The 230,686-nt window shown below is 68.4% G+C and carries 177 protein-coding genes and 1 pseudogene (2 of these 178 cut by a window edge); 109 read left to right on the forward strand and 69 right to left on the reverse strand.

From position 1 onward, the window contains the following. The 6 genes from HDA44_RS02935 to HDA44_RS02960 all read left to right on the forward strand — a co-directional run. Positions 1-1,121 carry the 3' portion of a hypothetical protein gene (locus HDA44_RS02935; protein ID WP_184831086.1) on the forward strand. It extends 256 nt beyond the left edge of the window, so 1,121 of the gene's 1,377 nt are visible here — the last part of the coding sequence; its start codon lies off the left edge, out of view; it ends in the stop codon at positions 1,119-1,121. A gap of 80 nt (positions 1,122-1,201) precedes the next feature. Then, positions 1,202-2,191 carry a LacI family DNA-binding transcriptional regulator gene (locus tag HDA44_RS02940; protein WP_184831088.1) on the forward strand — a complete coding sequence of 330 codons (990 nt, stop codon included), beginning with the start codon at positions 1,202-1,204 and terminating at the stop codon, positions 2,189-2,191. Next, positions 2,188-3,123: a carbohydrate ABC transporter permease gene (locus tag HDA44_RS02945; RefSeq protein WP_238352346.1), complete on the forward strand. Its 936-nt coding sequence runs from the start codon at positions 2,188-2,190 to the stop codon at positions 3,121-3,123. Before HDA44_RS02940 ends, HDA44_RS02945 begins: the two co-directional genes overlap by 4 nt. Then, entirely contained in the window at positions 3,120-3,953 is an 834-nt protein-coding gene (locus HDA44_RS02950; protein ID WP_184831090.1) for a carbohydrate ABC transporter permease, read from the forward strand. The genes HDA44_RS02945 and HDA44_RS02950 overlap by 4 nt, the downstream gene beginning before the upstream one ends. An 8-nt stretch (positions 3,954-3,961) precedes the next feature. Then, positions 3,962-5,245, forward strand: a complete 1,284-nt coding sequence (locus HDA44_RS02955) for an ABC transporter substrate-binding protein (protein WP_184831092.1) — start codon at positions 3,962-3,964, stop codon at positions 5,243-5,245. Then, entirely contained in the window at positions 5,242-6,378 is a 1,137-nt protein-coding gene (locus HDA44_RS02960; protein ID WP_337905605.1) for an ADP-ribosylglycohydrolase family protein, read from the forward strand. Before HDA44_RS02955 ends, HDA44_RS02960 begins: the two co-directional genes overlap by 4 nt. 36 nt (positions 6,379-6,414) lie before the next feature. Here the strand turns inward: HDA44_RS02960 and HDA44_RS02965 are convergent, their stop codons facing one another. Together HDA44_RS02965 and HDA44_RS02970 are read right to left on the reverse strand one after the other, a co-directional pair. Further along, positions 6,415-7,239, reverse strand: coding sequence for a discoidin domain-containing protein (locus tag HDA44_RS02965; RefSeq protein ID WP_184831096.1), 825 nt, complete (start codon positions 7,237-7,239; stop codon positions 6,415-6,417). A 138-nt stretch (positions 7,240-7,377) separates the two neighbouring features. Beyond that, entirely contained in the window at positions 7,378-8,937 is a 1,560-nt protein-coding gene (locus HDA44_RS02970; protein ID WP_184831097.1) for an alkaline phosphatase D family protein, read from the reverse strand. 80 nt (positions 8,938-9,017) lie between these two features. Between HDA44_RS02970 and HDA44_RS02975 the strand changes: the two genes are divergently transcribed. The 10 genes from HDA44_RS02975 to HDA44_RS03020 all read left to right on the forward strand — a co-directional run bounded on the left by HDA44_RS02975 (position 9,018) and on the right by HDA44_RS03020 (position 21,326). Continuing rightward, entirely contained in the window at positions 9,018-10,316 is a 1,299-nt protein-coding gene (locus HDA44_RS02975) for an ADP-ribosylglycohydrolase family protein (RefSeq protein WP_184831099.1), read from the forward strand. Further along, complete coding sequence (locus HDA44_RS02980; RefSeq protein WP_184831101.1) at positions 10,306-11,211, forward strand: PfkB family carbohydrate kinase; 906 nt, start codon at positions 10,306-10,308, stop codon at positions 11,209-11,211. The genes HDA44_RS02975 and HDA44_RS02980 overlap by 11 nt, the downstream gene beginning before the upstream one ends. Further along, entirely contained in the window at positions 11,208-13,196 is a 1,989-nt protein-coding gene (locus tag HDA44_RS38375) for an SUMF1/EgtB/PvdO family nonheme iron enzyme (protein ID WP_184831103.1), read from the forward strand. Before HDA44_RS02980 ends, HDA44_RS38375 begins: the two co-directional genes overlap by 4 nt. After that, entirely contained in the window at positions 13,193-14,380 is a 1,188-nt protein-coding gene (locus tag HDA44_RS02990) for a CaiB/BaiF CoA transferase family protein (protein WP_184831105.1), read from the forward strand. The genes HDA44_RS38375 and HDA44_RS02990 overlap by 4 nt, the downstream gene beginning before the upstream one ends. Positions 14,381-14,392: 12 nt before the next feature. After that, positions 14,393-15,220, forward strand: coding sequence for an aldolase/citrate lyase family protein (locus tag HDA44_RS02995; RefSeq protein ID WP_184831107.1), 828 nt, complete (start codon positions 14,393-14,395; stop codon positions 15,218-15,220). 238 nt (positions 15,221-15,458) lie between these two features. Next, the gene (locus HDA44_RS03000; RefSeq protein ID WP_184831109.1) at positions 15,459-17,051 is read left to right on the forward strand and encodes a phytoene desaturase family protein; all 1,593 of its coding nucleotides are present in this window, start codon (positions 15,459-15,461) and stop codon (positions 17,049-17,051) included. A 24-nt stretch (positions 17,052-17,075) separates the two neighbouring features. Further along, positions 17,076-17,495, forward strand: a complete 420-nt coding sequence (locus HDA44_RS03005; RefSeq protein WP_184831111.1) for a TIGR03668 family PPOX class F420-dependent oxidoreductase — start codon at positions 17,076-17,078, stop codon at positions 17,493-17,495. Further along, positions 17,468-18,727 carry an RNA polymerase sigma factor gene (locus tag HDA44_RS03010; protein ID WP_184831113.1) on the forward strand — a complete coding sequence of 420 codons (1,260 nt, stop codon included), beginning with the start codon at positions 17,468-17,470 and terminating at the stop codon, positions 18,725-18,727. Before HDA44_RS03005 ends, HDA44_RS03010 begins: the two co-directional genes overlap by 28 nt. An 86-nt stretch (positions 18,728-18,813) precedes the next feature. After that, entirely contained in the window at positions 18,814-20,118 is a 1,305-nt protein-coding gene (locus HDA44_RS03015; RefSeq protein ID WP_184831115.1) for an acyl-CoA dehydrogenase family protein, read from the forward strand. After that, on the forward strand, positions 20,118-21,326 hold the full coding sequence (locus HDA44_RS03020) for an acyl-CoA dehydrogenase family protein (RefSeq protein ID WP_184831117.1): 1,209 nt from the start codon (positions 20,118-20,120) through the stop codon (positions 21,324-21,326). Before HDA44_RS03015 ends, HDA44_RS03020 begins: the two co-directional genes overlap by 1 nt. Before the next feature lie 40 nt (positions 21,327-21,366). Here the strand turns inward: HDA44_RS03020 and HDA44_RS03025 are convergent, their stop codons facing one another. Together HDA44_RS03025 and HDA44_RS03030 are read right to left on the reverse strand one after the other, a co-directional pair. Then, on the reverse strand, positions 21,367-22,326 hold the full coding sequence (locus tag HDA44_RS03025) for a tyrosine-type recombinase/integrase (protein WP_184831119.1): 960 nt from the start codon (positions 22,324-22,326) through the stop codon (positions 21,367-21,369). 423 nt (positions 22,327-22,749) lie between these two features. After that, positions 22,750-23,748, reverse strand: a complete 999-nt coding sequence (locus HDA44_RS03030; RefSeq protein ID WP_184831121.1) for an IS701 family transposase — start codon at positions 23,746-23,748, stop codon at positions 22,750-22,752. A 258-nt stretch (positions 23,749-24,006) separates the two neighbouring features. On the opposite strand from HDA44_RS03030, the gene HDA44_RS03035 reads away from it, so the two are divergent. Then, complete coding sequence (locus tag HDA44_RS03035; protein ID WP_184831122.1) at positions 24,007-24,519, forward strand: GNAT family N-acetyltransferase; 513 nt, start codon at positions 24,007-24,009, stop codon at positions 24,517-24,519. Here HDA44_RS03035 and HDA44_RS03040 read toward each other — a convergent pair. Continuing rightward, positions 24,488-25,081, reverse strand: a complete 594-nt coding sequence (locus HDA44_RS03040) for a hypothetical protein (RefSeq protein WP_184844887.1) — start codon at positions 25,079-25,081, stop codon at positions 24,488-24,490. The two genes, HDA44_RS03035 and HDA44_RS03040, sit on opposite strands and share 32 nt — an antisense overlap. Before the next feature lie 34 nt (positions 25,082-25,115). After that, positions 25,116-25,274, reverse strand: a pseudogene (locus HDA44_RS38810) (transposase); the annotation flags it as partial. On the opposite strand from HDA44_RS38810, the gene HDA44_RS03050 reads away from it, so the two are divergent. Continuing rightward, positions 25,266-25,892, forward strand: coding sequence for a methyltransferase domain-containing protein (locus tag HDA44_RS03050; RefSeq protein WP_184831123.1), 627 nt, complete (start codon positions 25,266-25,268; stop codon positions 25,890-25,892). The pseudogene HDA44_RS38810 and the gene HDA44_RS03050 overlap by 9 nt on opposite strands. A gap of 80 nt (positions 25,893-25,972) precedes the next feature. Here HDA44_RS03050 and HDA44_RS03055 read toward each other — a convergent pair whose 3' ends face one another. After that, on the reverse strand, positions 25,973-26,824 hold the full coding sequence (locus tag HDA44_RS03055; protein WP_184831124.1) for a hypothetical protein: 852 nt from the start codon (positions 26,822-26,824) through the stop codon (positions 25,973-25,975). Between HDA44_RS03055 and HDA44_RS03060 the strand changes: the two genes are divergently transcribed. Next, positions 26,823-27,266, forward strand: a complete 444-nt coding sequence (locus tag HDA44_RS03060; RefSeq protein ID WP_184831125.1) for a hypothetical protein — start codon at positions 26,823-26,825, stop codon at positions 27,264-27,266. The two genes, HDA44_RS03055 and HDA44_RS03060, sit on opposite strands and share 2 nt — an antisense overlap. Before the next feature lie 146 nt (positions 27,267-27,412). Here HDA44_RS03060 and HDA44_RS03065 read toward each other — a convergent pair whose 3' ends face one another. Beyond that, complete coding sequence (locus HDA44_RS03065) at positions 27,413-28,744, reverse strand: serine hydrolase domain-containing protein (protein ID WP_184831126.1); 1,332 nt, start codon at positions 28,742-28,744, stop codon at positions 27,413-27,415. A gap of 143 nt (positions 28,745-28,887) precedes the next feature. Between HDA44_RS03065 and HDA44_RS03070 the strand changes: the two genes are divergently transcribed. The 9 genes from HDA44_RS03070 to HDA44_RS03110 all read left to right on the forward strand — a co-directional run bounded on the left by HDA44_RS03070 (position 28,888) and on the right by HDA44_RS03110 (position 39,644). After that, entirely contained in the window at positions 28,888-29,934 is a 1,047-nt protein-coding gene (locus HDA44_RS03070; protein ID WP_184831128.1) for a dipeptidase, read from the forward strand. Further along, positions 29,931-31,043: a M20 family metallopeptidase gene (locus tag HDA44_RS03075; RefSeq protein ID WP_337905607.1), complete on the forward strand. Its 1,113-nt coding sequence runs from the start codon at positions 29,931-29,933 to the stop codon at positions 31,041-31,043. The genes HDA44_RS03070 and HDA44_RS03075 overlap by 4 nt, the downstream gene beginning before the upstream one ends. 75 nt (positions 31,044-31,118) lie before the next feature. Continuing rightward, complete coding sequence (locus tag HDA44_RS03080; RefSeq protein ID WP_184831130.1) at positions 31,119-32,018, forward strand: GNAT family N-acetyltransferase; 900 nt, start codon at positions 31,119-31,121, stop codon at positions 32,016-32,018. Beyond that, positions 32,015-33,124, forward strand: a complete 1,110-nt coding sequence (menC, locus tag HDA44_RS03085; RefSeq protein ID WP_184831132.1) for an o-succinylbenzoate synthase — start codon at positions 32,015-32,017, stop codon at positions 33,122-33,124. The genes HDA44_RS03080 and menC overlap by 4 nt, the downstream gene beginning before the upstream one ends. A gap of 88 nt (positions 33,125-33,212) precedes the next feature. Beyond that, positions 33,213-34,874 (forward strand): PucR family transcriptional regulator, encoded by a 1,662-nt coding sequence (locus tag HDA44_RS03090; RefSeq protein WP_184831134.1) that lies wholly within the window; start codon positions 33,213-33,215, stop codon positions 34,872-34,874. A gap of 100 nt (positions 34,875-34,974) precedes the next feature. Then, positions 34,975-35,934 (forward strand): ABC transporter ATP-binding protein, encoded by a 960-nt coding sequence (locus HDA44_RS03095; protein WP_337905608.1) that lies wholly within the window; start codon positions 34,975-34,977, stop codon positions 35,932-35,934. Then, complete coding sequence (locus HDA44_RS03100; protein WP_184831136.1) at positions 35,934-36,932, forward strand: ABC transporter permease; 999 nt, start codon at positions 35,934-35,936, stop codon at positions 36,930-36,932. The genes HDA44_RS03095 and HDA44_RS03100 overlap by 1 nt, the downstream gene beginning before the upstream one ends. Position 36,933: 1 nt before the next feature. Further along, positions 36,934-38,862 (forward strand): dipeptide/oligopeptide/nickel ABC transporter permease/ATP-binding protein, encoded by a 1,929-nt coding sequence (locus HDA44_RS03105; protein WP_184831137.1) that lies wholly within the window; start codon positions 36,934-36,936, stop codon positions 38,860-38,862. Beyond that, positions 38,859-39,644, forward strand: coding sequence for a tryptophan 2,3-dioxygenase family protein (locus HDA44_RS03110; RefSeq protein ID WP_184831138.1), 786 nt, complete (start codon positions 38,859-38,861; stop codon positions 39,642-39,644). Before HDA44_RS03105 ends, HDA44_RS03110 begins: the two co-directional genes overlap by 4 nt. Before the next feature lie 7 nt (positions 39,645-39,651). On the opposite strand, the gene HDA44_RS03115 is transcribed toward HDA44_RS03110, so the two are convergent. Beyond that, positions 39,652-40,614, reverse strand: a complete 963-nt coding sequence (locus HDA44_RS03115; protein WP_337905609.1) for a threonine ammonia-lyase — start codon at positions 40,612-40,614, stop codon at positions 39,652-39,654. 144 nt (positions 40,615-40,758) lie between these two features. Here HDA44_RS03115 and HDA44_RS03120 point away from each other — a divergent pair, with 144 nt between their 5' ends. Then, positions 40,759-42,666 (forward strand): S9 family peptidase, encoded by a 1,908-nt coding sequence (locus HDA44_RS03120; RefSeq protein ID WP_184831139.1) that lies wholly within the window; start codon positions 40,759-40,761, stop codon positions 42,664-42,666. On the opposite strand, the gene HDA44_RS03125 is transcribed toward HDA44_RS03120, so the two are convergent. Continuing rightward, positions 42,659-43,900 (reverse strand): aminotransferase class V-fold PLP-dependent enzyme, encoded by a 1,242-nt coding sequence (locus tag HDA44_RS03125; protein WP_184831140.1) that lies wholly within the window; start codon positions 43,898-43,900, stop codon positions 42,659-42,661. The genes HDA44_RS03120 and HDA44_RS03125 overlap by 8 nt on opposite strands. Positions 43,901-44,079: 179 nt before the next feature. Here HDA44_RS03125 and HDA44_RS03130 point away from each other — a divergent pair, with 179 nt between their 5' ends. From HDA44_RS03130 to HDA44_RS03150, 6 genes are read left to right on the forward strand one after another with little or no spacing between them, the layout of a single operon-like run. Further along, positions 44,080-45,480, forward strand: a complete 1,401-nt coding sequence (locus HDA44_RS03130; RefSeq protein ID WP_184831141.1) for a serine hydrolase domain-containing protein — start codon at positions 44,080-44,082, stop codon at positions 45,478-45,480. Beyond that, the gene (locus HDA44_RS03135) at positions 45,477-46,400 is read left to right on the forward strand and encodes a serine hydrolase (protein ID WP_184831142.1); all 924 of its coding nucleotides are present in this window, start codon (positions 45,477-45,479) and stop codon (positions 46,398-46,400) included. Before HDA44_RS03130 ends, HDA44_RS03135 begins: the two co-directional genes overlap by 4 nt. Next, positions 46,397-47,971: an ABC transporter substrate-binding protein gene (locus tag HDA44_RS36605; RefSeq protein ID WP_202887116.1), complete on the forward strand. Its 1,575-nt coding sequence runs from the start codon at positions 46,397-46,399 to the stop codon at positions 47,969-47,971. Before HDA44_RS03135 ends, HDA44_RS36605 begins: the two co-directional genes overlap by 4 nt. A gap of 2 nt (positions 47,972-47,973) precedes the next feature. Then, entirely contained in the window at positions 47,974-48,462 is a 489-nt protein-coding gene (locus tag HDA44_RS03140) for an Atu1372/SO_1960 family protein (RefSeq protein WP_202887118.1), read from the forward strand. A 25-nt stretch (positions 48,463-48,487) separates the two neighbouring features. Further along, complete coding sequence (locus HDA44_RS03145) at positions 48,488-51,952, forward strand: indolepyruvate ferredoxin oxidoreductase family protein (protein ID WP_184831146.1); 3,465 nt, start codon at positions 48,488-48,490, stop codon at positions 51,950-51,952. After that, positions 51,933-52,991, forward strand: a complete 1,059-nt coding sequence (locus HDA44_RS03150) for a Glu/Leu/Phe/Val dehydrogenase (RefSeq protein ID WP_184831148.1) — start codon at positions 51,933-51,935, stop codon at positions 52,989-52,991. The genes HDA44_RS03145 and HDA44_RS03150 overlap by 20 nt, the downstream gene beginning before the upstream one ends. A 49-nt stretch (positions 52,992-53,040) precedes the next feature. On the opposite strand, the gene HDA44_RS03155 is transcribed toward HDA44_RS03150, so the two are convergent. After that, a complete protein-coding gene (locus tag HDA44_RS03155) occupies positions 53,041-53,787 on the reverse strand; it encodes an SDR family oxidoreductase (protein ID WP_184831150.1) in 747 nt (248 codons plus the stop codon). 263 nt (positions 53,788-54,050) lie between these two features. Beyond that, on the reverse strand, positions 54,051-55,148 hold the full coding sequence (locus tag HDA44_RS03160; protein WP_184831152.1) for a hypothetical protein: 1,098 nt from the start codon (positions 55,146-55,148) through the stop codon (positions 54,051-54,053). A 795-nt stretch (positions 55,149-55,943) separates the two neighbouring features. On the opposite strand from HDA44_RS03160, the gene HDA44_RS03165 reads away from it, so the two are divergent. The 5 genes from HDA44_RS03165 to HDA44_RS03185 all read left to right on the forward strand — a co-directional run bounded on the left by HDA44_RS03165 (position 55,944) and on the right by HDA44_RS03185 (position 60,497). Further along, positions 55,944-56,849: a NucA/NucB deoxyribonuclease domain-containing protein gene (locus HDA44_RS03165; protein ID WP_184831154.1), complete on the forward strand. Its 906-nt coding sequence runs from the start codon at positions 55,944-55,946 to the stop codon at positions 56,847-56,849. Further along, entirely contained in the window at positions 56,849-57,391 is a 543-nt protein-coding gene (locus HDA44_RS03170) for an SMI1/KNR4 family protein (protein WP_184831156.1), read from the forward strand. The genes HDA44_RS03165 and HDA44_RS03170 overlap by 1 nt, the downstream gene beginning before the upstream one ends. Positions 57,392-57,547: 156 nt before the next feature. Then, the gene (locus tag HDA44_RS03175) at positions 57,548-58,156 is read left to right on the forward strand and encodes a hypothetical protein (RefSeq protein ID WP_184831158.1); all 609 of its coding nucleotides are present in this window, start codon (positions 57,548-57,550) and stop codon (positions 58,154-58,156) included. A gap of 290 nt (positions 58,157-58,446) precedes the next feature. Beyond that, positions 58,447-58,686: a hypothetical protein gene (locus tag HDA44_RS03180; protein WP_184844889.1), complete on the forward strand. Its 240-nt coding sequence runs from the start codon at positions 58,447-58,449 to the stop codon at positions 58,684-58,686. A 230-nt stretch (positions 58,687-58,916) separates the two neighbouring features. Further along, on the forward strand, positions 58,917-60,497 hold the full coding sequence (locus tag HDA44_RS03185; protein WP_184831160.1) for a UDP-N-acetyl glucosamine 2-epimerase: 1,581 nt from the start codon (positions 58,917-58,919) through the stop codon (positions 60,495-60,497). A gap of 39 nt (positions 60,498-60,536) precedes the next feature. Here the strand turns inward: HDA44_RS03185 and HDA44_RS03190 are convergent, their stop codons facing one another. After that, complete coding sequence (locus HDA44_RS03190) at positions 60,537-62,615, reverse strand: tetratricopeptide repeat protein (protein WP_184831162.1); 2,079 nt, start codon at positions 62,613-62,615, stop codon at positions 60,537-60,539. Positions 62,616-62,799: 184 nt separating this feature from the next. On the opposite strand from HDA44_RS03190, the gene HDA44_RS03195 reads away from it, so the two are divergent. Further along, the gene (locus HDA44_RS03195) at positions 62,800-63,264 is read left to right on the forward strand and encodes a hypothetical protein (protein ID WP_184831164.1); all 465 of its coding nucleotides are present in this window, start codon (positions 62,800-62,802) and stop codon (positions 63,262-63,264) included. Positions 63,265-63,470: 206 nt separating this feature from the next. Continuing rightward, positions 63,471-64,448 carry a GlxA family transcriptional regulator gene (locus tag HDA44_RS03200; protein ID WP_184831166.1) on the forward strand — a complete coding sequence of 326 codons (978 nt, stop codon included), beginning with the start codon at positions 63,471-63,473 and terminating at the stop codon, positions 64,446-64,448. Between the two features lie 124 nt (positions 64,449-64,572). Here the strand turns inward: HDA44_RS03200 and HDA44_RS03205 are convergent, their stop codons facing one another. Genes HDA44_RS03205 through HDA44_RS38380 form a run of 3 tightly spaced genes read right to left on the reverse strand, consistent with a single transcriptional unit; the run spans position 64,573 to position 84,493 of the window. Next, complete coding sequence (locus HDA44_RS03205) at positions 64,573-73,053, reverse strand: LamG domain-containing protein (RefSeq protein ID WP_184831168.1); 8,481 nt, start codon at positions 73,051-73,053, stop codon at positions 64,573-64,575. 17 nt (positions 73,054-73,070) lie between these two features. Continuing rightward, on the reverse strand, positions 73,071-82,865 hold the full coding sequence (locus HDA44_RS03210) for a hypothetical protein (RefSeq protein WP_184831170.1): 9,795 nt from the start codon (positions 82,863-82,865) through the stop codon (positions 73,071-73,073). Beyond that, positions 82,862-84,493, reverse strand: coding sequence for a phospholipase D-like domain-containing protein (locus tag HDA44_RS38380; protein ID WP_184831172.1), 1,632 nt, complete (start codon positions 84,491-84,493; stop codon positions 82,862-82,864). The genes HDA44_RS03210 and HDA44_RS38380 overlap by 4 nt, the downstream gene beginning before the upstream one ends. 200 nt (positions 84,494-84,693) lie before the next feature. Between HDA44_RS38380 and HDA44_RS03220 the strand changes: the two genes are divergently transcribed. The 4 genes from HDA44_RS03220 to HDA44_RS03235 are packed head-to-tail and all read left to right on the forward strand — an operon-like array spanning position 84,694 to position 91,451. Then, on the forward strand, positions 84,694-86,082 hold the full coding sequence (locus tag HDA44_RS03220; protein WP_184831174.1) for an FAD-dependent oxidoreductase: 1,389 nt from the start codon (positions 84,694-84,696) through the stop codon (positions 86,080-86,082). Between the two features lie 3 nt (positions 86,083-86,085). Continuing rightward, complete coding sequence (locus tag HDA44_RS03225; protein WP_184831176.1) at positions 86,086-86,706, forward strand: RNA polymerase sigma factor; 621 nt, start codon at positions 86,086-86,088, stop codon at positions 86,704-86,706. Beyond that, a complete protein-coding gene (locus HDA44_RS03230; RefSeq protein WP_184831178.1) occupies positions 86,690-87,745 on the forward strand; it encodes a CU044_5270 family protein in 1,056 nt (351 codons plus the stop codon). The genes HDA44_RS03225 and HDA44_RS03230 overlap by 17 nt, the downstream gene beginning before the upstream one ends. 25 nt (positions 87,746-87,770) lie before the next feature. Further along, positions 87,771-91,451, forward strand: coding sequence for a S8 family peptidase (locus HDA44_RS03235; RefSeq protein ID WP_184831180.1), 3,681 nt, complete (start codon positions 87,771-87,773; stop codon positions 91,449-91,451). Positions 91,452-91,476: 25 nt separating this feature from the next. On the opposite strand, the gene HDA44_RS03240 is transcribed toward HDA44_RS03235, so the two are convergent. Both HDA44_RS03240 and HDA44_RS03245 read right to left on the reverse strand, forming a co-directional pair. Then, positions 91,477-93,639 carry a molybdopterin-containing oxidoreductase family protein gene (locus tag HDA44_RS03240; protein ID WP_184831182.1) on the reverse strand — a complete coding sequence of 721 codons (2,163 nt, stop codon included), beginning with the start codon at positions 93,637-93,639 and terminating at the stop codon, positions 91,477-91,479. Beyond that, positions 93,636-94,082, reverse strand: a complete 447-nt coding sequence (locus HDA44_RS03245) for a hypothetical protein (protein ID WP_184831184.1) — start codon at positions 94,080-94,082, stop codon at positions 93,636-93,638. The genes HDA44_RS03240 and HDA44_RS03245 overlap by 4 nt, the downstream gene beginning before the upstream one ends. Before the next feature lie 284 nt (positions 94,083-94,366). Here HDA44_RS03245 and HDA44_RS03250 point away from each other — a divergent pair, with 284 nt between their 5' ends. Next, on the forward strand, positions 94,367-95,110 hold the full coding sequence (locus HDA44_RS03250; protein ID WP_184831186.1) for a class I SAM-dependent methyltransferase: 744 nt from the start codon (positions 94,367-94,369) through the stop codon (positions 95,108-95,110). 93 nt (positions 95,111-95,203) lie between these two features. Here HDA44_RS03250 and HDA44_RS03255 read toward each other — a convergent pair whose 3' ends face one another. Then, positions 95,204-95,776: a CGNR zinc finger domain-containing protein gene (locus HDA44_RS03255; protein ID WP_184831188.1), complete on the reverse strand. Its 573-nt coding sequence runs from the start codon at positions 95,774-95,776 to the stop codon at positions 95,204-95,206. 100 nt (positions 95,777-95,876) lie between these two features. Here HDA44_RS03255 and HDA44_RS03260 point away from each other — a divergent pair, with 100 nt between their 5' ends. Next, the gene (locus HDA44_RS03260; protein ID WP_184831190.1) at positions 95,877-97,043 is read left to right on the forward strand and encodes an epoxide hydrolase family protein; all 1,167 of its coding nucleotides are present in this window, start codon (positions 95,877-95,879) and stop codon (positions 97,041-97,043) included. On the opposite strand, the gene HDA44_RS38385 is transcribed toward HDA44_RS03260, so the two are convergent. Both HDA44_RS38385 and HDA44_RS03265 read right to left on the reverse strand, forming a co-directional pair. After that, the gene (locus HDA44_RS38385; protein WP_337906812.1) at positions 96,994-97,356 is read right to left on the reverse strand and encodes a DUF6596 domain-containing protein; all 363 of its coding nucleotides are present in this window, start codon (positions 97,354-97,356) and stop codon (positions 96,994-96,996) included. The genes HDA44_RS03260 and HDA44_RS38385 overlap by 50 nt on opposite strands. 3 nt (positions 97,357-97,359) lie before the next feature. Continuing rightward, positions 97,360-98,379: a glycoside hydrolase family 6 protein gene (locus HDA44_RS03265; RefSeq protein ID WP_238352351.1), complete on the reverse strand. Its 1,020-nt coding sequence runs from the start codon at positions 98,377-98,379 to the stop codon at positions 97,360-97,362. Between the two features lie 143 nt (positions 98,380-98,522). On the opposite strand from HDA44_RS03265, the gene HDA44_RS03270 reads away from it, so the two are divergent. The 3 genes from HDA44_RS03270 to HDA44_RS03280 all read left to right on the forward strand — a co-directional run bounded on the left by HDA44_RS03270 (position 98,523) and on the right by HDA44_RS03280 (position 101,187). Beyond that, on the forward strand, positions 98,523-99,554 hold the full coding sequence (locus HDA44_RS03270; protein ID WP_184831192.1) for a substrate-binding domain-containing protein: 1,032 nt from the start codon (positions 98,523-98,525) through the stop codon (positions 99,552-99,554). A 134-nt stretch (positions 99,555-99,688) separates the two neighbouring features. Next, entirely contained in the window at positions 99,689-100,171 is a 483-nt protein-coding gene (locus HDA44_RS03275; RefSeq protein WP_184831194.1) for a hypothetical protein, read from the forward strand. Between the two features lie 65 nt (positions 100,172-100,236). Further along, positions 100,237-101,187, forward strand: coding sequence for a hypothetical protein (locus HDA44_RS03280; RefSeq protein WP_184831196.1), 951 nt, complete (start codon positions 100,237-100,239; stop codon positions 101,185-101,187). Here the strand turns inward: HDA44_RS03280 and HDA44_RS03285 are convergent, their stop codons facing one another. After that, a complete protein-coding gene (locus HDA44_RS03285) occupies positions 101,188-102,024 on the reverse strand; it encodes an AfsR/SARP family transcriptional regulator (RefSeq protein WP_184831198.1) in 837 nt (278 codons plus the stop codon). It abuts the gene before it with no gap. A 264-nt stretch (positions 102,025-102,288) separates the two neighbouring features. Here HDA44_RS03285 and HDA44_RS03290 point away from each other — a divergent pair, with 264 nt between their 5' ends. Then, positions 102,289-105,042, forward strand: coding sequence for an AfsR/SARP family transcriptional regulator (locus HDA44_RS03290; protein ID WP_184831200.1), 2,754 nt, complete (start codon positions 102,289-102,291; stop codon positions 105,040-105,042). 835 nt (positions 105,043-105,877) lie between these two features. Here HDA44_RS03290 and HDA44_RS03295 read toward each other — a convergent pair. The 5 genes from HDA44_RS03295 to HDA44_RS03315 are packed head-to-tail and all read right to left on the reverse strand — an operon-like array spanning position 105,878 to position 110,591. After that, the gene (locus tag HDA44_RS03295; protein ID WP_184830563.1) at positions 105,878-106,897 is read right to left on the reverse strand and encodes an electron transfer flavoprotein subunit alpha/FixB family protein; all 1,020 of its coding nucleotides are present in this window, start codon (positions 106,895-106,897) and stop codon (positions 105,878-105,880) included. Positions 106,898-106,931: 34 nt separating this feature from the next. Beyond that, entirely contained in the window at positions 106,932-107,714 is a 783-nt protein-coding gene (locus HDA44_RS03300; RefSeq protein WP_184830561.1) for an electron transfer flavoprotein subunit beta/FixA family protein, read from the reverse strand. 34 nt (positions 107,715-107,748) lie between these two features. Beyond that, a complete protein-coding gene (locus HDA44_RS03305; protein WP_184831202.1) occupies positions 107,749-108,447 on the reverse strand; it encodes a TetR/AcrR family transcriptional regulator in 699 nt (232 codons plus the stop codon). A gap of 4 nt (positions 108,448-108,451) precedes the next feature. Further along, positions 108,452-109,588, reverse strand: a complete 1,137-nt coding sequence (locus HDA44_RS03310) for an acyl-CoA dehydrogenase family protein (RefSeq protein ID WP_184831205.1) — start codon at positions 109,586-109,588, stop codon at positions 108,452-108,454. A 1-nt stretch (position 109,589) separates the two neighbouring features. After that, a complete protein-coding gene (locus HDA44_RS03315; RefSeq protein WP_184831207.1) occupies positions 109,590-110,591 on the reverse strand; it encodes an acyl-CoA dehydrogenase family protein in 1,002 nt (333 codons plus the stop codon). A 174-nt stretch (positions 110,592-110,765) separates the two neighbouring features. On the opposite strand from HDA44_RS03315, the gene HDA44_RS03320 reads away from it, so the two are divergent. The 15 genes from HDA44_RS03320 (at position 110,766) to HDA44_RS03390 (ending at position 125,231) form a co-directional block, all read left to right on the forward strand. Then, the gene (locus HDA44_RS03320) at positions 110,766-112,007 is read left to right on the forward strand and encodes an ABC transporter substrate-binding protein (RefSeq protein WP_184831209.1); all 1,242 of its coding nucleotides are present in this window, start codon (positions 110,766-110,768) and stop codon (positions 112,005-112,007) included. 26 nt (positions 112,008-112,033) lie between these two features. Next, complete coding sequence (locus tag HDA44_RS03325; protein ID WP_184831211.1) at positions 112,034-112,903, forward strand: branched-chain amino acid ABC transporter permease; 870 nt, start codon at positions 112,034-112,036, stop codon at positions 112,901-112,903. Further along, a complete protein-coding gene (locus HDA44_RS03330; RefSeq protein ID WP_184831213.1) occupies positions 112,900-114,735 on the forward strand; it encodes a branched-chain amino acid ABC transporter ATP-binding protein/permease in 1,836 nt (611 codons plus the stop codon). The genes HDA44_RS03325 and HDA44_RS03330 overlap by 4 nt, the downstream gene beginning before the upstream one ends. Position 114,736: 1 nt before the next feature. Beyond that, on the forward strand, positions 114,737-115,498 hold the full coding sequence (locus HDA44_RS03335) for an ABC transporter ATP-binding protein (protein WP_184831215.1): 762 nt from the start codon (positions 114,737-114,739) through the stop codon (positions 115,496-115,498). A gap of 3 nt (positions 115,499-115,501) precedes the next feature. After that, the gene (locus HDA44_RS03340; protein ID WP_184831217.1) at positions 115,502-116,248 is read left to right on the forward strand and encodes an SDR family NAD(P)-dependent oxidoreductase; all 747 of its coding nucleotides are present in this window, start codon (positions 115,502-115,504) and stop codon (positions 116,246-116,248) included. A 40-nt stretch (positions 116,249-116,288) separates the two neighbouring features. Next, complete coding sequence (locus HDA44_RS03345) at positions 116,289-118,394, forward strand: acetate--CoA ligase family protein (protein ID WP_184831219.1); 2,106 nt, start codon at positions 116,289-116,291, stop codon at positions 118,392-118,394. After that, positions 118,391-118,861, forward strand: a complete 471-nt coding sequence (locus tag HDA44_RS03350; protein WP_184831221.1) for an FAS1-like dehydratase domain-containing protein — start codon at positions 118,391-118,393, stop codon at positions 118,859-118,861. The genes HDA44_RS03345 and HDA44_RS03350 overlap by 4 nt, the downstream gene beginning before the upstream one ends. Then, complete coding sequence (locus HDA44_RS03355; protein WP_184831223.1) at positions 118,858-119,238, forward strand: MaoC/PaaZ C-terminal domain-containing protein; 381 nt, start codon at positions 118,858-118,860, stop codon at positions 119,236-119,238. The genes HDA44_RS03350 and HDA44_RS03355 overlap by 4 nt, the downstream gene beginning before the upstream one ends. Beyond that, complete coding sequence (locus tag HDA44_RS03360) at positions 119,235-119,600, forward strand: Zn-ribbon domain-containing OB-fold protein (protein WP_184831225.1); 366 nt, start codon at positions 119,235-119,237, stop codon at positions 119,598-119,600. The genes HDA44_RS03355 and HDA44_RS03360 overlap by 4 nt, the downstream gene beginning before the upstream one ends. Then, a complete protein-coding gene (locus tag HDA44_RS03365) occupies positions 119,593-120,753 on the forward strand; it encodes an acetyl-CoA acetyltransferase (protein WP_184831227.1) in 1,161 nt (386 codons plus the stop codon). The genes HDA44_RS03360 and HDA44_RS03365 overlap by 8 nt, the downstream gene beginning before the upstream one ends. Beyond that, positions 120,750-121,520 carry an enoyl-CoA hydratase/isomerase family protein gene (locus HDA44_RS03370; RefSeq protein WP_184831229.1) on the forward strand — a complete coding sequence of 257 codons (771 nt, stop codon included), beginning with the start codon at positions 120,750-120,752 and terminating at the stop codon, positions 121,518-121,520. The genes HDA44_RS03365 and HDA44_RS03370 overlap by 4 nt, the downstream gene beginning before the upstream one ends. Further along, on the forward strand, positions 121,517-122,344 hold the full coding sequence (locus HDA44_RS03375) for an enoyl-CoA hydratase-related protein (RefSeq protein ID WP_202887122.1): 828 nt from the start codon (positions 121,517-121,519) through the stop codon (positions 122,342-122,344). Before HDA44_RS03370 ends, HDA44_RS03375 begins: the two co-directional genes overlap by 4 nt. Continuing rightward, positions 122,341-123,390 carry an MBL fold metallo-hydrolase gene (locus tag HDA44_RS03380; RefSeq protein WP_184831231.1) on the forward strand — a complete coding sequence of 350 codons (1,050 nt, stop codon included), beginning with the start codon at positions 122,341-122,343 and terminating at the stop codon, positions 123,388-123,390. The genes HDA44_RS03375 and HDA44_RS03380 overlap by 4 nt, the downstream gene beginning before the upstream one ends. Before the next feature lie 85 nt (positions 123,391-123,475). Further along, positions 123,476-124,657, forward strand: a complete 1,182-nt coding sequence (locus tag HDA44_RS03385) for an MFS transporter (protein ID WP_184831233.1) — start codon at positions 123,476-123,478, stop codon at positions 124,655-124,657. A gap of 76 nt (positions 124,658-124,733) precedes the next feature. Then, entirely contained in the window at positions 124,734-125,231 is a 498-nt protein-coding gene (locus HDA44_RS03390; protein WP_184831235.1) for a DinB family protein, read from the forward strand. Between the two features lie 184 nt (positions 125,232-125,415). Here HDA44_RS03390 and HDA44_RS03395 read toward each other — a convergent pair whose 3' ends face one another. From HDA44_RS03395 to HDA44_RS03410, 4 genes are all read right to left on the reverse strand, one after another. Beyond that, the gene (locus HDA44_RS03395) at positions 125,416-126,234 is read right to left on the reverse strand and encodes an aminoglycoside 6-adenylyltransferase (RefSeq protein WP_184831237.1); all 819 of its coding nucleotides are present in this window, start codon (positions 126,232-126,234) and stop codon (positions 125,416-125,418) included. 68 nt (positions 126,235-126,302) lie between these two features. Then, a complete protein-coding gene (locus HDA44_RS03400) occupies positions 126,303-127,814 on the reverse strand; it encodes a long-chain-fatty-acid--CoA ligase (RefSeq protein WP_337905610.1) in 1,512 nt (503 codons plus the stop codon). 47 nt (positions 127,815-127,861) lie between these two features. Next, on the reverse strand, positions 127,862-129,289 hold the full coding sequence (locus HDA44_RS03405; protein ID WP_184831241.1) for an amidase: 1,428 nt from the start codon (positions 129,287-129,289) through the stop codon (positions 127,862-127,864). Then, a complete protein-coding gene (locus HDA44_RS03410) occupies positions 129,286-130,566 on the reverse strand; it encodes an MFS transporter (protein ID WP_184831244.1) in 1,281 nt (426 codons plus the stop codon). Before HDA44_RS03410 ends, HDA44_RS03405 begins: the two co-directional genes overlap by 4 nt. A 117-nt stretch (positions 130,567-130,683) precedes the next feature. On the opposite strand from HDA44_RS03410, the gene HDA44_RS03415 reads away from it, so the two are divergent. After that, the gene (locus HDA44_RS03415) at positions 130,684-131,316 is read left to right on the forward strand and encodes a TetR family transcriptional regulator (RefSeq protein WP_184831246.1); all 633 of its coding nucleotides are present in this window, start codon (positions 130,684-130,686) and stop codon (positions 131,314-131,316) included. A 1-nt stretch (position 131,317) separates the two neighbouring features. Here the strand turns inward: HDA44_RS03415 and HDA44_RS38390 are convergent, their stop codons facing one another. Continuing rightward, positions 131,318-132,337, reverse strand: a complete 1,020-nt coding sequence (locus tag HDA44_RS38390) for a substrate-binding domain-containing protein (RefSeq protein ID WP_184831247.1) — start codon at positions 132,335-132,337, stop codon at positions 131,318-131,320. 143 nt (positions 132,338-132,480) lie between these two features. On the opposite strand from HDA44_RS38390, the gene HDA44_RS03425 reads away from it, so the two are divergent. From HDA44_RS03425 to HDA44_RS03450, 6 genes are read left to right on the forward strand one after another with little or no spacing between them, the layout of a single operon-like run. Further along, positions 132,481-134,049, forward strand: a complete 1,569-nt coding sequence (locus tag HDA44_RS03425; RefSeq protein ID WP_184831248.1) for an ABC transporter substrate-binding protein — start codon at positions 132,481-132,483, stop codon at positions 134,047-134,049. Positions 134,050-134,072: 23 nt separating this feature from the next. After that, a complete protein-coding gene (locus tag HDA44_RS03430; RefSeq protein ID WP_202887124.1) occupies positions 134,073-135,023 on the forward strand; it encodes an ABC transporter permease in 951 nt (316 codons plus the stop codon). Then, complete coding sequence (locus tag HDA44_RS03435) at positions 135,020-136,894, forward strand: dipeptide/oligopeptide/nickel ABC transporter permease/ATP-binding protein (RefSeq protein ID WP_184831249.1); 1,875 nt, start codon at positions 135,020-135,022, stop codon at positions 136,892-136,894. The genes HDA44_RS03430 and HDA44_RS03435 overlap by 4 nt, the downstream gene beginning before the upstream one ends. Beyond that, positions 136,891-137,745, forward strand: coding sequence for an ATP-binding cassette domain-containing protein (locus tag HDA44_RS03440; protein ID WP_337905611.1), 855 nt, complete (start codon positions 136,891-136,893; stop codon positions 137,743-137,745). Before HDA44_RS03435 ends, HDA44_RS03440 begins: the two co-directional genes overlap by 4 nt. Further along, positions 137,742-138,599: an alpha/beta hydrolase fold domain-containing protein gene (locus HDA44_RS03445; protein ID WP_184831250.1), complete on the forward strand. Its 858-nt coding sequence runs from the start codon at positions 137,742-137,744 to the stop codon at positions 138,597-138,599. The genes HDA44_RS03440 and HDA44_RS03445 overlap by 4 nt, the downstream gene beginning before the upstream one ends. Before the next feature lie 34 nt (positions 138,600-138,633). Next, a complete protein-coding gene (locus HDA44_RS03450; protein WP_202887134.1) occupies positions 138,634-141,279 on the forward strand; it encodes an alpha-L-rhamnosidase in 2,646 nt (881 codons plus the stop codon). A gap of 35 nt (positions 141,280-141,314) precedes the next feature. Here HDA44_RS03450 and HDA44_RS03455 read toward each other — a convergent pair whose 3' ends face one another. The 3 genes from HDA44_RS03455 to HDA44_RS03465 are packed head-to-tail and all read right to left on the reverse strand — an operon-like array spanning position 141,315 to position 143,358. Further along, complete coding sequence (locus HDA44_RS03455) at positions 141,315-141,929, reverse strand: hypothetical protein (RefSeq protein ID WP_184831252.1); 615 nt, start codon at positions 141,927-141,929, stop codon at positions 141,315-141,317. Beyond that, positions 141,926-142,648 carry an ABC transporter permease gene (locus HDA44_RS03460; RefSeq protein WP_184831254.1) on the reverse strand — a complete coding sequence of 241 codons (723 nt, stop codon included), beginning with the start codon at positions 142,646-142,648 and terminating at the stop codon, positions 141,926-141,928. The genes HDA44_RS03455 and HDA44_RS03460 overlap by 4 nt, the downstream gene beginning before the upstream one ends. Beyond that, positions 142,645-143,358, reverse strand: coding sequence for an ABC transporter ATP-binding protein (locus tag HDA44_RS03465; RefSeq protein WP_184831256.1), 714 nt, complete (start codon positions 143,356-143,358; stop codon positions 142,645-142,647). The genes HDA44_RS03460 and HDA44_RS03465 overlap by 4 nt, the downstream gene beginning before the upstream one ends. Before the next feature lie 329 nt (positions 143,359-143,687). Here HDA44_RS03465 and HDA44_RS36610 point away from each other — a divergent pair, with 329 nt between their 5' ends. The 3 genes from HDA44_RS36610 (at position 143,688) to HDA44_RS03475 (ending at position 144,695) form a co-directional block, all read left to right on the forward strand. Beyond that, positions 143,688-143,975, forward strand: a complete 288-nt coding sequence (locus HDA44_RS36610) for a hypothetical protein (protein ID WP_202887136.1) — start codon at positions 143,688-143,690, stop codon at positions 143,973-143,975. Beyond that, positions 143,972-144,256 carry a class I SAM-dependent methyltransferase gene (locus HDA44_RS03470; protein WP_202887138.1) on the forward strand — a complete coding sequence of 95 codons (285 nt, stop codon included), beginning with the start codon at positions 143,972-143,974 and terminating at the stop codon, positions 144,254-144,256. The genes HDA44_RS36610 and HDA44_RS03470 overlap by 4 nt, the downstream gene beginning before the upstream one ends. A gap of 94 nt (positions 144,257-144,350) precedes the next feature. Continuing rightward, on the forward strand, positions 144,351-144,695 hold the full coding sequence (locus tag HDA44_RS03475; RefSeq protein WP_184831258.1) for an SH3 domain-containing protein: 345 nt from the start codon (positions 144,351-144,353) through the stop codon (positions 144,693-144,695). A 98-nt stretch (positions 144,696-144,793) separates the two neighbouring features. On the opposite strand, the gene HDA44_RS03480 is transcribed toward HDA44_RS03475, so the two are convergent. Genes HDA44_RS03480 through HDA44_RS03490 form a run of 3 tightly spaced genes read right to left on the reverse strand, consistent with a single transcriptional unit; the run spans position 144,794 to position 147,842 of the window. Then, complete coding sequence (locus HDA44_RS03480) at positions 144,794-146,020, reverse strand: sugar ABC transporter permease (RefSeq protein WP_337905612.1); 1,227 nt, start codon at positions 146,018-146,020, stop codon at positions 144,794-144,796. Beyond that, entirely contained in the window at positions 146,017-146,781 is a 765-nt protein-coding gene (locus tag HDA44_RS03485; protein WP_184831260.1) for an ATP-binding cassette domain-containing protein, read from the reverse strand. The genes HDA44_RS03480 and HDA44_RS03485 overlap by 4 nt, the downstream gene beginning before the upstream one ends. Next, positions 146,778-147,842 carry an ABC transporter substrate-binding protein gene (locus HDA44_RS03490; RefSeq protein ID WP_184831262.1) on the reverse strand — a complete coding sequence of 355 codons (1,065 nt, stop codon included), beginning with the start codon at positions 147,840-147,842 and terminating at the stop codon, positions 146,778-146,780. The genes HDA44_RS03485 and HDA44_RS03490 overlap by 4 nt, the downstream gene beginning before the upstream one ends. A gap of 154 nt (positions 147,843-147,996) precedes the next feature. Here HDA44_RS03490 and HDA44_RS03495 point away from each other — a divergent pair, with 154 nt between their 5' ends. Then, positions 147,997-150,132, forward strand: a complete 2,136-nt coding sequence (locus tag HDA44_RS03495; protein ID WP_184831264.1) for a hypothetical protein — start codon at positions 147,997-147,999, stop codon at positions 150,130-150,132. Here the strand turns inward: HDA44_RS03495 and HDA44_RS03500 are convergent. The 3 genes from HDA44_RS03500 to metX are packed head-to-tail and all read right to left on the reverse strand — an operon-like array spanning position 150,104 to position 153,104. Then, positions 150,104-150,586, reverse strand: a complete 483-nt coding sequence (locus HDA44_RS03500) for a CoA-binding protein (protein WP_184831266.1) — start codon at positions 150,584-150,586, stop codon at positions 150,104-150,106. The two genes, HDA44_RS03495 and HDA44_RS03500, sit on opposite strands and share 29 nt — an antisense overlap. Then, positions 150,583-151,905: an O-acetylhomoserine aminocarboxypropyltransferase/cysteine synthase family protein gene (locus HDA44_RS03505; protein ID WP_184831268.1), complete on the reverse strand. Its 1,323-nt coding sequence runs from the start codon at positions 151,903-151,905 to the stop codon at positions 150,583-150,585. The genes HDA44_RS03500 and HDA44_RS03505 overlap by 4 nt, the downstream gene beginning before the upstream one ends. Further along, positions 151,902-153,104: a homoserine O-acetyltransferase MetX gene (metX, locus tag HDA44_RS03510; RefSeq protein ID WP_184831269.1), complete on the reverse strand. Its 1,203-nt coding sequence runs from the start codon at positions 153,102-153,104 to the stop codon at positions 151,902-151,904. The genes HDA44_RS03505 and metX overlap by 4 nt, the downstream gene beginning before the upstream one ends. 70 nt (positions 153,105-153,174) lie before the next feature. Here metX and HDA44_RS03515 point away from each other — a divergent pair, with 70 nt between their 5' ends. The 6 genes from HDA44_RS03515 to HDA44_RS03540 all read left to right on the forward strand — a co-directional run bounded on the left by HDA44_RS03515 (position 153,175) and on the right by HDA44_RS03540 (position 174,526). Next, positions 153,175-153,726: an OsmC family protein gene (locus HDA44_RS03515; protein ID WP_184831271.1), complete on the forward strand. Its 552-nt coding sequence runs from the start codon at positions 153,175-153,177 to the stop codon at positions 153,724-153,726. A 33-nt stretch (positions 153,727-153,759) separates the two neighbouring features. Continuing rightward, complete coding sequence (locus HDA44_RS03520; protein ID WP_337906813.1) at positions 153,760-154,950, forward strand: flavin-containing monooxygenase; 1,191 nt, start codon at positions 153,760-153,762, stop codon at positions 154,948-154,950. A gap of 73 nt (positions 154,951-155,023) precedes the next feature. Beyond that, on the forward strand, positions 155,024-161,887 hold the full coding sequence (locus HDA44_RS03525) for a SpvB/TcaC N-terminal domain-containing protein (RefSeq protein ID WP_184831273.1): 6,864 nt from the start codon (positions 155,024-155,026) through the stop codon (positions 161,885-161,887). 69 nt (positions 161,888-161,956) lie between these two features. Then, positions 161,957-171,142: a Tc toxin subunit A-related protein gene (locus tag HDA44_RS03530; RefSeq protein ID WP_184831276.1), complete on the forward strand. Its 9,186-nt coding sequence runs from the start codon at positions 161,957-161,959 to the stop codon at positions 171,140-171,142. Further along, positions 171,135-172,268, forward strand: coding sequence for a Kelch repeat-containing protein (locus HDA44_RS03535; protein ID WP_184831278.1), 1,134 nt, complete (start codon positions 171,135-171,137; stop codon positions 172,266-172,268). Before HDA44_RS03530 ends, HDA44_RS03535 begins: the two co-directional genes overlap by 8 nt. Further along, positions 172,265-174,526 carry a tetratricopeptide repeat protein gene (locus tag HDA44_RS03540; protein WP_184831280.1) on the forward strand — a complete coding sequence of 754 codons (2,262 nt, stop codon included), beginning with the start codon at positions 172,265-172,267 and terminating at the stop codon, positions 174,524-174,526. Before HDA44_RS03535 ends, HDA44_RS03540 begins: the two co-directional genes overlap by 4 nt. Positions 174,527-174,699: 173 nt before the next feature. Here the strand turns inward: HDA44_RS03540 and HDA44_RS03545 are convergent, their stop codons facing one another. Beyond that, positions 174,700-174,888 (reverse strand): hypothetical protein, encoded by a 189-nt coding sequence (locus HDA44_RS03545; RefSeq protein WP_184831282.1) that lies wholly within the window; start codon positions 174,886-174,888, stop codon positions 174,700-174,702. Positions 174,889-175,080: 192 nt separating this feature from the next. Here HDA44_RS03545 and HDA44_RS03550 point away from each other — a divergent pair, with 192 nt between their 5' ends. Then, entirely contained in the window at positions 175,081-175,257 is a 177-nt protein-coding gene (locus HDA44_RS03550) for a hypothetical protein (RefSeq protein WP_184831284.1), read from the forward strand. Between the two features lie 41 nt (positions 175,258-175,298). Next, positions 175,299-175,550 (forward strand): hypothetical protein, encoded by a 252-nt coding sequence (locus HDA44_RS03555; protein ID WP_184831286.1) that lies wholly within the window; start codon positions 175,299-175,301, stop codon positions 175,548-175,550. A 116-nt stretch (positions 175,551-175,666) separates the two neighbouring features. Here HDA44_RS03555 and HDA44_RS03560 read toward each other — a convergent pair whose 3' ends face one another. Continuing rightward, on the reverse strand, positions 175,667-176,515 hold the full coding sequence (locus tag HDA44_RS03560) for an SAM-dependent methyltransferase (RefSeq protein WP_184831288.1): 849 nt from the start codon (positions 176,513-176,515) through the stop codon (positions 175,667-175,669). Between the two features lie 203 nt (positions 176,516-176,718). Between HDA44_RS03560 and HDA44_RS03565 the strand changes: the two genes are divergently transcribed. Then, positions 176,719-177,402, forward strand: coding sequence for a hypothetical protein (locus HDA44_RS03565; protein WP_184831290.1), 684 nt, complete (start codon positions 176,719-176,721; stop codon positions 177,400-177,402). A 56-nt stretch (positions 177,403-177,458) separates the two neighbouring features. Here the strand turns inward: HDA44_RS03565 and HDA44_RS36920 are convergent, their stop codons facing one another. The 10 genes from HDA44_RS36920 to HDA44_RS36925 all read right to left on the reverse strand — a co-directional run bounded on the left by HDA44_RS36920 (position 177,459) and on the right by HDA44_RS36925 (position 187,642). Next, positions 177,459-179,804 (reverse strand): ATP-binding protein, encoded by a 2,346-nt coding sequence (locus HDA44_RS36920; RefSeq protein WP_184831292.1) that lies wholly within the window; start codon positions 179,802-179,804, stop codon positions 177,459-177,461. Then, positions 179,801-180,577, reverse strand: a complete 777-nt coding sequence (locus HDA44_RS03575; RefSeq protein WP_337905613.1) for an SDR family NAD(P)-dependent oxidoreductase — start codon at positions 180,575-180,577, stop codon at positions 179,801-179,803. Before HDA44_RS03575 ends, HDA44_RS36920 begins: the two co-directional genes overlap by 4 nt. A gap of 74 nt (positions 180,578-180,651) precedes the next feature. Then, positions 180,652-181,035 (reverse strand): holo-ACP synthase, encoded by a 384-nt coding sequence (locus tag HDA44_RS03580; protein WP_184831295.1) that lies wholly within the window; start codon positions 181,033-181,035, stop codon positions 180,652-180,654. Beyond that, the gene (locus HDA44_RS03585; RefSeq protein WP_184831297.1) at positions 181,032-183,470 is read right to left on the reverse strand and encodes a beta-ketoacyl-[acyl-carrier-protein] synthase family protein; all 2,439 of its coding nucleotides are present in this window, start codon (positions 183,468-183,470) and stop codon (positions 181,032-181,034) included. Before HDA44_RS03585 ends, HDA44_RS03580 begins: the two co-directional genes overlap by 4 nt. Positions 183,471-183,503: 33 nt before the next feature. Next, complete coding sequence (locus HDA44_RS03590; RefSeq protein ID WP_184831299.1) at positions 183,504-184,526, reverse strand: aminomethyl transferase family protein; 1,023 nt, start codon at positions 184,524-184,526, stop codon at positions 183,504-183,506. A gap of 20 nt (positions 184,527-184,546) precedes the next feature. Continuing rightward, a complete protein-coding gene (gene fabZ / locus HDA44_RS03595) occupies positions 184,547-185,044 on the reverse strand; it encodes a 3-hydroxyacyl-ACP dehydratase FabZ (protein WP_184831301.1) in 498 nt (165 codons plus the stop codon). Further along, on the reverse strand, positions 185,041-185,325 hold the full coding sequence (locus HDA44_RS03600) for a phosphopantetheine-binding protein (protein ID WP_184831303.1): 285 nt from the start codon (positions 185,323-185,325) through the stop codon (positions 185,041-185,043). Before HDA44_RS03600 ends, fabZ begins: the two co-directional genes overlap by 4 nt. 60 nt (positions 185,326-185,385) lie before the next feature. Then, positions 185,386-186,129, reverse strand: a complete 744-nt coding sequence (locus HDA44_RS03605) for an SDR family oxidoreductase (protein ID WP_184831305.1) — start codon at positions 186,127-186,129, stop codon at positions 185,386-185,388. After that, complete coding sequence (locus HDA44_RS03610) at positions 186,129-187,061, reverse strand: ACP S-malonyltransferase (protein ID WP_337905614.1); 933 nt, start codon at positions 187,059-187,061, stop codon at positions 186,129-186,131. Before HDA44_RS03610 ends, HDA44_RS03605 begins: the two co-directional genes overlap by 1 nt. Beyond that, on the reverse strand, positions 187,058-187,642 hold the full coding sequence (locus HDA44_RS36925) for a holo-ACP synthase (protein ID WP_184831309.1): 585 nt from the start codon (positions 187,640-187,642) through the stop codon (positions 187,058-187,060). Before HDA44_RS36925 ends, HDA44_RS03610 begins: the two co-directional genes overlap by 4 nt. 275 nt (positions 187,643-187,917) lie before the next feature. Between HDA44_RS36925 and HDA44_RS03620 the strand changes: the two genes are divergently transcribed. After that, positions 187,918-188,379, forward strand: coding sequence for an acyl-CoA thioesterase (locus HDA44_RS03620; RefSeq protein WP_184831311.1), 462 nt, complete (start codon positions 187,918-187,920; stop codon positions 188,377-188,379). Between the two features lie 35 nt (positions 188,380-188,414). After that, positions 188,415-189,848 carry an FAD-binding oxidoreductase gene (locus tag HDA44_RS03625; RefSeq protein ID WP_184831313.1) on the forward strand — a complete coding sequence of 478 codons (1,434 nt, stop codon included), beginning with the start codon at positions 188,415-188,417 and terminating at the stop codon, positions 189,846-189,848. Here HDA44_RS03625 and HDA44_RS03630 read toward each other — a convergent pair. Genes HDA44_RS03630 through HDA44_RS03645 form a run of 4 tightly spaced genes read right to left on the reverse strand, consistent with a single transcriptional unit; the run spans position 189,778 to position 194,175 of the window. Then, entirely contained in the window at positions 189,778-191,121 is a 1,344-nt protein-coding gene (locus tag HDA44_RS03630; protein WP_184831315.1) for an NAD-binding protein, read from the reverse strand. The two genes, HDA44_RS03625 and HDA44_RS03630, sit on opposite strands and share 71 nt — an antisense overlap. After that, positions 191,118-192,077: a nucleoside hydrolase gene (locus HDA44_RS03635; RefSeq protein ID WP_184831317.1), complete on the reverse strand. Its 960-nt coding sequence runs from the start codon at positions 192,075-192,077 to the stop codon at positions 191,118-191,120. The genes HDA44_RS03630 and HDA44_RS03635 overlap by 4 nt, the downstream gene beginning before the upstream one ends. Positions 192,078-192,106: 29 nt before the next feature. Continuing rightward, on the reverse strand, positions 192,107-192,850 hold the full coding sequence (locus tag HDA44_RS03640; protein ID WP_184831319.1) for an SDR family NAD(P)-dependent oxidoreductase: 744 nt from the start codon (positions 192,848-192,850) through the stop codon (positions 192,107-192,109). 2 nt (positions 192,851-192,852) lie between these two features. Then, on the reverse strand, positions 192,853-194,175 hold the full coding sequence (locus HDA44_RS03645; protein ID WP_184831321.1) for an aminotransferase class III-fold pyridoxal phosphate-dependent enzyme: 1,323 nt from the start codon (positions 194,173-194,175) through the stop codon (positions 192,853-192,855). Positions 194,176-194,322: 147 nt separating this feature from the next. On the opposite strand from HDA44_RS03645, the gene HDA44_RS03650 reads away from it, so the two are divergent. The 9 genes from HDA44_RS03650 to HDA44_RS03690 all read left to right on the forward strand — a co-directional run bounded on the left by HDA44_RS03650 (position 194,323) and on the right by HDA44_RS03690 (position 204,043). After that, positions 194,323-195,390 carry a BMP family lipoprotein gene (locus tag HDA44_RS03650; protein WP_184831323.1) on the forward strand — a complete coding sequence of 356 codons (1,068 nt, stop codon included), beginning with the start codon at positions 194,323-194,325 and terminating at the stop codon, positions 195,388-195,390. Beyond that, a complete protein-coding gene (locus HDA44_RS03655) occupies positions 195,387-196,940 on the forward strand; it encodes an ABC transporter ATP-binding protein (protein WP_184831325.1) in 1,554 nt (517 codons plus the stop codon). The genes HDA44_RS03650 and HDA44_RS03655 overlap by 4 nt, the downstream gene beginning before the upstream one ends. Then, positions 196,940-198,019: an ABC transporter permease gene (locus HDA44_RS03660; protein ID WP_184831327.1), complete on the forward strand. Its 1,080-nt coding sequence runs from the start codon at positions 196,940-196,942 to the stop codon at positions 198,017-198,019. Before HDA44_RS03655 ends, HDA44_RS03660 begins: the two co-directional genes overlap by 1 nt. Further along, the gene (locus HDA44_RS03665; RefSeq protein ID WP_184831330.1) at positions 198,019-198,912 is read left to right on the forward strand and encodes an ABC transporter permease; all 894 of its coding nucleotides are present in this window, start codon (positions 198,019-198,021) and stop codon (positions 198,910-198,912) included. Before HDA44_RS03660 ends, HDA44_RS03665 begins: the two co-directional genes overlap by 1 nt. A gap of 21 nt (positions 198,913-198,933) precedes the next feature. Then, complete coding sequence (locus HDA44_RS03670) at positions 198,934-199,908, forward strand: sugar phosphate isomerase/epimerase family protein (RefSeq protein WP_184831332.1); 975 nt, start codon at positions 198,934-198,936, stop codon at positions 199,906-199,908. Continuing rightward, positions 199,905-201,674, forward strand: coding sequence for a dihydroxyacetone kinase family protein (locus HDA44_RS03675; protein ID WP_184831334.1), 1,770 nt, complete (start codon positions 199,905-199,907; stop codon positions 201,672-201,674). The genes HDA44_RS03670 and HDA44_RS03675 overlap by 4 nt, the downstream gene beginning before the upstream one ends. After that, positions 201,671-202,162 carry a ribose-5-phosphate isomerase gene (locus tag HDA44_RS03680; protein ID WP_184831336.1) on the forward strand — a complete coding sequence of 164 codons (492 nt, stop codon included), beginning with the start codon at positions 201,671-201,673 and terminating at the stop codon, positions 202,160-202,162. The genes HDA44_RS03675 and HDA44_RS03680 overlap by 4 nt, the downstream gene beginning before the upstream one ends. Beyond that, entirely contained in the window at positions 202,159-203,268 is a 1,110-nt protein-coding gene (locus tag HDA44_RS03685) for an adenosine deaminase (RefSeq protein ID WP_184831339.1), read from the forward strand. Before HDA44_RS03680 ends, HDA44_RS03685 begins: the two co-directional genes overlap by 4 nt. 100 nt (positions 203,269-203,368) lie before the next feature. Beyond that, the gene (locus HDA44_RS03690; protein WP_184831341.1) at positions 203,369-204,043 is read left to right on the forward strand and encodes a FadR/GntR family transcriptional regulator; all 675 of its coding nucleotides are present in this window, start codon (positions 203,369-203,371) and stop codon (positions 204,041-204,043) included. Between the two features lie 37 nt (positions 204,044-204,080). On the opposite strand, the gene HDA44_RS03695 is transcribed toward HDA44_RS03690, so the two are convergent. Beyond that, positions 204,081-206,180 carry a N,N-dimethylformamidase beta subunit family domain-containing protein gene (locus HDA44_RS03695; protein ID WP_184831343.1) on the reverse strand — a complete coding sequence of 700 codons (2,100 nt, stop codon included), beginning with the start codon at positions 206,178-206,180 and terminating at the stop codon, positions 204,081-204,083. A 116-nt stretch (positions 206,181-206,296) separates the two neighbouring features. On the opposite strand from HDA44_RS03695, the gene HDA44_RS03700 reads away from it, so the two are divergent. Continuing rightward, on the forward strand, positions 206,297-207,631 hold the full coding sequence (locus tag HDA44_RS03700) for an FAD-binding oxidoreductase (protein WP_184831345.1): 1,335 nt from the start codon (positions 206,297-206,299) through the stop codon (positions 207,629-207,631). After that, on the forward strand, positions 207,628-210,141 hold the full coding sequence (locus tag HDA44_RS03705; RefSeq protein WP_184831347.1) for a CehA/McbA family metallohydrolase: 2,514 nt from the start codon (positions 207,628-207,630) through the stop codon (positions 210,139-210,141). The genes HDA44_RS03700 and HDA44_RS03705 overlap by 4 nt, the downstream gene beginning before the upstream one ends. A gap of 25 nt (positions 210,142-210,166) precedes the next feature. Here the strand turns inward: HDA44_RS03705 and HDA44_RS03710 are convergent, their stop codons facing one another. Further along, on the reverse strand, positions 210,167-210,931 hold the full coding sequence (locus HDA44_RS03710) for a TrmB family transcriptional regulator (protein WP_184831349.1): 765 nt from the start codon (positions 210,929-210,931) through the stop codon (positions 210,167-210,169). Between the two features lie 97 nt (positions 210,932-211,028). Between HDA44_RS03710 and HDA44_RS03715 the strand changes: the two genes are divergently transcribed. Both HDA44_RS03715 and HDA44_RS03720 read left to right on the forward strand, forming a co-directional pair. Further along, positions 211,029-212,051 (forward strand): carbon-nitrogen hydrolase family protein, encoded by a 1,023-nt coding sequence (locus HDA44_RS03715; RefSeq protein WP_202887142.1) that lies wholly within the window; start codon positions 211,029-211,031, stop codon positions 212,049-212,051. After that, positions 212,048-213,094, forward strand: a complete 1,047-nt coding sequence (locus HDA44_RS03720; RefSeq protein ID WP_184831351.1) for a phenylacetaldoxime dehydratase family protein — start codon at positions 212,048-212,050, stop codon at positions 213,092-213,094. The genes HDA44_RS03715 and HDA44_RS03720 overlap by 4 nt, the downstream gene beginning before the upstream one ends. Here HDA44_RS03720 and HDA44_RS03725 read toward each other — a convergent pair. The 4 genes from HDA44_RS03725 to HDA44_RS03740 form a co-directional block, all read right to left on the reverse strand. Then, positions 213,033-214,604, reverse strand: coding sequence for an MptA/MptB family glycosyltransferase (locus tag HDA44_RS03725; protein WP_337905615.1), 1,572 nt, complete (start codon positions 214,602-214,604; stop codon positions 213,033-213,035). The genes HDA44_RS03720 and HDA44_RS03725 overlap by 62 nt on opposite strands. Next, positions 214,601-215,779: a glycosyltransferase 87 family protein gene (locus tag HDA44_RS03730; protein WP_184831353.1), complete on the reverse strand. Its 1,179-nt coding sequence runs from the start codon at positions 215,777-215,779 to the stop codon at positions 214,601-214,603. The genes HDA44_RS03725 and HDA44_RS03730 overlap by 4 nt, the downstream gene beginning before the upstream one ends. Before the next feature lie 101 nt (positions 215,780-215,880). Then, positions 215,881-217,140: an alpha/beta hydrolase gene (locus HDA44_RS03735; protein WP_184831355.1), complete on the reverse strand. Its 1,260-nt coding sequence runs from the start codon at positions 217,138-217,140 to the stop codon at positions 215,881-215,883. Between the two features lie 79 nt (positions 217,141-217,219). Next, a complete protein-coding gene (locus HDA44_RS03740) occupies positions 217,220-217,903 on the reverse strand; it encodes a GntR family transcriptional regulator (protein WP_184831357.1) in 684 nt (227 codons plus the stop codon). Positions 217,904-218,037: 134 nt separating this feature from the next. On the opposite strand from HDA44_RS03740, the gene HDA44_RS03745 reads away from it, so the two are divergent. Genes HDA44_RS03745 through HDA44_RS03765 form a run of 5 tightly spaced genes read left to right on the forward strand, consistent with a single transcriptional unit; the run spans position 218,038 to position 222,862 of the window. Then, positions 218,038-219,375 carry an ABC transporter substrate-binding protein gene (locus HDA44_RS03745; RefSeq protein WP_184831359.1) on the forward strand — a complete coding sequence of 446 codons (1,338 nt, stop codon included), beginning with the start codon at positions 218,038-218,040 and terminating at the stop codon, positions 219,373-219,375. Between the two features lie 10 nt (positions 219,376-219,385). Next, positions 219,386-220,258 (forward strand): carbohydrate ABC transporter permease, encoded by an 873-nt coding sequence (locus HDA44_RS03750; protein ID WP_184831361.1) that lies wholly within the window; start codon positions 219,386-219,388, stop codon positions 220,256-220,258. Further along, entirely contained in the window at positions 220,255-221,073 is an 819-nt protein-coding gene (locus HDA44_RS03755; protein ID WP_184831363.1) for a carbohydrate ABC transporter permease, read from the forward strand. The genes HDA44_RS03750 and HDA44_RS03755 overlap by 4 nt, the downstream gene beginning before the upstream one ends. Next, positions 221,070-222,182, forward strand: a complete 1,113-nt coding sequence (locus HDA44_RS03760; RefSeq protein ID WP_184831365.1) for an ROK family protein — start codon at positions 221,070-221,072, stop codon at positions 222,180-222,182. Before HDA44_RS03755 ends, HDA44_RS03760 begins: the two co-directional genes overlap by 4 nt. Further along, positions 222,179-222,862 carry an N-acetylmannosamine-6-phosphate 2-epimerase gene (locus HDA44_RS03765; RefSeq protein ID WP_420488487.1) on the forward strand — a complete coding sequence of 228 codons (684 nt, stop codon included), beginning with the start codon at positions 222,179-222,181 and terminating at the stop codon, positions 222,860-222,862. The genes HDA44_RS03760 and HDA44_RS03765 overlap by 4 nt, the downstream gene beginning before the upstream one ends. 128 nt (positions 222,863-222,990) lie before the next feature. On the opposite strand, the gene HDA44_RS03770 is transcribed toward HDA44_RS03765, so the two are convergent. Beyond that, entirely contained in the window at positions 222,991-223,818 is an 828-nt protein-coding gene (locus HDA44_RS03770; RefSeq protein ID WP_184831368.1) for a phytanoyl-CoA dioxygenase family protein, read from the reverse strand. A gap of 126 nt (positions 223,819-223,944) precedes the next feature. Between HDA44_RS03770 and HDA44_RS03775 the strand changes: the two genes are divergently transcribed. Continuing rightward, positions 223,945-224,835 (forward strand): helix-turn-helix domain-containing protein, encoded by an 891-nt coding sequence (locus tag HDA44_RS03775; protein ID WP_184831370.1) that lies wholly within the window; start codon positions 223,945-223,947, stop codon positions 224,833-224,835. Here HDA44_RS03775 and HDA44_RS03780 read toward each other — a convergent pair. The 5 genes from HDA44_RS03780 to HDA44_RS03800 form a co-directional block, all read right to left on the reverse strand. Continuing rightward, positions 224,799-225,275: an anthrone oxygenase family protein gene (locus HDA44_RS03780; protein WP_184831372.1), complete on the reverse strand. Its 477-nt coding sequence runs from the start codon at positions 225,273-225,275 to the stop codon at positions 224,799-224,801. The two genes, HDA44_RS03775 and HDA44_RS03780, sit on opposite strands and share 37 nt — an antisense overlap. A 20-nt stretch (positions 225,276-225,295) precedes the next feature. Continuing rightward, the gene (locus tag HDA44_RS03785) at positions 225,296-225,643 is read right to left on the reverse strand and encodes a DUF3703 domain-containing protein (protein WP_184831374.1); all 348 of its coding nucleotides are present in this window, start codon (positions 225,641-225,643) and stop codon (positions 225,296-225,298) included. A 64-nt stretch (positions 225,644-225,707) separates the two neighbouring features. Continuing rightward, positions 225,708-227,441, reverse strand: coding sequence for a glycosyltransferase family 39 protein (locus HDA44_RS03790; RefSeq protein WP_184831376.1), 1,734 nt, complete (start codon positions 227,439-227,441; stop codon positions 225,708-225,710). 63 nt (positions 227,442-227,504) lie between these two features. After that, the gene (locus HDA44_RS03795) at positions 227,505-229,028 is read right to left on the reverse strand and encodes a glycoside hydrolase family 71/99 protein (protein WP_184831378.1); all 1,524 of its coding nucleotides are present in this window, start codon (positions 229,026-229,028) and stop codon (positions 227,505-227,507) included. A gap of 260 nt (positions 229,029-229,288) precedes the next feature. After that, positions 229,289-230,278 carry a helix-turn-helix domain-containing protein gene (locus tag HDA44_RS03800; RefSeq protein WP_184831380.1) on the reverse strand — a complete coding sequence of 330 codons (990 nt, stop codon included), beginning with the start codon at positions 230,276-230,278 and terminating at the stop codon, positions 229,289-229,291. A 98-nt stretch (positions 230,279-230,376) separates the two neighbouring features. On the opposite strand from HDA44_RS03800, the gene HDA44_RS03805 reads away from it, so the two are divergent. Continuing rightward, positions 230,377-230,686, forward strand: the 5' portion of a protein-coding gene (locus HDA44_RS03805; RefSeq protein WP_184831382.1) for a glycoside hydrolase family 99-like domain-containing protein. The gene runs 824 nt beyond the window's last position; 310 of the gene's 1,134 nt are visible here — the first part of the coding sequence; the start codon lies at positions 230,377-230,379; its stop codon lies beyond the right edge, outside the window.

Below are 230,686 nucleotides of genomic sequence, written 5' to 3' on the forward strand. Positions count from 1 at the left end.
TTCTGCCAAGTAGATTCTGGGTCGACCTGACCGAGCGACTGCTCGTGGAGATGATCATCTCGGACGGAGTCCGGTGGCATCAGCGCTATGAGGCCTTCAATCGGTTGCTGAGTCATCCGGTCGGCCAGTTCGCGGCGATAGCGGCCTGTACGTCGCTGGGTTCGGACCGCTCCAATCAGGTCGTCGTCGAAACAATCAGCGCGCTTGATTTCAGCTCGCATCGGGACGCGAACTCCGCGGTCATTCGGGAGTTGCGTGAGCCGAGCAGCGACCAGGCGCAACTGGGCGCATTGCTGGCCTGTTTCCGAAAGCTCCAGCTCCGCCATTTCGCCGAGCCCGAACGGAGAGTACTGAGTCAGGTTCTGCTGGAGCTGAGCCACGACTCCGCGGGAGGCGCGGCGAAAGTGACCGCGGACCAACTGCTCGCATTGTCGGCACATGTCGCGCGGTCCGCTCCGGCAGCGGGCTGGCAACGGCCGGTGCTGACCGGGTCGGCGGTGGAACGAGAACTGGTCGTGAGTCGCGTCGTGAGCGTCGTGAACGCCTGGGTGCGGCCGGAGCACGAATCGTTCCACGACGCCGTACTGCCGACACTGGTCGAGGAGATGTTGTACGCCGCCTCGTGGGACGTACGGCTAGCGGCGGCGAGCTTCATCGCCGCTTCACCGTACCGTGACGGGACGGCCAGGGCGCTCGCCGAGGAGTTCAAGTCGGCCCGGGCGCTGCTGGAACGGCTCGACTGGGCGCTGTCGCTACTCTCGGCGCTTCGTCTCGTCGGGCGTCACCAGGAACGGCGGTTGCTGGAGCAGGTAGTGCTGTACGGCGGCGCCTCGCCTGCCGTTGAGGTCTCGGCCGCGTACTCGATCGGTCACCTCGCGCCGTCGGCCGATGTGACCGCACTGCGGGCGGCGGTGACGAAGCATGCCACCCAGTGGCGGACGACCCGGTCGGTGCATTCGGTGGCCGTGCTGGCCGGCCTGAGCTACAGCGCGGGGGTGTCCGGAAGGCTGGACCTGCTGCAGGCGATCTCGCGGTCGCACGACGTGCCACGTCCGCTCGTACCGGCGCTGACGTGGTGGCTCGGTCTTCCGTCCTGGGTGCTGCGTAGCGTTACCGCCTGACGATGCCTTGACCTGATGGGTGGGAAGGTTCTACTGTCTGGCCTGTAAACGATTACAAGAACGATTACAGGAGGTCTCGGGTGAGTCGTCCGACGATCGCTGGGGTGGCCCGGGCGGCGGGGGTCTCGGTGGCGTCGGTGTCGCGGGTGCTGAACGGGTTGCCGGCGACCGAGGAGATGGTCGAGCGGGTGCAGCGGGCGGTGTCCGAGCTCGGGTACGTGCCGGACTCGCGGGCGCGGTCGTTGAAGGTCGGGCGGACGTTCCAGTTGACGCTGGCGGTCGCTGATGTGGGTAACCCGGTGTACGTGACGATGATGCGGGCGGTCGAGGAAGTCGTGTCCGCCGCGGGGTACCGGTTGGTGGTCACGACGACCGGTCCGGAGGTGGTGGACGAGGTCGCGCTGGTACGGGGGATGGCGCGCGGGTACGCCGACGGGTTGCTGATCAGCCCGATCCGGGTGGACGAGGATCTGGTGAAGTCGATCCGGGAGTGTGAGGTACCGGTGGTGGTGGCCGGTAGTGTCCCGGCCAAGGCCGGCGTCGACACGGTGCGCGCGAACTCCCCGAAGGGCATGCTGCTCGCCGTTGACCACTTGGCGTACTGCGGCCGGAAGCGGATCGCCTTCCTGAACGGTCCCGCCGACACGGTCCCCGGAGCCGCCCGGGCCAAAGGTTTCGCCGAGGCGATGAAAGCCCACAACCTCCACCCAGCCGCCCTCGCCGAAGCCACCGACTTCACCTTCACCGCGGGACGAACCGCGGCACGTGAGCTGCAGGCCGCAGCCAAGTTCGACGCGGTGATTTGTGCGAATGACTTGTTGGCGGTGGGGTTGATGCATGAGTTGGCGGGGGTTGGGCTGGGGGTTCCGGATGATGTCGCGGTGGTCGGGATGGATGACAGTGAGTTGGCCGAGCAGAGTTTTCCGCCGTTGACGAGTGTGAATCTGGGGTCCGCGGAGCGTGGTCGCCGGGCGGCTGAGTTGCTGCTGGCAAGGATCGAGGACAACGAGCGGACGCCCCGGCGGATCGTGGTCCAGCCGTCTCTGAGCCTGAGGGGATCGACCCCATGATGGCTTCGATCACCGCCGCGGCGAAGGCGAAGAACTCCGGGAAACCGAACAACTCGGGTCGGCCGAAGCAGAATCGGGAAGCGATTCTGTTGTTCCTGCCCGCGCTGCTGCCGGTGCTGATCCTGAGCGTGTACCCGCTGATCCGCGGCATCGCGCTCGGCTTCACCGACGCCCGCGCCGGGCTGAACGTCGAAACCAGCTTCATCGGCTTCGAGAACTTCTCCAAGCTGCTGCACAACAACCTGTTCTGGGACTCGTTCCGGATCGGCGTCATCTGGACCCTGTCGGTGACGATCCTGCAGTTCGTCGCCGCGCTCGGGCTGGCTCTGCTGCTGAACGCGGATCTCAAGTTCCGCGGCGTCGCCCGTACGCTCGCGCTGATCCCGTGGGCGATGCCGCCGGTGGTCGTGGCGATCATGTGGCGCCTGCTGCTGCACCCGACGAACGGTCCGGTCAACGAGATCCTGCTGAAGCTGCACCTGACCGACCAGCCGATCAACTTCCTCGGCGATTTCAGTACGGCGCTGCCGGCCGTGATCGTGGTCGGGATCTGGGTCGGCATGCCGATGACGACCGTGACGTTGCTGGCCGGTCTGCAAAGCATCGACCGCAGCCTGTACGAGGCGGCGGCGGTCGACGGCGCCAGCGCGTGGAGCCAGTTCTGGAACATCACCCTGCCGCAGCTCAGGACGGTCATCGTCGCGATCACCAGCCTGGACATGATCTGGAACTTCAACTCGTTCGGCCTGGTGTACGTACTCACGGCCGGCGGACCAGGTGGAAAGACCATGCTGCCGATGCTGTTCGCGTACAACGAGGCCTTCCGTTACGGAAACTTCGGGATGGCCGCGGCGATGGGTGACGTGATGGTGGTCATCATCATCTTGTTCCTGTTCTTCTACCTGCGGAACCGGCTGCGGAGCGAAGCATGAGAACCCGTCCGGCCACCCGCGCCCTGCAGTACGCCGCCGTCGTGGTGTACCTGATCTTCCTCGGCTTCCCCTTGCTGTGGCTGATCTCCAGCTCGCTGAAGTCGCCGCAGGAGTTCGCCAGCATCACGCCGAGCCTGCTCCCGAAGCACGCGAACCTGTCCAACTACACCGACGCGCTGAACGAGCAGGGCCTGGTCCGCGGGCTCGGCAACAGCCTGCAGATCTCGATCTACAGCACGATCCTGGTACTGATCGTGGCGCTCCCGGTCTCGTACGCGCTGGCCCGCTTCCGCAGCAGGCTCCGCCCGTTGACGAATGGCTGGATCCTGGTCAGCCAGGTGTTTCCGGTGATCCTGATCGTGATCCCGCTGTTCATGATCCTGCGCCCGTTGCATCTGACGAACACGATCCCCGGCGTGGTGATCGTGTACATGGTGTGGTCGCTGCCGTTCGCGTTGTGGATGCTGCAGGGGTATGTCGCGGCCGTACCGCGTGAACTCGAAGAGGCGGCCGCGGTGGACGGCGCGACCCGGTTGCGGACGATCGTCTCGATCGTGATGCCGCTGCTCCGGCCCGGCCTGATCGCGACCGCGATGTTCACCTTCATCTCGGCGTGGAACGAGTTCTTCTTCGCCCTGGTCCTGTTGCAGGACCCGGAGCTCAAAACACTCCCGTTGGTCCTGGCCCGCTTCGTCGGAGCCGAAGGCCAAGTGCAGTTCGGCCCGCTCGCTGCCGCCTCCGTACTGGCGACGGTGCCAAGTCTCGTCTTTTTCGCCTTCCTCCAGCGCCGGTTGACGTCCGGTTTGCTGAGTGGCGCAGTCAAAGGTTAGGAGAGGTAATGAAGAAGGTATTGACCGCGTTGCTCGCGGCGGGCGCCCTGGTGACGCTCGCGGCGTGCGGGGGCAACAGCAACGACAGCAACGGTTCGGGTTCCGGCTCGAACGAGAAGGTGACGCTCAAGTTCCAGAGCCTGGCGTTCCAGAAGACCACGGTCGCGGCGACCAAGAAGATCGTCGCCGACTGGAACGCGGCGAACCCGAACATCCAGGTCGAGTACGTGCAGGGCAGCTGGGACTCGGTGCACGACCAGCTGGTCACGCAGTTCCAGGGCGGTACCGCGCCGGACATCATCCACGACGAGTCCGCCGACATCACCGGTTTCATCAACCAGGGCTACCTCGCGGACATCTCGAAGTACCTGAGCCAGGAGACCAAGGACGCCGTCTCGCAGGGTGTCTGGGACACGGTCTCCAAGGACGGCAAGGTGTACGCCGCGCCGACGCTGCTCCAGTCGTACGTCGTGTTCGCGAACTCGAACCTGCTGAAGCAGGCCGGGATCACCGCGACCGGTGACTCGCTGAGCTGGGACGACCTGGCCGCGGACGCGAAGAAGCTGACCGCGGCCGGCAAGTACGGTCTGGGCTGGGGTCTGAAGAGCCCGACCGCGACGATGCTGAACCTCGGTCTGAACTTCGACGCGAAGTTCTTCGACGGCACCGGTCAGGACGCGAAGGCCACGATCGGCGACGCCGAGCTCGAGGTACCGAAGCGCATCCACGCGATGGCGTACACGGACAAGTCGATCGACCCGACCTCGCTGACGCAGAGCGGTTCGGACGTACTGCCCGGGTTCTACGCCGGCAAGTACGGGATGATCGTGGCCGGCAACTATGTCGCGCAGCAGATCGCCGAAGAGGCGCCGAAGGGCTTCCAGTGGGAAGTGCTGCCGCCGCTGAAGGGCACCAGCAGCAAGCAGGCCGCGAACCCGCAGACGCTGTCGGTGCCGGCCGAGGGCAAGCACATCGAGCAGTCGGCGAAGTTCATCGACTACTTCATGAAGGCCGAGAACCTGGCCGCGGTCGGTCAGGGTGACTGGCTGATCCCGACCACGCAGGGTGCTCGGGACGCGATCCAGAAGGCGACCGGTGGCAAGAACGGCTGGCAGCAGACGCTTGCCTCCGGCACCGAGCTGACCAAGGCACCGTTCCAGAGCGTGCAGAACTACCCGAAGTGGAAGGACCAGATCGCGACGCCGGCGTTCCAGGAGTTCCTGGCGAACAAGACCGACGCCGCGGCCCTGGGCAAGAAGCTGAGCGACGGATGGGGTCAGGTCAACCAGTGACGTCCTTGCTCGAAGAGAAGGCGACCGGCGTCCTCGTCGGCTCCGCGGTCGGTGACGCGATCGGTGGGGCCGTCGAGGGCTGGACCCCGGAGGCGATCCGGGAACGGCACGGCGGCTGGGTGACCGGCATCGTCGGTCCGTGGTACGACAACTGGCGGACGGCGCGCCCGATCGCGCCGTACCACAAGGGCGACGGCCACATCACCGACGACACCTTGATGACACACGCGCTGGTCGAGGTGTACGACGAGCGGCGCGCGCACCTGGACGCGTACGCGGTGGCCGAATCGCTGGTCCCGAAGATGCTGAACGGTACCCGCTGGGTGCCGGAGCTCGAGGCCGACGCCCTGCTGCTGCAGCGGGTGTTCCTGGCCGAGAAGTGGCTGGTCGCGCGGCTGCACTACGGCCACGTCGACCCGCGCGAGGCGGGCGTCGGCAACATCGTGAACTGCGGCGCGGCCATGTACATGGCGCCGGTCGGGATCGCCAACGCGGGCGATCCCGAGGGGGCGTACGCCGAAGCGCTGGATGTCGCCGGCGCGCACCAGTCGAGCTACGGGCGGGAGGCGGCCGGCGTGTTCGCGGCCGCCGTCGCCGCGGCGATGACCCCGGGCGCGACGCCTGCGTCCGCGGTCGAGGCGGCGATCGGCCTGGCCAAGGACGGCACTCGGAGGGCCGTCGAGGCGGTGGCCGAAGCGGCCCAGGGCGTGACCGACTGGGAGCAGGCGATTCCGGTGCTGCGGAAGGCGATCGAGCCCTACGACACGGTCGGCCCGAACTACCGGGACCTGTCGATGGACTCGCGCCGGCCGAGCCGTACCAAGGCGATCGAGGAACTTCCGGTCGCGCTCGGGTTCGTGCTGGTCGCCGAAGGAGACGTCCGGCGGGCCGTGCTGGGAGGCACGAACTACGGGCGCGACGCGGACTCGATCGCGTCGATGGCCGGCGCGATCACCGGTGCGCTGAGCGGCCGGGCCGGCGTACCGGACGAGTGGGCCGGTCCGATCGCCGACGCCAGCAAGACCGACCTGGAAGAGCCGGGGCGGGTGATGGCATCGGTGGTCAAGGACATCCGTACGGCCGACGCCGCGCGCTGGGCGGAACGTACGGCCGCGTTGGACGCGTTGGTCTGAATGTCAGTTGACCGGGGCGGTGGGGCGGGGAAGGAATCAAGCACCGTAGGCCTCTATTTCGACGATTCGGGAGTACCCGTGGTCGTTGGAGTCGTGGATGACGAGCTGGACCGCGTCGACTGCCACCGGTGTGAAGGTGACGGTCACGCGGCCGGTCTCGTTGCCGCGTACCTGGCCGACCGGCTTCCATTGATCACCGACGCGGACTTGGACGTCGAAGTCGCGGATGCCCATCACGGCGGCCGGGTAGCGGGCCGAGTCGAGAGTTTGCAGGACGACGCGGCCGACGGTGGTCGGCTGGACGAAGTCGACGCCGTACGTGTCGGGGAAGACGTCCTTGGTGTTGTCGTGCCAGCCGCTGGCGCCCCATTGCGCGGAGTCGGCGTTACCGTCGACGCCGCCGCAGAGCCGCATGTTGCCGTTGGTCGACGACGCGACGGCCTGCTCGCCGAGGAGCAGGTTGTCGCGCGCCGGGACTGGCTTGACGATGACCGGGATCTTCAACTGCTGCTTGTCGACGCTCAGGTTGACCGTGTGGGTGGCGGGCGCGGTGCCGCGTGGGACGGTGATTTCGAGCGGCGCCTTCACCAGCTGGTCGATGGGGAGATAGCTGGAGAACTGGTGGCGGGAGAGGGTGAGCGCCGGGTCGGCGGAGACGCGCAGGTCGGCGATGGTGGGTTTGCGGCCGGTGTTGGTCATGCCGAGGGTGAGCTTGCCGGACGGGAAGCAGGGGAGGGGGACGACCTCGACGGGTTGTGGGGTGGCGCTGAGCTCCACCTGGTTGTTGCCGCTGGCAACAGCAACCGCCGGGACAGCAAGCACGAGCGGCAGGGCGAGCAACGCGGCCGGACGTCTGAGCATGAGCAGATCCGTTCTGATGAGAGCCGGACGAGGTCGGGCGGGAACGGGCCGGGGTCGGGCGAGAGCCGGACGGCGTCGGGTCCGAGCGGGCCGGGGTCGGGTGGGAGCCGGGCGGGGTCCGGTTCGGGGCGGGCGAAGTCAGGCGAGGCCGGGGCGGTTGTTTTCGACGACCAGGGTGGCGCGGGTGGACGCTGTGCCGCCGGGTGTGGTGACGCGGTCGACGATGCGGAACTCCGACGTCCACTGGGTCCGATCCAGCCGGCAACTCAAGTAACCCCGCTGCACGTTCTGGAACTTGACATGCGGATTCTCGGCCAGCAGCGCCCGCCCCGTACTGTCGACATCAACCCCGTCCTTCCCGGACGAAATCGACGTGGTGACAAACTCGCTCCCGATCACCGGCGCACTCGGATCGGCGAAGTTCACCCGCAGATCCGACGCCACGCTGCGATGCAAATCACCGGTCAGGACGACGAAGTTCCGTACGCCCCGATCGCGTACGCCGGACAGAACCCGATCCCGGGACGCGGTGTACCCGTTCCAGGTGTCCATCGGAAGTTCGAGCTCCGGCCCGGTCTTCCGGTCGAGCTGTGCCATCGCGACCTGTTGCGCGACCACGTTCCACCGACTGGTCGACCGACCGAGCGTGTCCAGCAGCCACCGTTCCTGCGCGTCGCCGGTGATGGTCCGCGCCGGATCGGCGGACACCTCGTCCGGCGGCAGCCACCCGCCCGTACTGGTCTGATCGTCGCGGAACTGTCGCGTGTCCAGCACACTCAGATCCGCCGTACGCCCGTACCGGAGATGCCTGTGCAAGCGGATCGACGGACCGTCGGGGCACTGGTCGAGGCGCAGCGGCATGTGCTCCCAGTACGCGCGGAAACCGTTGGCGCGGCGGACCAGGAACTCGTCGTAGGGCAGCCCGTCCTCGGACACGTACCCGGCCCAGTTGCCTTCGACTTCATGGTCGTCGAGCGTCACGATCCACGGCGCGGCGGCGTGCGCTGCCTGCAGGTCGGGATCGGTCTTGTGCAACGCGTACCGCGCCCGGTACTCGTCGAGCGTAAAGATCTCGCCCGCGAAATCGACCGGGACCTCCTGGTTGCGTACGCCCGCGGTCGGGCCGACGCCGACTTCGTAGATGTAGTCGCCGAGGAAGAGCACGACATCGTGATCGCGGCGAGCCACATCCTGGTACGCGGTGTAGAAACCGTCGTAGAACGCTTGGCAGGACGCGACCGCCATCGTCATCGCGGGTTCGTCGGCCGGTGCCGGCGCGGTGCGCGTACGCCCGACCGGACTGATCTGCCCGGCGGCACGGAAGCGGTAGAAGTAGTGCCGCCACGGTCGCAGGCCGCGGACGTCGACGTGCACGGTGTGCGCGTACTCGGGGCGGGCCTGCGCGGTGCCGCGACGTACGACCCGGCGGAACGTCTCGTCTTCGGCGACCTCCCACTGCACGGCGACAGCGCGGTCGTCCATGCCACCGAACGGTTCGAGCGGGCCTGGTACGAGCCGGGTCCAGATCACCACGGCGTCCGGCAGCGGATCACCCGAGGCGACGCCGAGAGTGAACAACGGCCTTTTGCCGGTGCGATGCGGTATTCCTGCCGCATCGGCAAGGTCGGGGAGGTTTCCGGTGAGAGCGAGCGCGGCAGCGGCACCCGTGGCGGTCAGAAAACTGCGGCGGTTGACCATGGCAGTGAGTATCGATGCGCTCCGACAGAACGAACCAGGCACGCGTTTCGCCTGGCGCAACAAGGGAAGGAAGAGCAGCGATGAGAATGACCTGGGTGCAGCCGGAGGACCTCCTCCCGCACCAATTGGTCCAGGCCCGGTCCGAGGGTGTGGACGTCACCGACGTCCAGGCCCGCTGGCTGGCCGCCGGGGGTACGACGGATGCTCCGGTGTCCGGCGCCTCCAGTGAGCCGGCCGCTCCGGCGTTACGGGCGCTCGCCCGGGAGCTGCTCGACGTACTCGACGCACGGACGGCGGAGTGGCACGCCCCGGAGATCCCGGAGCTGCCGTCGCTCGGCGCGCCGGTCGAGCTCGAGCAGCGGACGCTGAACGCGTGGCTCGGTCGCGCCGCGGGGAACCTGCTCGGCAAGCCGGTGGAGAAGATCCCGCGGGTGGGCATTCGGGAGATCCTGACCAGCTCGGGGCAGTGGCCGCTGGCGCGGTACATCACCGCGATCGGCGTACCGGACGAGGTGCAGCAGCGCTGGCCGTGGAACCGGCGGTCGAAACCGACCAGCCTGCGTGAGGTCATCGACGGGATGCCCGAGGACGACGATCTGAACTTCGCCATCCTCGCGCTGCTGATGATGGAGCGGCATGGTCCTTCGCTGAGTACGGAGGACGTCGCGCTGACCTGGCTGAACGATCTGCCGGCCGGGCGCGTGTTCACCGCCGAACGTGTTGCCTACCGCAACCTTCTGGAAGGCGTCGAGCCGGCCCGCGCGGCCGTGGTCGGCAACCCGTTCCGGGAGTGGATCGGCGCGCAGATCCGGACCGACGCGTACGGCTGGGCGCATCCGGGCGACCGAACCGCCGCCGCGCGACTCGCGCTGGTGGACGCCCGCTTGAGTCACACCGGGGCCGGTGTCGACGGCGCGCTCTGGGTGGCGGCGATGTCCGCGGCCGCGCTCGTCGTCGATGATCCGGTCAAGGCCGCAATTGCCGGTCTGGACGTGATCGACCCACAGGGCGCGATCGCGCGCGCGGTTCGCTTCGGGCTGACCCTCGCGGACGCCGGTCTTGACGAGGCGCTCGACGCGTTGCACGCCGAGTACGGCGATCTGCACTGGGTGCACTCGGTGAACAACAGCGCACTCACCGCGTACGCGCTGACTGCACCGGACTTTGCCGGCGCGGTCGGCCGGGCGGTGATGGGCGGCTGGGACACGGACTCGGCCGGTGCGACCGTCGGGGCGGTGTTTGGTGCCACCCGCGGGGTTCCGGCAGAGTGGTCCGCACCGCTGGACAACCGGGTGGCCACGAGCCTGCCGGGAATGGACCAGATCGCGATCGACGAGCTGGCGCGCAGGACTGTGGAGGTGGCCCGGGGTGGAGCCTGATGTCGAGGTTGTGGTGGTCGGGAGTGCGAACGTGGATCTGGTGCTGCCGGTGCAGCGCATTCCGCGGCCGGGGGAGACAGTACTGTCCGGCGAAATGAGTCGCGGTCCCGGCGGCAAGGGGGCCAACCAAGCGGTCGCGGCGGCGCGGGCCGGGGCGCGGACGGCGATGGTCGTCGCGCTCGGCGCCGACGAGGGCGGCGACCTGTTGCGGGAGGCACTCGGTGGTTCGGGAGTGGACCTGTCGCTGGCGATCAAGAGCGATGCCCCGACCGGTACGGCGATCATCACGGTCGAGGAGAGCGGTGAGAACTCGATCATCGTCGCGCCCGGCGCGAACGGCCGGCTGACGCTGTCGCCGGAGTCGCTGACCGCGATCGGCGCGGCGAAAGTCGTCCTTTCCCAGTTGGAGATCCCGTTCCCGGTCGTGCAGGCCGCGGCAGCGGCATCCACGTACTTCATCCTGAACGCGGCGCCGGCGGCCGAGCTCGCGGACGAGTTGCTGGCCGAGGTCGATCTGCTGGTGGTGAACGAGACCGAGGCCGAGGCGATCGCCGGTCCGGAGCGGTCCGCGCTGCTGGCGAAGGTGCCGGCCGCGGTCGTCACCCTCGGCGGCGCCGGCGCGGTGATCCTGACCAGGGACGCGGCCGAGATCGCGGTGCCCGGCGTACCGGTCGACGTGGTCGACACGACCGCGGCGGGCGACACGTTCTGCGGGGTCCTCGCGGCCGCGCTGGCTAACGCGTCAGCTAACGACTCGATCACGGCAGCCGACCTGACGAACGCGGTCCGACGCGCTAACGTTGCTGCTTCATTGAGTGTTCAGGTGGCGGGGGCGATTCCCTCGGTGCCGCACGGGGATGCAGTCGACGCGCGTTATGCGGAGGTATACCTGTGAATCCGCTCGAACCCCGGCCCATCGACCTTCCGGCGACGGTCGACCTCGGGCCCGGGGCAGATCTGTCCGTCCTCGACGACGCCAAGATCCTCGGCGCACCGGACGACCCGGCGGAGTTGCCGCGCTGGCGCGCCCGGCTGGCCGAGTGGCGGTACGGCGCCTTCGAACGGACCCGGTACGACGGGTCGCACTACGACGAACCGGGCCGGGAATGGACCCAGACCGCGTACTCGGTGGCGCTGGTCTGGCTCTGGGACGATCTGCTGTACGACGTCGGGACCGGGAAGTTCACGCCGGAGAAGTTCGTCCGGCACGGTGTCACCGAGTTCGGTGGGCACGACGCGATCGTGCTCTGGCACGCGTACCCGGTGATCGGGATCGACGACCGGAACCAGTTCGACTTCTACCGGGACGTACCAGGCCTGCGGGAGCTGGTCGACGACCTGCACCGGCTCGGCCTGAAGGTGTTCTTCGACTACAACCCGTGGGACGTCGGTACCCGCCGGGCGGCCGGTTCGGACCCCGCCGAGTTCGCGGCGCTGGTCAGCGACTACGCGGTCGACGGCGTGTTCCTGGACACCCTGAAGGAGGGCGACCCGGCGCTGACCCGGGCGATCCGGCAGGCGAATCCGGCGATCGCGCTGGAGGGCGAGTCACGGTTGCCGATGGCAAGGATCAGCGATCACGCGCTGTCCTGGGCGCAGTGGTTCGCCGACACCCGCGCGCCCGGCGTACTGCGCGCGCACCTGTTCGAGCGCCGGCACATGATGCACCACACCCGCCGGTGGAACCGCGACCACAGCGACGAGCTGCAGTCCGCGTGGGTGAACGGCGTCGGCCTGCTGGTCTGGGAGTCGGTGTTCTCGGCGTGGGTCGGCTGGAACGCCCGCGACCGCGCGACGCTGCGCCGGATGGTGACCGCGCAACGCGCGTTCGCGGAGGTGCTGATCAACGGCGACTGGATTCAGCTGACGCCGGAGATCCCGGAGAAGGCCCGCGAGCACGGCGTGTACGCGTCCCGGTTCGACCTGGCCGACATCACCTTCTGGACGCTGGTGAACCGCGCCGACGAGGACTTCGACGGCATCGTCCTCCGCTCCGAAGATCAGGTCGGCGACTGGTACGACGTGACGTCCGGTGTCCCGATCACGGCTGACGACGACGGCGTCCACCTGGTCGTACCGGGCCGGGGTGTGGCCGGAATCGTCCGGGTCGGCGCGACCGCCGGGGAAGAATGCCGCGCGACCGCGCGCCGGTTGGGCACCTTGTCACGACCGCATGTCGCCGACTCCGCGTTCCCGATGCGGCCGGCCGAGCTGGTCCCGGTGCCGGTTGTCGCTGGGTCCGCCGAGCTCGGCCCGGTGGTCGAGGTGCCGGCGGGGGAGCGGACGCTGACGGTTCGGCATCGGCGGCGTGAGACCGGGCTGTACGGCACCGCGCCGTACGTGGAGGAGTGGAAGCCGCTGCCGCCTCGGCTGCATGACATCCAGACGGTGACACGTGAGGTCTCGTTGCCGGCGATCTCGGTGGCGGTCGCGGAGGTGACCAACGCGGAGTACGCGGAGTTCCTGCGCGCGACCGGGTACCAGCCGCTGGTGGCGAACCGGTTCCTGAAGCATTGGGTCGACGGTGCTCCGGTGCCCGGGACCGAGGATCAGCCGGTGACGTACGTCGACCTGCCGGACGCCCGCGCGTACGCGGACTGGCGTGGTGGGCGACTGCCGACCGAGGACGAGTGGCAGGTCGCGGCCGGGCTGGACGGCTTCGGCCGGCTGGAGCCGTTGGTGTGGAACCTGACCGAGAGCGAGCATCGCGATGGTCGCAGCCGGTTCTGCATCCTCAAGGGCGGCTCGCACTACACTGCCGAGGGCTCGGACTGGTACGCCGACGGTGGTCCGCAGGAGCCGGAGGTCAGCTTCAAGCTGGTACTGACCGGCGGCGGGCTGGACCGGTCGGAGAACATCGGCTTCAGGTGCGCGGGATGAGGCCCGCCGCGCTGGACGGTGTGAAGGTGCTGGAGGCGGCGACGCTGTTCGCGGGTCCGCTGGCAGCCACCTTCCTCGGCGACTTCGGTGCCGACGTCACGAAGATCGAGCACCCGTCCCGTCCGGATGCCGCGCGTACGCACGGCGCGTCCAAGGACGGTGTCGGGCTGTGGTTCAAGACCCTCGGCCGGAACAAGCGGCTCGCCACGCTGGACCTGTCCCGCGGGCGGGACGTGTTCCTCTCGCTGGTACGGGAGAACGACGTACTCGTCGAGAACTTCCGCCCGGGCACGTTGGAGCGCTGGGGACTCGGGCCTTCAGTCCTGCTGGAAGCGAACCCGCGTTTGGTGATCGCGCGGGTGACCGCCTTCGGCCAGGTCGGGCCGTGGTCGCGCCGGCCGGGCTTCGGTTCGCTCGCGGAGGCGATGAGTGGGTTCGCGGCGGTCACCGGTGAGCCGGACGGTCCGCCGACGCTGCCGCCGTTCGGACTGGCCGATGGCATCACCGCGCTCGCCACCGCGTACGCCGTGCTGGTCGCGTTGCGGGAACGGGATCGGTCCGGGCAAGGACAGGTGATCGACATGGCGATCATCGAGCCGATCCTGATGATGCTGGGCGGTGGCATCACCGCGTACCAGCAGACCGGGTACGTGCAGCCGCGGCTCGGGAACCGGTCGTCGAACAACGCTCCGCGGAACGTGTACAAGACCCTGGACGGCCGCTGGGTGGCCGTGTCGACGAGTTCGCAGAGCATCGCCGAGCGGGTGGTGACGCTGGTCGGGCGGGCGGATCTGGTCGCGCAGCCCTGGTTCGCGACCGGGCGGGAGCGGGCGCAGCACGCCGACGAGCTCGACGACGCGGTCGGTTCGTGGATCGCGGCGCGGCCGTTGGAGCTCGTGATGGAGGAGTTCGAGAAGGCCGAAGCCGCGGTCGGTCCGGTGCACGACATTCGCGGCATCGCCGGCGATCCGCAGTACGCGGCGCTGGGGACGATCGTCAGCGTGGACGACGACGAGCTCGGTGGCCCGGTCGAGATGCAGAACGTGTTGTTCCGGCTGTCCGAGTCGCCGGGTTCGATCAAGTGGGCCGGCCGGCCGCACGGCGCGAACACCGACGAGGTGCTCGCCGAGATCGGCGTGACGCCGGACCAGCTCGCGGCGCTGCGGGCCGCTGGAGTCGTGTAAGGGGTGTTGTGAGTGCTGACCGCACTGTATGTTCCGGCCAACCGGCCGGACCGGTTCGCGAAAGCCGTTGCCGCGGGCCCCGATCTGGTGGTGTTCGACCTGGAGGACGCGGTCCCGGTCGGTGACAAGGCCGAGGCGCGCGGCTGGGCGGTCGCCTGGATCGCGGCGAACGCGCACGGGCCGGTGCAGATCCGGGTGAACGCGCTGACGTCGCCGTGGATCGAGGACGACCTGGCGGCGATCTCGGCCGTACCGTCGGTGCGGATTCGGGTGCCGAAGGTGGAAAGCGCGGCCGACGTCCGGGCCGTACTGGACAAGGTGCCGTCGGCAAGGATCACCGCGCTGCTCGAGTCACCACTCGGAGTGGAGCGGGCGTACGAGATCGCCACCGCCGATCCACGGGTGGAGGCGATCGCGCTCGGCGAGGCGGACCTGTCCAGCGCGCTCGGCGTTGACGGTGCGGAGGGACTCGCGTGGTCGCGCGGGCGGCTGGTCTCGGCGTCACGGGCAGCCGGGCTGGGCGCGCCGATGATGTCGGTGTACCCACACGTCGGCGATCTGCCCGGCCTGCTGCGCACGTCGATCGAGGGCCTGCGACTCGGTTTCGTCGGCCGCACCGCGATCCACCCGCGCCAGCTCGCCACCATCGTGGAAGCCTTTACCCCGACCGAAGCCGAGGCAACCGCCGCGGCGGAGCTGCTCGCGGCGGTGGACGCCGCCGGCGTCGCGGACGGCGGGGTGATCGTGCTGCCCGACGGCCGGATGGTGGACCCGGCGATGCTCGGCCGAGCCCGCGAAATCACCACTCTCCACCACCAAACCAACCCCCACCCCCACTAACGCCCCGCCCCACCGGCCCCGCCCCACCGGCCCCGCCCCACCTGCCCCGCCCCACTAACGCCGCCCCACCTGCCCCCGGCCGCCTGCCGCCATTTCAGGGGTGAACGTCTGAGCTTGACCCTTCACATGCCGCATGCGGGGGGTGAACGGGCACCGGGAGGGGTGAACCTCTGAAATGGCGGCAGGCGGCCGGGGTGCCGGGGTGGATGGGGAGGGGCGCCGAGTTATGGTCCTATACATGCTGCCGCGCAGTGTTGATGCCGTTGTGATCGGAGCCGGGCCGAACGGGCTGGTGAGTGCGATCACGCTCGCCGACGCCGGCTGGGACGTGCTGGTACTGGAGGCCGCCGACGATTTCGGTGGCGCGGTCCGGTCCATCTCCGACGGGGGCTGGATCAGCGATCGTTTCAGTTCGAACTATCCGCTCGGGGTCGCGTCACCGGTGATCCGCGCGCTGGAGCTGGAAAAGTACGGGCTGAAGTGGGCGAACGCGCCGCTGCCGCTCGTACACCTCCTGGACGAGAACGGCGCCGCCGCCGCGATCCACCCGGACCCGGAGGACACCGCCAAGTCGCTCGGCGCCGAGCACCCGGGCGACGGTGACGCGTGGTTGCGGTTGTACCAGCAGTACGTGTCGATCCGCGAGCCGTTGCTGAAGGCGCTGCTCACCAGTTGGCCGCCGATCGCGCCGGGCGTACGACTGGCGCGAAAGCTCGGCTCGGCGGGTGAGTTGTTGCGGTTCGCGCGGTTCATGGCGATGCCGATGCACCGGATGGGCCTGGAGTTGTTCGACGGGCGGCATGGACCGGCGATTCTGGCCGGGAACGCGCTGCACGCCGACGCGCCACTCTCGGGCAGCGTCAGCGGCACGATGGGCTGGCTGCTCGCGATGCTGGCCCAAGACGTCGGGTACCCGGTCGCCGCCGGCGGATCGTCCGCGTTCTCCGGCGCGCTCGTACGCCGTGCCGAACGCGCGGGCGCGCTGATGGTGCCGGGCATGCCGGTCACGGGCATCGACGTGTCGGCGGGCCGGGTGACTGCCGTTCGTACCGCCTCCGGTGAGACTGTCTCGGTCGAGCGGGCCGTCATCGCCGACACGTCCGCGCCGAGCCTGTACGGCGAGTTGTTGCCCGAGGCCCTTGTTCCGGCCGGGCTGCGCCGGGATCTGGACGAGCGGTTCGAATGGGACTATCCGACGGTCAAACTGAACCTCCGGCTCAGTGGCCCGATCCCGTGGATCGCGGAAGAAGCACGGTCGGCCGGCGTCGTACATCTCGGCGGAACGGCCGACGACCTCGTCCACCTGTCCGCGGACCTCGACACCGGGCGCGTACCGTCCCAGCCGTTCCTGCTGATCGGCCAGACCACCAAGTCGGACCCGTCCCGTTCGCCGGAAGGCACCGAGGCGGTCTGGGCGTACGCGCACCTGCCGCGCGGGATCGCCGATGACGCGTCCGCGGAGAAACTCGCCGGCCGGATGGAACGCGCGATCGAACGGTACGCACCGGGGTTCGGCGAGCTGGTCATCGCCCGCGACCTGCAGCGGCCGTCCGCGCTGGAGTCCGGCAACGCCGCGCTCGGCTTCGGCGCCCTCGGCGGTGGCACGATGCAACTCCACCAGCAGCTGGTCTTCCGCCCGACGATCGGGCTCGGCAGCGCCCGTACCTTCGTCAACGGCCTGTATCTGGGCAGCTCCGCGATCCACCCCGGCGGCGGCGTCCACGGTGCCTGCGGCCACCTCGCCGCTCGTACGGCCCTCCGCGACGCCTCCGTCCTCGGCCCGCTCACCCGCACCCTCCCCGCCGCCGCCCTCCGCCACCTCCAACGCTGACGGTGTCACGGCTAGGGTCGGAGGGTGAGACTCGACGAGGGTGAGTGCCGCGCGCGGGTGGGGGCGGCTCGGGTAGGGCGGTTGGCGACCGTTGGTGCCGACCTGCGCCCGCATCTCGTCCCGGTCACGTACGCGGTGCACGGCGACGAGCTGTTCATCGGGATCGATCAGAAGCCGAAGAGTACGACCGCGCTGCAGCGGCTGCGGAACATCTCGGCGCACGACCAGGTCGCGGTACTCGTGGACGAGTACGACGAGGACTGGACACATCTTTGGTGGGTACGCGTCGACGGTGCCGCGCGGGTGGTGCCGTACGACGCGGTGGCGATCGAGTTGCTGAGCGCGAAGTACCCGCAGTACGAGACGGATCCGCCGCGTGGTCCGGTGATCGTGATCCGGGCCGATCGCTGGTCGGGATGGGCCTACCGTGGGGAGGTCGCGTGACCCAGGTGGACGAGTTGATGCGGGAGCTCGCGCCGCAGGTGCTGGGGTTCCTGGCGCGGCGGTACGAGCAGTTCGATCTGTGCGAGGACGCGGTACAAGAGGCGTTGCTGGCGGCGGCGACGCAGTGGCCGGTGGACGGCGTACCGGCGAATCCGCGGGGCTGGCTGATCACGGTCGCGACGCGGCGGCTGACCGATGCGTTCCGGAGCGACAGCGCGCGCCGGCGGCGGGAGGATTCCGTTGCCGCGATGGCCGGTCCGGAGGAGTTGGTTGCCCCGGGCGCCGATGTCGACGAGACGCCGGACGCGGACGATACGTTGACATTGCTCTTCCTCTGTTGCCATCCGGCGGTGACGCCGGCGTCGCAGGTGGCGTTGACGTTGCGGGCGGTGGGCGGTCTGACGACGGCCGAGATCGCCCGCGCCTTCATGGTGCCGGAGGCAACGATGGCGCCGCGGATCAGCCGGGCGAAGAAGAGCATCAAGGCGGCCGGCAGCCGGTTCGCGATGCCGCCGGAGCCCGAGCGTGCGGAGCGGCTGCGGGTCGTACTGCAGGTGCTGTATCTGATCTTCAACGAGGGGTACACGGCGAGCTCGGGGGAGTCGTTGCAGCGGGTCGAGCTGACTGCCGAGGCGATCCGGCTGGCGCGGATGCTGCGATCGGCGCTGCCGGACGACGGCGAGGTCGCGGGCCTGCTGGCGTTGATGTTGCTGACCGATTCGCGCCGCGCGGCGCGAACCACCGCGGACGGCGGTCTGGTGCCGATCGACGAACAGGACCGATCGTTGTGGGACCGCGGTCAGATCACCGAGGGCGCCGACCTGATCCTGCGTACGCTGCGGCAAGGCACGATCGGCTCGTACCAACTGCAGGCCGCGATCGCCGCCGTACACGCCGAGGCGCCGAGCGCGGACGAGACCGACTGGCGGCAGATCCTGTCCTTGTACCTGGTCCTGGACAAGCTCGCGCCAAACCCGATGGTGACGCTCAACCGGGCGATCGCGCTCGCACAGGTCGAGGGTCCGCAGGCGGGGCTGGACCTGCTGGCGACGCTCGAGGACGACAAGTTGATCACCGAAACGCACCGCCTGGACGCCGTCCGGGCGCATCTGTACGAGCGGGCCGGCGAGCTGACCAAGGCGCACGAGCACTACCTGGCCGCCGCTCGCCGTACGACCAGCCTTCCGGAGCAGCGCTATCTGCAGGCGAAGGCGGCCGCGATCGCGATCTGATCAGCACCCGGTTCTCCAGGTGTGCTGGCTGGTTACCGGCGGCCCAGGCGTGACCTGAGTTGTAACTTCGGTTTACAGTTGCTGGTATGAGCCTGCAGCAGCGCACCCGCCGGGACGCGATCGGCTTCGGCGTCGCCTGGCTGAACAAGCTGGCGCGATCGCGGACAATCGACCGGTTCGGACTGCGAAAACCAGCCGAACGGGTGGTCTTCGAGGCGACCAAGACCGGATTCCGGACAGCGGGAGCGCTCTCGCGAGGGTTTACCGCGGTGTCGAAACAGGCGGGGTCGGCGCCGTCGCGCCTGCCGGCCGCGCGGGGGAGCGGGTACTTCGACCTGACCCCGACCGAGGACCAGGAGCTGATGGTCGGTGTCGTCCGCGAGTTCGCGACCGAGGTACTACGCCCGGCCGCCTCCGCCGCGGACACCGCCTGCGCGACCGAACGCACCGTGCTGGACTCATCCGCCGAGCTCGGGTTGAGCTTGATCGAGGTACCGGAAGAACTCGGCGGCATCGTCACCGAGCGATCCGCGATGACCGGCGTACTCGTGGCCGAGGCGCTTGCACATGGCGACATGGGTCAAGCAGTCGCATGTCTCGCGCCGTCCGCGGTGAGTACGGCGATCTCCTTGTGGGGTGATGAGACGCAGCAGGCGACGTACCTGCCGGCGTTCACCGGCGCGTCCGTACCGGCGGCCGCGCTGGCGTTGGTGGAACCACGACCGGTGTTCGATCCGTACGACCTGAAGACGCGCTACACCGGCGGGCTGCTCAACGGTGTGAAATCGCTGGTCCCGCGTGGTGCCGAGGCGGAGCTGTTCGTGATCGGCGCGCAGACCGACGCCGGGCCCGCGCTGTTCCTGATCGAGGCGGATCATCCGGGCGTCACGATCGAGGCCGAGCCGTCGATGGGCTTGCGGGCGGCTTCGCTGAGCCGCGTGATCCTGACCGACGTACCGGCGGCGCCGCTCGGCACGGTCGACGACTACGCCGAGTGCGTGCGGCTGTCGCGGCTCGGGTGGTGCGCGCTGGCGCTTGGTACGGCACGGGCGGTGCTCGACTACGTGACACCGTACGTGAACTCGCGGTACGCGTTCGGCGAACCGATCAGTCATCGGCAGTCGGTGGCGTTCATGGTCGCGAACATCGGGATCGAGCTCGAGGGCATGAAGCTGGTGACGTACCGGGCCGGATCGCGTGCTTCACAAGGGTTGCCGTTCGCGCGGGAGGTGGCGCTGGCGCGGCGGTTGTGTACCGACAAGGGCATGCGGATCGGCACCGACGGCGTCCAGCTGCTCGGCGGCCACGGCTTCGTGAAGGAACATCCGGTCGAACGCTGGTACCGCGATCTGCGCGCGATCGGCGTGATGGAAGGCGCGGTGCTGGTCTGATGATCAACCTCGAAACCCCGCGCAAGTTCCGCGCCTTCGTGAACCAGGCGCATCAGGTCGCGGCGGAGATGCTGCGACCGAACTCCCGCCGGTACGACCTGGCCGAGCACGAGTACCCGATCGAGCTGGACATGCTGGCCGCGATGGTCGACGGCTTGGGTGCCTCAGGCAACGGTTCCGGCGCCGGAGCATCGGGCGTACGCCGCACTGCCGCCGCCGACGCGGGCGTGGTCAACGGGTCGAACCTTTCATCGGTGCTGTCGATCATGGAAATGTGCTGGGGCGACGTCGGCCTGCTGCTGTCGATGCCGCGGCAGGGCCTGGGCAACTCGGCGATCGCGTCCGTCGCCTCCGACGAACAACTCCGCCGTTTCGACGGCTTGTGGGCCGCGATGGCGATCACCGAACCCGAATGCGGCTCCGACTCGGCGAACATCCGCACGACCGCCCGGCTCGACGGCGACGCCTACGTACTGAACGGCGAAAAGATCTTCGTCACCGCCGGCGCCCGCTGCGACGCCGTAGTCGTCTGGGCAACCCTCGACAAAACCCTCGGCCGCGCCGCGATCAAGTCCTTCGTAGTCCTCAAAGACACCCCCGGCCTGACGGTAGAACGCCTGGAACACAAACTAGGAATCCGAGCCTCCGACACGGCAACCATCCACTTGGAAAACTGCCGAGTCCCTCGCGAAAACCTCCTCGGCTCCCCGGAAATCAACACCGACGCGGGCTTTGCGGGCGTCATGCAGACCTTCGACAACACCCGCCCCCTGGTGGCCGCGATGGCAGTCGGCTGCGCCCGCGCCGCCCTCGAACTCACCCGCGACCTACTCTCCGAGGCCGGCCTGGAAATCGACTACGACCGCCCCCTCCACCACCAACCCGCGGCCGCCGCCACGTACCAAACCCTGGAAGCCGACTGGGAAGCCGCCTACCTCCTCACCCTCCAAGCCGCCTGGCTGGCCGACAACGGCCACCCCAACTCCCTCCAAGCCTCAATCGCCAAGGCCAAAGCCGGCCGCACCGCCAACACCATCACCCTCACCTGCATAGAACTAACCAGCTCCCTCGGCTACTCCGAACACCACCTCCTGGAAAAATGGTCCCGAGACACCAAAATCCTCGACATCTTCGAAGGCACCCAACAAATCCAGCAACTAATAGTCGCCCGCCGCCTATTGGGCCTATCCTCCGCCGAGCTCAAATAGCCTTGTCTTCAAGTGATCCAAGCCCTGCAGTCGTACGCCCTCAGACCAGTCCCGGGTCATTGTCGAGGTCCGCCTCATCGAGCTCTCCAATGTCCCTGCTCCGTGACTGCTCCGTCAGCCGCAGCGCAAGTTTCCGCAGCCGCCGGTCGACGGCCTGCCGTGCGCGGTCGTACGACGAGGGCAGCATGTGCGTGTACATCCGCAGCGTGAACCCGGGATCGTGGTGCCCGAGGTACTCCGCGAGCTCCTTGATGTTGACGCCATCGGCGAGCGTAATGCTGGCGTAGTAGTGCCGTAAGGCGTGCAGTCCTGTGGTCCGGTCGGTCTTGAATCGTCGACGGCCGCGCTTGTCCTTGGTCGGTGGCGGGATGACGCCGGCAGTTGCCAGTGCAGGTTTCCAGACAACCTCGTCGTACAGCCGCGCCTTGAGATGTTTTCCGTCCGGCCAACTGAAGATCAGTTTGTGATCCTGGATCTTGCCGTTGAGTCGTTCCCACGGAAGCGAGATGGTAGTTGCGCCGAACCGTTCGATGTGATTCTGGACAGCCTCCGCGAGTACGGGCGACATCGGTACGAACCGTTCCTTGTCGTTCTTCGGCAACGCGAACACGAACTGCTTCCCCAGCCGTTTCACCTGCCGTCGAACCCTGATCACCATGAGCCCGAAGTCGAAGTCATCAACCGTCAGCCCGAACAGTTCGCCCTGACGCAACCCCGCTGCGGATGCGATCGTCGGCAGCATCCTGAACTCCTCGGGATGCGCCTGGACGATGCTCGCAACCGTCTCATCAGCCCAGGCAACAGCTTCGGAGAACCGGCGACTCGGCAACTTGACGATCTTCGACTGCGCCGGGTTGCGTTTGATCAGCTCGTCGGCAACCGCGAGTTCAAGACACCCGTTCAATACCAGAAACGCGCTCCGCGCCGTCGAAGGCCCGTAGGCGCCGAGCAGATCAGCCAGCCAGACCGCGACCTCTGACGGCAGAATGCTCTTGACCATCCGCCCCCGAACACCGGCTCGACATGCAGCCGCCACCTCGACTCGTACTGGATCTCAGTAGCCGGGTCGATCGTCCGCGATCCCATCCACCGCGGCCAGACCTCATCGAGCCGCACTTTGCCGGCGCTGGGATCGAAATAGTCCCCACGATCCCGATCCGTCTCCATGTCGGTGGGCGGTGTGGAATGGTCGCCGTGGGCGGCGCGTTGGCGTGCGGCGGTGACGGCGAGGAAGGCGTGGGCGAGCATCGCCAGGGTGGTCCAGCGGTGCCAGGAGGTCCAGGTGCGGACTTGGTGTTCGTCCAGGCCGGCGCATCCTTTGCCGGCTTGGATGTTCTCCTCGATCCGCCAGCGGGTTCCGGCCACCCGCGCCAGTGTTGCGAGCGGAACAGTGGTGGTGGCGTGGCAGAGAAAGTAGGCCAGCTCACCGGTGTGCAGGTTGCGCCGGAACAGCAGCCGGCGGTGATGGGTCGGCTCGCCGTCGCTGATGCTGGTGAAGGCCCGGGCGTAGAGCCGTTCGCCTTTGCTGCCGCGGCCCGCGGACAAGACCTGCCAGCCGTTGCGTGGGATCTGCTCGACGAGGCTGTCGGCGCGACAGCTTGCCTGCCGGGGTGGGGACCTGGGTGTCACAGGACACGGCCATCACGTAGTTCATGCAACGCGTTTCCAGCTCGCGCCGAAGCTCGGGGTTGTCACCGTAGGCCTCGTCGGCGGCGATCCAGCCCGGAAGGATCCCAGCGGCCAGGACCCGCTCGGTCATGCGCGGCGCCAACTGTGGCTTGGTCGCGAACCCCACCTCCTGAGGCACTCCGGCCTCGGCCAGCCGGTCTGGGTCAGATGTCCAGGATTGGGGCAGGTGCAGCTCGACATCAACGAACGCGTGCCCGGCCGGAGTGGCCAAGGTGGCATACACCGCGAGTTGGCAGTTCTCGATCCGGCCGCAGGTGCCTGAATACTGGCGCTGCACTCCGATCGTGCGCGAGCCCTTCTTCTGGTCGCCTGTCTCATCGAACACCAGCGCCACCAGATCAGTGTCCACACCGACGGTCAGATTCTCTGCCACGTAGCCGGCAACGTCAGCCCGGACCGCGGCATCGTCCCACCTCGCACGCCCCAGCAAGTGCTGCAACCGATCCGGGGAGCCGTGCCCGGCGTACTCGGCCAAGCTCCAGCAATTCTTCCGCGGCAGATCCGCCAGCAACCCATCGATCGCATCCCGCGCCGTCCGGCGCGCCTCCGGCCGCACGAAACAGCCGCCAACTCGCAGCATCAGCGCGTCGAGTTCCTTGCTCCAGCTCTCGACCTCTACCCTTAGCGCAGCGGCCATCGCCAGATCTTCAGTTGTCGTCACAAACACTGCATGATCAAGCGGTGGCCGCACCCTGTCACAGCGATACGCCGAGCACCAGAGCCCCTTGCTCACAAGGCGAAATCAGACCAGGTCACGATCTACTGCTGCAGCACTAGGAAGTCAAGGTCGGGTTCGAGAACCTCCGCGATACCGCCGAGTCCGGGGTGCCGGAATCGTGGCCAGGTTGGATACTCCAGCCACGAAGCGGCTGGCCCAACCGCCGTCAGGGGTGCTGAACTGTTCGTCGCACGGTTCAGCACCAGCGCCATGAGACATGACGTTATGCGATCGAGTCGCATATGGGTACTGCGGTGAGCTTACGATTAGATGGTGTCTAGTGCTCAAGCGGTCAGCGTTGGCGTCGCCACGATCGAAGATCTGCCAGGAATCGTCGAGATCCTCAACGAAGTAGCGGAAAACTCTATCGCGAACTTCAGCACCTCTCCGACGACGGTGACTCAGCGACAATCATGGTTCGAGCGACACGAGCCGACCGGTCCACACCGACTGCTGGTCGCACGCCTCGGTGGGTCCGTGCTTGGCTTCGCTGCGAGCGGCCCGTATCGAGACGACTATGACGCTTTTCGCGAGACCGTGGAGGTCAGCATTTCGCTGGCACCTGCTGCCCGCCGTCGAGGCGTCGGCACGCTGCTCTACACGGACTTGTTCGATCGCTTGGTCGGCGAACCGGTCCACGTTGCGCTCGCTGGTATCGCACTGCCCAACGACGCGTCGGTGACATTGCATCGAAAGTTCGGATTCTCCGACGTAGGGACCTTTCGTGAGTACGCAAGGAAGAACGGTCAGTACATCAGTTCCCTGTGGATGCAGCGCGTCTTCTGAGGCGGACAGACGGCATCCGAGCGACGTGGCCGCTGGCAGAAGGCCGCGCCGTAGGGCAAGGCTTGGTCCATCGGCGGCCTTGGCACGCGATCGTCACGGAGTCGGCCGACCAGCCCGATCTCGAGCCGTCCGGGCATTGTGTAAGACAAGCCTTGCCCGCCTCCTCTTGTATCGAACGCGTCAAGGGTGTCGGGATGAGTTCTGGGGCCGTCAGATTGATGGAGTACTGCTCGGCGGAGTGGATGATTCTTTCGAGTACGGTCGTGCGCTCGGTGGCTGAGCTGAGTCGGAGCAGCCGTGTTTGCCGGGCAGCTTCGGCGAGGAGGTTCCAGCGGGTCCAGGTCGCGTGCTTGGATTGCAGTGTCAGAACGGTGGCCGCGCCGTACGCCTCGATGGTTTCTGGACTCAGGTCAGCAGCGCCGAGGTGACGGCCGCCGGCCTGTTGGAGCGTGCCTTCGATGCTGGCAAGCGCGTCGCGGCCGATGGCCAGTTCTGCGCGCTTGCGCCACTGCTCCATGAGGTCTGCCAGGGGTTTGGCGGCGTGCTTGGCTGGGCGATTCATCAGGGTTGCCTGCTGCCGAAGGCCGCCACAGCACCCCGTTGACCACCTGCCGGTGATCACGCCACGGACGGCCCCGTCCGTCCACCTGAGGCAAAAGGGGCTCTGTCCGCCTCCATGCCGCATCCGTCAACTCACCTCGACCTGCCACAAGATCAATTATCGGACCGGCTATAGAGTCCTGCCCGTGGCGCATCAGGACGAGACCAGGACGGCCTACGACAGTGTCGTCGAGCTGTACGCATCGCTGTTCGCAAACCGGCTGGAAACACAGCCTTTCTCCCGGGCCATGATCGGCACCTTCGCCGAACTGGTGCGCGCGACGGGCAACCTGCGGACAGCGGACGTCGGGTGCGGGCCCGGACATCTGACAGCCATGCTGCACGAACTCGGCCTGGACGCCTTCGGACTAGACCTTGCCCCCGGTATGGTCGACCACGCCCGGCAGGCCCATCCGGCGCTGCGTTTCCAAGAGGCGCGGATGGAATCCCTGCCGATCGAGGACGCCACGCTTGGCGGCGTGCTGGCCCACTACTCAATGATTCACACCCCTCCGGGGGAACTACCGGAGCTGCTCGCCGAACAGGTACGCGTGCTGGCACCGAACGGTCTGCTCCTGGTCTCCTTCTTCGGGACCGACGGACAAGTACCGGTCCAGTTCGACCACAAGGTGGCGCCCGCCTACAGCTGGCCGGTGGATCGCCTCGCCGAACTGCTGGGCGATGCTGGGCTCGATCCCTTCGCCCGGCTGCTCCACGATCCATCCTCTGATCGGGGCTTCCTCGACACCCATCTACTGGCCCGCCGTTCGTAGCCACTGCCCAGTCCCCCCAGCCGATCGGCGCACCTCCGGATTGCCAGCTCAGCCGAATCTCGCTGATCAGACCGGAATTGTCAGACACCCCCTAGTGCCGCGAGATCGTCGAACATCGGTTGCGCGGCATCGAGTACGACGGTCTGGTCGAGGCCTCGCCATCGGCGAGGGCGGCGGCGGAGGTGCTTCTGGAGCAAGGGCAGGGCTGCGATCAATGTTGCGCGGTCGCGAGGCAGGCCGAGTTGTGCCAGGTTGGTTAGAGAGGTATCAGGCATGCCACGAAACGTCACTCCGTACGGCGCTGCGGCGGACTCCGGATGGCAGGCTGCTTTCAAATGGTGCTCGAGTCGGGCGGCGATTCGTAGCCTCCCGTTCAGCTCCTCCCCGAGGTAGATGAACGGCGAGATCAACGCGGCGCCGAGCAGTATCGACGGCAGTACCGAGCCGGGTTCGTCGCTGGCGAGGAGTTGCAGCGGTACGACGACAGTCACTGCCCAGCCGATGTACATGCCCGAGTTGACGAGACGAGACAGCGCACGCTCCTTCTCGACGACACCGATTTCGTCGTCGGTGAATCCGTGCTCGTGAAGCCAGTGCGATGGCTCGGTACTGCGGCGCATAGCCCGGATGACGACGATCACTGCGAGGACCGAGTGGGCGGCGACGGCACCAATGGCGACGATGCCACTCCACGGTTGGATCGTCACGAGCCTTATGAGGATGGCCATGCCGCCGAGACAGCTGATCAAGCCGAAGAGGCCGAGATAGCGCAGGGCTGACGCTCGGGTGGGTACCGGGCCTGCGGCCGGCGCAGCGTGCGGGCGCGAGCTGCCGTAGTCGGCGAAGACCGCCGCCAGATACGGCCATACGTGCCGTTCGATCCTGCGGGACGGGGAACTCTTGTCGGTGGCTGCCGCGATCCTGTCGGTCATGATCGACGACGACCACAATGACGAAGCCTTGTTCGCTGATCTTGCGGAAGGTCTCAACGACGACGCTGACACCGCGGCGGCAGCAGCTGCCATCCAGCCGATCGGGCCGGCGCTGCGCGACGCAGGTGTCTATCTTCTCAATGAAATGGTTCTGCGCTCTTGCGTCGGCCAGGAGCGGTTCTGTGCAGTGGTCGACCCCGACGATGCAGACGCGGGAAAAGCACTGCCCGAAGACCGTGGCGTCTACCTGTTCGTCACACCGGGCCACTTCTACGCCTACCCCGGCGGGGCGTCGTCGATCAGGTACATCGGGAAGGCGGCCGGCCGGGAGGGCATCCGCGGCCGGATCAAGCAGCACGTGCACTGCCTGTGGCATCTGGCTCAAGGCGCCGATGACCGCTTTACCCGGTCTACGAGTGGGCCTCGACCTACAAGCCGCTGATTGCCTACGTCACCACCCGCGACGACCCGAAGGAACCTCGAGTACGAACTGCTCCGCACCTTCGCGCAAGCCTTCCGCGTGGTGCCCGTGGCCAATTCGCGGTCGGCCAGTCGGTGTCCTCGGCAACCAATTGGGCAGGCAGTGGGTCAGCTGGGGCGACGGAAGGCGGCGCGGCCCATCATGTGCAGGATCTCCGGTGCGTCCGTAGTGTCGCGGGCGAACGTGCAGAAGACCTCGCCGGGGTTCGAGGTGGCGCCGAACCGGTCCTGACCCAGGTACACGAGGTCGACCGGCGGGAATTCGTCGTGCGGTTCGGTCAGGTCTTCCCGGGGACGGATCAGCACTCGCAGGCCGGTGGGCCCGGGTTCGACCAGGAACATGCCCAGGCCGAGCTCGTAAGTGCCTTCGAATTCGGCCGCTGCGGCGCGGGTGAGTTGTACCGGCGTGAGGCAGGGTGAGGCCGGCAGCTCGGCGAGGTGCTCCAGGCACCACCTCAGCACCCGATCGCCCAGGCCCTTGCCGGCGCGTGCGTTGGCAAGTACACAGACCGCGAGGGCATGGTCCGGCACGAGGTCGAACGTCGACACGGTGACATTGGACAGGTTCCCGCCGTGGCTGACGATCCCGGCGCCGTGACGTTTGCTGAGCAACCACGGCAGCCCGACACCGGCGAGTGGCGGGGAGGCGACGCCGGCCTGCTGCTGGGCCGCGACGCGGAGGCGGTCGCTGAGCACCGGGGTGCCCCCGGGGCTGCCGTGCAGCTGATAGCGGGCCCAGATCATCATGTCGTCGATCGTGGAGAGCAGTCCGCCCTCCGGGAGTTCGGTGCGCCATTGCGCGTAGGGCCAGAGCGCGCCGTCGGTGCCGTGGCCGAGCGCGACGTCGCGTCCTAGCGCCTCCCAGGGCAGGAAGACGCTGGCGGACATCCCGAGCGGCCGGAGTACGGTGTCGCGGACGAGTTCGTCGTACGGCGTACCGGAAAGGCGCTGGGCGAGGATGCCGAGCAGCCGGAAGCCGGCATTGCTGTAGGACATCGCCTGCCCGGGCGGGAACACCTGCGGCAACTCCGCGAACTCGGGGAGCGAGGCCTCCAGGGCGTCCGCGCCCCAGTCGCGGACCGGCGAGTCGTCGCCCTCGAAGCCCGCGGTGTGGGTGAGCAGGTGACGAGTGGTGACGTACGCGGTAGCGTCCGGGTCGCCGAGGCGCAGGTCGGGGAGGTACTGGACCACGGGCGCGTCCAGGTCGAGCAGTCCCTGTTCGTGCAGGCGCAGTACGGCGGTCGCAGTGAACGGTTTCGTCGCGGACGCGATCTGGAACAGCGTCTCGGTGGTCACCGGGTGCCGGCGCGCGGTGTCTGCGACCCCGTGGCAGCGCACGACGGTCTCGTCACCGAACACGACCCCGACGGCGATGCCGGGAGCTGCGGTCTCGGTGAGCGCGTGTTCGAGCCAGGGGGTGAGGGCATCGTCGAGGGACATACGGCCATGATTCCGGACGCGTGGGCGCCGCTCTTGTCGGATCGACTCAGGATCGCGGCGGGCTTTCGTCGGAGTCATCAGAGTGTCCGCCGCGGGGTAGCGCGACGATGGCGTCCGCGACGAACACGAGACCGGGAGTGGCGATGACAGATGACTGGCGAGAGCTGCATGCGACCGCCGTGGTGGCGGATACGCACAACGACCTGCTGTGCGCGGTGGTGGCTCGGCGGCCGGACGAGTGGGGCAGCTATTTCCGGCAGGTCTGGCTTCCCCAGCTGCGTCTCGGTGGGGTCGATATTCAGGTACTGCCGGTGTTCGTGGACGACGTGTTCCGGCCGGAGGGAGCACTGCGGCAGACCCTCCGCATGATCGAATGCGCGCCCCGCGTGGCCGCGGAGAACCCGCGGGACGCCGCACTGTGTGTCACGGGAGCGGAGATCGACAACGCCCTCTCGTCGGGCCGGATCGCCCTGGTACTCGCGTTGGAGAGTGCGCCGGGGATCGGCGAGGACGTGGAGCTGTTCCGTACGTTGCAGGCGCTCGGTGTCCGGATCGCGTCGTTCGCGCACTTCGGCAGGACCGCACTGGCGGACGGTAGCGCCGAGGACGCCACCGGCGGCCGGCTGACGTCGAAAGGCGTCGCGGCGCTGGAACTGCTGGAGGAGCTGGGCGTCCTCGTCGATGTCAGTCATCTCGGCGTGGCCGGGGTCGGGCACGTACTGGAGATCGCCAACCGCCCGGTGATCGCCACGCACTCGTCCGCTCGGGCCTTACGCGATCACCATCGCAACCTGACCGACGAGCAGATCAAGGGCATCGGCGCGACCGGTGGACTCGTCTGCGTGAACTTCTTCGCGCCGTTCCTCGCCGAGTCGAATGCGACGCTGGACGTACTGGTCGACCACATCGAGCATGTCGTCTCGCTGATCGGTGTGGACAGCGTCGGACTCGGGCCGGACTTCATCAAAGAGGTGTACGCCGAGACCAAGCCGGCGTGGTGCGAGGCCGCGGGCGCCCGTGTGCTGGGATCGCCGGTGCGTTATCTCGACGGCCTGGAGGGACCGGCGGGGCTGCCGCTGGTGACCGAGCTGATGGTCGGCCGCGGCTGGGATCCGGACGGCGTCCGCGCTGTTCTCGGCGGCAACGTGCTCCGGCTGTTCCGCGCTTCTTTCGGGACGGAGCAGTCGTGAGCGCGCTGGACACCGATCGGATGGTCGCCGACCTGCGCCGCCTGGTCGAGTGCGAATCACCGTCGGCGGATCTGACCGCGGTGGCGCACAGCGCGGAGGTCGTCGCCGATGTCGGCAGCCGGCTGCTCGGTGCCGACCCCGAGGCGATCGTGCTGGACGGACGCACCCATCTGCGCTGGCGGTTCGGTGACGGCCCGGGTGTGCTGCTTCTCGGGCACCACGACACGGTCTGGCCGCTGGGCAGTCTGGAGCGGCACCCGTGGCGATTCGACGGGGACCGGATCGAAGGTCCCGGCTGCTTCGACATGAAGGCCGGCTTGGTGCAGCTGTTCCACGCCGTCGCCGCCGGTGGCTGGGTGGCGGCCGGTGCGCCGGTGACGGTCTTGGTGACCGGGGACGAGGAGCTGGGCGCTCCGAGCTCGCGCACCCTGATCGAGGACGAGGCCTGTCGGGCCCGGGCTGCCTTGGTCCTCGAAGGAAGTGCCGACGGTGGTGCACTGAAGACCGCCCGCAAGGGTGTCGCGATGTATGTGCTGACCGCACACGGGCGGGCGGCGCACGCCGGGCTGGAACCATGGAACGGGGTGAACGCCGCCGTGGAACTCGCCGCTCAGGTGCTCGCGCTGATCGGCCTCGACCGGGGACCGGATGGAGCCACCGTGACGCCCGGGGTGATGGCCGCCGGAACCACCACGAACACGGTGCCGGCGACCGGGACGGTGACCATCGACTGCCGGGTTCCGTCGATGGCCGAGTTCGAGCGAGTGAACGCAGGCCTCCGGGCGCTCACCCCACACCTGAACGGTGCCCAGCTCACGCTCGACGGCGGACTCCGGCACCCGCCGATGGAACCGGAGTTCTCGGCCGCGCTGTACCGGATGGCCACGGCGGTCTGCCGCGACCTTGGCCTCCCGGAACCGGCGTCGGCCCGAGTAGGTGGTGCGAGCGACGGCAATCTGACCGCGGGCGCCGGCACCCCGACGCTCGATGGTCTGGGCGCGGTCGGCGGAAATCCGCATGCGCCGGGGGAGCATGTACTGGCCTCGACGATGGAGCCGCGGGCGCGGATGCTGTCCGGATTGGTGGCTCGGATACTGGCGGCTTCGTAGCCGTCGACGAAGGTCGCCGCGAGAGTCGGTCGTAGCGACGAGAACCGGAGCGGCTCGCGACGCGACGATCGAAGGGTGACCACACCACTGGACCATCCCGTCGATCCTGTCGATCTTGCCCTCGCTCGTGAACGGGTACACCAGGTGGCCGCGGACGCGGGCGTCGAGCTCCGGTTGCTGGAGACCGTCGCGGAGTTCGACGCCGCGTCCCGGTTGCTCGATGGCATCTGGAAGCCGACCGACGGTTCGCAGCAGATGCCGGTCGAGCACCTGCGGGCGCTCACCCACGCCGGCAACTACGCGGCCGGAGCGTACGTCGGCGAAGAACTGGTGGCCACCTCGGTCGGGTACTTCGGACCGCCCGACGAGCGCTACCTGCACTCGCACATCACCGGGGTCGCCGAGAAAGCGCAGGGCCGCGGCGCCGGGTACGCGTTGAAGCTGCATCAGCGCGCGTGGGCGCTCAAGGCCGGTGTACGAACGATCACCTGGACGTTCGACCCGGTGGTACGGCGCAACGCACACTTCAACCTGTCCAAGCTCGGCGCCCGGCCGGCGGAGTACTACGTCGACTTCTACGGCGAGGTCGGCGACTTGATCAACGCCGGCCAGGGTAGCGACCGGCTGCTGGCGGCCTGGGACCTCGGCTCCGAGCGGGTCCGAGCTGCCCTCGGTGAGATACCCGATGACGTCGGCGGGGCCTCGCCCGCGCTGGACGACCGGTCCGGCCTGTGCGCGGTGGGCGCCGCCGAGGGAGGGCCGGTGCTGGCCGCCGCGGATGACCGCCGAAGTGCGCCGTACGTCGTCGTGGAGACCCCGCCGGACATCGAGGCGCTGCGCCGTCACGACCCCCACGCCGCCTTCGCGTGGCGGCTCGCGCTGCGCGCGGCGCTCGCCGACCTGATCGGATCCCGGGCCCGGTTCGTGGGGCTGTCCCCGAACGGGTCGTACCACTTCGAGAGGAATGCACTGTGAAGATCGAGAGCTTCGAGCTGCGCCGGGTCGCCCTGCCCCTGGTCGCGCCGTTCCGTACATCGTTCGGGGTGGAGGTGAGTCGCGACATCCTGCTGGTCAAGGTCACCGGGCCGGATGGTGAGGGCTGGGGAGAATGCGTGTCGAGCGCCGACCCGCTCTACTCCTCGGAGTACGTCGATGGTTCGGTCGACGTGATGACCCGGTTCCTGGTTCCGTGGCTTTTCGCGGCCGGCGATGTACGGGCCGACCAGGTCGCGGAGGTGCTGGAGCCGGCCAAGGGCCATCGGATGGCGAAGGCCGCACTCGAGATGGCCGTTCTCGACGCCGAGTTGCGCAGCGCCGCCCAGCCGCTCGGCCAGCACCTCGGCGCCGTCCGCGAGCACGTGCCGGCCGGTGTGTCGGTCGGCATCATGGACTCTGTCCCGGAGCTGCTCGACGCGGTCGACGGTTACCTGGCCGAGGGGTATGTGCGCATCAAGCTGAAGATCGAACCAGGCTGGGACATCGCGCCGGTCCGCGCGGTCCGCGAGCGGTTCGGTGACGATGTCCTCCTCCAGGTGGACGCCAATGCCGCGTACACGCTGGGAGACGCGACCCACCTGGCGAAGCTTGACGACTTCGGACTGCTGCTCATCGAGCAGCCGCTGGCACACGACGACCTGCGCCACCACGCCCTGCTGGCGCAGCGGATGCGTACCCCGATCTGCCTCGACGAATCGATCGAGTCGGCGAAGGACGCGGCCGATGCGATCGCACTCGGGGCCGCTCAGGTCGTCAACATCAAGCCTGGCCGGGTCGGTGGCTACCTGGAGGCCCGCCGGATCCACGACCTCTGCCGCGCGCACGGTGTGCCGGTCTGGTGCGGTGGCATGCTGGAGACCGGTCTCGGACGCGCCGCCAACGTCGCCCTCGCCGCTCTGCCGGGTTTCACGCTACCCGGCGACACCTCCGCCTCGTCGCGCTACTACGCCGAGGACATCACCGAACCGTTCGTGCTCGTCGACGGCGGGCTGCCGGTTCCCGCGGCCGTCGGCATCGGGCGTGAGCCGGACCCGCGGATCCTGGCCGAGGTCACGACCTGGACCAACACGCTCACCCCGCAGTGAGTCGTATTGGTCGGAACGGACGAGAATCTGGCAGGGTTTTGGTCGCCAGCGCCTAATGCGATCCCTGACTTCGGATTAGCATCCGGGAATGTTTGTCGCTGAGGAGAGCGGCGGCCCGACTCTCGGCCGCGTGATCGATTACCTCGGGAGCACTCTGCTCGAGGTCATCGCGGGCCGGGTCAGGGCCGACGCCGGCATGGACCGAGTGGTGATCCACGACCCGGACGCGCCGCCGGAGGTACTGGAGCGGGCGATCGTGCTGGCCGTCGGCGTCTCCGGACCGGCGGCCGTGCGCGACCTGGTGCTGGCCATGGCGCAAGGGGGCGCGACCTGCGTGATGGCACGGCTTCCGGTGGATCTCGACGACGCCGGACGGCAGGCGATCGAAGACTCCGGAGTGGTGCTGGTCGGCCTCGCCCGGGGCGCATCCTGGGCGCACATCGTGGTCCTGCTCCGCTCGATGCTGACCGTCGACGATCTCGCCGCGGATGCCGCGGTGTTGCCCGGCGACTCGCAGGGTGACCTCTTCACGCTGGCGACGGCGGTGTCCGCGCTGCTCGACGCACCGGTGACGATCGAGGACCTGAACTCGAACGTACTGGCGTTCTCCGCCAACCAGGATCAGGCCGACGACTCGCGCAAGGAAGGCATCCTCGGCCGCCGGGTCCCGGAGCGGTACACCCGCGAGCTCGCCGTACGTGGCGTCTTCCGCCGGGTCTACAGCAGCGCCGAGCCGATCTATGTCGAAGCGTTCCACGAGGGTGACCTGTCCAGGGTCGCGGTCCGGGTGTGCGCCGGCGACGAGGTGCTCGGCTCGATGTGGGCCGCGGTCACCGAGCCGCTCGGACCGGACCGGATGCGGGCGTTCATGGACTCCTCGAAGCTGGTCGCGCTGCAGTTGCTGCGGCACCGCGCCGGAGCCGACGTCGAACGCCGGTTGCGGACCGACCTGGTCGCCACCTTGATCGAGGGCGGTCCCCGGGCCCGCGAGGCCGCCGAGCGTCTCGGGCTGGCCGGCGGTTCGTCCTGCGTCCTCGCCTTCGGACTCGCGGACCTCGGTGACGCGCTCGGTCAGGAAACTGTTCTGCAGAAGGCACGCGCGGCGCTGTCGGTGCACTTGGCCGCCGTCCAGCCGAGCTCGGCGACGGCGCTGATCGGTGGCATCCTGTACGGCGTACTGCGGGTGCGCGGGGCCGGCGACACGGCCGAGCGCCGAGTGGTGGACGTCGCCGAGGAATTCCTGGCCCGGTTGTCGAACTCCGACCTGATGATGGTCGGCATCGGCAGGATCGCGGACCGGCCCGAGGAGGTCTCGCTCGCCGCTGGCGACGCGGTCCGGGCGCTACGGGTGATTCGCAGCGGGCAGGTCGCGGGGCGGACCGCTCGTGCCTCCGACGTCGCCGTCCAGGCGCTCCTACTGGACGCTTCCGGCCTGGCCGCCCACCAGCACTGGCAGGCCTCGCGGGGTCTGGCCGCGCTGATCGCACACGACGAGGCCCGCGACTCCTGCCTGCTAGACACCCTGCGCGCCTGGCTCGAGGCGTTCGGCGACGTCTACGCGGCGGCCGCCGCGGTCCACGTGCACGCGAACACTTTCCGGTACCGGCTGCGCCGGGTCACCGAGGTCAGTGGGCTCGACTTCGGCGACTCCGAGGTCCGCTTCGCCACGATGGTCGAGCTGCGGATCCTCGCTCTGATGAACGGTCAGCGCGGAGCGATTGGTCGGATCGAACAGGGTCGGGCGCGCTAGATGTTGTGATCCGACAGGGAATCGCCACCGGCGGCAACGGATGCTGTGAGCCCCGCAGACGCGGGAGACGAACCGGACATCGACAGGGGGAGTGCGCGGCGTGAGCAGGCTGGAAGTGGTCGACGCTGACGTGACCTTCGGGCACGGGGCCGACCGGACAGTGGCGGTGGCGGGTGCGAACCTGGCGGTCCCCGCCGGCGCGGTGATCGGGCTCGTCGGTGAAAGTGGGTCGGGAAAGTCGACGCTCGCCCGGGCGATCGTCGGCCTGGTCCCGCTGACGCGGGGATCGGTACGGCTCGACGGCAGGGATGCGCTGCGCTCCGGTCGTGGCCCGCGCCCGATTCAGATGGTGTTCCAGGAACCGTCGTCGTCGCTCGACCCGCGGATGACGATCGGCGAGTCGGTCGGCGAGCCGATGGTCCGCCGGCTGTCCCGGGCGGCCCGGACCGCGAAGGTCGCCGAGCTGCTGGGGCTGGTCGGCATCGACCCGGCCCGGGCGCTCCATCGTCCGGCGGCCTTCTCCGGCGGGCAGAAGCAGCGGATCGCGCTCGCCCGGGCGCTCGCGGCCGAGCCTTCGGTTGTCATTGCCGACGAGATCACCAGCGCGCTGGACGTCTCGGTCCAGGGCACGGTGCTGAACGTCGTCCGGGAGGTCCAGCGGGCGCTGGGCTTCTCGATGCTATTCATCTCCCACGACTTCGCGGTGGTCCGTTACATCAGCGACGCGATCGGCGTCATGTACCGCGGCAAGATCGTCGAACTCGCCCCGACCGAGGACCTCGTCGGCTCACCCCAACACCCCTACACCCAGGCACTCCTGGCCTCGGTACCGCGGCTCGGTGCACCACGGACGGCCGCACCGGCCGCACCGGCCGCACCGGCCGCACCGGATGGGCCGGATGAGCAGAGTACGGCAGGCTGTGGCTTCGTTGCCCGGTGCGGGCGGTACGCCGAGCTCGGTCCGGCCGGTCGTCGCTGTGTCGAGGACGATCCGCTGGTGGACGCCGCGCAGCGGCTGCACCAGGCTGCATGTCACTGGGTGGCCGGGGCGGTCCTCTGATGGCGACGATCCAGACAAGACGGCCCGTTGCGCGGACCTGGAGTCTGCGAGCGCACCCGTGGCTGTACTTCGTCTCCAGGCGGACAGGGCGGCTGCTCGCCTCGCTCGCGGTCCTGGTCACCGCGGCGTTCCTGATGATCCATCTGATTCCCGGTGATCCGGTGCGGTCCTCGCTAGGCCTCGACGCGCCCGCTTCGCTGGTCGAATCGCGGCGGCACGAACTCGGCCTCGACGATCCCCTCTGGCGGCAGTACCTGGACTACCTCGGCCGGCTCGTACACGGTGATCTGGGCCGGTCGCTGCTGACCGGGAACCCGGTCAGCAGCACGGTCCGGGACCGGTTGCCGGCCACTGTCCAGATCGCGGCGATCAGCTTCGTCCTGGTGATCGCGATCGCGATTCCGCTCGGCCTCGTCGCCGCGGTCCGCACCCGCGGCGGCCGGCGGCGCGGTCTTGATCTCGGATTCGCCAGCGTGACCTCGCTGGCTGCGGCCGTCCCGGAGTTCCTGCTGGCGGTCGGGCTGGTTTATGTCTTCGCCGTCCGGCTCGGCTGGGCGCCTGTCGCTGGGCACGCCGGCTTGTCCTCGTACGTGTTGCCGGTGGTGGCGCTGAGCCTGGGGCCTGCGGGCGCGCTCGCCCGGATCGTCCGGGTCGAGGTGAACGCCGTACTCGACCAGGACTACATCCGGACCGCTCGGGCCAAGCGGTTGCCGGACCGGCTGATCTATCTGCGGCACGCGCTGCCGAACGCGCTGACAGCGACGCTGACGCTCGGCGGGCTGCTGCTGATGGGCCTGATCGCCGGCAGTGTGCTCGTCGAGAACGTCTTCGCCTGGCCCGGCCTCGGCAGCACCATCGTCCAGTCGATTCTGAACAAGGACTACCCGGTGGTCCAGGCGGTGGTCCTGGTGTACGGCGTCGGCGTGCTGCTGGCCAACCTCGTGGTGGACGTTCTGCTGGCGGTACTCGACCCGCGCTCGACGATCAGGACGGCCTGAGATGACCTCTGACTTCCGACGCCGGCGGCGGTCCGCGGCGCGCACAGTACGTGGACCTTGGGCGACGGTCCTGCGGACGCCGCTGGGAGCGACCGGGGCCGGCCTGATCCTGGCCTTCGTGGTGCTCGCCCTGCTGGCGCCGATGGTCTGGGGCGACGCGGCGACCAGAATCGACGTGCACGGTACGGCGGGCGTGCACCTGCTGGGTACCGACGCGCTCGGGCGGGATGTCCTCGCGCGGGTGCTGGTCGCCTCCCGGCTCTCGATCAGCCTCACGCTCCTGGCGACGGTGATCGGGCTGACCCTCGGGATTGTGCTGGGTGCCGCGCCGTCGGTGCTCGGCCGGCGCGGTGGGCGGGCGGTGATCGCGGCGATCAACCTGGCGGTGGCTTTCCCGGGTTTGCTGCTGGTGCTGTTCTTCGCGGTGGTCTTCGGCGTCGGTGTGCGGGGCGCGGTCCTGGCGATCGGCCTCGCCATGGCTCCCTCGTTCGGCCGGTTGACCCACACGCTCGCGGCGTCCGTGGCCGGCCGGGACTACGTGGCGGCCGCGCGCCTCGCCGGCGCGGGGCGGCTGCGGCTGCTGTTCCGGCACATCCTGCCGAATATCGCCGAGCCGCTCGTGGTGAACGCGACGATCAGTGCCGGCGGCGCATTGCTGACGTTCTCCGGTCTGTCCTTCCTGGGGATCGGCGTCCAAGCTCCGTCGTACGACTGGGGCCGGCTGCTGAACGAAGGTCTGAACAAGATCTACACGCAACCGGCCGCGGCGCTGGCGCCGGGCGTCGCCGTCGTACTGGCCGGCCTCGGATTCAGCATCTTCGGCGAGATGGCGGCCAAGGTGCTCGGTGGGAACGTGGCCCGCCCGCACCGGGACACCGCCGGCGACACCGCCGCCGCCGACGCGCTCGCGGGCCGGCAGCCTACCGCCGCCGCTGGCGAGGAGGTCCTGGTGGTGGAGAGTCTCCGCGTCCGGATCCCGGGGCCGGCCGGCTGGGTGACTCCGGTGCAGGACGTTACCTTCAGCATCCGCCCGGGCGAGATCGTCGGGCTCGTCGGCGAGTCGGGCAGCGGCAAGAGCCTCACGGCGATGGCGACGGCCCAGTTGCTCGAGGCGCCGGTCGCGGCCTCCGCCGCGCGGCTGGACTTCCTGGGTGAGTCGCTGCTGACCGGCAGGCGGAGCGGCCACCGGACGCTTCTCGGGACCACGATGGCGCTGGTCTTCCAGGATCCGATGTCCTCGCTGAACCCGTCCAAGCTGGTCGGCCGGCAGTTGGCCGAGGTGGCCGAGGTACACGCGGGCGCCAACCGGCGGGACGCGATGGCGCTGGCCGTCGAACGGCTCGGCTCGGTCCGGCTGCCGCGGCCGGGCCTCCGCGCCCGCCAGTATCCGCACGAGCTCTCCGGCGGGATGCGTCAGCGCGCCATGATCGGCATGGGGCTGATGGGTACGCCCCGGCTGGTCATCGCGGACGAGCCGACGACCGCGCTGGACGCGACCGTGCAGCAGCAGATCCTGCACTTGTTCCAGGAGATCCGCGACGAACACGGCACCGCGATCCTGCTGATCTCGCACGATCTCGCCGTGGTCGAGCAGATCTGCGACCGCCTCTTGGTGATGTACGCCGGCCGCGTCGTCGAGGAACTGCCCGCTCGGGCCCTCGAGGACGCCCGGCACCCCTATACCCGGGCGCTGTTCTCCGCGGTGCCGCAGCTCGATGCGGACCGCACCGCGCCGTTGGCGGTGATCGACGGCGCGCCACCCGACTCCGGCGCGGTTGTAGCCGGTTGTGCTTTCGCGGATCGCTGCCGGGTCGCGACCGATCGTTGCCGGACCGACGGTCCCGCCCTGGCCCAGCACGACGGCGACGGCGCTGTCGCCTGCTGGTATCCGCAGTCCGAACCAATCACCTTGACCAGGAGACCCGTGTGACCCGATCAGCCCCTTCGGACGACGGCGTCCGGCCGTACTCGACCGCAGCCGGTTGCCCGGTCGCCCCGGCCGGAGCGACCACCTATGCTTCGTTCCTCAACGTGGACGCCCTGCTCGCCTTGCAGGAGCCCGGCGAAGCCCACGACCGCCTGCTCTTCGTGGTCATCCACCAGTCGCACGAGCTCTGGTTCAAGCTGCTGCTGCACGAGCTCGATCACGCGGTGTCCCTGGCCGGCCGGCGGTCCTACCGGGTGGCGATGGTGCCGGTACGCCGGATCAACTGGATCGTGCGCTCGATGATCGCGCAGTGGGACGTGCTGGACACGATGACGCCGCGCGGGTACCTGGAGTTCCGCGACGCCCTGGAGAGCGGCAGCGGATTCCAGTCCGCGCAGTTCCGGGAGATCGAGTTCACGGCCGGGTTGCCTGATCGTGGGTACGTCGCCTCGCCGTGGCTGAGCGACGACGAGCGCGGCCGGCTGTCCCGGCGTCTGGAGCAGCCGACGCTGCGGCAGACGTTCCTGGATGCGGTGGCGACCACCGGGCAGTCGATGGTCGAGCTGCTGCGCGACCCCGTCGACCCGGAGCTCGGTGACTTCGCCGAGACGCTGGCCGACTTCGACGAGTTGTTCGCGCTCTGGCGGTCCCGGCACGTGCTGGCCGTGGAACGCCAGATCGGGGCGAAGCCGGGTACCGGCAGGTCCTCGGGCGTCGAGTACCTCCGGTCGACGACCACCCGCCGGTTCTTCCCCGAGATCTGGGAAGCCCGCAGCATCCTCTGAGCCCGGGTTACCGAGCCAGCAGCCGGCTGAACGAGTCGAGGTCGACGTTGCCTCCGGTGACCACCGCGACGCTTCCCGCCGGGATTCGGCCGGGGTGCTCGAGCAGCGCCGCGGTGGTGACCGCGGCACTCGGCTCGACGACGAGCTTGCCGACTTCGGCGAGCAGCCGGACGGCTGTGCGGATGCCGTCCTCGGTCACGGTGAGCACCGCGTCGACATACCGCGTGATGTGTGCCCAGGGCAACATTCCTACGGCACTCGAGCGCACGCCGTCGGCGATCGTCCGCCCGGTCAGATCGGTGGACCACGTCCGCCGTTCACCGGCCCGGAACCCTTCGGCCAGGTCGCCGGCCAGCTCGGGCTCCACAGCGATGACACGAGTGCCGGCCAGGGTCAGCTTCACCGCGGTCGCGATACCGGAGACGAGAGCGCCACCTCCGACGGGGACGAGCACGGCCGGTGGCTCGGGGATCTGCTCCAGCAGCTCCAGCCCGACTGTGCCCTGCCCGGCGATGATGCGGGCGTCGTCGAACGGCGGTATCAGGCATGCCCCGGTGCCGCGGGCCAGTTCGTGGGCGAGTTGGACCGTCTCTGCCGCGGGCCGGAGTACCACCTCGGCGCCCCAAGCCTGGGTGCGGGCGATCTTCCATGGCGACGCCACGTCCGGCATCACCACGGTCGCAGCCACTCCGAGCGAGGCGGCGGCGCAGGCGACCGCCTGGCCGTGATTGCCGGACGAATGCGTGACCACCCCCGCGCGGCGCTGATTCTCGTCCAGCTGCGCGAGCGCGTTGCTCGCGCCGCGGAGCTTGAACGATCCGGTGCGTTGCAGCGATTCGAGCTTGAGCCAAGCACCCCCGGCGGGGCCGTTCTCAGGCAGCCGGACCACCGGCGTTCGCAGGCACGCGCCGGCGATCCGGTCCGCGGCCAGACGGATGTCTTGCAGGGTGACGGTTTCGATGATCTCCACCCGACCGGACGTTAGGCGAGCACCTCGACCCGGGTCTCGTCCGATCCGCCGACAATCGGGCCGAAGGTGGGTGCGGACGTACGGAGCATCCGCGGTGGCTTCGCTGTGATGATGCCGAGCGCAGCCGGCGCGGAGGAGTGCGAGATGAGCGGATCGGTCCAGCAGGAAACCCTGTGGAACCTGGAGGTTCCGGAGGAGCCGGTGCTGTCACCGGACGGGCAGCGGATCGTGTACGTGCTGCGCGGTCACGACCGCACCGCCGACCGGGTGGTCCGCTCGCTGTGGTGCCGTGGTCTCGACGGCAGCTCCTACCGGCTGACCGACGGCCAGGACGACCGGGCGCCGGCGTGGGCACCGAACGGCCGCTCGGTCGCGTTCCTGCGCGGGCGTCCTGCGCAGCTGTGCCTGCTCGACGTCGACGGCGGGCCGGACCAGCCGCGTACGCTCGTCGGGTCGGGGGAGAGCGCAGGCCGGCCGGTGTGGAGTCCGGACGGCGGAGCGATCGCCTTCACTACGGTCTGCAAGATGCTGGGGCGGAACGAGCCGATGGTCTCCGACCGAGTCGACTACCAGTTCGACGGTGCCGGACTGGTTGGCGACCTTCGTAGGGAGCTACGGGTGCTGGAGCCGGTGACGGGGACGAGTCGTGCTGTCAGCGCGGGACACCGTTGGTGTGGCGACCCCTCCTGGTCCCCCGATGGGCGGTGGCTGGCGTTCACCGCGGGCGGGTCCGGAGATGCGGATCTGACCTTCCGCACCGAGGCGTTCCTGGCGTCGTCCGACAGCGGTGACCTGGTGGAGCACGCGGTCGCACCGGGCGTCGTCGCCCGCGGGCTGGTGACCTGGACGCCCGACGGGGAGGGGCTGCTCGCAGTGGTGGCCCGCCCTCGTGCGAACCATGAGCTGGTGCGGATATCGGTCCGCTCAGGAGGATCGGTTCCGCTGACCGCTTCCCTGGACCGCAATGTGCTTCGCGGCGAGCCCGGCTACCCAGGAGCGGCGCCGGTGGTCAGCGGAGACCGCGTCCTGTTCATCGCACGCGACGCCGGCGCCGGGAGGCTGTACGAGGTGCCTGTCACCGGCGGCGCCGTCCGCGAGGTCGAGATCGGCGCGGGGGCGAGTGCGTCCGGGCTGACTGCCTCGGGCGGCACGGTGGCGCTGGTGCGTCGTACGCCCACGTCGTACGGCGAGCTCGTCGTACTCGAGGATGGCCGATCCGCCCATGCGGTGGTGTGCGCCGACCGGAAACCACCCGTCGTGGCGCAGCCAAGGGAGTTCACCGCACCGGACGGGGCCACGATCCAAGGCTGGGTGCTGCGTTCTCCGGACGCCACCCAACCGCAGCCGCTGCTGCTCGACGTACACGGTGGTCCGCACAACTCGTGGGACGGCTGTGCCGACGAGGTGCACCTGTACCAGCAGGAACTGGTTTCCCGCGGGTGGACAGTGGTGCTCGCCAACCCACGCGGGAGCGACGGCTATGGAGCCGCGTTCTGCCATGCCATCGCGGGACGCTGGGGTCTGGCCGATGCCGATGACCTGTACGCCGTCGTGGATGCTCTCGTCGCCGACGGGTCAGCGGATTCCAGTCGGCTCGCGGTGAGCGGCTACAGCTACGGCGGTTACATGGCCTGCTATCTGACAGCGCACGATCGCCGGTTCCGGGCCGCCGTCGCCGGCGGGCTCGTCTGCGACCTCGGCGGAGTGGTCGGCACCTCCGACGTGGGCGTGGCAACGGCGTTGGATGAGTTCGTCGGCCTGCCCTGGGACGCGCCCGACGGCTACGCGGCGATGTCGCCTTGGAGTCGGGTCGGTGCCGTCGAGACCCCGACCCTGGTGATGCACGGCGCGGCCGACCTGCGCTGTCCGCTCGGCCAGGCCCAGCAGTGGCACGCGGCTCTGCGGGCCCGGCGGGTGCCCAGCCGGCTGGTCCTGTACCCCGAGGCCGGCCACCTGTTCCTTGTCGAAGGCCGGCCGTCGTACCGCGAGCACTACTCCACTGCAGTGGTGGACTGGCTGAGTACCTGGGTCGGGGACGACGCCATCAGGTGATGGCCTGCAGGACCGCGAATCGTGGGTGTGCGAACTCATCGGTGCGCAATACCGCGGCCAGCTCCTCCACCGCGGCCAGTACGTCGCGGTGGCTGAGGTAGAGCGCGGCGAACCCGAAGCGTGCGATGTCCGGGGCGCGGAAGTCGCCGACCACGCCGCGTGCGATCAGGGCTTGCACCACGCCGTACGCGGCCGGGTGCCGCAGTGAGACCTGGCTCCCTCGCCGGTGCCCGTCCCGCGGTGTCACCACCTCGACCGAGGTGCCGCACTGGTCGTCGACCAATGCGATGAAGTAATCGGTCAGCGACAATGATCGGGCCCGCAGCGCCGCCGGCTCCACGCCGGCGAAGGCGTCAAGGGCGGCGTCGAGAGCGGTCAGCGCGATCACCGGGGGAGTGCCGGATGCCATCCGGGCCGCGCCCGCGGCGGGCTGATACTCCAGCGACATGGCGAACGGTTCGGCGTGCCCCCACCATCCGGGGATGGGATGCGTGAGCCCCGCGTGCAACCGCGGTGTCACCCAGCCGAACGCTGGGGCGCCGGGCCCTCCGTTCAGGTACTTGTAGGTGCACCCGACCGCTAGATCGACATCGTCGTCGAGCAGGGTCATCGGGACCGATCCGGCCGAGTGGCAGATGTCCGCAAGTAGCAGCGCGCCGGCGGCGTGCGCGGCGCGAGCGGTCTCGCGCAGGTCGAGGAGCGCGCCGGTGCGGAAGTCGACGTGGTTGACCAGCAGAACGGCTACGTGTTCGTCGAGCGCGGCCGCCGGGTCGCCCGGCTCGGACCAGCGGAGCTCGAGCCCGAGGGCGTCTGCAACCCCACGGGCGACGTAGCCGTCGGTCGGGAAGGTCGTCGGGTCCACCAGAATCGTCCGCCGGTCCGGCCGGCGCCGGCAGGCCGCGTAGAGCGTCTTGAAGAGAGTGACCGACGTCGAGTCTCCGAGTTGGATGTCCGCCGGGTCGACGCCGAGCAGCGGGGCCAGCTTCGCCGCGACGCCGTCGGCCAGGCCGGCCCAGCCGGCATCGAGCCAGGAGCCGATCAGTCCGTCGCCCCATTCGTGCCGGATCGCCCGGGCCACGCGCTCCGGCACACCCGCCGGCAGGGCACCCAGCGAGTTCCCGTCGAGATAGATTCTCCCCGGCGGCAGCAGGAAGCGCTCGTGGGTGGCCCCGAGGTCGGTGGCGTGGTCGAGAGCATCGGCGTACGACGGATCGGTCAGTTTTCGGGTGGTCACAGGTATCTCCTTTCCGGTGTGGCCACCGTGCCCGGTCCGCATCCGCGAAGAGTTGTGAACACGGACCAACTGTGGGCGGAAGTTCGTCGGAAACGCCCGCGACACTGCGAACGCACGCTTGGGACAGTTGCCTACCGGCTCGGCGAACCAGCCCCGGACAACGGCTACGGAGGGCACCCATGACAGTTCGGCACGAGACCGGCGAGTCCGTCCATGCCGGCCTCGAGACCTGGGTCGACGAGGAGTTGCGCGACCTGGCAGTCCCTGGCCTCGCGGTCGGGGTGCGCTACGGCGACCGTGAGCAGCACGTGTTCCGCGGCATCACCAGCGTGGACAACCCGCTGGAGGTCAACGAGTCGACCGTCTTCCACTGGGCCTCGGTCACCAAGACGTTCACGGCCACCCTAGTGATGCACCTGGTCGACCGCGGTCAGGTCGAGCTCGACGCTCCGATACGCCGGTACTTGCCAGAGCTCTCGCTCCGGGATGCCGACGTACGTGTGCTGCATCTGCTCAACCATACGGCAGGGTGGACCGGCGACGTCCCGTACCGGGCTGTCTCTGCGGAGACCGCCGCGTCCGGGTTCCTCGAGGCGCTCGGCCGGGCGCCGCAGCTGACTCCGCCAGGCACTGTCGTCAGCTACAACAACGCCGCCTACATCGTGGCGGGACGGCTGGTCGAGAAGGTCACCGGGACCGACTACGCCGGCACCGTCCGTGACCTGCTGCTGGAGCCGCTGGCGCTCCGGAACACCTTCGCTGACGCCGGTGACGTGATGACCCGGCGGTTCGCGGTGGGACACGAACTGCGCGAGGGCACAGACGTTGTGGTCGGGCCCTGGCCTGTCCCGGCGTACGCCAGGTCCGCCGGCGGTCTGTCCGGAACCTCGGCGGACCTGCTCGCCTGGGCCCGGTTCCATCTGAATGACGCGGCCCTCGCCGGCCGCGAGGTGCTGGCACCGAACTCGCGCGTCGCCCTGCGGACCGCCACGGCGCAGGCGCAGGGGAGCGAACTGGGTGATGCCACCGGTATCGGCTGGCTACTGCGCGACGTCGGCGGTACTGCGTTCGCTGGGCATTCCGGCGTCGCGACCGGCCAGGTGGCCCGCCTCGACATCGCGCCGGCGCACGACTTCGCGCTCTGCATCCTCACCAATAGCGGCACCTTCGGCCCGCGGCTGGTGAGCAGGCTCCGCCGGAAAATCGTCCAGGAACTCCTGGGCGTCGACTACGCGCCGCCCCGGACGCGTCCGTTCACCGCCGAGGAGTCGCAGGCGCTGAGCGGCCGGTACGCCACCGAGGAACTGGTGATCGACGTCGCTCCGGACGACCACTCGCTGGCGCTCACCATTCGGGTCGCGCCACGCGATCCGCGGACCGGTGAGCGGGACCTGACCGACGAGGTGTTCGCAGTGCCGGTCGGCGTTGCGGTCGGCGAGAGCGACCGCCACATCGTCGGGCTGCAAGGGCAGTTCGCAGGGGTGCGCGGACGGTTCCTGTACGACGAATCCCTGGGACTGGACGCTCTCGACTTCGGTGGCCGGCTGGCGCTGCGCGAGACCACGAGCGAGGTTCGATGACCACCGGCGCGGACAAGGTGGCGCAAGACATCCGGGCCGCGGCGGCAGCCGCCGGTGTGCGGATCTGGCTGCACGCGCGCTCGCTGTCCTCCGGGCAGGAGGTCGGCGTCGCGGCCGACGAGCCGGTGGTGCTCGCGTCGGTGCTGAAGATCGCCGTCGCCGTGGAGCTCGCCCGCCAGGCGGCGCGCGGCCGGATCGGCCTCGACGAGCGGATCACCCTGCGGCCCGCCGAGCTCACCCCGTCGCCGAGCGGCCTCGGCGTGCTCAGTGGCCCGGTCACGCTGCCCATTCGGGACCTGGCCGTGCTGATGCTCTCGCTCAGCGACAACGCCGCGACCGACGTGCTGATAGCTCGGCTCGGAGCGAAAAGTCTGGATCTCCTGACCGAGGAGCTCGGCCTCACTCAGACCGCGATCCCGGAGGACTGCGCCGCGATCATCCGCAGTGTCGGCGAGGATCTCGGCCTCGGCTACACCGACGACGAGTCGGCGCTCGACGGCGTCGATCCAGCACGGCTGAGGACGCTCCGGGCCCTCGACCCGACGCGCACCTGCCGGTCGACGGCCCGGGAGACGGTCCAGTTGCTCACCGCGGTGTGGCGCGACCAGGTGGATCCACCGGAAGCAGCCGCCCTGGTACGCGCCTGGATGTCGCACCAGGCGTGGGAACACCGCCTCGCCAGTGGCTTCGACGACGAGATCACCGTCGTCGGCAAGACCGGAACGTTGCCGGGCCTGCGGAACGAGGCCGGCGTGGTCACGTACCCGGACGGTCGGGACTACGCCGTCGCGGTGTTCACCCGCGACGACGACTTCCGATCGAGGAGTTCCGCTCGGGACCACTTTCTCGGCCGGGCCGCCCGGATGGCCGTCGAGGAGCTTCGTCGTACCGACGGACAATCGATGAGGAGACCAGCATGATCCGATCGACGCGCCCGCTGCGAGTGCTTGCCGTGGCGGCGATTCTCGCCGTGTCCGGCTGCTCGGCGAGCGGGAACAGTGACGGCGACGTCGTCAGGGACGGCACGTTCACGATGGCGATCCCGAGCGATCCAGGTGGGATGAACCCGATGCGCGCCGCTGAGGGCGTGACCCAGAACGTGCTGCGGTTCGCCTACGACTCGCTGGTCGCGTTCGCGCCGGACGGCAAGGTCGAGCCGTACCTCGCGCAGTCCTGGAAGGCAGGCCCCCGGTCGGTGGCGTTCACGCTCCGGGACGGCATCACCTGCTCGAACGGCAAGACGTTCACCGCGGCAGCGGCCGCCGCCACTCTCAACTTCGCCGGTGACCCGGCCAAGAAGAGCGACTACCTGCGCGACCTGCCGCCGGGGATGAAGGCGGCCGCCGAGGGGAACACCGTCACCGTCAGTACACCGAACCCCGACCAGTTCCTGCTGTACAAGGTCGGCGGCATCCTGATGGTGTGCCCGGACGGGCTCTCCGATCCCGCGTCGCTCACCAAGCAGACGCAGGGCACCGGGATGTTCCAGCTCAGCGACGCGGCCGCCGGCGACCACTACACCTTCACGCGGCGCGACGAGTTCGTGTGGGGCCCCGGCGGGGTGACTGCCAAGGAGCAGGGGCTGCCCAAGACCGTGGTTCTGCGGGTTGTGCCGAGCGAGACGACCGCGGCGAACCTGCTGGTCTCCGGCGAGGTCAATGTGACGAGCATTCTCGGGCCCGACCGAAAGCGGGTCGCCGAGGTCGCCGGCGTCCAGGAGAGCATCCGTAGCCCGCTGGGCCTGACGTTCTTCAACCAGGCCGCCGGTCGTCCCGGCGCGGATCAGGCAGTCCGTCGCGCCCTCACCACCGGCATGGACCGCGATGCGCTTGCCAGGGTGATGACCGACGGCACCGGTGCCACGCCGCGAAGCCTGCTCACGATCCCGCCCGACCCGTGCCATGCGGACACCGTGTCCGGGGCGTTCCCGGCCTTCGACGCCGGCAAGGCCGCCGCGGAACTCGAGGCGGCGGGTTGGGTGGCAGGACCGGACGGGGTGCGTACGAAGGACGGCAAGAAGCTGCACCTCCGCTTCATCTACAACTCGGCCCTTGGCGACAGCGTGGTCGCTGCCGCGGAACTGTTGCGGGACAACTGGAAGCGGATCGGCGTCGAGCTGGAGATCAAGGGGTACCCGCCGAGCAACCTCGGGACGATCGTCTACGAGACCGGTGACTGGGACGCCGGCTGGCTCCCGATCACGGTAGGGATCCCGAGTGACTTCGTCGCCCGGCTCAGCGGCCCAACCCCTCCGGCGGGTGCCAATCTGGCCTCGATCCACAACGCCGGCTACGACAAGGAGACGGCGGCCGCGGCGGCGCTCCCACTGGATCGCGCATGCCCGCACTGGATCGCCGCGGAGAAGGCGTTGTTCGAGAAGGTGGACGTGGTCCCGGTCGTGGACGGCACCATCCCGACGTTCGGCAAGGGCGTCGGCTTCCGGCTCCAGGGCGGCCTGATCGATCCGACCTCGCTGCGGCTGAAGGGCTGAGCGTGCACGCCACTGAGCAGGAGCCGGGTGCGGGAACGGTGGCCGGGCGGCTGGCTTCGGCCGGCTGGGTGCTGCCGGCCCCGCCCCGGCCGGCCGGGGACTACCACCCGGCGAGCGTTGGCGCGGGTCTCGTTGTCACCGCAGGTCAGCTGCCCCGAGTGGACGGCGTCCTCGCCTACAAAGGTCGCATCGGCGTAGAGCTCTCGGTAGCCGATGCGCGTGCCGCCGCCGAGGTGGCGACTCTCAACGCGCTGGCGGCGATGGAATTGGCCACTGGAGGCTTGGACCACGTCCGCGCGGTGCTCCACCTGCGCGGATTCCTAAGAGCCGTCGATGACTTCGAACACCATGCACACGTCATGGATGCTGCGTCCGCGGTGCTGTCCGCGGCCTTTCCCGGCAGACACGCCCGGACAGCGGTCGGCGTGGCTTCGCTGCCCGGCGGCGCGCCGGTGGAGATCGAGCTCCTCGCCGAGCTCGCGGGCAACTGAACCCAGTAAACCGAAGGAGCACAGCATGCTCGTCGCCGCGCGTGCAGCGTCGGAGCTTCGACCGTACGACCAGGCCGAGGGCCGCATCTACCTGACCGGCATCCAGGCGCTGGCTCGGCTGCCGATCGACCAGGCGCGCCGCGACCGTGCCGCGGGGCGGCGTACGGCGGCGTACATCAGCGGCTACGAGGGCTCGCCCCTCGCCGGTTACGATCTCGAACTGGCGCGGCAGCTCAAGCTGCTCGACCGTCACGACATCGTCTTCGAGCCCGGCCTGAACGAGGAGGCCGCGGCGATGGCGGTGCAGGGCAGCCAGCTCGCGGCCGCCCGGTCGGAACGGTACGACGGGGTGGTGGGGTACTGGTACGGGAAGGCACCCGGTCTCGATCGGGCCACCGACGCGCTCCGGCACGCGAACCTGATGGGTGCCGCGGCTACCGGAGGTGCGGTCGCATTCGTCGGCGACGACCCTGGTGCGAAGTCCTCGACGGTGCCGAGTGCCTCGGAGCAGGCGCTGGCCGACCTCGGCATCCCGACGCTCTTCCCGGCAGACCCGGCGGAGATCCTCTCCCTCGGACTGCACGCGGTGGCGATGTCCCGGGTCAGTGGGCTCTGGTCGGCGCTGAAGATCGTCACCGCGGTCGCCGATGGTGGTGTCTCACTGGAGCTCGGCGCCGCCGCACAACCACGGATCCAGGTCCCCGCGGGGTCGTACGAGCACCGTCCCGACGGCCGGCTGGCCCCGCCGGCGGTGGCCGCTCTGGAGGAGGACCTGTGGGGGAAGCGACTCAGGATCGCCCGCGAGTACGCCGCATTGCACAATCTCAACGCGGTCACGGCACGCCACCCTGGGGACCGGATCGGAATCCTTGCACCAGGCAAGACCTACCTCGATCTGATCGAGGCGCTGCATCGCCTCGGGCTGGTCGAGGCCGAGCTCGAGCGATGGGGGATCCGGCTGATGAAGGTCGGCCTGGTCTGGCCGATTGAGGACACCGGTGTGCGCGGATTCGCCGAGGGGCTGCGTACGGTCGTGGTGGTCGAGGAAAAACGTGAGCTCGTGGAGACCGGCGTACGGAAGGCATTGGCCGTAGTTCCGGACACGCCGGAGGTGCTCGGAAAGCACGACCGCGACGGCGCGCCGCTCTTTCGGGCGTACGGAGAGCTGGGCCCGGAGACCATTGCGGCCGGGCTGGCCAGAGTCCTGTCCGACCTTGGCGCGGACATCCCGTCAGTGGCCGCCTACCGGGCTGAAGTGACTGCCCGGCGCGAGCGGCAACGGCTGTCCCTGTCGCTGACGCCGGTCGCGGTCCGGACGCCGTACTACTGCTCCGGATGCCCGCACAGCAGTTCCACCACCGAGAAGACCAAGTCGCTCGTCGGTGCCGGCATCGGCTGTCACGCGATGGTGCTGATGATGGACAGCGAGCAGGTGGGCGACATCGTCGGCGTCACCCAGATGGGTGGAGAAGGTACTCACTGGCTGGGGATGGCGCCGTTCGTCGAGGCCGATCATCTGGTGCAGAACCTGGGCGACGGGACCTTCCACCACTCCGGGAGCCTGGCGATCCGGGCCGCGGTCGCGTCCGGGCGCAACATCACCTACCGGCTGCTGCACAACTCCGCCGTCGCGATGACCGGCGGCCAGCAGGCGGTCGGCCGGATGACGCTGCGGAGCATGGTCGACAACCTGCGCTCGGAGGGCGTGCGGAAGATCATTGTGACCAGCGACGATCCCCGGCGTACGCGGCGCGAGGCCGGCCGCCAGGTCGCCGTATGGGATCGATCCCGGCTCGCGGAGGCGGAGACGTTGCTGGCCGGCGTGCGTGGTGTCACCGTGCTGGTGCACGATCAGGAGTGCGCCACTGAGTTGCGGCGGCGGCGGAAGCGCGGCCTCGCCGCGGCTCCGCGGGAACGAGTGCTCGTCAACGAGCGGATATGTGAGGGCTGCGGCGACTGCGGGGCCGTGTCGAACTGCCTGTCGGTGCATCCGGTTCCGACCGAGTACGGCGACAAGACCGCGATCCATCAGTCGTCCTGCACCTCTGACCGCACCTGCGTGCAGGGTGACTGCCCAGCGTTCCTGACCGTGACACCCGGAGGGGTCCGGCGCACTGCCACACCGGCGTCGCTGGCAGCGAAGGACCTGCCCGCCCTCGAGCAGCCCGGGCCGGTCGACCGTGACATCCGGCTGATGGGTATCGGCGGGCTCGGCGTGGTCACGACCACGCAGATCCTCGCTGTGGCAGCGTTCCTCGCCGGTCGGCACGTCCGCACGCTCGACCAGACCGGACTCGCGCAGAAGGGCGGCGCCGTCGTCTCCGACGTACGGATCTCGGCCGAGCCACTCGAACAGGGCAGCCGGCTCGGGTCTGGGGACTGTGACCTCTACCTCGGCTACGACCCACTCGTCGCCGCGGCCCAGGCCAACCTCGAAGTGCTCTCGCCGTCGGCGACCGTCGTGCTGTCGACGACCGTCGTACCCACCGGTGCCATGGTCCGCGACCGGCGTACCGGGCTCCCGGACGCAGCGGACCTGCGCGGCCGGATCGGGGCCCGGCTGACCGAGGGCGAGCTGCTGGCACTGGACGCGATCCGAGCAGCCGAGAATCTGTTCGGCTCCGGGCAGTTCGCGAACCTGATGCTCATCGGAGTCGCGCACCAGTGCGGGGCGCTCGGCCTTGGTGCCGACGTCGTCGAGGCTGCGATCGAGCGCGTCGGGATCGCGGTGGAGAAGAATCTGCAGGCGTTCCGCCGCGGGCGGCAGTTCGTGGCCGACCCAGCCGCCTTCGCGGCGGCGGCCGCCGAACCGGGTGAGCCGCCGTCGCCGGGCGACCTCGACGACCTTGTCCGTCGACGGCAGGCGGAACTGGTGGCCTACCAGGACGAGCGGTATGGACAGCGGTACGCCGACCTGGTGGCGACGGTACGCGCGGCCGAGGCGCAGGTTGCCCCGGACCGGACCGAGCTGACTGAGGCCGTGGTGCATGGGTTCTTCAAACTGCTTGCCTACAAGGACGAGTACGAAGTCGCCCGGCTGGCGTTGGACACCGAGGTCCGTCGCCGGATCGAGGCCGATCTCGGTCATCGGGCCAGAGTCACCTGGAACCTCCACCCACCGGTGCTCCGGGCGCTCGGAATGCGCCGCAAGCTCCGGCTCGGTCCGTGGTTCGGCGTCGTGTTCTGGATCTTGTACCGGATGCGCCGGCTTCGCGGCACGCGGTTCGACCCGTTCGGGCGTTCCGCGGTACGCCGGACCGAGCGGCGGCTTGCTACGGAGTACGAGCGCACCGTCCGGTACCTGTGCCGGCTGCTGTCGCCCGAACGCCTTCAGCCCGCGGTCGCTCTGGCCAGACTCCCCGAGACCGTCCGGGGCTACGAGGAGATCAAGATCCGCGCGGTCGCTGACTACGACGCGGCCCGCTGCGAGCTTCTCGGCGCCCTCGGACTCGACGAAAGTGAGGTGTCACGTGCAGCTACGGCTGATTGATTGGGGTGGCGTGCTTTGCGCCGTCCGGTGCGACGACGAGACCGGCGCGGCCTTTGTGATCGCGGTGCACTCGTTCGCGCTGGGGCCGGCCGCCGGAGGCACCCGGGCGATGGAGTATCCGTCGCTGGACGCGGCGGTCCTGGATGCGACCAGGCTTGCGGAGGCGATGTCGCTGAAGCTCGCTGTGGCCGGGCTGCCACTCGGCGGCGGCAAGTCGGTGATCGCGCTGCCGGTGCCGCGTGCCCGGCTCGATCCGGCGCGCTGGCGGCGCATCCTCGAGATCCACGCGGAGAATGTGGCTGCTTTCGGCGGCAACTACGTCACCGGCCCCGACGTCGGCACCACCGCCGCCGACATGGACGTCGTCCACGAATGTGGGGCGTACGCGACCGGCCGGACCCCGGCGACCGGGGGATCAGGTTCGAGTGCCCCGGCGACTGCCCGTGGCGTCCACATCGCAGTCAAGCGCGCGGCGGCCGAGGCCGGGTTCGACGAGCTCGACGGTCTCACGGTCTTGATCCAGGGTCTCGGCGCGGTGGGTGCGGAGGTGGCGCGGCGCGTCGCCGCGGACGGCGCTCGGCTGATCGTCGCCGACATCGACGAGCGGGCCGTCACCGCCGCGGTCAGGCTGGGTGCGACAGCGGTCCCCGTCGAGGACGTACTGCAGGTCGAGTCGGATCTCTTCGTACCGTGCGCCATCGGCGGAATCATCGACGCGGACGTCGCCGGCACCATCCGGACGAAGGCCATCGCGGGTGCGGCCAACAATGTGCTGACCGGCGGCGCCGCGGCCGAGGTGCTCCAGGGGCGCGGGATCGTGCTGGCCCCGGACTTCATCGCGAACGTCGGTGGGGCCGTCGACCTGGCCGGCCGGGAGTTCCTCGGCTGGGGCGACGTCGAGGTCGAGCAGAAGCTCGCGGAGATCGGCGACACGCTCGACCGCGTCTTCGCGGACGCGGCGACCGAGCACATCTCGACAGACGAGGCAGCGCGTTGCCTGGCCCGGCGGCGTCTGGAGGCGCTCCGCACCAGTCGCTGATTCACCTTGTCCAGTTCCGGCGCGGTGGGTACCACCGCGCCGGAAGCGGTCAGTGGCCGAGACCCTTGCCGAAGCCGCCGTCGACGGGGAGTTCGATGCCGGTGGCAAAGGTAGCGTCCACCGCCAGATAGAGGGCGGCGGAGGCGATCTCCTCGACGGTGCCGCCACGGCCCATCGGAGTGGACGCGTTGCCCTGCTCGATGAACTCGGCCCGCTGATCCGTGGTCAGCTCGGCCACGCCCATGGTGGGAGTGAGGATGAACCCGGGAGCGACCGCGTTGACGCGGATGCCGCGCGGCAGGAGCTCGGCGGCGAGGACCTTCGCGAAGGCGGCGACCGCCTCCTTCGCGCCGGAACAGGCGCTCAGGCCCGGGAAGATCTCGTCGTTCGAGACCGTGGTGAAGACGATCGAGCCGCCCTCGGCGATCAGCGGGGCCAGCTGCTGGACGGTGAAGAATGAGCCCTTGGTGTTGACACTGAAGATCCGGTCCCAGGACTCCTCGGTGACCTCTTCGAGCGTCTGAAACTCGGCGATGCCCTGGGTGACGAAGAGGTAGTCGATGCCGCTGAGAGTGTCCGAGGCCTGTTTGGCGAGCGTGGCGAGATCGGTCATATCGGTGACGTCGGAGCGCACCGGATGGGCCAGCGGAGTCTTCAGCTTCCGTGTCCTCGAGAGGTGCCTTACCGAGGTAGCCGAGCTCCACGGGTCGGAGACTGCACGCCAAGCTCGCAGTGTGCTGGGCAAGTATGTGCTCGACCAGCTCATTCGCGACGAACTGATCGACGCCTCGCCCATTGCAGGCAAGCGCCTCGATCTCGCCGGGGTCAAGGGTGACACCCAGACTCGTGGCGGTGTGGCTCTGAGCGTCGATGAGTGGATTGCCGTAATCGATTATCTGCTGGCTCTCGACCCTGCCGAGGGAGTCGAGCCCCCCAAGCGTGGGATGTACACACTTGAGGACCGCATTGCGGTAATAGCGAACGCTATCGACCTCACATTGCTGCAGTCCGTAACTGGTCTGCGGGTCAGCGAGGCTACGCGCGTCGACGCCCCGATGCTCACGTTCGACCGGGGACGGGACGGTCTTCGACTTGCCGCCGGAGATCACGAAGACGAAAAAAGGTCGCTTCGTTCACGTGACCGATCCGGCCATCGTGGCTCGGTTCAGACCGCGGTGGGAGGCGGCGCGCGAAAGAGGCGGTCCTTTGATTCCCAGTCCTGCCAAGCCTGGCGTTGTCTGGGACCAGAGGCAGCGTAACGAGGCGGTGAAGACGCTGTACCTGAGGATGGCCAAGGAACTGGATATTCCAGCTCTCGAGACCGAGCGTTCGCACGTCATTGACCGAGCTGCGGGCGGCAAGAAAGACGAGCAAAGTACGGAAGACGCAAGCCCTCCAGCGATCCCTGACGAACCGATCTGAGCCCCAAAGGATCCAGCGAATCGTGGCCTGACCAGGCAGTTCATAGCGAAAGTGCCCTCTGACCAGGCACTGTGGCGAGAAGCCTTTAGATAATGAGAAGGTCGTCGGTTCGATTCCGACACCTGACCTCCACCCGCGCTTCCTGGTGCGCCATTGGGCGGCCTGTGCGGCCAAAGTGGCGGCGCGATTGTGCTCGCGCAGGGCGGCGACCGCCTCGTCTCGGACCTGTTGCCAACGCAGGCGCCGTTCGGCGAGGTTGATCGTTTTCGTGTCGCTGAAGGTGGACTGGCGAACCGGGATGCCGCTGGCGACTGCGATGGTTAGCCGGCCGGAGGGGACCTTGTCGTACGTCGGAACCCGTGGGTAGCCCCACCTCTCGAAGTCGCGGTGCTCTTTCGCGGTTGGTTGGTGCGGGACTTTGTCGTCGTTCTCGGAGACCTGTAGGCCGTATGTGTGTCCAGTGATGGAGACAGCGAGGTCGGCGGGATGGTGATCGTCGCGGTTCCGGGCCGGGCAGGTGACTTCCCACCCCCGTGCTGAGGCGCTCTTGGCTATCGCATCGAGCAGGCATAGTGCTCTTTGCCGGACGTTGCCCTTGAACCGCAGCCGATGCTCCTTGTCGGCGCGGAGCGCGACGATCGCGGTGTGGGCTTTGACGAGCCGATCGGATACCTCGATCGGCTCCAGGACGGCGTTCATCCAGGCTGGCTTGTCTACCAACTGCAGCACCCTCATGGGCCAGCTGCGGTGTGCTATGTCCAGCAGCTTGCCCTCGGGGACCTTTCCGTGCCGTATGGCTGAGGACACGAGGTTGTCGTAATAGTTGTGGAAATCCTCGACTCAATGCTCCCGCCTGCTGCCACGATGTCGGCAATCATCTGGTCAACCGGGCGCAAGGCGGTGACTTTCCGCTCTGCGCGTGCCGGAATGGTCGGTCTCGCCGGGGACGATATCGCCGCGCTCTTTGCGCGTGTCGTGTCCGAGGTGTTCGTCCAGTGTCCAACTGGGTAGCAGCCGTGCTCGGCGAAATGCCGACCGGCCTCCGTTGCCTCCGCTTTCCACACGCCGCGCTTCTTGGTCACGGTTGACATAGTTGTCTGTAACGGTGTGGGGATTTCGCACGATGTGAGAGCTGACGAGTCCGCCCCTCTGCCAGGAGTTGATCCGTGAGGTCTCGAACGCTCATCTGTGCTGGCGTGGCCTTTCAGCCTGCTCGTCGGATTCAGCTCTCAGGCGTCGGCTGATCCTGTCCAACAGACGCCTGGCCCAGCGGCGGTTGCTCAGGCTCGCCCGAACAGCGTGTTGGGGCCAGCGAAACTGATGCCGCCGATGAAGAAACTGGCGAAAGGAGCAACGGGAGAAGGACTTCCAGCGTGCGCTGAACGCCTACGCGATTCAGTCGGGGCAGACCTACTCTGTCGATGCGAGTTCCATTCAGCCGGCGACGGCGGGCAGGAGTAAGTTCGCCGCAGCCACGGAGCCGGTCGTATCTACAACCACTACCAGTGGTGCGCGTGGACCGACTCCAAGATGGACTATTACGAAGACTTACCGACCGTCGGCCGATCCAGGACGGGGCGCCTGACCTGGCGTACGACGCTGATCGGCTGGGGATCGAAGAGCACGAACCAGGTCGTCGTGCGTGTCTACATCGATCAGGTCAACGCGGACAACGGCAGCAAGGTGACCCCGGGCAACGCGAGTCTTCGGATGTCGCTTTCGTGCGATTTCGTGTACGGCAACACGAGCTGTGGCGATGCACCTGGCTCGTGCCACGAGGCGACCTTCGCCCAGTTGGCCGCCGGAACGCCTCTGGAGTTCACGACGACCGTCGACCTGCCGGCGGCCACACCTGAGCTGCCGGACCGCAAGACCGGACTCAACCTCGGTGTGAAGTTCGATGCCTTGACCACGCTCGCGGCCGGTCAGACCTTTCCCGCCGGCACGATCAAGTCGGTCGTGCGGTGTGACGGCTCCACCCGGTCAACCTTCAACGGTCCGGCGTGCATCTTCGCGGGGGTCGTTCCGCAGTGGACCCTCAACAGGGCGGACGGTGAGGTCGGTGATGTCGCGAAGCACGTCTACCAAGCGATCAATGATCCGAACTCGACGGTGCCACCGGACCCCAGTGGCAACAAGTACATCCCCTACAACCTCACCCGGACCGTCGACACGAATCTGAACCAGGCGCAGCGGGACCGGGCGAAGTATCAGTGCAAGAAGTGGTTCAACAGCGAACCCGACGAGCAGTGTGACGAGTACCCCTTCGCGTCGTCCTATGAAGGCACATTCAACGATCCGGAGACCAACTACTCGGTCAAGCTTATCGACGCCACGCAGAACGAGACCGAGGGCTGGAAACGTGGCCTCTGGTACAAAGACGACCGGATCTTGGAGTTGGACGGCTTCAGAGTGATCGCGTACCAGGAGCGATGATGAGCATCGTGTCGGACTGGCAGGCCATCGACGTCGAACTACGCCAGCGGGCCCCGCGGATTCTCGCGGACCTCCGTCCGCCGATCACCGAGTCGGAGGCGGAGAACTGGGCCCACACGGCTGGTGTGTTGCCGGTCGAGCTGCGAGAGCTGTACGACGCGCACGCAGGCACTGCGACCCGCGGCAGTTCCGGGTTCAGCTTCATCGGGGAGTGGTACCCGTTCACCGTTGACGAGGCCCTTGTGCGCTACCAGCGGTGCCGCCGGATGGCAGAGTCCTGGGAACGTCCGCCGCTGATTCCATTCGCGATCGACCTGAGCGGGAGCTACCTGGCTGTCCGGCCCGGCGGCCGCGGCGACCTCAGCATCATCCTGGACGACGCGGGTGATGCGCCGTATGAGAGATACCCCGACATCGCCACGCTCGTCGCCAGCACTGTCGATGGGCTCCGCGGCAACAGCCCAGATTACCGAGCCGAGCTCGCCGAGCAGTACCTGTCCTGGACAAACCTGGAGGAAGAGGCAGATGACCGTGGCTATTAGCCGCGCACGACACCTCTCTCGCAGCGTCGTCGTACTGCCAGTCGTGGCGCTGTTGACGGTTGCACTGTTGACCGCGGGTGTGTCCTCGAGCGAGGCCGCTGGGCAGCGCGCGGCGGCCTCGTGCACTCTCACTTCAGCTACCCAACCTCGTGGGGCGTGTTCGACACCACCAGCCTTGCGCCGTGGACCTGGCAGCCGGCCGGCGCCAGAACCCGAGGCGACACCACCCTTGCTACCGCGGGCCAGCAGACCCCCGGCACGGCAGACTCCGGGCAGATCCAGGCGGCCGTGCCGCAGAACACCCCAACCACCGACATCCGCATGGTGTCAAAGATCGACGCGCTGCCGACCAACAACTGCGCAGGTGGCATCAACGCCCACGTGTACGCGCAACGCTATGCCATCGCACCGCACGGACTCATCAACTATGGCGGCCGTAGCGGCTCTCTTCAGCAACTCAACTCCAGCACCGGGGGATGGTTTGTGGTTCAGAACTTCACCACGGACAGCACCGGTCACTGGAGAGGCAATGTCACGTGGCCAAGCCCTGTGGGATCGGCGCTTTCTGCTCGTGTCGTCATCTATGACGGGCAGTACATCTTCGGCAGCATCAGTCCGACCTGTACGGGAACGACCCTCCCGCCGTGCCCGACCACGCCGGCAGCGAGGACCAGCGGCCGCGACACGGTCCTCGGGTTGAGCGATCCGAAAGTTGCACCCAACAAGGAGGAACCGGGACCACTCGAGCCACCATCCGTGCGCTAGGCGCATCGCTCGACGGCACACCAGTCATCAGGGCGTGCGAGGCAGACGGCCCGGACTCATCTTCCCACCCTGGCACAGCCCAGCTCGACCCTGCGCTGGTCATGCACGAGGTGCCGGTCGGCGGCTCGCTCGATCACGTCTGGACGCTCGTCGACGGCCTGCCGAATCATGCGGCTCCCTGGCGCTGCTCCGTCACTGCTCCGTCGGAGGCTGCTAAGCGTCGATCACCGGCGAGGGAGGTTGAGTAAGAAAGGCCAGGTCGGGGGCATGTTGACGGATTCCGGTCGCGGGTGGCGCTCAGCACCGGGAAGATCCTCGACATCTTCGAAGGCACCCAACAAATCCAGCAACTGATCGTCGCCCGCCGCCTCCTAGGCCTAACCTCAGCCGAGCTCAAACAGCCCTGGTATCCGCAGCCTCCGGTCGACGGCCTGCCGCGCTCGGTCGTAAGAGGACACGGCCATCCGGGTCGGCTTGCCGCCCAACCGCGTGCCATGCCGATCAGAGCACTCCGGAACCTGGAGCCGTGAACAGGAGTTGATAACGTCGGGGCATTATGGATCGATTGGCAACGTGATGGGGACAGCGACAGCGGGAGATAGGTGGACGATCCATGCTGTCCTGTCACGGTCTTGTGAATGGGGCAGTCGCTCGCCAGACGCCGGCAGCCACCGCGTAACGTTGGCTCGTTGGCTCGTTGGCTCGTTGGCTCGTTGGCTCGTTGGCTCGTTGGCTCGTTCTGTGAGCTGTCGGTGGGCGGATGAGCCCGCAGTGGGAGACGGTCACTTCTGAGCGGCGGGTCCTGGCAGTCGCGCGGACGGTGACGTCGCTGAATCGGCTGCTCGAGGTTCTGGTGGTGTTCGGCGACGATCCGCGAGTGGGTGTGGAGTTCGTCGTCAGCTCCGGGTCGAGGTTCGGCGCGGAGGTGCCGGCCGTGCTGCGGCGGCTCGGCGCGCGGATTGTCGACTGGGACGATGCCGTGGCGACCACGTATGACCTGATCTTGTCGGCGAGCGAGCACGACGATCTGCATGAACTGCATGGACCATTGGTACTTCTGCCGCATGGCGCAGGGTTCCAGAAGTACTCGCCGCACAACGTTGGGGGCACGCGCGAGCGGGCCGGACTGACGACCCGTGCGCTCTGGCGCGATGACCGCCGCGTACCGTCGCTGGTCGTTGTTTCCCATCGCAACCAACGCCGGCTGCTTCCCGAGTTCGCGGACCGGATTCTGGTCGCTGGTGATCCAGCGATGGACGCCTTGATTCAGTTGGCCGGCTACCGCGAGGAGCTTCGTCGCCAGTTCGGCCTGCAACCCGGCCAACGGCTGGTGACGGTGACCTCGACCTGGGGCCCGCGATCGCTGCTGGGGCGCTGGCCGACGCTGCCGCCGCAATTGCTGGCGGAGCTTCCACTCGACGAGTTTCGGGTGGCCGTCGTACTCCATCCGAATGTCTGGGCCGAGCACGGCGGGTGGCAGATCCGGAATTGGCTTCGGACGGCGCTCGCCTCCGGACTGATCTTGGTGCCGCCGACGGGACCGTGGCAGAGTGCACTTGCGGCCGCGGAGTGCGTGATCGGCGATCACGGGTCGTTGTCGGCGTACGCGACTGGACTCGGAACCCCTTTGATTCTCGGCGCTTTCGGCGCTGAAGAAGTACCTAGGGATACCGCGATGTGGCAGCTGGGCCGGACGGCGCCGCGCTTGGACGGACATCTGTCGCTGGCGGACCAGATCAGGGCAGCACTGTCGAGCGTGGACATCAACCGCGGCCTGGCGGCGGAAGTGTTCGAGCGCGAAGGGCAGTCGCTGGACATTTTGCAGCGTGAGTTCTTCGAGATGCTCGGCCTTGCGCCGGTGCATCGTCCTCGCGCGGCCGTACCAGAGGTCTGGGACGCCCGGCCGCCGAATATCCGCGCTTTCCAGGTGGAGGTGGCGGACGACGGATCGGCGCTTCGGGTCGAGCGGTTCCCCGCGGAGCTGGACGAGTTCGCGCGGCCGGGTGCCGCGCGTCGGCTTGTTGCGTACGGCGACGCTGAAGAGGCGATCCTGCAACGCGCCGCGGCGATCGTTGCGCCGGACGCCACCGATGGCAGCTGGGCCTCAGCCATCCTGGATCGGTACCCGGGATGCCGGCTGGTCGTCGCACCGAAGAACCCCACTTCAGCCGCACTGACCGCGCGGCACGGCCCGACCGCCTACTCCATGACGTATCGCGGGATCGACGGCGTCGTGGCGGCAGCGATCTGGCTGTACCTGCGCGCCGAGGGATTCGAACGGACCGAGGTGACGGCAACGGTCGGCGATGCGGCCGGTTCGGTCGAGGTCACGTCCCACTGAGGTGCCGACGATGGTTGGATGCGGTCGGCTTGGTCGAGATCACGTCCCGCCGAGGTGGCCGAGCTCGGTCAGGCGCTGTCCGACGGCAGTGCCGCGAGGATCGTCGGTGGCCGCGAAGATCGACTGGAGCTTGGTCAGGTAGCTCGTCTCGGCGACCGCGTCACCTGCCTCCTGAGCCAGTTGGCGCAGCAACTCCAGCGGCGCTACGACCAGAGTGGTCTGTCCCAGCGGCGCTACCCGGCGAAGTGCGTCATTGAGTGCCTCCACCGCATCGTCCGATCGGCGAAGGGCGCGGAAGACCCGCGCCTTGCTGTGCAGGATGCGCGACTCGGCCCGATGGTCGCCGAGTCCCGTGATGAGCTGTTCTGCCCGGTTCAGTGCCGCCAGCGCCTCGTCGTACCGCCCTAGCTGGTTGAGACAGCGGCCGCGGAACTGTGACTGCAATGCGATGCCACGTCGGTCTCCGAGCTCTTCGTTCAGACGCAGTGATTCGTCGAACGCCGCGAGCGCACTTGCGGCGTCGCCATAGCGGGCGCGGAGCTGGCCCTCGAAGTCGAGCACCGATGCTCGCAACGCGCGGTCGTCGACGATGTTGCTCAGTTCGGTCGCGGCCTGGATGTCGGCTTCTGCCTGGCCAAGGTCGCCCTGCTCCATCCAGGCACGGGCGCGATAGCACCGCATCCGCGCTTCGGCCCGTCGGTCGGCGGAACGTTCGGCGGATTCCACGGCAACGGTGCCGGCCTTGATCCACTCGTGGTACAGGTTGTGGCTGGTGTGGAAGGGCCAGCAGGCTTCGAAGATCTGCCAGGCCTCGGTGTCGAGTCCCTGCGCCGCCGCACCGACGATGACCTCGAGCAGCGCATCGTGCCAGGTCTCGAACCACCGCATCGCATCTTGGGCGTCGGCGAACGCGGGACTGCCGGCTTCGAGGTCGGTCGGGGTCACTCTGAACCGGTCGCGCTGAACGGCATGATCGGCCGCGACAGCCAGCGAACGCCATGACCGGATCATCCGGGCTCGCCCAGCGTCGCGGAGGCCGGTGTCTGTCGACCAGCCGGCGCGCTCCGCGTGTGAGCGTACGAGCGACAGCATCCGGTAGCCGCCGTCGGTCAACTGGAGCAGGTCGAGCCGTACGAGTTCGCTGAGTGCTGCCCCCACGTCGACCGTGGTTTCCGCCAGCAGGGCTGTGATGGTCTCCTTGGGCCAGCGATCGGCTGGAACCGTGCCGAGTGCTCGGTACGTCATTGCGACGTCCTTGCGCATCACGTCCTCGAAGGAGTCGAAGATTGCCGTCAGGGAGTGCCGGATACCTGCTCGTGCGGGCGTTGGCTCGGCGTCGTGTACGCGTGACTCGAGGTCCGCGACCAGGTGCTCGACCGAGAGTTCAGGCTCGAGCTGTAGCTGCCGGGCGGCGATCTTGAGGCCGAGTGGTGACCCGGAGCACAGAGTGACGAGACGGTCGACGGCATCGTTCTGTCCGGCCAGACGGTCCGCTCCGAGGATCGTGGACATCAGTTCCAGTCCGTGCTCGGCATCGAGACCGCCGAGGCGGCGCACCGTAGCGCCGTCGAGGGCCAGGTCGTCGAGCCGGATGTTGCCAGCGGCAATGACCATTGCCGCCGACGAGTTCGGTGTCAGCTGGCTGATCTGCGCGGCATCCGTCGCTCCGTCCACAAGTACGAGCACCCGGCGCCGGTCGGTGACGGCGAGGAAGCGGCTTCGCCGGGACCGGAGGTCAGGCGGTACGGCGGCCAGATCAACGCCGAGATCAGACAAGGCCGAGCCCAGTACATCGGCCATGGCGCCGCCCGGAATCTGCTCGAGGTCAAGCTCGATCGCGTGGTCGAAGTATTCCTCCACCGCGTCTGCCAACCGGCGTAGCACACTGGTCTTGCCCGACCCGGGCACGCCGTGGATTGCGAGCACCGGAGGGCGCGACCGAGGAGTCGTGGCGAGAGCGGTCACCGCCGCCACCAGTTCGGTCCGGTTGACGAAGTTCCCGACCGGTGCCGAAACCGTCCAGATCCTTGCCGCGGCCGGCGGACGGATCGCGTTCAGGACGGGTTCGGAGGCATCGAAGGCTCTGCCCGGCTGGGAGCTGTTCCCGTCAGCCGCCATTCGCGTCCCTCCGTAAAGCCTGTCGGGCAATCGACATCACGCAGTCCTCCCGGGTCCGATCACGCACAGTTCACTCTAAGACACAGCGCGGATCAGCGCGGTGGGTGCGGCGATCCCGGCAATGCTGTCTTTTGCCACGGCGCGCGCACTGTGACAGCGGCCGGGCGACGGTACGGTGTCCGGCATGAATCCGACCTGGCTGACGATCGTCGTGGCCGTCATCGGCGTACTCGGGACGCTGAGCGCCGGCTGGCTGACCGGCCGCCGCGCCGACCGAGCGACGAACGCGGACCGGGCGGCACGTCAGCTCGAAGAGGAGCGGTCCTTGAAGCGCGCGACGTACGCCGATGTCCTCCGCACGGCGCGCACGCTCGACCGGAGGGTGGCAGCAAGTCGTAGCGCTACCGAACTGGACGACGTACTGGAGCAACTCCTGAGCGCGGCGAGCCACGTCGAGCTGCTCTCACCCGAACTGGCTTCCGGCCTGCTCTCGACTGTCATCGACCTTGCCGAGCGGCTCGTCGATCTCGCCAAGCGCCGACCGGCAACTAATGAAGTCATCGACGAGACCCGCGCGGACTACACGTCAGCGCTCGACGACCTCACCCACCGCCTGCACACCGAGATCAGTCGGCCTTCTCCCCACTAGAAGCCGAGAAGGTCCTGCTCATCTCTTGTGGTCAGGCGGGGCTGCCGGAGGTGATAGTTGGCCGGCGATCCAGCCGAACAGGATCAGGAACATGACCCCGGCGACGTAGACGACGAGCTGGAGGAGGATGAGCACGCAGACCATCGTCGCGAGGCTTGGCAGCGCTCGACAGTGGCAACAATGCCCAACTCCGATAGATTCTCGCCATGCATCGTGTCGCCGTCGTCGCCGCTGATCACGTGAAGACCCTCGAGCTCGCGATCCCTGGTCAGGTGTTCGGGACCGCGAGCTCGCAAGACAAACCGGTCGGAGAGGTGTTCGGCGCTCCGCTGTACGAAGTGGCCGTGTGTGGGGAGCGTCCCGACCTGGTCGTGTGCGGCCGCGGGGGAGCGGTGATGTTCCGGATGACCGCGCCCCATGATCTGACCGCGGTCCTGACGGCCGACACGGTGATCGTGCCCGGTACGCGGACGGACGTCGAACCGTCCGTCGAGGTGCTCGACGTCCTTCGTCAGGCGCACGGCCGCGGCGCGAGGATCGCCTCGGTCTGCTGTGGCGCCTTCGTCCTCGCCGCGGCGGGGCTGCTCGACGGGCGGCGGGCAACGACGCATTGGACCTCCGCCGAGAACCTTGCCCGGCGGTTCCCTCGGGTCGAGGTCGATCCTGACGTGTTGTTCGTCGACGCGGGCGATGTACTGACTTCGGCGGGGGCGGCGACCGGCCTCGACCTGTGCATTCACATGGTCCGCAACGACTTCGGCGCGGCGGTCGCGGCCGACGTCGCTCGTCACATCATCATTCCGCCGCAGCGCACCGGCGACCAGGCGCAGTTCATCGTGCACCGGGAGCCCACGGCTGACAGTGGTTCACTCGAGCCGACGATGCGCTGGCTGCGTGACCGCGTCGGTGAGCCGTTGACGCTGTCCGACATCGCACGGCATGCGGCCATCAGCCCGCGCACCCTCAACCGGCGATTCCGGGAACAGACCGGGATGACGCCGCTGCAATGGCTCCTTACTCAGCGCGTACGCCACGCCCAAGAACTTCTGGAAACCACCTCACTGTCGGTCGAGGACATCGCCCGGCACTGTGGGTTCGGCACCGCAATCAATCTGCGCCAGCACTTCACGCGCCGGGTGCACCTGTCCCCGTTGGCCTACCGGCGTGCCTTCCAACTGGGCTGAGTCGAACCGGATCACTCGAGGGGAGTGAGGTAGCCGGCCAAGGCCTGGTTGAGTTCGGTGATCCAGCGTTTGAAGTCAACCGTATTGAACCTGCTCAGCTTCCCGGTTCTTGATGGCGTCGGCCTCAGAGGCTTGGCGGGATGTGGGTCGATCCGGTTTGGGTGAGTTTCTGGAGGGTGTACGCCTCGGCTCGGCCGGGGCGGGTGGAGTCGGTGAGGTGGAAGACCGCTCGGCGACGGACGACCTCGGTGCGGAGGTCGGCCGGGTTGACGAGCTCCACCCGTTCAGCCTCGGGGGCCCAGGCGAACCGGACGCATTCGACGGCCGTCTGGGTGCCCATCGTCTGTTCGCGGAGCAGCGCGTACGCCGCCTCGGTCGCGGGGATGACCGGGGCCTCGACGATGGCGATGTCGAGTTGTACAAGGGCCGGTTTCACCGGACCGTTGTCGACGTGCAGCAGCAGTCGTAGCCGCTCTCCGGGCGTGAACGAACCTACTTGGTCCAGCGCAAGCTCGTAGAGCTTCCCCGCTGTCAGCTGTTCAGGGCCGCCGGGTATGTCCCGAGGGGTCTGGTCCAGGTCGATCTGCTGCAGGGCCAGCGTGACCTGGGGAGCACCCGGAGGTGCGTCGTCCCAGTCGAAGCGGAGCGCCAGCGTACTGTCCGGGTTATACTCTCGGCGCTCGGCGGAGAGTGTGATGAGGCGCTGAGGGCTGGTCGCTCCCGCTTGCTGCGGGAACTGCACCGAGACGCTGGCATGTGCTGACGGCGAAGCCAGCCGCCGGTTGTACTCCGGGTCCTCGAAGTGCACATGTCGCGGCGACAAGGGCAGGTACGGCAGGGCCGGGTTGGCCACCCGCAGCGGGAACCGCAGGGTGTGGCTGTAGCCGTCGTGGTACGCCGGCGCCCCGGCCGGCACGAACTGCGCCTTGATCCGCGCCAGCGCCGTCGTGCCAGGTGCCACACCGGCAATCAAGTCCCGGGCGCTTGCACTGCCACCTGCCAAACCGAACTGGCGGATGAAGAACTTCTCCGTCTCAACGGTGTCGACGTCCGGCCCGGGCAGCGGCACACCGGCTGCACCAAGCTGAGCACGCAGCTGCGGAGTGAGCACCACTGTCGGGGGAGTGATGTCCGGCAGGGCGACTACCCGCCCATCGACCACTAGTTCCAGCGCCAGGCTCCAATCGTGGATGGTGCTTGGCTGCGGCTGCCCGGCGGCCAGTGTGACGCTCCCATCGACCCGATAGACGAACGTCAGCACGCCGTCCCAGTCCACCTCCAGCGCGTACCGCTCGACCGCGGCCAGCTGCAGCCGTAGGCGCTGCGCGGTTTGCCGGTACGTCGGTGCCTCCGGCGGATCACTGAACTCGGCCCGGAACGCCTCGTCGGCCGGGGACACCGTCACCAGTGCCGACCGCTCCGCGTCGAAGTGGCTCGCCCACGTCCGCAGTGCGATCTCTTGCCGCTCGTTGTCGTTGGCAGGCAAGGGGGCCGGCCGGGGCGCGCGGTGCTGCACCGGAAGCCCACCAGAGAGCAGCCCGAGCCCTTGCGGCCGCGGGTGCGCCCCATCCAGTACGACGCCGCTCTGGCGCAGCACATGGTTCCGTATGGTCAGGTACGCCCCTGCCCGCGCTCCGCTCATCAGATACCGCAGTCCACCTGGCAAAACCGGCTGCCACCGCGCCAGCCCGGCCGGTATCGCAGCCTGCTCGTCGGCCGGCTTCGGCAGCTCCGGCTGGTCGAACAGTGACTCGGTCAGCGCAGGCAGCGGCGGGTTCGGCGGCACCGGCAGCAGACTGCTGATCGCCGGCGCGCGGAACCGCTGTGGCAGACCGGCCGCGGGGCGATCGGTATGTAGCGCCGACCGGAACTGCACCGAACGCTGCAGGGTCTGCCACCACAGCGTCTGCCCTGCATCGCCAGGCACAGCAACCCCGCTGACTCCCTGCTGGCCTTCGGTGTACTGCAAGCTCATCCGCAGCGCACTGAGTCCCCAAGGCCAAGCGGGCTTGGTCAGCTGCAGGGGCTGTACGCCGATCGTCTGCGGCGGCGCCAGCTCGAAATCATGGGCAGCCGCTGGGATCGCAGCGATGTTGCACTGCCCCTCGCGATATCGCAGGTCACCCAAGCCCGGACGGATACGGAACAACCGCCTCGCCAATGGCGTCGCCGCGGCGACCCGCACCAGCGCAAAGGCGTACCCGGTGGTCAGCGCCGCCTCCTCAAGGTCATCGGCGCCGGTGTTGTCATTGATGGTCCGATAGCGCAGCACGGCGATCGGTGACTCCGGCGCGAGTAGTCGCTGCGACTGCACCGCCCAGCTCTGTGCCTCGGCCCGTAGGTCGATGGTGCCGTCGGTGCTCCACATCCGGGTCGCGACCGGTTGCAGCCCCGCCGTACCGGGCGCAAGACAGAGCAGCTCCACTAGCAGCAACCGGGTCTGCAACGGCGACGGACCAGTCGCCGGAACAAGCGGAGCAGGCCGCCACTGCAGTCCCAGGTACGGGCTGACGACCAGGTGCAACGGACGCGGGTTGGCGACGCCGTCGACAGCCAGCGGTGCTGGGATCAGCGTGGCTGCGGGATAGCGCCGCGGCCCCTCGGTGGTCGGCTGACCGATCAGGCCACTGCTTGCAATCAAGGCCGCAGCCAGCGTCCACCCGTACGGCGGAGCTCCCGCCGGAGCGACCGCACTCACGGACTGCGTCAGCAGCAGACTGTCCTCTCGCCACACCAGTCCGGCGTACGGCGACGGTTCGGCCAGCGCCGGCTGGTTGTCCGGCTGAGGTGGGTAGAACGGTCGCCGTGGATCGAATGCGCGCCGTAGGGCGGGCGACCGGCTGAGTCGGGCCGGTGTCTCGGGCAGTGCCGCCAGAATGCTTTGCAGCAGGGCTTCCTGCGGTTCGGCCGGCGGATTCTGGGTGCGGAACCAGCTCTCTTCCAGAGCCAGCGGATCGAGTCTGGCGAAGCTATGGCCGACGGCTGCGTCCAGACCGGCGAACGTGACGGTTCGTGCCGCGTTGTCGGCCCAGCCGGAGAGGGCGAGCGCCGGCGCGGGTAGAGCGGCGGCCGGAGCCGAGGTTCGCAGCCGGGCGATCAGCAACACCGGATCGATCTGCAACGGGCTCGTCGATTGGGCCAGGTCACGGGCGGTGTCCTGCAACCGGCCAACGAATGGCATGGTCAGCAACAGCCAACGCGGGTCAGTCGGATCACTCGGTGCGTAGTCCGCAGGGCTACTGAGCAACGCTCCTTGGCTGCCGGTCGGCAGGTACTGCAGTGTGGTGGCCGCACTCTCTGCCACAGGCACCAGTCCGACCATGTGGTCGGCACTCGCCTCAACCAGCAGGGTATCCTCCGGCAACGCATCGAGCGCCGCGCCGACGTCCGCGAGCAGTGTCGACAGTCCGGCGGCCAGATAGCCTCCGCTCACGGTGCCGAGCGCGCTGACGCCCTCTACTGGATCGGTGGTCTTGAGTGACCTCATGGCACGCAGGAGCTGCGCGGCCCGCTGAGGTGCGAGCAGCCGCACCTCCTGCACAGCCGTCCAGCGCGTCTCGCGACCCAGCGTGCCACCGTCCGCGGTCGGTGCTACCTCGACAAGCTGGTGCTCGACGACCGCCAGTGGCTGCCAGCTGTGCCCTTGGGCGAAGTTGAACAGCAACGGGCCGTCGGCACCGGTCAGAGAGGTTGCGGGTAACTCGTGCTGGTTCAAGAGCACGCGAATGGTGTGACGCAGGTGCGTCAGCGGTGGTGGTGCCGCCAGCCGCGCGGCGGGGAGAGTGATGCGCGCGTTCGCCATGTCGTAGTTGAGCTGCTGAGGCCACGAGACCAGGTTGGTCGCGGTCAGCATTCCGTTGAGCAGGAACGTCTCTTGCCACTCCGAACCTTGCAGGCGCGAGGTGTAACCGACCACCAGATCACCGCTGGACGAGCCGTACAGCTCCGCATTGCCGGCGGTGCGAGTCCGGTTGTCCTGCAGTGAGTGACCCCAGTGTGTGAAGAGCAGCGCCTCGACGAACGCAGCGGTGAGTTCGAGCTTCGGCAGCATGTCCGGCCGCGCGGTGGCTTGGAAGGACACTGTCGCGAAACCAGGCGCCGTACGCTCACCGAGCCCGGGCGTCTGCGCGTCTGCCAGCCGCATGCCGGGCAGGAACTGGAGACCGTCCGGAGCCGGCGCCGAGTAGCCGCTCCAGCCGAACTGCAGGGTGGTGTCGTCGGCGAGCGCCGCCGGCGAACCGTCGGGCAGCGTGGGTGCGAGGTCGAGGTCGCCGAACAGCTTCGCAGTGCCGATGCTGAAGCGATCGGCGCCGTTCGCCAGCAGGTTGACGTTCAGCGTACTCGCGAAGGCTTCGCCGCTGGCCGCGGCGGGCGCGACCGCCGAGCCCGCTCCGAAGCGCGCCGCGATCTCCTCGGCGCTCAAGGCACGGTTGTAGATCGCGAGCATCCGATAAGTGCCCGCCCAGCCGTGACCACCGGTGAGCTCGTTGCCGAGTGCGAGTTCGAACTGGTCACTCCAGGCGGCCAGGGTGCCGCCAACCGTCTGCTCCGCCTTCAGCTGCCCGTTCTGAAAGATCCGCATTCGGCCGTCCGCGGAGCGCGTCAACGCCAGGTGCATCAGGCCCGTGCCGACCGGACCGGCCGGCGTGACCAGATCCGGCTCACCTGCGGCGTCCGTGCTGCCGGTACGTACCCACGCGCCGATCGTGGACGAGTCCAGGACCAACGCCTTGTGCTGCTGCACCGTCACATTCCGGTGCCCGTCATCGGCTGCAATGGTGCAAATGGTGAAATCGCCGGCTGTCAGCAAACCCGCGACCGGCTTCACCCACGCCTCGATGCTGAGCTCGCTGCTCGACTCGACCGCGCTGATGAGCTTCGCCGCCGGACCTCCGGAGCGGACGAGTTTCCCACCGGCCAGCGTCAGCCCGTCGGTGGTCCAGGTCATGCCCTGCGTCGTCCCGCCGGCCAGGTTCAGCGGGTCCCCGACTCCCGAGGTGTCGCGGACCACGGCGCCGCTGCCCTCGTTGAAGCGGTAGAGCGCCTGCAGTCCGGTCGGCGGCCGGCCGATTTGTACGGCGAGGGTCAGCTCAAGTGTGTGCAGACCGCCGGGCAGATCGAGGTGGAGCGCTACCTGCCGCGGCGTGATCGGATCCGTACCCGTTGCCCCAGGCAACGTGAACGGCGGTGTCACCGGGTTCGGGAAGCTGATCGGCGGTAGGTCGACCGCCCACTCGACCTGGAAGAGGTGGAACGACAGCCGCACCTGCTGAACGGTCAGCCCGGCGCCATCGGAGGTCAGCGCGACGCCACCGACGCGCAGCCGCGGCGCGTCCCCGGCCTCGCCCGCGGTGGTCGCCAGCGGCCACTCGAGTGGAGCCCCCACGAGGCTGACGGCGCTCAGGCTCAGCGCCGTACCGGACCCGGAGAAGGTCAGCCGCACGCAGTTGCTCAGCTCGGTCTGCTCGTCGTCGGAGCCCGCGACCGGAAGCTGCAGCCGCCCGATCACGTCGACCGCCGAGACCCCGTCCCCGGCGAAGGTGACGTTGTCCAGTACCAGCGGGAAGAACTGCAGGCCGAAGAGGTCAAGCGCGGACACCGGCTCGTCCGGATCGTCCGTGAGCGGCCGCAAGCGCCACTCGTACCCCGTGCGGTGTTCGTACTCCGTACTGCGCGCCTCGGGATCGTTGCTGTCCAGGTCGAGCTCGACCGCCTTGGGCGAACGTGCAGCGGCCTTGCTGAAGGCGGTTCCCTGTGCCGGCAAGTCACGGAACCAGAGCTGCCATGTCTCCGCCGCATGGCCGAGGGCGAGCGGCACCCGGCTAGTGGTCAGCTGCACGTCGCCCGCTACCGGATGGCTCAGCGGAGTCCTGATCAGGTTGGACGTGCTCTGGCTGGCGCCCCGCGCCAGTCCACGCTGGTCGGTGTAGCCGTTCGCTCCGGCGCGCGCGGCCATGCTGCCTGCGGTCAGCTGGTACTGCGCTGGGTCCGGCGGAGCGTCTGCCGGTAGCCGGCGGAGTCCGTCCGCGCCGTCGACGAACTTGCCGTCGATCCCGGTCAGTGCGGCTTCACCCGTCAGGGAGAGGGGAGCACTGGCGGCTGGGTCGGTGTTGTCCAGGACCACCTCTCCGGGATAGCCGTCGAGGTTGAGTGTGGCGCGGACTGGCCAGGTGCGGGTCGAGGTCAGGTGTTGCAGCACTGTCTTACCGGACTGCTGTCCGAACGCCGCCACGCTGTCGGCCGCCGCCAGTCCGGCACGCTCCGCGAGCGTACGCCAGTGGTCGGCGTAGTCCGTGCGAGTGAGCGGACGCGGCGGCTCGGGTGCCGCGGCGTCCGGCAGTGGTGAGCTCTCCCGAGGGTCCGTGGGGATTCGGGGTAGCTGCGCGAGTGCCTGCACCTCGTCGGTGTACGGCAGGTCGTAGCGGTACTGAATCGGCAGACCGAGACCGGAGTCGTTCTGCGGGCTTGCGGACTCGGGCCGCGGGTCGAGAACCAGACCAGGCAGAGACAGCGCCGCGAGCGGTAGGTCGAACAGCTCGTCCTCGCCGCTACCGATCCACTCACGAGCAGGTGCGGCGCCACCGGCGTACCGCGGCCAACCCGCTGCACTGCCTGCTGCGAACCGCCAGTTGTCGGGCAGGTCCACGCCGTCCTGACGAGACACAGGCAGCTCGAACGGGACCAACTGGCGGCTCGCGATCGGCACGTTCGGTGGGCTGACGCTCTGAGTCAGCGCGAGTGCCTGCACCATCGGCAGTGTCGGGTGGCGTCGCCAGACCAGCGGCAGCGCGGTACTGATGGTGTCCGGCCGCAGTACACCGCTGGTGATGAAAGACCGGAGCAGGACGGAGTCAACGCCGTACTGGAACGCCCAGGCAGCAAGGGATGCAGAGGGAGCCGGTGTACTCCGGTAGCTGAAGCTGATCGTGTCAAAGGCCAGTCGGATCAGGGGCGCGAACAACTCGCGTCCGGTGACGGTCCTCAGCGGCTGGGACGTCAGACCGCCGACCCAGTCGTCGAAGTCCGGCAAGGCGTCCTGCGCCGAGGGGGCCTCGGTGCTCAGCCAGAACAGACCGTTGAGTGCCACCTCCGGTGCGTCCAGCCTCAGGTCGACCGACTGCAGCTGGTACTCCGTGCCGTTCGGACCGAGCACCCAGCTCGCGGTCAGTCGTTGGGCGGCGGCGATGGTGAGACTCCACGGCTGCTCGCCGGGGACCTGCTCGGCCACTGCCGGGTCGTCGTTGCCGAAGCTGACCGCACCACGCAGCAGGTTGTCGGGGACCTCCGCAGGCTCCGCGCGAGCCACACCGGCATCCAGATAGACCTGTTCGGACAAGTTGGGGAGCGGGAGCTGTGCCCAGCCGTCGTCGAGGGGTGTGAACCCCCAGAGCAGTGCCGGTTCGACGGGGCTGCCCGGGGCGTTCCAGGACGGCTCGGGCTCGTGCAAGGTGGCACGGAGCCGGCGCGCGGTGTCGTTCGGGTCGAAGGCGAGTGTGGTGGCAGCCAGGGTGACCGTCTCGTTCCAGCCGGAGGTGTCGCGATCGGCCTGGTAGGTCAGCGTGGAACCGGCAGGGGAGTCACCGCCCGAGACATCCACCCGCAGTGTGGTCCCATCGACCGACAGTCGCACAGCGGCCGGAGCGATGCGTGCGAGTGTGTCCGGCTGAGCGGCCGGGTCATAGGGCTGCCGGTCGCTCAACAGCACGCTGAAGGCGTCACCCGCAAAGCTGATCGGGCGCGTACCGGGCTGCTCTTGCCAGGGCGCGATCTCCCAGTACAGGCGTGGCACCGCCAGCGGGTCGGCGAGCTCCAGGGTCGCCCACTGCGGAGTCGGCGGTGGTACGAGCAGGCCGTTCAGCGGGTTGTTCGGATTGAGGTAGCGGTTCAGCCGGCGCCAGGAATCGATGAGCGCAGTGCCCTCACCGTCGGTCAACCGTTCGACCTCAACCGACATCCGGTACTGAGGTACGGCGGACGGGAAGACCCGGGCAACCTGGAACACAGCCTTGACCGGCGCGGTGTCCCACAGCAAGCGGATCTGCCCGTACGCCGAGATTCCCGACGCGTGCACGGACAGGGCCCCCAGCAGCCTCGCCGCACCGGACCGCCCGCTGATCGGCGCCGTGGCGAGTCCCAAGGCGGTGTAGAGCTTCCCGGTGGCGTTGACCTGGGCGGTCAGCGGATCGAGGACGATCTCGCCGCCCAGGCAGGTGAAGGTCGGGAGCCGGCCGATGATGCTTGTCGGCCAGCCGTCCGCAGGGGCTTGCAGCAGTAGCAGACTGGCCGTGCCGGCGTTGATTGCCGCCCGGATAGCCGCAGGTGCGAGCCTCCCGTCAGGTTTCGTACCGGTAGTGCGTTTCCATACGTACTGCGGCGTGCTGCCGTCGGTCGGGTTGATCGTGACGCTGGTGACGTAGACCAGAGCCAGTAGCGACCCCGGCGCGAGCACGTTGTTCTCACCGGCCACCTGGCGCGGCGTCGTGTCGACGTACAGCGTGCGGAAGGCCAGGTTGACGACCGGGTCCGCCAGCCGGATCACCTCGGCCTCGGCGGTCCAGAACGGGCCCGCGATGCGTACCTTGGGCAGCTCGGGGAGTTTCGCCATCGCCTGCTCCTGGTCAGCTAGATGTTCGCGGGATCGATCGGCCGAGGCTCGCTCGGTACGGCGCTGCCGCGGCGTGCCCGGATCACCAGGTCCCGCCCGCGCATTCCGCTGCCCTGGCTGGTCCGGTGCAGCCGCCGCAAGGCGCGCTGGTCGGGCCGGCCCGGGTACCGAGTGGCGAGCGCCGCCGGATCGGTGGCGCGCATCATGCCGTGGTAACGCATCAGCACCGAACCGATCAGCAGCCCTTCGGCCACCACCCCGGTCAGCGCGCTCTGCAGCGGTCGCACCGGTACGGTGAACGGAACCGTGATCACGGCGTCCTGCGCCTGGTTCGGGTCCTGCACCGCGACGATCAGCGCCTCGACCGCTTCCTTGAACTCCCCGAAGTGCGCCCAGCGCCGTAGTGCCTCCATGTCCGCGGGACTCATCGCACCGTTCCACCCCAGCGACACATACGCCGTACCGGCCGCGTTGCGTGCGAGCTGCACCTTGCTCTGAAGCTCGTCCGGGATTTGGTCCGGCCCAACCGGGATCTCCACTCGCGTCACCGTGTCGGGAGCCGCACCGGTCGCCTGAGTGACGATTTTCGCGATCGCTCCGGTGAAGTCGCTGTCACCCGGCAGTTGCAGCAGCAGTGCTGCCGCAGCGTCCGAAGGTCCTTCCCAGAGCAGCGTCATGGTCTGCGTGGGCAAGAAGTCGATCAGCCCGTCGAACCCATTGGGCAGGTCCGCAGTGGCCGCACTGACCGGTTCAGTGACGTACCAGTTCTCGAACAACTGCTGGATCTTCGCGGCATCTGGAGCCTGCAGCTGCGCAACCAGAGCATCCCGGTCGGCCTTCGTCATCACTCCGGCAAACAGCAGCCGCCCTTGTGGGTCGATGGAGACCCGGTTGCGTGTGTCCGGTGGCAGGTTCGCGGTGGAGTAGGTGGTACTCAGCTGCTCCTCGGTCACCTGAACCAGGTCTACTGTCAACGGGAAGTCGCCAAGTACGCCGGTCGGCGGCAGCAGAGTGGTCTGTGCAACCAGGAACCGCTTGCCCAGCTGCCGATGCGTGAACTTCCGCGCCACCGCGTCGTAGAAGCACTCCGCCTGCACTTCGATGTTGCCGCTGAACAGCTCCACGATCTGATACACGACCTCCGGGTCCGGTAACGCGCTCAGCTTGCGCGCGGTCGCCGTACCGGCAGCCGGATCAGGTACCTCACCCGGCCAGCGCTGCTGCGCATCGTCGGGCAGGCTGTCCCAGAACCGGCGCAACGGGATGGTGATACTGCGCGCGCGGGTGTCGTGGCTCAGCTCACCGGGCGACCCCTCCGGGAACGGTGGCATCCGTTGCCAGTCGACGTCCGCCCCGGTCACGGTTGCCTGCGGCAACGGCGAACGGTACGTCAGGTCGCGCTGGGTCACGCTGTTGATCGGAGAGACCGTGTTGTCCGTCTGGGCGATCAGCAGTAACCGGTGGTCGTAGTAGAAGGGCAAAGCTCGCCACTGCAGGGCGACCACGCCCTGCGAGAAGTTCCCGACCCGCTCGGGCAGGTCGAGTCCGCGCAGTTCGTCGAGCTCGTCCGTGCTGTCGAGTGCCAGGTGATCCGGTTCGCTCGGTAGCTCGGCAGGGATTCCCGGATATTCGCCTTCGACCAGTCGTACTGGCAGTTGGAGCTGGTGATCGGTGGCGAAGTCGAGCAGCCAGTAGTACCAACTCGCATAGCCGAAGCGGCGGAGCAAGCTGAAGGCGATTTGTCGGAAGGTGAGCTGCCGGACCAGAGTCTGGTTCCGCTCCGTCAGTGCCTGTTCGTGGTGCTGGGCGACGATCACTTCCCACAGGGCACCCGGGGCCGGCGGGTGCGCCGGAGTTGCTGCCTCGTCGAGCCGGCGGGAACTGAGGACCAGGGGCGCGTCGACGGCCTGCGTACGGTCGATGACCACGTCGAGCCCGCCCGCGGCCGGGTCCACCGTGACGACCGGAGTGTCGATCTCGGTGGCCGCGCGGCCGGGGAACAGAGTGGGTGAACGCCGAAGGCTCTGCCAGAGCAGGTCGTAGCGGCCGTAGGGCTGCAGGTAGTAGCGCAGTGTGTGGGCCCAGCGATCTTCGAGCAGCTGCGTGTAGGTCAGCCGCCCACCGTCGTCCGGTGTGGCGACCGCAGGCGATCCGGCCCGTGGGTACGCCGTTGCCGCCCACGGTCCGGCTCCGGTCTCGCCAAGCCCGTCCGCGCCCGCGGCGATCGCACCGCTGGCGTCGAAGAAGCGTGCTGTCCACCCGAGGACGTCAGGCAGGACCTGACCGATCTCCGTCTCGCCCGTGGGGACGGTGACCTTGCTGGGCTCCTTCGGGTCGGTGCTGTTCAGCGTCTCCAGGTAGTACTTGAGTCGGAGCCACTGTGTGTTCTCGGGAGTGGTGCTGTCGGCAAACGCTGTGGCCAGCGCTCCGGTCGCGACGGCGAAGTGGTTGGTGCGTTCGTCGGTTGGGCCGAAGTCGTCGATCTGCAGAGTGCCGGCCAAGCCCCCAGCAGCCTGCAGGTCGGCCGCAGCCAACGAAGGGCGCAGCAATTCGAGCTGGTCGGCGCTGAGCATGGTGCTCGCAGTCAGTACCTTGAGCTGTCCGTCGTAGCTGAGCAGCGGCTTGATCGCGTCGGCGAACGGCTGCGGATCCACGGTCAGCTTGGCCGACGGACGTACCTCGATCGTTGCGGGCAGGTCCGCTCCGCGGAGGAACAGCGCGGCTTCGCCGTTGAGCGGCAGCCTGATCACCTGGGAGATGTTCGGCTGTGCCGCAAGCTCCCGCTGGCCGGCGCCACTGTCGGGCCGATTTACCACGCTGCAAGGCTCCGTGACGCTGAAGCGCACCTCGACATCGGTGTTCGAGCGTCCGGTGATGGTGACGGCTCGGTACCGCAGGCGCTGCCGGACGGTCGGTCGCAGACTGATCTGGACCAGCGCGAGGAGGTCATCGGTCTCAGCCGGGCGGTCACTCAGCTGGACGCTGCGGCCCGGCTGGAACAGCAGCTCGACATGGAGATGACGACGTACAGCGGCGTAGGCCGCGGCATCCGGGTCCGTACTGTCTGCCAGTTTGGCCAGAAGATCCTGCAGCAGCTCCGCCAGCCTCGGTCCCTGCAGTGTGCCCGTCACCGGGTCGTGGAGGCTGAATGTCACAGCCAGACCGAGACGCTGCAGCACACCCCAGCCATACCGATCGGCTTCGGGCGGGCAGCTGGCCTGGAAGTCGGCAAGGTTGTTCGGCAGCGTCGGCGGGCTGACTTGCAGTGCGGCCGCATAGCCGTTCGACAACAAGCCCTGTCCGTCGACGACGCTGCCGGGCCGCAGTGCCCGCAGCCGGTCCACGACGCGTTCGAGCAATGGATGAACGGCCGTCGTCCGCACCCCAGCAGGCTGAGTGACGCCCGGCCACTCCGGCCACTCCAGATACGAGTCCTGCCACGAGTACCAGGGACCACGTTCCTCCTGGATGCCTTGCGCCGCGGGATCCGGCTGGCGGCGGCGCTGGATCGCACCGGGGTACCAGGCTTCCCACTGGCTGGTGTTCAAGGTGTCCCCAGGCATCAGCGGGAGGTCGTCGGCGGGGAGCATCTGGACCTCTTGCAGCAGCCGCAGTTCCGCGGCCAGCCGGGCACCGTTGGCAAAGGTGTCCGTGGTGGCAGCGTCGATGTTCAGCTCGTACAGCCGGAACCCGGCGTTCAGATCGAGTGGGTACGCCGCGGATCCGCTCGGACCCTGGTTCCAGCGAAATCGGATCGCCCGGATCCCCAGCGGATGCGGCCGGAACCCGATAGTCCCGGCGACATCACCGGTGAAGACGAAGGGCGCCGTGCCGGTCCCGAGCGGCATCGGGGTGTGCGCCGTTCCTGGCTCGGCCCGCTCGTCCTCGGGCTGCACTACAGCGAAACTGGTCGGACGCGGCAGCCACTCCAGCTCGGCCGGCCGACGCTCCTCGCGCGGGTTGCCCGACGCCTCGACGTGATCGGTCGGCGCTGCCGATGTCGGCGGGGTCGCGACGGCCTCGGCCGCGAGCAGGAGCTGCACCGGAGCGAGCGCCGACGGTACGTCCCGGTCGGAGATCGTCTGGAAGAACACCCGCCAGGCCTCCGGACGCCACGCACCCGTCGGCAGCACACCCTTCTCGCGCAGTACGTCGATCGGGATCACCGCGGCGCGCGCACCAGGCGGTCCGAGCACCTGCTCCAGGTCGATCTTGATGTCGGTGGGCAGCGGGCGCGCGTTCGACGTCGGCAAACCGGCCGTGCGCCCGCGCTGCGTCGTGCTGTCCAGACCGTAGGAGCCGATCGGGACTGTGCTCTCGCGCCGGAAGATCAACCGGTACGTACGGATCGGAACCGACGGTCCGTTCTCGCGAGCCGGCTCGGTCCACTCCACGGAGACCTGCCGCGGGGGCAGTACCTGTGGTGTCGACGCGCTACCGGTGGGCTCCAGGTCGGACGGCGCGATGCTGTAGCTCACGGTGAGATCACCGTCGACCGGAACCGCGGGCGGGGTGTTCGGGTAGCGCGTGGCGATCAGAGTCAACGGGCGTCCAGCGGTACCGGAATAGTCGACCGGGGTGATGGTGTAGACGTAGCTACGTCCCTCCCGTGGCAGTGCCGCACGGTCCTCGGCGGTGTCGGGGAAGTGATCGACCACCTGGAAGCGGGGCTGCAGTATCGAGAGCGTGTCGACGCCCTCGGTCGTCTCGCGGTGCAGGACCTTGATCGGTTTCACCGTGGTGGTGTGCTCGGCCTCGTCCCCGTTGAGCGACCGGCGTCGTACGAGGTAGTGCGCAAGGTGATGGTCGGGGTCGTTCTGGACCCGGGTCATCCCTGTCCCGGCTGGACGCTGCCAGGTCAGCTCCCAGGTCAGCGCGATGGTGCCGGCGTCGTTGTACTGACGCACCTGCTCGAACTCGGGTGAGAACAGGCTGAACTGCGACTGCGCGACATTGAACGTGCGGACGTCCGCACTCGTCGTACCAGGAGCCGTCGCCTCGGGGCGCTCGCGCTGACTGATCGACGGCTGCGCGGCGCGGTCGTCGGCGACACGGTCGAGCCAGGCGGGGAGCCGGTTGCCGGTGGGTCGTACCGCGAACACCAGCCCCATGCTGAAAGCCACGGAGCTCTTCACCAACTCGTCGCGGGCCTGCTGGTTGTTCTCCGCATGGAACGCGCGCAGGTCGGAGATGACGTCGTGGATGATCACCCCACGCAACTGATGCGCCTGCTGGTTGCCCTGGGTCGGACTGACCGTTCCGGGGTCGCCGTCGGAACCGGCCAGCCCATCGCCGGAGTAGATCGATGTTGCCGGGTCGAAGGACTTCTCGAGCAGTTGCTCGTAGAGCTCATCGGGGTCGCGCTTGAGGAAGGGCGAGCCGTTGAACTGCTCGTACGCACCTCGGACGGCTGCTTCGAACGAACTGTCCGTCGGGTTCCGCACCCGCGGGTCAGTCACCGCGGTCCGGTCGACCGGTAGCGCCTCCGGGTCACCGACCGGATGTGCGACCGCGATGTCGCCTGCTCCCACGTAGACCTGCTTGAAGGCGTTGCCGACGTGCTGCGCCAGGCTGAGTCCATCGTTCAAGGGGTCAGGTGCACTCGGTTGCCCAGTGACCGGGTTGACGATGCGGCGCTCGGACGACCCTTTGTAGACGCGCGCGGCCCAGTCGACCGCCCAGGTGATGGGCTGACCGGCGTTCACCGCCGCGGTCACGTCGATGAACCCCGCATTCGGCAGCGGCTCGAAGTGCCGCAGCGTGTAGGTCTCCGCCGCGGCCGGTGCCGGTACCCGCAGCGCGAAGTCCTTTGTGACCACGGTGCCCTCGGCAGGCGGTGGCGGCAGGAAGCCCACCTCTGGCTGGGCAACTGGGAAGCCGTCGACGATTACGAGCTTCCCGTCGGCGTCACGAAGCAGCCGCTCCGCTTGCGGCAGCAGGACGAAGTAGATCTGTCCCTCGGCGTCCCAGCTCGGTGCCTCCCGCAGTACCAAGACCGAGTAGCCGGGCACGTGAAAGGCATCGACTACAGGCTCGGCGATCATGGGCACGGCACCAGCGAACGCCCGTACGGGGGTCCCTGCGCTCTCGGTCCCGGGGATCGGCTCGACCTCGGTTGCTTCCAGCCCCAGCGACAGGAACTCTTTGGTCCGGTCGAAGGCGGCCTGGACGTTGTCCTCCTGGAACGCCACCTTGACCGTAGCCTGCAGGCTGTGGCCGCAGCAGGAGACACCCACGGTCCCGACACCGCGGACGCCCGGAATGCTCAGGCCCTTCACGCCGATCTCAAGGCCCGCGCTGAACGTGATCTCGAGGCTGAAGCTGAACGACAGCCGGATCGTGGTGAAGACCAGCGGGATCTTGATCCAGAACTCGATCGAGAAGCTGACCTGTACCTCCAGCCCGATTCCGCCGTACACGGCCGAGTTGTCCAGCGGATCGCGGAAGTCGATCACGCCGATGTAGCGCGCCCCGAAGGCGACCCGGGCCGTCGCGCTGATCCGCATCCCGATCAGCCCGAGGTCGACCCCGGCGCTCAGCTCCAGCCGGCCGCGGGCCAGGAAACTGGTGCCGAGCACCAGCTCGGTGGTCGAGACCCGGAAGATGAACCCACCCTCGACCTCCACCGCCAGCGGTCCGAGCGTGGTGTGCCAACGCAGCATGTTCGGCCAGCCGAGCTCGTAGTGGAACAGGCCGGGCTCGATCAGCAGCGTGGCCGAGAAGCGGCTGTTGCCGATCGCGTCGCGGACGAAGTCGGGCAGCGGCGGGTGCACGCCCGGCTTGCCGCCCTCCGGCTTCGAGACATGCGCGAGGAATCGCTTCTGCCGCGGCGACAGCAGGACGAACCCGCTCAGGATCGGGTTGTCGCGGGCGCCGTCCTTGTTGATGACGTAGTCGTTGTAGTTGGTGTTGAACCAGCCCCGTACCGACATGAAGAAGGTCAGGTCACTGCGGAACGCGATGATCGCGTCGACCAGGAAGATGCAGGCGAGATCCGCCTCGGCGAACTGCTCGTAGCGCAGCGGCGACGCCGACGCCGACGTCTGCGAGATCATCGCGCGCAGCACGATCGTCCAGCGCGGATCCTGACCGGCGTCCTCCAGATCCACTGCCCAGCGGTCGCGTTTGGACAGCTCGCCCTGGGTTCTGGACAGCCCTTCGAGCGTCTTGAGCAGCTTCTTCACATCGTTCTCGGCATCGGCGGCCTTGATCGCGGCGATCGTGAACCGGTACCCGAAGCCCAGGCCGATCTCGCGCAGATAGATCTGCACGACCGGAATCATGAAGCTGACCTGACGGATCTCGAGGTAGATGAACCAGGCCCGCAACCACGGCTGCCCCGGCCCGCGCCGGACCCGGAGGAATCCGAAGCTCGCGGCGATCGTCGGCAGGCCCTGGATCTGGACGACGCCCTCGCCGATCAGACCCGTCTGGTCGGGCTCGTCGACGAAGTCGACCACGCCGCTCAGCTTGAACGCCGCGCCGAGCGCCAGGTTCACCGCCAGCCGGGTGAAGTGCAGCCGCGGCACGAACTCACCCGGTGCCGGCAGACCGATGAACAACTGGTGGTAGTCGGGCCGCGAATCCGGCGTGTCTCCCGGACCTTGCGCGAACCTCAGCTGACCGGTCACCTGCATCGCGCCGTCACCGTCGAAGAACTCGCACTGCGGTACGAACCCGATCGCGCGCAGCTCCATCTCGAAACACCCGAGGAAGCTGAACGTCACCGGCTTCGGCAGCTCGATCAGGAACTTCACGTGTTTCGCGATCACCGACGCGTCCCCGGTGAGCGGGCACTGGACCAGATCGATCCGTACCTTGCCCAGCAAGGCCAACGGCCCATCGGCGTCGTCACCCGGCGCCGGCGTGAACTGCGCGGAACCTGTGACGGTGAAGTACAAGTGGAAGGCGCCGTCGTCGACGAACCGTAGCCCGAGCGCGTCGACCGAGAACTGGAACCGGGTGCCCTTGCAGTCGAGCAGCTTGTTGCCCCGCAGATTCGCGGCGCCCTGTACCAGCGTCAGATTCCCGCCGTCGCGCTGCGCGAACTGCAGCGCGATATCGGCCGTGGCATCACCCACCAGATCAGGCGGCAGCGGGCCGGACCCGGCGATCGTGAAGTCCGCGATCCGGTTCTCCCGAATCGTGAACCCGCTGTCGGTGAAGCGGAACCGGGTCCGCAACCCGTTCAGCCGGGCAGGCCGATCGGTCACCTTGGCCGCCAGGTTCACACCCTTGGGCGTCAGCGCGAAGTCCGTCACGCTGAAGGTGATCGGCTCCTCGCTGGCCCGCGTGAAGTCCAGCTCCAGAACGGCGCCGCCGGGCTGCTGGACCTGGTAGTTGTAGTCCTTCGTGGCGATCGTGAAGTAGTGGAAGGTCCCGTCGCCGAGATCCTTGCCCTTGAACCGCCACCGCATCCCGAACAGCTCCGGGAACTCCCGCTCGGCCTGCTTCGACCGCAGCTGGATCCCTTGCTCGTGATCGACCTTCAGCGCAAACGTGCCGAGATCGAACGTCAGCCGGCAGAGCAGGTCGAAGCTCAAACTCAGCACCTTCAGCCGGATGCCGATGTCGAAACTCACCGCACCCTGCGGCAGGGTGATCGGGAGCCCGTCGAGCGGTGTGTTGGTGTAGAGCTGCAGGAACTGTCCGTCGTCCCCACCACCCTGCTTCAGGAAGGGCAGGGTGAAGTCGCCCGAGTCGAGGTTGACACTGAGCGACGCGGTCCAGCCGTCGTGCAAGTCAGTTGGGTCGTAGACCGTCGGCGTACAGTCGTCCGGCGCGAGCGGCGGAATCGGCGTACTGAGCTCCTGGAAGAAGCCGGGTAGCTTCGGCGCCCCGAGTGTCACATCCAGCAGCACCAGACTGCGCGTCGTACCCGGTGGCTTCAGCTGCACGGCGAACAAGGGTTTGTCCGGCGGTTGTGGCGGCTCGTCGTTGTGCAGCTCTCGATCACCATCCCGCCCCCACGCGAACGTAGTGCCCGCCGTGAGCGGATCGCTCCCGGTCAACGTGACCACGAACGCGGCCCGCGGCCCCATCAGCAACAGGGAGAAGCGACCCGAAGCCGGCACGCTCACGCTCAACCCGGGCAGCGAGAACGACGCCCCCGGCGAAGCCGCTTGCCAGTCCGCCCGGACCTCTTCGATCCCGTCGCCGATGATCATCCGGAGGGTGATCTGCTGATCCCCGGCCGGGCTCCGGTCGCCGAGGTTCGGTATCAGCTGCCCCAGCAGCCGGTTCAGTCCACCAGTCCACTGCAACACCAGACACGCCTTGCCGCCCTCGCGGTGGAAGCCCACCGAGGCGCCGTCGACGATGGCGCCGGTAGCGCCGATCTGCACCGGATACGGCAGCTGGGCGGTGAAAGGCGAGTCGAAGGAGATCCCGTCCGCGCTGGCACTCACATCCAGCTTCGGTACGCCGATTTCGACGTACTGACGACTGGGATCCGGCTCGTAACCTCCGTCGACCTTGCGCATCGGCCGCAGCAACTCCGGCCCGAACCGCAGCGCTACCGGCGCATCGGTCACCTTGAGAACCGTCTGCGGGTAGATGTCGAGCTCCAGGCCGATTCCGTCGGCGTCAGGGCTCCGCTGCAGTACGAGGCTGACCGCGTTCAGGCCGGGCATCGCCAGGACCAGGTCCTGCTCCAGGAGCAGGTGCGTGACGAGCCGTTCCTCGTTGGGCGTGGCAACGGTTTCCGGCGGCTCGATCCAGATGTGGGCGAGGACGGCCGGGTCGGGCGGTTCCGGCAAGAACGACGGCCACTTCGTACCGAGGTAGTCCTTGAGGGTCACGAAGATGTTCATGACCGGCAACCTCCCCAGGGCTTGGTCGAGTCGACGTCGTAGTAGCGGTCGTACTTCTCCTGTTCCTCGTCGGCGAGCGTCGTCGGCGTGGGGAACTCGACCGTTGTAATGCTGGGCGGCAAGAGGACTCCGCTGCCTGGTACGCCCCACCCGGGGTTCCACACGTTGAGCGCCTTCTCGATGTCGGCGATCTTCCCTTCGTCGGCGCTGCCGAGGCGGAAGGCGTCGGCCCAGAGCTTCACCCGGTACTGCCGCACCAGCAGGTCTTCGTCGTCGAGGAACGCCACGGAGTGCTCGATGTCGGTGTACAGACTGCGCCGGGTGAAATTGGCCGACCCGATGATCGCCCACTGGTCGTCGACGATGGTGCTCTTCGTGTGCACCACCACGTCACGGGAGAACATCATCACCTGGGTGCGCTGCCCCGAAGTCATCCCCTTCAGCAATCCTTGGGACAGTGCGGCCAGCCCGTACGGCGGGTACTTCGGGTCGGTCGGATCGGCAATCCCGGCGACCAGAACCACGGTGAGGGCGGGCTTACGCTGAATGGTGTCCCGCAGCGCCGACATCAGCTCGATCGACCAGAACGCCTGGTCCTCGACGTAGATGAAGCGCTCGGCCGCCTTGATCGCCTTCAGCCACGCACAGCGGATCTCGAACAGACCGTCCTGGGCCCACGAGATCCTGTCGTTCTCGGGAAACTGGTTGAAGGTCGTGTAGTGGAACTGGGGCAAGGTGCGCAGTGACTGGACCCGATGTTTGCCGGGCGCCGTGGTCGGCAAGGAGCGCGCGGCCAGCTCCGGCGTACCGAGGGTGTGGCTCGGGAGGTTCGCCGTCCCGAGGCTGAACGGCCGGATCTTTCGAACTCTGATCTCGTTCCACATGTCCCGGAAGTAGTCGTGCAGCGCCTGCACCGCCGGACCCTCGACTCGCGCCTGCACGTCGTGCCACTGCCGGGTGGGGTGCGGCGCAAGACCGTGCCGATCGCCGGCGAAATCCAGCCCACCGGTGTACCCGATCGCGCCGCTGTCGCTCCCGACGATCACCAGCTTGGTGTGCGCGGCGCCCGCGGAGTGCGTCAGGATGTTCACCCAGACCTTGTCCGCGAGCGTCGGCTCGGTGCGCAGATCCTTGATGGCGGCCAAGGTGCCGATATTGGTGCTGCGGACCGAGATCAGCCCGCCCTGCACCGCCCTGGCCTGGTTGAAATTGTTGGCCATGATGGCAAACGAGGCCCAGCCCAGGACCCGGACGTCGACCCCGGCCCGCGCCTTGGCCTTCAGCAAGTCGGTCATCAGCGCCGCGGCCGCGGGTCCGTCGAGTGAGAACGGCTTGTCCAGCTCGACCGCCGGTACGGTCACGCCCGACCCGCCCGGAGCCGGGTCGACCTTCCCGCCGACCAGGTGCAGCCACCAGCCGGTGAGGTAGATGAACTGCTTCTTGTTCTCTTCCGGCGTGCCACGACCCAAGAGGTCGAGCTGTGCCTTGAGATCGTTGAAGTAGGTGGTGCCGTCGATCAGCGGCGTGATCTTGTTACCGGCCGACGTAAGCGGCATCGGTTGGGACGGGAGCACCACGTCCTCGGGCTGGACGAAGTATTTCTTGATCAGCGCATCGATGTCCGCCACCGGATAGCCCCCCAGCTATGCACAGCACCCCGGACCGGACATGGGCGATCCGGCCATCACCCACAGGATTGCACACGCGACACAGCGTGACAATGGCCTGTCAGTTGCCGCTGCTCAGATCGCCGCCCGCCGACTTCTTGTAATCGTTGCATGAAACTGTTTACCCTCGACGGGCGGATCGGAGAGGGTGTGATCGTCGGGTGGATCAGGTGGATGCGGTGGTGGTCGGAGCGGGGCTGTCCGGCCTGGTGGCGGCGCGGCGGCTGACCTCCGCGGGGTGGAGGGTGGCCGTGCTCGAGGCGCGGGACCGGGTCGGCGGGCGGACGTTGAACGCTGATGTGGACGGCTGGCCCGGCAAGGTGGTCGAGGTTGGCGGTCAGTTCACCGGACCAGGCCAGGACGCGATTCAGCGGGTCGCGGGGGAGGTCGGCATCGGTACGTTCCCGACGTACGACCTCGGCGTCAACCTGCTGGAGTTGGGCGGCCGGGTGCGACGGTGGCGCGGACGTGAGCCGTGGGTCGGGTTTGCCGCCTCCGCCGCCTATGTCCGGGCGGAGCACACGTTGAACCGGATGGCGCGCACGGTTCCGCCGGAGCGGCCGTGGACCACTGCCCAGGCGGCCGAGTGGGACGCGATGACGCTGGCGGACTGGATCCGCGGTCAGGTCCGCTCCGAGCGGGCCCGTGTTCTGCTGGCGATGGCCGTCCGCGCCGTGTGGTCGGTGGAACCGGAAGATCTTTCGCTCTTGCACGTCCTTGCTTGTGTCAATGCGGCCGGCAACCTGCAACGTCTGGTGCGTACGGCGGGTGGCGCGCAGCAGGACCGCTTCGTCGGAGGTTCTCAGCTGATCGCCGAGAAGCTGGCCGAACGGCTCCCCGAGCCGCCACGTCTTCAGCACCCGGTGCAGCGGATAGCGCAGTACGAGCATCATGTCCTGGTCAGCACCCAGGACACGGCGATCCAGGCCCGGCGGGTGATCGTCGCGCTGCCGCCGATGCTTGCCGCGCGGATCAGGTACGAACCGCTGCCTCCGGGGCGTACGCAACTGTTGGCGCGCACTCCACAAGGCAGGACGCTCAAGTACCTGGCCGTGTACGACGAACCGTTCTGGCGTCGTGGCGGCCTGTCCGGACAGGCCGCGAGTGAACAAGGTCCGGTCACGGCGACGTTCGACAACTCGCCCCCGGACGGCTCGCCGGGGATTCTGCTCGGATTTGTCACCGGTCGCCACGCGCGCCGACTGCTCGACCTGCCCGCGGCGGCGCGACAGGACGAGGTGCTTCGGTGTTTCGCCGCCTGGTACGGCGACCGCGCGTCGCGTCCGCGCCAGGTGCTGGTGGGGTCGTGGACCGAAGAGGAATGGACGCGTGGGTGCTACGCCGGCTACTTCACCCCCGGCGCCTGGACGTCGTGCGGCGAGTGGTTGCGGCGGGCGCACGGTCGCGTGCACTGGGCGGGGTCGGAGACGGCGACGCGGTGGATCGGGTTCATGGACGGCGCCGTCACGGCCGGCGAACGGGCCGCGGCCGAAGTACTGGCCGAATTCGCCGGGGAAAGTGGAACCCGACGTCGTCCAGCGGCGAAGTAGGGCATGAATCAGGCTCCTTCGCCGACCACGGATCACCCACCCCCAGAATCGTCCCCGCCACCGTCCTCCGACCGTGAGCTGCTGTCGGGTTCGGTCGCGGACTTCGGCCGGCTGTTCGATCGGTACGCCGCTCAACTCCATCGCTACTGCTCACGACGGATCGGGCCCGACCTCGCCGACGACGTCGTGGCCGAGACGTTTCTGATCGCGTACGAGCGTCGTTGTTCTTTCGACCCGAGCCGCTCGTCGGGACTGCCCTGGCTGTACGGCATCGCCACCAACGTCCTGCATCGGCATCGCAAGGCCGAGGCACGGGCGCACCGGATTCTCACGTACCAGGGCGACTCGGCCGACATCGTGGCCGAAACGGCGACGGAGCGGACCGACGCGGCCGCGCGGATCCGGACGATCGCCCGCGTGCTCGGCGCGCTGCCACGACGGCATCGTGACGTCATCTTCCTGGCCGCCGCGGGCCTGGAGTACGCCGAGATCGCGGCGGCGCTCGCGATTCCGGTCGGCACCGTGCGGTCCCGCCTGCACCGGGCCAGGGCCCGGCTGCGGTGGGCGCTCGACCATTCCGATGTTCCGACGATTGTGAGGTCCGGCCATGCAGAAGCATCCTGAAGTTCAGGAGGTCATCGACACCTACGACAGCGTGCTGCCGGTGGCGAGCGCGGAGCAGTTGTCCGCGGTCCGGCGGCAGGTGCTCGCCCGGTTGGACGAGCGTCCCACCGCGGCCCGGCGGCGGCTGCGGGTGAGTCTGGCGACGACCGCCGTCGGCGCGCTGGCGGTGACTGCCGCGGTCGCCGCGTTCATCGTCCCGGGAGCCGACGTCCGGCCCGGCGACGCGCCGGCGATGACGACGGTCGTGGCGACGCTCGACCAACTGGCGGTTCGATCGGCGGACGCGAGAGCGTTGCCGGTGCCAGCCGGCGCATTCGTCTACACCCGCGGCCGGGAGGTCAGCCTGACCGCCACCTCGGCGATCACCGGAGCAGAGGCGTTGTGGTACCGGTCGGAAACGGTTCGCGAGAGCTGGGCATCGTCGACAGGCCTCGAGCCGCGGCGGATCGTCATGACGCGTGGCCTGAACGCCGTACCTCTGCGCGCGGGCGACGCGGCGAAGCTGGATGCCTCCGGTCTTCCCTGGCGGCGGGTCCAGAAGGTGACGTTGCCGGACGCAACCAAAGCGGCGCCTGCACCGGCCGCCCAACAGGTCGGCGTGACCGAGCCGACGCCGGCGTACCTGGCGTCGTTGCCGACCCAGCCGGACCGGTTGCTCGACGCACTGCGCCGCGTCGCGCCTACCAACACGAAGTGGTCGGCCGAACAGAACGTCTTCCAGCTGGTGGCCGTGCTGGTCAGCTCCGGGGACGCGCTGCTGTCGCCTGAACTTCGGGCCGGTCTCTATCGGGCCCTTGCCAAGCTGCCCGGTGTCGAACAGGTCGCGGGCCAACTCGATCTGGCCGGCCGGCCGGCCCTCGCCATCGCACGGACCGAGGGCGGCGTGCGGGAGGAGATCCTGATCAGTCCGCGAACCTCCCGGGTTGTCGGTACCAAGCAGGTGCTCGTGACGGCGCAGGACGGTCTGCCCGCGGGCACGGTGCTGAGCCGGACGACGTTCGACCAGAAGCTCGTGGCCTCCGTAGGCGCCATCCGCTGATCAGCTTCGACAAGGAGGCTTCTCGATGAGAGTTCTACGAAGTCGCGTGGTGCGCCTCGGACTCGCGGTGGCGCTGGTCGCGGCCGTGGGCCTGGCGGTCAGCAGCGACCCACGGGTCGCGGACGCGAGGGATTCCGGCGCCGCGACAACTGCCTGGACGCGGACGAACATGGCCGGAGAGCAAGTCACGCTTGTGACCGGGGACCGGGTGCTGTTCGACGTGCGCGGATCAAAGGTCCTGTCGGTGCACCTGAGCAGACCTGGCGGTGTCTCTTCGTTCGTCAAGTACCAGCGCGACGGTGACTGGTACGTGCTGCCGATGTCGGTTGCCGACCTGGTCAGTTCGGGGCAACTCGACGAGCAACTGTTCAACATCACCGGACTGATTCGGCAGGGATACGGCGATCAGAAGTCGAGTGATGTGCCCGTGCTGGTGCAGTACTCGAACGTGGCCGCGACGAAGAGCGCGCCGTCGGGTGCCCGGCGAGAGCGCCGGTTGCCGGCGCTGAAACTCGCCGCGATCGATGCCCCGAAACAGGTGGCCGGACGAGTCTGGGAGCAGTTGACCAAGCCGGTCGCGCGTGGGCAGCGGGTACTGGCCGCGGGGACTCAGCGGATCTGGCTCAATGCTCGCGTGCGGGCTGACCTCGACCGCAGCGTGCCGCAGATCGGAGCGCCGGCCGCGTGGCAGGCCGGATTCACCGGTCGGCAGGTCCGCGTCGCCGTCCTCGACACCGGAATCGACGCCGCGCATCCGGATCTTGCCGGCAAGGTGGCGGTCGCGAAGAACTTCACGGACACCGCGGACGTCGGCGATCATGTCGGTCACGGCACCCATGTCGCGGGAACCATCGCCGGATCGGGCAGTGCGTCCGGGGGCAAGTATCGCGGCGTCGCTCCGGATGCGCGGCTGGTGATCGGGAAGGTCCTCGACGACACGGGTACGGGGCAACTGGACGATCTGCTCGCCGGGATGCAGTGGGCGGTCACGGAGGCGCACGCCAAGATCGTCAACCTGAGTCTCGGGGGTCGAGGCGACGGCACCGACCCAGTCGCCCAGGCGGTGGATCAGCTCAGCGGGCAGTACGGTGTGCTGTTCGTGGCGGCTGCCGGAAACGACGGCCCGGGCCGCGGAACCCTGCACACGCCCGGTGTCGCGGCGGCAGCGCTGACCGTCGGCGCAGTCGACGCGGAGGACGTGCTGACCGAGTTCTCCAGCCGGGGACCAGGCCTGCCCGGCTCCTCCGTCAAACCGGAGATCGTTGCCCCAGGTGATCAGATCGTCGCGGCGCGAGCTGCCGGAACTCTCGGCCGCTGGGCGGTCGACGAGCACTACGCGCGGCTGAGCGGAACTTCGATGGCAACGCCGCATGTCGCCGGCGCCGCGGCGCTCCTGGCCGAACAGCACCCGCGGTGGACCGGCTCGCAACTCAAGGCAGTGCTCTCCGGAACGGCACACCCGGTCGCGGGCGATGCCGATGCGGTCGGCGCAGGTCGCGTCGACCTGGCTCGCGCGGTCAGGCAGACGCTTACCGCAGCGCAGCCGGAGGTACACACGTTCTTCCGCTGGCCGAATCTCGACCTGCCGGCCAGGCGACTCCCGATCACTTACACCAACGCGGGCTCGGCGGCTGTCACTCTGAACCTGGCACTCGAGCTCCGGAACGGCGACGGCGACCCTGCACCGTCAGGGACGGCTCACCTCAGCACGACGGCGCTACTCGTTCCCGCGGGCGAATCCGCGACGGTTGATTTGATCGCCACTCCCGCCGCCGGTGCCGCCGGACGTTACACCGGCACCGTCACGGCCACGGCAGGCGACCTGGTCATTCGTACGCCGGCAGCTGTCGAGCAGGAGGACGAACGCTACGACCTCACGGTCCACCTGCGCGATCGCCGGGGCGCGGAGGTCGCGGCCGGCCACGGCAGCACGCTTGTCCTCGGCGACGCGGGTGACTTCTACCGTGTTCTACCTGGTGGGACAGCGCGGGTCCAACGCGGTCACTACACCGTTATCGGCGAAGTGAGCGACGACGATCCAGGTGACCTGGAGGCTCGCGCGCTGATGATCGCTCAGCCGGACGTCGACATCACCGCGGACCGCGAGCTGGCCCTCAGCGTTCGGCAGACGGTTCCCGTACGGGCCCAGATCGACCGGCCGGGCCGAACCTCCGGCAACGTCCAGATCGACATCTGCCGCGAGAACCAGTGCGTTCTGTCGTTCTTCGATCCGCAGTTCGCGGAGCTGTACGCCGGCTCGGTGCCCGGCGTCCGCTCCGGCAAGTTCTTTCTCACCCTGTCGGCGGAGCTCGAGCGCGCGGCGACCGAGGTCCGGGTCACGTCGCCCGCGCGGTTCCCGGTCGACGCGCAGTGGTACTACCAATCGCCGCGGCGAACCGGCAACTATCGACTGACGATCGCCAAGGCCGGCGGCGGTACCGTCGCGGAACTGGATGCCGCCCGGCCACGTGGTCGCGCGGTGCTTCTCGACCTTCCGGCGGCTACCACGGCCGCGCGCATCCGGGAGACGGTTCAGCGAGTCGCGGCAGCGGGTGGCCGGCTAGTACTGCTCCGCTTCGGCTCGGGAGCGAGTCCTGTTCCGGATCCAGGTACTACGGCGCTGCCGACGATCGCGGTGACGGGACAGGGCGCCGCACAGCTGGCCGAGATCGATAGCGCGGTGGCCACGATCAGCACCATCCCGGACAGCCCTGACCTTTATCATCTCGCCTATGCCGAGCGCGGGTCGCTCCCGGCATCGATGACCTATCGAGTACGGACGAACGACCTCGCGCGGGTCCACACCCGCCAGTACGACGCCGGCGAGTACGCGCCTCGGCTGGCCTCGGCCTGGACCGTCATCGACGGACGAACCATCGCCAACAGCGGCGTGCGACTGTTGCCATGGGACCGTGACGAGTACTACCTCCCCGGACGATGGGAATCGGCGAACGACTCCGGCTACCCGGGGACGCCGGACATGCTGATCGGAGGGCAGACGCTGCGGCGGGGTGCGAACCCGGGCCAGGATTGGAACAAGGCGGTCGCGGGCCCAGGCCTGGCGGGAACCCGGATCAGGAGCACGCAGGCCTGGGCGGCACTCCACGGAACGACACTCGACGTGGCGGTGCCGCTGCTCAGCGACTCCGGCGGTCATGTCCGCTTCGCCGACGATCTCAGGGTACTCAACCGCGGCACCGGCGGCACGGTTCTCACCCACGACGGAGCTGTTGCCGGGAGCAACGGAACGCCCGGAGAGGGGATCTTCGAGGTCCCGAACCGCAGCGGCCGATTCGAACTCAGCGCGAGTACGGCGATCGACGATCCGCAATGGCGAACCTCGACGAAGGTGTCCGTGAGGTGGGCATTCGGCATCGAGCGGGACGGGCCGCTGCCGCTGTCGGTGGTTCGATTCATGCCGGCCGTCGACCCGCACAACCAGGCGCGAGCGGGCCAGGTCAGGGTGCCGATCGCTATCGAGCGGCAGGAGGGTGCTGCTCCGGCGCGAGTCCGGAGTCTGGCGGTTGACGTTTCCTACGATGACGGTGACACCTGGCGCGCGGCGCGCGTGACTCGTACCGGCGCGGGATTCGTTGCCAACGTACACAATCGGCCGAACGGCTTTATCTCGTTGCGTAGCCGGCTCAGCGACAGTGCCGGAGACACCAGCGATCAGACGATCATCCGGGCGTACCACGTGCGCTGACGGTACGCGAGGTCGGCGGTCGAAGTCAGCCGTCGCTCGGTGTACCGGTCCGCGGCGGGTCGAGGCGGACCGGTACACCGTTCAGCCAGGTCATTCCGGCGAGTGGTTCGAGGTCTTCGAGGGCGGAGCTGGTCAGGATGTTCAGGTTCGCTCCGCCCGACCGATTCGCCAGGCTCCAGCCGCCGCGGTGGCCCCAGCCCCAGGGCATGGCGATGGTCCCGGGCAGCACAGCGTCGGACAAGGTGATGGGTACCTCGACGGCGCCGGTTCTGGACGACAGTCGGGCCATTTCCCCGTCGGTCAGCCCCGCCGCGGCCGCATCGTCCGGATGTACGCGGACGGCGAAGCGCCGGCTTCTCATCAGCTGCGGCGAATTGTGGGTCCACGAGTTGTGGGATCGAAGCTCCCGCAGCGATACCAGACGGAGCGGATACGCCGGATCGATGCGTGGGCCGGCGAGCAGCCGGTCGAGTTCCTTGACGATCTCGGGCGGACAGAGCTCGACGCGCGATCCGCGGTGCCGGATGTACTTGGCCGCCACGCCCGTCGGATGGTGCTCGGACAGCCGGAGGCCATGTGGGTGGAGGCGTTCGAGCCGTCGCAACGAGAGTCCGCCCCGGCGGAGCCCGAAGCGGTCGCCGTACGGTCCGGCGCGCAGCCCGAGGTCGATCAGCCGGCGTGGCGTCAGCCGGATCCGCAGGCGATGCAGTGCCCGGAGTACAGGGACCGTGCTCGGAACGATGCCGAGTCGACGGCCGAGGTCGGTCATCACCTCCCACTCGCTGCGCGCCTCGCCGTACGGCGAAACGACTTGCTGTGACCATTGGACGAACGGACTGGTGTGATTGGTGGCGTGGAAGAACGGCGTTTCCTGCCGTTCCAGAAAGGTCTGTGCGGGCAGTACGAAATCGGCCAGCCGATTCGTGTCGTTCAGGTACAGGTCGTGTGACACGAAGAGCTTGAGTTGGCCCAGGGCATCGACGAACTCACGGCTGTTCGGCACGGACGCGACTGGATTGCCCGCGGAGACCCACAGCGCCCTGATCTGCCGTGGCCCGGGGGTGGTGATCTGACGGGCCATCAGCGCCGCCGGGAGCTCGCCGAGGATGTCCGGGAAGTTGCCGGCGTCCGAGCGCACGCGACCGATCCGGTGCAGGCGAGCGGCCTGACCCATGGCACGGACCGGTACCGCCGTGGTGGTGAACAGCGCGCCGCCGGGACGATCGAGATTTCCGGTCACGGTGTTGAGCGCGTCGATCAGGAAGCACACCAGCGTGCCGAATCTGCCGCGGCCGGCACCGGTGCGCCCGTACGCGACCGCGCGGCCGGCGCCGGCGAAGTCGCGGGCGAGCGCCTCGATGGTCAGCGCCGGAATTCCGGTCGACTCAGCCGCGCGTTCGGGAGTGAACGGCGCGAGGCGGGACACCAGCCGAGGCAGTCCGGTGGCCCCGACCCGAAGCGATTCGAGCTTGTCGCGGAAGATCACGTTCAGCATCGCCAGCAGCAGCCAGGCATCCGTGTCCGGCCTGATCGGGATGTGCTCGAACGCCTTCGCGGTCTCCGTGCGACGCGGGTCGACCACAATGACGCGACCGTTTCGTCCGCGGATCCCGGTGAGCCGCTCACGGATGCGCGGAGCCGTCAGGAAGCTGCCGTTGGAGACGAGTGGATTCGCGCCGATGATCAACAGGAAGCTGGTCCGGTCGAGGTCGGGGATCGGGGCGGAGAACGGGTGGCCGAACAAGAGTTGGCACGCGGCCAGCCGGCTTCCGATGTCCTGCGAGACAGCGCCGTACCCGTGCGGTGAACCGAACTGCTCGAGGAACCCTCGGACCCAGGTCAGATGCCCGAACGAGAACGAACTGGGCACGCCGGCGTACAGGGCGAGCGCGGCCGGGCCGAACTGCTTTCTGATCGACCGCAGGCGCTCCGCGATCTCGTCGAGAGCGCCTTCCCAGGTGGTCCGTTCGAAGGTGTCACCGACCCGGCGCAACGGGTGCAGTACGCGTTCGGGATCGTTCTGGATCTCGGTCATCGCGATGCCCTTGGGGCAGCAGTACCCGGCTGACATCGGATGTGCTGGGTCCGGTCGCAGGCGCACGAGGCGATCGTCGGCCACCGTGGCCACCAGACCGCACAGCGCTTCGCAGATCTGGCAGTAGGTGATCCGCTCCTCGCCGGTGGTCATGAGTCAGTGTCTTCGAATGCTTCGAGGTCGTCTCTGATCAGCTCGGCCAGGCGAGGTTTGTCGTGGTAGAGCTGGTGCAGGGTTGTGCCGAGTTTGCTCAGTACGGCGATGTCTTCCTCTGATGCCGTCACGCCCCAGGTCGGGTCCATGTCGCCGTCACCGTAGTCGTAGCCGTAGTTCGTGAAGGTCAGTCGCCCGGACTCCACGTACTCGATCAGGTCCAGCCCCGCTTGGCGTCCGGCGAGCACCGCGACGGTGAACCAGTCTTGTGGCTCCCCGGTCAGCCCGTACTCGGCAAACGTCGCCTCCGCGGCGGTCCGCGCCCGCGGATTCAGGTCGAGAACGTACGCCGGGTTGCCGTCGGCGTAGAGATACAGCGAGAACGGCGCGATCGGACTCACCGGAACCGTGCAGTAGGACTCGCCGCGCTCATCGGTACTCACAGACGGCTCCCATGGGGACGTGAGGATCAGGCAGTCGCCCGATCGCAGGACTTGTTGCAATCATTGCATAAAACTCGGCGGGCGAAACGACGATGAGGTCCTGTAGATGATTCTTACCCTCTCGACCGGCGGCTCGGCGGCTTGACAGGAGGTGTGGGCCGATTCGGGCGTGATCGGCGTCGGCGTCGGCGTAGGCGGGCGGGTCGCGGTACGTACAGATGTATGTACTGTCCGGGCGCAAATTCGGTCGCTCGGTGGGGAGGGGGCGGGTTAGCGTCGTGGGCATGGTTGATGCCAAGTTCGGGGTGCGTCGGTTGGCCGCGGTGTACGACTTGTTCGAGGGTGGTCGCGGGGACCTGGAGCATTACGTGGCGATGGTGGGTGAGTTCTCGGCGCGGCGGGTGCTGGACGTGGGGTGTGGGACGGGGGAGTTGGCCTGTCTGCTCGCGGGCGCCGGGGTGGGGGTCGTCGGAGTGGACCCGGCGGAGGCCTCGCTGGAAGTTGCTCGGGGCAAGGAGTTTGCGGAACGGGTGCAGTGGATCCACGGGGATGCGACAACGTTGCCCGGGCTGCAGGTCGATCTGGCGGTGATGACGGGGAACGTGGCGCAGGTGTTCCTGACCGATGAGGACTGGGCCGCGACGTTGAGCGGGGTGCATGAAGCGTTGGTCCCGGATGGGCGGTTCGTGTTCGAGACGCGCGATCCGGCGCGGCGGGTGTGGGAGGAGTGGCGGGACTGGTCGCGGGAGAGCACGTATCAGGAGGTACCGGTCGCGGCGGGCGGGACGGTGGCGACCTGGGGCGAGGTGCTCGCGGTGGAACTGCCGTTCGTGACGTTCCGGGGTACGTACGTGTTCTCGTCCGACGACGCCGTATTCACCTCGGATTCGACGCTGCGGTTTCGGGAGCGGGCCGAGCTGGAGGAGTCCCTGGTGTCGGCCGGGTTCGTGGTGGACGACGTTCGGGAGGCGCCGGACCGACCGGGGATGGAGTTCGTGTTCGTGGCCCGGAAGACCAGCCGGCCGTGAGCACTTGGTCGAGCAGGTGGCGTACGTCATCCTCGGGCAGACTGAGCCAGGTCCGCGGTAGCGAGCTTTGCCGAGTGTGCGGTGCCGCGGGTCTTAGGGGAGGTCGGGGCTTTTGCGTTGTCTGGCGTTGAAGCGGGCCTTCTTCTGGCGGTTTCCGCAGGTGTTCATGTCGCACCATCTGCGGGTGCGGCTCTGGCTGGTGTCGAAGAAGGCGGCTTGGCAGGTCGGGGATGCGCACAAGGCCAGCTTTCCGTCGCGTTCGCCCGCGATGATGCTGATCGCGTCGGCGGCGATCACGCCGAGGGCGTCTTCGACGGCGGACGCCGCGCCGAGCTGCCATCGCCGCTGCCCGTCGGGCGTCAGGACGGCCGCGGCCCGGCCCTGAGCGCTGCGGTCGTTGATGACGTGGACCGCGGCCGCCGGAAGAGCGTGCCCGCTCGCGGCGGCCGTCGCGGCGGCGTGAATCGACTCTCTCAACTCCCGAGCGAGCTCGAGTTGAGCGGCCGTGCACGAGTCCACGGCGAGACCGCTCACCGCCAGCCAGTCCGTGAGGCGTTGCGGCGTGGGTACGCGCTCCACGGCCTCGCCCTGACGCTCGGTAAGGGTCGCCGTGAAGCTGGTCGCGAGCACGGTACCGAGGCGGAACTCGGGAAACTCGGCGGGCATGGAACCACCTTAGCCGGTTGCAGGCCTTGCTGAAGCCATGCTAGAACCGGCTTAGATGGTTCACGCACGGATAACCGTTCCCCGGTGACCAGGAGGTCTGATGCCCCGCCACGACGTGCAAGCGTTCGAAGCGCACGCGACCGACGCCGACCTCGACGAGTTGCGGGCGCGATTGGCCGCGGCGCGGCTGCCCGAGGCCGAGACGGTCGAGCGCGCCGCATCGGGCCGACGCCGATGGGAACAGGGCGTTCCGCTCGCGGATCTCGCCGACGTCGTGCGGTACTGGCGTACCGAGTACGACTGGCGATCCTTCGAAGTGAGCCTCGACCGAATCGGGCAGTTCCGTACGACCATCGACGGCCTGGGAATCCACTTCCTGCACCGCCGGTCCGCGCGCGCCGATGCCACGCCGTTGATTTTGACGCACGGCTGGCCGGGCAGCATTGCCGAATTCGTCGACGTGGTGGACGAGTTGGCAGATCCCCGGCACCCGGACGTACCGGCATTTCATGTAGTGGTTCCGTCGCTTCCAGGCTTCGGGTACAGCGACAAGCCGGCCGTCACCGGGTGGGGAACCGAAAAGATCGCGACTGCCTGGGTCGAATTGATGGGCAGGCTCGGCTACGACAAGTTCCTGGCGCACGGCGGCGACTGGGGAGGAAACATCACCACTGTTCTCGCGGGCAGATTCCCGGCGCACGTACCCGGAATTCACACCACGTTCGCGGAGGCACCGCCCGGATTGCCGACCGACGGGCTGACGGCCGCCGAGCGCCGGTGGACCGAGGAAACCCACGACTTCTGGCACCACCGCGCGGCGTACGCAAAACAGCAGGCGACCCGGCCGCAGACCATCGGCTATTCGCTCGTCGATTCCCCGGTCGGGCTACTTGCCTGGATTCTCGACAAATTCGCCGACTGGTCGGACACCGAGGACAGTCCGTTCGAGCGGATTTCCCGAGATCGCGTACTCGATGACGTCACCCTGTACTGGTTGACGCGAACCGGCGCGTCGGCGGCGCGCATCTATTACGAGAGCCACAATTCGCTGGACCCCGGGCTTCGTGTCGAGGTCCCGGCGGCGATCACCATCTATCCGCGCGACATCGAGAAGTATCCGCGGCCGTGGGCTCAGGAGCGGTACCGGCAGATCGTGCGCTGGAGCTCGCCTGACGCGGGTGGGCACTTCCCGTCGCTGGAGGTCCCCGAGTACTTCGTCAAAGACCTGCAAGCAGGCCTCGCGGCAGTCCTCTCAGCCCAGCCGTGAGCGCCGGCTGGTGGGGTGCTCGCTGGTGGTCAGGTGGCTGGCGATTGTTTGCCGGCGCGGTCCAGTAGGTGGCGGCGTTCCACTTCGTCGGTGGCCAGTCGGTGTCAGCGTCGGTCGCGGCCTGGGCGTGGAGGGCTGCGATCGCGGCCTGGAGTTGATAGGGGCCGGTCTCGCCGTCGGACCAGACGGACTCGATCAGCGCTGTCCCTTCGGTGATGAGGGAGCGGTCCCAGTGGGTGCGGTCTTGGTCTTGCAGTTGGATGAGCTGGTTGCGGTCGTCGGCGCGGGTGGAGCGCCGTGATTCGTTGAGCAGTAGTCAGTTGCCGTTGATCAGGTGTACCGCCAGGTCGGCGCTGAACGTACCGGCCGGGATGCCGTCGCCGATGCCGCACGAGCCGTCGGAGTCGCCGGGGACCTTGATCCAGAGCAGCATCTCCGCGCCGCCTCCGAGCTGTGAGGTGACGCCGAGCTTTCGGCCCGGTGGGTTGCACCAATCGTTACCGGTGCCGTTCCCGTTCCGGCTGGTGTCGACGACGAACGGCTTGGTGGCCGGCAGGCTGCCGTTGATCGCGTTGCCGTAACTCACGGTCTGGGCGGTGGTGAAGTAGTTCGACACATTCAGCGAGAAGCCGTGAGCGTTGGCCAGGCCCGCGCCCTTGAGTCGCTGGGCCATCTCGCTCGCGCCGACCCATCCCGCGTTGCCGCCGTCGAGGTAGGCCCAGGTGTTGGGTGCCAGCTCCTTGAACTGCTGCACGGCGTAGCTCAGCATTCCGTTGCGCTCGGCAATCTGATCGGCGTTCATACAGTTGAAGTCACCGAGCGAGTCGGGCTCGATCACGACCAGCGCCGGGCGGTTGCCGATGGCAACGGCAAAGTCGTGGATCCAGGCGCGGTACGCGGCCGGGGTGCCCGCGCCGCCGCCGGAATGGCCGCCGCACGCGTCGCGGCCGGGGATGTTGTACGCGACCAGTACCGGGAGTTTGTCCGCGACGTCGGCGGCACCGACGAAGCTGCCGACCGCGGTGCCGATCGGGTTGCTCCAGTTGCCGAACCACCGGGCCATCGGCTTGCTCGCGATCGAGCTCTGGATCGCGCTCCGGCGACCGTCGTTCGGGTTGTCCCGGACCCAGTTGGCCGGGTTCGAGTTCGGGTCGACGTAGAACCCGCTGGTCAGCCGCGTCGGGTCGCCGGCGGCAAGACCGGCGGTGGGGGAGGCGCCGGCGGCAGGGCCGGCGGTGGCGGTGGCGGTGCGGGCGGCGCCGGCGGTCTGCGTCGCCGGCGCGACCGCGGCGAGCATCAACCCGCCGGCAATCAGGCCTCGGGCGATCCAGTTCATGTAATGCTCCAGTCTCGGGTGGGGCGGAACCTCTGGGAGCGCTTCCAGTGCTTCTCAACGCTGGATGGTGAACCAGATCTTATCGCAAACCGGGAGCGCTTCCAGTTGTACTCTCTACGCATTCAAACGTTAAGGACGGGCCGGTGACCGAGTCCCTCAGGCGGCAAGTGACGCTCGACGAAGTCGCCGAGCGGGCCGGTGTGTCCCGTTCGGCGGCGTCGCGGGTGATCAACAACGCCCCACATGTGAGCAGAGCCAAACGTGCGGCGGTCGAGCGCGCCGTCAGCGACCTCGGGTACGTACCGAACGCGAACGCCCGGGCGCTCGCGTCACAGCAGGCCGGAGCGGTCGTACTGGCGATCTCCAGCGAAAACCCGCGGGCGTTCGCGGATCCGTTCTTCGCCGAGGTCGTGGTCGGCATCAGCTCGGTACTCGAGGAGACCGACCACGAGCTGATGTTGATGATGGCGACGTCTGCCCGCGGCCAGGCGCGACTCGGGCAGGTGCTGCGTACCCGGCAGGCGGCCGGCGTCATGCTGATGTCGATGCACGGTGACGACCCCCTCGCTCGGCTCGCCGAGCAGGCGGACGTACCAGTGGTCTTCGGCGGCGTACCGGCGACCTTCGAACCGCGCTACTACGTCGATGCCGACAACCGGGGCGGAGCTCGCCTGGCGACCGAACATCTGGTCACCTGCGGCCGGACCAGAATCGGGACGATCACCGGCCGGATGGACGAAGGCGCCGGTTTGGCCCGCTACCGGGGTTACCAGGACGCCCTGGCCGTCGCCGGCCTCGACGCGACGCGCGTGATCCACGGCGACTTCTCCGAGGACGGCGGCGCCGACGCGATGCGCGAACTGCTGACCGCGCATCCGGACGTCGACGGCGTGTTCATCGCCTCCGACCAGATGGCGATCGGCGCGCTCCGGGTCCTGCAGGAAGCCGGAATCACGGTGCCAACTGACGTCGCTCTGGTCGGATTCAACGACATCTCGACCGCCCGCCACACAACCCCACCCCTGACCACCATCAGCCAGCCGATCCAGCCCCTCGGCCGCGAAATGGCCAGAATGCTCCTCGCCGTACTCGCGGGCGAGCGACCATCACCACTGATCCTCCCAACCCGCCTGACCAAACGAGAATCGACCGGAACCAGTACCAACCCGACCTGAAAGGGATTCGTCCGTCCGGGTCCGCGAACTCCACACCTTTCGGTCAAGGAGTCTTCCAGTGGCTCGCCAGAGTTTCTCCAGGGCGTGGTTGCAGAGTCCTCTGGGTAACTACTCGCATTACTCGGAGGAATCACATGCGACTCGTCAGATTGATGATCGGTATCGCCGCGCTGGGCGCCGCGACCGTACTGCCCGTGACAGCGAACGCCGTCGAACCTGGACCGGCCTCGCCGTCCGCGGCACAGCAGACGCAATCCCAACCGGAACAGCAGATGCAACATCAGCCGGCCAACCTGGACGCCGGGGTGCTGGAATCCCCGCCTGGCAGGTACTGCAATATCAACCCGCCGACGGGCACGGTGTGTCTCTACGCCCACCACAACGCGGTCGGCTGGAGCGCGCACTACGCCAAATGCGGCAACGCCGACATCCCGTCGTGGCTTGATCCCGGCAACCCGAACAACAACGGCGTGAGCTCGTACTGGGATGAACAGACCGGCGGCGCGTACCTCGTGGGGTACAACAACAACACTCCGGTGTTCGACACGAAGAACAAACATCACACGGTGAATCTCGTGAACGGAAATGACAAGGCCTGGTGGGTCCGCGTCTGCTGACGAGGGGGGAGCGCGGCAGCCGGCCGCGGACTCCGCGGCCGGCTGTCTGATCAGGAGGGACAAGCATGACGTCACGAAGGTTCGGGAATCGCTGGCCGGCCGCGGTAATGCTGCTTGCCGGAACAACCGCCGGCTGCACGGCGACCGAGGCCAGGTCTCCGGATCGGGCCCCGGCTGCTAGGCCCTCGATCACGATGCGGCAGTTGCCGGCCGACATCGGGCAGGTCGCCTACCCGCTTGATCGTTACCGGCTCACCGCGGCGGAGCAGCGCTTGATGGAGCAAGCAACCTATGTCCTGGTACGCCGCTGCACGCTGCGCTTCGGCCTCGAGCTGCCTCCGCTGGGAAAGGCGATCGACAAGACGCGCCGAGATCGGTACGGGCTCTCCGACCCGATCGAGGCGCGAACCTGGGCGTACTCGCTGGACAAGCCGTCGGTGCTCGCCCCGGCCTGGCTGGCGCCGATCGCACCGGGGAGCCGGCTCCACTCCATCGTCACGGGAACGGATGCCGATGGGCGGCCGGCGAAGGAGCACGGATTACCGGCCGGCGGTTGTGGCGGGTCGGCACGTCGAGCCTTGGCGCAGGACCGCACCTCGTCGGGCGACGACCTGGTCGCGGGGCTCGACAGCGAGGCCTGGAAGAGCGCCAGAGCAGACGCTCGGGTTCAACAGGCTGAGTCGGCGTGGCAGCGGTGCATGAATGCAGCGGGTTACCGATATCAGAACGCCGTGGAGGCGCCGTACGCCTATTGGGGTGAGCGGAGGCTGCTCGGTCGGAAGGCGGTGTCGCCGGCGGAGAAGAAGTCCGGCATCAAGCCCAGCCGTGCCGAGTTTGCCGCCGCACTCGTCGACGTCCGATGCAAACGGACGTCGGGGTTCCTGCAGACGTGGGTTGCCCTGACGATCGCCCGGCAGGACCAACTGGTGATCGATCAGGGGCCGGCGTTGCGAGCGCATCGCGAAGCGTTGAGTTCGAGCGTGCGTACCGCGAAGCACTTCATCAGAGCTGGTTGATCATCGGCGACATCGTGGTCGGGTACATCGCCGGTAGCGGAGTCGTTCGCGCGGCTCTCCACTCGCCGGGGCCCTTTCGACGATGCGGTCGCGAACGCCGCTGACCAGGGGCCCCGGTCGTACGCCGAGCTCGTCGTCCAGCACCCGCTCCAAGTCGCCGTAGCGGCTGAGCGCTTCGGCTGCTCTGCCACTGCGGGCCAGGGCCTGGAGGAGAAGAGCCCACAGGCTCTCTCGCAGTGAGTGTTCGCCGATCAGGTTCTCGAGCTCAGGGATCACGTCACTCTGCCGGCCCAAGGCGAGTTCGGCCGCGACACACTCCTCGACGATCTGCAGGCGCAGACTCTGGAGGCCGGCGGCATGCAACTGGACGACTTCCAGGTCGACCCCCGCGAACGCTTCGCCGGCCCAGACATCGAGGGCCTGGCGGAGGGTGTCCGCTGCCCGCTCGGTGGCGCCGGATTCGCGGGCTTTCCGGCCCGTCCGAACGAGCTCTTCGAATTGCGCCAGATCGAAGCCGTGCGCGGGAACTACCAGCCGATAGCCGCCCGCCAGCGACTCCACCGGTGAACGGCCGTCGGAGGTCAGCAAACCGCGCAGTCGATAGACATGTGACTGCAGAGTCGCAACGGCCGACGTCGGCGGTGCACCGTTCCACAATTGGTCGATGAGCAGATCACGACGACGAGGCCGGTTCGGCTCGATCAGCAACAGCGCGAGCAGTTGGCTGAGCTTCCCGGAACCGACGTCGACCGGACGCGCGTGATTCCGTACCTCGAGCGGCCCTAGTACCTGGAAGGTGAACGCAGTCGACTCTGGGACGGACGGGGCGGGCTGCATCTGACCTCCACGAGGTGATGTGGTGCCTGGGAATGGTTCCGCGAGGAACAACCGCAGGATCACAAGGTGCGCTTTCACTCCGCATTCACAGTGCTGTCCCGAGCCGGGCGTCGTGGGTTCGCGCAGGCGCTTCTCGGACAGCATTGTTCGAGTTAGCATGATCGATAACTCGATTCCTGGCGCGTACGTGCGCCGAAGGGGGCCGTGCTGGACAAAGAACGCGCTGCAGCGGTCGGCCAAGTTGCCATTGGATGTCTTGGTCCGATGATGATGTCGTCGGCGGGGCATCCGGTGTTCCTGCCCGCGGGACGGCTCCGAGTGGTTCTGTGCGTACTGGCTCTGGCCGGGGGTGCGACTGTCTCGACGGACAGGTTGATGTTCGCGCTCTGGGACGAGGATCTCCCCGAGCGCCCGCTGGCGACGCTGCAGACCATCGTGTCCCGGCTGCGAAGCCGGGTAGGCGAGGGGATTGTGCTCACCGAGCCTGGCGGCTATCGCCTTGCCGTCGGCGCCGATGCCGTTGATGCGCTCCGGTTCGAGCGCCTGACCCAGGAAGCATTGGATGCTCGTGCCGACGCGGCCGGCAAGCTCGATGCGGCGCTCGCCTTGTGGCGCGGAGAGCCGTTCGCTGACCTGGACTCGAGGTGGCTGCGGAACAACGAGGCTCCCCGGCTGACGACTCTCTATCTGGAAGCTGTCGAGTTGCGTACTGAGCTTGCGCTGGAGCAGGGAAGCGGTGCGCGGCAGTTGCCGATCCTCGTACGGCTCGTCAGCGACTTTCCGCTGCGGGAGACCTTGTGGTGTCGCTTGATCGATGTGTTGGCCGCGGCTGGACGGCCGGCTGAGGCACTCGCACAGTACGAGCGGGCTCGCCTTGTCCTGAGCGATGAATTGGGAGTCGACCCGGGTACGGAGCTGCGGTCGCGCTACCAACGCCTGCTCGGCGCGGAATCCCTCGCCGACCGGACGCGGCACCTGGTACCGCGGCAGTTGCCGGGCAACTACGGCATCGTGGTGGGACGCGAGAGCGAACTGGCCAACCTCGACCGTCTCCTGGCCGATGCGAGCACCGGTGCCGCGGTGATCACAGGCACCGCAGGCGTCGGGAAGACAACGCTGGCGGTGTCCTGGGCCCGACGCGTCGCGGCGCGCTTTCCTGGCGGACAGCTGTTCGTCAACCTCCGCGGCTTCGAGCCCAACGCCGAGCCGGTCGGAACCGACGAGGCCGCGCGATGGATGTTGGACGCGCTCGGAGTGGAACCGGAGTCGATGCCGGCCGGAGTCCCGGCACAGTCGGCACTCCTGCGGACACTGCTGTCGGAACGGAAGGTCCTGGTCGTCCTCGACAACGCTCGGGACGCGCAACAAGTCCGGCCGCTGCTGCCCGGATCGACCGACTCGTTCGCACTCGTCACGAGCCGGGATCGACTGACGCCATTGATCGTCGCGGGTGCCGGCCCGGTCGTGGTCAGCCGGTTCTCCCGGACGCAGTCGGTGCAACTGCTCGAGAGCCGCCTCGGAGACGCCGTCGTCGAGGATTCGCGCGATGTCATCCCGGCTCTCACGGAGGCGACGGCGGGGCTTCCCTTGGCGCTCGCCGTTGTCGCGGCCCGGGCAGCGGCTTCGGCGCCGTACGGACTGCAACTCATTGCGGCTGAGCTAAGTGACGGCGGTCATGCGCTTGATGTGTTGTCCGGTTCGGACTCGGTCACGGACCTGCGTACGGTGCTCTCGTGGTCGTACCGGGCGATGCCTGACGAGGTTGCGAAGATGTTCAGGTTGCTGGCTCTGCATCCCGGACCTGAGTTCGGTCATGGCGTCGCCGCGAGCCTGCTGGGCATCGAGGTGCAACGCGCCCGGCTCGTGCTGCGACAACTTCAGGAGGCACACCTGGTCGAGGGATCGCGGCCTGGGCATTTCTTCATGCATGACCTGCTGCGCGCGTACGCCGCGGAGGTCGCGTCCGCTGCCGAGAGACGGGATGCCGTCGTCCGGTTGGTCGACCACCATCTGCACACCAGCACCGCGGCCGCGTTGGTGATCAATCCGGGGCGGGTTCTGGAGTTGTCCGAGCCTCCGGCGGAGGGAGTTCGGGTCCTGACGCTGACCGCGAGGCAGCGCGCGCTCGATTGGTTCGCGGAGAATCATCGGGTCCTGGTGCGCATCGTCGATCTGGCCGTCGCGACCGGTCACGACCGCCGCGCGCTGGAACTGATCGCGGCGCTCCGTACGCCGCTGAACCGTAGTGGCCGATGGCAACATTGGCACGACTGGGTACACCTCCAGGCGGTGGCTGTTGACGCGGCTCGACGACTTGACGACCGCGAGGCAGAAGCGAATGCGCTACTGGTCGGCGCGCGTGCGCACGGGCGCCTCACCAACTACGCGAAGTCCATCGAGCTCGGCAACGCGTGCATCACCATCTGCCACGAGTTGAACGATCGGCACCTCGAGGCGTCCGCGTGTCAGACCCTGGCCAACGCCGCCTCGAGCTGGGACCGTCAGGATCTCGCGGAGTCCTACAGCTTGCGTGCTCTGGAGCTGTATCGACTCGTCGGCGACGAGTTCGGCGAAGTCGTCGCGACGCACGAACTCGGCTACCAGTATGCGTTGCTCGGCCAGTACGACGAGGCCTTACAGCACTGCCAGTACGCGCTCGAACGCATGGAGGCAGGCGCCTGGGACCAGTTGGAGATCGCCGCGGTCTGGGACAGCCTCGGCTTCATCCATCTCCGCATGAGCGCCGCGCCGCAGGCGATCTCCTGCTACCAACGTGCTGCTGACCTGTATCACGCCGAAGGCGACCAGTACTACACCGCGATGGGGATCGCCAAGGTCGGCGACGCGTACGCCTCGAACGGCAACACGGAACAAGCACGACACAACTGGCTCCGCGCGGCACACAAGCTTGAAGCCCTACAACACCCCGACGCAGCCACCGTCCGCGCACGCCTCGGCCAACTGGCGTTCTTGATGGACGGGATACCGAGCCACTCGGAACACCCCGACGCCATTTGAGTGGTTCACCTCCGCGGTCACCCCTTCACCCCTGGCAGGCGGGAGGTGAAGGGGCGAACGGCGTGGTTAACCGGCCCTTGGCTTGCGGCGCGGCACTGCCTGGTTCGGAGAGCCGTACTCCATAGTGAGGGACCCGCGGAGCGAGAAAGGGACACCTGGTGATTGCCCGGCGCCGAACCAATGGCGTCAGACCCGTGACGAACGCGGCCTTGGTCCGGCGGCTGCCGGTTGGCTCGGGTGCACGTACGGCGGTGTTCTCGGGAGCGGTGCTCATCGGGGAACCTCCAACGTGCGGGCGGCGATAGTCAGGAGCGTGTCGGTCAGGGCGGCTTGATCGAAGGTTGGGTCGGCCGCCGCCGCGCGCGGCGGTCGTGTCGATCACCGAGCGGATGGTGACGGCCATCGCGGCGCGGACATGGCGACGGTACTCGGCGACGAACTTGAGATTCGAGGTGATGTACCCGGGCAAGATCCGCCAGCTCATCGGATCGAGCAACCGAGCGACTGACCGAGCAACCGAGCGACTGCGCGAGCGGACGACTGCGCGAGCGGGCGACTGGGCGGGCGGACGACTGCGCGAGCGGGCGACTGGGCGGGCGGACGACTGCGCGAGCGGGCGACTGGGCGGGCGAGCGAGCGGGCGACTCTTCAAGCACCTCACCGCCATGCTGGCCGACACGGGCGGGCGGGGCGGCGGGCGCGGGCGGTGGTTGACGTTGGGGAGGAGGCCCGGCCGGGGCGTGTTCCAGGTGTCCGGTGGGTGACAGCTCGGCCCGGTTGTGGGTCGGGCCGGGCTGTCGGTGGCGCGGGCTGTTGGTGGAGCGGTTGGCTGGGGTTAGGACTTGCGTTTGGTGACTTCTTCGGTGGCGGTGGGGAGGACTTTGTGGAGGTCGCCGACGACGCCGAAGTCGACGAGTTCGAAGATGGGGGCTTCGGGGTCTTTGTTGACCGCGATGATGGTTTTGGAGGTTTGCATGCCGGCGCGGTGCTGGATCGCGCCGGAGATACCGGCCGCGACATACAGCTGCGGTGATACGGTTTTGCCGGTTTGGCCGACTTGGTAGGCGTGCGGGTACCAGCCGGAGTCGACGGCGGCGCGGGAGGCGCCGACCGCGGCGCCGAGCGAGTCCGCGAAGGCCTCGATCGGGGCGAAGTCACCACCGGTGCCGCGGCCGCCGGACACGATGATCGCGGCCTCGGTCAGTTCGGGCCGGCCGGTGGCCTCGCGTGGTTTGGAGTCGGTGATCCGCGCGGTCTTCGCGGTGTCGGAGATCGTCACGTCGAACTCCTCCACCTCCGGTGACGTCTCGGCGGCTTCCGGGGTCGCGGCGTTGGGTTTGACGGTGATGATCGCGGTGCCGTGGGTGACCTTCGACCGGACGGTGAAGTTCCCCGCGAACACCGACTGCGTCGCCACCGCACCACCAGCACCACCAGCACCAGCACCAGCACCACTAGCGTCACCGGCGTCGGCTGGTTGGACGTCGACGGCGTCGGTGATCAGGCCCGAGTCCAGCTTGATCGCGAGCCGGGCCGCGATCTCTTTGCCCTCGGCGTTGGAGGAGATCAGGATCGCGGCCGGTTCGACCTTGGCCGCGACCTGCTGCAACGCCTCGGCCTTCGGAGCCACCAGGTACTGCGTGAGGTCGGGGTTGGTCAGCGCGATCACCTTGGTCGCGCCGTACTGCCCCAACACCGGCAGCGCCCCCTGCACCTGCGTGGCGCTGTCGGCGGCGCTGTCGCTGATGAACACGGCGACCGGGTCGCCGAGCCGGCGGGCGATGGTGAGGAGCTCGGCGGTCGTCTTACGGACCACACCCGCGGAGTGGTCAACCAGAACCAGAACCTTCGACATCCCAGACATAACTTCAGCTGTCCCTTCTCAGGTCTCAGAGGAACTTGTTCGTGGACAGGAACCCGACCAGCTCGGCAGCACCACTGCCATCCTCGTCGGTGACGATCGTGCCGGCCGTGCGGGCCGGACGGGCGGTCACCTCGACCACCTCGGTCCACGCACCCGAACCACCGACCTGCTCAGCGGTCAGCCCGAGGTCGGCCAGCGACCACGACTCGACCGGCTTCTTCTTCGCCGCCATGATGCCCTTGAACGACGGATACCGCGGCTCGTTCGCCTGATCCGAAACACTCAGCACCAACGGCAACGTGCCCTCCACCGTGTCACTCGCCGTGTCACCATCACGCCGAATCCGGACCGTCTGCCCGTCCACCGACACCTCCGAACCCAACGTCACCGCCGGCAGACCGAGCCGCTCCGACACCATCGCCGGCACAACCCCCATCCCGCCATCGGTCGAACCCATCCCGAACACCACCAGATCAGCCTCAAGCCGGCCCAGCGCCTTCGCCAAAATCAGCGACGTCGCCACCGCATCCGACCCATGAATCGCCTCATCCACCACATGAACACCCGCGTCCGCGCCCATCTGCAGACCCTTCTTCACCGCATCCGCGGCCTGCTCCGGGCCCACCGTGAGCACCGTCACCTCCGCATCCCCGGCCTCCTTCACGGTCAACGCGGTCTCGACGGCATACTCGTCCAACTCCGACAACAACCCGTCAACACCCGCCCGATCCACCGTGTTGTCCTCCGAACGGAAACGACGATCCGCGGTAGCATCCGGCACGAACTTCGCGCAGACGACGATCTTCAACAGGGTCTCCTTGCTCTGAGAGCTGTTCTGAGGGTCAACCGGCCCGGGTTTCGCTGTCGTCGAAGCCGAGTACCCGGCCGACGAGGACCACGGCGTGCTCGATGTACTCGTGTGCGGCGCTGATGTCCGCGAGTTGGACGATGTCCTTCGCCCACGCGCCCACCGAGCCGGAGATGGCGGTCGCGATCGCATTGGTGGCGGTCTCGGACTGTCCGTCGGCGAGCAGGACGGCGTTCCGCTTGGTCCAGGCGTCGCCCCACTGGCGGGAGACGGTGCTGAACCCGCTCGGGGTCTCGCCGTCGGCCAGGACCCGGCTGACGTCCCGGTCCTCCCAGACACCTTCGAGGTACGCCCTGGTGCCGGCCAGAAACAGTCGCCGCGGCTCGGTCACGCCCGCGCCCTTGACGGCATGGAGCGCGTCCCGGACGCGTTTGTCCTGCCGCTGCACGTAGTCCTCGTGCATGGCCAGGAAGATCTCGGACTTGTTCGCGAAGTGGTAGTAGAGGCTGCCGACGCTGATCCCGGCGAGCTGGGTGATCTCGACGACGCTGGTTGCCTCGTACCCCTTCTGTGTGAAGAGTGTCCGGGCCGCCGCCATCAACGCGTCGCGCGACTGCGAGCGGCCGGCCCGGGATCCTTTCTGCGGCTTCTTGCCGTCCAGAGTGCCTGCTCCCTCCTCGGGTCTTCGGCTTCTCCCGGGAGCGTCCGCCCGAGCGTTCGTCAGCTTAGCCATCCGGTCACTTCCTCGGCATCTCGAGCAAACGCTGCGCGATGATGTTCTTCTGGATCTGCGACGACCCGCCGTACACGCTGATCGGCCGCGACATGAAGTATCTGTGCAGGTAGTCGGGCCGTCGGCCGGTCACGACGTCGGCGCCGAAGAGATCCAGGGCCAGGTGCTGCAGTTCCTGCTCGGTGTGGGTCCACAATTGTTTGCTGATCGACCCTTCCTCGCCCGGCGGCCGGCCGGAGATCCGCAGGCTGAGCTGCTGCAGGACGTTCAGCCGGAGTACCTCACCGAGTACGTACGCCCGCGCGAGCCGGGCCTGTGTCTCCCGGTCGTCGGTCAGGCCCTTCTTCGCCGCGGTCTCCTCCAGCTCGGCAAGGTTCTTCCGGTACGTCGAGATGAAGCCGATGTCCGACGGACCGCGTTCGTACGACACTGTCGTCATCGCGATCCGCCAGCCTTCGCCCTCGTCGCCGAGCCGCTGGTTCGCGGGGATCCGGACGTCGTCCCAGAACACCTCGCTGGTCTCCGGTGAACCGTCCGCGAGGACGATCGGCTGGACGGTGATGCCAGGCGACCTCATGTCGACCAGGAAGGCCGAGATGCCCTTGTGTTTCGGGACGTCCGGGTCGGTCCGGGCCAGCAGCAGGCACCAGTCGGAGTACTGACCGCCGGAGGTCCACATCTTGTGTCCGTTGACGACGTACTCGTCCCCATCGCGAACCGCCCGGGTCCGCAGCGCGGCGAGGTCCGATCCGGCGCTGGGCTCGCTGAATCCCTGGCACCAGTGGATGTCGCCGCTGATCGTTGGTGGCAACAACTGCGTCCGCTGCTCGTCGGTGCCGTACATCTGCAGCGCGCGGCCGATGTAGCCTGCCGTGCCGGGCAGCGGGGGAGCGTTGAAGTTGCCGGTCTCCTCGTTGAGGATCGCGTCCATCGCCGGGCTGAGGCCCTTGCCGCCCCACTCGACCGGCCAGGACTGACCGATGTACCCGCCTTCGTACAGCTTCTTGTGCCACGCGTGCGCGACGGCGGCGCGGTCGTCCTGGGTGGTCGCGTTCTGGTGCCCTGGTGGGACGTTGTCCGCCAGCCAGGCCCGCAGGCCGGCGCGGTACTCGGCTTCTTCGGCGGAGTCGCGGTAGTCCATGTCAGCTGCCTCCCAGACGGGTACGGGCGATCTCGGCGAGCTGGGCGTTCTCGTCGCCGAAGAGCAGGGTGCCGAGTAACGCGCGGCGGGTGTAGAAGTGGGCCGGATGTTCCCACGTCTGTCCGACGCCGCCGTAGATCTGCATGACGTTCTCGGTGGCGGTGCGGGCGACGGACGCGCAGTACGCCTTGGCTGTCCGGGCCGCCAGTAGAGCCTCGGCGGGGTCGGTCTCGTCGACGCACCATGCGGCGTAACAGACAGTGCTGTACGCCGCCTCGATCGTCACGTGGGTTTCGGCGGCGAGATGCTGGATCGCCTGGAACGATCCGACCGGCTGGCCGTACGCGATGCGTTCCTTGGAGTACGCGATCGCGCCGTGCAGGGCTCGACGCATGATCCCGACCATGTCGGCGCTGATCGTGGACAGCGCCAGCGCCAGCCAGGCGTCGAGCCGCTCGCCGGGGATGGGCTCGCCGAGCTCCTCGCGAGCTCCGGGGACGGTGTCCCAGAGGCCCTGGGTCAGGTCGACGGAGCGATTGCCGGACAGTGGCTGGGACAGCGTGTGCCGGACCAGGCGCGCGCCGTCATCCAGCGCGAGCACGGAGCTGGTGCCGGGGCCGCCCCAGATCAGCGCGTCCGACCAGCCGTCGGAGTCGGCGAGGCCGGTGAGGTCGGGGCGGAGCAGCAGACCGCCGACGCGATCGTCGGACACCTTCGCCAGTGACAACAGCTCGGTGGCGAGCACGGCGGACGGCACGTACGGGACCGGAACGAGTCCCCAGGCCAGGGCCTGCGCGACGACCATCACCTCCACCCCACCGGCGATCGGGGCCGCGCCGTCCCGGCGGCGCAGCTCCAGCAGGCCCATCTGCTCCAGCTGGACCCACGCGTGGGCCGGGTCCCGGTCCTCGAGGTCGACCGGGTTGGTGATGCCCACCGCCGTGGCCAGCGCCTCGACGGTCTCCTGCAGGGCGAGTTGTTCGGAGTTGAGCAGCGCGTACATGGGTGCCCTCCCGGCGCATTGACTGAACAGGATTCAATTCATACGCAGTGAACGACTTGCTGTCAATCAGCAAAAATAGCGTGGCATCGAGCTATTGACGGCAGACAGGTTCTCCGACTTTGATACCTGAATCTCGTTCAGTTGAACCAGATTCAGGATGCTTCGGAGGTCATCATGACCGCTCGTACCAAGCGCAGGACGTTCCTGGTCCTGGCCTCATCCCTGGTCGCGGCGACCGGCCTGGCCGCCTGCGGGGGCTCCGGCGACGCGGCGACCGGCGGCAAGGGCAGTGGGCCCTACCGCGTCTACGTATCGATCGACCTGTCCGGCCCGACGAAGAGCTACTCGGAGCCCATCGTCGCGGGCCTCGAACTCGCCGCCGACCGGCTGAACAAGGGCGGTGGCATCCTCGGCCGCAAGATCGAGGTCGAGGCCGTGGACGACCAGAACAACCCCACCAAGGCCGTCAGCCTGCTGCAGAAGCGGCTGTCGGACGGCAACAAGCCGGACCTGGTCTACGCCGGTGGCGCCAGTTCCGTGTCCCTGTCTCTGCTTCCGGTGCTGAGCCGGAACAAGATCCTCTCGATGGCCGGCACGGTCAGCAACGTGCTCAACGACCCGGCAAAGTTCCCGTACCACTTCAGCGTCTCCCCACCGGGATCGGCGTACGCGCCGGCGTTCGCGAAGGAGGCGCGGGCCAAGGGATTCAAGAAGATCGCGATGCTGTTCTCGAACGACGCGACCGGACAGAGCACGCTCAAGCTGTACCAGGACGCGCTGAAGGAGTCCGGGATCGCTCTGGTCTCCGCGGGGTACGAGGCGGGCGCGCTCGACATGACCTCGCAGCTTCAGCAGCTCAAGGCGCAGAACCCGGACGCGCTGGTCGTCAACGGGTACGGCACGGCGGCGCTCTACGCGTTCCGTGGACGGGCCCAGATCGGGTGGTACCTGCCGACGTACGGCGACCAGCTGTCGAGCAGCTTCCCGCTGGTGAAGAACCTGAAGGCGAGCGACCTGAAGGACGTCAAGGTCGTGATGAGCTCGACCAGCGTTGCTGACGGCAACCAGTCGCCGTTGTTCGCCGACCTGGTGGCGGCGATCAAGCAGGGTAAGCACGCGGCGATCCTGCCGCAGATGGGCTACGGCATCTTCCTGACCGGGTACGACCTGCTCGAGCTGGTGAACGTGGCGGCCGGCCAGGCGAAGTCGGTCAAGGGCGAGGACGTCACCAAGGCGCTGCAGGAACTCAAGCAGCCCGATCCCGTTCCGTGGCTCGCGAGCGGGAAGTCGGCCGACGCGGTCCAGTACGCGTACAGCTCGTCGAACCACTTCCCGACCGCCGGACCGGGTCTGCTGGTGTTCGTCGATCCCGGTTCCTACAACGCCGACGGGCTGTACGAGCCCGGTAAGTACTGACCGAGTCGGACTGGAGGAAACTCGAGATGACAACCGTCTGGGCCGGTCTCGCGACAGGAGCGCTCTACAGCCTCGTTGCCATCGGCTACAACGTCGTCCTGCTCACGTCCGGAGTGTTCAACTTCGCCAACGCGCAGCTCGTGATGCTCAGTACGTTCGTGGCGTACCTCGGACTGCACACTCTCGGGCTGCCCGTGCCGATCGCGATGCTGCTGGGAGCCGTTGCCGTCGCCGCCGTGGCAATGGTGCTCGAGCGGGTCGCGGTCCGGCCGCTGCTGACGAAGAGCGGTGACGGGCACGGGACGCTGATCACCACGATCGGGTTCGGCGTCCTGGTGGCCGGTCTGGTCAAGCTGATCTGGGGGACCGACCCGTTGCGGGTCGAACCGGTGGTTTCCGGGGATCCGGTCAGCATCCTCGGCGGTACGGTGCAGCCGAACGACCTCGTCCTGATCGTCCTGGTACTGGCGATGGGTTGCGGACTGCACTGGTGGTCGCGGACCACGCGGCACGGTCTCGCGTCGCTGGCCTCGGCCGAGAACCGCAACGCCGCGATGTTGCGGGGGATCAACACCCGCGGCCTCGGCGTCGCCGCCTTCGCGGTCGCCGGAGCGGCCGCCGGGCTGCTGGGGATCTTCGTCGCGACCCGGACCTACGCGATCGCGTCGCTCGGTGACGGGCTGGCGATGTTCGGTTTCGTGGCGATCGCGATCGGCGGCGCCGGGAGCCAGTTGGGCGGTTTGCTGGGCGGCTTCACCGTCGGCCTCATCTACTCGTTCAGCGCCCGCTACCTCGGGTCGGAGTACCCGCAGATCGCAGTGTTCTTCCTGTTCCTGCTGATCCTGCTGGTTCGCCCGCAGGGTCTGTTCACCCGCACCGTGGAGCGTGCCGTATGACCGCCCGGGTCCGCGTCCCGCTGCTGGCGGTCCTCGGCGTACTCCTGCTCGCCGGCCCGTTCCTCGGGATGAGCGGTTACCTGGCCCGGACGGTCATGCTGGTCGGCATCCTGAGTCTGCTCACCAGCGGCCTGAACATCGTCCTCGGGTACGCCGGCGAGCTCGCGGTCAACCAGGTGTTCCTGTACGCCGTCGGCGCGTACGTCGCGGCGTACCTCGGCAGCGCCCACGGGGTGACCGACGTACTGGCGGTGCTCGCGGTCGTGATCGTCGCCGCGGTCGTGATCGGCCTGGTGACAGGTATCCCCGGCCTCCGCCTCGGCGGCTGGTCACTGGCGATGGTCGCGTTCTTCATGGTGCTGATCCTGCCGAGCGTCGTGCAGGTCCTGGAGAAGTACACCGGCGGACCGCTCGGGCTGTCGACGCCGGTCCCGACGATCTTCGGTCAGGAGCTCGGCGAGCGGGGGATCTACGTACTGATCGTCGCCGCCGTCGTGGTCTGGTTCGTGATCGCCCGCAACCTGATCAAGTCCGCGCACGGGAACGCGTTCCTGGTGCTGCGACAGAGCCCGATCCTGGCCGAGAGCCTCGGTATCTCGGTGTTCCGGCTCAAGCTGGTGGTGTACGTGATCGCGGCGGTGCCGTGCGCGATCGGCGGCGCGTTGTTCGCGTGGCTGGACGGGTTCATCGCTCCGGACACCTTCACCTTCGCGATGGCGCTCAGCGTACTGGCGGCGTCGATGTTCGGTGGCGCGACCTCCATCTACGGCGCGCTGGTCGGTGCGCTCCTGCTTCAGGTCGGGCAGCAGCAGCTGACGGCGTTCTCCGAGCTGGAGCTGGTCATCTACGGCGTCTTCCTGCTCGCCGCGGCGCTGGTCTTCCGGAACGGCCTGACCGGGCTGTTCCGGACCCTGGTGGCGCAGGCCCGCCGCCGTGGTTGGTTGCCTGCGGCCCCTTCTGCCGCCACTTCCGCGGTACGGACCGCGGCGCCGGCGCGGAGTGGCGGCCTGGAACCGATCGAGGGCCGGACCTTGAGCTGCCGCGGAATCGGCAAACGGTTCGGCGGCAACCAGGCACTGGACGACGTGTCGATCGAGGCGGTCCCGGGCCGGATCACCGCGCTGATCGGTCCGAACGGTTCCGGCAAGACCACGCTGCTCAACCTGATGTGCGGCTTCTACACCCCGACGGCCGGGTCGATCGCCCTCGGCGAGACGGTGATTTCGGGCCTGAAGCCGTTCAAGGTAGCCCGCGCCGGGGTCGCCCGGACGTTCCAGACACCGATGGTGGCACGCGGGATGACCACCCGGGACTTCGTCGCCGCCGGACGGTACACCGAGCGGAAGGTCTCGATGGCGGCGTCGGTACTGCGGCTGCCGTCGTACCGCCGGGGCAAGCGGGCGGACGAGGCGGACGCGCTGGCGCTGCTGGAGCTGGTCGGGATCGGTCAGGTCGCGGAGACCGAGGTCAGCGAGCTGCCGCTGGGTACTCGCCGGCTCGCCGAGGTGGCGCGGGCACTGGCCGCGCGGCCGCGGCTGTTCCTGTTCGACGAGGTCGCGTCCGGGCTCGACCCGGCCGATCTCGAGAACCTGGAGCGCGCGATCATCGCGATCCGCGACGCCGGCGGAACGGTCGTCCTGGTCGAGCACAACTTTCCGCTGGTACTGAAGGTGTCCGACACGATCCACGTGCTGAGCCGCGGCGAGCTGATCGCCTCCGGCACCCCGGACGAGATCCAGCGCAACACCCGGGTTCTGGAGGAGTACACCGGCTCGGCAACTGCCGTCACCGACCTCGAACTGGCAGCGACCGACAGCGAGGGAGGGCACTGACATGCTGACCGTCACCAACCTCACCGGAGGGTACGGCGACATCCGCGTCCTGTGGGACGTCGAACTCACCGTGCACCCCGGCAAGCTGACCGCGGTGCTCGGGCGGAACGGCGCGGGCAAGACCTCGCTGCTCGACGCGGTCAGTGGACTGCTGCCGGCGGTATCGAGCGGCGCGCTGCGGCTCGACGGCGACGACATCACCCGGGCCTCGACCCCTGCCCGCGTTCGGCACGGACTGGGGTACGTCCAGCAGAACAAGCAGATCTTCAAGCGGCGGACGGTCGAGGAGAACCTGCTGATCGGCGGGTACGTGCTTCCCGGGCGCGGTCTGCGCGGCCCGGCCCGGCGAGCGGCGCTGGAGCAGGCCTACGACCGGTTCCCGATGCTTGCCGAGCGCCGGCAGCAACCGGCCGGTGGTCTGTCCGGCGGCCAGCAGCAGATGCTGGGGATCGCCCAGGCGCTGATGCCGGGCCCCAAGCTCCTGATGCTCGACGAACCCTCGGCCGGTCTGGCGCCGTCGATCGTCGCGGAGGTCTTCGGGCTGATCGCGCAACTGCGCGACGACGGCCTGAGCATCCTGCTGGTCGAGCAGGTCGTGGACGACGCGCTGGAGATCGCGGACGACGTCGTCGTCCTCGAGAGCGGCCATGTCGCGGCCGCGGGTCCGGCCGAACGGTTCAGTGACAACGACATCGTCCGCGAGATCTACCTCGGAAACGACGTCTTCGAGACCGACGACGCGGCTCAACGGGAAGTGAGATGACCTATGCAGTTCGACAATCAGGTGGTCGCGGTCACCGGCGCCGCGCAGGGCATCGGCCGGGCGGTCGCGGAGGCGTTCGCGGCCGAGGGCGCCAAGGTCGCCGTCGTCGACATCCGCAAGGACCTGGCCCTCGAAGTGGTCGCGGGCATCGCCGACAGTGGCGGCCAGGCGATGGCGGTCGAGTGCAACGTGGCGTCCCGCGCGGAGGTGAACGCGGCGGCGCGGGAGATCGCGTCGGCGTACGGGCCGATCGAGGTGCTGGTCAGCAACGCCGGCATCACCCGGCCGGCGATGCTGCGGAACATGGCCGACGACCAGTGGCGCGACGTCCTCGCCGTGCACCTGGACGCGTCGTTCTACTGGCTGCAGGCGGTCGTCGAGGACATGGTCGAAATGGGCCATGGGCGGATCATCTTCTCGTCGTCGTCGACCGCGCAGAACGGGTCGATCGGCCAGGTGAACTACGCCGCCGCGAAGGCCGGCATCCTCGGCCTGATGCGCTCGGCCGCCCGGGAACTCGGCCGGTACGGGATCTTGGTGAACGCGGTCGCGCCGTCGGCGGCGACCGAGATGACCGAGAAGGTACGGACCGATCCGCGGTTCGCCGGCGGGATCTCCAAGTCGCCGCTGCGGCGGTGGGCGGAGCCGGACGAGATCGCGCCGGCGTACCTCTTCCTGGCCGGCTCCGCGTCGAGTTTCATGACCGGGCAGGTGCTCTCCGTCGACGGCGGCAACATGCTCGTCCGCTGACCACCTGCCATTACGAACAAACCGTGACGGAGGAACAACCGTGAGCGATCCGAACCACCGACTGGACCGCCTGCTGTCACCGTCGTCGATCGCGGTCGTCGGCGCCTCGGACAAGCCCGGCCGGATCGGCACCATGGTGTACGAGAACGTGATCCGCGCGTTCGCCGGACCCGTGTACCCGGTCAATCCACGCGGGACGATGCTGGCCGGCCGGCAGGCGGCGACCTCGATCGACGCGCTGCCGTACGGCGTGGACCTGGCCATCGTGATCGTCCCGGCCGAGCAGGTGGTCGCTGCGATCGAGCAGTGCGCCGCGAACGGCGTCGGCGGCGTCACCCTGCTCAGCTCGGGCTTCTCCGAGATCGGGCCTGAAGGCGCTGCCGTCCAGGCTGAGCTGCGGGAAGTCGTCGAACGCACGGGCATCCCGGTGATCGGGCCGAACTGCATCGGCTTCATGAACCTGCACGGCGGCGTGATGGCGAACTTCGCGTTGCCGCACACCACCGAGCTTCCCGTACCCGGCCCGGTCGCACTGGTGTCCCAGAGCGGCGGCTTCGGCTCGTACATCACCACCAAGTCGTTGCTGACCGGAGTCAAGCTCGGATGGTTCGTCAGCACCGGCAACGAGGTCGACGTCAACATCGCCGAGGTGCTGGCCAGTCTGGTCGAGCGGGACGAGGTCAAGGTCCTGCTGGTGTTCAGCGAGACGTTGCGGGATCCGGACGTGTTCATCGGCGCCGCCCGCCGGGCCGCTGAACTGGACAAGCCGATCGTGCTGCTGAAGGCCGGCCGCAGCGAGGAGGCCGCGCGCGCGGCGATGAGTCACACCGCGTCGATCGTCGGTTCCGCGGCCGTGCTCGACGCGGTCTGCCGGCAGTACGGCGTGATCGTGGTCGACACGATGGAGGAGATGCTCGATCTCGGCCTGATCTTCCAGGACGGCCGGCGGGCGCGCGGGTCGCGGATCGGCATCATGACGAGTTCGGGCGGCGCCGGCGTACTGCTGGCGGACTGTGCCGCGGCCGAAGGGCTGACCGTGCCATCGATCCCGGAGCGGGAGCGGGCCGCGATCGAGGCGATGATGCCGCGGCCCTTCTACGGCAGCGTCGAGAATCCCGTGGACACGACCGCACAGCTGACCGCGAACGCGACGACCTACCAACAGGTCCTGAACGCGCTGGTGGCGGTCGACGAGCTCGACGTGTTCACCACCGTCACCTGGGCGCAGCCGGGGCCGTCGAACGACGCGATCCTGAGCACCTACCGGAACAGCACCAAGCCGCTGGCCGTACTGTCCACCGGGTACCTGGCCGAGTTCCACGAAGCCGGCGTTCCGACGTATCTCGACCCGCGCCGCGCCGTCCATGCACTGAGTGCGGTGACGAAGTTCTCCCGGCGGCCGGCCCTCGATCCAGCACCGGAGGCAACCCCTGCCGCGGACCTGACGGCGGCGCGCGCCCTGGTCGCGCGAGCCGAGGGGCGAGGGTTGCTGCTCGAGTCCGACTCGAAAGAACTGCTCGCACGGTACGGCGGCGCGATCACCCGGGAGCGTACTGTCGCCGACGCCGAGGAGGCCGTTCGCGCGGCCCGCGAGATCGGCGGGGCGGTCGCGTTGAAGGCGATGTCGTACCAGCTGCCGCACAAGTCGGATGTCGGTGCGATCCGGCTGAACCTGCGGACCGCGGACGAGGTCCGGGACGCCTACGACAGCATGCTGCTCGAGGTCGCCGAACGGGCCCCGCACGCGAAGGTCGAGTCCGTGCTGGTCCAGCAGATGGTTCCGGCGCGGCTGGAGCTGACCTGCGGGCTGCAGCGCGATCCGGTGTTCGGCGCGGTGGTCGCGGTCGGGCTCGGCGGGACGACGATCGAGATCATGGCGGCGGCCGAGTTGCTGCACGTACCTTTCGGTCACGCCGTGGCTGAGCGCACGATCCGGGGCATGCTCGGCGGTCGGCTGGTCAACGCCGCCAGGGGTCTGGACGACGCGGAGGTCGATCAGCTGGCGGACTTGATGGTGTCGCTCGGCCGGCTCGCGGTCGATCTGCCGGAGGTGGTCGAGGTGGATGTGAACCCGGTCCGGGTGAGCGACGGGCAGGCGGTCGCGGCGGACGCGCTCGTCGTACTGGCAGCGGTGGACCCGGTATGAGCCGTGACCGACTCGTCGGGCGCCGCCTGCCGACGTACACGTTCGTCGTCGAAGCCGGCAAGGTCGCGGAATTCGCCGCGGCCGTGCTGGCTGACGACCCGGTGCACTTCGACGCCGGGGCGGCGGCCGAGACCGGGTACGACGGGGTTGTGGCGCCGCCGACGTTCAGCGCGGCCGCGCAGTCCTGGGGCCGGCCGGCCGGCGACGGCGGGCTCGAGCTCGACCTCCGCCGCGTACTGGCCGGCGGGGCGGAGTGGGAGTACCGGGCGCCGATCGTTGCCGGCGACACCCTGACGGTGACCGGCGAGATCGTCTCGGTCGAGCGGAAGTCGGGGCGGCGCGGCGGGATGACGCTGATCACCCGGGAGAACCGGTTCGTCAACCAGCGCGATGACCTCGCACTGGTTGTGCGCAGCACGTTGATCGAGCTGGACGACGCCCCGGCGGACAAGGGAGACGAGGCATGATCGACCAGATCGCCGAGCGGACCTTCGGACCGATCACCCGCACGGACATCGTCCGGTACGCGGGCGCCGGCGGAGACTTCAACCCGATTCACCACGACGAGGTCTTCGCCACGGCGGCGGGCTATCCGTCGGTGTTCGCGCACGGCCTGCTGACGGCGGGCGTCCTGTCGACGTTCGTCGCCGACTGGCTCGGCCTGGCGAATCTGCGGCGGTTCTCGGTTCGGTACGTCGACCAGGTGTGGCCGGGCGACAGCCTGGTCACCCGGGGCGAGGTGGTGTCGGACGACGGCGAGCGGATCACGGCCCGGCTGACGGTCCACGTCGCCGGAGCCGATCCGCGATTGGTGCTGACGGGCGAGGCGGAGGGGCAACGATGACGGAGCCATACGCGACGTACACCGAACTGTTGCAGGACGGCCGGATCGCCTATCAGCGCTGTGTCTCGTGCCGAAATGCGGTCTTCTACCCGCGGGTGCTCTGCCCACATTGCGGCGCGGTCGAGCTCGAATGGGAGCACAGCGCAGGGCGCGGAGTCGTGTACTCGACCACCGCGATTCCCGAGCGCGACGGCACGTCGTACGCGGTCTGCCTGGTCGATCTGGACGAGGGATTCCGGATGCTGAGCACCGTGATCGGCGTACCGGCGACCGAGCTCCGGATCGGCGAACGCGTCGTCGGGCGGGTGGACCCGGAGGAGTCACGGGTCGTTTTCGAGCGGGAAGGGGCAGGCGATGCGTGAGCTGCGCGGCGCGACGGCGATCTGCGGTGTGGCCGAGTCCGAGCTCGGTGAGGTCGGTCCCGGCCGGTACTCGCTGGACCTGCTCGCCGAGGCGGCGGGGCGGGCGCTGGCCGACGCCGGGATCGCCAAGAGCGAGGTCGACGGGTTGTTCACGGCGATCGCCGGCCGCGGCATGTCGAACCTGGACGCCGGCGAGTACCTCGGGATCCGGCCGCGGTACACCGACGGCACGATGATCGGTGGCAGTTCGTTCGTCGCGCATCTCCACCACGCCGCGCTCGCGCTGACGTCCGGCGCGTGCGATGTCGCGCTGATCGCGTACGGCAGTACCCAGCGGACCGACATGCGCCGACCGGACGCCGTACGGTATCCGCCCGAGTTGCCGTCGTACGAGGCGCCGTACCGGCCGCGGAACCCGATCACCGGGTACGCGCTGGCGGCCGCTCGGCACATGCACCAGTACGGGACCACGCGGGAGCAGCTCGCCGAGGTGGCCGTCGCCGCGCGGCAATGGGCAATGCTGAACCCGGTCGCCTTCAAACGCGATCCGCTGACCGTGGACGACGTACTGAACGCGCGCGTCGTCTCTTCGCCGCTCACCACGCTCGACTGCTGCCTGGTGACGGACGGGGGTGGCGCGGTGGTGATGACGCGGGCCGATCGGGCGCGAGCGTCGCGCAAACCACCGGCGTACGTACTCGGGGTGGGCGAAGCGCATTGGCATCGATCGATCGCACAGATGCCGGACCTGACCGTGACCGCGGCGACCGAGTCGTCGGCCCGGGCGTACGCGATGGCCGGGCTCGGACCGCGCGACGTCGACGTCGTCGAGCTGTACGACGCGTTCACGATCAACCCGATCCTGTTCCTTGAGGATCTGGGATTCTGCGCCAAGGGGGAGGGCGGCGCGTTCGTGTCCGGCGGCCGGATCGCGCCCGGCGGGGAACTGCCGGTGAACACGAACGGCGGTGGATTGTCCTACGGCCATCCCGGCATGTACGGCATCTTCACGCTGATCGAGGCGGTTCGGCAGATCCGCGGCGAAGGTGGCGAGCGGCAACAGTCATCGGTTGACGTCGCTGTTGCCCACGGCAACGGTGGGCAGTTGTCCAGTCAGGTCACCGCGATCCTTGGTTCGGAGGTGACGCTATGAGCGATCCGATCCTGCTGACCGAGTACGACGGTGCCGTGCTCGTCGTCACGCTGAACCGGCCCGAACAGCTCAATGCGCTGACGTCCGAGCTGGTGCACGCATTGACGGAGACCTGGACCGCCGCCGCGGATCCCAGTGTCCGGGCAGTGGTCGTCACCGGCGCCGGTCGTGGCTTTTGCGCGGGCGCCGATCTCCGGTCCCCACGTGTCGATGCGGGGCCGCAGGGTCTACGGCATACGTACAACCCGCACATCCTTGGTTTGACCGGGCTGGAGAAGCTGGTGATCGCCGCGGTCAACGGGCCTGCCGCCGGAGCTGGGCTGGCGCTCGCGTTCGGAGCCGACGTACGGATCGCGGCGCCGGCGGCGAAGTTCGTACCGGCGTTCTCCCGGATCGGGCTGGTACCGGACTCGGGTGCGACATACCTGATCCCGCGGCTGATCGGGTACTCGCGAAGCGTCGAATGGCTGACCACCGGACGCGCCGTCGACGCGGCGGAAGCGTTGCAGTGGGGCCTGGTCAACGAGGTCGTCGACCTACCCCGGTTGTTGCCTCGGGCAATGGAGTTGGCACATCAGCTGGCAGCCGTACCGGGGATGGCGGCAGGCCTCACCAAACGTGCGCTCACTCAGACCTCCCGGCGCCTGTTGCTCGAACAGCTCGAACTGGAGGCGGAGCTTCAGGAGCTCGCGGTGCATGCGCCGGGCCGCGCCGAGGCCAGGGCGCGAACGGTCGAACGGATTGCGACAGGGAAGGAGACCTCGTGACTGCACAGGATCGCGAGCCGGCCGCCAGGACTGGCCAGCAGGCCGATGTCGTCCGCGTCCAGGTGGACGACGGTGTGATGACGATCAGCCTCAATCGCCCCGAGCGGCACAACGCCGTCAACTCCGCGCTGCACGCTGGGCTGGAGGCAGCGCTGCTGCGCGCCAAGGCGGATCCGGACGTCCGGGTCGTACTGCTCCGTGGCGAAGGCCGGTCGTTCTGCTCCGGTGGCGACGTGGAAGGGTTCGCCGGCGGCGAGCCCCGGAACGGCGGGCAGCAGGTGATCGAGATGGCGAGCGGGCGGCGACTGCTGGAGACGTTGCTTTCCGTCCAGCAGCCGATCGTCGCCGCGGTCCGCGGGTACGCGCTCGGCCTGGGGGCGACGATCGCGCTCTTCTGCGACGTCGTCGTCGCGGCCGAGGACGCCCAGTTCGCCGACACGCACGTCAACGTCGGGCTGGTGGCGGGCGACGGCGGCGCGGTCGCGTGGCCGTTGCTGATGTCGTTCGGCAAGGCGAAGTACCACCTGCTGACCGGCGAACGGGTGAGCGGGGCCGAGGCGGACCGGATGGGCCTGGTGCTCAAGGCGGTGCCGGCGGACGAACTCGAGGACGAGGCGCTCCGGGTCGCCCGCAAGCTCGCGTCGATGGCGCCGATCGCGGTGGCCGGTACGAAGGCGACCCTCAACCTGATCCTGCGGGAGCGGATGAACCTCGTGCTCGACTACGGGCTCTTCTACGAAGGCGCGACCTTCCTGACCGAGGACCATCGGGAAGCGAGTACGGCGTTCGTGGAGAAACGGCCGCCGACGTTCCGGAACCGATGAGCACCCGGTCCCGGGAGGGGCTGCCGGTCGCGACATCGCACGCGCAGTTCGAGGCCTGGTTCGCGCGCGACGTGCCGCCGGTCGAGCAGGTCCGCGACGACGTCTGGTCCCTGCCCTTGCCGCTGCCCGCCGGAAACCCGGTGGTGTACGTCAACTGCTACGTACTCGCGGGCCCGGACGGCTTGATCGTCGTCGATCCGGGCTGGGACCACGACGAGGGCTGGCGATCCTTGAACGCCGGCCTCCGCGAGCTCGGCCACTCGATCGAGGACGTCACGCGGGTACTCGTCACGCACTTCCATCCGGATCACTACGGCCTTGCGCCCCGGCTGCGGGCGGAGTCCGGCGCGCGGGTACTGATGCATCCTGCCGACGGCCGGATGATCGGTCTCCCGGACCGATCGGTCGACGAGACGGTCACCTCGCTCGCGGACTTCCTCCGTTCGTGCGGGGCGCCGGCGGCGGAGATCGCGGACCTGCTTGACGAACGCTCGCTCATCCACCGGATGCGAGCCTTGACCGGGCCCGATGACGCCCTCGCCGCGGGGCCCGCGCCGGGTGGGCTGGAGGCCGTCTGGACACCCGGTCACACACCGGGTCATCTGTGCTTCTATCTGCCGCGGCATGAGCTGCTGCTGACGGGGGATCACGTGCTGCCGCGGATCAGCCCCAATGTCTCGGTGTACGCGGATTCGCCGGCGAATCCGCTGGGTGACTTCCTGAGCTCACTGGCGCGGCTGCGCGGGCTGCCGGTGGCGGAAGTGCTTCCCGCTCACGAGTACCGCTTCACCGAGCTGGACTCGCGGCTCGACGAGATCGTGAAGCATCACGGCCAACGCAGTACGGAAGTTCTGAACCTGCTGGCGGAGCTGGGGGCGACGTCGTCGTGGGAGCTGGCGTCCCGGATGCATTGGTCCCGGCCCTGGACGGAGATGCCCGGCTACACCCGCCGGTCCGCGAACGGCGAGGTCCTCGCACATCTGGTGGAGCTTGCACGACACGGCCACGCGATCCGTACCGACGGCTCGTGGACGGTGCCGCGATGAAGCCGACGCGGCGATGTGAAGCCGGTGCGGCGATGAAGCCGGTGGGACGATGTGAGCCCGTTCCGGTGATGAGGACGGTGTGGCGGTGAAGGAGGACACCGGGCTGCCGCGGGAGGTTTCTGTGCTTGCGACGATGGCGTTCATCGTCGCGGTCGGGTTCGGCGTCCAGTCACCGGCGCTGCCCGTGTTCGCCGAGAACCTCGGCGTCGGCAGCGCGGCGGTCGGCGCGCTGGTTTCGGCGTTCGCCTTGATGCGTCTGGTCTCCGGCCCGCTGGGCGGCAGGTTCGTCAACGCCGTCGGCGAGATCCGGGTGCTGATCACCGGCATGTTCATGCTCGCCACCACCAGCGTCATCGCCGGCCTGTCGACCAGCTTTCCGCAGTTGCTCATCATGCGCGGCCTCGGCGGCATCGGCTCCGCGCTGTACTCGGTGGCCGCCATGAGCCTCGTCTTCCGCGTCACGCCAGGGCACCTGACCGGACGAGCGGTCGGCATCTTCCAAGGCGCGTTCTACTCCGGCACGGTGATCGGCCCAGCGATCGGCGGCCTGATGTCCGGCCTGTCCCCACGCGTCCCGTTCTTCGCGTACGGCGGCGCCGCCGCGCTGGGCGGTGTCGTCGCGGTGATCTTCCTCCGCCGGCTGTCGAACCGGCGACCCGCGGACGACGAGCGACCGAGCCCGGCCGTCGGCCTCCGAACCGCGATCCGGCACTACCCGTACCGCGCCGCCGTGACCGCGAACTTCACCATCGGCTGGGCGGTCTTCGGCGTCCGGGTGTCCGTACTGCCCCTGTACCTGCTGAACGTCGTAAAGGCACCGGCGGTCTGGATCGGCGTCGGCCTCTCGGCCTGCGCCGTCGTACAGGCACTCACCCTGCCCGTCGCCGGCCGCCGGGCCGATCGCTGGCCCGCCCGGCGCCCGCTGGTCCTCGGCGAAACCGTGATCATCCTCGGCTTCCTGGCGATCCTCCTCGGCGCGAGCGTGCCCACGTACCTGGTCGGCCTCGCGCTGCTCGGCCTGGGCGTCTCGTTCGTCACCACCGGCGGTTCGAAACTGGTCGCCGGCATCGCCACCGGCCGCGCCGGCGTGGTCGTCGCGATCTACCAGTCCGGCGCGGACGCAGGCATGGTCGTCGGCCCCCTGATCACCGGCCTCCTCGCCGACCACTTCGGCTACCCAACCGCTCTGACCACCACAATCACCATCCTCACGATCGGCCTGACCATGAGCGCCTTCATCCGCCCCCGCCCCTCAGACCCGACCTGAAGCACTCCCGGCCACCGGGTCCACCCCGATCGTCCTGCCGGTTTCGAAGGCCGCTCTCCGGCGTAAGGTCACCGGCATGTCGATGTGGACCATGCCCGAGCGCCGCGAGCCGCCGATCAACCCGACCGACGAACGGGCGGCGCTCGAAGATCGCCTCGAGTTCCAACGCACGACGTTGCTGATGAAATGTGGCGGGCTGAAGCCGGAGCAACTGGCACTGAGGTCAGTGCCGCCGTCGCCGTTGTCGCTGCTCGGCCTCGTTCGGCACCTCTCGGGGGTGGAGGCCTGGTTCCATTCGTACGACGGCCAGCCCGATCATCAGTATTTCTGGGACTACGGCTCGACGGAAAGCCGCGAGGTCGACGTCGCGCGGGCCGCGGACGACCTGGCCAGCTATCAGGCGAGTGTCGCTCGGTCGCGCGCGGCGGTGGCCGGACGCGGTCTCGACGAGGCCAGCCCCGGCGAGGAGTACACGCTGCGCTGGATCTACCTGCACATGATCGAAGAGTACGCACGTCACAATGGCCACGCCGATTTCCTCCGCGAACGCATCGACGGCGCCACGGGCGAGTAGCTCGCCGACGCCGTCCGGCCGCTCGGCTACCGCCGAACCGTCGGACGCCGGCGCAAGACTGAGGACGTGGGACCGTCTGCCGGCCTTCGCCAGTGCGGTCATCAAACCACTTCACCTGGTCCTGAGCTGGGCACAGATGGTGCGCGCGCCGCGGGCATGACCTCTCGATCAGCTCACCGCGGACCTACAACAACTCTTCGCTTAGCCAGTTGCCGAGGGTCGGTTCTGTGTGGTCGGCGACTCTGGCGACGAACTCGGTCGGCCAGGCGATGCCCGTGCGTTCGCACAACGTACGCGCCACGGGGACGAAGTGCTTGGCGCAGTAGTGCTGTACGGCGAGGTTTGATGCCTCGGTTGCTTCGATGGCGGGCATTTTGGCGATCACGGAGTAGTGGTCCTCGGGCAGCAGCCGCCGCAAGTAGAGCGCGCCACCGCGATCTTCGACCGCCACCAGCTCCTGGAACGCCTGAATCAGCATGGTGCGCAGGAGAGCCGAACCGGAGGCGCCGACAGCGAAGTCTGATCTGCCGAGGACGATCGGCACCATCGAGAGGACCCGGAAGAACTCAGGCACAAGCTTGCGTACGGTGTCGGGCGACGGAGCCGTGAGGGGCAGCCGCTCAGGCAATCGCTGGTAGACCCCACTGCGGTCGAAGAGGACCTTGACCGTACTCTGCGAGCGATTCGAGATCGCGGCTTCGGTCGTCGCCGTGATGTCGTACCGGACCCAGTCGGTGGTGATCTGGTTGAAGAGTTTGGATGTACCGAAGTCGAAGGCCATGTCGTAGCTGAGCGGCGTGACCGAGTCGCGAATCGCGGCCCAGCGGGCGGCAACCTCGTCCAGCCTGCCGTCGGTGGCGACGAGCAGGAAGTCCACATCGCTGTAGTCGTCGTCCGCGTCGCGTCCGATACTGCCTGTCACCAACAAGGCTTCGACGTCCTCGTCGTCAGCGAGTGCGCGCTGGACGAGGTCGATCAGTTCGCGCTGCGCCAAGCCTGGCATCGCTTCACCACACCCTTCACCTGTCGGCCGGCACACACCAGCGACGTAACGCTAACGCAGGCGCCTCGTCACCAGGACCGCGCGGCGGGCTTTGACACCGACGCCGAAATCCGGAGCTCCCGCTTGAGCAGCTTCCCGGTTGGTCCTTTCGGGAGAGTTTCGACGAGCTGGACCAGGCGCGGGTACTTGTACGCCGCAACCTGCGCCTTCAGGTAGTCGCGCAGTTCATCTGCTCGTGCGGTGGCGCCGGGTTTGAGTACGACGGCAGCCGCGACCTCTTCGCCGAGCTCAGGATGGGGTACGCCGAACACGGCGACCTCGGCGACCGCGGGGTGCTCGTGGAAGACCTCCTCGAGCTCTCTCGGGTAGACGTTGTAGCCGCCGCGGATGATCAGGTCCTTCTTGCGGTCGACGATGAAGAAGTAGCCGTCGGCATCGACCCGGGCCAGGTCGCCGGTGTGGAACCAGCCGTCCCGGATCGCGGCCGCGGTGGCGTCGGCACGCCGCCAGTAGCTCTTCATGATGTTGTGGCCGCGCACGACGATCTCGCCGATCTCGCCAGGCCGCGCCTCCGTCCCCTGTTCGTCGACGAGCCGCATCTCGACCCCGCTGACCGGTGTCCCGATCGAGCCCGGCTTGCGTACGCGATCCGGGTGGTTGAAGGACACGACCGGCGAGGTCTCCGACAAGCCGTAGCCCTCAAGGATCATGCAGCCGAACTCCCGCTCGAACCCCCGCAGCACTTCGACCGGCAGCGCCGCGCCACCGGAGACGCACAGGCGCAGTGCGGACACATCGTGCGTACGGCGACCCGGGTCGTGCAGGAGCGCGGCGTACATCGTCGGCACTCCTTCGAAGATCGTCACGTGATCGCGGTGCAGAACCTTCAGTACCCGGGCCGGCTCGAAGCGGGGGACCAGGGTGACGGCGGCGCCGACCCGGATCGCGGTGTTGAGCGCGCAGGTGAACCCGAAGACGTGGAACATCGGCAGCCCGCCGAAGACGACGTCGTCGGCCGTGATCGAGAACAGCGCCTGGGTCACCTCGACGTTGCGGACGAGATTGGCGTGGGTGAGCTCGGCACCTTTCGGCTCGCCGGTCGTGCCCGAGGTGTACAGGATGACGGCGGTGTCGTGGTCGTCGCGCTCGACCACCTCGCGGGCAGCGGCGGCCGAACTCATCAGCTCGGCGAAGTTCTCGTCGACGAGCACAAGCTCGGCACCGGCCTGCCGCGCACCGTCCCCGGCCGGTTGTGCGACCTGGTGCCACGCGAACAACGTCTTGCTGCCGGAGTCACGCAGGTAGTAGGCCACCTCACGTTCCTTGAAGAGCGGATTCATCGGTACGACGATGCAGCCCGCGCGCAGTACGCCATATGCGAGTGCCGCGAACTCGGGAACGTTCGGCAGCATCAGACCGATCCTGTCACCGGGGACATGACCGTTGTGCCGGAGCCATCCGGCCACCCGCGCGCAGAGCTCCTCGAGTTCCTCGTACGTGAGGGCGTGATCGTCGAGCCGAACGGCCGGCCGGGCGGGGTGTGTTCGGGCCGTGTACGTGAGGTTGTGCGCGAGATTCACGAGTCCCTCCGTTCCTGTTGTGTCGATGCATGGGTGCGGCCGCGAGGTCAGTCCCACCATTGGGGTGGGTGTCGCGTCTGCCAGCCGATCGTGTCCTCGAGTTGGGCGGCCACGCTGAGTAGGAGCTGGTCGCTGCCGTGGTCGGCGCCGGTGAGCTGGACACCGATCGGCAGACCGTCCGGCGTCAGGTGGCTCGGCAGCGACACGGCCGGTAGGCCGCTGGTGTTCTGCAACGGCGTGTACGCCGACCAGCGCAGCATGCGCATCGCGGGCGCCTCGGAGCCGCCCGCGTGGAAGTGTCCGAGCGGTACCGCCGGGCCGCTCGATACCGGTGTGAGCGCCAGGTCGTACGGGGTGAGTCCCGCGATCAGTCTGGTAGAGAGCGACGCCAGCGTCGCCGTGGACCGGACGAAGCCGGCGGCCGTGAGCCGGTCGCCCCGCTCGCGCATCCAGCGGGTGTCCGCTTGCAACGCAGCCGCGGCGGACGAGGGCATCCCGGCGAGCATGCTCGAGACGACACCGGCGATGTAGTCGAACAGCGAGTCCGCGCCGGCGGCGTCCCAGGGCGCCGGGTTGGTCAGCTCGACGATCTCGTGGCCGAGTTCTTCGAGCAGCGCCGCGACGCGCGCGACCGCTCGTACGGTCTCGGGGTGCGGTTCGTCGAGGCCGCTGTCCGTCCAGACGGCGATCCGCAGCGGTCCGCGCGGCGGCCTTCCTGTTGCCGCGAGCAACGATTGCCCGGTACGCACCTCGTACAGGCCGGCCGGGCGCCTGACCGTCATGGCGTCCAGCAGGAGTGCCGCGTCGGCGACCGTTCGGGCGAGCGGTCCGTCGGTGGTGAAGGCGAAGAAGGAAGGATTGGGCGCCGAGCTCACGACCCCTCGGCTGGGTTTGATGCCGACGAGTCCGCAGACGGCGGCCGGCGTCCGGACGGAACCTGCGCCGTCGCTACCGTGACCGACTGGCACGAGACCGGCCGCGACCGCGCTCGCCGCGCCGCCGCTCGACCCGCTTGCGGACCGGCCGGGGGCATACGGCGTGACGGCGGCGCGTCCCACGACCGCGGAGGCGGTGTAGCAGGGGATGCCGAACTCCGGCGCGTGCGTCGTCCCGAGGGTCACCGTGCCCGCCGCGCGGATCGAACCGACCGCCGCCGCGTCGACCTCGGCCGTGTACGCCGGGATCGCCGTACTCCCGTTGGTGACCGGAACGCCCGCGATCGGCTGCAGGTCCTTGAAAGCGATCGGCAGACCGAGCAACGGCCGATCCGGTTGCGGGCCCTCGGCAAGTAACCGGTCCGCCGCGGCAGCCTCCTTGAGTGCGAGCTCCGGCGATGTCACCACGAAGGCGCCGAGCGGACCGCCGAGACGATCGATGCGTTCGAGGTAGTGCGCGGTGAGCTCGACCGCGCTGATCGTACGACCAGCGAGCGCCGCGCATTGCTCGACGGCGGTCAGCTCGTGCGGAGCGGTCATCGGACGCCGCGGATCGGCTGGATCGCGAGCGCCCCGAGCAGGCTGAAGACGGCCGCGCCGATGAACAAGGCGGTGTAGTTGCCGCCGGAGCCGGTGCCGATGGCGAGGAAGATCGGGGCGATCGCCGGTGCCACCAGCTGCGGGACCGCGTTGGCGATGTTGAAGACGCCCAGGTCCTTGGCGGCGGTCGCGCCGCCGTCCGGCAGGACCTGTGCCACCAGGGCGAGGTCGACGGCCAGATACGCACCGAGCGCGAGGCCGCCGATGACCATGCCGATGAGGAAGGCGCCGAAGGTTCCGGCTGTCGCGACGACGATCATCGCCATGCCGTAAACGCCCGCCGAGCCCAGTACGAAGGCCTTGCGGCGACGAAGGCGGTCGGACAGCCATCCGCAACCGATCGAGCTGACGACGACGGTCGCGGTGAGTACGAGCGTGGACTGCAGTACGAGCGTCGGGATCCGCACTGTCTCGACGCCGAGCTGATCGGACAGGTAGTAGACCTGATACGTCTGCAGGATCGCGAAGCCGGTGATCATCAGGAACCGGCCGAGCCAGGCCCAGGCGAAGCCTCGGTGCTGGATCGGATTCACCCAGAAGCTACGGAAGAAGGCGCCTATGTCGTAGCGTCCGCGGTCCGCCGGGTCGAGGCGACGGTCGCGCACCGCGGCGGCCAGCACGATCACCGCGGCGGCTGCCAGTGCGCCCGGGACGAGGAACATCAGGGCGATCGAGGTGCCGACCGACTGCACGAGGAAGACACCGGTGACCACGCCGAGCGCCTGGCACATGCCGACGAGTCCGGAGACCTTGCCACGCTGGAAGTCGGGGACCTGGTCGATCAGGAGGGCGGCGAGCGCCGCATTGAGAGCGCTGAACCCGATCTGGGTCACGCACCAGCCGACCAGCAGCACCGGAATCGACGCCGCGGTCGCGAGCACGCAAAGCCCGGCGAGACCGACTGCCAGACCGCCGACCAGCCAGGGCCGCCGCATACCCCAGCGAGAGGTGGTCCGGTCGCTGAGCTGACCGAAGAACGGACCGGACAGGAGAGCGACGATCGCGGCGACCCCGAGTACCAGCGACAGGCCGGCCGCCGCGTTGTCCGGATCGATCTGCTTGATCCGGATCGCAAGGGTCACCGAGACCGGGGTGAGGGTCGCGACGGCGACCCCGAACAGAGCGGTCACGAAGGCAGCGATGAAGCCGCCGCTCGCCGCCGGGGGATTCGTGGCCTGGGCGGGAGCCGTCGCCGTCATGATCCGGTCGTCAGTCATCTCTGAACCTCCTCCTGCGGTGCTGCTCGGGGTGGTGCGAACGGACCTTACTAACAACTCAGTAAGTTTGCTAGAGCGAAACTGACAGACCACTCAGGTTGCTTGTACGATCGGCCCGTGACCCCGAAACCCGCACCGGCGAACCATCGACAGGTCTCGCCGTCGCCGCGCGGCGAGCGGCGCCGCGAGCAGATCGTGACGGCGGCCCTGGCCCTGTTCGCGAGCAGCGGCTACCGCGGGACCGGGATGACCGAGGTCGCCGCGCAGGTCGGGATCACCGAGCCGGGGGTGCTGTACCACTTCGGCACCAAGGTGGGTCTCCTGCGCGCCGTCGTCGAGCAGCGCGCGACGATCAGCCGGGCGTTCGCCCGCGACGCCGCCGAGCTGGGCGGACTGGCGGGTATCCGCGAGCTGATCCCTCTTGCGGAGCGCAGCATCGGCGAGCCCGACCTGATCAAGCTCTTCTCCGTGTTGCTGGCAGAGAACTTCGAGGCCGACGGTCCCGCGCACGACTTCTTCGTCGAGCACTACCGGGCCCTTCGGGTGAGCGTCGTGGAACTCATCGAGGCCGGTCAGCGTCGCGGCGAGGTCCGTGCCGGCATCGATCCGGCCCTGAAAGCCGTCGAGATCCTCGGTGCCCTCGACGGGATGGCCAGCCAGTGGTTGCTCGACCCGGAGGCCATCGACTTCGTCGCTTGCATCGAGGCGTACGTCGCGACGCTCGAGCGCGACCTGGCCGCAACCAGCTGACTCAGATCGTGTCCCTGGCCACGAGCCGGGTGACGTGTGGCCCCGGCCGGCGGAGCGCCGGCTTGCCGTCGAGCTGCCGGATCAGGACGGACGCGGCATGCCGGGCCTGCGCCTGGGAGTCGATGGCGATGGTGGTCAAGGGCGGTTGGGCGAGTCGCGCGGTCGGGATGTCGTACACGCCGATGACGGCGAGATCGCCGGGCGCGGCGAGCCCCCGGTCCCGAAGGGCGGCGAGCATTGTCAGTGCGGTCGGGTCGTCGTACGCGCACAGGCCGGTGACCGGTCGGCGCGCGGCGCGCCAACCGTCGATGATGGCGGCCGCTCCCTCGACCTCGGTGGGGATGGCGCTGATCACGGGTCGCGGCAGGCCCAGGTCGGCGCAGGCGCGCAGGACGCCGTCGCGCCGGAGCTCGATCTCGGAGCGCAGGCGGTCGTCCTCGGGCATCCCGTAGGCGAGCTGGCGGTGTCCTGCCGCGGCCAGCGCTTCCACCTGCTGCCGGCAGATGTCGTCCTGCACGTTGTGTACCCACCGGGAGAGCGCGTCCCCGGCGGTGAACGTGGAGTGTACGAGCTGCACGCCGGCGTCATGCATGGACCGGACCTCGTCAACGTCGAGATGCTGGGCCAGAACCGCGACCGGCGAGAGCGCGGACCAGATCGCGGTCACCGGCCGCAGGTCGCGCGACCAGGGGTGGATCACCAACGTGAGCCCGGCCTCGGCCAGCGCGGCGGACAGGTGCTCGAGCATGTCGCCGAACTGGGTGTTGAGCCGCAGATGCGGCGGTAGCAGGTACAGAACGACATCGCTGCGGCCCCGGCTGAGGGTCCGGGCGGCGGCCGAGGGCGCGTACCCCAATCGCGCGGCTGCTTCCCGGACCCGGTCGCGGGTGGCCGCCGGGATCTTCTGGTGCGGAGTGTCGTTCAGCACGTAACTCACCGTTGCCCGTGACACGCCCGCCGCTCGGGCGACATCGGCGGCCGTCACCCGCTGACCGGACCGATCGGCCACCTCGTTGCCCACGTAACTCTCCTCAGGGGTTGTGCCGTCCTCAACTGGGACCTAGCCTAGCCGACGCGCGTAAGTGAAGCGCGTAAGTGATCCGCGTAAGCAAACTTCTGCCGACTCGCTCCGGCGGTCCGGCCGCGTTCCACCCAGGAGGTCCCGTGTTCGTCTCATCCCACCCGCCGGTGCTCGGCCGGCTTCGGCGTACCCGCGCGGGGGCCGTCATCGCGGCGCTCCTGCTGATGGCGACGGTCGCCTGCTCGGCCACTCCGGCCGGCGTCGCGGCGAAGCCCGACACACTCAGCGTGGGGTTGCCGGCGTCGTCGATGCCGCAGGACTTCAACGTCGCGAAGACCGTCTCGAGCATCTTCTTCTTCGCGCTGGCCTACGAGCCGCTCATCCACCTCGACGACGACGGAACCTTCGGGCCCGCGCTGGCCAAGAGCTTCGGCTACGTGGGGCCGGGCAACAAGAAGTTCCAGCTCGAGTTGCGGGCCGAGGCGAAGTTCTCCGACGGTACGCCGGTGACCGCGGCGGCGGTCAAGAAGTGGATCACCTACTACGCCAAGAACGGCCCGTTCGCGTCGCAGTTCGACCTCGCGTCGATCGACACCGAGGGTACGACCAAGGTCGTCCTGAACCTGAAGACGCCCAACCCCAGCGTGCCCTGGAACCTCGCGCAGACGAACGGATGGGGGTTCATCGCGAGCCCCGCCGCGGTCGACGACCCGGCGCGGCTGAGCAAGGCGACCTTCGGGGCCGGGCCGTACAAGCTCGACCCGGCGCAGTCGCAGGCCGGCAGCCAGTTGACCTTCGTGCCGAACGAGAACTACTACGACAAGTCCAAAGCCCGGTTCAAGAAGGTCGTACTCAAGCAGATCAGCAACGCGTCGTCGATGATCCAGTCCCTGAGTGCCGGACAGATCGACATCGGCCAGGGCGACTACAGCATCCTCGACGCCGCCACCCAGGCGGGCTTCGCCACTACCGGTGGCACGCTGTCCTGGGACGCGCTGCGCTTCAGCAACTCGCCGGACCGCCCGTGGGGCAAGTTGCAGGTCAGGCAGGCGGTCAACTACGCCATCGACCGCGCGAGTCTGACCAAGGCGCTCATCGGCGGAAAGGGCGAGGCCACCTCGACCTGGATGCCGGCCGACGGCTACGTCAAGGAAGCGAAGGATCGCTATCCCTACGACCCGGAGAAGGCCAGGCAACTGCTCAAGGAGGCCGGCTACGCGAACGGCGTGACCCTGACGATCGTCGACATTCCCGGCGTACTGACGGACGGTACGCCCGCCGACGCGCTCGTCCAGGCGATCGCGCAGCAATTGCAGAAGGTTGGTGTCACCCTCAAGATCACGACCGTCCAGCCGGCCCAGTACTTCACCGAGCTCCGGAGCGGGAAGTACGACGGGTACGTCGCGAACTTCGGCATCAACTCGTACGGCACGTATGTCCCGATCTTCATCACCTCGCCCGCCGCGGGGAAGGGCACCACTGATGACGTGACGTTGAAGAAGCTCACCGCGCGGTACCTGTCGGCGGAACACCCGGAAGCGGTCGCGCAGGAGGTCAGCCGGTACGTGACGGAGCAGGCGTTGTACGTGCCGGTGTACGCGCCGAAGTCCTACATGGTCTTCAAGAAGGATCTGAAGGGCGTCGCGTTCCCGACCCTGCCCAACGGTCTGACATACGGCGCCCAGCCGGACCCGACCCAGTGGCAGTACTGAACCGGATCCGATGGAGGAACAGCATGCACCCCTTGGCGCAACTGGTGCGCCGTCGCGTCGCGCTCACGGCCGTCCTGCTGATGGTCGTGTCCGGATCGACCTTCGTCCTGGTCTCGCTGTCGCCCGGAGACCCGGCCGAGCAGATCCTCGGTTTCAACGCCACCCCCGAGTCGATCGCGCGACTCCGTTCGGCGATGGGATTGAACCAGCCGCTGTGGGACCAGTACTGGAACTGGATCCGGAGCGCGGCGACCGGTGATCTCGGCACCTCGATCAGCACCGGCACGCCGGTCGCGGACGCCATCTCCGCCCGGCTCCCGGTGACCTTGTCGCTCGTGGCCGGTGCCCTGCTGGTCACCTCGCTTCTGGGGGTCGGCGGAGGGGTTCTGGCCTCCCTGCGCGGAGGTGGTGTCGCTCGTGCGGTCGACGCCGTGGCGCTGCTCGGCTTCGCGTTGCCGAGCTTCTGGCTGGCGTCGGGGATGGTCGCGCTGTTCGCGGTCCGGCTCGGCTGGTTCCCGGCGATCGGCTACGTGCCTTTGGCCGAATCGCCGGCGGGGTGGCTGCGCTCGCTGGTCCTCCCGATCGCAGCGCTGGCGTTGCCCAGCATCGCCTTCGTCGCCAAGCAGACCAGGGAATCGATGGCGGGCGCGCTCGACTCGGAGTACGTCCGGATGGGGCGCGCGCACGGCGTACCGGACCGTTCTCTGATCGGGCGGCACGCGCTGCGCAACGCGGCCATGCCGGTGGTGACGGTGATCGGCGTGCAGGCGGTCGGGCTGCTGGCCGGCACCTTGTTCGTGGAGAACGTCTTCTCGCTGCCCGGGCTGGGATCGCTGCTCGTCCAGTCAGCCCTCGGTCACGACGTACCCGTGGTGATGGGCATCACGATGACGATCACGCTGCTGGTGGTAGCCGTGAACGCCGTCGTGGATCTCGCCTACACCTGGCTCAACCCGAGAGTGCGGACGTCATGAGCGGCTCGATGCGCGGGCGGGGCGTGCGTAGCCCCATCACGATCCTGTGCCTGTTGTTCCTGCTGGCGCTGGCGATCGTCGCGGTAGTGGCGCCGATCCTGCTGCCTGACGTCGCCGGTCAGCGTTCGGGCGATCTTCTGCACGTCAAGGAGGGCCCTTCCGGATCGCACTGGCTTGGTACTGACACCCAGGGCCGGGATGTCCTCGACCGGCTCCTCGTGGGCACCCGGTTCACGCTCATCGGAGTCGTCGAAGGCGTGGCTGCCGGACTGTTGTTCGGGGTACCGATCGGCCTGGCGGCGGGCTACCTCCGAGGCCGGCTGGACCGGGCCGTCGGCTGGGTGGCCGAGCTGGCGATGTCGATTCCCGCGATCGTGATCGTCGTCCAGGTGCTCTCGATCTTCCGCGGCAGCCTGCTCGCCGCCATGGTCGTGTACGGCGCGCTGACCGCACCTGGACTCATGCGGGTGATCCGGTCGGTCGTGCTCCAGGTCAGGGAGGAGCTCTACGTCTCGGCGGCCGTCGTTGCCGGGCTGAGCGTTCCGTACATCCTGTTCAGGCACGTGCTCCCGCGCATTCGCGGCGTTCTCGTCGTACAGACCGCGCTTCTGGCCGCCGGTGCGCTGCTGGTTCAGACCGGCCTCGCGTTCCTGGGGTTGCTGGTCTCGCCGCCCGCCCCGTCGTGGGGCGAGATGGTGGCGGACGGTCTCGGCATCATCGTGCTGCAGCCATGGCTGATCTGGCCACCCGGCATCGCGATCGTCCTGACCGTGCTGGCCTTCGGGTTCCTCGCCGATTCGTTCAGCGACCGGGCCGAGGTCGTCCGCGTACGACGCCGCGGCACGGGGGCCGTCAAGGCTCGGCCGGCTCCGGAACGTACACCCCAGGACTCGCTGTTGAGCGTCACGGACCTGCGCGTCACGATCTCGGGAGCCGCCGGCCCGAAACGGATCCTCGACGGTGTCAGCTTCAGCATCGCTGCCGGCGAGGCCGTGGGGCTGGTCGGTGAAAGTGGTTGCGGGAAGTCGATCACCGCCGCCGCGATCATTCGGCTGCTGCCACCAGGCGGTGTGCTGGAGAGCGGTGAAGTCGAGCTGGAGGGTCGACGGCTGTCGAGCCTGGCCGAGCAGGACCTGCGACGTCTGCGCGGCCGTGAGATCGGCTTCGTCGCACAGGAGCCGATGATCGCGCTAAACCCTGCGATGCGCATCGGGGATCTGATCGGCGAGGTCGTGCGGGTCCACCACGGAGGGTCCAAAGCGGAGGTCCGCCGGCGAGTACTGGACCTGCTGAGCAGCGTGCGGTTGCCGAACCCCGCCGAGGTCGCCCGCCGCTACCCGCACGAACTGTCCGGGGGCATGGCACAGCGCGTCGGTATCGCCCGCGCGCTCGCCGGCGAGCCGAAGCTGCTCATCGCCGACGAGCCCACGACGGCGCTGGACGTGACGGTGCAGGCAGAGATCCTGCGGTTGCTGCGAGATCTCCGGGACAGCCGCGGGATGGCGCTGCTGCTGGTGACGCACGACTGGGGTGTCGTCGCGGACGTCTGCGATCGGGCCGTGGTCATGTACGCCGGGCAGGTCGTCGAGGACGCGACCGTGGCGAGTGTCTTTGCCGCGCCCAAGCACCCGTACTCGAAGCGGCTGCTCGAGTCCGACCCGCATCGGGTGGTCAAGGGAGCAATACTTCCGACGATCCCTGGGTCCGTGCCGGCGCCGGGTCAGTGGCCTGGCGGCTGCCGGTTCGCGCCGCGCTGCGCGTACGCCGAGGATCGCTGCGGCGAAGCAGCCGTACCGCTCGAGTACGCCGCCGCCGACCACCTCACCCGCTGCCTTCGCCGGCCCGAGCTCGAGGAGCTGAACGTCCTGTGAACACACCCATGCTTCAGGTCACGGACCTGACGGTCGAATACGTGCAGGGAGCCCGAAGACCACCCTTCCGCGCCGTCGACGGGGTCGATTTCGAACTGGCCGCGGGCGAGACGCTGGGGTTGGTCGGCGAGTCCGGATCGGGGAAGTCGACGGTCGCGAAGGCGCTGTTGCGGCTGGTGCCGACGCATCGCGGCCGGATCACGTTCGAGGGCCGCGACCTTACCCACCTGACCGGCAAGGACCGGCGGGGATTGAGCTCGGCCATCCAGGTCGTGTTCCAGGACCCGTACAGCTCCTTCAACCCAGCACGAACCATCGGCGACTCGTTACGCGAGATGTTGCGCCCGCAGGGAATCCGTGACCGGAGCGTCGCCCAGGCGCGCGCCGCCGGTCTGATGGAGCGGGTCGGCCTCGATGCGTCCGCTCTGGACGGGTACCCGGGTGCCTTCTCCGGCGGGCAACGGCAGCGCATTGCCATCGCCCGCGCGCTGATGGTCGACCCGAAGCTGCTGATCTGCGACGAAGCGGTGAGTGCCCTGGATCTGTCGGTCCAGGCCCAAGTGATCAATCTGCTGCGCGAACTGCAGCAGGAGCGGAGGATCTCGTTGCTGTTCATCTCGCACGACCTCACGGTCGTCAACCACGTCTCCCAGCGGGTGATGGTTCTCTACAAGGGCCGTGTGATGGAGGCCGGCGACACCGATACGGTCTACAGCCATCCACGGCACCCGTACACTCGCGTCCTGCTTGATGCGGTGCCGATGCCCGACCCGGACGCGCAGCGCCGACGCCGGGCGAATCGCTTGTTGAGCCAGGAGACCCCGTCGGCGGCGCAAGGGGCTGACGCATGACGGCACCGGATGTCGACGAGGACGCGACTCGTGTGGTGGTGCGGGATCTCACTGTCGCCGGTCCGCACGGTGATGTCCCGGCACGGCTGTATCGCAGCCCGGGCAGGCTCCCACTTGCCGGCCTGGTCTGGGTGCACGGCGGTGCCTTCGTTTCCGGTGATCTCGACATGCCCGAGGCCGACTGGGTCGCTGGACGGCTGGCAGCGCGAGGAATCGCGGTCCTTTCGCTCGACTACCGCAAGGCCAAGGACGGTGTGCAGTACCCGGTCCCCTCGGACGACGTACTGGCGGGATGGACCTGGGCCGTCGAACACGTCGACGTCCTCGGAGTACCCGTGCAGCGGCTGCACCTCGGTGGCGCGAGCGCCGGCGGCAACCTGGTCGCAGGCGTGACCAAGCGGCTGCGCGACGGCGCGGGCCGCCTGCCTACCTCGCTGGTACTCGCCTATCCGGTCGTTCATCCGGAGCTGCCGGTCGACGGGCCTGTCGACGTTGCCGGTCTCGAAGAGCTCGCGGGCGATCACTACTTCTCGCCCGAGCTCACCCGGCGGATGACGGTCAACTATGTCGGCGGCGACGAGCGGCTGCTGACCCACCCGTACGCCTTTCCCTCCAACGGCGCGGTCGGCGGGCAGCCGCCGGTCTACGTCATGAATTGCGAGTACGACTCCTTGCGAGCGTCCGGGCACGCGTACGCCGTCCTGCTCGCGGAAGCGGGCGTCATCGTCCGCGAGGAGACCTTGGCCCGCACGCAGCACGGCGCGCTGAACCGCCCCGGCGGCGAGGCGCTGCGCTCCCTCGACGGCATCACGTCCTGGATTCTCGAGGGTCCGGACGGGCCGAATGCCGGCTGAAGTACGAATCCGCGACCGCCCCGATCGGAGTACTTTGAACGCCCCGAATCGCCCGTACGCCCTGCGCGTCGACCACCTCACCACCCCGCTTGGGATCGGTCCGGAGACACCTCGGGTGTCCTGGAAGTTGCCGCCGGGGGCCGCGGCCCAGCACGCCTACCGGATCGTGGCCAACGGTTGGGACTCGGGCAGAGTCGAGTCGGAACAGTCGACCTGGTTGCCTGTGGCAATGGTTCCGGCGTCCGGTCTTGCGGTGACCTGGAAGGTGAAGACCTGGACCGATCTGGGTGAGAGTGAGTGGTCCGCGCCCAGTACGTGGGAGGTCGGGCTGCTTACTGCCGACTGGAGGGCCGAGTGGATCGGTCCGGTCGAGGTCGTGGGCCTTCCGGCCAGGCAACGACCGGCCTTCCAGCTCGGCGGCGCCGTCTCGATCACCGGAGAGGTCGTGCGGGCGCGCTTGTACGCGACGGCCCACGGTGTGTACGAGGCCTTCGTCAACGGGCGCCGAGTCGGCGATCACGAGCTGACGCCGGGGTGGACCGCGTACAACAGCCGGCTGCAGGTTCAGACCTTCGACGTCACCGACCTGCTCGTACCGGGTGTGAACATGCTCGGGGCGTTGTTGTCGGATGGGTGGTGGCGCGGCCAGAACAGCGTTGCCCGCAGAGTCGACGACTACGGCACCAGCACTGCCTTCCTTGCACAGCTCGTCGTGACTTTCGCGGACGGTTCGCAGGTCGTCACCGGGACCGATGAGGGATGGCGATCGATTCCCAGTCACGTACTGGGCGCCGACCTGATCGCGGGCGAGGTGCACGATTTGCGGCGGCGTGTTTCGTGGAGTGGCTGGCGTGACTGGCAACCCGTCGTACCGCAGCACCATGGATATGACCGCCTGTGCCCGTCCCCGGCACCGCCCGTGCGCCGGATCGAGGAACTGCGTCCGGTGTCGGTCCGGGAACTGTCGTCCGGGCGGTGGCTGGTCGACGTCGGCCAGAACATCAACGGCTGGGTGCGGTTGCGCGGGCTCGGCAGCACCGGAACCGAGATCACGCTCACCTACGGCGAATGGCTCGATCGGGACGGGGATGTCACCCAGGACCACGTGGCGTGGCCGGCCTCCACCGAGGTCGACCGGTCGGTCCCGTTCCAGGTCGACCGGGTCGTGGCCGCCGGCAACGATGATGACGTCTTCGAGCCCAGACACAGTACGAAGGGCTTCCAGTACGTGCGGGTGGAGGGCTACGAAGGGACACTCACGGCTGACGACGTGACCGCTGTGGTCGTACACACCGACCTCGAGCGTCGCGGGTCGTTCGCGTGCTCGGATCCCCGGCTCGAGGCCATCCATCGGATCGCCGTGTGGAGCTTCCGCGACAACGCCTGCGACATTCCCACCGACTGCCCGACCCGGGAGCGGGCGGGCTGGACCGGGGACTGGCAGATCTACGTCGAGACAGCCGCGTTCCTGTACGACGTCGGTGGCTTCTCCGTGAAGTGGCTGCGGGACCTCGCGGCCGAGCAACGACCCGACGGGAGGGTCACCAATCTGGTGCCCGAGTCGCATCCCGGTGACGCCCGGGCACCCACCTATTGGCCCGACCTGGAGGGGTCGGCCGGATGGGGCGACGCCGCCGTGCACGTGCCGTGGCAGATCTACCGAGCGACCGGCGATGAGCGCGTACTCGCCGACCAGTGGCAGTCGATGCGCGCGTGGGTCGACTACGCCGCCGCGACGGCCGCGGGGGAGCGGCATCCAGCGAGGGTGGAACGCCGCGCCGAGCCCGCGGCCCATGAACGGTTGGTTTGGGACACCGGCTGGCACTTCGGCGAATGGCTCGAGCCGGGCCAGGACGTTCCGGCAGCGATCAAGGCCGCCTTCAGCGCGGATCACGGTCCGGTGGCAACCGCCTATCTGCACCGTTCCGCCCACCAACTGGCGCAGGCCGCGAGGATCCTGGGCCGCGACCTCGACGCGGCGCGGTACGCCCGGCTCGCTGCCGACGTCGCGACGGCGTGGCAGCGTGAGTTCCTGACCGGCGACGGCCAGGTGACCCCCGGCACCCAGGCGACCTATGTACGGGCGCTCGCCTTCGGGTTGATCCCAGCGCCGTTGCGCGCCGCCGCCGCGGGCCGACTCGCCGAGCTGGTGCGCGCGGGCGGGTACCGCGTCGGCACCGGTTTCCTCGCCACCGCACAGCTGCTTCCCGTACTCGCCGAGCACGGGTACGTCGACGTCGCGTACGAACTGCTTCTCCAGCACCGCGAGCCGTCGTGGCTGGTCATGGTCGACCGTGGCGCCACCACCATCTGGGAGGAGTGGGACGGTATTCGCGCGGACGGCACCCCGCACGCGTCCCTCAACCACTACAGCAAAGGCGCGGTGATCAGCTTCCTGCACCAGTACGTCGCCGGCCTCCAACTCCTCGAACCCGGCTGGCGCCGCTTCCGCGTCGCCCCACACCCAGGCAGCGGACTCAACTGGGCCGAGGCACAACATGAAAGCCCCTACGGAACCATAGCCACCCACTGGGAACGCCAAGGCAACACTTTGAAACTAAAGGTCCAGGTCCCACCCGGCACAACCGCCGACATTCCCCACCCCAACGCAGCAACCCAGATCCTCACGAGCGGCACGCACACCCTCACGTACACCCCACCAAGACCCAACGCCGAATAACCGGCGCGGCCAGCGGATCGCGCCGGAAGTGCCTGTCAGGCGTCTCTGGAGTGGAAGGTGCGGATTGCGAGGGTGGTTAGGCCTGCTGCCCAGGTGGAGAGGGTCAGCCAGTTGGTGCTGTCTGGGAGGTAGGTGGTGAGTGATGTGTGGGCTTGTAGTAGGGGGCCGAGGATGAAGTAGTAGGTGAGGAGGCTGACCAGGGCCGGGACTGTTTTTCGGAGTAGGGTGCCGGTTGCGTGGGCGATGATTGTGGTGGCGGTCAAGTAGCCGATCGCGCGGAGGTCGGCGGGGCCGTCGATGAGGGCGGTGATGGCGACGGTGGTACCGGCGACGGGGAGCGTGACGAGCAAGAGCGCGACGAGTTTCGCGCCGTACGTGGTGATCCGTCGAGGTACGGCGAGCAGCGTCGTACGGATCTGTCCGCCCTGGTACTCAGAGGTGATCGGCAGCAGGCCGAGTACGACGAACCCGGCCGGCACCGCGCCGGACAGCGCGTCGGCACCGTCCTGGCCGGCGTTGACGAAAGCGACGGTGAGCAGCGCAGTGAGCGCCCAGGTCCCGACGACGGTGTAGCCGATCGCCGGGAGGGTACTGAGCTTCAACAGCTCGGCCCGGAGCGCGTCGATCGACGGCGTGGCGCGTGGTGTCATGCGTCACGCCGGGTGAACACGGTGACGCCGATCGCGGCGACCAGTACGACCCACAGCCCCATCACCAGGCCGCCGGTCACCGGGGCGATCTCGGCGGAACCACGGAGGTCGCGGAGGAACATCCGCATCCCGGCCAGGTCCGGCAGGTAGTTCGCCAAGCGTGTCACCTTGGTCAGCAGGAAGCTCACCGAGACGACAGACATGTTCACGATGAAGAACGTCAGCGGGATGATCCCGCTGCGGGTGACGAGGGTGATGGCTCCCGTGAGCAGAGCAGTGAGGATCCAGTACGCCGTGACGCCGACGACTCGCGGCAGCTCCGCAGTACCGATGGCGGTTCCGGTGAGCGAGGTCGTAGTCAGTGTGATGGCCGAGCTGACGAGCGCGAGCAATGCGACCGTCATCGACAACGCCGCGGCCTTCGCCAGCAGGAACCGTGACCGCGACGCCGCCGCGGTCAGGCTGGTCGTGACTTGCCGCCCGCCACCGGACTCGGCGCCTTCGGCGAGGTACTCGCTGCTGACCGCCGCCACCCCGAGCACGATCGCCCCGATGACACCGACGGCCAGGGACTGGAACCCGGCGTCCACGCCCCGGGACACGTCGCCGCGGGAGTTGAGGGCGGCCACTCCGGCGGGCAGGATCACGGCGAGCGCGGTCGCGAGCCAGGACGCCGGGAGCGTCGCGAGCTTGAGCAGTTCGGCGCGGATCAGTTTCATCGCGGGCCTCCTTGCGGTGCGCCGGTGAGGGCGAAGTACGCGTTCTCGACCGAGCCGTGCTCGCCGACCACCTCCGGCAAGGTGCCCTGGGCAACTATTCGGCCGTGGTGGATGACCACGACGTCGTCGACGGTTTCGGCGACCTCGCCGAGGAAGTGGCTCGACAGCAGAACGGTCCGGCCGGTAGCGGCCCGATCGCGGAGGAAGGTCCGCATCCAGCGGATGCCCTCGGGGTCGAGGCCGTTCACCGGCTCGTCGAGGATCAGGATCTCCGGGTCGCCGAGCAGCGCGGCGGCGAGGCCGAGCCGGCGGCCCATGCCGAGCGAGTAGCCCCGTACGCGGCGGCGGGCATCGTTGGTGAGACCGACGACTTCGAGTACCTCCGCGACCCGGGCCGGCGGGAGGCCACCGGCGGCGGCGAGCCAGCGCAGGTGCCCGCGAGCGGTCCGGGACCGATGCGCTCCGGAACCGTCGAGGAGCGCGCCGACCTTCGTCAGTGGGTCTTTCAGCCGGCCGAACGGGACGCCGTCGACGAGCGCCGTACCAGAGGTGGCCGAATCCAGTCCGAGCAGAATGCGCAGCGTCGAGGTCTTCCCGGCGCCGTTCGGCCCGAGGAACGCCGTCACCCGCCCCGGCCGCGCTTCGAAGCTGATGCCGGACAATATCTCCCGCGACCCGCGCCGCTTGCTGAGCTCATGTATCGAAAGCATGCCCCAACCCAACGCGCTCCCGCCCCAAAGCACATCGGCCCCAGGTCCGTCATCCCTGAGTCCGATGATGGCTGGAATGGTTGGCCAGGCCCGGCCCGGTGGTTCGGCCGGCGGGTTCCCGGGCAGGTTCGGCGCTCATCGGAGCAGAGACTACATGCGATCTGATCGCAGATGGAAGTGGTGCGGATGCGACGTGAATTGGTGGGGGAGTGGGCCGGGCGGATAGGGGTGGGTGGCATGAGTAGTTCGACAACCGCGTGCCGACTGGCGCGCAACTACACGATGCGTGGTCGCCGCGCCTGACGGCGCGTTCGCTTTCATGCTTCGCGGTGCCGGACTTTGTGTTCGTCGCGGCGCGCGCCGTCTTCCGAGAGTTCATGCGCCTCGGACCGGCGATCGGTACGCAACTCTCCTGGGTTGCCCTTGCCTTCGAGGCGCTCCACTTTCTGCTCATGGAGCGCACCTTGCCCCGTTCTCTGCACGGTGGCCGACACGAGCTCGGCCAGAACTTCCTCACCACCTCGACGAACACCGCATCACTCGGCTTCGGCGATCGCTCCCCGGCGTACGCGTTGAACACGCCGACGCGCTCCGGCATCCGCTGGACTCGTCGGTGATCGTCGGGAACCTGTCGTTCAATCTGATCACACCGATCCTGCGACGCCTCCTGAGCGGAACCGCTTGGAACGAAGCGATCCTGATCACTCAATGGGAAGTCGTACGAGCGATCTTCGGTGGACGTGGGAATACGTTCGCGCGGATCGTACAGAACGCGACCCGACTCGGCGCTCAGGAAACCGGACAGGCGTCGCGCCGTACCGGGATCGACCGCGACAGCCTGCCGCGTGACCTGACCGCGTCACAGTGGGCCGGACTGTGGACAGTCGTTCGCACCTGATACCGGCTGGGCTGCTTTTCTGTGATGAAACGGTAATTTTTGTGCGGTTACACTGCCATCTGTCGTTATTTCTTGACGAAAGGAAGAGCAGAGAGTGAAGAACCGGATTCTGGTTGGTGCGGTACTGACCGCGGCTCTGGCCGGTAGCCAGGCGGCGCTCGTCGTGCCGGCGACGGCTGCCCCCGTGACCGCGCAGGCCGGGTGCTCCAAGCGTTTCGTCATCGCGGAGGCGAAGCTGAACATCCGCAAGACGGCCAGCGCGAGTTCTGACAGCCTCGGCACTTTTCCGAAGGGGGCCCAGGCGAGCTGCTCGGCCAACTACGCGGGTGGCGACGTCACTGCCTGCGGGTCGAGCGGCAACACCTGGACCCAGATCAAGTACGGCACGAAGAGCGGGTACGTTCCGTTCAGCTGCGTGAAGTTCGTCGACGCGAGCTGACCGCGGCAGCCCAAAGGCGTGCCCCTGCCGATGCGTCGGCAGGGGCACATCCGTGGAGCCGGTCGATCGAGGCCGACGGTCGGTCGCGGCGCGCGTTGTCAGCCGCGGCCGTGGCTGGCGCGGGTTCGGCGGGCCAGTGAGTCGACGCCGACCGCCAGCAGGAGCACGACGCCGGTGACGAGGAAGCGGTAGGACGAATCCAGGCTCAGTAGGGTCAGACCGCTCGAGATCGCCTGGATGACAAGCATTCCGAGGACGGCGGCGAACGCGGTGCCCCGCCCACCGAACAAGGACGTGCCGCCGATCACCGCGGCCGCGATCGCGTTCAGGTTGACGTCTCCGCCGCCGCTGGCCTGGTTGGCCGCCGCGAGCCGGGCCGCGCCGAGAATCCCGCCGAAGGCGGCGAGCGTGGTGCAGATCGTGAACGCCGAGACATAGATGAGGCGTACGTTGATGCCGGCCCGGCGCGCCGCCTCGACGTTGCCGCCGACCGCGTACATGGCCTTGCCCCACTTGGTCGAGGTCAGGGCGTAGTGCAGCGCCAGCGCGAGCGCCACGAACAGAACGAACATCCAGCCGATCCCGCGGGTGCGATTCAGGTACCAGGCGGCGAAGCCCAGGCCGGCCGCGAGTACGCAGCTTCGCACCAGCAGGAAGCGAAGCGACCTGGCCGACAGGTTCGCGGCGCGGCGCTTGACCGCGTGCCGGAATCCGGCAACGAAGAGCGCTCCCGCGGCAAGCAGCACGAAGACGTACGACAACCAGGCGGGTACGAACCGCAGCTGTGCGAACTCGACCAGCCCGGAGTCGAACGGCAGGTTGATCGAACCGATCGCTCCGAGCGTTTTCAGCTGTAACCCGAGGAAGGACAGCAGCCCGGCCAACGTAATCACGAAGGTGGGGATGCCGATCCGGTTGAAGATCTGCCCGTACAGCAGGCCGATCGCGGCGCCGGCGGCGAGCGAGACAAGCACTGCCAGCCAAGCAGGCCAACCCTCTTTGACGAAAAGGATCGCGGTGATCGCCGCGCACAGGCCGCTGATGGAGCCGACCGACAAGTCGATCTGTCCGACGAGCAGTACGCACACGATGCCGAGGGCAATGATCCCGACCGGCACGCACTCCATCAGCAGGTTGACCAGATTGGTGCTGGACAGGAAGATCGGGTTCAGGATCTGCAGGACCACGCAGATCACCAGCAACCCGGCCATGACCGGCACCATTCCGAGCTCACCGGCGCGCACCCGGTCCAGGAGGGCGGTGGCGGCACCGCGTGCGCCGGACGTGGGGCGGAGGCGCTCGTCGGTGAGGTCGGTGGCGGTCACTGCCTTGCTCCTTCAGTCGGTACGGGGCCGGCGCGATGGGTCACGTCGGCACCGGTGATCGCGGCGACGAGTTGCTCCGACGACGTACCGCGCGCATCGAAAACGCCGTTGTTCCGGCCGAGCCGCAGGACCACGACCTGATCGGCGACCGCCCGTACGTCGGCCATGTTGTGGCTGATCATGATCACGCCGTGGCCGTTCTGGCGGAGCCGGTCGATCAGGTTCAGCACCTCGGCGGTCTGCGCGACGCCGAGGGCCGCGGTCGGCTCGTCCAGGATGATGATCTTCGGATCGCCCAGCAGACTTCGCGCGATCGCGACCGTCTGGCGCTGACCGCCGGAGAGGGCCGCGACCGGCAGCCGGACGGCCGGGATCTTCGCGGACAGCTGCCGAAGCAGCTCCCAGGACCGGACCTCCATCGCGACGTCGTCGAGCCGGAACGGGCCGAGCTCCTGGCCGAGGAAGAGGTTCTCGATCACGTTGAGGTTCTCGCAGAGCGCGAGGTCCTGGAACACGGTCGCGATGCCGAGCTTGTGCGCTGCCGCCGGGCCCGGAATCGACACCTCGCGGCCCTCGAAGACGATCGCGCCGGCGTCCGGAGCGTGGACCCCGGACAGTACCTTCACCAGCGTGGACTTCCCGGCCCCGTTGTCGCCGACGACCGCGACCACCTGGCCGGCGTCCACGGTCAGGTCGACGTCGGTCAGTGCCGCCACGGCACCGAAGTTCTTGCGGATGCCGCGGAGCTGGAGTGTCGTCATGAGTTCAGGCCCAACTGCGTACACGCCGCCTTGTACTCAGCCGTACAGACATCGCTGATCTTGACCGCGAAACCTGGCTCCCGCAGTACCTTCGCGATGTTGTCGCGGGTCACGACGGTCGGTGTGAAGAGCTCCGAGGGCGTGTCGAACAGCGTCGTCTTGCCGGCCGGCTTGTTGCCTTTGGCAAACTCGTGGGCGATGGTCGCGGCGGCGTCGGCGACGATCTTGATCGGCTTGGAGATGGTGTTGTACTGGTCGCCGGAGATGACCCGCTGGAGGGCTGCCAGCTCGGCGTCGTTGCCGGTCACCGGCGGGAGCTTGGCGCCGGCCGCCTTGAACGCGGCGATCGTCGCGCCGCCGGTGCCGTCGTTGGCCGCGACCACGCCGGCGATCTGGTTCGGGAACCGGGTGATCTGGCCGCTGACCCATTCCTGCGCCTTGGGTGGCGCCCAGCCCGGGGTGTCGAACTCGGCCAGCAGCTTCAGCCCGCTCGGGTCGACCGCGCTGTGGATCCCCTTCTTGATCAGGCCTGCCGCGGCGTCGGTGGGGGAGCCGTTGACCTGCAGGATGCCGCCGGTTGCCTTGGTCGCCTTCAGCTGGTCGACCAGCGACTGGGCGATCAGCTTGCCGATCTTCTCGTTGTCGAACGAGACGTAGTAGTCGGCCTTCTTGTCCGGGATCGGCCGGTCGTACGCGATCACCGGGACGCCCTGGCCCTGCGCCGCCTGCACGATCGAGGCAGCCGCGGCGGAGTCGACCGGATCGATCACGATCGCCTTCACGCCCTGCGCGAGCATCGAGTTCGCCTGTTGCTGCTGCTTGGCGGGATCGGCCGCCGCGTTCTGGTACAGCACCTCGCAGCCGGAGCACAGCTCCTTCATCTTCGCGGTGAACAGCGGCGCGTCGAACAGCTCGTACCGGGTGGAGGCGATGTCCGGCATCAGGAACGCGATCTTCGCGTCCGAACCGCCACCGCTCGCGCCGGCCCCCGAACCGCAGGCCGTCACGGTCGTCGAGAGCGCGATCAGCCCCGCGGCAGCCAATACACGGTAACGCTTCATCCGGCTATGCCTCCCAGATAATCCTGTTAATTTCACGCTGAGGAGTGGTACGAAACCGCAGTTGGACACGGACTGTCAAGGGGCGGCTGCGCTGAGATTCATTCAGGTCAGCGAAAGTTGCTGGGTGCATACGCGGTATGCATACTGGGTATCTATGGTCCTCATTCGTGTTCCGGTAGCTGTTCGCCGCAGGTTGTTCCGCGTCGCCGCGGTGGTGGCGGCCGTGGGTGGAGTCGCGGCGGTCAGTACTCCGGCGGAAGCGCGGGCAGTGCCTGCCGCGCCGGTGGCGAAGGTCGTGGTGATCGGCGTACCAGGGCTGACGTGGGACGTGGTGAAGGCTTCGCCGGAGTTGACCGCGCTGGTGGATGAGGCGCAGGTCGGGTCGATCACGGTCAAGACGGCTGGTCCTACCACTTGTCCGATCGATGGCTGGTTGACGATCGGTGCCGGTGCGCGTTCGTGGGGGAGTGTTCCGGGGCAGGGTTGTGGTGAGCTGCCGGCGGTGATTGATGGCAGGGTCGCGGGCTGGCGGACGTACGTAGACCGCCAGGCCGAGCACCACACCGCCGCCCCACTCGGCCGCCTCGGCCAAATCAGCCAGGGCGGGCAGACCGCTCGGGTCGGTCGGGGTGGGCAGGCGATCTGTGGGTTCGGGGCGGGTGCCGCGGTGGCGCTGGCGAGGGCGGATGGCTCGGTGGTGGACTGGCAGCCTGAGTTCGACGCGGCCAGGCTGGCGAGCAGTCGTTGTGGTGCCGCGATTGTCGACGGCGGTGCTCTAACAAAGGGCGATGACGCCGGCCGGCGGATCGCGGGGCTCGTCGCACAGGTCAGGTCATCCGGCGGTCGTGTACTGCTCGTCGGTGTCGGTCAGCAATCGGCGGACGCCCGCCGAGAGCTGCAGGTCGTGATGCAGCTCGCGCCGGAGACAGTCGCCAAGCAGTTCGTGCCAGGGACAGTCGCCAAGCAGCTCGTGCCGGAGGGTGGTCGTGGGTGGCTGACCAGTGCTAGTACGCGTCGGCCGGGGCTGATTCAGCTTAGTGATGTGACCGCGACCATTGTCCGGGAGCGTACCCCCGGGACCAGCGATCTGGCCGGCGTGGACGACACCGGGCCGCTGGATGGGAGTCCGATCCGCGCGGCCGGCGAGCGGCCCGCCGACGCGCGCGCGGTGATCGAGGACCGGCTGGACTTCAACCAGCGGTTCGAGCAGCAACGGCCCAGGCTGATTGCGGTCGCGATGACGATCCTGGCCGCGGAACTGCTCGCCCTGGCATGGTTCTGGCTGAAGTGCACTCCGCGATCCCGGCGTACCCTCGTCTTCACCCTGCTCACGCAGTGCGCGTTCTTCGTCGCCGTCTTCCTGTCCACGCTGACATTCTGGTGGCGCTGGCCGGCGCCGGGTTTCGCCTTGTACTGCGTGGTTCTGGGCGGTAGCGCGATCTTGGCCGGACTCGCTCAAGCCGTGCTGAAACGCGACGCGTTCCTCGGCATCGCATCGGCGGCGTACTTGATCCTCTTGGCTGACGGTGTACTCGGAACGCCGCTGCAGTTCGGGAGCATGTTCACCGACGGGCCGATCACGGGTGGGCGGTTCTACGGTTTCGGAAACTCCACCTTCGCGACGCTTGCGGTCGCCGCGCTCGTCACCGCCGGCGCGGTTGCCCAGCGGCTGATCGGCAGCAGCAGAGCGCAGGCTGCGATCGCGGTACTCGTCATCGGTGGCGCCGCGATCGTTGTCGATGGCTGGCCGGGATGGGGTACGGACTTCGGCGGCATCATCGCGCTGACTCCCGCCGTACTGCTGATGGCGTGGTTGACCTGGCGCAGCAGTGTGTCATTGCGCGCGCTGATCGGCGAGGGCCTGGCCGGCTTGCTGGCCGTGGCTGCCCTTGCCTTCGTCGACTATTCGCGTCCCGTCGACTCACGCAGTCATTTCGGTACGTTCGTGGCCAAGTTGCTGGACGGTGATGCGAGTGAGGTACTGATCCGCAAGTTGGAGGCGGCGGCGCAGCCGTTCACCGGCCTGTCCGGTTGGGCGATGCTGGCCGGGGTGGTGCTGTGGATCGGCGCCACGGTGCTGCCGGGCCGCGTACCGTTCGCGACGTACCGGCGCTTCTACAACGAGCTTCCGATGGTCCGGCCAACCCTGCTCGCCGTCTCGGCGTGCGGCCTGATCGGCATGCTGCTGAACGACGCGGGCGTCGCGCTCCCCGCGATCATGGTCGGCTTCGCGCTCCCGCTGCTGGTCGCGCATCTGATGGTTACTGGAGACCGGAGCGCGTCGAGGTGATGCGGTGGGTGTTGAAGCCCAGCCAGTGCATACGGCCGGTGTAGCGGGCGTGCTCGATCTTCAGGCAGCGGTCCATGACGACGGTGAGGCCGGCGGTTTCCGCGATCTCGGCGCCCGCAAGGTTGATGACGCCGAATTGGCACCAGAGCGCGCCGGCGCCGATGGTTGCCGCGGCGCGAGCGATTTCGGGCAGGGCGCCGGGCGCGCGGAAGACGTTGACGACATCGACCGGGACGGGTACGTCGAGCAGGCTCGGGTACGACGGCCGGCCGAGGATCTCGGTTTCGCGCGGGTTGACAGGGATCACGTCGTACCCGTGCCGTTTGAGGTAGTAACCGACGAAGTGGCTGGCGCGGAGTTCGTTCGCCGACAGGCCGACGATCGCGATCGTCCTGGCGCCGTGCAGGACACGCTGGATGGCAAGCGGGTCCTGGTACCCGCCGAGGTCCGTCATGCGCCGGCCTCCGCGCGGTCGATGCCTGCGGCAACATGTTTGAAACCGTTCTCCAGGTCCCAGATCAGGTCGTCGACGGACTCGGTGCCGACGGACAGCCGGACGGTTCCCGGGCCGACGCCGGCCGCGGCCAGTTCGTGGTCGCTCAACTGCCGATGGGTGGTGCTGGCGGGATGGATGACCAGGCTCTTCGCGTCGCCGACGTTCGCCAGATGGGACCATAAGTTCAGCCCGGAGATGAGGCCTTGACCACCGGCGCGCCCGCCGGCGCAGTCGAACGAGAACACGGCGCCGGCCCCGCGCGGCAGGTACTTGTCGACCAGCGGCCGGTACCGGCTGTCCGCGAGACCCGGATGGCTGACGTTCGACGCGAGCTCGTGGGATCGGAGGAAGCCGGCCACCGCCAGCGCGTTGGCGACGTGGCGTTCCATCCGCAGCGACAGCGTTTCCAGGCCCTGCAGGAACAGGAACGCGTTGAACGGTGAGAGCGCGCCCCCGAGGTCGCGCAGCGTTTCGGCGCGCAGCTTCATCAGGTACCCGTAGGTGCCGAACGTTTCGTGGAACTGCAGTCCGTGGTACGCCGGGGACGGCTCCGCGATCACCGGGAAGCGCCCGTTCGACCAGTTGAACGTGCCGGCCTCGACCACGACGCCGCCGATGCTGGTGCCATGTCCGCCGAGGAACTTGGTCGCCGAGTGGATCACGATGTCGGCGCCCCAATCGATCGGGCGGCACAGGTACGGCGTCGCGAACGTGTTGTCGACGATCAGCGGCAGCTCGTGTTCGTGCGCGATGTTCGCGACGGTCTCGAGGTCGAGTACGTTGCCGGCCGGGTTGCCGATGGTCTCGGCGAAGAAGGCCTTCGTGTTCGGGCGTACGGCGTGCCGCCAGGCATCCGCGTCATCGGGATCGACCCAACTCAGTTCCACGCTCAGCTTGCCGAGGACATGCTTCAGTTGGTTGACCGTGCCCCCGTACAGGGCCGTCGACGCGACCACATGGTCTCCGGGCCGCAGTAGCGTGAACAGCGCGGCCGCCTGCGCGGCGATCCCGCTCGCGAAGGCGACCGCTCCGGCGCCGCCTTCGAGGTTCGCGACCCGTTCCTCGAACACGGCCACGGTCGGATTCATGATCCGCGAGTAGGTGTTCCCGTACTCCTGCAGGTTGAAGTACGCCGCCGCGGACTCCGGATCCTCGAACACGTAGCTGGTGGTCTGGAAGATCGGTACCGCGCGGGCGCCGGTGTTCGGGTCGGGGCGCTGCCCGGCATGCAGCTGCCGGGTTTCGAAGCCGTACGCGCGGGCTTCCTCTACGCTCATGGGGTCCTTTCGTCAGCCAGGAACCGGCGGATGATGGGCGTTTGGCGGGCTTCCTCCAGCAGGAAGCAGTCATGTCCGTACGGCGCGTCGATCACCTCTAGCTCGACCTCCTTGCCGAGCGACCGCAGCGCCTGCGCGAGCTCGCGCGATGCCTGTGGCGGATACAGCCAGTCGGAGCTGAACGCGATCAGCAAGGTCCGCGCCGCGACCCCTGCCAGCGCGCGCTCAAGTGATCCGTGCCCGCGGGCGAGATCGAAGTACGTCAACGCCCGCGACGTGTAGAGGTAGGTGTTGGCGTCGAAGCGTTTGACGAACGTGTTCGCCTGATGGCGCAGATAGTTCTCGACCTCGAACTCGGGTTCGTCGATGGTGTACCGGATATCGTCGGCGTACTGCAATCGGCGGGCGAACTTCTGGTCAAGCGCCGGCGCCGACAGGTATGTGATGTGGCCGACCATCCGCGCGATGCCGAGGCCCGCGTCGGGTCCGTGACCGGTGCCGTAGTAGCGACCGCTTTGCCAGGCCGGATCGCGCCGGATCGCCTCGCGCGCGATCGCGTTCCAGGCGAGTCCCTGTGGATGCAGCGCGTGCGTACTGGCGATCGCGATGACCGCGTCGACCTGGTCGGGGTAGCGGACGGCCCACTCGAGCGCTTGCATGCCGCCGAGCGAACCCCCGGCCACCGCGGCGAGTCGCTCGATGCCGAGCGCGTCCAGGAACGCGCGCTCGGTTCGTACCATGTCAGCGACGGTGACGACCGGGAAGTCTGGTCCGTACGGCGCGCCGGTGGCCGGATCGATCGACGACGGACCGGTCGTGCCGCGGCACCCGCCCAGCAGGTTCGTGGACACGACGAAGAACCGGTCGGTGTCGAACGCCTTGCCGGGCCCGATCATCCCGTCCCACCAGCCGAGTCCCTGGCCGGCCGTGCCGTCGCTGTCGGCGGCTCCGAACCCGTCGCGGGCGCTGTCCGTCGGTGCCTTCGAGGTACCCGCCGCGTGGGCGTCGCCGCTGAGCGCATGGCAGACCAGGATGACGTTGTCGCGGGCCGGGGACAGTTCGCCGTACGTCTCGTACGCGACGCGGACCGGGTACAAAGCGCTGCCGCAGTCGAGCGGCACGGGTGCCGGCAGGTCCAGGTACTGGGTCTCGACTGTTCCAGCTGAGCCGGCCGCAAGCACTGGGGCTGACTCCACCATGTGGTCATCGTAGCCATAATGTGTACTAATTCAATAGACTAAGTCGAAATCCTAAGGAAAGGCAGCACGCATGACTACGACGGTTGTCAACGGCGTCAACGTCCAGGCTCTGCTGGACGCCCGTGAGGTGCTGAAGACCTCGCCCGAGGCCGCACGGTTCGTCTGGCGGGCATCGTCCACCTGGCGCAAGGGCGTGCACAGCACGACCACGATCGAGAAGTTCTTCGGGCTCGGCGCGGAGCAGACCCACCAGGCCGCGTCGGTGTTCGAGGCCGACCACCCCGCGGTCTTCGCGGCCGACGACAACGGCATCACCCCGATCGAGTACCTGCTGGTCGGCCTGGCGAGCTGCCTGACCGCCGGCGTCGCGTCGGTCGCGCAGAACCGTGGCATCCAGCTGCGCTCGGTGGAGTCGACGGTCGAGGGCAACCACGACATCCGCGGCATCCTCGGCGCCGACAGCGACGTACGCAACGGCTTCAACGACGTGAAGGTGACGTTCAGCATCGACGCGGACGCGTCCAAGGCGGAGATCGAGGCGCTCGTCGCCCAGTCGCAGAAGCGCTCCGCGGTGTTCGACGCGCTCACCAATCCGACCAGCGTGACCGTCGAAGTCGCCTGAGGACCGGCCATCGAACACACCTCGGCCGTCGTCATCGGCGCCGGCCACGCGGGTCTGGCGGCGAGTCACTTCCTGACCCGCCGATCCATCGACCATCTCGTGCTCGAGCGTGGCGAAGTCGCGAACTCGTGGCGGTGCGAACGGCGGCCGTCGCTGCGCTTGCTGACGCCGAACTGGCTGACCCGGCTGCCGGGCCATCACTACGATGGCCCGGAGCCGGACGGGTACCTGACGATGGCCGAGGTGACCGAGTTCATCGAGCGCTTCGCGAAACTCTCGGCCGCGCCGGTGCGGACAGGTATCGAAGTGCTTTCGGTACGACGTACTGACACCGGCTATCGCGTACTGACCAGCGACGGCGAGATCAGTTGTCGCGCGGTGGTGATCGCCAGCGGTGCGTTCAACCAGCCGGTCGTACCGGAGCTCGCGGCCGCGGTGCCCGAAACCGTGCAGCAACTGACGCCGTTCGATTACCGCGAGCCCGACCAGCTCGCGGACGGCGGTGTACTTGTCGTCGGCGCGTCGTCCACCGGGGTCCAGCTGGCCGCCGAGCTGCGGCGCTCCGGCCGCCCGGTGGTGATCTCGGTGGGGGAGCAGGCCCGGATGCCGAGGACGTACCGGGGCCGCGATGTGCTGTGGTGGATGATTGCCTCGGGCATCTGGAATCAGCGGTACGACGAGATCGACGACCTCGAGCGCGCGCGCCGGTTGCCGTCGCCGCAGTTGATCGGATCACCCGAGCGTACGACGCTCGACCTCAACGCGCTGACCACGCTGGGCGTGGAGCCGGTGGGGCGGCTGGCGGCCGTTCGCGACGGGGTGGCGTTGTTCTCCGGCGGTCTGCGGAACGTGTTGTCGCTTGCCGACCTCAAGCTGTCCCGGCTGCTCGACACGTTCGACGAGTGGGCCGGTGAGACGCCCGGTTCGCCTGGACGCTTCGAGCCAACCGCGGTTCCGTCCTCGACCCGGCTCCAGCTCGACCTGAGCAGCGGCGAGATTCGGACCGTCATCTGGGCAACAGGTTTCCGTCCCGACTACAGCTGGCTCGACGTACCGGTCCTCGACACGAAAGGCCGATTGCGCCACGACGGCGGCGTGGTCGACAGCCCAGGTCTGTACGCACTCGGCCTGCCTGTCCTGCGCCGACGCAAATCAACTTTCATCTACGGCATCGAGGACGACGCCCGCGACCTCGCCGACCACCTCGCTCGCTACTTGCGGTAAAAATGCCTTTACTGGCGGTGACTCCAGGCTGATACTCGAGGTGTTCGGGGAGCTGAGGCTGGGGGAGTCGTTGATGCCGGAACAGGCTGTCGTGCGTGATTTGCCGTCGTTGTCGTTGCCCAAACCCGGGGGTGGGATTCGCGGGCTGGGGGAGAAGACGTCGGCGAATCCGGTCACCGGTACGGCGTCGGTGAGCGTGCCGGTGACGATGAGTCCCGGTCGTGGGGCGGCGGCGCCGCGGCTGTCGCTGGCGTACGACTCCGGTGCCGGAAACAGCCCGTTCGGGGTCGGCTGGAATGTCGAACTGCCTTCAGTTTCACGGCGTACGGACCAGGGCGTACCGAAATACGACGAGTCCGACGTCTTCCAGCTGACCGGCGCGGAGGACCTGGTACCGGCACTGCGCGAGGTGGACGGACGATGGTTGCCGGTACGCCGGACCGACGGGGACTTCGTGGTCGAGCTCTACCGGCCACGGACCGAGGGCGCGTTCGAGCGGATCGAGCGGTGGCGGCACGTGGTCACCGGCGACCTGCACTGGCGGATCACCGGCGGCGACAACCTCGAGCGGATCTACGGGCGGGATCCGAGCGCCCGGATCGTGGACCCGGACGATCCGGGCCGGGTGTATCGATGGTTGCTGGAGAGCTCTGCCGACGATCACGGCAACGTCGTCGGCTACGAGTACAAGCAGGAAGATGCCGCGGGCACCGATCGGAACGCCTTTGCGTACAGGTATCTGAAGCGGATTCGCTACGGCAACGCGCGGCCGGGTGTCGCGGCGGACTTCCTGTTCGAGCTGGTGCTCGACTACGGGGAGCATGACCAGGCTCCCGACGAAGTACGGCCGTGGCCGGCGCGGCTCGATCCGTACTCCACGTACCGGGCCGGGTTCGAGCAGCGGGTGAACCGGTTGTGCCGGCGGCTGCTGATGTTCCATCGGATCGACGAGTTGGGTGATCAGCCGGTCCTGGTCCGCTCGACCGATCTGGCGTACGCCGCGAACCCTGCTTTGACGCAACTCACTTCGGTCGTGCATCGGGGCTATCTCGGCGGCAGTTCGAAGGTGCTGCCCGGCCTCGGGTTCGAGTACACGCCGCGCAAGGTGTCGGACCGGCCGGTACCGTTCAGCGGGCAGGGCCTGAACGCCTCCGGCTATCGGTGGACCGATCTCGACGGTGAAGGTGTGACCGGTCTGCTGGCCGAGCAGGGTGGTGCCTGGTACTACCGGGCGAATGACGGCGGCGGTGTGATCGCGCCGCCGCGAGCGGTCGATCCGGTGCCGTCCGGGGTGTCCCTCGGGGCGGGTCTGCAGTTTCTCGATGTCACGGGTGACGGGGTCCAGGACCTTGTTGACACCAGGGGGCGGGGGTACTTCGGCCGGGTCGATCGCGCCTGGTCGGGGTTCGAGCCGTTCGGGTCCGCGCCGACGCAGGCGTTCGACGATCCGAACCTCCGGATGGTTGATCTGACCGGGGACGGCTTCTCCGATCTACTGTGTACTTCCGACGACGGGTTCACCTGGTACGAGTCGACCGGACCGGACGGATGGCAGCCGGCGCGGCGGGTCGACGCGCCTGCCGATGACGATCACGGTCCGAGGCTGGTGTTCGCCGATCCGGAGCAGGCGGTGTACCTGGCCGACATGTCCGGTGACGGACTGACTGATCTGGTCCGCGTCCGCAACGGCGAGACGGCGTACTGGCCGAGTCTTGGCTACGGCCGTTTCGGCGCGAAGGTGATGATGTCGAACGCGCCGGTGTTCGACACCCCGGACCGTTTCGATCAACGCCGCATTCGTTTCGGTGACGTCGACGGGAGTGGCCCGACGGATCTGTTGTACGTCGGCCCGGACCACGTCAGCGTCTGGTTCAACCAGGCGGGCAACTCGTGGAGTACGCCGGAGAGTGTGCTGGTGGCGTGCCCGAACGGCGACGTACAGGTGGCCGATGCCCTGGGCAAGGGCACGTCCTGCCTGGTGATCGCGGAGGACCGCCCGGACGGTGAGGCCCAGCTTCGGTACGTGGACCTGATGGCGGACGGCAAGCCACATTTGCTCTCGCGGGTGGACAACAATCGCGGGCTGAGTACGACGATGCGGTACGAGTCGTCGACCGCGTACTACCTGCGGGACAGGGCCGCGGGCATCGAGTGGGAGACGCGGCTGCCGGTTCCGGTGATGGTCGTGAGCGAGGTCGAGCTCGTCGACGCGGTTGCCGAGACGAGTCTGGTGACGACGTACACCTATCGGCACGGCTACTACGACGGCGTCGACCGGGAGTTTCGCGGCTTCGGGTACGTCGAGCAGCGGGACGCGCTCAGGGTCGAACCGTCGGAGCTGTTCCAGCCTCCGGCCGTGATCAAGCGGTGGCAGCACACCGGACGGCGCGACCAGGCCGCCCCGATCCCGGTCGGTCTGACGGCTGAGGAGGAGCGGGAAGCCTGCCGCGCGTTGCGGGGCGCCGTGCTACGCGAGGAGATCTGCGCGGACGACGGCACACCGCTGGAGAACGAGCCGTACCAGGTGACCGAGTCGAGTTACGGGCTCCGGATGATGCAGCCGTCGGTCGACGGGCGCGATGCGGTCTTCCTGCGGTTGCCCGATCAGACGATCACGACCCACACCGAGCGGCAGGCCGGTGATCCGCGCGTCACCCATGAGTTGGTGTTGCGCGTGGACGACTGGGGCAACGTGCTGCGATCCGCGAGCGTTTCGTACGGCCGGACGGCGCCAGGCGATCCGGAACAGACGCGTACCCACCTGACGTGCACCGACCGCACGGTGGCGAATCAGGTGGCCGATACGGGTCCGCGGCGGGTCGGAAGCCTGACGTCGGAGCAGTCCTTCGAGATCGGCGGCGTGCCGGCGGACGGGCGCTTCGACCCGGTCACGCTCGGCCACGCGATCGATGCTTGCACTCCGATCCCGTACCAACAGGACCTGTCGGGAGCACCGGAGCGGCGCTCCATCGCACGCAAGCTCCAGCTGTATCAGTCAGACGATCTGCGGACCGAGCTGCCCGTGGGGTCGGTCGGGTCGCGGGCCATTCCGGCGCGCGGCTTTCAGCAAGCGTTCGAGGACGGTCAACCGGCCAAGCTGTACGGCGACCGGGTGCCGGACGCGATGCTCGGCGCGGCAGGCTACGTCAGGATCGATGGCGAGTCCGGATGGTGGTCGCCGTCGAGCCGGCAGCAACTCGACGCGGATCGCTTCTGCCTGCCGGTCGCGGTCATCGATCCATTTGGCGCGGTCAGCCGGATCGAGTACGACGTGCACCTGCTGGCGCCCGTACGCGTGCAGGACCCGGTCGGCAACATCTCGGTGGCCGAGTTCGACTACCGTGTACTGCAGCCGACCGTGATGACAGATGCGAATGGCAACAAGTCGATGGTCCGGATCGACGAGGTCGGCCTGATCACCGCGACCGTCGTGCAAGGAAAGAACGGTGCGGGGGACACCCTCGACGCGCCGACCACCTGGCTCGAGTACGACCTCACCGTGCAACCGGTGGTCGTCCGGACCTATGCGCGCGAAGAACACAAGGGCGCGAAGGTCCAGGAGTCGAGGGCGTACTCCGATGGAACCGGTCGCGTGATGCTGATCAAGGTCCAGGCCGAACCGGGTGACGACGGACTTCCGCGCTGGGTAGGTACCGGGCGGGTCGTGTACGACAACAAGGGCATGCCGGTGAAGCGGTACGAGCCGTACTTCGCGAAGACGGCCGACTTCGACACCGAGGACGAGTTGGTACGGTCGGGTGTCACCGCCGTACTGCGCTACGACCCGCTCGGCCGACCGGTACGAACCGACCTGCCGGACGGGACGTACACGAAGGTCGTGCATGGCAGCTGGGAAGAACAGCAATGGGATGCCGGGGACACCGTCCTCGACAGTCGCTGGTACCTGGAACGGCAAGGCACCCGGGCGGCCGAGCTGTCGTCGGCGTACGACCGGACCTTCACGACGACCCGGCGGGACTCGCTCGGCCGGACCTATCTGACGCTTGCCGACAACAAGGCCGAGATCTTCCGTACCCGCCTCGATCTCGATGTTCAGGGCAACGAACTCGGAACCCTCGATGCTCGCGGCAACAAGGTGCTGGAGCAACAGTTCGACATGCTCGGCCGTGTGGCGCGAAGCCACGGCCCGGACGCCGGTGACCGCTGGTCCTTGGCCGATATCACCGGGGCGCCGCACACGGCGTGGGACGGCCGCGGCATCGTCAGTAGCTGGCGGTACGACGACCTGCGCCGACCGACCCATGCGTACGCTGACGCGCGGCTGCTGTTGCGGTACTACTACGGCGAGCGCGCCCCCGATGCCGAGGCGCACAATCTGCGCACCAAGCCGTACCTGACCTTCGACGGCGCCGGGCTGGCGCGGACGGCGGACGTCGACTTCAAAGGCAACGTGCTGCACACCGCGCGGCTGCTGACCGTCGATGCGATCCGGCAACCCGACTGGTCGGCGATCGCGGCCGTCGACGATCCCGCGTCGGCGCTGGCGCTGATGGCCACGTCGCTGGAGGACAACTCGTACGACACCGTGACCGCCTTCGACGCGCTCAACCGCCCGACGTTGCTCACGGCACCCGACGGAAGCCGGATCCGGCCGGCGTACAACGAGGCGAACCTGCTGGAGAAGATCGAGGTCGCGATCGGCGCCGACTGGGTTCCGTACGTCACGAACGTCGACTACAACGCCCGCGGCCAACGGGTCCGGCTCGAACTCGGTTCCGGCATCCGTACGACGTACAGCTATGACCCGGAGTCGTTCCGGCTGACCAACTTGACGAGCGTCCGGGGCATGACCGTGTGCCAAGACCTGGGCTATACGTACGACAGCGCCGGCAACATCGTGGAGATCACTGACGCGGCCCAGCAAACACTGTTCTTCGCCAATCAGGTCGTGACCCCGGATCGCCGCTACGAGTACGACCCGACCTACCGCCTCATCGCGGCGGAGGGCCGGGAACACATCGGCCAGACGGCGACCGAGCAACCCGGCCCGGATGACCCGGTGCGGTACCGCATCCCGCATGTCAACGATCTGAACGCGATGCGGCGCTATCGCGAGGTCTACGAGTACGACGAGAGCGGCAACTTCCGGTCGATGAGCCATCAGGTGAACGGCGCCGCGACCTGGCGTCGCCGTTATGCCACGGCCGCGGACGGAAACCGGCTCCTGGCGACGAGTGTTCCGGGTGACGCCGATGCACAGTTCGCCGCGACCTACAGGCACGATGCCAACGGAAACTTGACCGCGATGCCACACCTTCCTGAACTGGTCTGGGACAGCGACAACCGGTTGACCGAGGTTGATCTCGGCGGTGGCGGCACGGCGTACTACCAGTACGACGCGACCGGGCAGCGCGTTCGGGCGACGATCGTCGCGGCCGGTACGACCGACGTACGGATCTATCTCGGCGGAACCGAGATCTACCGTCAGCTGGTCGGCGATCGGGTCCAGCGCGAGGAACACACGTTGCACGTCATGGACGGCGATCGCCGGATCGCGCTGGTCGAATCGACCACGATCGACTCGGGCCGGCCGGTGTCGGCGCCGCGGCCGGTCAGCCGGTACCAGCTCGGTGACCACCTCGGCAGTTCGTACGTCGAGGTGGATGCCGATGGCAACCTCTTGTCGTACGAGGAGTACCACCCGTACGGCACGACGTCCTTTCATTCCGATCGGGGTGCGGGCGTGAGCAAGAAGCGCTATCGCTTCACCGGCAAGGAGAAGGACGCCAAGACCGGTCTGTACTACCACGGCGCCAGGTACTACGCGTGCTGGCTCGGTCGCTGGCTCACTCCGGACCCGGCCGGGTTCGTCGACGGCCCGAACCTTTACCTCTACGTCAGCGCGAACCCGGTCCGGTTCCATGACCCGACCGGGCACGCGGACCGGGAAGGCGACCAGGCCGCCCGGACGACGATGTCGACGGCGTCGAACATGGCGCTCGGCGCCTGGGACGCGGTCCGCGGCAACGTGGCCGGCGCCTGGGAGTTCATCCGGCCGAAGACGCCGGAGGAGCGCGAAGCGGACTTCCAGCGCGGCCACGACGAGATAGCGGCGGCCTATCGCGAGGGCAACAATGCCTTCGAGGGCGTGCGCAATGTCGTGAACCTCTACAACCCCTTCTACATCGGCGCGAAGAACGTCGAGAACAGCCTCAAGGCGATGAAGGAGGGCGACGCCCGGACGGCGGCCCGCGAGTGGGTCTCGGCCGGGATGCTGCTGGACGGAGCCCGCGGCGAGGGCGGCGGCGGACACGGATCGGCCCGGACCGAGCCGGCCACCGTCGCGGTGACGCCGGAAGGAGTCACGGTTCCGGTCCCGAAGTCCGAGCCGGTCTCCGCACCGGCCGGGCGCCAGGGCGGTGGCGGAGCCGGGTCTCCGGTGGCGCTGGAGGCCCGGGGCAAAGCGCAGGCGCCGAAGGCCAAGCCGGAGGCGGCACCGCCGAAAGGACCGGTCGAGTACACCGGGCCGGACCGACAGCTGGGGCCGGGCGGGCCGACGACACGCACCGGGCAGCAGGTGAAGAACACCAAGGGAACCGGTAACGAGCGGGCGGCGGTGAACCAGCAGCACCAGGCCGAGCTGTACCGCGGGACCCACAAGCAGATTCTGGAGATGACTCCGGAAGGGCCGCGTTTCTTCGACGTTCGCGCCCGCGTCAACGGCATGGAGTTACGGGTCGAGGTCAAGAGCTACCTGACGCACCGGACCGTCGACGGCGCGGTGGTCGTCGGCGCCGTGCCGGCCTCCAAAGCGATCCTGGACCAGGTCAAGAAGGACGTCTCCTGGCGCGCGGCGGGCGCCGCGATCGGTGAGCCCCGGTTCGTGCAGTGGGTGTTCACCGGCGCCCCGCCGACCGCGGATCTGGCCAGGACCCTGCTCAACGAGCACATACCGTTCGTCACCACTTCCAAGTAGCCCGGGGGGCTTACCGTGGCAGCTACAACTTCAGGCACATCGTCAGGCACGGCCTCCGTCCGGGGGCACGTGCGCCGGCCGGACGGCGGCGCGGTCGCCGGGCTCGAGGTCCGCGCCGGAGTGCGCCGGTTGCGGTCGACCGAGGAGCTGGGGAGCGCGACGACCGGCGCCGACGGCACGTACACGATCGTGTTCCCGCCGCGCGGGTCCGGGTTCGACCTCGTTGTCGAAGCATCGGTCGACGGCCGGACGTGGTCGGTCGTCCGTCCGTCGGCGACCGCCGATGAGGTGGTGGACCTGCAGGTTCCTGGCGCGCCGGCACCCGAGTACGCCCGGGCCGTCGGCGCCGTCGAGCCGCATCTCGACGGGCAGCAGCTGACCGCGCTGACCGAGCCGGGCGACTACGAGTTCCTGGCCCGGGCGTCCGGAGTCGATCCGAGTCAGGTCGAGGCACTCGCGGTCGCGAGTCGGCATGCGGCCGCGACCGGTCTGCCGGCGGAGCAGTTCTACGGTCTGCTGCGGATGGATCAGCCGAGCGACCTGGCCGCGCTCGCCAACGTACCGGCCAGTGAGCTCGGGGCGGCATTGACCAGGGCCGCGGACGCGGCGGTGATCGAGTCTGGTGGCAATCTGGTCCAGGAGCTTCGCGCGCGGGAGGCCGCAGCCGTCACCGGCGGCGCCGGCCTGGTCGGTCAGCTGTTCTCGAAAGCCATTCCGGACGAGGCGCAGCGGTCAGCGGTGGTGGCGGCGTACCTGGAACACCGCGATGACCTGCGGGCGTTCTGGTCAGCCGTCGGACCCGAGCCGTACGCCGCCCGGCTGAAGCTGACCTTCGAACTCGGCGCGCTGACCGACGGTGACACCGAGCTGGTCGGCTCGCTCCTGGAGAGATGCGGGCAGGTCAAGGATCTCGTCACAGCCGATGACCTGCCGGCGAAAGTGAAGGGTCGGCTGGCAGCCTGGTTCCCGACCGCGTACGTCGCGCATCGGCTGGCCGCCGCGCAGACGGCCCAGCAGACCACTGAGCGGACCACGGCGATCGATCCGGCGGCGGCGTTCCTGGCGGACAACCCCGACTTCGATCTCGTCGGTACGCCGGTGAACGCGACCTCGGTACCCGGCGAGGATGCCCGTTCAACACTCGCGGAGATTCAGCGTACGCTGAAAATCGCACCGCGCTTCGAGGCGATGCAAGCCCTTCGTACGCAGGGATTCACGTCGGCCTCGGCGGTTGTCGCGTACGGACCGGACGAGTTCGCCGACAAGCTTGCGGGCGACGTCGACGTGGACGAGGCGCGCCGGATTCACAGCCGGGCGGTGCAGGTGCATGCCGCGGCGGTCAATCTGGTCACGGACCTGCGGTCAGCGGGGCAGATCGACGTACCGTGGCTGGCTCCGTTGCAGCCGTTGACGGATCAGATCCCGAACTGGGAAGAGCTGTTCGGGTCGACCGACTACTGCGCCTGCGCCGAGTGCCGATCGCTCTACAGCCAAGCGGCGTACTTGGCCGATCTGCTGACGTTCCTGCGCGAGCTCGGCATCGACTACGGGTATCCGCGCGGCGGCGAGGGGTTCGCCGAGGCGCAGGGCGACCCGTTGAGTTCCCGCCGTCACGACCTGTGGGAGCTGAAGCTCAGCTGCGACAACACCAACCTGCAGCTGCCGTACGTCGACCTGGTCAACGAGCTCCTGGAGACGGCGGTCTCGCCGACGACTGCCGTCCCCGCTGCCGACCGGCAGACGAGTGGCGATCCGGGCCAGCTGCGGGTTCGCCCCCAGCACGTGAACGCCGGCGCGTACGCGACGTTGCGGACCGCCGTGTACCCGTGGGGGCTGCCGTTCGACCTATGGCGACTGCAGATCGGCACCGCGCTCGACCAACTCGGCGTACCCCGCGAAGCATTGCTCAGGGCAACCAGTGCGCCGGGCGCCGACTCGGCGCTCGTCGTCGAGGAAGTCCTCGGTCTGACGAAGGTGGCGGCGCAGATCGTCTCGGGGGAGGCGCTGACTCCGGCCCGTACGTTGCCGGAGTTCTGGGGGTTCCCGGCGGACACCACGCCGGACTCCCTGATCGAGGACCTGTTGCCGGTTCGTGCCGTGCTCTACCGGTCCGGGCTGAACTACGCGGACCTGGTGGCAGTACTGGAGACCAGGTTCGTCAACCTCCAGATCACGGTTGATCCAGCCGACCCGTGCAACACCGCGGGGATGCGGATCGCTCAGCTGACTACGGACGCACTCGACCGGATGCACCGCTTCGTGCGGCTGCAGCGTGCGCTCGGGTGGTTGCCGAGCGAGCTGGACCGCGCCATCGCCGCTCTCGGAGGAGGGACACTCAACCGGACCACGCTGGCGCAGTTGGCAGCGGTACGACGACTCGCCGAGCGACTCGACCTGCCCCTTGAGCGCGTGCTCGTCTTGATCGGCCGTTTCGATGGGTTCACTTATCCATCGGTCGACCAGCTACCGCTGTACGACCGATTGTTCCTCGATCCGACAGTCGTCGTGACGCAGCCGGGTGTCGCGAACCCGTTCGCGCTGAACGCCACGCGGACCGAGGTGGCAGTCAACGGACCGCTGCTGGACTCCACGGTCACGGCTGGCCTGCTGGCCGTATTGCAGGTGACGGACGAGGAGTTGTTGCTACTGGTGAACGGTCCACGGTCGGTGACGCCTGACCGTACTGTCACACTCGACAACCTGTCTGCCCTGGTCCGCACGGTGACACTGGCCAAGGCGCTCGGGTTGAGCGTCGCGGACCTGCTGCGGCTGATGGAGCTGTCTGGGCTGACCTTGCAGTCAGTGACGCTGCAGACCCCGGCTGAGGCCGAGCTGATGGGTGGACAGCTGATGCGGTTCCCCACGCCTCCGCCGCCCGTCCTTCGGGATCAGCACGAGTCGGAGCTGCAGGCCGGGGCGCTGCCGCGCTTCTCCGCGCCGCCGGTCACCTCGGCGGCCGCGATCCCGGTCGACGTCGCGCTCGACCGACTGAGCCGCCTCGCCGACGCGGTACAGGAGCTGTCCGCGTTCGGAATCGGCGATCTGGACACCATCCTGGCCGGTTCGCTCACCGGCGTGCCGGACGACGGGCAGCTGGAGCTGACGCTGACGGCGCTGCGGGCGGCACTGCAGGACGTCTACCAGGAGACCGCGCAGAGCGACGACGACCAGGGTGATCTCACCCGGAAGAACCTCGGACTGCTCGGCTGGGATGCGGCGGCCGTTGACGATGCGCTCGCGACCTTGCGGGGTACGACGGTCTATCAGGAGCCGCTCGCGACACTACCGACCGCGATACCTGCAGGTCTGCCGGTACGTTATGACCCGGTCGACCTGCAGCTGATCTGCACCGGACCGATGACGGACGCCGACCGGCAGCAACTCGAAGGTCTGAGTGCGGACGCGGCGTACCGCGCCGCGATCCTCGCTTTGTGGGACGCTCCACGCGATGCGGTCGCGAGCCGGATGAAGGCACTGCGGCCACCCACGTACGCCACGCGGCTGACCGCGCTTCCCGGTGACCTCGACCTGCCGAAGCCGATGGCGGGTCGGGTGTACTACGACGCGACCACCGGCTCGTTGTGCTGTCGCGGATTCCTGTCGGCGGCCGATGCCGAGATCCTGTCGGCGGCGTCGAACGATCCCGCCTTCAAGGTGGCGGTCGCGGACCTGCGCCGGCTGCAGCTCGAGACGCCGATTGCCGACGGCAACCAGTTCTTCACGCGGGCCGAGGCGGATGCGCTGTTCGCCACCGATCTCGGTGCGGCGGGGCGATTCCGGATCGTCCAGGCGAAGCTCGGACCGGTCGTCCGGAAGCTGCTCACCGAGACCGCGGTGAAGCAGCACCTCGGAACCGCGACCGGTCTCGATGCCGCCACCGTCGAGGCGCTGCTCGGGACCTGGCTGCCCACCGTTCCGATCGCCACGTTCCTCGCGCCGGAGTACGTCGGCAGCGATCCTGCCGTACCGGTGATCCGCTCCGGCTTCCCCGCGCAGTACGTCGCGCTGACGCAACTGCATCGGGTCGCGCTGCTGCTCACCCGAGCTGGGATCGGGGCGCGGGACCTGCCGTTGAGCTGCGGGTACGTGTCCGCCGGTTGGCTGGATCTCAATACCTTGCCGCGGGCGGACGTCGCGGGCGCGTCCCCGTTGTTCGGACCGCTCCTCAGGTTGCTCGCGTTGCTGCGGCTACGGACCGCCGTACCGACGGTGGGCGCGGTCTTCGCTGCGGTTGGTACGGCCGGGAGCACGGTGGCCTCGGTGCTTGCCGCGCTCAGTACGGAGACCGGCTGGAACCTCGACGACGTCACGGTGCTGGCAGGGCTCCTCGGCCTCGACCAGGTCGCCGAGTTCGCCGACGAACGGAACCTGCTGGCGCTCACTGGCGCGGTCAGGGTCATCCAGCGGCTGGGCGTGTCCGCGACTCGCGCCGGCGCCTGGCTGGCCGCCGAACCGACCGCGCAGGCTGGTGAAGCCGCGTGGCAGGCGGCGAAGGCCAAGTACGCGCTGCCGGACTGGCCGGCAGTCGGCGGGCCACTCCAGGACAAGCTGCGTGAGCTCCAGCGGTCCGCGTTGCTGTCGTACCTGGTGGCGAACCCGATCATGGTCGACGGGGCGCCGGCCTGGTCGGACGAGATCGGCGTACACAACTACTTCCTGCTCGACGTCGAGATGGGCCCGTGCCAGCAGACGACCCGTCTCGCCCAGGCGATCTACAGCGTGCAACTGTTCATCGAGCGCTGCCGGCTGCACCTGGAACCGACCGCGGACGACGGTTCGCGCTACGCGTGGCCGCGCTGGGAGTGGATGCAGGAATACCGCCTGTGGGAGGCGAACCAGAAGATCTTCCTGTACCCGGAGAACTACACCGAACCCGAGCTACGGGCCGGGAAGTCGCCGTTCTTCGTCGACGTCGAGAACGAACTGCTCCAGGGCGAGGTGACGAACGACGCCGTCGAAGCGACCTTCCTGAACTACCTCGAGCAACTCAACGGCGTAGCCCGGCTGCAGCCGTGCGGCATGTACAGCTACTACAACGAGAAGCTGTTCGAGACGACGCTGTACGTCTTCGCCCGGACCGAGTCGACGCCGCGGCAGTACTACTTCCGCCAGTTCACGTACGACGGTCAGGAGCTGCAGTACGGGATCGGCGAATGGACGCCGTGGCAGCACATCGAGCTGGACATCGAGGGCGAGACCCTGGTCCCGGTCGTCTGGAACGAGCGGCTCTACATCTTCTGGCTGAGTTTCGTCGAGGTGGCCGAACCGCAGCCGATCAAGTTCCCGCCGGACAACGGCGTCATCCCGCTGCCGGACAAACATTGGGAGATCAAGCTCAACTGGAGCCAGTACGTCAACGGGCAATGGCAGGCGAAGAAGATCTCGCAGCAGGTGCTCAGCACCGCGATCCCGCCGTATCAAGAGGTGATCGGCCCATTCGTCTACCCGCTGACGCCACCCGAGGACGCGAAGCGGAAGGATCTGTACGTCTGCCGGCCGGCGATCGATCCCACCAGCGGCGACCTGGTCATCTGGTGCATGCTGAACGGCACCTGGGACTACTCCTTCACGTTCCCGATCTCGATCACGTTCACCAAGGGCGTCGCGGGAGGTTTCCAGTTGAGCTCCCGCCGCGGGACGGTGAGCGTCGCTCCACTGACGCTGCGTCCGCCGGGAGACATTCCGCCGATCGTGCCGGTGCCGACCAACACGTACACGCAGAACAACGAGTTCGTGGAGCGGCCGGACGGCGACGGCAAGCTGTGGCTCCCGTCGCAGGAGGACCCGCTGACGATGCTGCGGCGGATGGATCGGACACCGGGCGCCACGCCGTTCCGGGTGCTGTACCCACACCAGTACTTCCGGAACTGGGAGAACCTGGCGATGTTCTTCACCGACGCGACCCGGACGTACCTGGTCGAGCCGTTCAAGTACTACCAGCCGGACCCGGGGACCGAGCGCCCGCTGCCCGCGCTCGCCCGCGCGCTCGCCTCCGGCCGTACGCCGATCGCTGCCGCCGCGCCACCTGCGTTGCTGACTGGACCGCCTCCCGCGGTCCCGCCGGGTGCCGCGCTCCAGCCGCCGGTGAGTGGCACGCTGGTTGTGCCCGGCCCGGCGCCGGCAAGTGACCTCGGCGCGGTGGTGCCCGCGGCGTCGGACGGCTGGGAGTTCCTGATGGCGAAGTTCGTCAGGTTCTACCACCCGCACGTCGAGCTGTTCATCGGGACACTGACCAATTTCGGACTCGAGGCGCTGTTCGATCCGGTGCTGCAGGCCGATCCGGAGAGCTTCCTGCCGGTACGCTTCAACTTCGGTAGCGAGCCGGACTCGGTGTACGCCGCCAACGCCGGCGCGGTCGCGCAACCGTACCCGGACGAGCCGGTCGCCTTCGAGGACGACGACGCGTACGCGACGTACAACTGGGAGCTGTTCTTCCATATCCCGTTGATGATTGCCGAGCGGCTTTCGGCGAATCAGCGGTTCGAGGAGGCCCAGCAGTGGTTCCACCGGATCTTCGATCCGACCGCGACGGCCGGGACCGGGCCGCAGCGGTACTGGCGGACCAAGCCGTTCGCGCAGAAGACCGATCCCGATTATCAGAAGGAGCGGATCGAGAAGATCCTCGCCGCGCTGGGCACGGGGGACACCGAGGCCGAGCAAGCGGTGTTCAACTGGATCGACAATCCGTTCCAGCCGGATGCCGTCGCGCGGCTACGGACCACGGCGTACCAGAAGGCCGTCGTGATGAAGTACCTCGACAACCTGATCGCGTGGGGCGACCAGTTGTTCCGGCGCGACACGATGGAGTCGATCAACCAGGCCACCCAGTTGTACCTGCTCGCCTCGGAGCTCCTGGGCCGCCGGCCGGAGGAGGTCACCGACCGGGCCGAGCCGGCGCCGAAGAGCTATCTGGAGCTGGTCAGCACACCCGGCCAGGATGCGGTCACGCTCGCGGAGCACCTGGTACCGATGCCCGGTGGATCAGTGCACCCGACGATCACGCCGACCACCGGCAGCGGGTACCTGAACTATTTCCGGCTGCCGCGCAACGAGAAGCTCCTCGGGTACTGGGACACGGTCGCGGATCGGCTGTTCAAAATCCGGCACTGCCAGAACATCGACGGTACCGAACGGCCGGCCGCGTTGTTCGGGCCGCCGATCGATCCAGGTCTGCTGGTCCGGGCCGCGGCCGCCGGCGTCGATCTCAGTACGGTTCTCGACGACATCAACGCGCCGCTGCCGCACTACCGGTTCAGCACGATGCTGGCCAAGGCGAAGGAGCTCGCGGCCGAGGTCAAGTCGTTCGGTTCGACGCTGCTGACCGCGCTGGAGAAGCGTGACGCGGAGGTCCTCGCGCGGCTCCGGTCGACGCAGGAGCTCGCCGTACTGCGCGCCGTTCGGGACGTAAAGCAGCAGCAGGTCGACGAGGCCGCGGCGGCGCTGGAGGCGACGGTCCGGTCGAAGGCGACGGCCGAGGCGAAGCAGAAGTACTACCAGGACAAGAAACTGACGAACGACAAGGAGGACGCGCACCAGCGGCTCACCATGGAAACGTTCGGCAACCTGGAGATCGCGCGGACGATCAACATGATCGCCAGTGTGATCAGCGCGCTGCCGGACGCCAAGCTGGGTACGCCGACCACCATCGGCGTGACGTGGGGCAGTAGCAACATCATCGCCGGGCTGCGGGGGATCTCCGAGGCGCATGTCGCCGGGGTCGGGATGAAGCAGGGCCGCGCGCAACTCTCGGCGACGCTCGGTGGCTACGACCACCGCTTCGAGGACTGGCAGTTCCAGGCGGCGCAGGCCGGGCTCGAGGCGAACCAGCTGGAGCAGCAGATCCAGACCGGCATCATCAAACTCCAGATCGCGCAACACGAGCTGGCCAATCAGGACCTGCAGATCTCGAACGCGAAGGCGACGGACGAGCTGCTGCACGCGAAGTTCACCAATCAGGAGCTGTACGACTGGATGGCCGGCCAGATCTCGACGACGTACTTCCAGGCGTACCAACTGGCGTACGACGTGGCGAAGCGGGCCGAACGCTCGTACCGGCACGAACTCGGCGTCGACGACTCGAACTTCGTGAAGTTCGGCTACTGGGACAGCCTGCACAAGGGCCTGCTGGCCGGCGAGAAGCTGGCCACCGACCTCGGCCGGATGGACGCGGCGTACTGCGAGGCGAACGCCCGCGAGTTCGAGCTGAGCAAACGGATCTCGATCGCCCAGCTGGACCCGGACGCGCTGCAGAGCCTGAAGCAGACCGGGCGGTGCTTCGTTTCGTTGCCGGAGGCATTGTTCGACCTGGATACGCCGGGCCATTTCCGGCGCCGGATCAAGAGCCTGAGCATCACGGTGCCGTGCGTGGCCGGGCCGTACACCGGTGTCAATCTGACCGCGACCTTGCTGCGGAGCTCGATACGGGTCGATCCGCGCACCGGGGACTATCCGCGCAAGCAGAACGATCCGCGGTTCCGGGACGCGGCCGGGAGCGTCGAGTCGATCGTGACCAGCGCCGGGCAGGAGGACGCCGGGCTGTTCGAGACGAACCTGCGCGACGAGCGGTATCTGCCGTTCGAAGGCGCCGGCGTGATCAGCGAGTGGGAGTTGAGCCTGCCGGACAAGTTCCGGCAGTTCGACTACGAGTCGATCACCGATGTCGTACTCCATCTGCGCTACACGGCACGCCAAGGCGGCAGCGGACTGGGGGCCGACGCCGTCGGGCAGCTCACCGACGCGCTCGACAGGTGGGTGCACGCCGGTGGCGGTCAGGGGATGTTCCGGGGCTTCAGCGTTCGCCGCGAGTTCGCGGACCAGTGGAGCCGGTTCCTGCAGCCGGCCGGTTCGTCCGACCCGCAAGTCACTCTGACCCTGTCCAAGGATCGCTTCCCGTATCTGTTCCGCGATCACCGCCTGACTGTCGACAAGCCGACGGTTGTCCTGGTGCTGTCGAGAGCGGCCGTCGGCGTCTACCGAACCGCTACTGCCTTGCAGGTGCAGGCCTCGACGCCGAGCGGGCCGGACGGGGCGACGCTGAGCCCGGGGCCGGATGGTCAGCCGCAGGGCCGACTGACCAAGGTCAACGCCGAAATCACCGAAACGGCGGCCGACTGGGTGCTGTCCATTCCGCGTACGGTGATCGCACAGCTGCCGGAATCCCTGCGGACAACGGACAACCTCCTGCAGCCCGGCGTCGTCGAAGATCTGCTCCTGGTCTGTCACTACACGGTCGCGGAGATCGGGACCGATGGCTGACCCGGCGTGGACCGCTGCCGCGGATCTGCCCATCGCCGGTTGGTGGGCGGGACAGACGAGCCTGCTGCGGCTGAAGGACCGGGAGGCGTTGCTGCTCACCGGTGGAGAAGACAGTCGCCGACAACCGCTCGGTGCCAGCTGGATCTACGAGGCCGGCGCCTGGCACGCGACCGGTCCCGTCGTTCTTCCCCGGCGGCTCGCCGGTGTGACCCTGCTCGGCGACGGCCGGGTCCTGGTGACCGGTGGTCTCATCGGGGAACCAACGCGACCGGAGGTGCCGACGGCCGCTGCCGAGATCTTCGACCCGGTCGCGGAGAAGTGGACCGTGGCCGGCGCACTGCAGCAGGCCCGGTTCGCGCACACCGCGACGTCGCTCCCGGACGGCCGGGTACTAGTTGCCGGTGGCAACGCTATCCGTTCGGCGGACTCCAATCGGGCGCTCCGCTCGGTGGAGATCTTCAACCCCGGATCAGGGGCCTCGGAGCTGGTCGAGCCGATGACGGACCCACGGTTCGCCCACATCGACGTACCGTTGCTCGACGGCCGGATCCTGCTCGTCGGGGGAGCGGTGGTGGCCGGGCCAGGGCTGTACGGCGCTCAGGCGTTGTGTGAGCTCTACCAGCCGTCGACCGGGCTCTGGACAGCGACCGGCAACCTGGAGATCGGGCGAAAGGGGCATCAGGCGACCCGCTTGCTGGACGGGAGCGTCCTGGTCAGCGGCGGCGACGGTCGTGGATTGCAGAGCTGGGAGTACGAGCGTTACAGCCAGACGGCGACCGAGGTGTTCGAACCGGACAAAGGCACCTGGAAGCGGGTCGGTGAGATGGCGTGGGGCCGCAGTCACCATCGGGACGTGCTGCTGCCGTCGGGCCGGGTACTGCAGGTGGGCGGGACGGACAGTGGTTCGTTCGACGCCGGGTACCGGAACGCGGCGGTGTACGACCCGGCGACCTCGGCCTGGACCGAGACGGTCGCGCCGACCGTTGGCCGCTTCGGGTTCGCCGCCGGGCTGGTGGACGGACGGGTGTTGATCGCGGGCGGGTTGAACCGGTCCGGAGCCGCGACGTTCGCCGCGGGGGCGGATGTCGTGACGGCTTCCGCCGAGTGTTACCAGGGGGCATCGTGACAGTGGAATGGCATTCGGCGGGGGAGCTGCCGGTCGCCCTCGGGTTGTTCGGCGACGAGTCGATGCTGCTGGACGACGGTCGCGTACTCGTGGCCGGCGGGGTCGACGGCCGGCGTACGGCACTGGACGCGGTCACGCTGTACGACCCGGAGACCAATGTCTGGTCGGCGTCGAACCCGATGCTGACCAGCCGCCGCGATCACACCGTCACCCAGCTGAAGGACGGCCGCGTCCTGGTCGCCGGTGGCGAGTCGGGGAAGCTGACGTTCCCGTTCGACGGGCTCGCCACCGCGGAGCTGTTCGACCTGAAGACCGAGACCTGGACCGAGACCGGTGCCATGCACACCGCTCGATGGGGCCACACGGCGACGCGCCTCCCGAGCGGCAAGGTGCTCGTCGCGGGCGGCGCCGGGGCCAGGACACCGGAGTCGTACCAATCCTGGTCATCGGCCGAGCTCTTCGACCCGGGCAGCGGGACCTGGACACCGGTCGACGACATGACGGACGCGCGGATGGGCCACACCGCCGTACTGCTTGCTGATGGCAATGTTCTGGTGATCGGCGGGATGCTGTCGACCGGCCGGGGCGACGGAGTCGCGCTGGGTTTCTGCGAGCTCTACAACAGCGACACCGGTCGCTGGACGCCAACCGGCAGCCTCACGATGCCGCGGATGTCGCACACGACCGCGCTCCTGCCCGATGGGTCGGTACTGGTGGCCGGAGGCTGGGTTTCGACTGTTCCGGTCGGATGGAACTATCAGGAATACAGTCAGTGGTCGGTCGAGCGGTACGACTCCGTGGCCGGCCTGTGGTCCGCCGACTCCAACCTGCCCGGCGGCCGGGCCGACCACAAGATGGTGCTGCTCAGCTCGGGGCAGTTGCTGCTGGCGGGTGGTACCGAGGCGGCCAACCCGGACACCGGCTACCCCAGTGTGTTGCTGTACGACCCGCGCCTTCGGCTCTGGTCCACGGTGGCGCCGATGACGGCAGGGCGCTTCGGGTTCGGGCTGGTCGCGCTGAAGGACGGCCGGGCACTCGCGATCGGAGGCATCGACCGCGCGGGTCAGGCGCGCCCGCATCCGGGTGACGACGAGGTGATTGCCGCGACCGAGACGTACGGCGAGTACGTCGTACCGAAGCCGCCGACGCAGGAGGAACTCGACGACTGGCTCAGACAGGGCGAGGAATGGTCCCGCGTGGCGGCCGTCGATCACCGGGAGGGCCGGGATCCGGACGCGGTTGCCGCCGAGCGGAAGGCCGCGGTCTTCTTCCTCCGGCTCCGCCGCGCGCGACAGGCGTACACCTGGCGCTGGGCGCACTCGGCCGTGTACCTGGGCATCTACCTGTCGTACGCCGGATCGCCCGACGAAGCCGCCGCGTCCGAGGCAGCCGCGATCGACGCCTTCCACGAGATCGGGGACCGGCCACTCGAGGCCTGGGCCGGCTCGAATCTTTCGGCCGTGCTGGACCGGGCCGGCCGGTATCCCGCTGCCGTGAACGCGCAGCAACAAGTACGGTCCATCTACACCGAACTCGCCGCCGCCGACCCGAACTACCGGGGCATCCTCGCCCAGACGAACGTCTTTCTCGGCCAATACCTCAGCCATGCGAACCGCCCGGACGAGGCCGTCTCGGTCACCGAGGAGGCAATCAACCTCTATCAGCAAATCGGCGATCAGGGTCTGACCGGGTGGGCGTACACCAACCTCGCGGCCTATTGTTCCGCCGCGGCCAGATACCCGGCTGCCGCCGCCGCCCAGACCGAAGCCTGCCGGATCTATCGAAACCTCGCCGCCACCGACCCCAGCTACCGACCGGTCCTCGCGCAAGCGGCGGTGATCCTCGGTGGCGTCCTCGTCCAGACCAGCCAGTACGGCCAGGCGATCGCCGCGATCCAGGAAGGCATCGACCTCTATCGCGCGCTCGCCGACCGCCCGCTGCTCGCCTGGGCCCTCGGCAACCTGCGCGCCGCGGCCCAGGCGGCGAACCGGCTCCCCGCGGCGATCGCCGCCGGGCAGGAAGCGCGGGACATCTACGCCGGCCTGGCAGCGGCGGACCCGGCGTACAAACCGCTGCTGGCCGACGCCGCGCTCCGGCTCACCCAGGCCATGCTCGCGGCGAACGACCACGCGGCCGCGCTCACCCCGGCCCGCGAAGCCGTCGACCTGTATACCCAACTCACGGCCGCCGACCCGACGTACGCCGCCCGGCTCGCACTCGCCCGGCAACTCCTCGATCAGACCCAAACGGTCCCATAGCGCGAGACGATTTCTGGAAAGTGTAGTCGTCCACTATCCTTTAACCTGGCCGTGTTCGTGGCGAACTGGTTGCCGTCGGCCCCGAACACCAGGCGGGACCGCCGGCCTCCCCGCCACGGACATGGCCGAACCGGACCGTCACGATCCTGGTGTATCCGTAAACCTGTCGACGATCAGCCGTCGTTCGGGTCGTCGCAGTAGGTGCAGGGCCACTCCTTCAGCTGAAACTCGCCCAGCGGCACGGCACCCGGGCCGAACCAGCTGTCGATCAGCGCTTCGTCGGTCAGTGCCCCGGACACCGTCGATCCCCACTGCACCAGCCGCAGCAGCGCGACCAGTCGTCGAGCCGTCTCACAAGCCATCGATCCCTCCCGATAGGTGTATCGGGCAACGACCTGCCGATGTTTCACAATCCCCACAACAAGTTTCCACCGGGCCGTGGCGCCGTGGGGCCGGTCTCGGTCGGCCGCGGGAGATCGGAGGTCTTCACGACATCTTCACATCCGTCGGCGAAGGTTGGTACGACGACGAAATGGCAGGACACGAAGTGCACGATGCGGCTCGGAATGTACGAGGACAGTGACAGCAGTGGGCCGACCGGTGGTACGCCGGCCTCCGATCCGTACTATCCCGGACCGTCCTATTTCCGCGACGAGCACGGCAAGAAGGGCCCGGTCGACACCTTCTTCATGATCCACGCGCCGGGTGACTTCAGCAGTACGACGAGCTGATCATCTTCGAGGGAGGTTCGTACAACGACGGACCGGCGCGGTTGCAGCTGGCGGGGATCTTCGCCGCCACCGGGATCGGGCAGGACGGAGATCCCGGCTTCGCGATGGAGCTCGACGGCGGCGGCTCGGCGGCCGTGGGTGTGCAGCAGGACAAGTTCACCAAGGTCGGTGGCGCGCTTGCGGCCAGCGGCTGCCCGGGAGCCCCGGTGTGGTGTACGAAGCCTGGTCAGCCCGACGGCAAACCGCGACCGGTTCCGACCTGGCTCGGGTTCGATCTGACGGTCGTTCCCTGACCATCGTCAACCGAACCTCACCAGTTCCTGGGGGGCGATCGTCTCATCGACGATCGCAAGGCGGCTCCGGTCTCTCGGCCGGTCTCCTGCCGGGAGATCGGAGTTTCGCGCCGCGGTCAGGGTTTGCGGCCGACGCCTACCCACAGACTGCACATGATGTCGGTGAATTCGCCGCGGGCGACGCGTCGGTCGGTGTCGGCGTCCGGGTGCCAGCGGAACGGGGTGACGACGCCGGGCTCGACCAGCTCGGTGCCGTCGAAGAAACGGGTGACTTCTTCCTTGCTGCGGACCTGGGCGCTGATGCCACCGTCGGACTTGAAGCCCTTGACCGCCCGGTCCCACATTTCCGGGGCGAAGTCGCCGGTGGCGTGCGAGAAGATCAGCATCGAACCGGGCGCGAGTGGCCCGACCAGTTGACGAAGGATCTCGTACGGTCGCAGGTCGTCGGCGAGCGAGTGGAAGACGCCGACCAGGCTGAGCGCGACCGGTTCGCCGAAGTCGATCAGCTCGTTGACCTCGCCGGACTCCAGGATCGTCCGCGGCTTGGTCAGATCGGCGTCCAGGTAGGCCGTCCTGCCTTCCGGCCGGCTGGTCAGCAGCGCGCGGGCGTGGGTGAGCACGATCGGGTCGTTGTCGGCGTACACGACGTGGGCCGACGGCGTGATTTCCTGGACGACTTCGTGCAGGTTCGGCTGGGTCGGGATGCCGGTGCCGATGTCGAGGAACTGGGTGATGCCCTGCTCGGCCGCGTACCTGGCCGCGCGGTGCATCCACATCCGGTTCGAGACCGCGGTCGCGCGCGAGCCGGGGAACGCCTGCAGCAGGTGCTCGGCGGCCTGCCGGTCGATCGCGAAGTTGTCCTTCCCGCCCAGGAAGTAGTCGTAGACGCGGGCAGTATGCGGCCGGTCGAGCTTCAGTTGCTCGAACAGTTGCGGGTCGACGTTCTCGTCCTGCGGTTCAGCCATCAGAAGTCCTTCGCGCGGCGGCTTCGTTTACTACTCGGACAACGTGTCCGGGCCACGACGGAGCGTGACCCTGGCAGGACGAGACTACCGCTCGCGGGATTCACCGGCCGCCGCTGCCGGCGCTTCCCAGCGAGCTCGAGCGCCGGTTGCCGGTCGGTACGGTGGGGTGATCGCGGTGGGCAGTGATTCTCTGAGGAGTGGGTATGGCGCGGCGGGTGCAGGCGGCGGGTGCGGTCGAGGCGGCGGACTGGGTGGTCGCGGGGGTGGGGGAGTTCGGGTCCGGTGTGGGTGGGCTGGTGCCGTGGGGGTTCGAGGCGTACGCGCGGGTGTTGCATCCGGCGTCGGCGGTGGGTGGGAAGCCGGTGACGTGGGCCGAGGTGGCGGAGTGGTCGGGTGGGGTGGTGCATCCGCGGGTGCAGTTCATGGCGCTCGCTGCTCGTCGGTGGAAGGGGAAGGGGTCGCGCGTACCGGCTGACACGCCGTGGGAGGAAGGGCCTGAGGTCGGGTCGCTGCCGGGCGCGCGGTTGAGTGCGCTGGGGGAGGTGCTGGCGCGGCACACGGGTACGGCGGAGCGGTGCTGGTTCTGTGTTTGGGACGGGGACGAGGACCGGCCTCGGGTGGAGTTGCCGAATCGGAGTTATCTGTTGCTGGAAGGGCCGCTTGATGCGGCGGGGGAGTTGGCGAGGTCGCTGTTGCCGCAGTCGCCGAACGTGTTCTGGCCGGACGACCGGGCCTGGTGTGTGGCGACCGAGATCGATCTGGATTCGACCTATCTCGGTGGTACGGCAGAGCTGGTCGCGGAGGTGCTGGCGGATGAGCGACTGGAGGCAGTACGCGTCGAGGTGACTGATCCGGTCTGGGCGGACAGCGACGAACTCAACCGCTGACGCCGAAAACTCGACCGCCTTCCAAACCCGCGCCCCGACCACCGGAGCCACTCGTGCTACGGGGCCAGGTGGCGTTGGGTTGCCCATTGGGCTACGTGGACTCGGGACGGCAGACCCAGTTTGCGCATCACGTTGCGGACGTGGTTGATGGCCGTCCACTCGGCGATCCGCAGCCGGTTCGCGATTTGGCGGTTCGTCAAACCTTCCGCCACCAGCACGACCACCTCGCGTTCGCGCGCGGTGAGTATCGTGTCCTCGAAGCTGTCGGCAGGATCGACGTACGAGTTGAGCAGGCCGGCGTCCTTGTCGAGCAGGGTCGGCAGCGGGAGCGATCGGCCGGCGATGCACGCGTTGTCGAAGGCAACTTGTCCGAGCCGTTGCCGCAGGTGCTGCAAAGTGCGGTCGACGTACGACAACACCTGCGCGCACGCGTAGCTCTGGGTTCCGGCCCGGATCGAATTGGCTGCCGCGATCAACCGGACCGCGGTCAGATCGCTGGCCGGGCGGCGATGACCGGACAGCACCAAGGCGAGCGCCTCCAGCGCGAACGGCGTCTCCGGGTGCGTACCCTGCTCGACCGACGCGGCCACCGCGGACCGGCAGATCCGCTCCGCCTCCCGGTGATCGCCGCGCCGGAACGCGATCAGCCCGGCCAGCGCGCGGACGTTCTGATCGGCACCGTGCGCCTCCAGCAGCGGAAGCGCGAAATCGACCGCCTCGTCGGCCGCCGGCACGTCGCCGTGACTCAGCGAGATCACCGCCAGGTCGATGAGCGCCCGCGCGGCCGCGCCCGGCGCCTCGGCCGCCCGCCACATCGACAGGCTCTGCTCGCACAGCGTCCGGGCCGCGCGCAGATCGCCGCGGATCCGGGCGATGTTTCCCAGATGGTTGAGAGCAGCCGCCTCACCGAAGGCCAGGCCGAGTTTGTGGTACGCGGCTACCGCGGCGCGCTGGTAATCCTCGGCCAGCGCGTACTCGCCGGCCGCCATCGCCAGCGCTCCGGCCGAATGCAGCGCGTCGGCGTGGCGACGGTGGCCCGTACGCGTCGAATGGTCCGCCAGGGTTTCCTTCAGCATCTGCAGGCCCGCGCCCAGTTCGCCCTGGCTGAACATGAACCGTGACAGCCAGGTCGCGAGTGCCAGCGCACTGTCCGCATCGCCGCGGAAACGCAGGTGCCGGTACGCGGCCAGGACGTTCGCCTGTTCAGGCATCAGCCGGCGCAGGTACGCGGCGTGCCGGCCGTCGCCGAGCTCTTGTTCGGCGTCGGCGACCAGTTGCAGGAAGTACACGGCGTGCCGGTCGCGTACTTCGTGCTCGTCGATCGTGTCTTGGAGTTGCTCGATGCAGAACGCCTGAATCGTACCCAGCTGATGGAATCGCGGCTCGCCGTCGGGATCGGGCGAGACCGACAGCAATCCCTTGTCCAGCAGGGATTCCAGCAGTTCTTCGCCAAGGTTCCGGGTCACTTGCGCGACGGCCGCCGCGGCCGCGAGGCTGAATCCGTCCGCGAAGACTCCGAGGCTGGTCAGCAGGTGGCGCTCCCGCGGACTGAGCAGTTGGTAGCTCCAATGGATCGCCGCGCGCATGCTCTGCTGCCGAGGTGGCACGTTGGCCAGGTCGAAGCGCAGGATGTCGATGCCGTCGCGCAACCTGGTCAGCAACGCGGCCGGCGCGAACAGCCGGAGCTTCGTCGCCGCGAGCTCGATCGCCAGCGGCAGTCCGTCGACCAACCGGCAGATCTCGGCGACGTCGCCGACATTGTCGTCGGTCAGCTTGAAGTCCGGCGTGACCGCCCGGGCCCGCTGTACGAAGAGCGCGATCGACGGCGTGTCAGCCAGCTTCGCGAACGGCATCCGCCGCGAGTCGGGAAGCGGCAGGGGCCGAACCGGGTACAGCCGTTCGCCGTAGATCTGCAGCGGCTGACGGCTCGTGGTCAGTACGCGCAGACTGGGACAGTACGACAGCAGACCGGCCAACAGGTCGGTGACGCCGGTCGCGACGTGCTCGCAGTTGTCGAGAACCAGCAGCACTTCGCGGTCGCGCAATCGCTCCCGGATGGTGTCCGCGGTACCGGGATCACGCTGCAACTCGGCAGGACAGGCCGTGGTGACCGCGCTGGGGACCTGGCCTGATTCCGACAGCGCGGCGAGCTCGACCGGCCAGGCGCCGTCGCGGAAGGCGGCGCGTACGTCCTTGACCACCGCCTGAGCCAACCGGGTCTTGCCGGCGCCGCCGGGACCGGTGAGCGTGACGAGCCGGGCCGGACTCTGGATGATGCGGCGCAGTTCGGCCCGGTCATGGTCGCGTCCGACCAGCGGGGTCGGCGGGCAGACGCCGTTCGCCCAGTACACCGCTGTCGTGTCGCGTTGCTCGGCCGGATCACGGCCGTCACCGGTACTCATCGCGCCGCGTAGCCGCCGTCCACGATCAGGTCGGTGCCGGTGACGAACGAGGCGTCGTCGGACAGCAGGAACAGCACCGCGGCCGCGATCTCGTACGGGGTCGCCATCCGGCGCATCGGGGTGGCGGCCACGAAGTCGGTGACGAATTGTTCCGGTAGGCCCGTGGTCATCGGGGTCCGGACCATCCCGGGGGAGACGGCGTTCACGCGGATGCCGGCCCGCGCGAGTTCGACGGCCGCGGCGCGGGTCATCGCCGCGACGGCGCCCTTTGCGCCGTGGTACGCGAAGGCGGCGCCGGAGCCGATCTGGCCGAAGACCGAGGACACGTTCACGATCGCGCCACGGCCGGCCAGGTGCATACTCGGTACGACCGTCTGCATGCCCAGCCAGGTACCGCGCTGGCTGACGTTGACGACGCGATCCCATTCGTCCGCGGTGATGGTTTCGAGACCTTGCCGACCGAGGACGCCGGCGTTGTTCACCAGCAGAGTCGGGTAGCCGAAGTGCCGGCGCGCGGTGCGGGCGAACTTCGACCAGGCGTTGGGGTCGGTCACGTCGACCTCGGCCGGAACGACGCGGCCCGGCAGACCAGCCGCCTCGATCTCGGCGGCCGCGGCCGCGCACCGATCCCGATCCAGATCACCGAGGACGACACCGACGCCGGCCGAAACCAGCCCGGTCACAACCTCCCGCCCAATCCCACCAGCGGCCCCGGTCACCAGCGCACAACGCCCGGCCAGCCCCACCGCCCCACCCAACCGCTCCTGCTGCACCCCCTGCTCGTCGTGGGGGAGCTGAGCTGGGCGGGTTGGCTCTGCGTCCGGTTGGGCGGGGGTTGTGGCGGGGGTCATTGGTTGGCCTTGTCGGGGGTGGTGGGGAGCCAGGCGAGGGCGGCGGCGTGGTTGGCCGCGTGGGTGAGGGAGACTCGCGGTACGGCGAGGCACGCCGCTTGACGCCAGCGCTCGATCGCGCCGGAGAGGCGTACCTCGGGTGGCTGACGCGGCGTCCGGAGGATCTCGATGCCCTGCCACGGCACCGGACCGGGCCAGCACAGCGCCGCGACGACCGCCTGCTTGGCCGCGACTCGCGCGGCCAGGTGCTCGCCGGCCCGCGCGAGCCCGAAGCAGTACGCGAGCTCCGCGCGACTGAGCAACCGGCGCCATGGTTGCTCCGGGCAAACATCGTCCGGCACCCGGACGATGCACACCCGAAGCGCGGTCGAGTACGTCATCCGCACGGTGACAGCACCACCGACGCGTACGTACCGCCCCAGTTCGCCGCCGTGACCACCGCGGCCCGGCCGGCCGGATCACGCTCCGACCCGACGTACCGCTCCAGCCCAGGCAACGGTTCCCGCAACCCCGCGATCGGCGGAACCCATCCGGTCCCAAGACTCTCGGCGGCAGCGAGTACGGACATCAACGGAGTCGTCGAGTGGATATGCCCGACCTGTCCGGAAATGTTGGCCAGCCGAGTCGTACCAGCCGGGAACACCGAGGCGATCGCCCGCGCCTCGGCCCGGTCGAGGGTGCCGGTGCCGCGCGCGTCGCCGTACACCACGCCGACCTCCGCCGGGGTCACCCCGGCCGCGTCCAGCGCGTTGCGGTGGCACTGCGCCCACGCCTCGCCGGACTCCTCGTTACCCGCGACCCGATACGCATCCGCGGTCCCGGCATGCCCGCGGACCTCGGCGAGGATCGTCGCCCCACGCTCTTTCGCGTGCTCCAGCGATTCGAGTACGAGGGCAACCGAGCCTGCTCCGAGCGCGCAGCCGCTGGCCCGGGTGTCATACGGCCGGAGCGCGTCGGAGGTCAGAATCCCGAGGTGGTCGTAGCCGAGATGCACCAGTCCGGTCAGCTCGTCCGCGCTGACCGCCGCCATCACCTCGGCCTCACCCCGCCGGATCAGGTCCGACGCGTACCCGAGCCCGGCGATACCGGACGCGCAACCGATGGCGAGCGTGGACAGCGGGCCCTTGATCTGCAAGGAAAGGCAGGCGTGGCCGGGTGCCGCGTTCATCACCGAGTTCGGGAACAGGCGTGGGTTCACCCGGTGCGGACCGTCCGTGCCGATCGTCTCGGTCAGTTGCGCGACGGTGTCCAGCGGACCGGTGTACGTACCGAACACCATCCCGACGTCGGTCGCGTTCTGCCGGGTGATCTGGTACTCGGCGTCCGCGAACGCGTCCCGGGTTGCCGCCAGTACGAGGGTTCCGAGCTGGTCCAGCCGGCGGGCGTACGCGGGATCGATCCGCCGCCGGTAACCCTGATCGGTGATCTCGGCAACCAATTTGCTGGCTGCTTCGCCGGTGTCGATCCGGGTCGCCGCCGCGATCCCGACCTGGCCGGCGCGCAGGCCGGTGATCAGGCCGTCGCGGCCCAGACCGATCGGCGAAACCACCCCGGCGCCGGTGATGACCACGCGGCGATCGGGCCGTTGCGGCCCTGGTTTGAGCGTCCGCCCGAGTACCAGCGAGCAGTTGTTGCCGCCGAAGGCGAACGAGTTCGAGACCACCAGCCCGAGGTCCGCCCGGCGCGACGCGTTCGGCACGATGTCGTACGCCGGGCCGGCCGCGGCGACCTCCTCGGCCGGCTCGACGTTCACGGTCGGTGGCAGGATCTGTTCGCGCATCGCCAGCGCGCAGACGGCGGCCTCCAGCGCCCCGGCCGCGCCGAGCATGTGGCCCACCTGCGACTTGGTACTGCTCATCGGCGGCACGTTCTTGCCGCCGAACAACGCCGTCACCGCCTTGCGCTCGGCGCTGTCGTTGGCAGGCGTTCCGGTGCCATGACCGTTCACATAATCGACATCCGCCGCGGTGTACCCGGCCTGCTCCAGCGCGCGGCGCATCGCCCGCAGTGCGCCGCCGCCGACCGGGTCCGGCGCGGTGGCATGGTGCGCGTCACTCGTCAACGCGTACCCCAGCACGTACCCGAGCACCTGAGCGCCGCGCGCCCGGGCCAGTTCCTCGGACTCGAGTACGAGGAACGCCGCGCCCTCGCCGATGTTGAGTCCGCTGCTTCGCGAGTACGGGGCGCAGGGCTCCTCGTCGAGTGCTTTCAGGCTGTCGAAGCCCGCGAGCGAGAGCAGGTCCAGTACGTCCACGCCACCGGCCAGCATCACGTCGGCCCGGCCTTCGCGAATGGTGTCCAGCGCCCAGCCGATCGAGTTCGCACCGGCCGCGCAGGCGTTCGAGATCACCACCTTCGGGCCTTTCAGGCCGAAGGCCGCGCTGACCGCGTCGGTCGAGGTGGACAGCGGGTACATCAGCAGATGCGCCTTCGAAGCGCCGGCGCGGCCGTCACGGAGCAGCTGCCAGTGGTACTGCTCGCCGGCATCGAGACCGCCCACCGACGTACCCGTCGCGATCCCGACCCGGTACGGATCGAATCCCGCGAGGTCCAGCTTGGCGTCCTCGAGCGCCTCCGCCGCGGCCCCGAGGGCCAGGCCGATCGCCCGATCGATCCGGCCTTTGCTCCGCCGCGGCGGAGCCGCCACCTCGGCGACCTCACCCGAGTAGTGGCAGCTCAGCGTGGACGTGTCCAGCCGCTTGGTCCGGCCGATGCCGCTGACGGCGTCGCGGACGCCGGTCCAGACCGCGTCGGCCCCGGTGCCCAGCGCGCAGGTCACCCCGATGCCGGTAATGGCGACCCCTGTGGCGTTCATATGCTCTCCTCACCAGACCTGTGTCGTCAGCCGTTACTCGAGTGGTACGCCGAAGCTGGTGGCGACCAGGAACGGCGCGGCGGTGGTCAGTACCAGGTGTTCGGGCTGCTCGAGGGTCAGCTCGAGCCCGGCCGCGGCCACGTCGGCGTCGACCCGGGCGGTGCCGATCACCCGCTCGAGCCGGGGCGAGTACACCGCGTGCGTGACCGCTCCGAGCGGCTCGCCGTCCACGCCGAGGGCGGTGCCGGCGGCCGGCGGGTCGTCCAGCCCTTCGGCGGCGATCCAGCAGACCGGGCGGCGGGCCGGACCGGCCTCCCAATGCGCGGTGAGCGCCGCCTTGCCGATGAACTCGTGGCCGAAGTCGACCATCCACTGCAGGCCTGTCTCGAACGGCGTCGCGCCGTCGGCCTCCTGCTCCAGGTTGGCGAACCGCATCTCCATCCGGCAGATGTCCAGGGCATCCAGGCCGACCGGCTGGGCGCCGAGTCCGGCCAGGTGATCACGCAATTCATTGCCCGCGGCAACCGGGATGTGCAGCTTGTACCCGTACTCGCCGCTGACGCCGGTCCGGCTGACGAGCAGATCCTGGTCGTCGCCCCACGACTCGGTGACGAAACTCGAGTACGACATCGAGGTGATCGGGAAGGACAGGAACTTCTGGGCGAGCGCCGGTGATTGCGGGCCTTCGATCCCGTACACGCGGTAGTCGTCGGTGACGTCCTGCACGTTCACGTCCTGGCCGCAGGTGTTGCCGGCGGCAACCAGGTAGTCGGCCACCGCGGCGGCCTGGGCCGGCCAGACCTCCACCAGGTAGTCGTTCCCGGAGCAGTGGATCAGCGCCTCGGCCAGCAGGGTGCCGTCGGTGTTCAGCAGCAGCGCCGAAGAGATCTGTCCTTCGAGCAGGAAGTCGACGCCGCGGGTCGAGACCTGGCTGAGGAACTGGGCCGCTTCGCCGCCGGTGATCCGGAGCAGGCCGAGGCCGGTGTAGTCGATCAGGCCGCACGCGCCGCGCAGCAGCTCGTACTCGGCGACCGGGTCGGAGTAGACGTTCCGCATGATTGGTCCCTTCGTCAATGTCATTGACTGTCATTCCGTTCGGTCACGACGAGCCGGGTCGTCATCACCACTTCGCGGCCGACCGACGCCTGGCCGATCACCGACATCAGGTCCCGCAGCCGCGGACCGGTCTGAGCCCGGATCACCAGCTGGTCGCCGGGTACGACCGTGCGCAGGAACTTTGCCTGCTTGATCTCGGCGAGATAGCCGACGCGTTCGGCGACGTCCGCGACCGGCTCGCCGGTGGCCTGGGTCGCCGCCGCGCTGCCGTAGATCACCGCGGCGAGCTGCGCGACGCATTCGACCAGCAGTACGCCCGGGTACAGCATCCGGCCGGGAAAGTGGCCGGCCAGGACGGGATCGGAGGCGGTGATGCTCTTGATCGCCTCCGCCCGTACGCCTGGCTCGACCGACGTCACCCGGTCCAGCAGGAAGAACGGGTACCGGTGCGGCAGCAGCCGGGCGATCTCGTCGGCGGACAGTTCGCGTACTCGCGCGACCGCGGGCGTACTCGTCACCGGTTGCCCGCCACGTGGTCGACGAGTCGGTTGAGTGAGAGCAGGCACTCGGTGTCGTCGTCGGTGATGACCACCCCGAACTCGTCCTCGACGGCCATCGCCAGCTCGAGCGTGTCGATCGAGTCGAGCTCGAGCCCACGGCCGAACAGCGGCTGGTCGTCACCGATCATGTCCGGGTCCACCGCCAGGGCGAGCCGCTCGACCAGCAGGTGCTTGACCTCGCCGCACAGCTCCTGCCGTACCTTCGCGGCTGCCTTCGTCTCTTCCAGCGTTGCCACCATGTGGCCTCTCCTGTCGCTTGTCGGGTTGCGTTGCCGTACGGCTCAGCAGGTGCTGCGGATTCAGCAGGTCAGGCCGCCGTCGATGACGACGGACGCCCCGGTCACATAGGCGGATTCGGGGCCGAGCAGGAACCGCACCACCGGCGCCACGTCCGCGGGTGTTCCGATCCGGCCCAGCGGCACGCGTTCCACGAAAGCGGTCAGCTGGTCCTGCGGCATCGAGCGCGTCATCGCGGTGTCGACGAAGCCCGGGATCACGGAGTTGACCCGGACGCCGTAGCTTCCGAGCTCCTTGGCGAGCACCCGGACCACGGCGAGCAGACCGGCCTTGGAGGCGGCGTAGTTCGCCTGGCCGGCCGGGGCGTTCACGCCGCTGGTGGAGGCCACCGCCACGATCGCGCCGCCGCGCTGCACCGCCATCAGCCGAGCTGCCGCGCGGCAGACCAGGAACGAACCGGTGAGGTTGGTCTCCAGGACCGAACGCCACTTCTGCTCGCCCATCATCAGCGCGTAGCCGTCGTTCGCGATGCCGGCGTTGCTGACCAGACCGTCCAGCCGGCCGTGGTCGGCGCGGATGCCGCGGAACATCCGGTCCACCTCGGCCGGTACGGCGACGTCGGCCTGGATCAGCTCGGCCCGCGGTTGCAGTTCGCGGATCTGCTCGAGGACGCGCTTGGCCTGCTCGAGGTCGCGCCGGTAGTTCAGCAGTACGCGGGTGCCGTCCGCGGCCAGGTCCATCGCGACACCGAGGCCGATGCCCTTCGTGGCGCCGGTGACCAGGACGACTCGTTCTGATTTGCTCATCACCGGACCGCCGTCCGGAGACTGAGGGCGAGTGCTTCGGAACCGGTCAGGTGCCGGCCCGTCCGCACCATGCTGCGGCCGAGCCCGGTCAGCACCCGGCCGGGACCGACCTCGACGAAGGTTCGCGCACCGATCCGGGCGAGGGTCCCGACGGTGTCGGTCCAGCGCACCGGCCGCATGATCTGGCGACTGAGCAGCTGCCGGTACGCCTCGATGTCGTGGACCGCGCAGCCGGTCAGACTGGAAATGAACGGTACGCGGGGCGCGCGCAGGTCCGCCGCCGCGAGCATCGGCGCGAGTTCACGCTCGGCCTCGGCCATCAGCGGCGAGTGGTACGCGCCGCCGACCGGCAACCGTTTCACCCGCAGCGCGCCGGCCGACCGGGCGGCCTCGATCACCAGCTCGACCTCCTCCGGCGTGCCGGACACGACGACTTGCCGTGGTGCGTTCAGGTTGGCCAGGACGACCACGCCCGCGCTGACCGAGGACTGCCGGCACAGATCGGTCACGTGATCCGCCGACAGTCCGCCGATGGCGGCCATCGCTCCCGGTTCCCGCTGCGCCGCGTCGGCCATCGCCCGGCCCCGCTTCGCCACGATCGAGAGCGCGTCCGCCCAGCTCAGACAGCCCGCGGCGACCAGCGCGGCGTACTCGCCGAGGCTGTGCCCGGCCACCGCGATCGGGCGGCAGCCGGCCGCGGTGAGCTCGGCCGACAGCACGCTCGACCAGACGAAGACGGTGAGCTGAGCTGCCTCGGGATCCGCCAGCGTGATCGCGTCGGCGCGGGTCATCAGCTCGCCGACGGCGACGCCGGTCAGTTGTTCCGCGGTGTCGATCAGGCTCCGGGCCTCGACTCCACAGCGCGCCAGTTCGCGGCCCATACCAGGTCGTTGGCTGCCCTGGCCGGGGAAGACGAACGCCAAGCCGGTCACCAGTCCACCTCCGCCTCGGTCGCGGCGGCCCAGCACAGATCCAGTGCGGGGAGGCCGGGGGACGGGCAGGGGTGCAGTGCGCCGTGGCCGGGAATCTCGGGCGCTCGGCGGTCGGCATTCGGTGGCGCCTGCGCTGAACCGGCGGTGTCCGGGCACTCCTCCAGAACACCGCCGGCCAGCACGCCGCCGGCCAGCACGGCCCGGTGATCGCGGGCCCAGCGGGCCAGCTCTCCCCGCAACCGGATCGGCCGGGCACCGTCGCCGCCCGTCGTAGCGACGACGATGTCGCGGTAGCCGGCCCCGACCGGCAGACCGCCGACGATCTTGATCACGCATTCCTTGATCCCGAACAGCCGAGCCAACTCCGCCGGCTCGGCCGCTCGTTCGGTTTCGTCGAAAATGCGGTGCGGCCAAGCCGGACCGACGCGCCTGGCGGCCAGCGCGAACCGCTGCTGGTCGAGCAGGTCGACACCGGCGCCCAGCAGCCGGCCCCCAGGTGTCCGGGGCACCGTCAATACCGTGGCGTAGCCGTCCGTACCGTCGAGCGGCAACGGCCGGCGGTGGCCGGTAGAAGGCATCATGAGTTTGCTCCCAACACGCATTGAATCGGGGGGCGGGTGGGCTCGGTGCTGAATTCCGAGCGCTTGTTCGTGCGGGTTGGGGTGGATGCTATGAATCCGCTCTCGGGGCTGTCAAGGAATCCACGCCTAACCAATGCTTGCCGGTTGACGCCCGGCGCCGGCCGTCGCCAGTCTTGGCGCAGTCCTTACCGCCGGCGAAAAATGTTGAGACCGGCATCAATAGTTTTCACCGGAATCAATTATCGACAAATATATGAATGGAAAGGAAACGGCCTATGCCACGCTGGGTCGAGACCGCGCCCCGGATCGTCAGCTGGGGGTACGTGGAGACCGCCGTCCAGGTGCGGTGGTCCGAGTGCGATCTGCAGCGCCATGCCTACTACGGCAACTACATGGTCTGGTGCGATCTGGGCCGGGAGGCGTTCGCCCTGGCCGTCGGGGTGAACTACCTGGACTACCAGTTCACCACCACCGAGTTCCGGATCCGTTTCCACACCCCGGCCTACTATCGCGACGAGCTGCTGGTCCGGACCTGGAGCTCGACGCCGCAGGCCCGGCTCGACTGCCACTACGAGATCTATCGCAAAGCCGGCCGGCAACTGATTGCCGAGGCAACTTCCCGGCACGCGCTGGTGGACTCCGAGAAGGGCCTCCGGGTCAAGGGCCCGTCGGAATTTCACGACATTTTCGAGGCGTTTCTGGAAAGCAAGCGGCCGCGTCAGCCCGAACGCGCGTAGCCGGGAATATACCCACGATCGCAGGAGGACGGCCCATGAGTGAGCTACCTACTGATCAGTTGGCCGCCCAGTTGCGCGGTGAACTGCTGGTCCCGGACGGTCCCGGTTACGAGGACGCGCGCCGGGTGTACAACGCCGCGATCAATCGGCGGCCGGCGCTGATCGTCCGCTGCCGCGGGGTCGCGGACGTGGTCCGGTCGGTCCGGTTCGCGGCCGAGCATTCGCTCCCGGTCGCGGTCCGCGGCGGCGGTCACAGCGTTGCCGGGCACGGCACCTGCGACGGCGGCCTACTCGTCGATCTGTCCGGCATGCGTGATGTCCGGGTCGATCCGGAAGCACGCACGGTACGAGTCGCGGGTGGCGCCACGCTGGGCGACCTGGACGCCGGCACCCAGCTGTTCGGCCTGGCTACACCCACTGGCCAGGTGTCGATGACCGGCATCGCCGGCCTCACGCTGAACGGCGGCATGGGAATGTTGCAACGCCGCTACGGCCTGACGTGCGACAACCTGTTGTCGGCGGACGTGGTGACGGCCGATGGCAGCATCGTCACGGCCGGCGCGGACAGCCACCCGGAGTTGTTCTGGGCGTTACGTGGCGGCGGCGGCAACTTCGGCGTGGTGACCTCGTTCGAGTTCCGTTGCCATCCGGTCGGTCCGACGGTCCTGGCCGGCATGGTCGCCTGGCCGGTGGACAAAGCACCCGAGGTGCTGGCGTTCCTGCGCGACTACATCGTGGACGCGCCGGAGGAGCTCAGCGCGGACGCGCTCTTCATGTTCGCGCCGCCGCTCGACGTGATCCCGCAGGAGTACCAGGGCACCCGGCTGATCGGGATCTTCCTCCGGTACGTCGGCGCGGACCTCGATCCCGAGGTGGTCCGGCCGATCCGCGAGTTCGGTACTCCGGTGCTCGACTTCGTCTACCCGATGCCGTACGTCGCGGTGCAGCAGATGCTCGACCCGTTGAACCCGAACGGAAACCTGCACTACTGGACCGGCGAGTACCTTGCCGAGCTCGGCGACAAGCAGATCGAGTTGCTGTCCATGTTCGGCGCCAGCCTGCCGGACCCGCATTCGATCATCGAGGTGATCCCGTTCAACGCCGCGGTCACCCGGGTCGCGCCGGACGCGACCGCGTTCAGCCACCGGCAGGACAGCTGGCTGATCCACATCCTCGGCCAGTGGCCGGACCCGGCCGACTCGCACCGCTGCCGGACCTGGGTCAAACGGGCCGGCGCCGACCTCCGGGCGATCGGCTCCGGCGACACGTACCTGAACCTGGTCACCGATGAGGAAGTCGACCGGGTCGACACGGTCTGGAACAAGACCCGCATGCGCCGGCTGGCGAAGGTGAAGGCCCAGTACGACCCCGGCAACATGTTCCGCTTCAACCACAACATCAAGCCCGCCGATGATGCGGACAAGGATGCGGCCGCGGATGCGGACACTCGTCGCGAGCGGCGACGGTGACTCGCTGCACGGCTCCGGACCGAAGGCGCGCGTAGGTTCCGTCGGCAGCGGTCAGCACGCCCGCTGCCGCCTCGCCGCCGAACTCGGTGATGACGAAGGCCGCGGCCAGTTCGGTGACGTCGCGGATGACGCCGAGAGGTAACAGGGAGCGGGTTTCGGCGATCGCTTCCTGTTCACCGGCGCGCAACACCACCCGGGTACCGGGCGCGACGGCCGTGGCAGCGACGGCGACCGCGAGGTTGTCCAGGTCGTCCGATCCGACCGCCGCCAGCGATCGGCACCGATCGAGCCGGAGTCGTTTCAGTACCGAGCGCTCGGTACCGTCGCCGATCACGACCGGTATGCCGAGGCCGCGCGCGACCGGAAGCCATCGGGCCGACCGGCTGCGTTCGAGCCCGATCACCGGAACTCCGAGGTTGAGCAGCAACTCACACAGGCGTACGCCCAGTTGCCCCATCCCGACCACGATCACGTGATCCCGTCTGGGTACCGACCGTGAACCGACCATGCTCAGGAGCCGTGGTTCGAACAACCGGTCGATCAGGCCCGCGGTGAAGATCGAGGTGAAGCCGATCGTCGCCAGCATCGCCAGCCCGGACCAGATCGCGTACCCACCGCCTGTTCCGGTCGGTCCTGGACCCACCGTGGCGACGACCCGGGCGGCGTCGAGGAACGCGCCGGTGGGGTCATGGTGTGCCGCGAGAACCAGCCAGGCCCAGTCGATCAGCAGGACGGTGAGCAGCCCGAACAGGCCGAGGAACATCAAGCGCGTACCCGTGTCGTGCTGATGTGGATGGTTCCAGCGAAAGGCCCTGATGATCCGGCGCCGGCGGCCGGGCCGTGCCGGCGGGGCATGGCGTACATCCGGCGTCCCGTTCGCTCCGCTGACGATCTGCCGGACCTGGTCGTCGTGCGCCTGGACCCAGAGCAGCTCCGGGTCCAGGCTCGGTCCGGCGATGCCGGGGGCCGCGATCGACGCCGGTGAGAACACCGTGCACTGCGGCAGCAGGGACCGCAATTGGCCGGCCATGGTGCGGTCGAACACGGTCACCACCTGGCGGAGCGCCGGCGCCAGGTGCGCGATCGCCAGCGCGTACCGGAGGGCATGGACGTCCTCGCGGACGAGGATCGCGGCGGCGGTCACCGGCGCCGCCAGTACGCGGGCCAGCTCGGCATCGGTCGGTGCGCCGAGATGCTCGATCGCGCACCGGGCCTCGAGCGTCGCGCAGACCCGGCGCGCGGCCGGGGTCTCGCCCACGATCAGGAACGTCATTCTTTCCCGATGACCCGGTCCACGAACCGCCGGACGAAGGCCGCCCGATCCACCTCGAACGCGATCCGTACCCGCGGGCCGTCACCCCAGTCGCGAGCGTCGGAGTCCTGGCCCGGACGCCAGTCGGCGATCGTCATCCCGCGGGTGAAGCGCCCCTGGGTTTCCACCGCCATCGGGAGCGTCTCTTCGGCCGTGATCAGTTCCGGATGCGCGACCACGCCGACCGTCAGCGGCGAATGCATGGCGCAGCAGTAGCGACCGAAGATCTGCTCGTAGAACGACATGTAGAGCGGCGCGCCGGCGGCCACCAGCTCGGCGGCCGGGGTGGCGGCGGCGGTCACCTCGTCGAGGTGTTCGGCCTCGAAGATGGTGTCGTTGGTGACGTCCAGGCCGATCTGCAGGAAGTCCCAGCCGGCGGCCACGCAGAGGGCGGCGGCCTCCGGATCATGCAAGGCGTCGGCTTCGGCGACCGGAGTTTGGTTGCCTGGTACCCGTACCGCGCCGCCCATCCACACGACCTTGGTCAGGCGCGACGGCAGCTCCGGGTCGAGCAGCAGCGCGATCGCCAGATTCGTCAGCGGCCCCAGCCCGATGTACGTCAGCTCGCCGGGGTACTGCTTCGCCAGATCCACCGTCAGCTGAGCGGCCGTCGCACCGACCAGACTCGTGTACTCCGGGTCGGGAAAGTTCGCGTTGCCGAAGCCGTCCTCACCGTGGATCTCCGGTACGTAACCGGCCTTACCGCCCGCGAGACCCTGCCCGGCCCCCTTCGCCAGCGGTACGTCGCAGCCCAGTCGCTCCATGATCACGGCAGTGTTCTTGGTGACCTTGCCGACGTCGACGTTGCCGAAGCTGGTCGTCACCGCGACGATCTCGAGCTCGGGAGACAGGATGCCGTAGATCAGGCCCATCCCGTCGTCGACGCCGGTGTCGGTGTCGATGATGACCTTGGTCATGTCATGTCCTCCATGGCTGGCTGAAGAATTCACAGTCGCTCCAAACCCCATTCGGCGTTGGCGGCCAGCAGACCGCCGTCGACGGCGAGCAACGCGCCGGTGATGAAGGACGCGAGTGGACTGGCCAGAAAGGCGACCAGCCCGGCGACGTCCTCGGGCTCACCGATCCGGCCGGCCGGGTACAGCGCCGTCATCCGCCGCTCGGCCTCGGCCGGATCCGGGGCGGCGGCCCAGGCACGGGTGGTCAGTGGCGTACGGATCGCGCCGGGCAGCACCGCGTTCACCCGGAGCCGGCCCGCGTACTCGAGGGCGGCCGTCTTGGTGAAGTTCGCGATCGCGCCTTTGGTGATCGTGTAGCCGGCCAGCGCGGGATCGCCGGTCACGCCGAGAACCGAGCACAGGTTGACGATCGACGACTCCGGGGGAGCGATCACCGCGAACTCCGAGGTCATCGCGACCACGGCTTCGACGTTCACCTCCCAGAGCCGGCGGCGTTCGCCGGCGCTGGTCTCCGGCAGGCGCTTCTCGAGCTGGAGCGCGGCGTTGTTGACCAGCAACCAACGCCGATCCGGATCGAGCGTACGCAGGGCCTCGGCCCGGACCGCGCTTTTGGTCACGTCACCTCGAACGTCGAAGTCCGACTCCGTCGCGGTCAGGTCGAGTGCCGTGACCCGCGCGCCGGCGGACCTGAGCAACCGGACGCAGGCCGCGCCGATACCGTTGCCGCCGCCGGTGACGAGAGCATGGACGTCGGAGAGGTTGATCTCGAGCATGGTCAGCCGTTCCGTACCGACGAGACGGCTCGTCCGAAGGATTCGATGACGCGCTCGACGTCGTCGTCGGTCACCGGGGTGGACAGACAGCCGGTGCCACGCGGCATGATCACGATGCCGTGGTTCACCAGCTGCAGCCGGACCTCGTCGAGCAGGTGCGCGTCCGCGGCCCGATGCGCCTGGTAGCTGTCGATCGGCTCGTTGCTGAAGGCAATGTTGAACATCGAGCCGACACCGTTCACGTGGACAGCGACGCCCTGGTCCTTCGCCTCCTTGCGGAGGCCTTCCCGGAGCCGGTCCGTACGATCGGCCATCTCGTCCATGACCGGCTGGGTCAAAGCGGCCATCGCGGCCCGCGCTCCGGCCAGGACCGGGGGAGCAGCGGTGAAGGTGCCGGTCTGGAGCACGGCGCCCGGGCCACCGTTGAAGACCTCGAACAGCTCCGCGCGCCCACCGAACGCGGCCAGCGCGAAACCACCGCCCATGATCTTGCCGATCGCCATCAGATCGGGCCGATAGCCCCACTCGCCCGAGGCACCGGAGTAGCCGGCCCGCAAGGACTGGATCTCGTCGAAGACCACCAGTGCCCCGGCCCGGTGCGCGTGCTCGAAGACCGCGTCGAGAAAGTCGCGCGTCGCGGTCACCAACGAGCCGTTGCCGAGGAACGGTTCGACGATCACCGCCGCGATCTCGCTTCCCCACCGGCCGAACGCGTCGGCCACCGCGGCCGGATCGTTGTAGACCGCGGTGACCGTCGAGGTCGGTTCGAGCCCGGCCGACGCCGGTCGTGATGGCGCCGCGGTACCGGCCGCGAGCGCGGGCAGGACGTTGATGTCCTGGTAGAGCTCGTTGTGGCTGCCGTGGAAACCGCCCTCGAACTTGAGTACCCGATGCCGGCCGGTGTTGGCCCGGGCAACCCGCAGTGCGAACGCCGCCGCCTCCGAGCCGGTGGTGGTGAAGTGCAGTCGTTCCAGTGGCGGGTAGCGGACCGCAAGCTCGAGCGCGTACGCGGCTTCGAGCGGATGCGCGGTGCCGATCGCACTCGAGGCACTCAGTTCCCGTACGAACGCGCTGTTGGTCGGCCGGTGCCCGTGCCCGTGCGGCAGTGACGTGTAGTTGTTGACCAGATCCAGGTACTCGTTGCCGTCGATGTCGGTGACCGTCGCGCCACCGGCGTCGGCGGCATAGAACGGGTACGGCTGGAAGGCGAGGGTGCCGCGGGAAACGCCGCCGCTGACGATCGTCCGGGCGGTGTGGAAGAGCTCCTGTGAGCCGGGCGTAAGCGTCTGGTAGTGCTCGATCGCGGACTGATGAGACGTCGTCACAAGTGTCTGCCTCCCGGTGCGGTTCCGGCCTTGACGTTGCCGCCGGACTCATGTGGTAATACTGGTTATACCAGCAGGATCCGTCTGGTCACAAGGCAGCTCTGGGGTCAGCCGCCACCGGTCATGAGTGGCACAAGGAGACGTTTCATGGGACCTGTTCACAAGGTGATGGCCGCGCTGGCCGCCACTGTTTGTCTGCTCACCACGGCCGCGTGCGGTGGTGCCTCCGGCGGCTCTTCCGAAGGTGGCGGCAGTGGCGGCGTGGCGCTGCTGCTGCCGGGGACGAGCGGTGACGGCGGATTCCTGGACAGCGCCAAAGCCGGTGTCCAGACGGCGGCGGACGAGGCGGGCATCAAGGCGCAGGTGGTGGAGGCAGGCACCGACCCGACGAAGTGGCAGCCCGCGCTCGACGACCTGGTCGCCGGCGACGCGAAGCTGATCGTCACCGGAAGTTTCGCGATGGCCGACATGATCCAGCAGGCGGCCGAGGCCAACCCGGACAAGACGTTCGTCATCTTCGACGCGTCCGTGAACTACGGCAAGTGCAAGTGCCCGAACGTCTACTCGATCACCTACGTCGAGACCCAGGTGGGATTCCTCGGCGGGGCGCTGGCCGCGCTGATGGTGACGACACCAGGGATCGCCAAGGTCAACTCGGCCGGTACGCCGGCGATCGGCATGGTCGGTGGCGAGGAGATCCCGGTGATCGCCGCGTACTTCCAGGGCTTCAAGGCCGGCGCCAAGGCGGTCGCGCCCGGCGTCAAGGTGCTGACGACGTACTCGGGTTCGTTCAGTGACCCGGTCAAGGGCAAGGCCGTCGCGGCCGACCTGATCAACCAAGGTGCCGGCGTGATCGCCGCGGCGGCCGGCGGTACGGACAAGGGTGTTTTCGAGGCCGCTGCCGCGCGTGGTCTGTGGGCCATCGGTGCTGACAAGCAAGAGACCGTCGATCCCAAGGTCGGCGGCGTGGACACCGTACTGACGGCCGCGACGGTCGACGTCCGCAGCTCGGTCAAGCAGGCAGTTCTCGACTGGCACGACGGCAAACTCAAGGGCGGCACGGCCGGCGCGTACGGGGTCGAGGACGGATCGGTCTCGATCGTGGAGAGCCCGCTCTACACCTCGGTCGTCCCGGCGAAGATCCAGAACCGGATCAAGGAACTGGTCGCGGAGCTGAAGGCCGGCAAGTACAAGGCGGAGCTGACCGCCTCATGACACGGCCGGACCACGGCGCGGAAGATCCTGGTACGCCGGTCGTGCTGGAACTCCGCGACGTCGACAAGCACTTCGGGCCGGTACACGCGAACCGCGCGGTGTCGCTCTCACTGCGCCAGGGCAGCGTGCATGCCGTCCTCGGCGAGAACGGCGCGGGCAAGTCCACGCTGATGAACATCCTCTTCGGGGTGCTGACGCCGGATTCCGGTGAGATCCGCGTACACGGTGAGCCGCGGACGTTCGCGACACCGAAGGACGCGATCGCGGCCGGGATCGGAATGGTGTTCCAGCACTTCGGGCTGGTGCCTGAGCTCTCCGCGCTCGACAACATCTCGCTGGGTGCCGAGCGCACTTCCTGGGGCCTGGTGGATCGGGATGCCGCGCGGGCGAAGATCGAGGACCTGTGCCGGGAGCTTCGGGTGGAGTTGCCGCTCGAGCAGCGGGTCTCGGCGCTGACGGTCTCGCAGCAACAGCGGGTCGAGATCCTCAAGGCGCTCTACCGCGGCGCGCGGATTCTGATCCTCGACGAGCCGACCGCGCTGCTCGCGCCGCAGGAGCGCGAGGGGCTGTTCGACGCCGTCAAGCGGCTGCAGCAAACCGGAGTGTCGGTGCTGTTCATCACCCACAAGCTGGACGAGGTCGAGCTGCTGGCCGACGACGTCACCGTCATCCGGCACGGCGCGGTCGTCGCCAGGCATCGGGTCGGCACCGTCACCCAGGACGAGTTGGTCGCGGACATGGTCGGCGCGGCGACGGTCGCGTTGAGCCGGACCGAGCGCGTACCGCTCGACGTGGCGATGGCAGTGCGCGAACTGACCGCTGTCAAAGCGAACTCGTCCTCGTTGCAGGAGATCGATCTTGAGCTTCGGGCCGGCGAGATCACCGGTGTGATCGGCATCGACGGGCATGGCCATCAGCTGCTCTGCGAGGTGCTGGCCGGAGTCCGGTCCCCGGCCGGCGGCGAAGTCAGTCTCTTCGGCGTGCCACAGCGTCGCTGGGGGCGCGCGCGGGCAATGGCGGCCGGCGTCGCGTTCGTACCCGAGGACCGGCTCACCGCCGGCGTCGCCAAGCATCTCAGCATCGCCGAGAACCTGGTGGCGAACCGGCTCGGCGACCCGCTGATCACCAGGTTCAGGTTCATCCGGCGGCAGGCGTCGCGCCGGCATGCGCGGGTGCTGATCGAGCAGTTCGACGTACGCTGCCGGGACGAGCTGCAGCCGGTCGGGAGCCTGTCCGGCGGCAATGTCCAGAAGGTGGTGCTGGCCAGAGAACTGTCGACCGATCCCCGGGTCGTGGTCGTGTGCGAGCCGACGCGTGGTCTCGACATCGCCGCGATCGCCAGCGTGCACGGGCGGCTCGCGGCCGCCGCCGATGGCGGCGCGGCAGTGGTACTGCAGTCCAGCGACCTCGACGAAGTACTTGCCGTGGTCAACCGGATCGTCGTGTTCCGGGACGGCAGAATCGTTGCCGACGTCCCCAATCGGGACGACGTCGACGCGAAGGTCCTCGGCGCGCTGATGCTCGGCGCCGCCCGGCCGGAGGCAGCCTGATGAGCGGCGGCCTGATCCGGGCCGGTGTGCGCAGAGGCAGCGCGATCAAAGTGTTGCCCGACTGGCGGTCCGGGATCCGGCTCGGCGCCGGCGTGCTCGGTGCCGGCCTGGTCGTGCTCGCGCTGCTGGCGCTGACCAGCGACAACGTGCCCGCCTCCGTCGACGGTCTGCTCACCGGAGCGGTGTCCAGTCCGGGGCGTACGGCGCAATGGCTGTCGTACTCGAGCTATCTCATGTTCACCGGTGCGAGTGTCTGCCTCGCCTTCCGCGTCGGGATGTTCTCGATCGGAGCCGAGGGCCAGGTGTTCGTCGGTGCGCTGGCCGCCGGCGTCGTCGCACTGGCGCTGGGGCCCAGCGCGGCCGCACTTCCGCTGGCGGTGCTGGCGGCCGCGGCGGGCGGCGCGATCTGGGCCTTCCTGCCCGGGCTGATGAAGGCGTACCTGAACGCCGACGAGATCGTCACCACGTTGATGCTCAACTACGTGGCGACCTTCGCGTTCGCCTTTGTGATCAAGGAGGCGCTGCTGCCGGCCGGGGCCGGCTTCCCGGTCTCGGCGTACTTCGACCGCGGCACCTGGCTGCCGAGTTGGGGATCGTCGCCGGCCATCCCCAGCTCGTTGGTGTTCGCGATCCTGGCCTGCGTGGTCGTGAGCGTCTTGCTGAACCGGTCCCGGCTGGGCTTCCGGCTGCGGATGGTCGGCGACAGTCAGCCGTTCGCCCGGGCCAACGGGTATCCGGTCCGGCGGCTGATCTGCGTTGCCTTCGTGGCATCCGGAGCGGTCGCCGGTCTGACCGGTGCCGCCATCGCCTTCGGGGGTACGCATCGCCTCATCATCGGGATGGGCGCCGGGATCGGCTTCGAAGGTGTACTCGTCGCCCTGCTGGCGGTCAATCGGCCGGCTCTCGTACCCCTGACCGCGCTGGCCTACGGCTATCTGCGTACGGGTGGAGAGATCATCCAGATCACCGGCAACGTACCCCGAGATGTCGTGGTGGTCCTGCAGGGACTCCTGATCATCGGACTCGCTGCTCTGCTGCGCCGGCGCGCCGCACGCAACGCCACGGAGGTGACGCACTGATGTACCTGGCAAGCGTTCTCGAGGTTGCGACGCCCTTGGTGCTGGCGGCGCTCGGCTGTCTGCTGACCGTACGGGCAGGCATGGACAACATCGGCATCGAGGGCATGATGCTCGGCGGCGCCTTCGCGGGCGCGGCCGTGTCCACCACCATCTTCGGGCCGTGGGGAGGCCTGGCCGTCGCGGCCCTCGCCGGTCTCGCGCTCGCACTGTTACTGGCCTGGTCCCACCTGTCATTGGGCGCGGACTTCGTCCTCGCCGGCATCGCCGTGAACCTGCTCGCCGCCGGTGGCACGGCAACGTTCCTCTTCGCGATCAACAAGAGCAAGGACAAGGGCGCCAACGCGCTCGAGTCGAATCCGTTGCCCACGGTGCACCTGTCCTTCCTGGACGGCGTCCCGGTACTGAAAGCGCTGGCCGCTCTGTCGCCGATCACCTGGGCGACGCTGGTCCTCGCCCCGGTCGTGGTGTACCTGTACTTCCACTCCCGGCCCGGAATCTGGATCCGGGCAGTGGGCGGCAACGCGCCGGCCGTGGTGGAGGCGGGCATCTCCCCGACGCGGGTGAAGTGGCTGGCGATGAGCATCTCGGGAGTCTTCGCCGGCCTCGCGGGCGCGCAGCTCTCGCTGGCCACCACGCACACCTTCGTCCGGGACATGACCCAGGGCCGGGGCTTCATCGCGCTGGCTGCCGTCTACCTCGGCCTGAAGCATCCGATCGGCACCATCATCGCGGCGACCGCGTTCGGCATGTGCCAGGCGCTGACCATTCTGCTGCAAGCCCGTACCAGCATCCCGACGGACCCACTGACCGCCTTCCCGTACGTCGTCACCGTGCTCGCGCTGGGTATCGCAGGACTCCGGTCACTGCGCCGCCCGTCGGCCACGGTGGCCTGACCGGAGCAGGAGCTCTGCTTGATGACCACCACCACTTCGTTCGTACGGCAAACCCATCGCCCGGCGGAGCTCGATGCCGGGAGCTGGCCGATCGCCGCCGGTACGCTCCCGTTCCCCGCGGTCGACCGCCGGGGGAGGACGGCGCGTTCCGGCGGCCGGGCCGAATGGGCGGCCCGGCTCGGTGAGCTGGCGGCGGCCGGGTTCGACCACGTCGAGATCACCGACACCTGGCTGCGCGCCGGGGACTTGGACAAAGAGGAGCTTGCCGACCTGAGCGCTGCCGGCCGGGAACTCGGCCTGACGATCGCGGCGGTCGCGTTGATCCGTGCCAGCGTGATCGATCCGGTGCACGGCGACGACAACCTCGCGTACAGCCACCGTGCGATCGAGGCCGCCGCGACGCTGGGTGCGCAGGTGGTTTCGGTCGGACTGCATGAGCGGCTGACGAGCGAGCAGGCGTCGGCGTGGTGGTTCTGGACCCGCGATCATCTGGCCAACGACCCGGACGACCGCGAGCTGCGGGCGCTCGCGGTCACCCAGCTGCGCGAGCTCGGTGAGCACGCGGGGTCGCTCGGGATGCTGCTGACGCTCGAAATGTACGAGGACACCTTCCTCGGCAGCGCCGAGAGCGCGATCCGGCTGGTCGAGGAGATCGGCCGAGCTGACGTGGGCCTCAACCCCGACACCGGAAACCTGATCCGGCTGCATCGGCCGACGGACCCACCCGGAGAGGTACTGGCCGCGGTTCTGCCCTGGTCGAACTACTGGCACGTGAAGAACTACCTTCGCCTGGAGGACCCGGCGAGCGGCACGATCCTGACCGCTCCCACCTCGATGGAGCTCGGCGTCATCGACTACCGCGACGCGATCCGGTCGGCGCTCGACTGTGGGTACGCCGGAATCATCACCTGTGAACATTACGGCGGCGACGGGTTGTCGGTGAGTGCTGCCAACCAGCGCTACCTTCGCGGCCTGCTGAAGTCGGTGCGCCGATGACCGCGATTCACAACGGTGCCGAGACGTTCGCCGACGAAGCGTTGCAAGGTTTGGTACTCGCGTACGGCCGGGATGTACGCCGGGTGGACGGCGGGGTGATCCGCGCAGCTGTTCGGCCGGCTGGTCAGGTGGGGGTCGTGCTGGGTGGGGGCTCGGGTCATTATCCGGCGTTCGCCGGCCTGGTCGGTCCTGGGCTCGCCACCGGAGCGGTATGCGGGCAGGTCTTCACGTCACCGTCGGCGGCGCAGGCGTACCGGGTGTGTCACGCCGTCGACGCCGGAGCGGGGGTGCTGCTCGTGTACGGGAACTACGCGGGGGACGTGCTGCATTTCGGCATCGCGCAGCGCCGGTTGCTTGCCGAGGGCCACGATGTTCGTACCGTCCTGGTGACCGATGACATCGCCAGTGCTCCGATCGAGGAGCGGGACCGGCGGCGGGGGATTGCCGGTGATTTCGTTGTGGTGAAGATCGCCGGTGCGGCGGCGGAGGCCGGTGCCGATCTCGATGCGGTCGAACGGGTTGCGCGGAAGGCCAATCGGCATACCCGGACGCTGGGCATCGCGATCTCCGGTTGCACGTTGCCGGGGGCAACCGAGCCGTTGTTCGAGGTGGCGGCCGGGACGATGTCGGTCGGGCTCGGCATCCACGGCGAGGCGGGGATCGAGGACCGGCCGCTCGCTCCGTCGAGTGAGCTCGCCGTCCTGCTGGTCGACGCGCTCCTCGCGGAGCGGGTCGACGGTGGAGGGCCGGCGCGGGTCGCGTTGGTTGTCAACGGGCTCGGGACGGTCAAGTACGAGGAGTTGTTCGTGCTCTTCAAGGATGTGGCCGGCATCTTGGCCGAGCGTGGAGTGGAAGTGGTCGAGCCGGAAGTGGGGGAGTTGGTGACCAGCCTTGACATGGGCGGGGTGTCCGTCACTGTCTGCTGGCTCGACGACGAACTCGAGACGTTGTGGCGCGCGCCTGCCCGCGGCCCGGCCTTCGCGAAGACCGTGCCGGGCGAGGTCGACGACAGCGTCCCGGACGTCGGGCAGTGGAGCGACGCGACCGTCCGGCTGCCGAGGCCGTCGACCGCAGAATTGGTTGCCGCCGCCAACGATGTGGTGGCGGGGCTGGAGCTGGTGTGCGCGACCCTGGCGGAGCACGAGGAAGCGCTGGCCCGGCTCGACGCGGTTGCCGGTGATGGTGATCACGGCTCCGGGATGGTGCGGGGTGCACGCGCCGCGCTCGCCGCCGGGATCGCGGCCGAACACCAGGGCGCGGATGCGGTACTGGTCGCCGCCGGTCGCGCCTGGGCCGAGTACGGCGCCGGGACTTCAGGCGCGTTGTGGGGTGCCGGGCTGGAGGCGGCCGGGCTCGCTGCCAACACGGCCGGGACCCTGAACACGTCCACCGGAGTGCAAGCAGTCGGCGCGGCGGTGGCCGCGATCGAGGAGTTGGGTGGCGCCCGGCCGGGCGACAAGACGATGCTCGACGCGATGCACCCGTTCATCACAACACTCACAACCAGCTCCACCACGGAATCTGATCGCCCGGCGGCGGAACCGGCCGGCGGGCTGGGTGGGGAATCGGTTCGTCCGGCGGTCTGGGTTGAGGCGGCGGCTGCCGCGGGTGTGGCTGCCGCGGCGACTGCTGGTTTGAAACCCAGGGTGGGGCGGGCGCGGCCGCTGGCCGAGAAGAGTTTCGGGCACCCCGATCCGGGCGCCACCTCGTTCGCGATCGTCGCGATGGCGGTCGCCCAACACCTGATGGAAAGGTCGTTGCAATGACCGGCAAACTTCGGATCGTCGTCGGTTCGGACGACGCGGGGCTCGGGCTGAAGACCGCGCTCGCGGCGGATCTCGGCCGGCACCCGCGGGTGGAGTCCGTGATCGACGTCGGCGTCGGCCAGGACAGCCACACCGCGTACCCGCACGTGGCTGTCGCCGCGGCCCGGCTGATCGCGGCGGGCGAGGCCGATCGCGGCCTACTGGTGTGCGGCACCGGACTCGGCGTCGCCATTGCCGCGAACAAGGTCCGTGGCGTCCGCGCGGTGACCGCCCACGACGTGTACTCGGTCCAGCGCGCCGTACTGAGCAACAACGCGCAGGTACTGACTCTCGGCGAAAGGGTGATCGGGATCGAGCTGGCGCGCGCCCTCGTCCAAGAATGGCTGCGGCACGACTTCGACCCGGAATCGGCTTCCGCGGCGAAGATCGACGCCATCACCTCGTACGAGCAACCATCGTCCGAAGCCGCGGCCGGGAGGAGGCCATGAGCTCACCCCGAGACGTACGGCCCCTCCCGGCCGCGGGGGATCTCCCGCGCGTACGGGAACTGCCCAAGGTGTCGTTGCACGATCATCTGGAAGGCGGACTCCGGGAGTCCACCATCCTCGAAGCCGGCGAGTCGCTCGGTCTCGCGCTGCCGGCCGATGACGTGGAGTCCTTGGGCGCGTGGTTCCTCCGCGCCGCCAACAGCGGCTCGCTGGTGACTGTGCTGGAGTCCTTCTGGATGTCGGTCGCCGTGATGCAGACCGCCGACGTACTGTCGCGGGTCGCCTGTGAGTACGTACTGGACCTGGCGTCCGACGGGGTGATCTACGGCGAGGTCCGATGGGCGCCGGAGAACATGCTCACCAAGGGACTGAGCCTCGACGACGCGGTCGAAGCGGTCCAGTCGGGACTCGAGACAGGCATCGCGACGGCCGCGGCCCAGGGCCACCGGATCGTCGTACGCCAGCTCCTGACGGCGATGCGCAACGGCGCCAACTCGCTGGAGATCGCCCGGCTCGCGCTGCGCTGGCGTGACCGCGGCGTGGCCGGGTTCGACATCGCCGGGCCGGAGGCAGGTTTTCCGCCTAGCCTCCATCGCGACGCGTTCGAGCTGCTGGCGAGCGAGTTCTTCCCGGCAACGGTCCATGCGGGCGAGGCAGCGGGCCTCGACAGCATCCGGTCCGCGCTCGTCGACGGTCGCGCGAGCCGGCTCGGGCACGGCGTACGCATCACCGAGGACATCGACGCGACCGGCACCGGACCGCGGCTGGGACAGGTGGCGCGGTGGGTCCGGGATCACGGCGTGGTGCTGGAGACGAGTCCGACCTCGAATCTGCAGACGGGCGCCGTGCCCAGCGGAAACCTGGCCGAGCATCCCTTCGACCTGCTCCACCGGCTCGGCTTCGCGGTCACCGTCAACACCGACAACCGCCTGATCAGTCAGACCACCCTGAGCCACGAGATCGCCTTGCTCTGCGACACTTTCGGGTACGGACTGCCGGACCTGGAACGCTTCCAGCTGAACGCACTGTCCGCGGCGTTCGTGGATGCCGGTGAACGGGCCCAGCTCGAAGCCGTCATCCGGACGGGACACGCGCCATGGAGCTGACGAATTCCGCACTGAACCGGCTGGGCGGCATACTAAGTGGTTGCACTGGTCAGACTGGCCTAACAGCTGACCGACTCGGTTTCGTGTTCCCGGAGGCGTCATGATCGACCCGAGCGCCGTTCAGCGGCGCGATTCGCAGGCCAGCCGGATTGCCCGGGCGCTGGTGGATCGGGTCAAGGACGGCAGCTACCCGATCGGCCAGAAGATCCCCAGCGAGCGGCAGCTCGCGACCGAGTTCGGGGTCTCCCGGCCGGTGATCCGGGAGGCGCTGTCGACGGTCAGCGCGATGGACATCCTGGACATCCAGATGGGTCGCGGCGCGTACGTGACCGCGGCGCCGGCCGAACACATCGCCGGCGGCGGCCTCAAGCTCCAGGACGTGGTGAATGTCCGTGAGGTGCTGGAGGTCGGCGCGATCGAGCTCACGCTGAAGAACCCGGAGCCCGCCCTCGACGGGGTGCGCGCGGCCGCGGAGCGCCTGCAGCAGGCGGTTCGCGATCGGGAGGACACGGTCGAGCCCGACCGCGCGCTGCACGCCGCGATCGTGCAGGCGGCCGGCAGCAGCCTGCTCGCCTCCATCTGGCAGACCATCGACCAGCAGGTGGTGGAGACGATCCGGATCTCGCCGCACGGCCGGACCATGAGCCAGGACATCCTGGATCTCCATCAGCGGCTGGCCGACTCGATCATCAACGGCGACCTGGAGGCGGCGGTCGAGTCGTCCCGCCTGCTCTACGAGGACAACCGCCAGTTCCTGCGCGAGCTGCTCCAGTAGCACCGCGCCGAAGTCCGACTTGCCCCACCGGAGCCGCTCAAGCGGGTGCTTCGGTGGTCATGTCCGTCAGCACGGCAGTCATGATCTCCCGGCAGCGACCCGGGTCATCGGCAGCGGAAAGGTGGCGGGTCCACGAGATCGACCCGACCGCGAAGACCTGCCCGCCGGCGCCGGTACGCCGCCACACCACGTCACCGCGGAGGGCATTGGCGACCGCGCGGACCGGATCGCCGTCGAGGCTCAGGTACTCGGTCACCGGGCGGTACTCGGGCGGGATGTCGACCGCCCGCCCGAGTACGACGCAATCCACGTCCGACCCGAGCGTCACGTCGTGACAGTCGAGCTCGAAACCGCACAGTCCGAACGGATCGGCACCGACGTCGCCCATCACCGCGGCCAGCCGTGGCGGAAGCGCATCGACCTCAAGATCGGCCGGCGCGGCGTACGCGGTGTCGCGGGAGAACCCGATCGCGCAGTAGCCCAGGCCGGTCAGCAGGTTCGGTGGTCGCCCGGCGTGTCGCCACAGGCCGCCTTGCTGCCCCGACACCTGATGCCGCAGCTCGCCGGGCTCGTCGTTCCACATGTTGCGGTCGTGGTTACCGCGCCGAAGCTCCTGCATCCACGGGCGGTCCGCGGGTACGTCGACGCGCAGGATGAAGCCGTTGCCGCCGAGGTACATCAGGTTCCCGCCGGACGCCAGGTGATCGTCGTACGCGTCGAGCAGGTTCTCGGTCGAGTACTCCGGATGGCTTCCGGTCAGCACGGTCCGGCAGCCGGCCAGCGCCGCGACGCCTTCCTGGTCGAGGAATTCGTCGGTGGTGACTGCCCAGCTCAGCCCGGAGCGCGACAGCCAGTTGACGATCGACAGGTCGGCCGACAGCTGGTGCGGACGACCGACGAGCTGGTACACCCAGTCCGGCCGCATGGTCGCCTGCGGCCGCTTCAAGGACGCGAGGTGTACGCCGGAACCGTCCGGGTGCAGGCCGTACAGCGAGAGCATCCCGGTCTCGGCGAGATAGTCGTAGACATGTTGCGAAGTCGACGCGCCCTTGGTCGTGTACACGTCGGCCGGGGCGTCCTCCCAGTACCCGTTGTTGGCGTACGAGCGGTAGCTGAACGTCGGTAGCACGAGAGTCACGTCAGGCGCCGAGTCGGGTGGCGGCGCGACGAACACCGAGACCGGGAAGAAGCGGCCCGGGTCGTCGAAGCGGGGCACTTCGTCCACCGACAGCACCGCGCACAGTACGCCGGATCGCGTACCGGCCGGGAGGTCGAGCTCGACACCGATGGGCCAACCGGCGTCGCCGAGGTCGTCCCGGTGCAGGTACGCCGCGGCGTACTCGGCAGGCGCATCCTCGAAGGAGAGGGAGCGGCCCCGCCACGCCGAGCCGGTCACGGCGCGAGTGGGCTCGTTCACCAATCTGGAGTCGGCGAAGACCTGATAGCTGTCGGGGACATCGCCGGCGTACGGGAGCCGGCCGAGGTTCCACTTGGTGATCAGGTCGCCGTCCAAGGTACGCAGCGCAGGCGCCTCGATCTTCGCGTCGAGCCGGCCGCGTCCACCGCTCGGAGAGCGCGGGTCGATCACCCCACCGATGAGGAGCTCGCGGAGGACACCCGGTTCGGCGCGTACCGCGAGGTACTCCGAGGTGGCGTCCGTGCTCAGGGTGATGCTGTCCGCGGAGATGGCGAGTGCCACCTTCGTCCAGCGGCGCGGCCGTAACGTCAGCGTAGTGGCGTACTCCTGGTCGCCGTGGCGAATGACGAAGGACTGGTCCGGCGTGAGGTCGAGTGAGAGCAGGCCGTGCTCGCCGACGTACTGCAGAAGTGTTGACGGTTCGGTTTGGGGAGCCCGGGTCCAGAGCGTCACCTCGATGCTGAGCTCTGCCAGTTCGAGATTGCTTTCGCGGGCGTGGAAGTACGAGCCCGTGACCAACGGGATATCGGCGGCGGCGAACGGACCGGCCGGCGGCAACTCGACCGGGCAGTGCGCCCAGGCATCGCCGTCACCGAGGAAGTCGGTGACGCGGAGCAGGTGCACCCAGAACTCGGGACACCGGCTCGACACGTGGATCGGAACTCGGTCGCCGGGCCTGGCGTGCCATTTCGGCGCATAGCCGACGATGTCGTAACCCACGCTCGCCTCCCTGGGGATCGGATTGGCAAGACCAGTACTACCATGGCACTGGTATTGCCAGTAAGGCCACAGCGTGTCAACATTGCCGGAGCCGACAACAGCTGAGGGGCGGGTCGATGGCGAGCGAGCTGGTGGCGCGAGGAGACATGGGTTTCGAGGATCTCTTGTCCGGCCTGGTCTGGAACGGACGCAAGCCCACGGAGGTACCGAAGGTCATCGCCAGACCGGTGGATGTCGCCGGGGTGGTTGAGGCCCTGGCCGTCGCGCGGCGCGACGGACTGCGGGTCGGCGTCCGGTCCGGCGGGCACAACTGGCTCGGAGTCTGCCTTCGGCCGAACGGCATGGTGATCGATCTGTCCGGGTTTCGGCAGATCGAGATCGCGCCGGATCTTTCGACCGCGAGAGTCGGTCCGGGCGTGACCAACGACGTGCTGGATGCAGCGCTGGAACGAGTTGGCCGGGCGTTCCCCGTCGGTCACTGTCCGAGCGTTGGTGTCGGTGGATACCTGCTCTCGGGTGGGTTCGGGTGGAACAGCGGCGAGTGGGGTCTGGCCGGCGAACGTGTCCGGCGCGTCGAGGTGGTGACGGCGGCGGGGGAGGTTCTGATCGCCGACCAGGACGAGCATCCGGACCTGTTCTGGGCCGCCTGTGGCGCTGGCATGTTGTTCCCCGCTGTCGTGACCTGGTTCGAGATCGAGCTCGCCGCGCGCCCGCGACACGTGGAGTGGGCCACCGCCGTTTTCGGTCGCGAGCAGAGCCGTGCGGTCGCCGACTGGTTCGCGACGCGGCAGGAACAGGCACCGGCCAACGTCGAGGCGGCCCTGCGGCTCTGCCGGGAAGGGCCTGGTGAGCCGACGCTGCTCGAGGTCACGGTGGTGTCCTTCGCCGCGGATCGCGAACAGGCTGACCGCGATCTGAAGCCTTGGTCCGATGCTCACGTGCAGCCGCTCTCGGCGACCAGAAGAGTCGGCGCCATCAGCGATTTGTTCGCGATCGAAGATCTGCTCCATCCCATCGGCGCCCGGTACGCGACCGACAACGTCCAGTCCGGCGAACCGTTCCGGTCCCTGCTCGAACGGCTGGTGACGGCGATGGACCGCGCGCCGAGTGACCTCTCGTTCATCGGTACCGGGGTGAACCCGGCCGGCTCGCCCGGTGCCGACGGCGCCTTCTCGGTGGCGAGTTCGGCGTTCGCGTACCCGGTGGCCATCTGGCCGGACGAGTCGGGCGACGCGGCGAACGACGAATGGGTGCGCGAGACGATGCACGACGTCCCGTTGGCGCAGACCAGTTACATCGCGGAGACCACCCCCGAACTGCACCCGGGAGGTGTCCGGGACTGCTTCTCGGCCGAGTCCTGGGAACGGCTGACCGAGGTGCGCCGGAAGTACGATCCGGACGGGTTGCTCGAAGTCGGCTACGCCGGAATCGCTGATCGGCTTGGCGAATGATGGACTACCAGCCCGTCGACCTGACTTCGCAGGCGGATGCCGATGACGACCTGGAGCTCGCGTACGCCGCCGTCTGGCGCGGGGAGGTGCTGGCCCGCGGACTGCCGTTCCTCGCGCCGGAGCGAGCGGGCCGTGCCTCGGTGCTTCGGCTCAAGTCCGGTACGGCGCGGACGATCGGACTGGATGCGGAAGCACCGATCCGGACGATCACGTTCGCGCACCGTACCCGGGTCGAGGCGGGCTTGTCCGAACTCGGCCGAGTGAGCGCGGTCTATCGCTTCGACTTCGCCGACGGCGAGTCGGTGCGCGTTCCGATCAGAGACGGCTTCGAGGTCGAGAACCCCTTTCTGGGCTGGGGTATGCAGCCAAGTCTGGCCGTCCCGGACGCGGCGGACAGTCGCCCGGATAGGGACTTCGGCGCCTTCGCCGATGCCGGCGCGCGACAGACCGAGGTGGTGCAGGCCGGGCGCTGGTCGGATCGGCCCGGCGGACCGAGCCTGCGGTTGCAGGGCGTCGAGGACCAGCCGCCGCGGTACTTTCTGTGGTCCTGGATCAATCCACGGCCCGGGCATCAGATCGTCCGGATCGGGCTGGAGCCGGGCCAGGCGGTGGTGGAGGTCGGCGGTATCTGTCTGGGGTTCGTCGACGAGTATCCGCTGCAGCCGGAGCCGGCCAGAGTCGTGACGGCGGAGACGCCGCGAGGCTACCTGGGTGACGGTACCGACCTGGAAATCACGGTGGACCGTGGCACCGTCTCCTTCACGACTCCGCTTCGGCGGCAGCCGGACCCCGGCGATCCGATGGCGGTGTGGGGCGATGCGCCGGATGCCGAGGTTGTCGGTGTGTACGCACGTGTCGCATCGGTCGACTCCGGCACCGTACGGCTGCAGGCGAACGGCGAGACGATCGAGACAGCCCGCTGGTCCGAGCTGGGCCAGGGGCGGTCGAGCGGTGTGGGTTCGTTGCAGGTCTCCGAGCTAGGGCGCAACTGGGTCCGCACCCGGATCGTCGACGACGCCACCGGCGAACCCATTGCCTGCCGGGTGAACTTCGCCTCGCGCGACGGCGTCCCGTACCAGCCGCACGGCCATCCGCAGCACGTGAACGGCGATCGATCCAGCTGGCACCTGGACGTCGGCAGCGACGTGCGCCTGGGGCGTACGACGTATGGCTATGTGGACGGTAGCTGCGAAGGTTGGCTACCGCGCGGTGAGGTACGGGTCCGGGTCGCGAAGGGGTTCGAGTACGAGCCGCTCGACCAACTGGTCGAAGTCGCTGACGACACTCGGGAACTGACCTTGCGGGTCAGGCGCCGCTTCGACGTCAGCGCCGACGGCTGGTACAGCGGCGATACGCATGTCCACTTCGTCTCCAGTTTCGGCGGGCTGAAGGAGGCGGCCGCCGAGGGCGTCTCGGTGGTGCACCTGCTGCAGGCCCAGTGGGGGAGCCTTTTCACCAACACCGAGGAGTTCCTCGGCCGGCCGGTCGTGAGCGACGACGGGCGGACCGTTCTGTACACGTCCCAGGAGAATCGTCAGCACTTTCTCGGGCATCTGAGTCTGCTGGGACTGAAGGAACCGGTGATGCCGTGGAGCACGGACGGTCCCGAGGAGGCGGAGCTGGGCGGCGGTCTGGAAGCGACGCTGTCCGATTGGGCGGATCGCTGTCGCGCGCAGGGCGGCACCGTGGTCGTACCGCACTTCCCCCTGCCGATGGGCGAGCAGGCAGCACTGATCGCGACGAACCGCGTCGATGCGGTCGAGTCGCTTGGGCTGTGGCCGGACCTGATGTACCTGCACTACTACCGGTACCTCAACGCCGGGTACCGGCTGCCGATCAACGGTGGGACGGACAAGATGTCGAACGACGTCCCGATCGGGATGTCGCGGACCTACGTACGCCTCGGTGCCGACGACGACTTCGGGTTCGATGCGTGGTGCCGGGGGTTGTCCGCGGGGCGCAGTTACATGAGCAGCGGGCCGTTGCTCAGCCTGTCGGTCGACGGCCGGGGGATGGGGGACACCGTCCACCTTCCGGAGCGGGGCGGAGCCGTCTCGGTCGTCGCGACCGCGCAGAGCATCTTCCCGATGTACCGGCTGGAGCTGGTGCATTCCGGAAAGGTGATCGCGACCTCTGAGGACGAGGCCGGTACGCACACGTTGACGATCGACGAGAACGTACGCTTCGACCGGCCCGGGTGGTTGGCCGTACGGGTCGGTGGCGGTGGACCGGAGTTGCGGACCCAGCATCGCGACGTGTGGCAGCGGTCGATCATGGCGCACACGTCCCCGGTGTACGTCGCGTGCGGCGAACGCGCCGCCTCGGATCCCGGCGCACTGGCCGAGATCATCACGCTGATCGAGCGTGGGCGTTCGTACGTACAACACCGCACCGCTGCCGCCACCGCTGCCATGCACCACCACGGCGGCGATCACCGGTCGTTCATGGTCCGCCCCTTCGACCAGGCACTGGCGGCGGTACGAGCTCGTTTGGCCGAGTTCCCTGACTAGTTGAGGCTTGCTTGGTCGACCGGAGCTAGTCCGCGACGCGGGCCGGGGTGCTGGTGGTCCAGAGCACCTCGAACAGGTTGCGTTGCAGCTCGGCGTACTCGTGGCTCTCGATGATCATCGCGAACCGTTCCCGCGCCGACGACATCGTCACCACCTGGCTCTCGCCGAGCACGGTCGTCATCGTGAACGCGTACCGCGCCGGGGCGAAGCGGACTTCGCGGAAGTCGTGGCTGCTGGTCAGCCACGCGCCCGGTACGTCATGCTCCCGCGTCCGGATCACCCGCAACGAGAGCTCCCGAGTACGCCGGGCCGCGATGTACTGCCGCATCGCCTCTTCGCCAGGCACTGTCAGCAGATCCCGCATCGACAGGATGCCGAGGATCGGTGACTTCCACTCGAGCGTTTCGAACAGGGCGGACCGGATCCCGCTCGCGCCCTCGAGGTAGCGGACCCGGGGCCGGCTACGCCCGGATGCGTGCAGGGCGCGGAGCTCCGGCACCAGTGACTCGAGCTGACGCCGGCGCTCCGCCCACTCGTCCAGGAACCGCGCGGGATCGTTCGCGACCAGTACGCCGTGACTGCGGTTCCCGGTCGACGAGGTCGGGCCGGACTCGACCATGCTGATCAGTCCGCGCTCCCGGAGCCGCTTGGCGAGGTCGTAGCCGTTGGTCCGGCTCGTCCGCGCGCTCCGGGCGGCGTCGGCGATCGTCGTCCGCCCGGCGTCCAGTACGGCCAGGTAGAACTGAGCTTCCCTCGGGTCCAGGCCCACCTCGACCAGCCGTTCCAGCATCGGTCAGCCCTCCGTTTGTTGTCGAAAACATTCGACAACCAAAGTGTTCGCAATCCGTTGATAACCCCGCTGCGATGAGCTTATCTTCACACCGATCATGTCGAGGGCTGTCGACAGTCGCGAGGGGGTGGGTGTGCTACCGACGATCCGGGTCGCGGCGGTGCAGGCGGCGCCGGTCTTCCTGGATCTCGCCGGGACGATGGCGAAGCTGGAGGCGCTGGTCGCCGAGGCGGCCGGGCAGGGCGCCGAACTGGTCGTCTTCGGCGAGGCGTTCGTGTCCGGGTTCCCGATCTGGGGTTCGGTGCTGCCGCCGGTCGACCAGCACGAGTTGCACGTCCGGCTGTTCGAGTCGTCGATCACCGTGCCCGGTCCCCACGTTGAGCAGCTCAGCCGGATCGCCGGCAGGTACGGCGTCGTGCTGTCGGTCGGTGTGAACGAGCGGGCCGCGCATTCGCTCGGGCAACTGTTCAACTCGAACCTCATCTTCGACCGGACCGGTGCCTTGGTGAACCACCGGCGCAAACTGGTCGCGACCTGGCACGAGCGGATGACCTGGTCGCACGGTGACGCGTGTGGGCTCGAGCCGGTGCCGCTCGACGGCTGGTACCTCGGCGCGCTGATCTGCGGAGAGAACACCAACACCCTGGCCCGGTACGCCCTGCTGGCACAGGGGGAGCGGCTGCACATCTCGACGTACCCACCTGCCTGGCCGTTCGACCGGCGCGCGGACGGCGCCGGGTACGACCTCGCCGAGAGCATCCGGCTGCGGGCCGCCGCGCACGCCTTCGAAGGCAAGGTGTACAACGTCGTCGCCGCGACCGCGCTGGATCAGGAGGCGGTCGACGCGGTGGCCCGCGGCGACGAGCGGATCGAACGACTGCTGTGCGGTTCGCCGCCGGCCTCGATGGTCGTCGGGCCGCGCGGCGACATCATCGCCGGGCCGCCGGCGCTGGACGAGGGCATCGTGCTCGCGGACGTGGACCTGCAGGACGAGATCGTGCTCAAACGGGCCCACGACATCGTCGGCACCTACAACCGGTTCGACATCTTCGAGTTCCGGATCGACAAGCGCCGCCCGGCCCCGATCACGTTCGCCGACTCCGAGGAGACCAGTACATGACGGCACCGTACGTCCGGACGATCCCGGAGCGCCGGCCGGAAGGCCACGTACCGAAGGCGCCGCGTTGGTCACTCGCGTTCGAGGCACCGGTGTCGCTGGTGACCGCCGACTACCTCGCCATCCAGCTGCCTACTGACGGAACGGACGAGGCAGAGCTCTTCCTCGAACTCGCCCGGCAGTCGAGCGACGGTCCCGATGCCTGGGAGCTGCTGACCTGCACCGACGAAGCCGGGGCGGTGAACCTTGTCCAGGTCAGCTACTGGTTGGACCCCAGCGCCCATGCCCGCTGGCTGCGGTCCTCGAAGCTCGGCCGCTGGTACGCCGGCCTGAATCCCGCGGCGATCACCTTCGGCGCGTGGCACGAGACCGTTCAGGTGCCACCGGACCGTCTCGAGACCATCGCTTCCAAGCCGGGCCACGTCTTCGGCCTCGGCCGGGCGCCCGGCGCCCTGATGCGGCACACCACGACCAATGGGTACTACGGTGCGGCCCGCGACCGCTTCCCCGTCTCGGCCGTCGATCCGTTGGAGCCGGCCGAGCCGCACGTACGACGTACGCGGCCGGTCAACTCGGCCAAGCGACGGCTGCGGGCCGAATGTGGACACAACACCGTGGTCATCCGCTCCGGGCAACTGTGGGAGTCGGCAACCGGAGACCAGCTCGACGACTACGTGAACGAGCTCCAGCCCAAGCTGCTGGCCGGCATGCGCCATCTGGTGGATCACGCCGACAGCGAGGGAACGCTGTCGCTGCGCATCACGACGAACCTGGACAAGGAGACGCTGCAACCGCGCCGGGAGACGTCCGTCTACGCGCACTTCGCCTCACTCGAACACCTGGAGCACTGGGCGAAGACCCATCAGACGCACGCCCGCATCTACGCGCACGCGATCCGCAAACAGCAGGAGTACGGCGATGATCGCAGCGTGGTGACCTGGCACGAGGTGTTCGTGCTGCCGAGAACGGCCGCGTTCGAGTACGTCAACTGCCATCCCGGGACAGGCATTCTGCCCTTTGCTCCGACGGTGATGGGCGTCGAGTAGCGGCCGGGCGCCGCAGGCGGGCGCCCTTGCGGTGGCACCAGACGATGACGGCGATCAGTACGGCTAGGTCGACGGCCGGACAGAGGGTGTCGCGGACGCGGGCGCTGACGAAATGGAGTGAGTCGGACAAGGTCGCGGCGACCTGGGGTGCGTCCGGGGAACGACCGGGGACGTACGCCAGGGCGACCATCGTCGTACGAACCGCCAGCAGCACGTCCAGTTTCGAAGCGGCCACTGTCGCGAGGGCGGACCAGGCGATCACGTCGTACCAGGGCAGCGAGTACATCGCGGTCAGCACCCAGGCGACGGCGTAGATCGCGGTGTACCGGAGCGCGGCCGGGGTGGGATCGCCGGGATGGGTCTGCGGGACGAGCGACTTCGGGAACACCTGCGACAGCAGGATCGCGACGACGATCAGCGCACCCCAGGCGAGGATGGCCAGCAATGTCCGGACCACGCCGTTGGGGAGGAAGAGCTTCAGAAGTTCGAGCAGGGCACGGTACGGGGTGCCGACCGAGATGGACGATGACTGTTTTTGTGCTTGCTGGAAGGCTTGCAGGCCAACGATCGCGTACAGCCCGCCCATCGCGATCGCTCCGCCGCCACAGAAGAAGATCGCCTTCCGCCGGTCGGCGCGCAGCGACCACAGCATCGCGACACCGACCAGACCGATGGACAGTTTGGTACAGCCCGCGACGCCGAGCATCAGACCGGCCAGGAACACGTGCCGCCGGAGCAGCACCAGCGCGATCACCGCGAACATCACCGCGATCGCGTCATTGTGCGCGCCGGCCAGCACCGCCCAGAGCAGCAGCGGGTTCGCCAGCGTCAGCATGATCACGCGCCGCCGGGCGGTGTCCTGATCCTGGCCGTCGACGTTTGCTGGGTCGCCCGCGACCCCATTGCCGACGAGCTTCACCAGCAGCAGGGCGGTGACGATCAGGCTGATCGCGACCGACAGTTGCAGCATCCAGACCGTGAGGTGGGCTGATTCACCGCCGATCTTCGACGCCACCCATTGAATCCACGTGGCGATCGGACCGTACACACTGCGCGCGCCCTGCCACGGCGGCTCGGTCGCGTCGATCACCGGGTCGTGACCCCGTTGCATGAAATCGGCCGGCGAGGTCGTGTACGGGTCGCCGCCGAGCGCCATGATCCGCCCGTACGCCGCGTAGATCAGGACGTCGCCGGAGGCCATTGGCGGGACCAACGTGATGGCCGCGGTCGTACCGATGCCTAGGGCAATCAATCGGTTGACGCGCGGTGCCCAGCCGTGCCGAAGTGCCTTCGTGGCCAGGTACACGCCGCATCCACCAAGAAGAATGGCGGCGTAGATCAGCACCGACACGAGCCAGTCGTTCGGCTTCGTGTTGAACCAGTACGACGGCAGCCAAGAGTGCCGGTTGGTCAGCGTGAGGACGACCACCGACGGACCGAGCAGACCGACCGCGACGATCAGCGCCGTACACGCGAGATAGAGCGCAACCGCCCACCGGCCGTACTTCACGAACTCATCGCTTCCTGCCGACGGTCCGACCGTGCCGTCGACCGGGCGTACTGGACCCCGAGCACCACGACCGCGACCAGTGCGGCGATCAGGTACGCGTTGCCGAGTAGCTGCTGGCCGAACGTCCAGTCGAACTCACGATCGCCGGTGTTCGGCGGCCACCAGATCGGGCCGAGTACGAACAGCCCGTACCAGCCGACGCCGACCGGGATACGCGCCCTGGACGGGACCGCGGCCAGCAGCACCACCCCGAACGGGATGATCCAGACCCAGTGGTGGCTCCAGGAGATCGGCGAGCAGAACAGGCCGGCCAGTCCGCAGATCGACACCGCGGCCAACGGCTGGTCCCGCAGCCAGAGCAGGCGGGCGAAGGCCAGCGCGGCGACGGCCGTGGCGAGCACGAGCACCATCCACACCGGACCGCCGCCGTCAGGGTTGCCGGCCAGCCGGGTCAGGATGCCGTTCCACGATTGGTTGCTCGCGTACCCGATCCCGCCGATGTGTTTGGTGTCGTTGACCAGCGAGACCCAGTAGTGCGCGGTGGCGCTGGGTGAGATCAGGAAGCCCAGCACGACGGTGCCGGCGAACCCGGCCGACGCGTAGAGCGCGGCCTTCCATTGCCGGGTGACGAGGAGCAGGGCGATGAAGATCAGTGGGGTGAGTTTGACGCCGGCGGCGAGACCCGTCCACAGACCGCGCGTCTTGTGTTTCCTGCCGAGCAGGTCGGCCAGGATCACGGCGCAGAGGATCAGGTTGATCTGGCCGAAACCCAGCGTCTGACGCACCGGCTCGAGAAACGCGGAGGCCGCGGTGACGCCGAGGAGCGCCCACGGAGTCAGCCGCGCCGAGTGCCGCCAGATCACGAACAGGCAGATCAGACTGAGCACGGACCAGGTCGCCGCCGCGACAGGGGCCGGGACGATCGAGAACGGCGCGACCATCACGGCCGCGAACGGGGGATAGGTGAACGGCAGGCCGATGCCCGGCAGATGCACGTCGTACAGCTCGCCCGGATGCTGCAGCAGCGTCGCGCCACCGAGCCGGTAGACCCGCAGATCGAGGAAGCCGTGCGGCATCGCCAGCACCAGCGCGATGCCCGCGATCACACAGATGCCCAAGGCAACCGTTCGCGGCCGGGTGATCCGGGGCAGGCCAAGCGGAGCGCGCGTTGTCATTTTCCTGATCTTTCGCTAGGGCGGAGAACGCCACCCTACGAGACCATTGCCCTCCACCCCGAATGCTGAATCTTGCTCCACTTTCCGCGCCGGGTCCGGGCTCACTTGAGTTGGCTGACGAACCAAGGGAAGGCTTGCGCGAAGGCGGGGGCGGCGAACTGCCAGACGTGGGTGCCGGGGGAGACTATGAGTTGGGTCTTGATGCCGACTTTGGCCGCGGCGCGGGAGAGGTCGCCGGCTTCGCGGATGTGGATGGTTTCGTGTTTGCTGACCAGGAAGAGGCCGGAGACGCCGGTGTACGGGCCGTGGACGCGCATCACGGTTTGCGGGTCGTGTAACGCGCGGTCCTTGGTGGATCCGCCGTACAGGTCGGCGAGGGTTTGCTCGGCGTTGCCGCTGTTCGGGGTCAGGTCGCCGGAGATGTCGACGAAGTGGCGGAAGACGTCCGGGTGTTCGACGACCAGGCCGAGCGCGCAGGTGCCGCCCATCGAGAAGCCGGCCACGCCCCAGCGGTTCGGGTCGGCGGTGGTGTCGAAGGTTTTGACGATGTACTCGGGTACGTCGCGGACGAGGTGATCCTCGGCCTGACCGTGCCGGCCGTTGACGCATTCGGTGTCGTTCGAGAAGCCGCCGGTCGCGTCGACGAAGACCAGGATCGGGGCGTACCCGTTGTGCCGCGCCGCGTACGAGTTGGCGGTCTGCACCGCGTTGCCGAGCCGGACCCAGTCGGGCGGTCCGCCGCGTTCGCCGCCGACCAGTTCGACCACGGGCAACGTACGCCGGAATGCCGGGCCGCGGAACCAGGTCGGCGGGAGGTAGACGAGCTCTTGGCGGTGCTTGAAGCCGGAGTGGGTGGACGGGATCGTGACGCCGACCAGCTTGCCTTCGGGCAGGATGTTTCCGTCGGTCGGTGGGTGGTGCTTGACGCTGCTGATCGAGGTCACGCCAGGCAGTGGTGTGTGCGTCCAGTCGTCCCAGACCGCGCCGATCGTCGGGTAGTACCCGACGAACTGGTTCACCCCGTTGGCGCAGACGAACGCAGCCAGCAGCGCCGCCGCGACGGCCGCACCGCGCCGCCACCACCCGGCGGAGCGCCAGCCGACGGCCAGTACGAGGAGAGCGCCGATCGCGCAGCCGGCCCAGATCCAGACGTTGGCCGGGAGCGGGTCCGTGATCCCGAGGAGGCTCGCGCTGTTGCTCGAAAGAAGCAGCGTGACGATGACCGCGACGACAGCGACGACCGGGACTCGGCGCAGTCGCCACGTCTGGTCGCGCCAGCCGACCGCCAGCAGCAGCATCCCTGCGGCGAGCAGCGCGACGACCAGCGGAAACCAGCCCTTCAGCAGGGACACGGTCTGCATTGGCAATCCTTCCCCAGCTCAGGACCGGCACATCCACTGTAGGTCGCCGGCCGCGCCGCTCAACTGAGGCAAGGCCCGGCTACAAGGAGATCTCGTACAGATCGCCGCGGAAGATCGACGTGGTGTGCTCGAACGGAGTGCCGTCTCCGGTTTCGGACGTGACGATGGTCTGCAGGCAGGGCAGCATCGGGTCGATGCCGAGGTGCGCGGCCTCGTCGGAGTGCGGGCGGCGGGTCGAGACGACGATGCCGCTGCGGACCACGTCGATGCCGAACTGGGCGGTCAGCGTGTCGTACAGGGAATGTTCGAGGTTCGCCCCGAGCAGCCCCGGGAACAGGCCGGCGTTCAAGGTGGCGACCTCGAAACCGAGCGGTACGCCGTCGCCGAGCCGGACGCGCTTGATCGAGTACACCGGCGCGCTCTCGCGGACGCCGAACCAGCCGGCCTCCTCGGCGCTGGACGGCCGGACCGCCGCCGCCACCAGCAGGCTGGTCGGCCGGCGGCCGGAGGAGCGCATCGCGTCGGTGAACGAGGCCGCGCTGGCGATCATCTTGGTCACCCGGGGATGGGCGACGAAGGTGCCACGCCCGGGTACGCCGCGGAGCTGGCCGTTCTGGATCAGGATCTGCAACGCCCGCCGGACCGTCATCGTCGAGGCGTCGAACTCGGCCGCGAGCTCCTTCTCGGTCGGAATCCGGGCGCCGGGTTCGAGCGTCGCGATCCGCCCGGACAGGTCCTCGAGGATCTGCTCGTACTTGTGCATGGACGTCCTCCGCACGTTCGGTAACCGGACCAACCCTAGTGCAATCCCGCCTTGGCAGCACTCAGCAGTCTCTGCTACGGTCAATCAACCCTAGGGTAATCCAAATACACTAGGGAATCGGCGCGGAGGTCGTCATGAAAGCTGCAGGGTTGGTCATTGCGCTCGCCACGGGCCTGGCGCTGGTGGGCTGTGCGCCCAGCACCGGGTCGAAGGCCGGCGGTTCCGGCGGGGAACAGGGGAGCGGGAGCGGCACCGTCAAGATGGTGCTGTGGCCCGGGCCGGAGGGCGACGCGATGAGCAAGGTGGTCGACGCGTACAACGCCGGCCAGGGATCGAAGGACAAGATCAAGGTCGAGATGACCCTGTTGTCCCGTCAGGACACCTTCTCCAAGGAGGCGACCCTGATGGCGGCGAAGTCCAATCAGCAGGACATCTACTTCGTCGCCAGCTACAACGTCGGCCAGTACGCGAATTCGCTCGACCCGCTGACGTCGGTCGACGCGAGCAACTACTTCCCGGTCGCGGTCGACGGGCTGAAGTACCAGGACAAGCAGTACGCGCTGCCGCTGGACGTCTCGAACCACTTCCTGCTGTACCGCAAGGACCTGGTCGACACGCTGCTCGGTACGAAGAGCCAATGGCCCGCGTACCAGGCGGTGGCGCAGCGGGCGATCGGGGAAAGGCGCGACCCGAAGCCGGCCGCCGAGTGGGACTGGAACGACTACACCGCGATGGCGGCTTGGTTCAGCAAGACCGCGAACCCGTCGTCGCCGACCCGGTACGGGACGATCCTGCAGGCGAAGAACCTGCTGTACAACACGATGATCTGGGACGACGTGCTCTGGGGGTCGGGTGGTTCCTGGACCACGCCGGACGGCAAGGCCAACCTTGACACGCCCGCGGCGGCCAAGGCGGTCGGGGTTTACAGCACCATCTACAAGAACGGCTGGACGTCGAAGGACAGCTCGCAGGCCGAGTTCCCGGAGACGCAGGCCGCGCTGAAGGCGGGTACGACGGCGTTCGCGCTGCAGCGGTCGGCCGGATTCGCCGAGCTGAACGACAAGACGAAGTCGCCGCTGGTCGCCGGCAAGCTCGCGATCGCGCCGGTACCGGGCCAGAAGACGCACGTGCACGCGCTGGCGGTCGCGCTGAACAAGTACTCGGAGAACAAGGACGCGGCGACGAAGTTCCTGAACTACCTGGCCACCAAGGACGCGATGAGCGCGTACGCCGAGGCCGGCGGGATTCCGGCGATGCCGTCCGTACTGCAGGACAAGGCCTCGATCAACCCGGCGTTCCCGCAGATCGCGGAGTCGATCGACAAATACGGCTACTCGGTGCCGGTGTTCCCGAACACGTTCCAGGCGTACAGCAAGATCGCCGAGTCGCTGAGCGGGGCGTGGGTCGGCCAGCAGGACGCCGGACCGGCGCTGAAGACGGCGAACGCGGCGCTCGAGAAACTGCTCGGCTGAGGGGCGACCGTTGAGTACACGAACAACGTCACGGCTGTCGAAATGGGTGCTGGGTTCACCACTGATCGTCTTCGCGCTGATCTTCGTGGTGTACCCGGTGTACCAGGGCATCCAGACCGGGTTCTACAGCCTGTCGCTGCAGAACCCGGACACCCTGTTCACCGGGCTGGAGAACTTCGGCACCGTGCTGACCGATCCCGGGTTCCTCGCGGCGGCGAAGTTCACGCTGCTGTTCGCGCTCGCGGTGACCGCGATCGAGACGGTGCTCGGGTTCGGCCTGGCGTTGCTCGTGAACCGCGAGTTCCCGGGGAAGAAGGTCTTCTTCACCATGCTGCTGGTGCCGATCATGGTCGCGCCGGCGCTGCTCGGCGTGATGTTCAGGCTGCTGCTGAACGGTGACATCGGGCTGGTCCCGGAGGTGCTGCGCGGCGTCGGCCTGGACGTCTCGCTGTTCGCACCGAACACGGTCGTCCCGCTGCTGGTACTGCTGGACGTCCTGCAATGGACACCGTTCGCGTTCCTGATCATGTACGCGGGGTTGCAGTCCTTCCCGTCGGATGTACTGGAGGCGGCCCAGGTCGACGGTGCCGGGCGGCTCCGGACGCTGCGCTCGATCGTGGTGCCGATGATGAAGCCGATCATCTTCGCGGCGCTCTTCCTGCGGCTGATCGACGCGATCCGGACCTTCGACGTGGTCTACGTCCTCACCGCGGGTGGTCCGGGCACGAAGACGACCACGATGAGCATCTACATCTACAAGACCGCGTTCGAGTCCGGGCAGTTCGGGCTCGCGGCGGCGGCGTCGACGATCGTGATGGTGGTCCTGATCCCGTTCGTGCCGCTGTTCGTGAAGCGGATCGCCACCCCGGGAGCGGCCGAATGACCAAGCGCCGGCTCTGGGGTACGACGGTCGCGGTCGGGCTGATCGCGATCCTGGTGAACGTACCGTGGTTCAACACCCTTTTCGTCAGTTTCAAGTCCGACGGCGACATCTCCCGCGGCGCGACCGCGGCCGGTACGCCGACGACCGATCACTACGCGAACGCGCTCGGCGCGGCCGGGTACGACTTCCCGCGGTTCTTCCTGAACTCGGCGATGATCGCGCTCGGGGCGGTGCTGCTGGTGCTGCTGATCGCGATTCCCAGTACGTACTCGGCGATCCGGCTCGGGTTCGGCGGCCGGTTCGTGATGAACGCGTCCAGCGGGCTTCGGTTGCTGCCGGCAATCTTCTTCGCGGTGCCGTACTTCCTGCTGATGTCGAACCTCCGGATGCTCGACACCGTACCCGGGCTGATCCTGGCGAACACGTTCCTGAACTTGCCGCTGGCAATCATCTTGCTGTCGGCCGGGTTCCGGGACGTACCGATCGAGGTCGAGGAGGCGGCGAAGGTCGACGGCGCGAACACGTACCGCATCCTGTACTCGGTGCTGATGCCGATCCTGGCGCCGTCGCTGGTCGCGGTGGCGGTGCTGGTGTTCATCTTCTCCTGGAACGACTACCTGTTCGCGCTGGTGCTGTCGTCGTCGAACGCGACCCCGATCACGCTCGGCGCCGCGAACTTCGTCACCAGCACCGGCATCCGCTGGGGTGACATCTCCGCGACCGCCGTGCTGTCCACGCTGCCGCCGGTGATCTTCGCGGTCTTCGCGCAGCGGTACCTGGTCAGCGGCCTGTCGGCCGGCGCGGTGAAGGGATGAGCGTGATCCTGGCGGTGGACATCGGCGGTACGAAGATCGCGGCGGCCCGCGTCGACACGGACGGCCGGCTCAGCGCGGACGGCCTGTACGGCGGGCCTGGCGCGGATGGTGGGCTTGGTGTGGGCGTCGTGGAGACGCCGACGCCGGCTCGGGAGGGCGCGGCGAGCGTGGTTGAGGCGACGGTGCGTTTGCTCGAATCACTGCGTGGAGCTGAGGACGAGGCGGTTGCGATCTCGACGGCCGGGGTCGTCGACACGGTCAACGGCACCGTACTCGGGGCGACCAGCAGCATTGCCGGATGGGCCGGTACGCCGTTGGGCGCGCTCGTCTCGGCCGGGGTTGGGCTGCCTACCTGGGTGGTTGGGGACGGCAACGCGTTCGGGATCGGGTTGGCGTTGGAGTACGGCGTGTCTGACCTGGTCGCGTTGGTGGCGGGAACGGGGATCGGTGGCAGCCTGATTGTCGGTGGCGAACCGGTGCTGGGCGCGCATCATGCGGGTGGGCATCTTGGGCATGCCGTATCGCTGGAGGCGGCCGGTATGGTGTGTCCGTGTGGACGGATCGGGCATCTGGAAGCCGTTGCCAGTGGCTACGGAATCCTTGCCTGGTATCACGCTCGGGGTGGTGATCCTGGGGTGACGACGACGCGCGAGCTGCTGGGCCGGGCCGGGGACGACTTGGCGCAGGCGGCTTTGAGCACCGGCGGAAGTGCGTTGGGTGCGGCTGCTGGTGGGTTGGTGAACGCGTTCGATCCGGAGTTGGTCGTGGTCGCGGGCAGTGTCGCTCGGGCGGGTGATCCGTGGGAGACCGCGTTGCGTGCGGCGTACGCGGACACGTTGCTGCCGGCGGTGGCCGGTACGCGGCTGGAGGTGTCCACGTCCGGCCCCGAAACCGCCCTCCGCGGCGCCGCACACCACGTCAGGAACCGAACCAGCAGCACGGCCCGGCACATCCGAAAGCAGAGCGGGGCGGCGCAGGACGTTCAGGAGCAGGGTGGCGGGGTGGTGCGGGACGCTCGGGAGGAGGGTGCCGCGGCGGTGCGGGAGGTTGGGCGGCTGGGCGATGGGGTGGCGTCCGGGGTTCGGAGAGATGGGGAGGGTGGCGCGTGATCGGGTTGGCGTTGGCCTCGATCGAGGGGCAGTTGGTGGTGTCTTGTCAGGCGTACCCGGGTGAGCCGATGCGGTCGCCGGTGATCATGGCCGCGGTCGCGCAAGCTGTCGTCGAAGGTGGGGCGAGAGGCGTTCGCGCGCAGGGGATCGAGGATCTGAAGGCGATTCGTCCGCTGGTTGACGTCTGTCTGATCGGGTTGGTCAAGCGCGGATCGGACGGGGTCTTCATCACGCCGACCGTCGCCGACGCGGTCGATTGTGCGACTGCCGGCGCGGATATCGTCGCGCTGGACGGCACCCGGCGCGACCGGCCGGACGGGCAGCCGCTGGCAGCGTCCATCGAAGCGGTGCACGCGGCGGGTTCGCTGGTGATGGCGGACTGCGGCAGTCTGGACGACGCCCTGTACAGCATCGCGGCCGGGGCTGACTGTGTCGGGACGACGCTCGCCGGGTACACCGGCGAGCGCCCCGTCAGCCGCGGCCCGGACCTCGAACTGCTTGCCGAACTGGTCGCGAACGTCGCCGTCCCGGTCATCGCCGAAGGCCGCATCCGCAACCCGGACGACGCCCTGGCCTGCCGCGACGCCGGCGCGTACGCGGTGGTGGTAGGCACCGCGATCACCCACCCCACCCGAATAACCCGAACCTTCGCCGACCCCTTGACCCGACCACCCGAATAATCCGATCCGGTCACCTACCTGACCACCCAAGTGATCAGAGCCAACGACCCGGCCCGACCACCCGGCCCGATCAGCCCGTGAGCCGGCCAACTCGACGGCCGTGTGCCTCCGGCGTGTTGGTGGGTGGTTCAGTGGCGGGCGTCGTACAGGACTGGGGTCAGGGGGGTGTCGGCTACCTGGCCGATGACGGCGCCGGGCATCCAGCTGAGGTCGTCCTTCTGGTGGTCGTTGGTCGGTTCGGTGATGCGGATGTCGGCGTCCATGTAGATCACCGTCATCACCCGGCGCGGCACGGTGCCACGATTCGGGCCGGCGTGGTGGAAGGTCCAGCCGCGGTGGAAGGTCGCGTCGCCGAGCGCGAACGGCTCGACCACGTCCTGGAAGTTCTGCTCCGCGACGGCCTGCTTCAGCCGCTCCTCGGACTCGTCGGAGATCGCCAGATCACGTCCGAACGCGAAGTTGTGGCTGCCGCGCGCGAACGCCAGCGGGCCCATCTCGAGCGGCGTCTCCTGCAGCGGGAGCCAGATCGTCAGGCACCGGTCGGACGACAGCGGCCAGTAGTACTGGTCGGCGTGCCACGGGGTGATGCCGCCGCTCGGCTCCTTGTACAGCGCCTGGTCGTGGTACAGCCGGACGGAGTGTACGCCGAGCAGCCGCGCGGCGATCCCGGCCAGCCGGCGCGAGAACACCAGCTCCTTGACCTTCTCGTTCTCCCGCCACAGGTTGCCGACCTGCAAGAACGCCTTCCCGTACGTGTCGCGTTCCGCGAGCGGGAGGTCCTGCGTGTTCAGCCGGATCACCTCGGAGGTGATCGTCGGTTCGTACTCGGCGATGGTCTTCGCGTCGAGCACGCCGGACAGGTGGATGAAACCGTCGCGATTGAAGTCGGCGGTCGCGGTCGGTGCCAGGCCGTCGTACGGGAGGTCGAGGAGCGAGGCGTCGGTGGTCGTGGTCATGTCGTCGGTACTCCTACCGGTCGGCAGCGGATCGATCGCTCCACGATCGCAGCCCGGGTGGCGTCACCACCACGCCGCTGGTAACCAGTTCTGGTACTCAGTTGACACTCGGCTAGGCTGACGCGGGTGAAGCCCCGCTACGAGCGGCCCGGAGTGCCGGACGGGTCGACTTTCACCTGCTATGTACGGCGTGAGCGCGCGTTCGGCTTCGAGTGGCACTTCCATCAGGAGTACGAGCTCACGCTCATCACGGCGGGATCGGGTACGCGGTATGTCGGTACCATCGTGGAGCGCTATCAACCGGGCGATCTGGTCCTGCTCGGACCGGAGCTCCCACACACGTACGCCTCCGAGCCGCTTGAGCCGACCGGGCCGCCGGAGCCGGCTGGGGTGTTCGCGGAAGCGTCCGTGACCCAGTTCCGGCATGACTTTCTCGGGGTGGGGTTCTTCGAGCACCCGCAGTTCCGTCGCGTCGGCGAGCTGCTGGCTCGTTCTGCTCAAGGTCTGTGGTTCCACGACGCCGGCGTACGCGAGCTGGTCGCCGCGCTACCGCGTCTGGAGCCCGCCACCCAGACCGTGCGCCTGCTCGACATCCTCTGCCAGCTCGCCGCCGACACCACCGCGACGCCGATCACCGGCCCGGGTTACACCTCGGCGCCCAGCACGATGGTCCGCGACCGCGTCGACATCGTCTGTCGCGAACTGCAGTTGCGTCACACCGAGGCCGTGACGCAGGAGGAGATCGCCGCGCTCGTACACATGCCGCCGACGTCCTTCAGCCGCTTCTTCCGGCGCGCGCTCGGCTGCACGTTCACCGAGTACGTCAATCAGCTTCGCATCGAAACCGCGTGCCGCCTCCTCACCGACACCGCTTTGCCGATCACCGAAGTGGCGACTCGCAGCGGATATCACAACCTCTCCAACTTCAACCGCCGGTTCCTTGAACTGAAACACCTCCGGCCCACCGCGTACCGGGCCGCTCATCCACCGCTGGCGCCGGTTGGCAGGTTGAGGTAGCCGGCCGCGGCCAGCAACACGACGGTGCGGGCGGCGTGCGCGAGTTGCCAGTGGTCGCGGATCTCGGACCAGTTCGCAGGTGGGGTGGTCGGGTTCCAGTTCAACTGTTCGAGGTTGATCGGGCCGTTGACGGCGAGCGTGATGACGATCGCGACGAGGATCAGTGCGAGGGCGATCAGCGGTGGGCGGAGTAGTTGGCGTTTGTGTTTGTACGCCTGCACTGTCAGCGTGATCACGGACGCGAGTGTGAGGACGGAGATCACGCCGATGAACCAGGTGAAGGGTTTGTACTCGGCCTGGCGGAGGCGGACGTAGTCGGGGCCGGCGAGGTGACGTGAAGCCAGTTCGAGCACGAGGACCGTCAGCGCGACACCGGCGAGCACGGCACTACACCCACGCGCCGCGGCGCGGCTCCTGCTGAGGTCCACGTCAGTAGCCATGAACCAGCCTCCCCTGAAGGCTACTGCTCCGGGCGCAGCAGTTCGGCGAGGTCGGGTGGGGTTGGGAGTTGTTGGGTGAGGCCGATCGAGGCGCGGCCGGTGTTGCCTTCGGGGTAGCGGCCGGTGAGAGAGCCGGGGGCGGCGACGGCGATGCGTACGACCTGGCCGAGTGCCTCGCGGCGGTCGCGTTGCTGTACGGCCAGGACGAGCATGCCGACGTGATTGCGGGTATGCAGCCAGGGATCCGGCTGGGACAGGATGTGCGCGCGTTCGAGATGCGCCCACCGGTGCGCGGGGTCGGCGGCGATCTTCGCCGCCCGCATTTCCTCGTGGTACCGGGCACGGGCCGCCGCCGGGATGCGCGACATCGCAGGTCCTCTCAGCTCGGGGTGATCGATCCTGATCAGACCATATCATCGCCACATAGCGATGTTAAGCAGGCGAGGTCAGGTCATACACCGTTGCGCCGCCCACGGTTGTCGGTTCGAAGGTGGCCTTGACCCAGGTGGTGATTGCGTTCGGGAAGCTGGTGCCGTCGATGAAGTAGCGGATCTGGTTCTTGGCAACCAGTTGCTGGAAGGCAGTGAGAGTGGGGGTCGGGTTCGTCCCGTTGAAGCCGCCGATCGCGATCACCGGTCGGCCGGCCGCGAGTTCCAGTGGCGCGGCGGTATGTGCGCTGACTGCCGCCGCGGCCCACGTGTAGCCGGAGGCGCCGTCTTCGAGCAGTGCGATCAGCTCGGCGGGTACCTGGCTGGTCGCGGTTCCGCTGATCAATGCGCCGCTACGCCCTCCGCCGCTGCTGACGTCAGGGCCGGCGGCCGGCATCGTCCCGCCTTTGCGGACGCTGATCGTTTGGATCGAGTAGGTCAGTGGCCCGGTCAAGGCAGTGGCGACAAGGAGACCGGCAATCAGTACGCGAAACCGGCGATGCGACGGGTTGACGAGCAACAGTCCGGCGGCGAGTACGCCGACAATGAGGACGGTGTACGGGAGCACGCCGGCCGATGCCCGTGACAACAGTCCGAAGCTGATGCCCGCGGTCAGCAAAGCCGCGCCGCTCAGGGCGGAGCGCGCGATGGGATGATCGCGGCGGCTCCAAAGCAGGACGAGGCCGGGGCCGCTCAACGCCGCGATCGGTGGCGCCAGCGCGATCAGGTAGTAGCTGTGCACCGTCCCGTCCATCAGCACGAACACCGCGCCGGTCACCACCAGCCAGCCCGCCCACAACACGACGAAGGCGCGCGAGCGACGCTCCAAGCTGACCAGGGCGACGGCCGAGATCAGTGCCACCGGCAACAACCACAGGATCTGACCGGCGTACTCCGGGTCCAGCAGCCGTTGCAGTCCGGTGGCTTCCGCGCTGGGACCCGACCGCGCCGCACTGCCGCTGAGCCTGCTCAGACCGTTGTAGCCCAGCGCCAGCTCGACGACGCTGTTCGTGCGGGATCCGCCGATGTACGGTCGCGCCGACGCCGGCATCAGTTCGACGATCGCGATCCACCAGCCGCCACCCACGACCATCGCGATCCCGGCAAGGGCGGTGTCGCGTACGCGTACCCGAACGCTCTTCCGGCCGGCCAGCAGATACGCGAGCGCCAGTGCCGGCAGGACCAGGAACGCCTGCGTCATCTTGGTGAGAAACGCGAAGCCGACCAGCGCCCCGGCCAGCATCATCCATCGCGCCGGGTGTTGCTCCGCCGCGATCGCGCGCGTCACCGCGTACGCGGCCGAGGTCAGCAGCAGGACCAGCAACGCGTCCGGATTGTTGAACCGGAACATCAGCACCGCGACCGGCGTCACCGCCATGATCACGCCCGCGAGCAACGCCGCCCGCGCGCCGAACCATCGGCGTACGCACGCGTACAGCACGGCCACGGTGGCGACACCCATCAATGCCTGCGGCAACAACATGCTCCAGCTGCTGAACCCGAACGCGCGCGCGGACAGGCCCATCACCCACATCGCGCCCGGTGTCTTGTCGACGGTGATGAAACCGGGCGCGTCGAAAGCCGCGAAGAACCAGGCTTTCCAGCTGATCGAACCGGCTTGGACGGCGGCCGCGTAGTACTCGTTCGCGAACCCGTTCCGGGACAGTCCCCAGAGGTAGCCGATCGCGGTCAGGACGAGGAGAGCGACATACGCCGCTCTACTGGTACGGATTGTCATCCGTCGATGCTGTTGGGTGATCCTGAGTGGGACCTCCTGCTTAGCTGGCAGCCGGCTGGCAGTTCACTTTCTGCCCCGGCGGGCGGTGGTTCGGGACACGCCGGCGATCGCGTTCAGGCGCAGTGGCGCGCCGGAGTCGCGGATCTCGACCAGCGTCGGGCAGATCCAGCCACCTTCGTCGAACTCGTTCCAGGCATAGATCAGGGCGGTGCCGGCGGCGGTGCTGGCCGGATGCGCCTTGGTCCAGCTGACCGCCGCGCCCAGGTGGGACGCGATCTGAGCTGGGGTCGCCTGCTGGGTCCAGGTGTCCTTGAAGCCTGTGTAGTCAGGCTCCCAGGACACCGGATAGTCGTACCGCGGGCGCTTGTCCCAGCCGGTGCTCACAGTCGGGATGACCTGGCCGGCCGCGGTGGCGTACTGGTCCCACAACCCGCTTTCGGCGGCAGCGAGGTCGGAGTACGGCGCACCACTCATCGAGCCGGTCGCGTACCGGCTGACCGCGTCGGCGCCGACCGTGGTCTTCAGATCGGCGGCGCCCTGCGCGGTCCACCCCATCACCACCACGTACGGATTCGCCACCCCGAGCTCGGCCGCCTTGGCGCGGAGCTTCGCGACCTTGTCGGCGTCCGCGCCGGACAGGAAGTACACCAGCGGCCGGCCGCCGAGCACTTTCTGATAGTTCGGCGTACTGAACTGCGATGCCAGCGCGGGGAGATTCGCATCGAACGTGCCGGTGAAATTCCCGTCCAGGATCGCGCACCAGTTCACGTCGTTCTTGTAGGCGCTGGACAGGTACAGGTTCCGAGCCGCCGACAGCGGCGCCTGCGGATAGTAGACAAATGCCCAATAGTCGATACCGGCCGCGGCCGCGTAGTGAATTTCCTGATCCATCACGCTTTGCACCGCGCCGTTGGCATTCACCGACTCGGTCACTTCGACGCTGAGATTGCGGATGTACAGGTCCGAGGTCAGCGTTTCGTTGGTCCGCAGCGAAAGCCGATCGAAGGAGGTCATTGCTCCGAGCAACGGCACGTGATTGGCCCGGCGGACGCCGTCGACGAAGATGTCCACCCACGGCGTCGCGCCCTGCGGCGGAGCCGGATCCGCAATCACCTTGAGTGAATACCAGGTGTCGTCGGCAACGGGCTGCAGCACCTTCCACGTACCGTCCGACGCGCGGTACACCAATTGCGTACCTGACGCGTCGGAGCGGGTCGCGATGTCGACGGCCGCGCTGGACCCACTGACCAGAATGGCGCGGGCCCACCGCCCGGCGACCGTTTCCTTCCAGTCCCACTCCACCGTGACAGCGCGAGACTGTGGCGTGAACGGGCGGGACAGCTCGACCATTTGCGTCGTCGACTCGTCGTGCAAGAGCGTCTGAGCCGGCTCGTCGATGAGTACCCGATTGGGCACGGTGATGCCGGCGTAGTACGGCAACCGGAACTCGTACTTCTTCGGCGACAACGTCCGGTTCACCTGGCTTCCGACCGCCCAGTCACCGCCCACCCAGGCATCCCAGCGAATCGCCCCGAGCAGCAGCTTCGCGCCCGCGGCTTCCGCTGTCCCGCCTGTCCCGCTCGGCATACCCAGCGCCACCGCACCCGACGCCAAAGCCGCTACCCGCAAGACATCCCGCCGACTCGGTCCACCGTCAACCATGGCCCAACCTCCAACGATCCGGCACCCCACTTGGTGCGAAGGACCCTAGCCGGGGCACCGCGCGGCGGCGCAGGGCCCGGATTGGGCGAAACCCGGACGATGTTGACGCCGGGCCGGCGCCCGAAGCGGGTACCAGATCAGCGCGCGAGGCAGCCGCCGGCGCAGCGCGCGAGGCGGTCGCCGGGTCAGAGCGCGAGTCCGCTTCCGTACGTCCGAGTGGTTTCCGGAATCGGCGCGCCGAAGCGCGCGCCGCTGATCGGCAACGCCGGCTCGGCTTCGGTCGACGTGTGGTATCGCGCCTCGCCGGTGCGGGCGCGTTGCCGGTACGCGGACGGACTCAGGCCGTACGCGGACTTGAAGCGCCGCGCGAAGTACCCGGCGTCCTCCCAGCCGACGCGCGCGCCGATGTGGGCGATCGGGTCGTCGGTCTGGACGAGCAGCCGGGCCGCGGCCTGCTCCCGGAGCCGATTGAGGTACGCGATCGGCGGCGCGCCGAGTTCGCGCTGGAACAGCCGCACCAGATGCGTACGCTCGGTGGACGTCGCGGTCGCCAACTGCGCAAGCGTCCACGATCGCCCGGGATTGTCCTCCATCAACTGCGCCGCCCGGGACACCGCCGGATGCATCGGCGCCAGGGATCGGCGGTGACTCGCCTGCTCGGGGGACCAGGAGCGGTTCAGGATGTCCAGGTAGATCAGCAGGTGGCCGACGAGCTCGATCCGGGATCGCCGGGCCGGGGTGGTGTCGCTCATGCTGTGCAGCTCGGCGACCGCCAGGCTCACGTCGTACTGGCTGAGCTCGACGCGTTGTGGCAGCGGCAGGCTCGACTTGTGCACGGTCTGCATCAGCGGCAGCTCGGCGTCCAGGAACGACAGCGTGCCGTCGATCAGCTCGGGCGCGACGAAGCTGTCGAAGACCACGAGGTCCTCACACCGCGCGTACCCGTGCCACTGGTTCGGCGGGACGACGATGACGCTGCCCGGCCCGATCGGGTGGTCACCGTCGGCCGCGATGTGCAGCCCACGGCCCTGGGTGACCAGCGCGATCTCGAAGAAGTCGTGGTCGTGCGCCGCGACATCGGCCGGCATCCGGTGCCGGTCGGCCCAGACCGGCAGACCGTCCGGGTTGAACACGGCGGCTCGTTCGTAGCGGGGCTTGCTCCGGCTGCTTGCCACTTTTGTCCTACTTTCGCTCAATCCATGCGAAGGTGCGGCGCCTCGTCGGTCAATAACATCACACCACGGTAACCACGAGCCTGGAACAAGGAGTGCCTGTGACCGAAGGCGACGTCACGATCGCGGCGTACTACTTCCCGAACTTCCACGTCGACCCGCGCAACGAGCAGTGGCACGGCGACGCCTGGACCGAATGGGAGCTGGTCAAACGCGCCGAACCCCGGTTCGAAGGGCATCTGCAGCCGCGGGTTCCGCTGGACGGCTACCTGGACGAGGCGGATCCGGACGTGATGGCCGGCAAGATCGCGATGGCGACCGAGCACGGCGTCGGCGCGTTCCTGTTCGACTGGTACTGGTACGGCGGCCGCCCGTACCTGGAGCGTCCGCTCGAGGCGGCGTTCATGCCTG

The sequence above is a fragment of the Kribbella solani genome (genome assembly GCF_014205295.1).
Taxonomy (GTDB): Bacteria; Actinomycetota; Actinomycetes; order Propionibacteriales; family Kribbellaceae; genus Kribbella; species Kribbella solani.

Coding starts and splice junctions, on each gene's coding strand:
- HDA44_RS03410 (WP_184831244.1), bottom strand. CDS start 130,566: ATGACTGACGACCGGATCATGACGGCGACGGCTCCCGCCCAGGCCACG.
- HDA44_RS03500 (WP_184831266.1), bottom strand. CDS start 150,586: ATGACGGACCTCGGCGGGTACCAGGACCCGCTTGCCATCCAGCGTGTC.
- HDA44_RS36605 (WP_202887116.1), top strand. CDS start 46,397: ATGATCCGATCGACGCGCCCGCTGCGAGTGCTTGCCGTGGCGGCGATT.
- HDA44_RS03260 (WP_184831190.1), top strand. CDS start 95,877: ATGCCCCGCCACGACGTGCAAGCGTTCGAAGCGCACGCGACCGACGCC.
- HDA44_RS03285 (WP_184831198.1), bottom strand. CDS start 102,024: ATGCAGCCCGCCCCGTCCGTCCCAGAGTCGACTGCGTTCACCTTCCAG.
- HDA44_RS03605 (WP_184831305.1), bottom strand. CDS start 186,129: ATGAGCAAATCAGAACGAGTCGTCCTGGTCACCGGCGCCACGAAGGGC.
- HDA44_RS03735 (WP_184831355.1), bottom strand. CDS start 217,140: ATGCAGACCGTGTCCCTGCTGAAGGGCTGGTTTCCGCTGGTCGTCGCG.
- HDA44_RS03305 (WP_184831202.1), bottom strand. CDS start 108,447: ATGGCTAAGCTGACGAACGCTCGGGCGGACGCTCCCGGGAGAAGCCGA.
- HDA44_RS03635 (WP_184831317.1), bottom strand. CDS start 192,077: ATGACCAAGGTCATCATCGACACCGACACCGGCGTCGACGACGGGATG.
- HDA44_RS02970 (WP_184831097.1), bottom strand. CDS start 8,937: ATGGTCAACCGCCGCAGTTTTCTGACCGCCACGGGTGCCGCTGCCGCG.
- HDA44_RS03590 (WP_184831299.1), bottom strand. CDS start 184,526: ATGCGGAACGTCTACTCCGACCCGGTCGCCGAGTACGAGCTGCTGCGC.
- HDA44_RS03205 (WP_184831168.1), bottom strand. CDS start 73,053: ATGGCGAAACTCCCCGAGCTGCCCAAGGTACGCATCGCGGGCCCGTTC.
- HDA44_RS03160 (WP_184831152.1), bottom strand. CDS start 55,148: ATGAGGGTGCTGCAGTTGGTAGACAAGCCAGCCTGGATGAACGCCGTC.
- HDA44_RS03105 (WP_184831137.1), top strand. CDS start 36,934: ATGACCTCTGACTTCCGACGCCGGCGGCGGTCCGCGGCGCGCACAGTA.
- HDA44_RS02955 (WP_184831092.1), top strand. CDS start 3,962: ATGAAGAAGGTATTGACCGCGTTGCTCGCGGCGGGCGCCCTGGTGACG.
- HDA44_RS03315 (WP_184831207.1), bottom strand. CDS start 110,591: ATGTACGCGCTGCTCAACTCCGAACAACTCGCCCTGCAGGAGACCGTC.
- HDA44_RS03325 (WP_184831211.1), top strand. CDS start 112,034: ATGACAACCGTCTGGGCCGGTCTCGCGACAGGAGCGCTCTACAGCCTC.
- HDA44_RS03785 (WP_184831374.1), bottom strand. CDS start 225,643: ATGTCGCGCATCCCGGCGGCGGCCCGTGCCCGGTACCACGAGGAAATG.
- HDA44_RS03020 (WP_184831117.1), top strand. CDS start 20,118: ATGATCAACCTCGAAACCCCGCGCAAGTTCCGCGCCTTCGTGAACCAG.
- HDA44_RS03710 (WP_184831349.1), bottom strand. CDS start 210,931: ATGCTGGAACGGCTGGTCGAGGTGGGCCTGGACCCGAGGGAAGCTCAG.
- HDA44_RS02990 (WP_184831105.1), top strand. CDS start 13,193: ATGAGGCCCGCCGCGCTGGACGGTGTGAAGGTGCTGGAGGCGGCGACG.
- HDA44_RS03760 (WP_184831365.1), top strand. CDS start 221,070: ATGAGCGTGATCCTGGCGGTGGACATCGGCGGTACGAAGATCGCGGCG.
- HDA44_RS03680 (WP_184831336.1), top strand. CDS start 201,671: ATGACCGGCAAACTTCGGATCGTCGTCGGTTCGGACGACGCGGGGCTC.
- HDA44_RS03465 (WP_184831256.1), bottom strand. CDS start 143,358: ATGCTTTCGATACATGAGCTCAGCAAGCGGCGCGGGTCGCGGGAGATA.
- HDA44_RS03290 (WP_184831200.1), top strand. CDS start 102,289: ATGATGATGTCGTCGGCGGGGCATCCGGTGTTCCTGCCCGCGGGACGG.
- HDA44_RS03625 (WP_184831313.1), top strand. CDS start 188,415: ATGAGTGAGCTACCTACTGATCAGTTGGCCGCCCAGTTGCGCGGTGAA.
- HDA44_RS03275 (WP_184831194.1), top strand. CDS start 99,689: ATGCGACTCGTCAGATTGATGATCGGTATCGCCGCGCTGGGCGCCGCG.
- HDA44_RS03135 (WP_184831142.1), top strand. CDS start 45,477: ATGACCACCGGCGCGGACAAGGTGGCGCAAGACATCCGGGCCGCGGCG.
- HDA44_RS03690 (WP_184831341.1), top strand. CDS start 203,369: ATGATCGACCCGAGCGCCGTTCAGCGGCGCGATTCGCAGGCCAGCCGG.
- HDA44_RS03685 (WP_184831339.1), top strand. CDS start 202,159: ATGAGCTCACCCCGAGACGTACGGCCCCTCCCGGCCGCGGGGGATCTC.
- HDA44_RS03675 (WP_184831334.1), top strand. CDS start 199,905: ATGACCGCGATTCACAACGGTGCCGAGACGTTCGCCGACGAAGCGTTG.
- HDA44_RS03430 (WP_202887124.1), top strand. CDS start 134,073: ATGCACCCCTTGGCGCAACTGGTGCGCCGTCGCGTCGCGCTCACGGCC.
- HDA44_RS03395 (WP_184831237.1), bottom strand. CDS start 126,234: ATGCCAGGCTTGGCGCAGCGCGAACTGATCGACCTCGTCCAGCGCGCA.
- HDA44_RS03755 (WP_184831363.1), top strand. CDS start 220,255: ATGACCAAGCGCCGGCTCTGGGGTACGACGGTCGCGGTCGGGCTGATC.
- HDA44_RS03460 (WP_184831254.1), bottom strand. CDS start 142,648: ATGAAACTGATCCGCGCCGAACTGCTCAAGCTCGCGACGCTCCCGGCG.
- HDA44_RS03350 (WP_184831221.1), top strand. CDS start 118,391: ATGAGCCGTGACCGACTCGTCGGGCGCCGCCTGCCGACGTACACGTTC.
- HDA44_RS03600 (WP_184831303.1), bottom strand. CDS start 185,325: ATGGTGGCAACGCTGGAAGAGACGAAGGCAGCCGCGAAGGTACGGCAG.
- HDA44_RS03650 (WP_184831323.1), top strand. CDS start 194,323: ATGGGACCTGTTCACAAGGTGATGGCCGCGCTGGCCGCCACTGTTTGT.
- HDA44_RS03390 (WP_184831235.1), top strand. CDS start 124,734: ATGTCGATGTGGACCATGCCCGAGCGCCGCGAGCCGCCGATCAACCCG.
- HDA44_RS03380 (WP_184831231.1), top strand. CDS start 122,341: ATGAGCACCCGGTCCCGGGAGGGGCTGCCGGTCGCGACATCGCACGCG.
- HDA44_RS03715 (WP_202887142.1), top strand. CDS start 211,029: ATGTCGAGGGCTGTCGACAGTCGCGAGGGGGTGGGTGTGCTACCGACG.
- HDA44_RS03550 (WP_184831284.1), top strand. CDS start 175,081: ATGCGGCTCGGAATGTACGAGGACAGTGACAGCAGTGGGCCGACCGGT.
- HDA44_RS03495 (WP_184831264.1), top strand. CDS start 147,997: ATGGTCCTCATTCGTGTTCCGGTAGCTGTTCGCCGCAGGTTGTTCCGC.
- HDA44_RS03535 (WP_184831278.1), top strand. CDS start 171,135: ATGGCTGACCCGGCGTGGACCGCTGCCGCGGATCTGCCCATCGCCGGT.
- HDA44_RS36920 (WP_184831292.1), bottom strand. CDS start 179,804: ATGAGTACCGGTGACGGCCGTGATCCGGCCGAGCAACGCGACACGACA.
- HDA44_RS03255 (WP_184831188.1), bottom strand. CDS start 95,776: ATGCCCGCCGAGTTTCCCGAGTTCCGCCTCGGTACCGTGCTCGCGACC.
- HDA44_RS03265 (WP_238352351.1), bottom strand. CDS start 98,379: ATGAACTGGATCGCCCGAGGCCTGATTGCCGGCGGGTTGATGCTCGCC.
- HDA44_RS03360 (WP_184831225.1), top strand. CDS start 119,235: ATGACGGAGCCATACGCGACGTACACCGAACTGTTGCAGGACGGCCGG.
- HDA44_RS03040 (WP_184844887.1), bottom strand. CDS start 25,081: ATGAATCGCCCAGCCAAGCACGCCGCCAAACCCCTGGCAGACCTCATG.
- HDA44_RS03525 (WP_184831273.1), top strand. CDS start 155,024: ATGCCGGAACAGGCTGTCGTGCGTGATTTGCCGTCGTTGTCGTTGCCC.
- HDA44_RS03195 (WP_184831164.1), top strand. CDS start 62,800: ATGAATCCGACCTGGCTGACGATCGTCGTGGCCGTCATCGGCGTACTC.
- HDA44_RS03185 (WP_184831160.1), top strand. CDS start 58,917: ATGAGCCCGCAGTGGGAGACGGTCACTTCTGAGCGGCGGGTCCTGGCA.
- HDA44_RS03660 (WP_184831327.1), top strand. CDS start 196,940: ATGAGCGGCGGCCTGATCCGGGCCGGTGTGCGCAGAGGCAGCGCGATC.
- HDA44_RS03585 (WP_184831297.1), bottom strand. CDS start 183,470: ATGAACGCCACAGGGGTCGCCATTACCGGCATCGGGGTGACCTGCGCG.
- HDA44_RS03730 (WP_184831353.1), bottom strand. CDS start 215,779: ATGACAACGCGCGCTCCGCTTGGCCTGCCCCGGATCACCCGGCCGCGA.
- HDA44_RS03310 (WP_184831205.1), bottom strand. CDS start 109,588: ATGGACTACCGCGACTCCGCCGAAGAAGCCGAGTACCGCGCCGGCCTG.
- HDA44_RS03240 (WP_184831182.1), bottom strand. CDS start 93,639: ATGACCACCGGCGAGGAGCGGATCACCTACTGCCAGATCTGCGAAGCG.
- HDA44_RS03100 (WP_184831136.1), top strand. CDS start 35,934: ATGGCGACGATCCAGACAAGACGGCCCGTTGCGCGGACCTGGAGTCTG.
- HDA44_RS02950 (WP_184831090.1), top strand. CDS start 3,120: ATGAGAACCCGTCCGGCCACCCGCGCCCTGCAGTACGCCGCCGTCGTG.
- HDA44_RS03335 (WP_184831215.1), top strand. CDS start 114,737: ATGCTGACCGTCACCAACCTCACCGGAGGGTACGGCGACATCCGCGTC.
- HDA44_RS03015 (WP_184831115.1), top strand. CDS start 18,814: ATGAGCCTGCAGCAGCGCACCCGCCGGGACGCGATCGGCTTCGGCGTC.
- HDA44_RS03055 (WP_184831124.1), bottom strand. CDS start 26,824: ATGACCGACAGGATCGCGGCAGCCACCGACAAGAGTTCCCCGTCCCGC.
- HDA44_RS03090 (WP_184831134.1), top strand. CDS start 33,213: ATGTTTGTCGCTGAGGAGAGCGGCGGCCCGACTCTCGGCCGCGTGATC.
- HDA44_RS03740 (WP_184831357.1), bottom strand. CDS start 217,903: ATGCACAAGTACGAGCAGATCCTCGAGGACCTGTCCGGGCGGATCGCG.
- HDA44_RS03200 (WP_184831166.1), top strand. CDS start 63,471: ATGCATCGTGTCGCCGTCGTCGCCGCTGATCACGTGAAGACCCTCGAG.
- HDA44_RS03070 (WP_184831128.1), top strand. CDS start 28,888: ATGACAGATGACTGGCGAGAGCTGCATGCGACCGCCGTGGTGGCGGAT.
- HDA44_RS03670 (WP_184831332.1), top strand. CDS start 198,934: ATGACCACCACCACTTCGTTCGTACGGCAAACCCATCGCCCGGCGGAG.
- HDA44_RS03155 (WP_184831150.1), bottom strand. CDS start 53,787: ATGGGCGAGGCGTCGATCAGTTCGTCGCGAATGAGCTGGTCGAGCACA.
- HDA44_RS03795 (WP_184831378.1), bottom strand. CDS start 229,028: ATGCCGAGCGGGACAGGCGGGACAGCGGAAGCCGCGGGCGCGAAGCTG.
- HDA44_RS03295 (WP_184830563.1), bottom strand. CDS start 106,897: ATGTCGAAGGTTCTGGTTCTGGTTGACCACTCCGCGGGTGTGGTCCGT.
- HDA44_RS03250 (WP_184831186.1), top strand. CDS start 94,367: ATGGTTGATGCCAAGTTCGGGGTGCGTCGGTTGGCCGCGGTGTACGAC.
- HDA44_RS03355 (WP_184831223.1), top strand. CDS start 118,858: ATGATCGACCAGATCGCCGAGCGGACCTTCGGACCGATCACCCGCACG.
- HDA44_RS03065 (WP_184831126.1), bottom strand. CDS start 28,744: ATGTCCCTCGACGATGCCCTCACCCCCTGGCTCGAACACGCGCTCACC.
- HDA44_RS36925 (WP_184831309.1), bottom strand. CDS start 187,642: ATGATGCCTTCTACCGGCCACCGCCGGCCGTTGCCGCTCGACGGTACG.
- HDA44_RS03515 (WP_184831271.1), top strand. CDS start 153,175: ATGACTACGACGGTTGTCAACGGCGTCAACGTCCAGGCTCTGCTGGAC.
- HDA44_RS03210 (WP_184831170.1), bottom strand. CDS start 82,865: ATGAACATCTTCGTGACCCTCAAGGACTACCTCGGTACGAAGTGGCCG.
- HDA44_RS03700 (WP_184831345.1), top strand. CDS start 206,297: ATGGCGAGCGAGCTGGTGGCGCGAGGAGACATGGGTTTCGAGGATCTC.
- HDA44_RS03780 (WP_184831372.1), bottom strand. CDS start 225,275: ATGGCTACTGACGTGGACCTCAGCAGGAGCCGCGCCGCGGCGCGTGGG.
- HDA44_RS03580 (WP_184831295.1), bottom strand. CDS start 181,035: ATGACGTACTCGACCGCGCTTCGGGTGTGCATCGTCCGGGTGCCGGAC.
- HDA44_RS03165 (WP_184831154.1), top strand. CDS start 55,944: ATGGACTATTACGAAGACTTACCGACCGTCGGCCGATCCAGGACGGGG.
- HDA44_RS03545 (WP_184831282.1), bottom strand. CDS start 174,888: ATGGCTTGTGAGACGGCTCGACGACTGGTCGCGCTGCTGCGGCTGGTG.
- HDA44_RS02965 (WP_184831096.1), bottom strand. CDS start 7,239: ATGCTCAGACGTCCGGCCGCGTTGCTCGCCCTGCCGCTCGTGCTTGCT.
- HDA44_RS03455 (WP_184831252.1), bottom strand. CDS start 141,929: ATGACACCACGCGCCACGCCGTCGATCGACGCGCTCCGGGCCGAGCTG.
- HDA44_RS03130 (WP_184831141.1), top strand. CDS start 44,080: ATGACAGTTCGGCACGAGACCGGCGAGTCCGTCCATGCCGGCCTCGAG.
- HDA44_RS03370 (WP_184831229.1), top strand. CDS start 120,750: ATGAGCGATCCGATCCTGCTGACCGAGTACGACGGTGCCGTGCTCGTC.
- HDA44_RS03745 (WP_184831359.1), top strand. CDS start 218,038: ATGAAAGCTGCAGGGTTGGTCATTGCGCTCGCCACGGGCCTGGCGCTG.
- HDA44_RS03170 (WP_184831156.1), top strand. CDS start 56,849: ATGAGCATCGTGTCGGACTGGCAGGCCATCGACGTCGAACTACGCCAG.
- HDA44_RS03560 (WP_184831288.1), bottom strand. CDS start 176,515: ATGGCTGAACCGCAGGACGAGAACGTCGACCCGCAACTGTTCGAGCAA.
- HDA44_RS02945 (WP_238352346.1), top strand. CDS start 2,188: ATGATGGCTTCGATCACCGCCGCGGCGAAGGCGAAGAACTCCGGGAAA.
- HDA44_RS03230 (WP_184831178.1), top strand. CDS start 86,690: ATGCAGAAGCATCCTGAAGTTCAGGAGGTCATCGACACCTACGACAGC.
- HDA44_RS03445 (WP_184831250.1), top strand. CDS start 137,742: ATGACGGCACCGGATGTCGACGAGGACGCGACTCGTGTGGTGGTGCGG.
- HDA44_RS03485 (WP_184831260.1), bottom strand. CDS start 146,781: ATGACGACACTCCAGCTCCGCGGCATCCGCAAGAACTTCGGTGCCGTG.
- HDA44_RS03145 (WP_184831146.1), top strand. CDS start 48,488: ATGCTCGTCGCCGCGCGTGCAGCGTCGGAGCTTCGACCGTACGACCAG.
- HDA44_RS03490 (WP_184831262.1), bottom strand. CDS start 147,842: ATGAAGCGTTACCGTGTATTGGCTGCCGCGGGGCTGATCGCGCTCTCG.
- HDA44_RS03665 (WP_184831330.1), top strand. CDS start 198,019: ATGTACCTGGCAAGCGTTCTCGAGGTTGCGACGCCCTTGGTGCTGGCG.
- HDA44_RS03010 (WP_184831113.1), top strand. CDS start 17,468: ATGGGCCTACCGTGGGGAGGTCGCGTGACCCAGGTGGACGAGTTGATG.
- HDA44_RS03060 (WP_184831125.1), top strand. CDS start 26,823: ATGATCGACGACGACCACAATGACGAAGCCTTGTTCGCTGATCTTGCG.
- HDA44_RS03225 (WP_184831176.1), top strand. CDS start 86,086: ATGAATCAGGCTCCTTCGCCGACCACGGATCACCCACCCCCAGAATCG.
- HDA44_RS03190 (WP_184831162.1), bottom strand. CDS start 62,615: ATGGCGGCTGACGGGAACAGCTCCCAGCCGGGCAGAGCCTTCGATGCC.
- HDA44_RS03280 (WP_184831196.1), top strand. CDS start 100,237: ATGACGTCACGAAGGTTCGGGAATCGCTGGCCGGCCGCGGTAATGCTG.
- HDA44_RS02975 (WP_184831099.1), top strand. CDS start 9,018: ATGAGAATGACCTGGGTGCAGCCGGAGGACCTCCTCCCGCACCAATTG.
- HDA44_RS03365 (WP_184831227.1), top strand. CDS start 119,593: ATGCGTGAGCTGCGCGGCGCGACGGCGATCTGCGGTGTGGCCGAGTCC.
- HDA44_RS03720 (WP_184831351.1), top strand. CDS start 212,048: ATGACGGCACCGTACGTCCGGACGATCCCGGAGCGCCGGCCGGAAGGC.
- HDA44_RS03640 (WP_184831319.1), bottom strand. CDS start 192,850: ATGCTCGAGATCAACCTCTCCGACGTCCATGCTCTCGTCACCGGCGGC.
- HDA44_RS03505 (WP_184831268.1), bottom strand. CDS start 151,905: ATGAGCGTAGAGGAAGCCCGCGCGTACGGCTTCGAAACCCGGCAGCTG.
- HDA44_RS03340 (WP_184831217.1), top strand. CDS start 115,502: ATGCAGTTCGACAATCAGGTGGTCGCGGTCACCGGCGCCGCGCAGGGC.
- HDA44_RS03025 (WP_184831119.1), bottom strand. CDS start 22,326: ATGGTCAAGAGCATTCTGCCGTCAGAGGTCGCGGTCTGGCTGGCTGAT.
- HDA44_RS03630 (WP_184831315.1), bottom strand. CDS start 191,121: ATGACGTTCCTGATCGTGGGCGAGACCCCGGCCGCGCGCCGGGTCTGC.
- HDA44_RS03000 (WP_184831109.1), top strand. CDS start 15,459: ATGCTGCCGCGCAGTGTTGATGCCGTTGTGATCGGAGCCGGGCCGAAC.
- HDA44_RS03320 (WP_184831209.1), top strand. CDS start 110,766: ATGACCGCTCGTACCAAGCGCAGGACGTTCCTGGTCCTGGCCTCATCC.
- HDA44_RS03405 (WP_184831241.1), bottom strand. CDS start 129,289: ATGACCGCTCCGCACGAGCTGACCGCCGTCGAGCAATGCGCGGCGCTC.
- HDA44_RS03330 (WP_184831213.1), top strand. CDS start 112,900: ATGACCGCCCGGGTCCGCGTCCCGCTGCTGGCGGTCCTCGGCGTACTC.
- HDA44_RS03705 (WP_184831347.1), top strand. CDS start 207,628: ATGATGGACTACCAGCCCGTCGACCTGACTTCGCAGGCGGATGCCGAT.
- HDA44_RS03655 (WP_184831325.1), top strand. CDS start 195,387: ATGACACGGCCGGACCACGGCGCGGAAGATCCTGGTACGCCGGTCGTG.
- HDA44_RS03770 (WP_184831368.1), bottom strand. CDS start 223,818: ATGACCACGACCACCGACGCCTCGCTCCTCGACCTCCCGTACGACGGC.
- HDA44_RS03120 (WP_184831139.1), top strand. CDS start 40,759: ATGAGCGGATCGGTCCAGCAGGAAACCCTGTGGAACCTGGAGGTTCCG.
- HDA44_RS03565 (WP_184831290.1), top strand. CDS start 176,719: ATGGCGCGGCGGGTGCAGGCGGCGGGTGCGGTCGAGGCGGCGGACTGG.
- HDA44_RS03435 (WP_184831249.1), top strand. CDS start 135,020: ATGAGCGGCTCGATGCGCGGGCGGGGCGTGCGTAGCCCCATCACGATC.
- metX (WP_184831269.1), bottom strand. CDS start 153,104: ATGGTGGAGTCAGCCCCAGTGCTTGCGGCCGGCTCAGCTGGAACAGTC.
- HDA44_RS03620 (WP_184831311.1), top strand. CDS start 187,918: ATGCCACGCTGGGTCGAGACCGCGCCCCGGATCGTCAGCTGGGGGTAC.
- HDA44_RS03790 (WP_184831376.1), bottom strand. CDS start 227,441: ATGACAATCCGTACCAGTAGAGCGGCGTATGTCGCTCTCCTCGTCCTG.
- HDA44_RS03235 (WP_184831180.1), top strand. CDS start 87,771: ATGAGAGTTCTACGAAGTCGCGTGGTGCGCCTCGGACTCGCGGTGGCG.